A 224,579-nucleotide genomic window follows, 5' to 3' on the forward strand; every position below is an offset into this window, starting at 1 on the left:
TGTCGAAGAAAAGCTGCTGCGCTTTACCCGCGCGGGCTTAGCGGTGGCCACCCTGAAAGGCAAAAGCTACCTCTCCGTCGGTGGCGTATCGATGGGGATTGCGGGTTCCATCGTCGACCATAACTTCTTCGAGTCCTGGCTGGGGATGAAAGTCCAGGCGGTCGACATGACCGAACTGCGTCGTCGCATTGATCAGAAAATTTATGATGAAACCGAGCTGGAAATGGCGCTGGCCTGGGCGGATAAAAACTTCCGCTATGGCGAAGATCAGAATGCCCAACAGTACAAGCGCAACGAAGAGCAAAGCCGCGCGGTGCTTAAAGAAAGTCTGCTGATGGCCATGTGCATCCGCGACATGATGCAGGGTAATGAAAAGCTGGCTGAAAAAGGGCTGGTCGAGGAGTCGCTCGGCTATAACGCCATTGCGGCGGGCTTCCAGGGGCAGCGCCACTGGACCGATCAATACCCGAACGGCGATACCGCCGAAGCGCTGCTCAACAGTTCCTTTGACTGGAACGGGGTGCGTGAACCCTTTGTTGTCGCCACCGAAAACGACAGCCTGAACGGCGTTGCGATGCTGATGGGGCATCAGCTAACCGGCACCGCTCAGGTGTTCGCCGACGTCCGTACCTACTGGTCCCCTGAGGCCGTAGAACGCGTGACCGGGCAAGCGCTTAGCGGGCTGGCCGAACACGGTATCATCCACCTGATTAACTCCGGCTCTGCGGCGCTGGACGGTTCGTGTAAACAGCGCGGCAGCGACGGAAAACCGACGATGAAGCCACACTGGGAAATCAGCCAACAGGAGGCCGATGCTTGCCTGGCCGCCACCGAGTGGTGCCCGGCGATCCACGAATATTTCCGTGGCGGCGGATTCTCTTCCCGTTTCCTGACCGAAGGCGGCGTACCGTTTACCATGACCCGCGTGAATATCATTAAAGGCCTTGGCCCGGTACTGCAAATCGCCGAAGGCTGGAGCGTCGAGCTGCCAAAAGAGATGCACGACCAGCTTGATGCACGCACCAACTCCACCTGGCCAACCACCTGGTTTGCCCCACGGTTAACCGGCAAGGGGCCATTTACCGATGTCTATTCCGTGATGGCTAACTGGGGCGCAAACCACGGCGTACTCACCATCGGTCACGTCGGTGCCGACTTTATTACCCTTGCATCCATGCTGCGTATTCCGGTCTGTATGCATAACGTGGAAGAGTCGGCTATCTATCGCCCTTCCTCCTGGGCCGCGCACGGCATGGACAGCGAAGGCCAGGATTATCGTGCCTGCCAGAACTACGGCCCGCTGTATAAACGTTAATGCGGCTTTGCCCGGTGGCGCAAGCTTACCGGGCCTGCGGGTGTGTGAGCCGTAGGCCGGATAAGCGCAGCGCCATCCGGCGACGTTTATGGAGTTATATATGAAACAAGACGTTATCCTGGTCCTCGACTGCGGTGCTACCAACGTCCGGGTGATTGCCGTCAACCGGCAGGGGAAAATTGTCGCCCGTGCCGCCACCGCAAACGCCAGCGAGATCGCCGTCGAGAATAGCGCCTGGCACCAGTGGTCGCTTGAGGCTATTTTGCAACGCTTTGCGGACTGCAGCCGAAAGCTGACGGCTGAGCTCTCATCCTGCCAGATTCGGGGAGTGACGGTGACGACCTTCGGCGTGGACGGTGCGCTGGTTGATGAACACGGTAAGCTGCTCTACCCGGTTATCAGTTGGAAATGCCCACGAACCGCAGCCGTCATGGAAAATATCAGCCGTTTAATACCCGAGCAGCGGCTTCAGGCCATCTCAGGCGTCGGCGCGTTTGCGTTCAACACGCTCTATAAAATGGTGTGGATAAAAGAGAATCATCCGCAGCTTCTTGAACAGGCGCACGCCTGGCTGTTTATTTCATCGTTGATAAATCATCGCCTGACGGGCGAGTTCACCACCGATATCACCATGGCGGGTACCAGCCAGATGCTGGATATCCACCAGCGAGATTTCAGTGCAGACATTCTCCAGGCCACCGGCCTGCCGCGTCGTCTGTTCCCACGGCTGGTTGAAGCGGGAGAGTACATTGGCACGCTGCAATCCGATGCCGCAAACTTGCTCGGTCTTCCCGCCGGTATTCCGGTTATCTCTGCCGGCCACGACACCCAGTTTGCCCTCTTTGGTGCGGGTGCCGGCCAGGATGAACCGGTCCTCTCGTCCGGTACGTGGGAGATCCTGATGGTGCGTAGCGCCAGGGTTGATACGCCGCTGCTGAGCCACTACGCCGGCTCAACCTGCGAGCTCGATAGCCTGCCAGGGCTGTATAACCCCGGGATGCAGTGGCTGGCGTCGGGCGTACTGGAGTGGGTACGCAAACTGCTGTGGACGGAAGAGACGCCGTGGCAAACGCTGATTGAGGCCGCTCGCCTCGTTCCCGCGGGAGCAGAAGGGGTAAAAATGCACTGCGACCTCCTCGCCTGCCAGAACGCAGGCTGGCAGGGTGTCACCCTCAACACCACGCGCGGCCATTTTTACCGCGCAGCACTTGAGGGGCTAACCGAACAGCTGGCCCTGAACCTTCGGACGCTGGAAAAAATTGGTCATTTCAACGCCACTGAACTGCTGCTGGTCGGCGGTGGCAGCCGCAATGCGCTGTGGAACCAGATCAAAGCCAATATGCTCGACATCCCTATCAAGGTGCTCGACGACGCAGAAACCACGGTGGCGGGCGCTGCAATGTTCGGCTGGTTCGGCGTCGGCGAATTTACCAGCCCCGAGCAGGCACGAGCGCAGGTGCACTATCAATACCGCTACTTCTATCCGCAAACTGAACCCGAACTTATTGACGGAGTGTGAGATGCTAAAAACGATTTCCCCTTTAATCTCGCCCGAACTGCTGAAAGTGCTGGCTGAAATGGGCCACGGCGATGAAATTATTTTTTCTGATGCTCATTTCCCCGCCCACAGCATGGGGCCACAGGTTATTCGTGCCGATGGGCTGAAGGTCAGCGACCTGCTGCAGGCTATTATTCCGCTGTTCGAACTCGACAGTTACGCGCCGCCGCTGGTGATGATGGCAGCGGTCGAGGGGGATGCGCTCGATCCCGCCGTCGAGACTCGCTATCGCGAGGCGCTATCCTGCCCGTCCCCTTGCCCGGAGATCAGCCGTATTGACCGCTATGCGTTTTATGAACGTGCGCAAAAAGCCTTTGCGATCGTTATCACAGGTGAGCGCGCTAAGTACGGGAATATTCTTTTAAAAAAAGGAGTAACGCCGTAATCTCTTGCCGGTGCGCCCGCCCAATGCGGGCGCGTATCGAATGATGGGGTGAGAAAAGATGAAAGCGGCACGCCAGCAAGCGATAGTAGATCTGTTAATTCAGCATCAAAGCCTGACGACGGAAGCGTTATCCGCTCAGCTTAACGTCAGCAAAGAGACTATTCGCCGCGATCTCAGCGAGCTCCAGGCGCAGGGCAAAGTGCTGCGCAATCACGGTCGCGCCAAATACCTCCACCGGGAAAACCAGGACAGCGGCGATCCTTTCCATATGCGCCTGAAAAGCCACTTCGCGCACAAAGCCGATATTGCCAGAGAGGCGCTCAGCTGGATCGAGGCAGGCATGGTGATCGCACTGGACGCCAGCTCCACCTGTTGGTATCTGGCGCGGCAGCTTCCCGATATTGATATTCAGGTCTTTACCAACAGCCAGCCGATTTGTCTGGAGCTGGGCAAGCGCGAACAGATTCAGCTTATTAGCTCCGGCGGTAAGCTTGAGCGTAAGTACGGCTGCTACGTTAACCCTTCGCTTATTTCACAATTAAAGCCATTGGAAATCGACCTGTTTATCTTTTCCTGCGAAGGGATAGACGGCCACGGCGCGCTGTGGGATTCCAACGCCATCAACGCCGACTTTAAGTCCACGCTGCTCAAGCGCGCGTCACAGTCTTTACTGTTGATTGATAAGAGTAAATTTAATCGCTCGGGGGAAGCGCGGATTGGGCATCTGGATGACGTGACGCATATTGTGTCTGACGAAGTAGGCCTGATAAGCGCAGCGCCATCAGGCAATTCGCCATAACTTCACGGTATCGCTGCGCTTGTTATTGCCGGATGGCGGCTTCGCCTTATCCGGCCTACCTTATTAACGTTCGTCGCGACGCCCGCCAACCGCAGCCCACAGGCGGCGCACGTGGACGGTCACTTCTTCACGGTCATGGTACAGCTGTCGCGCCTGAATCTGCGCATTAATGCCGTGTTCGTCCAGTTTGGCCTGGATGTGCGCCAGGTTCTGCGACAGCTCCTCATAGCGCTTTTTCATCGGCAGCTTCAGGTTGAAGATGGTCTCGCGGCACCAGCCGTTGACCAGCCATTCAGCCATCAGCGCGGCGACTTTCGCCGGCTTCTCTACCATGTCGCACACCATCCACGAGATGTTGTTGCGCGTCGGGCGGTAGCGGAAGCCATCTTCACGCAGCCAGGTCACCTGGCCGGTGTCCATCAGGCTTTGCGCCATCGGGCCGTTATCCACGGAGGAGACCCACATGTTGCGCTTCACCAGTTGATAGGTCCAACCGCCAGGGCAGGCGCCCAGATCGACCGCGTACATGCCGTTTGCCAGACGTTCATCCCACTCATCGGCCGGGATAAAGACGTGGAACGCCTCTTCCAGCTTCAGGGTTGAGCGGCTTGGCGCATCGGCCGGGAACTTCAGGCGTGGAATGCCCATGTAGAACGGCGAGTTATTATTGCTATAGGAGTACCCGGTATAGCAGCAGCCCGGCGCGATAAAGAACACGTGCACCACCGGACGCTTAGTGGTTTCGTACGGCGCCAGCACGTTAGCTTCGCGTAGCGCAGCACGCAGCGGCACGGTGAATTTACGGCAGAACTTCATCAGCTCTTTGCTTTCGTTGGTGTCTGCCACTTCCACGCGCAGATCGCCACCTTTCTCCACCACGCCTTGCAGCATGCCGACAACCGGCGTTACGCGGTCTTCGGCAGGTAAATCTTTCAGCAGTTCGCCAACCACAATCATCTGGCGGGCAAACACCAGCGAGCTAAACGGCAGCTCTCGCGCCAGCTTATCGGCGTCCCCTTCCTGATAACATTCGAAAATCACATAGCCGGAGTTATCTTTGACGCGCGCAAAGCCATATACCTCGCGGCGACCGGCTTTATCGGTAATTTCCGCAGCACACTCTTTCTCAAACCCAGGGCGGCAATACAGCACAACCTTATTCATGAACAACACCCTTACGCTTAAGTCGAATAGCACCAATTAACATCAAAACCCAGCCGGCAAGGAAGCTGACGCCGCCGACCGGGGTAACAAACGCCCACAGGCGTAAATGCGAGAGCGCAAGGCAGTACAGGCTGCCGCTGAACAGCACGGTTCCCAGCGCCAGGAACACGCTGCTCCAGTAGAACCAGATACTGATCCGACGCTGCATGGCAACCGCCAGACCAAAGATGGCCAGCGTGTGAAACGCCTGGTATTCCAGACCGGTCTGGATCCACCCCATTTCAACAACGCCGAGTGATTTACTCAGCACATGTGCGCCAAACGCGCCCAGTGCCACAAAGATGAAGCCGCTGATGGCGGCAAAAATCAGCATAAAACGGCTGGTCATGATGGTCTTACCCTAAATTCATTTATTGTTCGTAACGGAAACGAAAAGTTTCTTGCTCATGGGCCGCTTTCGCCAGAATCCACTGACGAAAGGCCGCTATTTTACCCAGTTCTGCCTGACTGTCATGACAAACCAGATAAAAAGCGTTCTTACTGACCAGAACATCATTAAACGGGCACACCAGACGGCCTGCCTCTATCTCTGACTGCGCCATGACGTTATTGGCCAGCGCAATCCCCTGTCCGTGGATAGCAGCCTGAAGCACCATGGCGCTGTGGCTGAAGATCGGTCCCTGTTGTACGTTAATATGGGTGAGCCCCAGCTGACGCGTATACGTTTGCCAGTCGCGGCGGGAGGCGTCGTGCAGCAGCGTGTGCTTGGCCAGGTCGGCAGGCGTTTTTAACGCCTTTTCGCCGGTGAGCAGCAAAGGGGAACAAACCGGGAGCAGATACTCAGCGTACAGTTTTTCTACCCGCAGCCCCGGCCAGTTGCCGCGACCGTAAAAAATTGCCACGTCGACATCGTCCGCCAGCTTGTCTTCCTGACGGTCTACCGCCTGGATTCTGACGTCGATTCCCGGATAAGCTGAGTTAAAGCTTGAGAGGCGCGGCACCAGCCATTGAATGGCGAAACTGGGCAATAAACTTACGGTTAACGCCCCTTTAGCGCTTCGTGCCTGTAGTTTACGCGTTGCCTCTGTTAATTGCGAAAAGATCTCTTTGATATCCTGAAAATAGCTCTGCCCCTCTTCGGTCAACAGCAGTGAGCGATTGCGGCGGCGAAACAGTTTCAGCCCCAGAAAATCCTCGAGAGACTTGATTTGGTGGCTTACTGCGGCCTGCGTCACAAAAAGCTCATCGGCCGCGCGGGTGAAGCTTAAATGACGCGCGGCTGCATCAAATACACGTAATGCATTAAGAGGTGGCAAACGCTTTGACATGGTCCCAGAACCCAATTGTTAATTGAATTTAACAAATAGGAAACAACAGTTAACCTATTAGTTTTTTTTATCTGAGCCATTATAATTTGTCCGTTGAGCTTCTACCAGCAAATACCTATCATGGCGGCACTTCCTGAGCCGGAACGAGAAGCTTTTTTCGGAATGCGTGTTCTGAAGGGCTTTTGGCTTACGGTTGTGATGTTGTGTTGTTGTGTTTGCAATTGGTCTGCAATTCAGATCACGGTAGCAAAGCTACCCTTTTTCACTTCCTGTACATTTACCCTGTCTGTCCATAGTGATTAATGTAGCACCGCCTGATTGCGGTGCTTTTTTTTGCCCGGACGATCGCCCCTTATTTCTCCAGTGCGACCATCTCTTTCACTTCGCTGTGATTAATCTGCTGTTTCACACCGTTCGCATCTTTATACGAAATCAAACCGGTATCATTATCCGTCTGCGGTTTCCCTTCAGACACGATGCTTCGACCATCATTGGTGTGTATCACGTAGTTCGGCCCAGCGCAGGCGCTCAGCGCGAAAGTCAGCATACAGGCAGAGATAATGGCGGCAGTCTTTTTCATTTTTTCTCCTTACAGCGACTTATGCTATTCAATATTAGATTAACAACAGGGATTAATTTTTCCCCAACACTAAACAGCATAAGACACTGACGCGGCTGCGTATGCAGTTCCGGATAATTCCGACGATGAGCACAAGCCTTGTATCAACGCGCATTTTGCGCGACGATCTCCTTATTGATATGAGGAATTCCATGAACGCCTTCTCCCCAGCACAGTTTCGCTCCCAGTTTCCCGCCCTGCATGATGCCGGGGTGTACCTTGATAGCGCCGCCACCGCGTTAAAGCCACTGGCGGTGATCGAGGCGACACATCATTTTTATTCGCTCAGCGCGGGTAACGTGCACCGCAGCCAGTTTGCCGAAGCCCAGCGCTTAACCGCGCGCTATGAGGCCGCTCGCGAGCAGGTAGCCCGCTGGCTGAACGCCCCGAGCGGCAAAGACATTGTCTGGACGCGCGGCACCACCGAGGCCATCAATATGGTGGCCCAGTGCTACGCCCGCCCGCGTCTGCAGCCGGGCGATGAGATTATTGTGAGCGTGGCCGAGCACCACGCTAACCTGGTGCCATGGCTGATGGTTGCCGAGCAGACCGGCGCAAAGATTGTGCAGCTGCCTCTCGGCACCGATCGTCTGCCGGATGTCGAACAACTGACGACGCTCATCACCCCGCGCAGCCGCATTCTGGCGCTGGGGCAAATGTCGAACGTGACCGGTGGCTGTCCGAATTTATCGCGCGCCATTGCCCTCGCCCATCGGGCAGGCATGGTGGTGATGGTGGACGGAGCCCAGGGGGCGGTGCACTTCCCCGCCGACGTTCAGGCGCTGGATATCGACTTCTACGCTTTTTCCGGCCATAAGCTCTACGGGCCCACCGGCATCGGCGTGCTATACGGTAAAAGCGAACTGCTGAATGCCATGAACCCATGGCTCGGCGGCGGCAAAATGATTAGCGAAGTGACCTTCGACGGTTTCACCACTCAGCCGGTGCCTTATCGTCTGGAGGCCGGTACGCCAAACGTTGCCGGAGTGATTGGTCTCAGCGCGGCGCTGGAGTGGCTGTCCGATATCGACATGGTACAGGCCGAATCCTGGAGCCGGGGTCTGGCGACGCTTGCGGAGGAAGAACTGGCAAAACGCCCGGGCTTCCGCTCTTTCCGCTGCCAGGACTCCAGCCTGCTGGCCTTTGATTTTGCTGGCGTTCACCACAGCGATATGGTGACGCTGCTGGCCGAATACGGCATCGCCCTGCGCGCCGGTCAGCACTGCGCTCAACCGCTGCTGGCGGCGCTGGGCGTGAGCGGTACGCTGCGCGCCTCGTTTGCCCCTTACAATACGCAGGACGACGTACAGGCGCTGGTCAGCGCCGTCGACCGTGCGCTCGAACTTCTGGTGGACTAATGACGACGTCTTCACTCGCCGGGCACCCGTTCGGCACCACCGTAACCCCAGATACGTTACGAAAACAGTTTGCGGCGCTTTCGCAGTGGGAAGAGAAATACCGCCAACTGATCCTATTAGGAAAACAGCTTCCAGCGCTGTCGGAAGATCTAAAAGCGCAAGCGCGCGAGATCCCCGGCTGCGAAAACCGCGTCTGGCTGGGTTATACCCAAGCGCCAGACGGCACGCTGCACTTCTTTGGCGATAGCGAAGGAAGGATTGTACGTGGGCTGCTGGCGGTGCTGCTGACGGCGGCAGAAGGCAAACAGCCAGCGGAGATTCTGGCAGACGATCCGCTCAACCTGTTTGATGAACTGGGGCTACGTGGTCAACTGAGCGCCTCTCGCTCTCAGGGCCTGATGGCCCTGAGCGAGGCCATGATAGAAGCCGCGCGTCAGACGCTAGCCTGACGCTCCGCTTTCGCCAGCATCTTTTTCAGCGCATGGGACACCGCGACAAAACCAAAGGTTGCGGTCACCATGGTCGCCGCGCCAAAGCCCGAGGCGCAGTCCATGCGTTTAGGGCCCTCAGCGGTGCTTTTCATGGCACACACTGACCCGTCAGACTGCGGGTAGACCAGCGCTTCGGTGGAAAACACGCAGTCCACACCCAGCTTACCTTTGCTGTTCTTCACCACGCCAAATTCGCTTTTCAGCCGCTCACGCAGCTTGGCCGCCAGCGGGTCCTGAATGGTTTTCGCCAGATCGCTGACCTGAATCTGCGTCGGGTCGATTTGCCCGCCCGCCCCGCCGGTTGTGATCAGCGGCACTTTATAGCGACGGCAGTAAGCAATCAGCGCCGCCTTCGGCCGCACGCTGTCGATGGCATCGACCACGTAGCTGTAGCCCGCGCCCATGTATTCCGCCACATTATCCGGGGTGACAAAATCGTCTACGACACTCACGCGGCACTCGGGGTTAATCAGCCGGATACGCTCCGCCATGACCTCAGCTTTTGCCAGCCCAACGTTGCCGCCAAGGGCGTGGATCTGACGGTTAGTGTTGGTAACGCACACGTCATCCATGTCGATAAGCGTGATCGCACCGATGCCGGTACGCGCCAGCGCTTCCGCCGCCCAGCTGCCTACGCCGCCAATACCGACCACGCACACATGCGCGTCAGCAAAGACCTGTAGCGCTTTTTCACCGTACAAACGTGCCGTGCCGCCAAAACGCTGGCGCCAGGCGTCACTGATAACCACAGACATAAAACCTCAAATTCATAAATTTCGCGCGATATTACCGCCTGATGGCGGCTACGCCTTATCAGGCCTACTCAATCATGTAGGCCGGATAAGCGAAGCGCCATCCGGCACTAGCCGCTAAACACATTCCCGCCGTTAGACGCTGTCTTCAGCACCCACACGCGTCCGTAGTGATTATACCAGCCTGCGCGATGCCCGGCATCCGGGCCGATGCCCTGGTAGATATCGAAGTGCTGGCCTTTAATCGCGCCGCCGACGTCCAGCGCCACCATCAGACGCAGCTCATACTGGCCGTTAAACTTGCCGTTGTTATCCAGTTGCGGAACTTCAGCCAGCAGCGTCGTGCCCGGCGGAATCACGTTGCGGTCGGCGGCGACCGACGCTCGGCCCACCAGCGGTACGGCGCTGGCGCCTTTTACCGGCGCAAAGGACTGCGGTTTAAAGAAGACGAACGACGGGTTTTGCTCCAGCAGCTCGCGCACTTCCGCTTCGCTGTGGGTTTCACCCCAATGGCGAATCGCCTGCATCGACATGTCTTCGCGCTTCACTTCGCCGCGGTCGATCAGCACTTTGCCAATGCTTTTATATGCCCAGCCGTTTTTCCCTGCGTAGCTAAAGAAGTTCAGCGGCGAGCCGTCGCCGAAATCAATATAGCCGCTGCCCTGTACGTCCATGATGAAGTTATCCATCAGCGAGTTGCTGTAGGCAAGAATGTAGTCATCGCTCAGCTGTCCGGCGTAAATGCCGGCGCGGGAAGGCAGCTTACCGCGCTTAGGCGGCATGCGGTAAATCGGGTACTGGAATTCGCCCTGTCGCGTATGGCGCGCCTCAACCACCGGCGTGTAGTAACCGGTAAACTGGACGTTACCGTAGTTATCTGTCCCTTCCATCTGCCAGGCATCAAGACCGTACTGGCGCAGGGTGCGGGTATCGCCGCCGGCGAGCAGCCACTGCTGCACGGCGCTATAAACGTTGCTCTGGTTGCCGTAAAGGCGCGGAGAGGCGTTTCGGATATGGCCGACCTGCTGCGCAAAGTCGCCGGCATTAATCGGCGCGCCCACGGCATCAGGCTGGTTGACTAAAGAGAAAGGCTGGGTGAATTTCCCGTCTTTATACTGTTGACCGCGATCGGTCGGTTTTGACGAACAGGCGGCCAGCATTGCCAGCATTGCGCCCGTTGCCACATATTTAACCCAACGTCCTTTCATGGTGTCTTGTATTCCGCATAATCGTAAGTGCCCGCTGAAGATAACAAACCGCCAGGGGTATTGAAATGCGATCGCGCATGCTTGTCATAATTACGTACAAAAAACAGGCAAATTGTGTCGTATACGTACAAGTCATAAAAAAATGAGTGATTTATCTCAAAAATGGGTTGCAACAAATGCTCAGCAGAGTATAGTGCGCATCCACGGACGCGGGGTGGAGCAGCCTGGTAGCTCGTCGGGCTCATAACCCGAAGGTCGTCAGTTCAAATCTGGCCCCCGCAACCAATTAAAATCAGAAGCAGTAACGTTACTCGATGGAAGAGTAATGACGGACGCGGGGTGGAGCAGCCTGGTAGCTCGTCGGGCTCATAACCCGAAGGTCGTCTGTTCAAATCCGGCCCCCGCAACCAATTAAAATCTGATGCAAGTTTACTCGATGAAGAGTAAAGACGGACGCGGGGTGGAGCAGCCTGGTAGCTCGTCGGGCTCATAACCCGAAGGTCGTCGGTTCAAATCCGGCCCCCGCAACCAATTAAAATGACACCCTTAAGGGTGTTTTTTTTTGCCCGTCGTTCAGCCAACGCAGCGCCACCCGGTTGAATGGCGCCCCCTTCCCTAGGCTTCTCGATACTCGCGCATAATCGTATAAATCTTTTCAATATCAATATGCTGACGCATCGATGCTGCCAGGATATCAAACTGCTGCGCCTTATATTCTGCATAGTGAAAATCGTGGTTGAGCGCCGCCAGCCCTTTGCGCTCACGTAAGCCGTTAACCAGCGCGCGGGTAAACGCATCGCTGTCGAACAGGCCGTGCAAATAGGTGCCAAAGACCAGCCCATCTTCGCTGACCGCGCCATCCGCGCTGTACTGACCGTTTTTACACAGCTGCATCAGCGCACGACCGTCGCCTGACGGCGTGGTTTCACCCATATGAATTTCATAGCCGCGCAGCGGCAGACCAGAGACCGGCGCCAGCCAGCCCGGTAGCGCATCGCCGAGCGTCGCAGTGGCCTGCGTGGTGGTTTTCGTCGGCGCAAAGCGCGTCACCACGTTTAGCAGCCCTAAGCCGGGCAGCGAGCCCAATCCTGACTCCACGTCATCGATGAGCGTATCGCCCAACATCTGATAACCGCCGCAAATACCCAGCACCGGCACGCCCTGACGCTGCGCCAGTAAAACGCCGTGCGCCAGCCCGTTATCCTGCAACCACAGCAAGTCGCCCAGCGTATTTTTACTGCCGGGCAGGATAATCAGGTCAGCGCCGGACAAATCTTCCGCATGCCGGACATAGCGCACCCGCACGTCCGGCTGCGCCGCCAGCGCGTTGAAGTCGGTAAAGTTAGAGATATGCGGCAGTTGCACCACCGCCACGTCAATCTCATACGCTGCCGCGTGACGGTATTTGCCCTTTTGCAGCGCCACGCCGTCTTCATCTTCCAGGTCAACTTCCAGCCACGGCATCACGCCCAGCACCGGCACATGAGTCAGCGCTTCAATCTGTTCAATACCAGAGTGCAGCAGCGCAACGTCGCCGCGAAACTTATTGATAATCACCCCTTTCACCCGCGCCCGTTCGTGCTCGCGCAGCAGCGCCAGGGTACCGTAGATAGCGGCAAACACGCCGCCCCGGTCTATATCGGCCACCAGAATCACCGGGCACTGCGCCATCTCGGCCATGCCCATATTGACGATATCGCGGTCACGCAGGTTAATCTCCGCCGGGCTGCCCGCCCCTTCCAGTACCAGCACCTCATACTCGCTCGCCAGACTCCGGTAGACGCTGAGAATCTGCTCGCGCAGGCGCGGCTTGTAGTCGTGATAGCTGACAGCGTCCATATCGCTCGCCACTTCGCCCATCAGTACAATCTGCGCTTTGCGGTCGCTGGTTGGCTTGAGCAGAATCGGGTTCATCCGCACATCCGGCGCAATGCCCGCCGCTTCCGCCTGAAAAATCTGTGCGCGCCCCATCTCTTTGCCATCTGGGGTAATGCCGGAATTGAGCGCCATATTCTGCGATTTAAACGGCGCGCAGCGCAGGCCATCCTGATAAAAAATCCGGCATAGCCCCGCCACCAGCATACTTTTCCCAACATCGGAGGCGGTGCCCTGCAACATAATGGCCTGTGTCATACGGTTCCTTTTTCACGCATCCGGCGGAAAAATTCCGCCTCGGTTTTACACAGCGGCAGCCCCAGCTCCGCATGCAGCTTCACCAGCCATGGCTGGCTCAACCCCGCTTGTTCAATCAGTGCTGTACGGGCAAACACCTCGCCCGGCTCGCCCTCAGCCAGCACTTCGCCGTGGCGCAGCACGTATACTGCGTCGCTAACTTCATAAATTAAATCAATATCGTGGCTGGAAATCACCACATGATTTCCCTGCGCCACGATGCGTTTGATGATATCGATCATCTGCGCGCGCCCGGAGGGGTCCAGCCCGGCGGTCGGTTCATCCAGCAGCAGGTAGCGCGCCTGTAATACCAGCGCACCGGCAATCGCCACCCGTTTTTTCTGCCCGTGGCTCAGGCATTGAATCGGCTGCTGACGGAAGTGCTGGGCATCAACCAGCGTCAGCGCGTCGTCTACCCGGCGGGCAATTTCCGTTTCCGGAACGCCCAGATTACGCAGGCTAAAGGCAATATCGCTATCAATATCGGTGTAGAAAATCTGCTGCTCCGGGTCCTGGAATACGGTCGCTACCTGCTGGCGCAGCGCCAGCAGCCCGCGCTTACTGTAGTCCAGCGGTTTGCCCTGCCACAGCACCGCGCCCTGCTGCGGGCGCAAAAGCCCGCTGAGGTTCATAAACAGCGTCGATTTTCCGCAGCCGTTCGCCCCAACGAGGCCGGTGACGGCCTGGCGCGAGAAGTCCAGCGTCAGCCCTTTGAGCGTCGGTTCCTGCTGGTAGCGAAACCAAAGGTTAGTGGTAGCCAGCATGGCGTTCCTTAGAGGTGAAAATCACCTTGATACAGTTTGATATCCAGTACGGTGCTCATCTGCTGATAGCGGATTAAAACACGCGTAAACAGCAGGCTGACCAGCATCGCCAGCGAGCGGTAGCCCAGACGAACGTTGCGATAACCAAAGCGCAGCGTCTGCGCCCGGTGGATCGCCATCGCCTCGTCCAGCAGGATAAAGATAAAGCGCCAGGTCAGCAGGATCTGCTCGATCAGCAGGCGCGGCACTCGTCCGCGTTTGAGCAGCACGATAAGCTGCGGGAACGGCAGATTCAACACCAGCCAGAAGGTCGCGGACAATGCGGCCAGGCTGCGCCAGAAGGTCGCGTTGGCGGTGGCAAGCCCGGCGGTGGTGATGCCGAGCGAGAACGAACCCAGCGGCACGCTCACCAGCAGCGCGTGCGGGTCGCGGCTGACGCTAAAAACAATCGTCACCACGCCTACCAGCAGAAAGCCCAGCGGCAGCGCCATCCAGCGAAGCCAGCGCCACAGCGAGATACGCAGCAGCCAGCAGGTAAAACCCGCCGTCAGTGCCATCAGCAGCGCCTGTCCGAGCGGCGGCAGGCTAAAGGCCAGCACCATCATCAGCAGCCAGAGCAGAAACTTTCGCTCTGGCTGCACGTGAAACCAGCGGCTTTGGTAACTCAGCCTATCAAGCCCGGTCATCATGGCGCTGGCGGCCCTTGTAGTAGCCGAGAATGTAGAAAATCACCGCCGCGCCGAGGGAGCCCTGCAGGGTAAACAGCAGGCTCTCAATTTCGCCGCTTGCCGGTTCATAGAGCGGCTGGAACCACGGCTTATAGCCTGGATCAACGGCGCTAATCACGCCTTCAGCCTGATCGTCAGAACCACCGTATTCGCCGCCATGGTTGATAAAGAACGGCAGGATAACCAGCGCAATCACCATCGCCAGCAGGATTAATGTCTTTTTCATTTTAGCGCCCCTCAGTGGCGATCAGCTGTCGCTTGGTTAACTGGTCGTAGATCATCACCGTCAGCAAGCCTTCGGCAATGGCGATAGGAACCTGAGTCAGGCAAAAGATCCCCATAAACTTCAGGCTCGATCCAACAAAGCCCGCCTGCGGATCCGGAAAGGCCACGCCCAACTGGAGAGAGGTGACAAAGTAGGTCGCCAGGTCCGCCAGCATGGCGCACAGGAACACCGACACATCGCGGCGGAACCCGGCCTTACAGGCCATCTTCCACACCAGATAGCCGACGATTGGCCCAATTACCGCCATTGACATGCCGTTAGCGCCAAGCGTCGTCAGGCCGCCGTGAGCCAGCAGCAGCGCCTGGAACAACAGTACGATCGCCCCCAGAATAGCCACTACGCCCGGCCCGAACAAAATGACTGCCAGCCCCACGCCGGTCGGGTGCGAGCAGCTCCCGGTGACGGACGGGATCTTCAATGCCGAGAGGACAAAAATAAACGCCCCGCACAGCGCCAGCAGCACCTTCTGGTTGCTGTCTTCCTGCACGATGCGGCGCAGGCGAACCAGCCCGTACCATAGGCACGGCAGGAACAGCAGCCACCAGGCCAGCGCCCACATCGGCGGCAGGAAGCCTTCCATGATGTGCATCGCAAAGGCTTCTTGCGGTACCACCAGCAGCAGTATCGCCGCCGCGAATCCACTGAGCGATAACTGCTTCAGCTGTTGTTCCAGTTTCATTTTCCTTGCTCCCACTGTTTATTCACCAGAATGGTGGAGAAATACGGCAGCGGCAGGTCGTCAGCGACCTCGCCTAAATGCCGCCAGCACTGTTCACCCGGCAGCGTCGCCTCGGCCATCAGCAGTGCGTTATCCAGCAGTCCTGCTTTTGCCAGCAGCGCTTTAATACGCGGAAAACGGCCATAGACTTTCATCAGCACCAGGCTGTCGTGCTGCGCCAGCGCGCGTTCAATCTCGTCTTCCGGCGCGGTGCAGGCGACCACCGCCAGCGACTGCTGTTCCATTGCCAGCGGCGTTTTGCTGCGCGCGGCAATGGCAGCGAACGAGGTCACGCCGGGCACAATCTCCAGCCACTCAGGGCTGCCAATGCGCTGGAGTAAAAAGACCCAGGTGCTGAACAGCATCGCGTCACCGAGGGTGATAAAGCCCACGCGCTTCCCGGCTTCCACTTCGCGTACCAGCGCCGCCGAAACGTCATCCCAGACGGCCTCTTTTTCAGCGCTGTCGGCGCTCATCGGGAAGTGGCAGCAGCGTACTTCGGTCTGTTCGCCGAGGTATTCGCGCACGATGGAGAGCGCCAGGCTGTCGCCGCCTTTGCGGCCAGCCGGGGCGTAAAGAATATCCAGCGAGCCCAGAACGCGCGCCGCGCGAACGGTAATCAGGTCAGACGCACCCGGCCCGGTGCTCAGGGCATACAGTTTGCCGCTCATGCTGCCTCCAGAGACTGCTGCAAATGGTCAACAAACATGGCGCGCACCACCGGGTTTTCGCCCAGCCCGCACAGCCACGGCGTAGCCGGAATGCCCGCCGCGTTAAACAGCGTCTTCCACGAATCTTCTTCGTCGGAGGCCATGTCGTTGATAGCGTGGTCGCCCGCCACCAGCATCAGCGGCATCAGGTGTACGGCGCTGACGCCCTCTCTGCTCATGCTCTCAATCAGCACCTCCACTTCCGGGTAGCTCTCCACCGCGCCAACCCGCGCCGGGAAGCGCTGGGCGGTCATCATATGGTCGAGGCAGGCGTAGGCAGCAAAGGCGTGGTGGCTGGCGCCGTGGCCCATAAACACCACCTTTTCGTTGGCGTTCAGCGCAGGCATTTGTTGGGTGAGCGCCTCCATCAGACGCACATAGTCGTCGTGGCCGCTCAGCAGCGGCGTGCCGAGGGTCAGGCGTTTAAACAGCGGGCGCAGGCTCTGTACTTCGCGGGCAATTTTCTCGTACTCGTCGCCATTGATAATGTGCAGCGACTGAACCGCCACATCGTCATAGCCGAGGTCCGCAAGCTTTTGCAGCGCCTCAAGCGGCGTATCGGTTTCAATGCCGTCGCGGGCTTTCAGCTTGCGGATAATCATGCCCGAGGTAAAGGCGCGGAACAGGTCACGATCGGGGCAACTGGCCGCCAGTTCGCGTTCGCAGGCGACAATATTCTTCTCGCAGGTATCGTGGTAGCTGGTGCCGAAGCTCACCACCAGTAGGGCTTTTTTCATGCTTGATTCCTTTTGTCGTCGGCCAACCAGCGCGCTAAGCGCTCGGCAAAGGCGGACTGACTTTCCAGTAGTTCATCGCCGGACACCAGCGGTGCCGGACGGGTAATCACGATGCAGGGAAGTCCGGCGTCCAGGCAGGGTTGTACCTTCTCCAGATAGCCGCCTTCCGCGCCGGAGGCTTTGGTCACCACCACGTCGGCGCGGCAGTGACGATAAAACGCGGCGTTAAATTCCGCGCTGAACGGCGCGCAGATAGCAAAAATCTCGCCCACGCCAAAGCCGAGGTCGGCGCACTGCTGCACCACGTTCGGCACCGGCAGCACGCGGGCCAGCAGCGTTTTTTCCGGCAGCCCGGCGCGCCACCGCGCCAGATCTTTGCTGCCGGTGGTCAGCAGCACGCGCTGGCCTAACGGTTTGATCCGTTCACAGGCTTCATCAATGCCGGTGACGTAGTGCAGCAGCGGGTGCGTCAGTTCATCCCGTTGATCCGGGCGCTGGTAGCGACTCAGCAGGACACCCGCTTGCGCACAGGCGTCCAGCACGTTGCGGCTGACCGCTTCGGCATACGGGTGCGACGCATCAATCACCCAGCGCGTGTTGTGTTCACGAAGCCAGGCGACCATCTCTTCCCGCTCCAGACGACCGCAGCGCACCTGCCCCTGAATATCGCCCGCCAGCGCTTCGCCGGTGGGTGTCGCCACCGACACGGTGTAGCGCACCTGCGCGGCATCAAGCTGCAGGCAAAGCGCGCGCGCATCGCTGGTGCCGCCCACCACCAGCACGTCACCGAAACTCACAGCACGTAGCCTCTAGGCGTGATCATCAGGCCGTCCTGCACATAGGTGGTTTTATTGCCGACGATGACCAGGCTGGTCATGTCCACCGGTTCAAAGTCCATCGCGCCGAGCGTAGTGAGCCATTTTTCCTGCTTTTTGCGCCCGGCCGACTTCACCACGCCCACCGGCGTATCGGCGCTTTTAACCGCGGAAAGCAGTTCAAAGGCGCGCGCCAGATGCCCTTCGCGACCCCGGCTGCGCGGGTTGTAGAAGCAGATAACGAAGTCGGCTTCCCCGGCGGCGATAATACGTTTCTCGATCACCGGCCACGGGGTGAGCAGGTCGCTCAGGCTGATATGGCAGAAGTCGTGCATCAGCGGCGCGCCCAGCAGTGAGGCTGCCGCAATGCTGGCGGTCATGCCCGGGATCAGGCGCACTTCCACGTCCAGCTTCTGTTTGCTGACCAGTTCCAGCACCAGCCCCGCCATGCCGTAAATGCCCGCATCACCGCTGCTAATCAGCGCCACGTTGTGCCCGGCCTGCGCCAGTTCAATCGCCGCCTGACAGCGTTCAATCTCTTTGCACATCCCGGTTTTGATCACCTGCTTATCGCCGGTAAAGGCTTTCACCAGGTGGGTATAGGTTTTGTAGCCGACGACGATTTCCGCCGCCTGCAGCGCCTCGACGGCCTCCATGGTCATCATGGCCTGCGAGCCAGGGCCGATCCCAATTACGCTTAACATCAGTATGTGACTCCCAAAGTAATGGTGATCCCCTGTTCACGCAGGGTTCCACCGAGTAAGTGCCCATCGCTTAACAGCCATGCCGACGGGCCGGAAACGCTGCCAACGCCGACCGTTTGTTTGACAAACAGCGATGAGGGAAAACGGTGCTCATGCTCGCGCAGAGCGGACACGCTAAACACCTCAAACGGTACGTCGAGGTCGCTTGCCAACTGAATCAGCCCCAGTTCATCCTGCTTAAGGACAATGCTGCCGATAGCCTTCAGCGCCAGCGGGTCCAACTGCTGAAGTGCCAACTGGCGCATCAGCAGCGCGCTAATCAGCTCGCGCGGGGTGCCGCGACGGCAGCCAATGCCCGCAACGATGCGCCGCGGGACCAGCTTCCAATGGGGCACCGGCAGATCGGGTAACGTTTTACGCAAGGTGATACACACCAGCCCATCGAGGTCGGGCAGCGTATGAAGATCGGTAACCGGAATAAAACCGCGTAGGTCGCAGCGGCGAATATCAGCGCTAAAACGGTCGTCCCACCACAGCCCAACCCGCTGCTGGCTGACGAGCATTTGGTTAACCGCCTTTACCGCGGCGCGAAAGTCGTGCATCCGCGCGTTGAGCTGACAGGCCAGCGTATCCAGCGCCGCCACCTCATTCACGTCGGTGGCGGTGGTGATGACCGGCTCCACGTCGAGAATGCCCGCCAACCGTCGTGCCAGGTCGTTCGCGCCGCCCACGTGGCCGGAAAGCAGGCTAATCACGTGCTGGCCGCGTTCATCAATCACCACCACCGCCGGGTCGCGGAGCTTATCAACCAGCAGCGGCGCCAGCACGCGTACCGCGATGCCGGTCGCGCCGATAAACACCAGCGCTGAATAGTGCGTAAATGCCCGCTGCACGGTACGGGAAAAGCTGCCGTCAAAAGGCAGGAATCCCTCCACCACCAGCCCTTCGCGGGTAAAGCAGGTCATCGGCAGCGCCGAGTGTAGCCGCCTGGCCAGCGCGACGCCGCCGGGGGTCAGGCAGAACAGCGCAATGCGCTCAGGCTTTGCGGTATTCATGGCTAAAATCTGCGGCGTAGAGGCGCGAGTAGTGGTATTCCTCGCCGAGAAAATCCCCGACCAGGATCAGCGCCGTTTTACGGATGTCGGCATCGCGCACTTTATCGGCGATATCCAAAAGCGTACCGCGTACGGTCTGGCTCTCGGGCCAGGTAGCCTTGTAAATCACCGCCACCGGCGTGGTCGCCGGGTAGCCGCCGTCAATCAGCCGCTCGGCGACTTTGTTGATGCGCTGTACGGAGAGGTAAATCGCCATTGAGGTGCGATGCTGGGCAAAGGATTCCAGCTGTTCGCGCTCTGGCACCGGCGTACGCCCTTCCAGGCGAGTGATGATCAGGCTTTGCGAGACTTCCGGTACCGTGTACTCGACGCCCAGCTCCGCCGCCGCGCCGAGAAACGCGCTGACGCCCGGCACCACCTGCCAGTCAATGCCGCGACGGGTCAGCTCTTCGCCCTGCTCGCGCACCGAGCCGTACAGCGACACGTCGCCGGTTTGCAGGCGCACCACCGTTTTTCCGGCCTTCACGCCCGCTTCCATCAGGTCGAGGATTTGCTCAAGATGCAGCCCGGCGCTGTCGTGGCACTCGGCTTCCGCCGGACAGTAGCTCAGCAGTTCGGGGTTAATCAGCGAACCGGCGTAAATCACCACTTGCGCCTGTTGCAGCAGGCGGTAGCCTTTCAGAGTAATCAGTTCGCGGTCGCCCGGCCCGGCGCCGACGAACCAAACGCAGCGTGTATCAAAAGCCTCAGCCATGGTGTCGCTCCTTGTGACAAGCAAGCACAAAAACGGGATTGTGCGGTTTAAAATAGTGACCGGTACCCAGCGCCGTCAGCGTTGAAACATTCAACTGCTGGCAGTCAACCGCCGGAACTCCGACGCGCTCGAGATGCTCGAGAGCACAGTGCAGGTTCTCCTGCAAAATAAAGGTCATCACCAGACGCCCGCCCGGGCGAAGCTGGCGCAGAGACCAGTCGATAAGCGCGCAGAGATGGCCGCCGCTGCCGCCCATAAAGACCGCGTCGGCGAGCGCATCAACCGTCAGCGGCGCTTCGCCTTCTACGATGTGAATATTCCGACACTCAAAGCGCTGACAGTTTTCCGCCAGCAGATGCAGCGCCGCCGGATTACGCTCAATCGCCGTCACCGTCAGCGCCGGATTTTGCAGCGCGGCTTCAATCGACACGCTGCCGGTGCCTGCGCCAATATCAATCAGGTGACTCGCACCGTGCAGCTCAAGTTTTGAGAGCGCCAGCGCGCGCACTGCCTCTTTGGTCATCGGCACCTTTTCGCCGCGTAAAAACAGCTCATCTTTCATCGAGGATCACCACCGTGTTCATCTCATAATCGCGCTCCACGGCGCTAACCGGCAGCCAGTGGATGCGTTCGTTGTCCTGCGCCAGGTTTTCGCCAATCACCATCCAGCGGTGTCCCTTACCGCGCGCCACCAGTTCAGCGGCGATGGCTTTCGGGCCGCAGCGTTTGTCGGTGACCATCGCCACCTTGCGGTGGCTCGCCAGCCTGTCGAAATCCACCTCGCGCCCGTGGCTGCTGGTCAGCCACATGTCGTTCATATCAATGCCCGCCTGCGCGCACAGGTATTGCACGGCGCTGACGCCGGGGATCACCCGCACGTTTTCACGGCCAAAATGGGCAATAAGCCGCGTGCCGATGCCGTAAAACAGCGGGTCGCCGGAGGCCAGCACCACCACGTTTTGCGCCTGTCGCGCCTCAATCCACGCCAGCACCTGGGGAATATTGGCGCCCAGCGGGCAGCGTTCACCATCAAACGCCGGAAACTGCGCCAGATGGCGCACGCCGCCAACCAGCGCATCAGCTTGTTTCACCGCCTCCACGGCCTGCGGCGTCATCAGCTGTACGCCCGCCGGGCCCATTCCGACGACGGTTAACATTGCATGTCCTTGACGATCTCGTTGACCGGGCGATTGCTGCCGAGGATCTGGTTATCAAAGGCAAACATGATGGCATCGCAGATGGGCGGATTTTGCGTGAAGCGCAGCCGCTCCAGCACGCGCTGGCAGATGCGCTTGGCCAGATGGTTGTAGATTTTCTGGAAGCCGTGAGCGTCAATGTGTTCCATTGCCGCTTCGGTGGTGTCGCACTCGCTCACCAGAGTGAGCAGTTCAAGGGGCGCGCCGAGCAGCGCCAGATGGGCCACCAACGTCTCCATGCGCCCGTCGGCGATATGGCTGTGGGTGTGGAAAATCCCGGCGGCGATTTTGACCAGCTTGCCGGGGTGGCCAATCAGCACAATCTGGCGGAAGCCAAGGCGCACCGACTCTTCAATCATGTAGCCGACAAAGTTGCTCATGGTGACCACCACCTGCGAGTCAATGCCCATCTGCTCGCGTACGAAGCGTTCGCCGTGGTTGCCCGGTACCAGCACCACGCGCGCCAACCCGGCGGCACGTTTCATCTCCAGTTCCAACGCCAGCGAGCGTTTCCAGCTCTCTTCCGACATCGGCGTCACGATACCGGTGGTGCCAATAATCGAAATGCCGCCCAGAATGCCCAGCCGCGCGTTATAGGTTTTCTTCGCCCGCTCTTCGCCCTCTGGGGCAAAAATCTCCACCTCTGCGCCGCGCGCCGGGCCGATGGCCTCACGAACGGCGGTCTCAATGGTGTGTCGTGGGGTGCGATTAATCGCCGCGCTGCCGATGGGCAGCCCGATGCCTTTGCGGGTAACGGTGCCAACACCTTCGCCGCCACGCAGGATAATCTCGCCGCTGTCGTTGACGGTGACGCGAGCAAAAATCAGCATCCCGTGGGTAGCGTCGATATCATCGCCGCCATCTTTGCGGATGGCGGCAATACCCTGCTGGCCTTCGACGTGCGGGGATTCGACATTCAGGTTTAGCGTCACGCCCGACGGCGTGACAATCGAGATCTGGTGAATCAGGTGCTGGCGCATCACCATCAGCGCGGCGACTTTCGCCGCCGCCGTGGCGCTGGAGCCGGTGGTGTAGCCTTTGCGCAGCGCTTTGCCGTTATGCCACACCGGGGCATCAAAGGCGGGCTCGCTCATCGCACCCCCTGCAGATGGTAGAGAATGGCGTTGACGATCGCCGCCGCAACGTTGCTGCCACCTTTACGCCCCAGCGCGGCAATGCCCGGCAGGCTGCTTTTGCTCAGCGCCTCTTTGGATTCCGCCGCGCCGACGAATCCGACCGGCACGCCAATCACCCCGCCGACTTCCAGCGCGTTATGCTCCATCAGGCGGAATAGCGCGGTTGGCGCATTGCCGAAGACAAACACTTTGTCGCCCTCTTCTTTGGCGGCAATGTCCACCGCCGCCATCGAGCGGGTAATGCCCTGCGCTTTGGCCTCGCGCACCACGCGCGGGTCGCTGATGTAGCAGCGGCACTCGCCGCCGAAGGTGGCCAGCAGGTTTTTGTTGATGCCGGAAAGCGCCATGGTGGTGTCGGTGTAGAGCGTGCACGGGCGGCTCAGCGCCTCGCACAGGCGGGTTAATGCATCCGGCGAGAACCACAAAATATCCAGCCACTCGAAGTCGGCGGTGGTGTGGATCACCCGTTTGATAATCGCTTCGTGCAAGGGGCTGGCGAAGCGATACTCCGGGCGCGTTTGCGCGATAATCTCGCTGATAATCTCGAAGCTTTTGCGCTCAATCGCTTGCGGTTGCTGGATATAGTTCATGCAGTGCTCCTCAGGCCACGCCGATAAGCCAGAACCTGACCGCCATAAACAGCAGCAGGGCCAGCGTTGACGCTACCCACATCAGTCGAATCGTTCGGGAAATATCATCAATGGCAATCGGGCGATGCGCGTCGCCAATCCACGGCTTGTTCACCCGCTCGCCAAAATAGTCGTTAGGGCCGCCAAGACGGATGCCCAGCGCCCCGGCGACGGTCGCTTCAGACCAGGCGCAGTTGGGGCTGCTGTGGTTTTTACGGTCGCGCCAGCCGATACGCAGCGCGCGCGCGCCATTATCGCGGCAGATAAAGGCGGCAAGGCCAATCAGCAGCCAGCTCAGACGCGCGGGAATGAAGTTCGCCACGTCGTCGAGACGCGCGCTGACCATGCCAATTGCCCGGTATTTTTCGTGCTTGTAACCCACCATCGAGTCGAGGGTGTTCACCGCTTTGTAGGCCATCGCCAGCGGCGCGCCGCCGAGCAACAGGAAGAAGAGCGGCGCGATAATGCCGTCGACGGTGTTTTCCGCCACCGTCTCCACCACCGCGCGGTTGATCTGTTCCGGCTGTAGCTGTGAGGTATCGCGCCCGACAATCCACGACAGCTTGATACGGCTTTCGGCAAGATCGCCTGCCCGCAGCGGACGTTCGACCGCCTGCGCCGACTGCGCCAGGCAGCGCCCGGCCAGCACCGTGAAAATCATCCACACCTCAACGCCAAAACCCAGCCACGGATGCACGCTCGCGGCGAGGCGCAGCACGCCCCAGGCAACGGCGTAACTCAGCCCCACTACCACCAGCCACATCACCCCGCCGCCAATACGCAGCGCAAGGTCGGTATGACACATCCTGCGCACCGCGCGCTGCACGGCGTTAATCAGGTTGCCTATCCAGCGCACTGGATGCGGCCAGCTGTGCGGGTCGCCGATGATGAAATCAAGCCCCCAGGCCAGGCACCAGGCCAGCAGCGTCATTGGGCACTCCTTGCGGCGGCAAACCAGTGGTTGAGCATCGACGGGTTCTGAGCAAAATGGAGATGCAGGTAGCTGGCAAAAGTATTGCCACGTTGCCAGCCACCGGCCCACTGCTGGAGCACCGCGCCGTCGCGGGTTTTACGGCACGCCATCACCGCAGGCGTCTGGGCGGTAAAATCGGAATAGTGGAATTCGTGGCCGCGCAGCACGTCGCCGGGAGCAGCGAGCAGCGTTGGCTGCTGCGCCTGCGCTTCGCAGTAGCCAAAGCGGGTCAGCCGGGAGCCCATTTTGCTGTGGCCGGGCAGAATATCGGCCATTGCGTAGGTATCACCGTTCTTATCTTCCAGCGTGGTGCCAAGGTACATCAGGCCGCCGCATTCGGCGTAAATCGCCACGCCGCGCTCGTGCGCCGCGCGCAGCTGCGTCAGCATTGGCTGGTTATCTGCAAGGGCACGGGCGTGCAGTTCCGGGTAACCGCCGCCGAGCCAGATCATCTGGCAATCGGGCAGCACCGCGTCATGCAGCGGGCTAAAGCGCACAATCTTCACGCCAGCACGCAGCAGCAGTGCCAGATTGTCCGGGTAGTAGAAGTTGAAGGCTTCATCATCGGCAAGGGCGAGCGTCAGCCCCGCGCCGGAGTCCGGCATGGGCGGCCATTGGCCGGAAGGTAAAGTGCGCAATGCGCTCAGTTCAAGCAGACGATCGGCATCCAGCGTTCGCTCCAGCACGGTAGCAAAGTCTTGCCATGGCCCATTGTCGAGCGCCGATTCTCGGGCAGTGACCAGCCCAAGATGGCGCTCCGGCAACGATACGCCATCCACGTGCGGCACATAGCCCAGCACAGGAAGGCCGCAGTAGCGTTCAATGGCGTGCTTAAGCAGCTGGAAGTGGCCCTCGCTGTTGACGCGATTCACGATGACGCCAGCGATATTCAAGCGGGGATCGAAGTGCTGAAACCCCATCACCGTCGCGGCAATAGAAGTTGAAACCGCCTTACCGTCCACCAGCAGAATCACCGGACAGCCCAGCTGTTTCGCCATCGCCGCGCTGCTGCAATAATCAGGGTCGGTGCCGTAGCCATCGTAAAGGCCCATGACGCCTTCAATGACGGCAACATCGGCCTGCTGCATATGTTCGCAGAACAGCGCATTAAGCGTGGGGGCAGGCAGCATATAGCTGTCGAGATTATGGGAGGTAACGCCGCTAAGGGCGCTGTGCCAGCCGGTATCAAGGTAGTCCGGCCCGACTTTGTAAGGCTGAACCCGCAGGCCGCGTCGCTGTAACAGCGTAAGCAGACCCAGCGTTACCGTGGTTTTACCACAGCCGCTGCCGGTCCCGGCGAGAACAAATGCGTGCTGTCTGGCTGCCATACCCTGACCCTATGCAGGGTGGTCATCGGGTATAGCCGTGCGTGCGCCCGGTCCGGAGACCGTTCGACTCAAAGCAACCCACTTCCCACCGAAGTTGTTGTTAATGGCCAACAGGCAGGTCTTCTGGCTTAGCGTCATCCTCGCCCGTCCTTCCCGATCTGTCGATCAGTGGTGTGTACGGGGTTGTCAGCATCACAGCAGCGGGGGCTGCGGAGGGTTTACACCTCCTTCCCTGGCACATAATCTATGCCAAACCTGTTGGTTGCAGATTTATACCGGCACGTCGGCCCGCATAAAATAAAAACAGGTTACTCTAGCGCCGCAAAAGAAGGATTTCGTTGCGCTATGACAATACCGGCAGATTTATTTACGGTAGTTATATTTCGTTCGGCAAAGCAAGGAAAATCATGAGCGTGGCGCGCTGTCCCGCCTCCTGTGGGGAACTTATTCAGGGCTGGATTCTCGGCAGTGAGAAGCTGGTTTCTTGCCCGATTGACTGGTACAGCACGGTGGAAGTGCGCGACGGAACGCCGCTTGCCGACGAGCGCCCCCTGGCGCGGGCGATGCTCAACCGGCTGCTAGCCCAGTTGGGCTATCCACAGGCGCTAAGCCGTTCGCTGCGCATAGAGATTCACTCAACGATTCCGTTGGCTAAGGGAATGGCCAGCAGCACCGCCGATATCGCCGCCACCGCCGTTGCCGCCGCGCATCATCTGGGCCAGACGCTCAGCGAATCGGCGCTCGCCGCGCTATGCGTTTCGCTGGAGCCGACGGACAGCACGCTATTTTGTGCCCCCACCCTGTTCGATCATCATCACGCGCGCACGCAAATTGCCTGCCAGCCCGCGCCGCATTTCGACCTTCTGGTACTGGAAAGCCCGCTACGGCTTCGCACCGTCGACTATCACCGATTACCCCGCCAGGCGGTGCTGGAGGCAAACGCCGGGGTGCTCGATCTGGCATGGGAAAAAGTGCAAAGCGCCTGCAGACGTCAGGATGCTGGCCTGCTGGGCGAAGCGGCGACACTCAGCGCCACCGCCAGCCAGACTCTGCTGCCCAAGCCGGGGTTTGCGGCGCTGCTGGCACTGGTTGAATCATGCAGCCTGTATGGCCTGAACGTAGCGCACAGCGGCAGCGTTGTCGGGTTGATGCTCGACCGCCGCCGTCACGATGTAGAGTATCTGCGCTGGGCGCTGGGGCAACGTTCGTTAGCGGCGCACTGGCCGCAGCTGCATCTGCGAACGTCGGTATCGGGTGGCGTTCAGCTCAGTACCTGACTCAGCGCCGCCAGCAGCCGCTGGTTTTCTTCGGCGCTGCGGATGGCCACCCTGAAGTAGCGCCCGTCGAGCCCCGGGTAGTTAGCGCAGCTGCGAATTAAAATCTGCTGTTCCAGCAGCGCGTATTGCAGCTCAAGGTCGGGGCGCTCGCAGCGCAGAAACAGGTAATTGGCTCGCCCGGGGTAAACCGTGATCCCGTCAATCTTACTGAGCGCACGGTAAAAGCGCGCCCCTTCATCGGCCAACCAGCGGCGAGTGGCCTGCTGGTAGGCGCTATCGTTGAGAATCACCTCGCCGGCCAGCGCGGCGAACGCATTGATTGACCACGGCATCTGCCGCTGGCGCAGCCTTGCGACCGCCCGTTCATCGCCGTTGAGCAGGTAGCCAAGGCGCAGGCCGGGAATAGCATAGAATTTGGTCAGTGAACGCAGCACCCAGACGTGGGGATACTCCGCCAGTAGAGGAATAAATCCCGGCGCATCGGGGATAAAATCAAGGAAGGCTTCGTCGAGAATCAGCGCGATGTCCAGCGCTCGGCAGCGTTCAGCAATGGCCGTCAATAGCGTGTGCTCCGGCATCAGCCCGGTTGGATTGTTAGGCGTGCAGAGAAACAGGCAGTCGAGTTCAGCCGTCAGCGCCGGGAGAATCGCCTCGCTCAGCTGCCAGCCGTCCTCTTCGCGCAGGTAAAACGTGTCGATAACGCAACCCTGCGTTTCCAGCGCGCGACGATATTCGGCGAACCCAGGCGCAACCACCATCGCCCGGCGCGGCTGCAGACCGTTGACGAGGGTAAAAATAGATTCCGTCTCGCCGTTACCTGCGAGAATCCACGTTGCCGGAACCCCGTGATGTGCCGCTAGCGCCTGATGCAGCTGCTGATACTCAACGTCGGGATAGCGTTCCGCACAGCTTAGCTGAGCCACAATGGCCTGTTTTAAGCTCTCGGGCATACCCAGCGGATTAATGTTGGCACTGAAATCCAGCAGTTGGTCAGCGGCGACACCCATCAGCGCAGCCGCTTCACGCGTATTCCCGCCGTGGGCGCATTTCAGACGCGACATGGCAAGTTACCCGCGCCGCGCAAGGGTCGCGCCGTCGGCGAAGTAGGCTTTGATCCCGGCGAGGATGGATTCGGCCACTTCCTGCTGGAATTTGGCGGTCTTCAGCTTGCGCTCCTCTTCAACGTTACTGATAAATGCAGTTTCGACGAGGATCGATGGAATATCCGGTGCTTTCAGCACCGCAAAGCCTGCCTGCTCAACCTGGTTTTTATGCAGATTGTTAATCTGCCCCATCTTCTTGAGCACCGCTTTACCGAATTTCAGGCTGTCGGCAATGGTCAGCGACTGCACCATATCAAACATGGTGTGGTCAACGTAACGGTCGCCGCTCTTGCTCACCCCGCCGATCAAATCCGAGGCGTTCTGGGTCTGCGCGAGATATTTCGCCGCCGTACTGGTGGCCCCCTTAGTGGAGAGCGCAAACACCGACGAGCCGCTCGGCTGACGGCTGGTGAAGGCATCCGCATGAATCGACACGAACAGGTCGGCGCGCTGCTTTTGCGCCTTCGCCACCCGCACCCTCAGCGGAATAAAGATATCTTCATTGCGCGTCATGTAGGCTTTCATATTGCCTTCTTTCTCAATCAGCGCGCGCAGGCGACGGGCAATTTGCAGCACCACGTCCTTTTCCCGCGTTTTATACAGCCCCACCGCACCCGAGTCTTCGCCGCCGTGACCCGGGTCAAGCATGATTACGATTGGCCGGTCACGTCCGGCTTTCCCCGGCTGAGGCCCGCTCTGCGCAGGCGGTACCTGCTTTTCGAGGCCGTCTTTATTGTACTCTTCCAGCAGCGCCAGCAGCGGATCCTGCACATCGTTGCTGTTGGCCGGGTAAAGATCCATCACCAGACGCTCTTTGAAGCTGGCGACCGGCGCCAGGGCAAACAGCTGCGGTTTGACGTCCTGCTTAAGCTCAAACACCATGCGCACCGTCTGCGGGTCAAACTGCCCCACGCGCGCGGATTTAATAAACGGATCGTCGCCGCGGATCTGCGCGGCCATCCCTTTCAGCACCGAGTTAAGATTCACCCCTTCGAGATCGACCACCAGGCGATCCGGGTTGCTTAACGCAAACTGCCGGTACTTGAGCACGCGGTTGGATTCCACCGTAACGCGCGTGTAGCTGGACGCAGGCCAGATGCGGACCGCCACCACCTGACTGACGGCAGCAAAACCAACCTGACTGACACTTAGCAACCACATGGCGCCCGCCCCTTTTAACAGGCGGCGACGACTCAAAGACTGACTTCCGGACATGCTCCATCCCAGGCAAAAAAAGACGATTGTAATTTACGCATAATACGATTGACCGAAAACTCTAACCAATGAGGGATAAACTGTCATCTATAAAAGGGTAAACATTCGTTGGTTAAGCGAAATTCGACGCGAATTTTTGCCATCCTGAGGTAAATTCCGGCTTGCGTTTAGCGGCAAAACAGAATAAAAATACACTTATTACGAATATTCATGCATTGAGGGTTGCGCCGTGGTGAAGGAACGTAGAACCGAACTGGTCGAGGGGTTTCGTCATTCAGTCCCCTATATTAACGCTCACCGAGGGAAGACGTTTGTCATCATGCTCGGCGGCGAAGCCATTGAGCATGAGAATTTTTCCAGCATTGTCAATGACATAGGCCTACTTCACAGTCTGGGTATTCGCCTGGTGTTGGTGTACGGCGCGCGCCCGCAGATTGATGCGAACCTGGAAGAGCATCACCATCAGCCCACGTATCATAAACATATTCGCGTGACGGATAGCAAAACCCTTGAACTGGTTAAGCAGGCGGCCGGTCAGCTGCAGCTGGATATCACCGCGCGTCTGTCGATGAGCCTGAATAACACCCCGCTGCAGGGGGCACACATCAACGTGGTGAGCGGTAACTTTATTATCGCGCAGCCGCTTGGCGTGGACGACGGCATTGATTACTGCCACAGCGGGCGTATTCGTCGTATTGATGAAGAGGCCATTCACCGCCAGCTCGATAGCGGCGCGATTGTGCTGATGGGGCCGGTGGCCGTCTCCGTGACCGGCGAAAGCTTTAACCTGACTTCGGAAGAAATTGCCACCCAGCTGGCGATTAAGCTGAAGGCTGAAAAAATGATCGGCTTCTGCTCGTCGCAGGGCGTGTATAACGAAGCGGGCGAAATTGTTCCCGAGCTGTTCCCGAACGAAGCGCAGGCGCGCATCGAAGAGCTGGAGCAGGAAGGCGATTACCTTTCCGGTACCGCGCGCTTCCTGCGCGGCGCGGTGAAAGCCTGCCGCAGCGGCGTACGCCGTAGCCACCTGATAAGCTATCAGGAAGACGGCGCCCTGCTGCAAGAGCTGTTCTCCCGCGACGGTATTGGTACGCAAATCGTGATGGAGAGCGCCGAGCAAATTCGCCGCGCCACCATTAACGACATCGGCGGTATTCTCGATCTTATCGCCCCGCTGGAGCAGCAGGGTATTCTGGTGCGCCGCTCCCGCGAACAGCTGGAAATGGAGATCGATAAATTCACGATCATTCAGCGTGATAACACCACCATTGCCTGCGCCGCGCTGTATCCGTTCCCGGAAGAAAAAATTGGCGAAATGGCCTGCGTGGCGGTACATCCGGACTACCGCAGTTCATCGCGTGGCGAGGTGCTGCTGGAGCGGATAGCCGCTCAGGCGAAGCAAATGGGGCTGAATCACCTGTTTGTACTGACCACGCGCAGCATTCACTGGTTCCAGGAGCGCGGGTTTAAGCCGGTAGACGTGGAATTGCTGCCGGAAAGTAAGAAACAGCTTTATAACTATCAGCGACGGTCGAAGGTGCTGATGACGGACTTAGCATAGCGGCGCCGAACTGTCCCCTCGCCCCTATGGGGAGAGGGTTAGGGTGAGGGGAAATTCTGGCTCGGCGTTAAACCCTCACCCCAGCCCTCTCCCTTAAAAAGAGAGAGGGGGCACACCGCGCCCCTCTTCACCACTCTATTCCATCTCTGCAAAAATCGCCGACAGGCCGCTACGCCGTTCCGTACGCGTGGCAATCGCCTGCGCCAGCAGGTTTTCATCGGCATACATCGACAGCCGCGATTTTGCGCGGGTAATGGCGGTATACACCAGTTCGCGGCTCACCACCGGAACCAGCTGTGTCGGCAGAACCAGCGCCGCGTGCGTGAATTCAGACCCCTGAGATTTATGCACCGTCATCGCCCACGCGGTGTCGTGCTCCGGCAGGCGGCTTGGCTGTACCGACTTAATCGTACCATCCGGCATCGGGAACCAGACGCGCATCCCCTGCCCGCGGTCCAGTGCGATACCTATATCACCGTTGAACAACCCCAGAGCGCTGTCGTTACGGCTGATCATGACCGGGCGGCCTTCATACCAGCGCGAATGGCGCTGCGGCACGATCTGACGATGACGGGCCAGCAGTTGCTCAAACTGGGCGTTTAGCCCGCCCACGCCCCACGGCCCTTCGCGTAGCGCGCACAGCAGCTGGTACTCACCAAAGGCCGCCAGCACTTCTGCCGGGTCGGCCTGCTCTCGCAGTCGCTGTAAATAGTGACCGTAGCCGGCGCGTGCATCATCGAGCATCGCGGCATAATCATCCGTCGAGCGCAGCGGTTTCAGTTCGATATCGTGAAAACCACGGGCGAAGACTTCACCGACGGCGTTCTTGTCGCCTCGGTTCACCGCGCCGGCCAGTTGCCCGATACCTGAATCACTGCCAAAACGGTAGCTGGTTCGCAGCAGGCACAGGCTGTCACGCAGTGCGCCAGCGACCGGGCCGTCGCCCGCCGGGACCGTTGCCCCCACCAGACGGCTCAGCTGTGCCGCTCGTTCGGCGGTATACCCCGCGCTGACCCAGCTACAGATATCGCCCAGCACGGCCCCCGCCTCAACCGATGCCAGTTGGTCGCGGTCGCCGAGGAAAATCACCCGCCCATGCGACGGCAGCGCGTCAATCAGCCGCGCCATCATCGGCAGGTCAATCATCGACGCTTCGTCGACAACCAGCACGTCAAGGTGCAGCGGGTTACCCGCGTGATAGCGCATCTTCTGGCTGCCGGGCTGCGCGCCCAGCAGACGGTGCAGCGTACTGGCTTCCGTCGGTAGCATCGCCTTTTGCGCCTCATTCAGCGCGAGCTTGCGCAGCGCCGCGCCAAGGGACTCGGTTAATCTTGCCGCCGCTTTACCGGTTGGCGCCGCTAAGCGGATACGGCATTTTTCGCCCCCAGCCATCTGCACCAGCGCCGCCAGCAATTTGGCTACCGTCGTGGTTTTACCGGTGCCCGGCCCGCCGGAAATCACCGAAATACGCCGCGTCAGCGCCACGGCGGCAGCGACTTTTTGCCAGTCGACGCTTTCGCTCGCGGGAAATAGCGCGTTCAGCGTTGCGTTAAGCTGCGCGTCGTCCACTGCGAACGGCAGTTGGGTATCGTTGAAGAAGCGCGCGACCGTCAGCTCATTACGCCACATGCGGTTAAGGTACAGGCGATCGCGGCTGAGGATCAGCGGCGACGGGCGTTCGCCAGCGCTCACCGCCGCCGAGGCCAGCAGCAGCGTGGCCCAATCGTCCGGCGCATCGGCTTCGGCAAACAGCCGTTGCCAGAGTTCGCGCGCGCGGCCTTTCGGCTGCGCGACAGGCGTCAGGTGCGACAGCGGCAGGCAAACATGCCCTTCGCCGGTATCACGGCTGAGCATCGCCGCCGCCAGCATCACCGCCGGGTGTTCATCTTGTGCGACCATCAGCGCAAACTGTACGTCCAGCGGGCGAAGCAGCCGTAGTTCCACGGCTTCCAGCAAACGTTGTTCCAGCGTCATGCGTCCATCTCCTCGCCTTCTCCGGCGAACAGCGCATCCATTGCTGCGATCAGCGCCGGGTCAGGTCGGGTGGTAAAAATCCCCTGCTGCCCCGCGTCGCCGTTAACGCCGCGCAGGAACAGGTAAATAACGCCGCCAAAGTGGCGTTCATAGTCATAGTCGGCAAGGCGGTGGCGCAGATAGCGGTGCAGCGCCAGGCTATAGAGCTGATACTGCAAATCGTAGCGATGCGATTGCATGGCCTCCGCCATCGCCTGCTGGGTGTAGGCTTCGCCGCTTTCCCCGAGCCAGTTGGATTTGTAGTCCAGCAGGTAATAGCGCCCGTCGTGGCGGAAAACCAGGTCGATAAAGCCTTTCAGCATGCCGCGTACCTGGCGGAAGTCCAGCGTTGGGCAGCCTGCCGAGAGAGGATCATAGCGGCGGGTTAAGGCATCCAGCGCCAGCGGATCAAGCGGGCGGCTTATCGGCAGATAGAACTCCATTTCAACCTGTTTTTGCTTTGCACTCAATTGATTGAGCGCAATGCCCGTATCCGCCAGCGGAGCGGCCAGCACCTGAGAAATCCACGCCGTCAGTACCGGCTCCCACTCTTCGCCAAAACCGTTGCTTTGCAGTTTTTCCGCCATCCATTCCGCTGAAATGGGCTGAGTGAAGTCGAGGTCTTCAAACAGACTGTGCAGGAAGGTGCCCGGCGATGCACCCCGCGGGAAATTATGCGGCGTCAGCAGCTGCTCCGGCGGCGTTTCTGCCGTGCCCGCAGCATCAATATCCAGCCTCGGCAGCAGATCCTGCGCCACGCTGTGACCACGCTGCTGAAGGCCGGAATAGCTGGTCACCCGCCAGTCGTCCACGACGCGACGCAGCACCTGCCGCGCCGCCAGTTCAGGTGCGGGTGCTTGTGTCGCCTGCCAGCGCTCGCCGTTCGGCGGCGTCGCGAGCGTCAGCGCAATATGTTCATCGCACAGCGCGCGCAGACACGCCTCCAGGCCAGCGGCATCCCGCACTTCACCTTTCTGCATCAGCCTTCCCGGCGCGCTGTGGTGTAATTCGGAATCCGTGGGTTTATCGCTGCGTCGCGCGGTCAGCGGCGCGAGCCCCAGGCTGCAGTGCCAGACCGCTCGGGTTAAGGCGACGTACAGCAAACGCAGATCTTCAGCCAGACGCTCGGCCTCCGCCAGTTCAAGGCTTTCATCGCTTTCGTTGAGATCCAGCACCGCCGCGAACGATTCCCGGTCGTGATAAAACGCCTGCTTCTCTTTACGGAAGCGAGCGATAAACGGCAGCCACACCAGGGGATATTCCAGCCCTTTCGATTTGTGGATAGTGACTATCTGCACCAGGTGCTTGTCGCTCTCCAGACGCATCTGCTGACTGGACGCATTGGTATCCGGTTCCGCAATCTGCTGGTTCAGCCAGCGCACCAGCGCGTGCTCGCTCTCCAGTGCACTCGCCGCCTCCTGCAGTAATTCACTCAGGTGCAGAATATCCGTTAAGCGCCGCTCGCCGCCGTGGGTCGCCAGCAGATTTTCTGCCAGCGAACGCGCGCTCATCAACGCGCGAATCATCGGCATCACGCCGCGCCGCTGCCAGATAAGCCGGTAATCGCTGAACTCTTCAACCAGCGCATCCCAGGCCTGTTCATCCTGATTTAACCGTTCGATATCCCGCGCGTTGAGGCCAAACATTGCCGTCGCCAGCGCGCTGCGCAGCGTATTTTCACGCTCCGGCGTCAGCACCGCCTGCAGCACCCACAGCAGCTCCTGGGCTTCCGGGGTTTCAAACACGCTGTCGCGGTTGGAGAGATAGACCGACGGGATCGCCAGCGCGTTGAGCGCATCGCGAATCAGCGATGCCTCCTGGCGGTTACGCACCAGCACCGTAATATCCGAAGCCTGCACCGGGCGGGCGCTGTCACCGCGCCACAGCAGGGCCGTGCCGCGCTGGCCACCGTCCAGCCAGTCGCGAATCTGCGCCGCGCACTGCTGAGCCATAAAGTTCTGGTAGTCCCCCGCGCTAACGCCTTCGCCGGGCATCAGCCATAGGTTCATGGCCGGCTGATTTTCGCCGTCAAACTCAAAGCGCAGCGAGGCATTTTTCGCCGCCGACTTCACCGGCTGAAACGGAATATCACGGAACATGAAGGGGTTATCAACCAGCCCGAACAGGCGGTTGACGCTCGCCACCATGCCCGGCGCGGAACGCCAGTTGGTGTCGAGCGTGTAATGGGCGGCCACGTCGCTGCGTGCCCGCATGTAGGTAAAGATATCCGCGCCGCGGAAGGCGTAAATCGCCTGCTTCGGGTCACCGATCAGCAGCAGCGCGGTGTCCGGCTGCTGACGCCAGATACGGCGAAAAATACGGTACTGCTGCGGGTCGGTATCCTGGAATTCATCGATCATTGCTACCGGGAAACGCTGACGGATAGCGGCAGCCAGCGCCTCGCCGCTTTCACTCTCCAGCGCTTCATCCAGACGGCTTAGCATGTCGTCAAAGCCCAGTTCACCGCGGCGGCGTTTCTCACGAGCGACCGCTTCACGAATCTCTTTCATCGCCTGGGCGATGACCAAATCGTTCAGCGTCAGCGGCGACTCAAGCAGGCGCTCAATAGCACTGAACAGGGGGTGAACGGGAACCTTGCCGCCGGCTTTGGTGCGCTCGGCGAGGAACGACTGGCTGAATTTTTCCAGCGCGTCGGGCAATTGGTAGGTTTTGCTCTCTTCCTGCGCCCAGTTGCTGATCTTATCGATCCACTTTCCCTGGTTGCCACGGTTGAACTTGCGGCGATCGAGATCCGATCCTTCCAGCAGCGGCTCCAGCTCACCTACCGCCGCCAGCCACTGCTGTTTGATAGCGTTGATGTGCTCGAGGATCTGCTGATGCCGTGATGCCAGCGTTTCTGTCGTACTCAGCGGCATCTTCAGCTGCGGCGCTTCCCCTTGCAGGTAGCGGTCAATCGATTTCAGCAGATCCTGCGGCCCTTTCCACGACTCGACAATCACCTGTGCAATATCGCGGTTCAGCGGGTAGCAATGACGTCGCCAGAAGTCGGCGCAGGCCTGATAGCGTAGCTGGGATTCATCCTCAATCAGCTGCTGCTCGAACAGCATGCCGGATTCAAACGCGTTGAGACTGAGCATTCGCTGGCAGAAACCGTGGATGGTAAACACCGCTGCGTCGTCCATCTGCCGCTCGGCCAGCAGCAGCACGTTGGCCGCCTGCTGGCGGTCATCGATTTCCGCCAGCAGGCTGGCGTAGAGCGGGTTATCGGTGGCGTTGCGCAGGCAGGCGACGCGCAGCTCGTGAATATTGCTGCGAATGCGCCCACGCAGTTCTTCGGTTGCCGCTTCGGTAAAGGTGACGACCAGCAGCTCTTCGACGTTAACCTGCCGGGGAAAGGCGGCTTCTCCGCCCAGCCCCAGCAGCAGCCGCAGATAGAGTGCGGCGATGGTGAAGGTTTTTCCAGTGCCCGCAGAGGCTTCAATCAGGCGCTCACCGTAGAGGGGCAAACGCAGGGGATCAAGGGACTCGGCGGTTTCGGTCATTCGTTCTCTCGTATCGGTAAAGTTTGCTGCAACGCGCTGATGCTTTCCCATGCCTTCCAGCCCTTAGGACGCGCATAGTCCGCTTTGCCGTTCTGGCTACCGGAAACCTGCGAAAGTACCGTCATGCCCTGCGGCGCAACGACCGTCTGGTGGAAGAAATCGGCCAGCTTTTGCGGCGTTAACCGTTTAATCTGGGCCACTACTTTAGCACGTGAATCAAAGGCCATATTACCGCGATCGAAATCTTTGCTCAGCTGCGAGGCTTCATCGCCCAGCGTTTGCGGTGCCTGAAGCATGTCGGCAATCACTGCCTGCTGAATTTGCGCGAACTCTTCCGGCTTCATCACCCGCAGCTTTTGCTCAGCGGTCGGGAAGAAAGCCTTAAAGCGCTGCCATAAAAACGCAGGCTGCTTCTCGTTGCTTTGCAGCAGGAAGCCCATGCCCCACTGGCGACCTATGTTCATTGAGAAAGCAAAGACGGCGTAGCCAAGCTGCTCTTCAGTGCGCAGCTGGTTATAGAACCAGGGCTGAACAATCTGCGCCAGCATCGCGCTGGCAGCCGAGCTGGAGAACTCGTCGACGTTAGGCGGTACAAACACCGCCGCCAGCGCGGAGTCGGTGCTATTACCCGCTTTCTCGATGATAACGTTCTGCTTTTTATCAACCAGTACGTCTTTGTTGCGGCACCACTCGCTGCCGTTAGCACCAAACTGAGACTGGACCGCACGCGCCAGCGTCGTCGACTGCTCGGCGCTGAGGTTGCCAATCACCATAAACTCCGGCCGGCCGCCGGTTTTCAGGCGATCGCGGTAGGCCACAATATCCTGCAGCGTAATCGACGGCAGCAGCGCTTTACGCTCTTCACGCTGGAAGTACGGCACCTGTGAAATCATCTGTACCGGCATAATCGCCTGTTCATAGGCTTTGCCTTTGTCAGCAGAGTCGAGCATCTGCTTATACCAGGACTTCGCCTGCTCAAGCTGCTCTTCTGTTGCTGCATAGCTGAAGTAGCCCTGCAACAGCGCTTCGAAAAGCTGCGGCAAGCGCTGGGTGTAACCATTGGCATTCAGCATCAGGCCATTATTCGCACCGGTAGAGAAGCTGATGCCGCCCACCGCCGCCTGGTTGCTTAACTGGTCAAGCGCAATGCCCGCCAGATAGTCGTTCAGGGCAAACATCACCTGATTTTTCGCGCTGTCCATCGCCTGCGGGTTACGCAGGATCATGGTGATATCAGCCTTCGGCTCGCTGGCAAAATAGCGGCTCGGCATATAGACCAGGCGCAGGTTGGGCTCATCGACAATAAGCGTTGGGTGCGTAGCGGTCTTTTCGTTTTTAATCAGCGCGAAATCATCCGGAATATACGGGTTCAGCTGCGGTAAATTGAGGGTAATGCCCTCGCCCGCCTTCTGCCATCTGGCAAACGTCTCCGGCGTAATTTTATCCACCTGATAAGGCGCATCAACAAAGTAGGCCACCTTGTTATGCGGCTCTTTCTGGCTGATGTACCAGACTCGTGCATTCTGCGGCGTCATCATCGCCAGACGATCTTTGATTGCCTGTGCGTCATAGCGATCGGCAATATTGACCGCATCCAGCGTGTGCTGCACCGGCACGCGGATCATGGTATCCGCCAGCCATTCGACATAGTCCATGTCGCGGTTGATTGACGGGTAGCGGAAGTCGAGGTCCAGCACGTGCGCCAGCTCGTCGAAATAGCGTTTATCCACGCCTTTCTGGCGCAGCATCTCAAGGTAGCTAAAGATAGCCGCTACGACTTCATCGCGGTGGGCAAGGCCTTTGTCGGTTAAGGTGGCGGAAATTGCCAGTACGCCGCTGTTGCCGTTCACTACCGGGTCAGAGTCGGCACGGATCCCTTCCACCAGCCCCTGTTTTTGCAGCCAGTCGGATAGCGTGCCCGGCGTGCGGTTGCCGATAAGATAGGTGATCAGTTCGTCGGTTTTGCTGCGGAACTGCGCAGAGTTGTTATCAATACGAAACTCAACGCGCAGCACTTTTCGCGGCAGCGCCGGCACGTAGTGGATAACAATCCCTTTCTGCGCATCGGTGACGACCGGGACGGTAATTTCCGGACGCGCAATCGCTTTATCAGGGACGCGACCATAGGTCTGCGCGGCGATCTGCGCCAGCTCCGGCAGCGGTTTGTTGCTGTAGATAACCGCCTTCATCAGATTGGCAGAATAGTATTTGTCGCGGAATGCCAGCAGCGATTCGTAAACCGGGCTGCCGGGCTTATCGCTTAGCGTTTCAAGGTTGCCGCCGGAGAAACGCGCCCCCGGATGCGCCGGGTTAATGGTTTCTGCGCTGACTTGCGCCATGCGCATCCCGTCTCGGGTACGCGCCATGGTCAACTCGGCATTCACCGCATTGCGTTCTCGATCGGCGTATTTTTTCTCCAGTAGCGGCGAGGCTATGGCGTCCGCCAGGCGGTCAACGGCTCCCTGGAGTGCATCATTTTCCACTTCAAGATAGAACGCCGTCCGGTACGGCGCGGTGCTGGCATTATGGCTGCCACCGTGCAGCTTGAGAAATTCCGAGAGGCTATCGGGCTGCGGGTAATGCTTTGAGCCCATCAACGTCATATGTTCAAGGAAATGCGCGAGGCCGGGGTGTGCGTCAGGATCTTCCAGCGAACCGACCGGCACCACCAGCGCCGAGAGCGATTTTACCGCCTGGGGATCGGACACCAGCAGCACCACCATGTGGTTATCCAGCGTAATCGCCTGATACTGACGGGTGTCTTTTTCACTTTTGCGGATGGTTTCCTGAATCGGCTGCCATCCGGTGTCTGCCTGACCTACGGTCGCCCAAAGGGCGGTAACAAAAACAACGATACTCAACCAGATACTGCGGGGCATTCACGGACCTCACCATTAACAAATACAGCTGAATCTTAATGCTTATGCGGGCAGTTCCTGGCCTGGGCGCTGGCTTTGGCTGGCTGCCACTCATCGGTCCGTGACGCGTTATGCATACTAAATGAACAACTCCGCTTGCGCAATTTTTATACAATCACTGCGATTGATGAAACCGAAACAGCGGCAGCAGATACGGCGTCGTCTGTTCAACTATTGCCTCATACTGCGCGGGTTCCAGGGTACGCCACAGGCGTTGATACCAGACATCGGCCCCTTCGCCGCTCACCACCATATTGCCTTCATACGCCTGCATAAACTTGCTGCGCGCTTTTTGCTGCGTGTCCTCGTCCCTTAAGATGGCACCTTTTTCGGCATCGTAACAGGCTTTTATCCATGCCCCGCCGCTTTCGGGTAAGAACAGCAGCGGCTGGCACATTCCCTGTCGATAACCTTCCACCAGCTGCGAGAGATAGGTTTTCGCCTCATCAATCGCCAACGGTGGGAAGCACCATTCACCTTCTTTACGCAGCAGCAGCCGGCTTTCACCGTTGCCGCCGCTAGCACAGTAGACAAGGTGTTCCAGCCAAAGTTGCATTCCTTGTGCCACGCTAAGCAAAGATGGCCGCCAACGCAACAATCCATTCTCCTGAACCTGTGGTAACCATCCCGTTATGTTAACCCCGTCGCAATCAAGGTCTATTTCCATGCTTTTTCCGACCCGGCGATATTCAATAACCCGCGCAGCCAGTGCGGCCATCTCCTGGCGCTGAGCTTCCCAGGCAATTTCACCGAACGGCCCGTAGGGGAGCTCGCCCGCTGCGCGATAGCGGCGATACATCGGTTCTGCCTCCTGCTCTTCAATCAGGGTATTGAGCAGTTGCTGGTTAAGCTGGTAGCGCGTCAACCCTTCCAGCGTGAACGGCTCGGTATCCGGGATATCGTTCTCCTCGCTGCGGAAATTAACCTGCAGACGCAGTTGGAAGAAGGCGCGAACGGGGTGCTTCCAGAAGCGCTGGAGCTGCTCCAGCGGCAACGTGGTCAGTGCGAGAGGCTCCAGCGGCTGGATAAATTCACCGTGGGCTTCTCCCTGTCGGCCAGCTGCCGCCAGCCACTCACGGGCATAGCTTTGCCGCTCGTTAGCCTGGTAGTTTTCGGCATCAAACGGCATTCGGCTATGCAGGTGCATAATATGCTGCTTCACCCGCCGCTCGCTTTCGTCGCAGTTGAGCGCCTCGTCACCTTCCAGACAGTGGCTCTGGCCGACGTAGTCCAGCAGCTCCTGCACCAGCACCGACGGATAGCGCTCGCTGTTATCCTGAATAGAACGGCCGATATAGCTGATATAGAGCGCTTTTTCCGCCGACATCATCGCTTCAAGGAACAGATATCGGTCATCATCGCGGCGGCTACGGTCACCACGAACCGGTTTCTGACTCATGAGATCAAAGCCCAAAGGAGCCAGCGCGCGTGGATAGATACCGTCATTCATCCCCAGCAGACACACCACCTTGAACGGGATGGAGCGCATCGGCATAAGGGTACAAATATTAATAGGGCCCGCCAGGAATCGCTGGCTGATACGTTCCTGATCGAGGCGCTGCGCCAGTTCGTCTCGCAGCAGCGTCAGCGGCACATCGCCCGCATACTGTGACTGCACGCCTTGGGCAATAATCGCCTGCCACTGCTGTTCAATCAGGGTCAGCGCCGCTTCGGTATCCTGGTCCGGCAGGAAGAAATCATTAAGCATGTCGCGGCATACCGGCAGCCATTCCTCCAGCGAACGCGCCTGCGTCAGCACCTGACGCCAGCGGTTCAGTTGCATCAACAGCGAGGCCAGATGCCCCACCAGCTCGGCAATCAGCCCGCTGGATTCATCGTACGGCAGCACCTCCTGCCACTCCCCCTGGCTGCTCTCCATGGCATAGCCCAGCAGCATGCGCGTCAGACCAAATCGCCACGTGTGCTGCCCGGTTGCCGGCAGGTCCAGCTCGCGTACGTTGTCGTCGTCCATCCCCCAGCGCACGCCGGATTCACTCACCCATTGGCGCAGATGCTGTAGCCCCGCTTCATCAATATTAAAACGCGCCGCCAGCACCGGCACGTCGAGCAGCGCCAGCACGTCTTCGCTGGTAAAGCGGCTGTCCGGTAAGGAGAGCAGCGTAATAAACGCCTGCATCGCCGGATGCGCCTGACGGGCGCGGCGGTCGGAAATAGCGTACGGCAGAAAGCGTTCACCGGTTGCGCTGCCGAACACCGCCTGAATAAACGGGCTGTAGCTGTCGATGTCTGCCACCATCACGATAATGTCGCGCGGCGTCAGCGTCGGGTCGGCCTCAAGCATCGCCAGCAGACGGTCATGCAGCACTTCCACTTCGCGCTGCGGGCTGTGGCAGACGTGGACGGTCAGGCTGCGGTCATCATGGGCCAGCGCGCGCTTGTGACCACTCCACGCAAACTCTTCGGCGGTGCGCCCGGCTACGGCGCTATTTTTGAGTTCCAGCACATCGTACTGAAGGTTGTGCAGCAGGTTATCCGGCTCAATGTCAACGAAGGCGTCCAGCTCCTGATAACGCTCCAGCCCCGCCAGCAGATAAATATAGTCGCGCCCCAGCTTGCCCCAGGAGGCCAGCAGCGGGTTGCCGACGTCCTGTTCCCCGTCATCGTTAAACAGCCCCGGTGCGCGGCTGGCATCCTGGAACAACGGCAGCTCGCGCTGTTCGCGGTAATGCCGACGCTGGCGCGCCATCAGGCGGGCAAGAAACGCGGGGTCTTTAATATCGCCCCAGTAGTAACGGCACGGGTTGGTAAACAGAACGTAGATATCAACATGTTTGCCCAACGCCTGTAGCGCATGCAGGTACACCGGCGGCAGCGCGGAGATACCACAGATAAACACCCGTGACGGCAGCCCGGCAGGTGCTTCAGCACTGTTTTCCAGCGTGTCGATAAAGCGCTGATAGAGATTGGCTCGATGCCACTGCGGCTGCCCCAGCGCAGCAGTATGTTCAACCAATGCTTTCCACAGCGGAGCCTGCCACTGCTGCGCCTCGCCGACGCCGTCAACGAATTCACCAGCCTCCCATTGGGTCAGCCACTGCGGTCGATACACCAGATACTGGTCGTAAAGGTCCGCCACGCGGGAAGCCAGCTGGAACAGCTTGCGTTTATCCGCGTCGTCGGTCAGATAGTGGCGCAGCGGCGTAAAGGCTTCCTCATCCAGCATGCCCGGCAACAGCGTCATCAGCTTCCAGCTCATGCTCTGTTTGTTAAAGGCGCTTTCGCCTGGAATATCGGGCAACACGCGGGTAAACATGTCCCAGATAAAGCTCGCGGGCAGCGGGAAATCGATGTTGGCGGCAATGCCAAATCGCTGAGAAAGCGTCATCTGGAGCCACTGCGCCATACCGGTGCTCTGCACGAGGATCATTTCAGGCTCGAAGGGGTCAGCCAGCCGGTCCTGCTCAACGATAAATTCCATTAGCGCTTCCAGCACGTCCAGACGGTTGGAGTGGTAGACCCTTAACATATTCGCTCCTGACTACTGACTGACCGGGCAATGCAGACGCGTCATGCGTCCCTGCCTGCCCATGGGGGTGGTAATAGTAGCACTGATGCTGACACAACGTTGTGACGTTGTCTGTACCCGCTGGCTGCGCCAGCCTTCCGGCAGCACCGTAGGCTGCGGCTGCGTCTGCGTCTGCTCCCAGGCATAGCGCCACAGCTGGCGATACTGGCTAAGCTGAGCGCTAGCGGTAGCCAACGCCCGGTAATAACCGCCAAGGGCCGTGACGACCAGCACCATCAACGCCATCGCCAGTATGACCTCCGGCAGGCTAAAACCGCGTGTTCTCAGGGTATCTGGCATAGCACCGCCTCTTTTAACGGGCAAAAATCACTCCAGCCGTGGGTCGAAAACTGCAGGCCGCTTGCGGCCCAGCGCCCGGATTGCCACAGCTGAAGATCGCCATTTTGCGCAATCAGCAACAGCCTGCCGTCGTTCTGCAGACGCGCGCAGACGCGGCTTTCGCCCAGCGACAGGCACTGGATGCCCGCCTCCACCCGCCAGGGTTGGCCTATTCCCCACTGCAACGCGGAATGCACCTGTGACGTGCGCTGCAATGCCCTGCTTTCGTCGGTGACCGTCGCCAGCTGACGGCGCTGCGCCTGATTCAGCCCTTGTAGCATCAGGCTACCCAGTACCAATAGCATCAGTACCATGGCAAGCGCAGAGGCGCCGCGCTCGCGGTTCACAGGTTGTATCCCGTCACGCTGTACTGCGCGCTCACCCTATTGCCGCGCGTATCGCGAGCGGAAAGGACGATAGCAAGCTGTGGCATTAAGCCAACCCGCGCGCTACGCGTGACCTGAAAGTCGGTAACCGTGAGGGTCGCGGGGTCCGTCATCTTATCCCATCCGCCCCCTTCACAGGCGGTCGCACCGCGCCGCGTTTCCAGCACGCCGGTCTGTAAGCGAAAACCAATGCTGTCAGCCTCATCGGCGGGCGCGGTTTGCCAGGCACCGTTGCTGTCGCCATCCCAGCGAATAATCACGCACTGCCCCTGACGCGCAATGTACAGCGCATCATCACCGCAGCGCTCGCCGCCGCAGTACCCCGCTCGCTGTAAATGCTTCGCGAGGGTAAACAGCCGCTGCCAGACCTCCTCCTCCAGCGTTTGCTGCTGTATTTGCGCCAGCACGCCGCGCTGCAGGGCAGGCAAAAAGCGTGATGCGCCCAACAGCAGTATGCTGCTGATTGCCATCGCAACCAGCACTTCCAGCAGTGAGAACCCTCGCATCAGCATGCCCCCTCTTCACACAGACGTATTCGCCCCCAGTTTGAAACAACCACGGTCCAGCGTCCCGCCTCGCTGGCTATCGCAAGGCTACCGGCCCATGCGGTATTGCGCAGGCCAAAGAAGGCCAGATTTGGCGTCATTTTGCTGAGCGAGACTTCTTCCCACTCGGGCTGAAATACCGCAGGATTCCCCGCCGGGCAGCCTTCCAGCACCGCGTCATCTGCCGTAAGACACCAGCGCTGAGCGGTACGGTTTACCCGTAGCCGACGATCGCGGTTGTGCCAGTTGGCATCGTTACGCAGGTAAATCAGATAGTCCCGGAGCGCCGACGCCGTTTGCCATAGCCGTTGCTCCTGCTGCCAGCTGCGCCAGCCGTACAGGCCGGTAGCGCTGAGGATCAGCACCAGCGCCACGGCGGCTAAGGTTTCGATAAGGGTGTAGCCTCGTTCTCTGTTCATGCCGACAGTGTGCGGCGGCGCCAAGGGGATGACGAGAGGCGGTCGCGCATTTTTGCGGGGCGCGATGAGGTAAATATGAGGGCGTTACAACCCGCGACAAAAAAATCGGAAGCAGCCTTCAAAGAATAAAAAAACGGCGCTGAAATCAGCGCCGTTTGTCATGCCCGGAAGCTTAGATGGCAACCGGCGCTTTGATACCCGGATGCGGGTCGTAGCCTTCGATTTCAAAGTCTTCAAAGCGATAGTCGAAAATCGAGGCCGGTTTGCGCTTAATCACCAGCTTCGGCAACGCGCGCGGTTCGCGAGTGAGCTGCAGCGCAGTCTGTTCCATGTGATTGTTGTACAGGTGAGTGTCACCACCGGTCCAGACGAAATCACCCACTTCCAGGTCGCACTGCTGTGCCATCATATGCACCAGCAGCGCGTAGCTGGCGATGTTGAACGGCAGGCCGAGGAACACGTCGCAGGAGCGCTGGTACAGCTGGCAGGAGAGCTTGCCGTCCGCCACGTAGAACTGGAAGAACGCGTGGCACGGCGCCAGCGCCATTTTGTCCAGCTCGCCGACGTTCCAGGCCGAAACGATGATACGGCGCGAGTCCGGGTCGTTTTTCAGTTGGTTCATCACGGTGGTGATCTGGTCGATATGACGGCCGTCCGGCGTCGGCCAGGCGCGCCACTGTTTACCGTAGACCGGGCCAAGATCGCCGTTCTCATCGGCCCATTCGTCCCAGATGCTGACGTTGTTTTCATGCAGATAGGCCACGTTGGTGTCGCCCTGCAGGAACCACAGCAGCTCGTGGATAATCGAGCGCAGGTGGCAACGTTTGGTCGTCACCAGCGGGAAACCTTCTTGCAGGTTAAAGCGCATCTGGTGGCCAAAAATGGAGACGGTACCGGTGCCGGTGCGGTCATTTTTCGGGGTGCCCTCATCGAGCACCTTCTGCATCAGTTCAAGATACTGTTTCATGCTTCCTCAGGAGATCTGTTGCTGCGGACGGCGAAACGCCCAGACCATCATAATGATACCCGCAAGCACCATCGGAATCGAAAGAATCTGCCCCATGCTGATGTACTGCACCCACTCGCCGGTGAACTGCGCATCCGGCTGGCGGAAGAGTTCGCAGATGATACGGAACAGACCGTAGCCAATCAGGAACAGGCCTGAGACCGAGCCCGCCGGACGCGGTTTACGGATAAAGAAGTTCAGGATCAGGAACAGCACCACGCCTTCCAGCGCCATCTCGTACAGCTGTGACGCGTGACGCGGCAGCGAGCCGTAGGTATCAAACAGCGTTTGCCATTCCGGGTGCGACGGCAGCAGCGCCAGGTCTTCCGCACGGGAGCCAGGGAACAGCATGGTGTAGTGGAAGCTTGGGTCCACGCGGCCCCACAGCTCGCCGTTGATAAAGTTACCCAGACGACCGCAGCCCAGGCCAAATGGAATCAGCGGCGCAATGAAGTCGGAAACCTGGAAAAAGGTACGCTTGGTGCGGCGGGCGAAGATAATCATCACCACGATCACGCCAATCAGGCCGCCGTGGAAGGACATACCTCCGTCCCAGACGCGGAACAGATACAGCGGGTCCTGCAGGAAGGAATCGAAGTTGTAGAACATCACGTAGCCGATGCGCCCGCCGAGGAACACCCCGAGGAAGCCCGCATACAGCAGGTTTTCAACTTCGTTTTTTGTCCAGCCGCTGTTCGGGCGATTCGCGCGACGCGTCGCCAGCCACATCGCGAAGATAAAGCCCACCAGGTACATCATGCCGTACCAATGTAGGGAGACCGGTCCGATGGAGAAAATTACCGGATCGAAGTCCGGGAAACGCAGATAACCACTATTCATCTGTCACCACAAATGCTTGTTATTCCGCCGAAAGTGGACAGCGGTAGAGATGCGCGCCGTAGGCTTCAGGCGCTCCAAAGGTGCGAATGATAGCATAAGGCGGATGAGAGGTGATGCGCCGAAGATGTAAAAGATATGTATAAGCAAGCAGCTTCGCTCGACCAGGTGACGCAATGGTGCTGCATGTAGACCGGATAGAGCAACGCGCCATCCGGCAAAGGACGCAGGAGCAAGATGGCGCTGCGCTTATCAGGCCGACAAAGGCAATCAGAGACCGCCGCGAATCAGGCCGCCAAGGCCACGACGTTCCATAAAGGCCGCCACCTGATGACGCACTTCAGTCGCCATCTGCGCTTCGAGGCTGCGCTGGGCCAGAGTCTGGGCATCTTCGAGTTCGATATTGCGCAGCAGATACTTCACGCGCGGTACCGAGCGGCCGTTCATCGACAGGTGGCGGAAACCCAGGCCAATCAGGATAGTCACGCACATCGGATCGCCGGCCATTTCGCCGCACAGACGTAAATCGATACCGTAGCGTTCGGCTTCCTGCACGATCATCGACAGCACGCGGATCATGCCCGGATGCAGGCTATCGTAGATACTGGCCACGCGAGTGTTGTTGCGATCTACCGCCAGCACGTACTGGGTAAGATCGTTAGTGCCTACCGAGATAAAGTCGATACGGCTGGCCAGATGCGGCAGCATAAAGACCATCGACGGAACTTCCAGCATGATACCAATGCGCGGTTTCGGAATCGCGTAGCCGATCATCTCTTCCACTTCGCGACCGGCGCGGTCGATCAGACGACGCGCTTCGTCCACCTCTTCAAGACTGGTGACCATTGGCAACAGAATACTCAGGTTGCCGGTGGCGGCATTGGCGCGCAGCATGGCGCGAACCTGAACGAGGAAGATTTCCGGCTGATCGAGCGTAATGCGGATCCCGCGCCAGCCCAGGCATGGATTCTCTTCGCTAATCGGCATATAAGGCAGCTGCTTATCTGCGCCAACGTCCAGCGTACGCAGCGTCACCGGCTTGTCGTTGAACATTTGCAGCATCCCCTGATACTGCGCCACCTGCTCCTCTTCGGACGGGAAGCCGCTTTGCAGCATAAAGGGAATTTCAGTCCGGTACAGGCCAATACCGTCAATGCGACGGCCCAGCTTTTGTTCATGTTCCGGGCTCAGGCCGGCGTTGAGCATCACCTTCACGCGTTCGCCGCTTTTCAGCTCCGCCGGGCGTTCAACGTCCCCTTCCGCCAGGCGGCTGAGCTCGTTCTCTTCGCTGATAAGGCGCTGGTATTCCTGTAACAGGATCGGTTCAGGATCGACCAACAGCTCGCCGCGGTAGCCGTCTACCACCAGCGTGCGGCCGTGCAGTACCGATGGCTGAATATCGGCGCCCATCACCGTTGGGATCCCCAGCGCACGCACCATGATCGCCGCGTGGGAGTTGGCTGCGCCGTCGCGAACGACCACCCCCGCCAAACGATCCTGCGGCACTTCCGCCAGCGTGGTGGCAGAAAGCTCATCCGCGACCAGCACAAAACGCTGCGGCCAGCCGTTGGCCCCTTGGGTTGTGTCATCGAGATGGAACAGCAGACGCTGCCCCAGCGAGCGCAGATCGCCCGCCCGTTCTTTCAGGTAGCCGTCGCTGAGCGCAGCAAACTGCTCGGCAAATTTTTCAACAACCGTTTTGACCGCCCATTCGGCTACCGAACCTTTATCTACCGCGGTAAACAGCGCGCGGCGCAGGCTGGCGTCGGACAACAGGTGAGAGTAAAGGTCAAAAATCGCCGCCGTCTCGGTTTGTGCCCCGGCGGCATAGCGCTTGCTGTAGCGACGAAATTCGTTGGCCGCCTCTTCCAGCGCGCCGGTCAAACGCTCACGCTCTAGCTGGACATCCAGCGATGAGGCTTCATAAACCTGCTCCATCAGCGGCAGGGTGGCATCCATCCAGCCTTCGGCAATCGCCACGCCCGGCGACGCGGGCAGCGCGCGAATACGCGTTTGTCGATACTGCCCGAACAGCGCCGTCAGCTGCGACTGCGACAGAATGGCCGCCATTTGAGTGGCCAGCGTCACCAGGAAGGATTCTTCGCTTTCGTCGAACTGCCTTAGCTCACGCTGCTGCACCACCAGCACGCCCAGCAGTTGGCGGCGCTGAATGATCGGCACGCCAAGAAACGCGCGGAAGCGTTCTTCTTTGACTGAGGGGATGTATTTATAGCTGGGGTGTTTTTGCGCATCGGCAAGGTTGATAGGTTCGGCCAGGCGGCCAACCAGCCCGACGATACCTTCATCGAAGGCGAGCGTAATGGTACGACCGCGCGGTTTTTTCAGGCCGCGGGTCGCCATCAGGTAGAAGCAGCGTCGATCGTTGTCGGCAAGATAGACGGAACAGACCTCGGTCTCCATGGCCAGGCAGACGTCGGTGACCAGAATATCCAGCGCCTCGTTCAGCCGAGGCGCGCTTGCGACCTTCTCAACAATTTCGCGTAAGCGCGTGAGCATAATATGCGTGGCTTAACCTCTTTTACGTCGATAAGCAGGCGCGCTTTGCGGTTTTGGCGCGCTCTCCGCAAGCGCCATCACAACGCTGGCGAACTCTTTCATTACCCGGCGGTAGACGTCGCGTTTAAACGACACGACCTGGCGCACCGGATACCAGTAACTCACCCAGCGCCAGCCGTCGAACTCCGGCGTGCTGCTGGTTTGCATATTGATATCCGCGTCATTGCCGATCAACTGCAAGAGAAACCACTTTTGTTTCTGGCCGATACAAACCGGCTTTGTGTCCCAACGCACCAAACGTTTAGGCAACTTGTAACGCAACCAGTTTCGGGTCGAAGCGAGGATCCGTACATCCTTACGGCTTAATCCTACTTCTTCGAACAGTTCCCGATACATCGCCTGTTCTGCTGTCTCACCGGGGTTTATGCCCCCTTGCGGGAATTGCCAGGAGTGCTGACCATAGCGCCGGGCCCACATAACCTGGCCCTGACGATTGCAAATTACAATACCAACATTTGGGCGGTAGCCATCGTCATCAATCACCGGACTACCTCAAAATAAGCTTCAATGTGAATGATTGTTTCACACTCGCTGGAAACGGTAAACCACTCTATTACAGCACGACCACCGAATAACATTTGAATAACTCACAGTAATCATCAGAGTTATAAACAGCGAACGCGGCTGACCGTCGATTTTATTCACTTTTTCTGTGGATAGAGTTGTGAAGAAGTATGGAATTACCCAGGGAAAACCCAGAGTACTCTGAATAATCGCACGCAACCACCGCACAGTAAAACGATATTTTTCATTATGTTATTATAGTTCATCTTGATGCATTAGCGCATAACGTGATGATCATCACATAGGCGATCCTCCAACTGATGAAAGATCGAGCAACGTTGGTTTTATCCACAGAATGTGCCAACAAGTTAGGCATCTTTTGTGCGAAAATTCGATTTTCATCGCACGTCAAGGCTGTAAATTGAAACAGTAGTGGGGCTTTTCCCCAGTTATCCCATTTTTCTGTGGATAACATGGTGTAAGATCCTGTTCATTGTCAGTGACCAGAATTGGAAAACCTTTTTTCACGCCGTTTTTTTAGCGCATGGCATTCATAAAAATTCAATACAATCATAGCGTTGTTATATTTACCCAGAAAAAGTTAAACTCTATCCACACCCGGTAAAACTGTCGTTCATTTTTTGACCAAGAGGCGCATTGTCATGTCAACGCTCGCTCCACTTTGCGAATCACCGAAAACCCAGGCCGATCTGCTCGCGCAGGCACAGCGGCTGGCGGGCTATTCGCTGGGTGAGCTGGCGGCAATGGCCGGTATCGTGGCACCCAACGATTTAAAGCGGGATAAAGGCTGGATTGGCGTGCTGCTGGAAATCTGGCTTGGCGCCAGCGCGGGCAGCAAACCGGAGCAGGATTTCGCGGCGCTCGGGGTCGAGCTGAAAACCATCCCCATCGACCGCCTGGGGCGGCCGCTGGAGACCACCTTCGTTTGCGTTGCACCGCTGACCGGCAACTCCGGCGTGACCTGGGAAAACAGCCACGTGCGTCACAAGCTCAAACGAGTATTGTGGATCCCGGTCGAAGGCGAACGGACAATCCCGCTGGCGGAGCGCCGCGTCGGCGCGCCGCTGTTGTGGACGCCCAGTTCGGAAGAAGAACGCCAGCTGCAAATGGACTGGGAAGAACTGATGGACCTCATCGTATTGGGTCAGGTCGAACGCATTACCGCGCGCCACGGCGAAGTGCTACAGCTGCGGCCAAAAGCCGCCAACAGTAAAGCGCTGACCGAAGCCATCGGCGCCCACGGCGAGCCAATCATGACGCTACCGCGCGGCTTTTACCTCAAGAAAAACTTCACCGCCGCTCTGCTGGCGCGCCACTTTATGCTGCAACCGCATTAATCTTTTTGTCCTACCGCGCGGCGGGATTATACTCCTCGTGCTGCTGGCAACGGAGTTGCCGAACGGCAGCACCTACAACGTACTTCAATTGAATCTTTCGTTTTTTTGGCAGGACTTACCTAATGTTATTTGCATGGATCACCGACCCCAACGCCTGGCTTGCGCTCGGAACGCTGACGCTGCTGGAGATCGTTCTGGGGATCGATAATATTATTTTTCTCTCTCTGGTTGTTGCCAAACTCCCCACCGCGCAACGAGCCCATGCCCGCCGCTTAGGCTTAATGGGGGCCATGATCATGCGCCTGGGGCTGCTGGCCTCGATCGCCTGGGTGGTCAAACTCACCAACCCGCTGTTTACGGTGTTCGATCAGGCGATTTCGCTGCGCGATCTTATCCTGCTGCTTGGCGGGCTGTTCCTTATCTGGAAGGCCAGTAAAGAGATCCACGAATCCATTGAGGGCGATGAAGAAAGCCTGAAAACCAACGTGCATTCGTTCCTCGGCGCCATCGTGCAGATTATGCTGTTGGATATCATCTTCAGCCTCGACTCGGTGATTACCGCCGTCGGTCTGTCCGATCATCTGTTTATCATGATGGCGGCCGTGGTCATCGCCGTAGGCGTGATGATGTTTGCCGCACGCAGCATCGGCGAGTTTGTCGATCGCCACCCATCGGTGAAGATGCTGGCGCTGTCGTTCCTGATTCTGGTTGGTTTTACGCTGATTCTCGAAAGCTTTGACGTGCACGTGCCGAAAGGCTACATCTATTTTGCGATGTTCTTCTCGATTGCGGTGGAAAGTCTCAATCTGCTGAGAAATAAAAAAAATCCGCTTTAATCTGTTGCCCATAGCCCTCTTTTGAGGGCTATGTCTGATTTTTTTAAGATTTTCCTGCTTTATGCTAACCCTAAGGTCGGTTATTACTAGACTGTTAAGAGTGCGGCGATGAAGGGGAAAACGATGACAAAATGGGCAGTTTTGATTTCCGCAGTAGGTTTAGCGTTTGCTGTTTCCGGCTGTAGCAGCGATTACGTCATGGCGACGAAAGATGGCCGGATGATCCTGACCGACGGTAAACCGGAAGTCGACGACGACACCGGGCTTATCAGCTATGAGGATCAGCAGGGCAATAAGATGCAGATCAACCGCGATGACGTATCGCAAATCATTAAACGATAACGACGAAGGTCAGCCGCCTGCTGGCCTTTTTTCATTTTCTGCTTTCCCTTTTTCTTCCCCTCTGCCATTTTTATATTCCTTTGTCGGGACTCTTTCCCGACGTTGTTGATAAAAGGAAGCCGGCTTATGCAGTACCACCGTATCCCCCACAGCTCGCTTGAGATAAGCACCCTTGGGCTTGGCACAATGACGTTTGGTGAACAGAACAGCGAAGCCGACGCCCATGCACAGCTCGATTATGCCGTCAGCCAGGGCATTAATCTGATCGATGTCGCCGAAATGTACCCCGTACCGCCGCGGCCGGAGACTCAGGGCCTGACCGAGACCTACGTCGGCAACTGGCTGGCGAAGCACGGCAACCGTGAAAAGCTGGTTATCGCCTCTAAGGTCAGCGGCCCGTCGCGCAATAACGACAGCGGCATTCGCCCGAATCAGGCGCTGGACCGCAAGAACATTCGCGATGCGCTGCATAATAGCCTGACGCGCCTGCAAACCGACTATCTTGATTTGTACCAGGTACACTGGCCGCAGCGCCCCACCAACTGCTTTGGCAAGCTCGGCTATACCTGGGCTGATTCCGCACCGGTGGTCACGCTATTGGAAACGCTGGAAGCGCTCACCGAATATCAGCGGGCCGGTAAAATTCGCTATATCGGCGTCTCTAACGAAACCGCGTTTGGCGTGATGCGCTATCTGCATCTGGCGGATAAACACGATCTGCCGCGCATTGTCACCATCCAGAACCCGTACAGTCTGGTTAACCGCAGCTATGAAGTGGCGCTCGCAGAAGTGAGCCAGTTTGAAGGCGTAGAGCTGCTGGCCTATTCCTGCCTGGCATTCGGCACCCTCACCGGTAAGTATCTGAACGGCGCAAAACCGGCCGGCGCGCGCAACACGCTGTTTAGCCGCTTTACCCGCTACAGCGGCGAGCAAACGCAAAAAGCGGTAGCCGCCTACGTGGATATCGCCAAACGTCACGGCCTCGACCCGGCGCAGATGGCGCTGGCATTTGTTCGTCGTCAGCCGTTTGTCGCCAGCACGCTGCTCGGCGCAACCACGATGGAACAGTTGAAAACCAACGTTGAGAGCTTACATCTGGAATTGAGTGAAGAAGTGCTCGCGGAGATTGAGGCGGTGCATCAGGTTTATACCTACCCTGCACCGTAATTTATCGGCCGGATAAGTCGGTTACGCCGCTATCCGGCAATGTGTGCCGGGATGCCTGATGGCGTTACGCTTATCAGGCCTACAGGGCCGTGCGCGACGCGATTGTACGGCTCGTCGACATCCGGCCAGGATGCCTGATGGCGCTGCGCTTATCAGGCCTACAGAACGGGTGTAGGCCGGATAAGGCGGTCACGCCGCCATCCGGCAATTTGAGCGCTGCGCTTGCCGCTCTGTCAACGGTGCTTACCCCACAGCCACAGCGCGATAATCGCCAGCGCAAACAGCACGCCAAAGCCCACGCCCACGCCGACAACCGGCACGTCGACCGCCACCGCCAGCGAGTAAAGCCCCAGCATAATCAGCATCGCGCTGTTTTCACCGAGGTTCTGTACCGCAATGGCGTTGCCTGAGCCCACGGTATGTTTACCGCGATCCTGCAACAGCGCATTCAATGGCACGATAAAGAAGCCGCCGCAGATACCGATGATAAACAGCAACACGTAAGCGGGTAGAATGGCATGCTGAAGAGCGAAAATCGCCACCACGACGCCAATCAACACCCCGGCAGGCAAGCAACGAGCCACCGTTTCCAGCGTCACCAGCTTCGCCGCTGCCGCCGCGCCCACCACGATACCCACTGCCACCATGGCGTTAAGATAGGTTGGCGTCGCGTTATCGGTCACGCCTAGCGCCACCGGCACCCACAGCACCAGCAGAAAACGCAGCGTCACACCCGCGCCCCAGAACATGCTGGTACCGAGCAGCGAGAAACGCGTTTCGCCGTTATGCCACAGAACGCGACAAGCGTTGAAAAAGCTGGCGGTCATCGAACGAAAACGCCAGGACTGGCCCGGGCGCGCCGCCGGCAGCTTCGGGATAAAGATATTCGCCACCACCGCTCCGCCGTAAACCATCGCGCACAGCGCCAGCGCCCCGACCACGCTCCAGTCGGCCACCACGCCGCCCGCCACGGAGCCGATAAGAATAGCCGCGATGGTGGATGCTTCCATTAGACCGTTGGCTTTCACCAGCTTATCGCCGGTGGTCATTTCGCCCAGAATGCCGTACTTGGCAGGCGAGTAAGCCGCCGCACCGATGCCCACCAGCGTATAGCCAATAAATGGATTAAACCCGATGCAAATCATTGCCGCGCCCGCCAGTTTCAGACCGTTGGCGAACATCATCACCCGGCCTTTACCGTAGCTGTCCGCCACCTGGCCGACAAACGGTGCGAAGAGAATGTAAGCGCCCACAAACACCATCTGCAGCACCGGCTGGCTCCAGTCCGGATAGTACTGCTGTTTCATGAGTGCCAGCGTGGCAAACAGCAGCGCGTTGTCGCCAAAGGCCGAAAGGAACTGGGCGGCAATGACCGCCATCATGCCTTTTGACCAGATTGAGGTGTTAGTGTGTACTGACTCACTCATGCGGCTGTTCCGTTTCTGCAACCATGCTTTTAAGGGTGACGAAATCCGGTTTACCGCTGCCCAGCAGCGGCAGCTGTTTCAGCCAGCGAATGTCGCGAGGGACCGCCAGCTCCGGCACGCCGTGAGCCCGCGCGTACTGTAAGAGACCGTCACGGGTCAGTTCATTATCGGTGGTAAACAGCACCAGCGCCTCGCCTTTGCTGGCGTCGGTTTTCACCGCGGTCGCGTGCATCTTATCGGGCGACACGGCCAGCGCCATCAGTTCGACCGTTTCCAGCGACACCATTTCGCCCGCAATTTTGGCGAAGCGTTTGGCACGCCCCTGAATCTGTACGTAGCCCTGGGCGTCGAAAGCAACAATATCGCCGGTGTCATACCAGCCGGTTTCCCGCTCACCATGCTGATTTTCTGCCGTTGGCGCTTCCAGTACGCCCGGATTTTCTACACGCAGATAGCCGCACATCACGTTCGGCCCTTTCACCTGCAGACGACCGCCCTGCTCAATGCCCGGAACGGCCAGCAGACGAGCGTCCATCCCCGGCAGAATTCGCCCTACCGTACCCGGCTTCGCCGCCATCGGCACGTTGATCGACACCACCGGCGCGCACTCGGTTACGCCGTAGCCTTCAAGAATGCGCAGGCCGAATTTGTCCTGCCATAAATCTTTGGTGCTTTGCTGAAGCTTTTCCGCCCCGGCTACGACATAGCGTAGACGATAGAAATCGTACGGGTTGGCGAAGCGCGCATAGTGACCTAAAAACGTCGAGGTGCCGAACAGCACGGTGCAGTTACGGTCGTATACCAGCTCCGGCACCATACGGTAGTGCAGCGGGCTCGGGTAAAGGAACACTTCCGCGCCGGTCAGCAGCGGCGTAAACAGACCCACCGTCAGGCCGAACGAGTGAAACAGCGGCAGCGCCGACATAAAGCGGTCGTTGGCGGTAAAGTCGGCGATGGTTTTAATTTGCTCGACGTTAGCCAGAATGCTTTTGTGGCTGTGCACCACGCCTTTAGGGTGACCTTCCGAGCCTGAGGTAAAGAGCACCATTGCCGGGTCTTCCGGCTTTTGCGGCACCTGCGCCAGATGCGGCATCAGCACGCGCGAGAAGATCCACAGCTTGTCGGCGGTGGTGACGTCGCCTTTTAAATCTTCCAGAAATACCCAGCGCACCTGGGTGAGCTGCTCGGTGAGATGCCAGAGCTTGCCTTTATCGAGGAACGTACGCGAAGTGAAAATAGTGCCGATTTGCGCCGCGGTAATGGCGCTGGACAGCCCTTTGACGCCCGCGGTGTAGTTCATCATCGCCGGAATGCGACCCCGCGCGATGGCGCCGAAAATCACCGCGGCGCTGATACCGGCATTGGGCAGCATCAGACCGATCTTTTCACCCTTCTGGCTGTATTTTTCGAGAATACGTGCCACAAACAGCGTTTTGGTGAGCAATTTGCGGTAGCTATCGGGCTGGAAGTTAATGTCTTCAACGCAGTGCTTTTTCTCACCAAAGCGGTAGATTGCGCTCAACAGCGATTCATACAACGTTTCGCGCGGTCGCACCGCCATTCGAGCTTCCATCATGATCTGATGCAGCATTTCGCCAGCAATGCGGCGGCGGTCACGCGCGCGCGGCGCCTCAGGCATCGGCAAGGTAGTCGGTGGCAGCAGGTGCAGCTGAATGCGCGGGAACATCCGGCGCTTAACCAGCCCTTTCAGGCGGCTGAAGTAGCTCAGCTCGGCCCCTTCAATGCGCACCGGGATAATCGTCGCCCCTGATTTTGCCGCCACAAAGGCTGCGCCATCGTAAATTTTCATCAACGATCCCGACACCGAAATGCGCCCCTCCGGGAAAATCACCACCGGACGGCCCTGTTCAATCAGCCTGACCAGATGTTTGATAGACATCGGTTTTGTCGGGTCCAGCGGGACAAAATCGATGATCGGCGTCAGCCAACGCATGAACCATTTTTGCGAAATAGAGGTGTAGACGGCGAAAACCGGGCGAACGGGGAGAAACAGCGCCAGCAGAATGCCGTCGATAAACGAAACGTGGTTAGGCGTAATCAGCACCTTTGGCTGGCTGAGCGCCTCGGTGTTACCGGTCATCCGTACCCTGAATAACACCTTGAAAAGCTGTCGGAAGAAACAGAGAAGCATACCAACTCCTTTTGCCGTAGTTTTGTCTTTGCAAGGGTACACGAGAAAACCGGGGAAAAGCAGCAGACTGGCGGGTAGAGGCAAAAAAAAACCTGCGCATCTGCGCAGGTTGGTGTAATTAAGCGGTCAACCTTGTGGGCGACTTCACCTATCAATACCTCTGGGATAATCAGATTAGCAATTCCCGTAATGCGTTCTCCAGCGGACATTCGCAACAGCGTCTCGCAAAGTGTAAGCAAACGTTTGAAAGTTCCTGTTTGCTTGCACAAAGCCGGTGTAACTCTTCCACAAAACGCAATCTGGCCCTTATTATTGTGCAATCCACCACAGACTCAGCCTTGAATCACACCGGGATTTCCGTAAAACTGATAGGGTGTAAGCGTTTACCCACCGAATCTTCTTTAAGGCATATTATGGCGACAATTAAAGATGTGGCCCGGATGGCAGGCGTCTCTGTCGCCACCGTGTCCCGCGTCATCAACAACTCCCCTAAAGCCAGCGATGCCTCGCGTCAGGCCGTTCAATCCGCCATGGAGACGCTCAACTATCACCCGAACGCCAACGCGCGCGCGCTGGCGCAGCAGTCGACGGAGACCGTCGGCCTGGTCGTCGGCGACGTCTCCGATCCGTTCTTTGGCGCCATGGTGAAAGCCGTGGAACAGGTTGCCTATCACACCGGTAATTTCCTGCTGATTGGTAACGGCTACCACAATGAAATGAAAGAACGCCAGGCCATTGAGCAGCTGATTCGCCACCGCTGCGCTGCGCTAGTGGTGCACGCGAAGCTGATCCCCGATGCTGAACTGGCGGAACTCATGAAACAGATTCCCGGCATGGTGCTGATCAACCGCATTCTGCCCGGTTTTGAAAAGCGCTGCGTAGCGCTGGACGACCGCTACGGCGCATGGCTGGCCACCCGCCACCTCATTCAGCAGGGCCATACGCGAATTGGCTATATCTGTTCCAACCACGCCATTTCCGATGCGGAAGACCGCCTGCAGGGTTATTACGATGCGCTGAAAGAACACGGTCTGCCGTGCAACGACCGGCTGGTGACCTTCGCCGAGCCGGACGAAAGCGGCGGCGAGCAGGCGATGACCGAGCTGCTGGGTCGCGGTAAGCAGTTCACCGCCGTGGCCTGCTATAACGACTCCATGGCCGCAGGCGCGATGGGCGTACTAAACGATAACGGCATCGAGGTGCCGCAGGCGATTTCGCTGATTGGTTTCGATGACGTGCTGGTGTCTCGCTACGTGCGCCCGCGGCTGACAACCATCCGTTATCCCATCGTCACCATGGCGACCCAGGCCGCCGAGCTGGCGCTGGCGCTGGCAGAGAAGAAACCGCTGCCGGATATTACCCATCTGTTCAGCCCGACGCTGGTGCGCCGTCACTCGGTGATTGCGCCACCGGAAGAGCTTAAAGCGTAACGATAGAGATGCACGGCGGTGTCCGGGTAATCCAGGCCATCGCCGATATACTGCCAGCCAAAACGTTCGTAAAAATCCCGGCAGGCGGAATAGAGATACAGCTCGTCAAATCCCTGCTGCGCGGCATAGTCGATGACGTGCTGTTGCAACTGCCCGGCCAGGCCGCGCCCGCGCGCTTCTGGCGCAACGTACAGCGCCGCCATCCACGGCCACAGATCCTGACGACTAATGAGATCGCAGCGCCATAGCACCACGGTACCGATAAGCCGATCGTCTTCGACGGCAATGAACGTGAGCGGCAGCGCATTCGGCCGCTGGCTATGCTCGACGATGCTGGCAAAAAACGCGCGCGGCAGGCCGTCGCCACCGAAAGCCTGCCACAGCCAGTCGGTCACCGCTTCGGCATACTGCGGCCTGGCGTAAAGCGGTAAAATCGTCACATCAGTTTTCCCTGAAAAATAGGCACTGATTCAAACAGATAACCGTCAAAGTCCGGCGCGTCCTCGTCAGACAGCTCCATCAGGCTATTTTTGACGTTCTCAAGATGCTGCCACATCGCCTGCCACGCCCCCATCACATCGCGGCGGCGCAGCGCGGCCAGAATCGTTTGCCGATCGCCCAGCCACTTCAAGCGATAGGTACGGCTGGCAATGTGCGCGTTAAACTGCTGCCATAGCGGGCTGCTGTCCATTTGCAGCCATACCCGCTCAATGGTCGCCAGCAGCATCTGGTTTTGCGTCGCACCGGCTAGCACCAGGTGAAACAGTCGACTGTTATCCTGGCTGGTGTCGTTTAGCGCAATCGCCCGCTGTTCTTGTTCAATTATCTGCTTGAGGTTGTCGATATCTGCGCGGGTCGCCATTTTTGCGGCAAAGGCGGCAATATTGCTTTCCAGCAGCTGGCGCGCCTGGAGGATCTCAAACGGCCCCACATCGCTACTCAGCATCTGCTCTTCCTCACCGTCATCTTCGTGCGGAATGCGCATCACGTACACGCCGGAGCCCTGGCGAATATCCACCGTCCCCTGTAATTCCAGCATCAGCAGCGCCTCGCGCACAATGGTGCGGCTGACGCCGTAGGTTTCGGCAATATTGCGTTCAGGCGGCAGGCGCGAGCCAACGGCATAGCGGCCCTGCATAATCTGCGCACGCAAATCGTCGCCAATCTCCTGGTAGGGTTTCTTTTCCGGCGGCACGGTAGCCTTCTCCACAATATCACCTGTACGTTATGCCAACACCGGCGCTATCTTAGCAAAAATTAACGCCATTCATCATCGATATCCATCGTTAACACGCGGCTATCGCGCAGTTGACGAAACCAACTGGCCGAGGCTTTTGGCCGCCGCGCGCGGTCGGCGTCAAGATCGATTTCAATCAGGCCGTAGCGATTCTTAAAGGCGTTCATTGGCGAAACGTTGTCGGTGAACGCCCACAGCATATAGCCGTGGCAGTTGGCGCCGTCTTCACGCGCGCGCAGCGTTTGCCATAGATGATCGCGAATAAACCGGATCCGGTAATCGTCGGCAATCACGCCGTCGGCGTTACGGAACTGAGCCTCATTTTCCACGCCCATGCCGCTTTCAGCGACAAACCACGGAATATTGCGATAGTCGTTTTTGATGCGCATCGCCATGTCATAAACAATCTGCGGATAAATTTCCCAGCCGCGCGAGGGGTTCATCTTTCTGCCCGGCAGGTCGAATGGCTCGTAATACCAGGCCGGATGGAACGGCGTATCGGGATGCCAGGCGCGAGATGGGGCTTTGACCCGATGCGGGTAATAGAGGTTAATGCCCAGCTCATCAACGGTATTGTCACGGATCATCGCCAGCTCTTCGACACTGTAATCCCAGTTTACGCCGTGTTTTTCCAACAGCGCGAACAGCTCTACCGGGTAAACGCCGTGCACCAGCGGATCGAGAAACACCCGATTGTAGAACAGGTCGTACACCTCGGCCGCACGCCTATCGTGGGCCGCGCTGGAGCGTGGATAGGTGACCTCCGGATTAAGAATGCGACGTTAATATACTTTCAACTGTTTGAATAGCCACTCGAAACCTCATTTTTATCATTATAAAACATACCATTACCATAAATCACCTATTGATTGAAATTGACAGGTGTTGATGTTTATTCCCGCAATTTACTTACACCAGAAGTTACATTACTGTGAGACAGAAATCCTCAACTGGAACCAGACTATGGCGCTTTCAAGACAAAAACTCACCTTCGAAAGACTTCGCAGATTTACTTTACCGGAAGGAAAAAAACAAACCTTCCTTTGGGATGCGGATGTTACAACTCTGGCATGCCGAGCAACTAGCGGAGCAAAAGCCTTCGTATTCCAAAGCGTTTATGCGGGAAAAACCCTTCGCATGACCATTGGCAACATTAATGACTGGAGGATTGATGAAGCAAGGAGCGAGGCAAGACGGTTACAAACGTTGATCGATACCGGGATAGATCCGCGAATTGCTAAGGCTGTAAAAATCGCAGAAGCAGCATCTCAGAAGGCAGAATCACGTAAAACAAAAGTGACTTTCTCCGTCGCCTGGGAAGACTATCTTCAGGAATTGCGAACCGGTATCAGTGCAAAAACCAAGCGTCCATATTCTACTCGATACATTGCAGATCACATCAACTTGTCCAGCCGTGGAGGGGAAAGTAAAAAAAGAGGTCAGGGCCCAACCTCAGCTGGACCATTAGCTTGTTTGCTCGACCTACCGCTATCAGATCTAACACCGGACTATATTGCTGCATGGCTGAGTACAGAAAGACAAAATAGACCGACTGTCACTGCCCATGCTTATCGCCTGCTGCGTGCTTTCATCAAATGGAGTAATTATCAGAAAAAATATCAGGGAATTATTTCTGGCGATCTTGCACAAGATTACAACGTAAAAAAAATGGTGCCAGTGTCTGCGAGCAAAGCCGATGATTGCTTGCAAAAAGAACAACTCAAAAGCTGGTTTAGATCCGTGCGTGGCCTTAGTAGCCCTGTTGCGTCAGCGTATCTTCAGGTGCTTTTACTTACCGGTGCGCGGCGTGAAGAAATTGCGTCACTTCGCTGGTCAGACGTCGATTTCAAATGGGCAAGCATGCGAATTAAAGACAAAATCGAAGGAGAACGCATCATCCCTCTCACGCCTTATGTTTCTAGCCTATTAAACGCGCTGTCCGCAGCCCCAAATTCTGAGGTAAGTAAGGAGAATTGGGTTTTCAGAAGTCATAGCAAAAGCGGCAAAATTATTGAACCTCGTTCAGCACACAATCGGGCTTTAGCGCAGGCTGAATTACCGCACATTAGTGTACATGGGCTACGCCGTAGTTTTGGTACGCTTGCCGAGTGGGTTGAAGTGCCAACCGGTATTGTTGCGCAGATTATGGGCCATAAACCTAGTGCTCTTGCTGAGAAACACTATCGCCGCCGTCCACTGGATCTGCTGAGAAAATGGCATGAGAAAATTGAGACATGGATCTTAGAACAGGCTGATATTTGAAAATAAATCGATGTTGATTAGTGTTGATTTCATTATAAATCAATAAGTTATAAACAAATTGCTTAGTTGACATCACTAAGCTTTATGGTGACAATTCTTCCACTTTAATACATTAACTCAAAGAGGATACATTGAATGAATAATCCAGCTTTTGACATACCAGAGCGGGAGATGCTTATCATCATAGATTCAAATGCTGAATCAACATGTCCAGAAGTTAATTGGGCCGAATGCGAGGCACAGGTTAACGCTCTGTTTAAAAATGCCTATAGTGAAACTAAATGCTTCATTGCTCGTGCTAAGGTAAGATTCTCGCAGCACATGAGAAGTATTAGCCGTACAGTTTTGCAATGCTTCTCATCCCCACGTCTTCAATCCAAAAACCGTGCTTCAAGATCTCGCCGTAGCCATAGCTCTTCACGGAGCAGCGGCCGCTCAGCCAAATCTAGTGATAGTGACAGTTCCCCCTCGGACCCCTTACCTCTTCATAACCTATCTCTAAGTCTTCATTTAAATCTCTCTTCGCTTTTTTCACTTTTTAGCATGGCTCATACCTCTATCGACGAGGTGATCAAATGAGCGGCATCCTATTATCTCAGTTACCTAAAGATATTCCTGCATCTTCCCTGATTTACGTAAAGGAAGTCGCCAGCCTTCTCGGACTACAGCCTCAGACGATCAGGAAGTGGATTTGCCATGATTCATTGCCTGAAGGGCTACCAACACCAAAAAAGCTAAACAGAAAAAACTGCTGGCTAAGAACCGATATTGAATCCTTTATTGCAACAAAGTTTTCAAATAACAGTAAATTCTGAGGCGAAAGATGGAAAAACTTCCTTACCCAATTGATGCCTTTCCAATAATCATGAGAAATGCTGCCTATGAAGAGCATAATATCACTAAAGCTCCCATGGCAATGATAGGGTCTGCAATGTTGAGCGCAGTATCCTTGGCTTGCCAAAGCAAAGTTGATGTAGAAAGGCCTGGAGGACTTAAAGGTCCAACATCTCTTTTTTTTGTTACAATCGCAGAATCAGGCGAACGAAAAAGTGCAATTGACAAAAATGTATTTTCTGCGATACATGAATGCGAAAAAATGTTCGAAAAGCAACACGCCGAAGAAATGAATTGGTATTCCGGTGCCGTTGAGATCTATGAAGCAGAAAAGAAAGCTCTATTTTCTAAATTAAAAATGCAGATAAAAAAAGGTCTTGATACCTCTCAAACCAAAGATGATATCGATGAATTAAATTCAAAAAAGCCTGTCCTTCCCCGTTCACGCAAATTAATCATGAGTGACACCACTCCAGCGGCATTAAAAGATCATTTATCTGGGGAAGGTCGATCGGTCGGCATTCTCTCAGATGAAGGTGGTGTGGTGTTTGGTGGTTCGGTACTGAATAATCCATCGCTCATCAATACAATATGGAGTGGCGGGGATGTACATATTGACAGGAAAAACAGGGCACCAGTGACTATATCTGATGCAAGACTCACATTATCAATTATGGTTCAGCAAAATTTATTGAATACATTTCAAAGAAGCAATAATAAAATTGCAAAGGATTCAGGATTTAATGCCAGATGCCTATTCAGCCATCCTGTATCAACTCAAGGGTATCGGCAGATATATAATCCAGTAATATCTAGGGAACATATGCCAATTTTTAACGGACGCATTAAGGAACTCATTTTATCTGGTTTACATAATGACAGAGTGCTGTTGCAATTTTCACCAGCCGCAGCCAGCGCATGGATCGACTGGTATAATTTCATTGAAACTCAAATGGCCTCAACAGGAGAACTATTTAATATCAGAGATTGTGCATCAAAAATTGCCGAGAACACAGCAAGAATCGCAGCATTAATGCACTTCTTCAGAGGTGATGAGGGCGATATAACCCTCATAGCTATGGATGCGGCCGAAAAAATCAGTACATGGTATCTCGAAGAGTATCAACATTTTTTTTCAAGTAGCAATAATAGCAACGACGAAAATGAACTATTCGACTGGATTATACATTATTGCCGTTACCATGGTCTGGCACGTTTGAAGAAAAACATCATTCTTCAATATGGACCAGTTCGACTCAGGAGTAAAAAGACTATAGAACCATTGCTGAATAACCTTGCGTATACTCGGAAAATTCTTTTTGAAACGAGGGGAAGAACCATTTACTTAATCCCAGTAAACTTAGGATCATGGCAGTTATAAATTAAATAGAATGAATCTAATTGCAGAGTTATTTTTACGTAAAAAACAAACTCTCAGTGAAATAAATGACACAAAATCAAGTTGGATAGGTATTATTACACCTGACCTTATCATTTATATCTATTCATCTTGTTATATATACATTATACAACATCAACTGAATTAATCCTTATAGATAGATGGGTATATACTATGAAACAATATCAAGGATCACATGGTCTTCATGTGGCAGCCTGGCGTGATAGCATAATTGATGTTCTTGACAATGCTTCAAATGAATTTAGTCGCATTATGGCTGTGCGAGTTGACCTTCACCATCCAAGGATATTGGATAACGGAGACACTGTTTGCTGCTTCCCTAATCTCAAGCCAGGTGAAATATCGAGGTTTATCAACTCCCTAAAAGCGATGCTTGCTGCTCATGAATATCGACGAGCACAGAATGGAACCCGAATCTACCCAAACACTTTACGCGATATGTGGGCTAAGGAGTACTCTCAATCAGGAAAATGCCATTATCATGCCTGTCTTGTATTTAATAAAGATGCATATTACCATCTTGGTAGCTATGATGATGATTGCCTGAGGGGAATGATTATAAACGCCTGGTACAGCGCATTAGGGTTACAGCCTGAGGATTGTCCTGGGCTGGTTCATTTTCCTGAAAACGGGAAATATATTCTAGACAAAAATAAACCAGGTTTTATTTTTGATTACCATGAATTACTAAAGCGACTCGAATATCTTACCAAGGTTGACTCGAAAATTTTTGGGGAAGGTGAACGGAATTTTGGATGTAGTCGGATTTAATTATTTAACCAGGCCTTGTTATACACTTTAACAAGGCCTAAAACTAAACTAACCTATAGAAGACGAATTAACTCTTCCCGCAAAATCCTGCGACGATGTACCTCATCATGGCAAACATTACAGAGAGTAATTAAGTTATCCAGTGTATTTTCTCCGCCATCAGCATGATGTTCGATGTGATGTAACTCGAGGAAGGTTCTAGGGTCATTAGCGGTTTTACGAGCATGTGACCAGTGGCAGCGCCTGCATGCATGATGATCACGTTCAAGCACAGCGACACGGACAGGATCGGGGATTTTTCGATCATGTACCTCAGCCTGCCGATCTTCCTCAAGTAAATATGCCCCCACCTCCAGCTCAGGTCTTCCTGAATTCTTAGTGGCGATTGGCCATCCATCTTCTGTACGTAGCTCACGTGTTCGTCGCGCCCATTCCTTGCTATCGTTTGCAAGGTATCGTAACTCTTCGCCAGTCACGGGACGGCCAACGTTCTTACGCAGATAAGACAGAATTTTATCTTTCGTGGATATTTTGCTTCGTCTGAGAACATTCGCTTCATTCCAACGCAGGGCTGCTTCCCTGTCCTGTTCTGCTGCCATCAGTGCATAAACGTCGGTTTTAAGAACGTTAATCGCACTGGCATGGAGCTCTTCCAGTGTAACCTCTCCTTGTTCGATCATTTCCTTCAACGTAGTGCCGCTTAATACGGACCAGCCAAACTGCACACGCAGCTCTCTGATCCTTCTTGCATATTCACTGATGCCCGCAACAACCATCAGTTCGTCACCATGGATGATGACGCCGGGGTATTTGAGTAAATAAGCCAGAATGCGATCACGGGCTGAATTGCAATTCTCATCATTCATCAAAGAACTGCCTAAATCCCGCAACAAATGATTGGCGGGGATTAGTGCCAAAACCTGTTCCCGTAGGGAGTCGTCCTTGAGCTTAAACTCAAAGTCGGTAATCAACTCCAAAAGCTGTTTACGCAGCGTTTCCGGTACGTTCTTCTTCGATCTTCTCGCCATTTTGAATTAGGTATTCCATTAAATTGAGAACGTAGGTCGCAATTTTCTGCGCAAAAACCGGCGGTACAGCATTGCCAATTTGCCTTGCGATTTCGGTTTTTGAACCCACAAAAACAAATTCATCCGGGAAACTCATCAGGCGCGCGGCTTCACGATGCGTAATTGGACGATGTTGCTCTGGATGTAGATAACGCCCCTTCTCAGGCTTAAAGAACTCCGTGCGGATCGTGACAGAAGGCCTCTCCCACCACAAACGGCCAAACAAATCCGTTCCACCTGAGGTTTTTTTAATCCAGCAGGCAGGGGTAATGTCAGGTCTATTCTTTTGCAAATCAAACCGGTTTCCCCCTACCGGGACAGCTCGGTAGCGTTCCTGCGAAAGCGCAGTTGGATTTCGACCAAAGTGGAGATCTAATGGGGGTGGAAGATCACGCACCTCAGTCCCAACCGGTTCAGGCAAATCACCTATAAAATCTCTGACTGTCAGCCAGGCTGGTAGATCCGTCCCCTTATCAGGATTCTGGTGCGACTGCACAGGCGGGAACGTTGGGATGCTATTCAGCAGGAATCGTTCTTTTTTAATTCCAATTGCGATAGCACGCTTGCGTGTCTGCGGAGCCCCGTAGTCGGCAGTGTTAAGGACAGAGGGATTCAGAAGCAGAAAACCCATGTTTTCAGCACGAGTACAGATGTCCTGAAACTCATCACTGGATAAGAGGCCTGGAACATTTTCCATCACAAATACAGAAGCAGAAGACCTCTCAATGATATCCATATACGGCTCCCAGAGCGCCCGTCGATGGTCCCCTTCTCGATTCTTGTTGAGCAGGCTGAATCCCTGGCATGGCGGTCCGCCGATGACGATATCAGCCTCAGGAATGCTGTTTTCAGCAATCCATTCTTCGATATTCGCTACAATGCCATGCTCGCCAAAGTTGGCATTGTATGTTCTGATAGCCGCCTTATCATTGTCCAGAGCCAGGACACTTTCAAAATGAGCGCCATTTTCCCCCTTCATGAAGCCGCAGGATAAACCGCCAGCGCCACAAAACAGATCAATGACCTTTAATTTGTTGATTTTACTCATTAAAATAAAATCCCAGTTCCTGCGTGATTCGTAGCTGATAAGTGTATCATAAAGTGAAGCTGTATGTATTTACAGTAACAAAGCGATACGTTGTAAAAAATGCTTGGAAGCATATAACTAATCTGATATCCCTTAATATCGATGGAAAGCAGTTCGCTTCTCGCTCAAAGCGGACTGCCGAGCCATCTCGTTTAGGGACAAAAGTAAGCTAGCTTCCTAACTTTAATTCGTCTGTTTAGGATTAAAATTCCTAAAGGTTAAAACCTCAAATTCGGGTAATGACTCCAACTTACTGATAGTGTTTTATGTTCAGATAATGCCCGATGACCTTGTCATGCAGCTCCACCGATTTTGAGAACGACAGTGACTTCCGTCCCAGCCTTGCCAGATGTTGTCTCAGATTCAGGTTATGTCGCTCAATGCGCTGAGTGTAACGCTTGCTGATAACGTGCAGCTTTCCCTTCAGGCGTGATTCGTACAGCGGCCAGCCATCCGTCATCCATACCACGACCTCAAAGGCCGACAGCAGGCTCAGAAGACGCTCCAGTGTGGCCAGAGTGCGTTCACCGAAGACGTGCGCCACAACCGTCCTCCGTATCCTGTCATACGCGTAAAACAGCCAGCGCTGACGTGATTTAGCACCGACGTAGCCCCACTGTTCGTCCATTTCAGCGCAGACAATCACATCACTGCCCGGTTGTATGCGCGAGGTTACCGACTGCGGCCTGAGTTTTTTAAGTGACGTAAAACCGTGTTGAGGCCAATGCCCATAATGCGTGCACTGGCGCGACATCCGACGCCATTCATGGCCATATCAATGATTTTCTGGTGCGTACCGGGCTGAGAGGCGGTGTAAGTGAACTGTAGTTGCCATGTTTTACGGCAATGAGAGCAGAGATAGCGCTGATGTCCGGCAGTGCTTTTGCCGTTACGCACCACGCCTTCAGTAGCGGAGCAGGAAGGACATCTGATGGAAATGGAAGCCACGCAAGCACCTTAAAATCACCATCATACACTAAATCAGTAAGTTGGCAGCATTACCGGAAATGAGTTGGGTGGTAGAACACAGCGGTCAACCGCGTGGTTTTCTGTTAGCAGAAGCACAGGATTCGACGCTGTTTATTGTCGAGCTCTCCGTGCATCAGGCGAGTCAGGGAATAGGGTTAGGTCGACGCCTTCTTAGCGATGTCGCGGTAGAGGCCAAAGCAAGGAGCTTCACGTCGCTCACGCTCACCACCTTTCGGGATGTACCCTGGAACGCGCCGTGGTATGCCCGAATGGGATTCGAAATGCTACCGGAAACGTCATTGAACGCTGCGCTACGGCAAAAGCTGGCACAAGAAGTGGCGCACGGCATGGCGTATGAATCACGCTGCGCCATGCGCCTGATGCTGAGCTAATGCGCCCTGACAGGGGCGCATGTCATATCAGAAGGTTTCCCAGTTTTCCCCGGTGTCGGTTGCCGCCGCTTTACGCAGCGTATCCGGCGCTGGCGCAGCGGCCACGCTGACCGGTTCGCGCGCGGTACTTGCCTGGCCCTGCTGGATGCGGAACACGGCCACCGCCTGCGTCAGTCGGCTAGCCTGCTCTTCCAGCGCCGCGGCGGCTGCCGCGGACTCTTCCACCAGCGAGGCGTTCTGTTGGGTGACACGGTCCATCTCCGATACCGCCAGGCCAACCTGGTCGATACCCCGGCTCTGCTCGTCAGATGCGGAAGCAATTTCGCCCATGATATCGGTTACGCGGGTCACCGCATTCACGATTTCATCCATGGTTTCGCCCGCGCTTTCTACCAGCGTGGAACCGAGGTCAACGCGGTTTACCGAGTCTTCAATCAGGCTCTTAATTTCCCGTGCCGCCTGGGCGCTGCGCTGCGCCAGGTTACGAACTTCACCGGCGACCACCGCAAAACCACGCCCCTGTTCACCGGCACGTGCGGCTTCCACCGCGGCGTTCAGCGCCAGAATGTTGGTCTGGAAGGCAATACCGTCAATCACGCTGATAATGTCGGCAATTTTCTGCGAACTGGCGGTGATATCACGCATGGTCTGCACCACGTTATCCACGACTTTACCGCCCTTCTGCGCGGTTTCCGATGCGCTCAGCGCCAGATGGCTCGCCTGACGGGCGTTTTCGGCGTTCTGCTTCACGGTCACCGTCAGCTCTTCCATACTCGCCGCCGTCTCTTCCAGAGAAGCCGCCTGCTGCTCGGTACGTGAAGAGAGATCGTTGTTACCCATCGCAATTTCACTCGCGCCGCTGTAAATCGCGTGAGCCCCCTGACGAACTTCGCCCACGGTGCGCGCCAGTTCACCCTGCATATGGCGCAGAGAGTGTGCCAGCTCGCCCATTTCGTTGTCGCTTTCCACGTCGATGCGTTTGACCAGGTCACCGCCCGCAATGTGGCGAATGCTGTCGATTAAACGATTCAGTGGTTCGATAAGCGTCTTGCGCACGCCCAGCCAGACGGAGATGCTCACGGCCAGTACGGCGATCATCATGCTAAACAGGATCCACATGGCCTGCGTGTAGGTGGCATTGCTGTCGTTGACCGCCAGGTCGTACAGGCTGTCGTTCTGTTGCAGATAGTTGACGTACGCCTTCTCAAAGCCGTCCTGATAACCCTGAGTCGGTTGGTCGAAGAAGTCGTTGATTTTGCCTGCACCCAGCAGTTGGATAAGCTCGGACAGCGCGCCGTGGTAGATGTCGTAGTTACGTTTGATTTCCAGCGCCGCCGCTTCGCTCTGACGCGGGTCACGCGGCATCGCTTCGTACTCGGTCCAGCGTTTTTCCGCATCAGACAGTGATTTGGTGGCAATCTGCATCAACTCGGCAACGGTAGCGCCGCTGCCGATATTGTTCTGATCCATCATGTAACGGATCCCGGCACGGTTCAGGGTATTGTGGGTTTGCAGCAGAGCAACCCAGCTCCCGTTCAGCCAGGACTGCTGCTGACGCACAGTTTGCAGAATGGTGAAGTCCTCTTTGTCATGCTTCAAAGAGTTAAAGAACAGTCCCCCTGACGCCAGCTGTAACAGGCCAAACAACACCAAAACCAGCACGAGGCTGGTGACGATCTTTATACGTTTTAACATGTTTCTCTTTCCTCCGGACGAATAACGAGTTTTCGGCGGGAAAAGACAAAACTTTATAGAAATTGTGACTATTAATACGGGTAGCGGGTAATGACTCCAACTTACTGATAGTGTTTTATGTTCAGATAATGCCCGATGACCTTGTCATGCAGCTCCACCGATTTTGAGAACGACAGTGACTTCCGTCCCAGCCTTGCCAGATGTTGTCTCAGATTCAGGTTATGTCGCTCAATGCGCTGAGTGTAACGCTTGCTGATAACGTGCAGCTTTCCCTTCAGGCGTGATTCGTACAGCGGCCAGCCATCCGTCATCCATACCACGACCTCAAAGGCCGACAGCAGGCTCAGAAGACGCTCCAGTGTGGCCAGAGTGCGTTCACCGAAGACGTGCGCCACAACCGTCCTCCGTATCCTGTCATACGCGTAAAACAGCCAGCGCTGACGTGATTTAGCACCGACGTAGCCCCACTGTTCGTCCATTTCAGCGCAGACAATCACATCACTGCCCGGTTGTATGCGCGAGGTTACCGACTGCGGCCTGAGTTTTTTAAGTGACGTAAAACCGTGTTGAGGCCAATGCCCATAATGCGTGCACTGGCGCGACATCCGACGCCATTCATGGCCATATCAATGATTTTCTGGTGCGTACCGGGCTGAGAGGCGGTGTAAGTGAACTGTAGTTGCCATGTTTTACGGCAATGAGAGCAGAGATAGCGCTGATGTCCGGCAGTGCTTTTGCCGTTACGCACCACGCCTTCAGTAGCGGAGCAGGAAGGACATCTGATGGAAATGGAAGCCACGCAAGCACCTTAAAATCACCATCATACACTAAATCAGTAAGTTGGCAGCATTACCGCCACCCATGAGGAGGAGTATGAACAAGCACTATATTGGTCAGTCCATAATCTAAACACTCGTTGCTTTATTAAAAGATTCCAGAAAATCTCACGCCTTCATTACCCCTGTGAACAATCGGAATTCTTCATTCCGTCCCTATCATTTCACAGGAGTAACCATGTCCGATGCCCCCGATACACTAGCTAGTACTGAGGCTTTACGCTCACAACTTTCATTCTTACCCCAACACGCTTGCGACCGAATTCTTTCCAGACTTCAGCACGCCATTCATTATGAACCCGTAATCGGCATCATGGGTAAAACCGGTGCCGGTAAATCTTCTCTCTGCAATGCGCTGTTCCAGCAACCGGTATGTCTGACCAGTGATCTAATGGCCTGCACCCGCGAGCCGCAACGACTGGTGCTGACCGTAGGTGAACGTAGCATGACGCTGGTTGATTTGCCGGGGGTGGGAGAGACTCCGGAAAAGGATGAAACCTATCTCACACTGTACCAACAACTGCTTGCTGAGCTGGATTTGATTATCTGGATCCTCAGGGCCGACGACCGTGCACGGGCAACAGATATTGCCACACATCGGGCTCTGCTGAACGCCGGTGCTGACCCATCGAGATTTCTGTTTGTGCTGTCCCAGGCGGACCGGGTACGGCCAGTGCCTGATGGTGAGGAATGGCAGGCACTTCCGGATGCAGAGCAATGCCTTTCTCTTGCCGTTATTAGTTCGATGGTTGCCGGACAGCTTTCATCCTCTTTCCCCGTGATGGCGGTGTCTGCGCACACTAGCTACAACCTGTCAGCCTTGGTAGAGCTGATAGTGCATGCTTTGCCTCCACAAGCCAGTAGTACAGTCTATCGACAACTGAAGTCTGAACATAAAAACGCTGAAAGCGACTCCGCTGTGCGGCTGCAATTTGGTGAAATAGCTGGCAGCGCATTTGATTCAGTCATTGATTCAAACTCTCTGCCTTCCGGATTGCGGGTTTTGCTATGCCGGTTACGTGAAAAATTGGTGCAGTTAGCAACCAGCTTCTGGGACAAACTCTTCGGCTGAATGCGGTTATTCTGGGCCAAAAATCAACTGTTAAAAATTAGTTCATTGATCTATAAAAACGATCAATAATTAAATATCGATCGTTTTTATCTATTAAAAAATCGATAAATTATCCCTCTATTGATCGCTTTTACCTATCAAAAACAAGGGCATTTTACTCACAGAAGTCTTCAGGAGTCTGGCAGGTAGGGAGACAGGAATAACGACATGAACATTAATCACACATCAGCGTTTTATCCGCTTGTTATCCCCTCGTGGCTACTCCTGATCAATCTACAAGGTGATATATGAAAATTCAGACAGCCATTGCAATTGTGTTATCTGCCGCTTCGGTATCGGCTCAGGCTGGTAATTGGGCTGTGAAAAACGGCTGGTGTCAGACTATGACTGAAAATGGTCAGGCACTGGTGATGCTGAAAAATGACACTATTGGCATATTCGGACAGCTTCAGGGTTGCCCTAATGGTCCGCAGGAATTAATGGGGAGCCGCATTAGTGTCAACGGCAATATGGTTCCCACTTCCCAGATGTGCAACCAGCAAACAGGATTTAAAGCAGTTGAAGTCGAAGGGGGCCAGGCTACTACGGCAGCTAAAAAGGCAATTGTTTCCATTGCCAGCCAGGAGGTTTCAACCCTGCAAGTTTTTGGCGGACAAATGACTTTCACTCGTGGCGACATGATGAGCGTCTGCCCGAAATACGTCTCTGCTCTTCCCACCAGCGCAGGGAGCAGTTCACCAGAGATAAATAAAGGTTCAGTAATGAAAGCAGCCAAACAGGCATATACAAAAGAGTATGACAGCGAAACCGCTGAGGCCGCAGATTTTGGCAGCTATGAAGTGAAGGGAAATACCGTGGTCTTTGAAGTCTACAATGCTGGATACCGCACATACGACAAGGTAGTGGTCACTGTTGGCAATGATGGCAAGGCCACAGGTGCAAAAGTGGAATATATGGGTCGTTAAGAGATTTCGAATAACACAGTTCACAGTATCAGAGGCCATGTTCTTTCGAGAGCATGGCCTTTTTCTTTTTATCCCGATGAATTCAGAAAAGGAGTTATCTATGCGCTTAGCTTCCCGCTTTGGCAGGGTCAATCTTATCCGTCGCGACCGACCATTAACGCACGATGAAATGATGTACCACGTTCCCAGCGTATTCAGCGCTGAAAAGCATGAATCCCGTAGTGAACGATATACCTGTATTCCAACTATTACTCTACTTGAAAGCCTGCAACGGGAAGGTTTTCAGCCGTTCTTTGCCTGTCAGGCCCGCGTTCGCGATCCTGGTAAACGTGAGCACACTAAACACATGCTTCGTCTGCGTCGCGAAGGCCAAATCACAGGTAAGCAGGTGCCTGAGATCATTCTGCTAAACAGCCACGATGGTTCAAGTTCATACCAGATGCTACCGGGATTATTTCGTGCGGTTTGCCAGAACGGGCTGATATGCGGTGAGAGTTTTGGCGAGGTACGAGTACCGCATAAAGGAAACGTGGTAGAGAAAGTGATTGAAGGAGCTTATGAAGTGCTTGGGGTTTTTGACCGAATTGAAGAAAAACGTGACTCAATGCAAAGCCTCTTGCTTCCCCCTCCGGCTCAACAAGCGTTTGCTAAAGCGGCGTTGACATATCGTTTTGGAGAGGAGTATCAGCCAGTAACTGAAGAACAAATCCTTGCGCCACGTCGCTGGCAGGACGAATCCAGCGATCTGTGGTCCGTGTTCAATCGGCTACAGGAAAACCTGATAAAAGGTGGTTTGAGCGCTCGTACTGCCCAAGGCAAGCGTAGCCATACACGCGCAGTGAAAGGGATCGATGGCGATCTGAAGCTTAACCGCGCTTTGTGGGTGATGGCTGAGCAAATGCAACAGGCGCTGGGCTGATGAGACTGCGGACTGAAAAAAGGAGGATAAATGAGCACTGTAATATCACTGATACCCGCATCCGCTCCCGCCGTACCACAAGCCTTAACGCCATATGCACAGCGAACAATTCAAAGGGCCTTGAACCTACTGGATAAACACCTGCGACAGCCCGGCGTGTCATTCCAATCTACAACCGAAACCCGGGACTGGTTGCGGTTAAAAATGGCAGTGCTGGAGCGGGAAGAGTTTATCGCTCTGTTTCTGGATAACCAGCACCAGTTGTTGGCCTGCGAAACTCTGTTCACCGGCACCATCAACCATACTGAGGTCCATCCCCGCGAAATCGTAAAGGCAGCTCTACGGCATAACGCCGCAGCGGTGATCCTCGCGCATAACCATCCCTCCGGCATGGCAGAGCCCAGCAGGGCAGACCGCTTGATTACCAGCAACCTGCAAAACACGCTGTTACTGGTTGATGTACGGGTTCTCGACCATCTCATCATCGGCCACCGGGAGATCGTCTCGTTTGCCGAGCGGGGCTGGCTATGAAAATCATCAGCAAGCGCCAGGCGATGACGCTTTACAGCCAAACTCCCGGTTCACGTCTGGCGACGTACTGTAAAGGTCGTTACCGCTGGACTGGTAGCGTCTGCCATTACACCGGTCGTCACGTCCAAGAGATCAGCGGCGTACTAGCCGTTTTTGCTGAACGTCGTCAGGGCCGCGACGGCCCGTATGCCATCCTGCGTAGCGTGACACTACCATAACTCTGGAATATTACGATGACTAAAGAACCTGTTCAGGAGCACGTTTGGGGCTTACACAGTCAAACCGTTCCATCATTCAGCGCCCGGTTAGTTCAGGAAGGTCGACGGCTGCATTTTCTGGCCGACCGTGCCACGCTTCTCGGCACATTCAGCCCGGAACAATCCGCAGCGCTGGATGCGATCTTCCCAGCATTAATCCGGGATATGGAAACCGCTCTGCTTAGCGGCAAACTCGACCCACGTGAGGCTAAACAATACATCTATATCCTCAACGGTTTCGCCTGCGAGTCAGATACGTTGGGGAGTTGCGGTTACGTTTACATCGTAATTTATCCTCAATCAGAAACCAGCTAGAACTTCCTCAATACTCATTTATCAGGACTTAACGCATGCAAATTTCAACTGCACCGACCACGGTGCCTGTTTCGTCACGCCTGTCGCCTATCGAGGTCTGGCAGATACTACTCAAACATCTTCTGGCACAACACTATGGTCTGACCCTTAATGACACTCCGTTCAGCGATGAAAGCATTATCCGTGAACATATTAATGCTGGTATTTCACTCAGCAACGCAGTGAATTTTATCGTCGAAAAATATGAGCTGGTACGTACTGACCGTAGTGGATTTACGATTATGGAGCAGTCTCCCTTCATCAGCAGTATCGACATTCTTCGTGCCCGCCGGGCCACTGGATTGATGAAACGTCAGGGTTATAAATCCATCAGCAATATCACTACAGGTCACCTTCTCCAAGAGCGACATTTACGATGATGATCCCAGCACCACCCGAGAAATATGCCTCTGTAGCCGATGCATAACACTTCATTCTCCTAATCCCACCATCCACGCCAGCCTTTCTAACGCTGGCGTTTTTTTGTTTGCACATAAACACAGCTATAGCTATTCCCGCTATTAGTAGCGGGAATAGCTATAGCATGGATTGTATTCGTAAAAATCAGGGAGAAAGTAGCCCAGCGTTTGGCTAGCTACCTGAGGAAAACTAGATCGCTGAGAAGAATTTTGCGTTGATTAACGTAGATTAAATTCACTTACACCCGCCGTTACATTGATTAAAGCTGGCTTGTGCGAAGAAGGAGGATATTTATCTAACTACTTGATTTAACTGGTGCCGATAATAGGAGTCGAACCTACGACCTTCGCATTACGAATTAGTAGAATCACATTTAACTAACTGTTTTATATGTACATCTCCGCATTCACATTGCACAACTCGATGGCACATGAGGCAAGAAAGGGAATGACGTTTTACGGCGTGTGACACAAAAATGACACACGATAAGAATACATCCACAGCACGTATGGCATATCGCGCACTGTGGACATTTAGCATTACTCTAAAGCAGGGAATCTTTTATACAGCGTAGAGATCCCTACATTAAACTGAATTGAAATTTCCTGCCGAGATTCACCGTCCATGATGAGCCTTCCCATCTCTTTCCACTGTTCATCAGTAAACTTCGGCCTACGTCCACCGACTCGCCCTTTTGCTCTGGCGACGGCCAGACCAGCTAAAGTTCTCTCACTGTTAAGGTCTGACTCGTACTGTGCCGCAGAAAGAATATTGCGGAAATTGTAGCGCCCGCTGGCGGTTTTCAGATCTACACCATCGGTAATACTGCGGAAGTTGATACCCTTTTCCTGCAACTGCTGGAACATCAGCAACGCATGCAGGACGTTGCGCCCGATCCTGTCCAGCTTCCAGACCACCAGTTCATCCCCAGCCTGCATAGTGGTGATCAGCCGCTTCAGTACCGGACGATTAGATTTTCTCCCGCTTGCATGCTCTTCAAAAATGTGATCACATCCTGATAACTCAAGGGCAGAGCGCTGAAGTTCAGTATCCTGATGGTTTGTAGATACTCGGGCATAGCCGTAAATCATGGGAATTTCTCCTGTTATGAAAACAGGAGAAACGGCGAAATATCGCCAGGTTATCAGGGGTTATAAAAAAGGTTGGTTTGAGAAATGTCCCTCATTCTCAAATGGCATCATATTTAACCGCCGGGACTTTTACCTTTACTGTTCCAGATGGTGTTTATCGAATTAAGTGTCGGGTTATTGGTGGTGGCGGTGGTGCTGGCGGCTCTGCATCTGCGAAATCTGGGGGCGGTGGCGGTGCCGGGGGATACGCTGAAGGATGGATTGATGTCACCCCGGGTCAGACGATTACGATTACTGTCGGTGCGGGTGGGCAAGGTGGAACGGCTGGGAACTTCGGTGTATCTGGTGGATTGAGTAGTGTCAGTGGTTTCATGTCCGCATCAGGTGGGGCTTACGGTGATGCGGGCGGCGGTGGCACTGGCGCGGGTGGCTTTGGTGGTACTGGAACAGGTGGTTCTGTTAACAGTGTTGGTAGTGATGGCAGTGATGGCACGACAACCGGTGCTGTGGGGGGCAGGCGCTGGCGGTGGTTCCGCTCTTGGAGGCTCTACCCGAAGCGGTGGCAGCGGAAGAAACTCACTCTCAATTGGCGGTGGTGGTTCCGCTAGCTACACAACGGCTGCGCAGAGCGGCGGAAACGGGCACGCTGGTGCGGTAATTCTGGAGTATTAATATGAAAACCTATGCATTCATTCAGAACGGTGAAATTGTAGAGATAATCCTACCTGTCGAGGGCCCTGATGGTAAATGGATTGATATCAGTGATCGGTTTGCGGCTGGCTTTGTTTCTATGATGGTCGATATTACTGATTTTATCCCTCAACCAGGTATGCACTGGAAGTGCTCAGGCGGTGAGTTTACGCCGCCTGAACTCAATGAAATTATGCCCACAACGACGGAAGCATCTGCTGGATAGTTTCTGGCTGCGCGTTATAGAACTCAATGTAACGCGCATCAGATTGCTCAATTGCAGTTGAGTGCTCTTGCGGACATGAAAACACAGCCTCAACCGATTTTTCATCTTGTGATAATTCAGCGTATATCATATCGAATACCTCGAAATAGCAATCAGAGCGGACCATGATGAAACGGCCGTCCCCAGAGGGTTTATGTCGTAATACATAGTCTGAGGTGTAATCAGTGCAAGGTCTGAGAACTGACCGTTAGCACCAATTCCTGCAACTCCTGTGTAGCCGCCAGTAGAGATATAACCAACCCCACTTGATGTTGATGCTATATCAATAACTAATCCGCCAGCCCCATTTGTTGAGTAAATCGATGTATATCCACTAACTGCTTTCGCATTTTTAGGCGTGATTGCCGCAATAGATAATGCGGTTAAAGCACCAACTTGCGCTGTTGAGGACAGTGCAGTTTGCTTTTCAATTGAAATATCTCTGCCAACCTGGTTACCAGCCACTAATTTTGAACCAGCAACACGCCACACACTGACTAATGATGATGCTGTATATCCGGCAGGCATTGATGCGCCACCATATACATCAGGCAGAATTGAATTTGTTGCATCAACAGCGAGCAGCGATGACGTATTGGTTGTTGGGTTGAAAATGGCATAGAGCGCAATAAAACCAGATGCTGGCACCGTCCCGGTATCCATCCCACCGGCGCCGACAGTTGCCAGGTTAATCGTTTTGCTGAATGCACTCAGTCGGTACTGGTGACCATTGCTATCTTCAACAATCAATTCATCCGCTGAGAACGTCGCTGTTGCAGACGCTGCAGCAATATTCATCGCAGCATTACGTGTTGACCCAACCACTCCAGAAAACGATTCTCGTAATTGAAGGTATGTGAGAATGTCAGCAATAGTCTTTTTCCCGATAATGTCACGGCCAACAGAAGTCAAATCAGTCTGCGCAGCTGTATCATTTCCAGTGAAATACGGGAGTTTATTTGCACCGGTTTCCAGCCCAGCTAATGCCGTCAGCGTGGCATCAAGGGTCTGGAAATCCTTCCCAAAAGCGGTCCCCATTTTGGAGATAAACCCGTTCAGGTCACCATCATCAAGCACGTCCAGCCCGCTTTTGTTGGCTGTGTACTGTGCAAGCGCAGCCGCAATAAAGCTGGCCTGTCGAATGGCTTTGTTTACCTGAGCACTGGAAGCTTTGCCTGCCATGAAGCCAGAGAGTAGAGCCGGAAGCGTTTCCCAGTCAGCCTGGGCCGTCACGTTAGCATTTGCCGCTGTCGCAAACGGTTTAAAGTTGTTTGTTGCCATTAGAGTATTGTCCCCCATGCTCCAACATCGAACCCATCGATGTATTCGTTATCCATATCAAACCCAAAGAATTTAGAGCCCTCGGATGGTGCTTCTACCGAAGGCGTTTCAACATCACCGGCCCATACGCCAGCTGCTTTAACGGTGAGATAGCCCTGTTTGATAGCGGCAATCAGTTCAAGAGACACATCAGAAATATCAGTCTCGGGGAATACCCAGACCGATATCGTCATGTCCTGGTTGTCGACAATTTGCATCCTGAGGCCTGAGCCAGCAGTCGCAGCGTCAAGGATGGGAGGCAGAGAATCGTTCCGCCCGTCCCAGTTATTGATAGCTATTTTCGCTTTCAGAATGATGCGGTAGGTGTCATCGCTCAGCGACGTATAGCCCGAATCCGGGTCATATGGTCCCTGCCATACGCCCTGGTCATATCCAAGCCCTTCTGTGTCCCAACTAAAATAAACGCCGGTAATCGGCTGGCTGACTATGCGGCTTCGCCCAATCCAGAGCCCGAGCGTGTCGAGTTGCACGCCGACCGCCGTATCGATATCGAAGGCTGTTACAAGCCCTGACATAGTGCCGGACACATCAATCAGCGGGCGGGTGCTCAGATCTATATGGTCAAAAAAGAGTGGCTTGGTAGCGTGGTAGTTAGTGATCAGTTCGGTGTATTTGCTCATGAGGTCACCGTGATACTGATATTCGCAGTGCTACAGGACGCAGAAGCATCATAGGCAATATCAATGTTTGATGCCGATACGCTGCCAGACGATTTACCGATCAGCAGGTCGGTAATATCGTAATAGCGGGCATTCCCGCCGCTCACCACGCCAAGGTTTGCCGGGGAATAAATACGGCTCAGCAGAACGTCGTCGCCAATTGTCAGGCCATTAATATAGTCGGCAACAGCCTGTTTGATCTGCTCGCCGATTTGAGATGTATACCCGGTAAAAACTTTCAGGGTAATGGCTACGAAAATTGGCACATCGGTAGAGCGTGAAAAACTGATGACGTGAGGATTACCGTAAGTATCCGGCACTGTGACAGAAGTTGTCCCGTAGGTTGCCGTTCCCTGCCCTTTATTCCCCCTGATGGTCTGGGCTATTTCGGTAACATCCCCACCATCGACGATGGCGGAAATCGAGTGTGGCGGCAGCCCATTGCTGTCGGTTGCCCCCGTGTCGTTCTCATACAGTTTGTGACGTGTCACGCCAGCAATGTTAGCGATTGCACCGTCGACGCCTTCAAGCGGTGTGACCGATGGTAGCGCGACGCTTTGCCCCTGCCGAATGCGCAGCTCTGCGTCGGTTTCAGCTGGTGAACCGACAGTAGCCGCAGCCGGGTTGGTTACCGACACCCAGCCTCGGGTCGGGGTGTTGATAGTGGTAATAGTCCCGGCCAGCGCCGCAACCGAACCGCTATTCGCACATGTGGCCGTCACCAGCACAGTACCATCAACGCCGATCGCCACACTCGCTGGAAAATTCCAGATAATGCCGTTTTTATCCCGTGCGGAGCCATTCGTGATAGTCGTGCCTGCCGTACCGGTTAACAGAAGGTCAGCAGTAGAGTTTGTCGCTACTTTTCGCGTGATCCCGTTAATTTTCACATTGCTGCTAAGCGCTGCGGCCTGCGCTGTCATCGGTGAAAACGAGTTGTAAATCTCGATAGCGGTGTTGTTAGCGTCATGCACGGCAAGAGCCACCAGCGCGACCATCTGCCCGTCTTTGCTGTCTGGTTCGAGGTAGGCATCACTACCGTAAATCTGCCTGAAATAGCTGGTCAGTGTATCTAGGATTGTCTGGTAATCAGGCGCACTAATCCCCTGGGCGGTTACCGTTGCCGATAGCCCCAGCGTGTCGAGGTTCAAAGCCATTTATGCCTCGCTTGTTACAGTCGTCTGGCCGTAGATTGTGTCAATGGAGGAAGTGAAGGTGACGCGACGGCTGGTGCCGTCATAATTGGTATCGAAGGAAAGAATCGACAGAACGCCCGGTGTGTCCTGTATGCGTTCACGTATAGCCAGGATGTAGACGTCAGATCGCTGTTTACCAAGCACCGACTGAACATACGGCGTGCCTTCCGTCAGATCGAGAAACCACTGACCGCGCCACAGCTCGAAGCGGGTTTTTACTGCCTGGGCGACACACTCCGGACTGTCGATAAGGAAGGTGTCGTCACCCTGCCCGAAAGTGTAATCGCCGTCAGCATCTTCGCGACGGTATCGCATAGATTAACCTCCCAGCGGCTTAGTATTGCTTCCGCCGCTCTCAACGCCGCCATGGGTATGATTATCCACGATAGAACCGTCCACCAGCTGCAAGCGACCGTCAGGCAGGATTTTGAGCCCGTTAAGGTTGAATCCACCCGGTGCAGTGCCATTTATTACCCCGCTGGATGGGTTAAGGCTTAACTTAGTGCCGCCGTCATCGCTGCGCAGCTCTACCGAGCTGGTACTGATACCGCTGATTTTCTGTGCTTGTGACTGCGGGCCAACGATGGCGAACGCATCAGATAAGTCATGCTGGCGCGGGTCGACTGTCTCCTGAATGCCGCCGCTCTGCCACCAAAAATCGATGCAACGGTCGGCAAAGATCAGCAGGCACTCATCGCCTTCTTTTACCGGAAAGGTCAGCGTGCAACCGCCGCCGCGCGGAAAGATAACCGGAACATCTACCAGCGGTTTTAATTCGGTGGAGCCGTCGCCAACAATACCGCGAAGCGCCACCTCTACTGTGCAAGTAACAGTATCAGGATCGAACGACTGAATGATGCCGGGCATCGCTACGCGCATCTGGGTAGACACCGAATCGGCAATGGCCTGCGCGGTCTGCTGCTCGCCGCCGATCTGTGATTGAGTTGGAATTGGCATAAAAACTCCATAAAAAAACCCGCTCGGCGGCGGGTTACTGATCAAATGTCAGGGTTTGAGGGCTGATTTGTCCGTGCTATTTATCTTCTTTGCAGCCCTGAATGTAGGTCTTGCTTAAAACCACGGTAACGTCGTGGTTCGTAGCGAGATACAGGCTGCCAAGAAAAAGCCGCAAGGCAATTTTTAGCTTCTCACGATAGGGGCCGGATACCTTTATGCCAAAATCAGAAACAACCATAAAATTTACTCCAGCAATAGGCAAAGAATTGCTCTCCATAATCCAGGATAACATACCTGAAAGCGACTATAAAATACGCAGACGAATCAGAACTGCTGACTCAATTAATGCGGTTGGCACGCTCGTCGACATAACTATCATCGTAGCCACGTCGTCACCAGCTTGTATAGCCATTGCATCTATCGCAAGAAAATGGATACAGACCAGATCATCCAAAAAAATAACAATGACCACAGAGAAAGGTAAAATCGAAGTAGAAAACCTGACGTCAAAAGAACTGATTGAAGTAATGGAGCAGTGCAAGAACATCAGCTTCAAAGAGGAATAACTTGGCGCGCCGGTCAACCCGGCGCTTTTTCTTTATACCTACTTCACCTTCACGCAGTCGTATGTTGCATACTGACGCGGCGCATCCATGCTGGCTTGCAACCACTGTGCGTTGAGAATGGCTTTGCCGTTGCGCTTGATGTACTCAAGCCCAACCCATCTTCCAGGCTGATCGGTAGCCATGCGCCAATCCATCTTGATATTGTTATAATCGCCTTTGTTTTTCAGGAAGGTGATTTTTTGCATTTCTGGCTTTGCGCCATTGATTCTGGCTAAGCCATCATCTGCCCAATGGATTTTAAAATCACCACATTGCTGATCCGCAAAAGCGGGTGCTGATATAAGCACCGCGAACACGGTAACAGTGCAAAGTAAATGTCTCACGGCCCCACCTCACTAATTCGTCGTCCCTTGCATTGCTTTCGGGCTATAAAGATCACGAGCGCCACGCGCAAAACACATCAAATCCATGTACCACGCCTGACCTCTTGTGTCGCCAGTATAGTCGATAGCTTTGACGATATAAACGCCATCTGTCGCAATGCTGGCAGCCTGTTGTTTGCTGGGTAACGTGTCACTTTCGATGTTCCCATTATATACAGACGTCCCGATCCGCCCAAGCGATTGCGCAATATCGGAGTTGCCAACTGTCGCGCGGTATACCGAAGCCTGATCGAGCTGAATAAGCCCATTAATGCGGATGTTGGGGTTTATCAGACACCGCACATTTACGCCGCCGCCCATCGTCTGTTGCGGCATACCGATCAGGCCAGTATCAGCATTCAACACAATGGCTTCGTGAATGTATTTATCCTCCGGCACCATCTGAACCTGACCATCCACCAGCTGCCATGTCGCTTTGCACTGCGCAGCAATATTATCCATCACGTTACGGGTGGATGAATAAATCGCACGGCCACGAGGAAACACGGTATCAGGAAAATCGCCGGTAATGCCCTGCGTCACGCCGAACGCGTTGAAATCCTGCATAGTCGCCCGGTGCAGGTCCGCAACGGTATAACCAGCGGCAAGCGTGGTGATGGTAGTCGCGTAGAGGAACGCTTCGTGGTTACTGATGGCCTGAATCAGCACCCAGGAATCGGTGATGTTGTCCTTCCCGGTGACGGTGAAGCGAATATCACCGTCAAATATCAGGCCGTAGTTCTGACCGTTCACCTGCCCTACCTGGTCTGGTGAAATCTCCCGGGCGACACCAACCTGGCTCGCATCAACATCCGGCGCAATACCGTCATACCCGGCAATGATGCGAATTTTTGCAAACTCCTGCCCCAGTATCTTGTTCGTGGTATCGGTCGAAAGGTTGTAAATTTTCACGTTCGCCACTCGCGGCCAGCGTGTATCTGCCCACTCGATCTGGAACGTGACCTTAAAATCAGACAGGGAAACGCCCTGCCCGTTCTGGTCCAACAGTTGCAGCTCAAAATGGCGCATCCAGTTAAGAGACATTTCTACTCCTGCACGAAAATGAGGTGGCTGTATGTGCCGAGGTTGGTTTTGGTGGGCTCGTCCGGTGCGCCTACATCGCAGCCAACGAGCAGCGCCCCGTTAATACCTAGTTGAGGATATTGCTCAAGAAGATTTACACCGGTTACCAGCGGCACGCCAGAAAGAAGCGGTTCGCCACTGCTATCTTGTACATCCAGAATCCAGCCAGCAGAACCACGCCAAATGACTCTCAGCGTGTATGTTGTCTCTGCTAACTGAATGCGAAATAGCTGGTTATCCGGCGATAAAGGGATTTCAGTTACATTCATTGGATACCTATAGAGTTACCAAGACTGGTTCCTTTTAGTCCATCAAACCACCCTGTTGACTTAATTACCGATTCATTTACTGGGGTGGTGGATTTCGTCCCGGAATTTTGCACCGCCGATGTGCTGACGCCATCCTGCATATCTGATTTATCAGCAACGCTAACGCTCTGCGTTTGCGACATGATCACTTCACGCAGGGTAAGCGTGCAGTTCAGCACGTTCTCGCTAGTTTTGTCCGTTGTCACCTCGATGGCTCGCACCAGCATATTGGTGTACACCCTCTTCCCGGTAACCACATCGAACGGTACGCGCTCAAGCTGCATATCCAGCAGCTTTTGGTATGTCTCCTTTGGGCTAAGCCCAGCGCTAAGACCGATTGAAGATGTATCAATGAAGTCCAGCAACGAACCGCCACCAGCGAAGCCGCATTCCATTGTGACTTCGCTGGGACGTTTATATGCATGATCGGCGATGAAACCCGACGCGCTATTCGTTGTTGGCTTTTCCACCGGATGCTCAGTAATTTCGAGCGCATCAGAATGCTTTTCGGAAACGACCACGCTGGGAATTAATATGCCAATTCGCCGGGATTGCTGGCGAAAAATAGCGGAGAGAATATCCATTAGCTCGGCACCGTTCGAAGTTGTTGAGTTAGTTGTGAATTAACGTTCTTCTGCCGCTCAACTGTGATATTGGCAGCCTCACGTGGATCAGATACACCGTGAATATTAATAACCGTTTCTTGCTGTATGTTTTGTGAAGCACCGCCACCAGCGGCCATACGAACCAATTCACTTGGGTAAGGGTTTCTCCCGTTCTCATGATGGATAATTCCATTCATCAGAGAGGACATTACCTGCGGATCTTTAAGGTTGAGAATGGCATCAGGAGCCACACCCATCATTTTCGATAACTGAGCAATGTAAGCACCGGTATTATTTTCATTCCCCGGTGCCCACGTAGAGATTATATCGTTAAGGGTTTGCAGCGGCTTGCCTGTCGTCTTACCTTCAAAGTAGCGCATTAATTGTCGGGAAAGCGCTTTCAGGCCATCATAGGCAGTTTCAAACCGGGCGAACCTGCCGCCAGGCCTTTCGAGCGTCGCCCCAGATTGCCCACGAAAGTCGATATTACCGGGGTTATTATTTCTAATACCTCGTGGAGCTTTAGCAGACTGGGCATGTTGGTCAGGCTCATCATCACCAAACCACCCGCGAATGGTTCTGCCTACGCTGCGCGGGTCAAATCCCAGATTCTCCTTAACCCAGTCAGCGCTTCTGTTGGCGCTATCCTCTACTGCCGGTGTGGCACTCGGTTGCCCGCTGCCCTGATTTAGCAGCTGTTTGCCTATACTAGCGGCCTGCGCCCAGTTGCCATCTTTTATGGCATTCAGCAAATCAGCGATCATGTTCAGCATCTTGCCGAACTCACCCATTTGCGAAATGAAGTTGCTAAAATCCCACTTTAGGGACCATGACTTGGGGTCAATACCGAGCAACTTAGCCAGCGCTTTTGTCAGGTCCGTAACAGTCTTTTTCAGGTCACCAATCATTTTGACGGCCTGATCAATTTCAGTCTTCCATTTCCCCCAGTCAATCAGGCTTTTGCCACCTTCTTTCCACGTCTGGTAATCATCCAAGAGCAGACCAAGTGCAATAATAAGCGTCGTTATCATGCCCAAGGGTGATGACATGAAAGCGGTATTTAGCAGCCGCCATGCAACCAACAGCCCACTGAACAATGCGATAAGCTGCTGCGTGGCTGGGTTCAGCTTTTTGAACCAGGCGATCACACCCTCAACAGCTTGCCCAGTTCGCCATAACACGCGGGTAATCGCGTCACCTGCCCAGAGAATTCCTTTGATGATCTTCGTGATGACCGCTTCAATCTTCGGCCAGTTGTCGAGTATCTGCCTGCGGAAGTTATCAATACTGCCAGCAAGGCCACCAGCTAGGTTAGAGCCAATCTTGTCTTTCGCCTGTCCAAGCGTCATCGTCAGATTACGCATGGAGGTCATGAAAATATTGGACTGTTTAGCCGCTGACTCAGCATTAAAACCAATACGCTTTGCCGTCAACGCGTACTCAGAACTGAGCTGCCCCATCCCTCTGCGCATCGCCATCAGCGTGTTTTCATCGATGCCAAGCATCTGCGCGTATTGTTTCGCGCGGTAATACGGCATGTTGTTGAGCTTTTGCCCAACGCCAGTAAAGATGGCCGCAGTATCACGCATCTTTCCGCTGGCATCGCGGGTCTGTACGCCCAGACGGTTCAGGAACCCTTCCGCCCCCGGATTGCTACGCATGAAACCAGCCAACCCTTCAAGAGAGGACATGGCCGACTCGGCGCTGGCACCGGTTTGCGATGCGGCGTATCCCAGCGCTTTGATGCCCTGGACACTGGCCCCCGTCCGCTGGGATGCCCAGTAAATTTTATCCAGACCGTTCGCGATCTGAGTGGTAAATCCGACAATGCTCAGCGCTGCGCCTTCCACCACCGCGCCGACCTTCAGAACGTTAGCTGTAACGCCTTTCAGCACGGCTTCAAACTTATTAGCGCCAGCCTGATCGATATCGAATCCCAGCGAAACAAGGAAATCTTTAATCGTATCTGCGTTACCGCTCATTGGCCGCTCTCCATTTATCTACCCGGGCGTCGTTATCCTCGCGCATGTCGAGGTAGTCATTGAGAAGCGCGATGCGGCAGAGGTCTACCGCACCGCTGTTAAGGTCTTTCTGGTCAATATGGAAGGCAAGCGCCGGGCGAAGAATAAAATCTTCACCGCCCGGCAGGCTGTTGAAGGTTATTCCGCTGGCGGGGTGGGCGTCTCGCTGGTAGGGAGTCCTTGCAAAAAATTTCCCAGCGAATCGGCGACCACCCGCGCCACCAGTTGCAGCATGGTAAGCAGGTCGATATCGTCAAACGCCATTTCGCCATGCTGGCAGACCGGCACCCAGCCTTTCATGTGCTCGCGTGAAACAACGGAAAGACAGGGGAACAGGATAGCGTCCACGTCGCCATCACTCAGATCGGAAACAGCATTGGCAATCTTTGGCAGGATAGTAGCCATCGCGCCTTCAGTGTCTTTGCTGCTGATCTTCTCCTGAACGCTCCGGAAGTCCGAAACCATCCCGGCCAGAACCGGCAACAGCTTTCGGGACACCTTCAGCTGTTCGAAAACGCTGAGCTTTGCAGTGCGATATTTCACGCCTTTAATTTCGAATTCCATGCGTTAAAACTCCCCGAGCAGCGGGTCAATCTTGCCGCAGTCGAACACCCAGGCAACAGTCCCGCCCTCTTTGGCGTTTTTGAAATCAGGATGTTTCTGGAATGCGCACGAACGCGCAGTAGAAATATCACCCGATGCCGTGTTGCGAATGACGATCACGTTATTGCCCCAGGTGGCAGAGGACTGGCTTTGCGCGTTATACGCCAGAGACAGCTTCTTGTTCACCGGGGAGGTTTTCAGCAGCGTCACCGTAATGGTGCCTGACTTATCGGCGTGCAGGCTGTGCATCACTTCGCCATCGGCACCGATGGTCATGGTGTTCTTGTTGCCGCCCATGGTCTGGGTGATACCTTCCTCAGAGTTCGCAGAACCCTGACCAAGATCGATAACGCCGGTCGGCCCGGTGAGCGACGCGGTTACATCAAGAAAAGAATAAGTTGCCATTTATCGCTCCTTAGCGAACCACGTTGATCTGCACATCGGCATAATGAACTGCGCCAGCCAGCTTACAGGCCACCTGAATTAACGGTGCTTTGCGAGCTTCTCGGTCGGCCTGCGCCTGTTCTGACAGAGGTTGCGCATACACGTAATAGCCTTTGGTCAGCGTATCGCCGGAATTCAGTTGCCCGATAGGGCCGCCATTCCACACGCCAGCCGCTACAAGACCATTCGTGACGGACTGATCCATGGACTGCTCTACGTTGGAAAGCAGACGGGTAACACCGGCATCAGTCTGCGGAATTTTGGTGGTGCTGGTGTAAAGCAGGTTATAGAGATTGGTCTGAACGTAGTTCTGCAACCAGTCGAGCCCGTGGCGCTCGTCGAAGAAGTCGCCGTTCGCCATCACACCCTGTTGCAGGATCGCCGTGTCGTTGGCGTAGTACACGAACACGTTCGCATTCTTCGCATCCACAGCCGCCGCCCGTCCTACCGTCAGCGTTTCGTAGGTTACGCTCGGTTCCTGTTTGAATTTCAGGGTAATGGTGGTATTGCTGCCGTTGAAATTGACAGTAAACGCGCGACCGAAAGCTGAAACCGCCGCATAAGGGCTGCTGGTGGAATACTGAATAAAGGTCCGGGAATACTTGCCAGCCTTTAATTTCGACGCAACATCGGTCGTCGAAGTCGTGCTGATAATCTCGGCGTCGGCAGATGTTACCCCGAAAATGCGGCTCAGACTGGACGCTTCGATGAGTTTAGCAACCTCAATCACGTCGTCAGCATCAAGCACATCACCGCCATCAGCAACATCATCAGCGACAACCAGCCCATACCAGTTGGTATATTGCAGGCAGGCATTAACAGCTTGCACGATGGTTTCCACGCTTCCACCTTCGGAAGAGGTCAGCGTCTTCGCCCAGCGGCCAACATAAACCTGCGTCGGCTTCGGCGACTGGCTGAAAAATACCTGCGCCGCTTTATATTCCGGGCTGTCGACTCCGAAGTCTTCGCCAATGTCCTCAACGGAAGCATAAAGGCGAATGCGCTCCTGCACCGGAATGACAGTGGAAGAACCGAGGATCAGCAGCGCACCGAAGTTACGACCAGTAGCCGCTTTCGGCGAGATGATCACATCAACGTTTACAACGTTGGATACAGGTAAGCCCTGCGTCATAGTTTATTCTCCAAAAAAGGTGACTGGCGCTTCCACCAGCGATTTGATGCCGTACTCGCGCACAACCTTCCGGCGCAGGCGCACCGTCATGTCGTAGCGGCGAACCCATTGCTGGTTGATAAGCTCGGGAAAAGGGGTCAGACCGGTATAGTCTCCCAGGGACAAACCGAGCGCATTCAGCTCAGCATTGTTTTGCGGGACAGATATGCCATCGCGAAAACGGGACGCATAAGACATACCAGCCGGGCCATAGAACGACGCCATGCACTCGAACGTTTCATGCCGCCAGAGCTGAGCGCCCTCGTCGGTCTGATTGGTGAATGCAGGGTTGTTATCAATGAGCAACCCGGTAACGCCAAACGCGCACCAGTTCGTTTCAACGGGTGGCAGTGGCGGCTGATTTTTCTGCCAGCGCGGACGAACCATTCCAGACGGCAAGCCGGAAACATTGCGCATCCACTGGCTTAGCAGCCTGTCGAGCGCTTCGTCATAATCCGGATCGCCACTGGTTGGTATCAGCCAGCCGCGCTCTGTGCTGGTGTTATTGCTCAATGGGAGTTCCCCCATCAAACGGCAGTAATTCACAATGAGCCTGGACGAAGCCAGCACCGTAAGCCGTATACGGGTCGACGAAGGTCACACGATAATCACGGCCCTGATACGTCACGATATCGGCATCACGGCCAGTCTGTCCCTGCGTCAGTCGCTCAGTTGTCACGATGAGAATCGCGCCGCTGATAACCTGCCCGGCCTGCATGCGGCGGTTTTCCAGGGAGCGGTCAACAGTAACAACCCCGGCAAACTGCGTTTTAACTTCGCTGTCGCTGCCGATCCCGTCATCGTCCACCGTTTGTGCGCGACGCGTTACCCACAGGTTGAAGTCGCAAAAATCGGGGTCAAAAAGCACGTCTGTTACATCAAGATTCGGCATCTTTATCCCTCACAACATGGGTAATGGCTCTGTGGTACTGTCCGGTATCAATCAACGGTCTTACATTCTCATTGCTTATCAATTGACCAGAATCTGGGTTGATAGCATTAATCTTTCCATCTGCCGATCTGCGTGCTAACTCAGCTTTCGCCCCTTTGCGCCCTCGACGTGCGCGGGCTTCAACGGTGCTATCAGCAAGCGGTGTAAAGCCGGTAATGGTCATGTAACGCCTGACACCATTGGCAGCCAGCGTTCCGGCGCGGTTGAGCGCTCTTTCCGCACCCGTCGCATTTCCATCAAGCGCAGCCTGCGCCGCTGCTTTGAGCTGCGGCACCGTCTGTTCCTCTACCGATTTAACGCCGGGGATCAGGTGCGGGCGTGGGGGGATGTTTTGCGCTGGTGAGCCGTATTCGTTGACGTAACCGATCCCGGCATTACCAAACGGGACATCCTCACGCTCGCTGTCTTCTTCAGGAATGCCGACCAGCACATCCTTTTTGGTTAGCGACCTGAGCGCATCCAGAATGGCCTGAGCGTTATCCACCCTCGTTGTTACACCGCTTTTGAAACTCATAGCTGGCGACCGCCCGCACCGAACATCGTGATCAGCTGATAAAATTCAGCGCCATATCGGGTGTTATTCCAGAAGCCTGCGTCAGGGTTTAGCGTCGCGCTGGTGTCATAGCTGACGCTTACCTTGTCAACGGACTTGGAGGACTGAACACCATTGGTTGAACCGCCCGGCCCGCCAACCAGCATTGCCCGGCTATCTGCCGCCCATAGCGTCATGTAGTGAGCCACGAACAACTCGGCAAAGTACGGAAACAACTCTTTGCCGGTGACGTTTTCGCTCAGCAGCACATCGGCCAGATTCAGACGAAACTGGATTTGCGCTTCGGGATATTTGGCAGGGTCAGCAAACTGCGGGAAGTCGCGGCGAAAATCACTTACTGTTGGCAGGCTTTGATTCTTTGGCATCTTTTGCCCCATTACCGCCAGTCTGGGCGGCAGCAATCTGCGCTTGCAGGCTGTCGTTCTGCTCTTGCAGCTTGAGCAGCGCTTCTTTCAGATCGGCAATCAGCTGATCTTTATCGACAATCTGCTTATCTTTGTCGGCAATCTGCGCTTGCAGGCTGTCGATAATGGGTTGCAGATCATCGGTGTCGCTAATCACGCTTTCGGAAAGCTCAGAGTGCGCCTGGGTGAACCAGTGAGACGCGACCTCTTCCGGTACGTTATGCCGCCCCCGGCCAAACTCCTGTTTTGACTGATCGCCGAGCGTCAGCGTAAACGGGGTGTGAACATGGATGGTAACCAGCTTTTCTTTCGCCATTTTCAGTTTCCTTCTGGCCCCTTTCGGGGCCGTTCTGGTTATCAGATACCGTCCACGTAGGACAGGGTTTCTTTGTACACTGGCTCAACCGCACCGAGCTTGCCGTAGTAGGTCGCAATCTGATACAGACCGCGATACTGGACAGGAACGCTCTGCAACGGCACCAGCGGATAGCGCACGTATTTCTTGTCGTTGGTGTAGGCGACCATACGGTCTTTACCGCCAACTCCGCGCCCTTTCAGCCATTTGACCGCTTTGATTTCCAGCGGAACGCCGTTCTGGTGGAAAGCGATAGTGTTCACGGCCAGATAGGTCAGCAGTGACTGGTTACCCGCTTCGGAAACCTTACGGCTCGCCAGCAGTGAATACTGCTCTGGCGGAATGCGCAGATCAGAAGGCACGACGGAATAACCGGATGCTGCCCAGGCATTCGACAGAACGCTGTTCACGCTATCGAGAATCTCGTCGTTGGTGGAGTTCGCCCAGGTCTTCGGCGCATTGTTCAGCGTCACACCGACAAGGTTTGCCAGCCCTTTCAGGCCGAGCGCATCATCGCCAATGTAAACCTGCTCGTCGTTGTCCATCTGCCATTTGAGCTGCATCCCGTCGTACTTCTGGGTATCAATCGGGCGACCTACCTGCTGAGCTGCTGCCAGCTCTACAACGGTCCAGCCCAGTTCCATTCCCCAGAGGTTCAGCGGATTGCCGTCTTTGCCGATATCAACATTCACGCCAGCAATAGCAGTGGAGTCTTTGCCTACCCAGTTTTTACCGTTCGGATTTGCGCCAGTACCAGCAGCGCCAAAACTGGTGTTAGTCCAGCTGGAAATGTCATCTGCGATAGAAACGTCTTCACGCAGCTGAATATCGCGGGTCCAGGTGTAACCCACCAGCGGCAGGTTCAGCGTCTGGTCGAGTCGCTCCAGCTCCCCGATGAGAAAGGCACCAGAGCTATCAACGGTTGCCTGATCAAAAGTAATCATTCGTCTGTTCCTTAAATCTTCCAGGAGATTTCTGCATTGCCGTTAGCGTCACCGGCCCCTGTGAATTCGGCGTTGGTCAGCGCCACGTTTTTGCCACTGACGGACGTGGACATGAAGCCGCCCAGCGGCACTTTTATGGATTCATCAGTGGAGACGACAACGTATACCGGGGCGCCTTTTTTGATGGTGCTGGCATCAAAATCAGAACCGAGATTAACGGTCATGTAGCCACGCTTCATGGCGTCACCCGGGAAGTTCTTATCCGTCCCCACCTGGCGAACCATGTCTGGCTGCGATGTGGTCGGATACGGACGAACGTAGATCCCCTTCACCTTGTCGGCGGTGTCACCGTCCGCCAGCGGCACGAAAAAGCCGTCAGCGTCATATTTGCCAGCCAGACCATAGGCAGCGAAGGCGTTAGCGGATTTAAGGATCACCGGTTCGACGGTTAAGTCCTGCGGGCGAGAGATAGCCCCGGCAATGCCAACAGGCATCCGGTACAGGAATGCAAGGCTATTATTTAATCAACTGAAATATAAGGATTTATTTGCAGCCTGATTTTGCGTGTAGTCCATAGGCTGCTCTGTGATGTATGGCGCTGAATGGGGTAAGTTACTCAATACCAGATCTGTAGGATTTACAGGGGATTTCAATATGCAAGCTGTGCCACCAGCCCATTAACGAACGGTGCGATTTTTCGCGCGTGACGTGTCACGGCGCTGGTGGTTATCCCATGAATTTGCGGTATACCTCCCCGGCTTCTTCGGCGGTTAGGTTCGTTGTTTCCGTTCTGATCGGACCACCATCTTTACCCGTTGTTTCAACCTTTAATTTGTTGGTGTAAGCGTCCCCGCACTCTTTCGCGGCCTGTTCGATAAGCTGTGCTGTTAATGCGTAATTCTTGATTGCCTCTGCACGGTTCGCCATGCGATCGAGCATACGCAGCCGGTACGCTTTGTTCGCGATAGGGATATCGGATATTTCACTCTGGAAGCGGGCGCGAGTGTGATTAAAGAGTTCTACCCATTTTTGGCTAAGATTTTTAGCCATTGTATTTTCAGGGTTGTAGGCCGATATCTGTTGCCGGGTAACAACGATGCCAAAATCTTGTTTTACAAGTTCGACGATTCTGGAAGGGGGTTCATAGCAAGCTAATGATTGAATAATCATAACCTTAGCCATTGTTGGTAATGCCGCCATTGTTCACCTTTTGACAAAGGAAATAAAAGTAGCGTGCTGAGTTCTGCCCCTGCACCGCTACTTAAAGTTACAGATCACGTCATGGGTAGCTATCACTCTCTCTCCAGATCCTCAAGAGAGCAGCAAATATGCTGTGTTGAAACAAAATAGCTCAGCATGCTGCTTACCTTGTTTGACGCGACGTAATTATAATGCTCGACCATCTTTGCTAACGCGATAATCTCCCACCAGTAATGCTTAACTAGCTTTAGCGAAATTAAATAAGCCCGGCTATAGAGCTTGTCGCAATCATCTCCTGTTGCGCCTTGGTTCCTGTATTGCTCAAGCACTTTCCGAATATCGCTGGCGTCTCCTTTCCCTCCATTTTCCAGTAGTTTTTCAGGTGGTTCGCCTGAGTAAAGGTGTTGTGCCATTACGCCAGAAAAAGAGACGACCATCTGCGCCAGTTCATCTTTTCTGACGGGGAGATGTGAGCATACCGCCCGGCAATTATCGACCTCTTTGCCGTTAGCCAGTCGAGCAATACGAAACTCATCAGCAATAGATATCTCAATTTGCCTAGCACCCGTAAACCACGCAGCCATCGCGTGACCGGCTTCATGGATCGCGATATTTCTGTCCCACATAGGGCTTTTGCTGAATTCAACAATTACGCCATCACTCACGCTGCTTACTCTCCGTTAGATCTGTCATTTAGTTAAATTTAACTGCGTTGGGGGAGTCTCCATCACACACTCCCTTCAACGGCCATTGATTCCAGCGCCTTAGCCACCAGCCCACGTGCAATTTGGTGGATAGACGGCGCTACGCCAATATCGGAGCGCTGGCGTTCGCGCTCCTGGATCTTGCAGATTGCGGCGAACTGGTCGCCAGAGAGTAATACCGGCTTAACGTTTGGCTTTTTCATCCTGTTCACTCCAGAACTTTGCATTCGCTTCGTTGACTTTTTCCAGATTGCGGCATTCGTTGTTGAAGTTGTTACGCATCCGCAATTGCTCGGCCTGTTCACGGCCAAAGAGTTTACGCCCGGCGCTTTGCGGGTTTCCTGCTGCTAATTTTGGGTCATAAATAGCCATGCTCATTGCTCCTTACTTCGTGCGATGCCAGAAACTGGCGTTGTCGGTGTTAATGCTGCGAATGGCGTCGCCTGTGGAGAGAATCTTCGGTGAAACGTTGTTAACTCGCATGTAGTCGCCAACCTGCTCCAGAACGTCGATAGCCTGATCAAGCTGAATCTCTGATAGCGGGGTCGGATGTACCGCACTGAATGCCTCAGCGGGTGCGTAACGCAGCACATCAAGCGCAACAAGGCGAGGATCGGTATCAGGAAGGGCATTGTCATACTTTGGCGCTACAGCGCGTACCAGGCGCATAAATTCAGCGTCCATTGACGTTGGCGCGGTGGAGGTCGTGGAAGCGCCGCTGCCACTGCGAGTAATCATGTCACTATCGCGGGTGTACATCCGACGCAGGCGGTCGCCAGTTGCAATGCGTGTTGCACGTTCCTGCTTAAGCGTCGTTGCAAGATTCGCAATGACGAGAGCCACAGGAAGCGAGCAGGTCAGCCTTTCGAACGTATCATCGGAGTAAGTCACCTCGACGGTACCACCAGCGTTATCACTTTCCAGATTAACATTGGTTATCTGTTTCATTGTTCATAACCTTTTGCGTTGTTTAAATTCTAATCATTGCATAAATTGCAATGTTAGTAAATATCATTGCGTATATTGAAATGATAAATCGACGTGATACTATGACGGTGATCCACCATTGTGTGATTGCATAAACATGGTTAACAAAAGCCCTCGCCTCTCCAGCGCGGGCTTTTTCTTTTCCGCTCCGCAAAGTTGCCGTTTCCGCATACTGTCGCTTAGGCGATGCCCCTCCAAATTCGTAATTACTCTCCGAAAAAACTCTATAGATAAACAAAAACATGTTGGTTCAGTTGGTTCAGTTGGTTCAATTTGTAAAGATTGTTGTTTTATAAGGATTATTTCTTTCGGAGTGAACCAACAAAGCCCCGTTTTGAACCAACAAACGCTATTTTCGTGTTGGTTCAATGGGAAAGATTTACAGGCCAGCCAGAAAAGGGCGTTGGTTCAATAGCGGCATTTGTTGGTTCAAAATGGGCGTTTGTTGGTTCAGTGTTGGTTCACTTACGAGCATGTAAATATATTAAATACATACACTTATCTTAATTAAATAGTTACTGAACCAACTGAACCAACAAAAAAACATCTCGTATGTGTGTTTTATTCTTCGTCCTCTATCTCGTCGGGTCGTAGCTGGAGCACATAAACGTTTATCTGGCGTCCATCAATTCGCGGGGATTTACGCTGATATCCCCTTCCGCTGGCTGGCGGTTTTAGTACCCCAGCCCCGGCCAGCACGCGGGCAAACTGTTTCGCGTTGAATCCCTTAGCAATCTCACCTTCGAATGCTGCCGGGAACGTGTAGAACACAATCGGATCAGCATCATGCGCCCCTTTCTGCCGGTAGCCCGCTAGGTTGGGAATGGGCAAGCCTGCCGGGTCATAGGGGTACGGTGCAAAACGACTAAACCCATGGGCATTAAGAAACGCCTCCGCCTGCTCGATGATCTGCTTATGCTCACGGTTCCCCGTGCCAAACTCTTTGACCCAGGCGTTAAAGCCATGCTGGATAGCGTCCCGACTTTCCTGCTCACCCCAGCCAGTGACAGGCATCCCCAGCACCAGCGCCGCCTCCAGAATCGCGAACCGCTCACCGACACGATGAACCTGTTCACCATAATCAGCAGGGATAAGGCCACGCCAGCGCTCTTGCGCCGCTCTGACAGCTTGTTTTGCCTCCTGCTGGTGGCTTGCAAGCCATTTAATCCATTCACGGCCTGCGGCTCCGTGGTTCGTCTGATATGCCTCTTTGAGTGCGTCGGCGTGCTGCTTGCCGTTCTGGTACTCATGGTGCGATACGGATTTCTCCATCGGTAAATTAAGCAATCGCACCAGTTGCCCGGCCTTAACTTTCAGCCCACCAGCAGAAAGAAACGTCTCAATGTCCATTTCCCCGGTACTGATCGCCACGGTGCGCCAGCGCTTTAACTCACGGTTGCCGCCCTCCTTGGCCCCCTGTAGCTTTCCGGCACCGTTAAACAGCGTGTAAGCAGACGTAGCAACGTCTTTGGCGCTACTGCCCTGCCCCACTTCATCCAGCGGTAACAGGCTGTCGTTATGCGCTTCCGCTTCGTTGGCGATACCCAGCGCTGTACCGTACCAGGTAAGGCGCAAGGCATCCGGTTCACCGTATAAACTGCTGGCAATGTTGGCGGTGGTTGTCTTCCCTGCGCTGGACTGCTCGAAAAGATGCACGCCGAACCCGTCAGCGCCAACAAGCCCGATCAGCGGCGCAGAAAGCGCAGCAGCAACACCCAGCATCATTGACGGGTTTCCCAGCGCAAGACGCGCCACCGAATCACGCCAGCTTTCCGGCGTTCCACTGACGGTATAGCCACCAGCCGCCGCACTCCGACCACTGAATAACAGCGGTGTCTCTGGCTCACCAATAACATCACCATCCGGCATGATGTACGCCCCGTTGTGCCAGCCTGTGGTGTGGCTGATCTGCCATTCCTTGCCGCTACCAGTTCGCTGCAGCCAGTCGGCCAGAATTGCCCGCAACGATGGTTTGGTTGTCACACTGACACCGCCGTTTTTCAGCGTGCGCCATCCCTCACGGTCGCCAATGTCCTCCCATGGAAGCGCACGGGTAACTTGCCCCCGGTTGCCGGGGACGTCCCAACGCAGGATCAGAAAGCGCTGTCTGGCGTTATCACTCCCCGCACCAGCAATCTCCAGCGGAGAGCATAGCCACGCCTCGGTATTGATAATTTCTCCTGTGTCTTTGTCCACTTTCGGGGTGATCCAGTGAATGCCATCCGCACGGCTCTCTACTCGCGGTTTCAGATCGTCGTCGATACCAAGTTTTTTCTTGCCGCCGTCGATAGCTGTCAGTGTCGCACCCACTTTCTTACCCTCCGGTTGATACATTGAGTCGTTAAATGCTGCTGTGGCCGCTTCGAGGCCGTATTGCTGGTGGTAGTCGTTCCAGTCCGCTTTATAGTCCACTGGTGGCATGGAAACCCAGCCAGAAACGGCTTTCGCGGCTTTCTCTGCGGCCTCCTTGCCAGTGTTAACTTTCACTCCTTTAATTCCGTCACTTTCGCCCATCTGGTCGTTATCTGCGGCAATGATGATTTGTGCCTGTGGGTACTTCCGGCGCATCACTTCGGCAACGGGTAGCAGGTTGCCCGCGTCAATTGCTGCCACTGCCAGCGCGTCCGGGCGCATCAGGTGAACTGAAAGGGCCGTCGCCAGCCCCTCGGCAATTAAAACGCTCTGCGGCGATTCTGGCGCGTTTACGGCATGATATGCCCCGCGCTTTGCTGAACCTGTCAGGAGTCGCTTCTCTCCCTGCGGTGTAATGGTTTGCGCTGCTGCCACTGCGCCGGATTCGTCCACCAGCTCCAGCAATAACGAACCATCAGGCATAACCGGATAGTTAAACCCGGTCAGCCCTTTTGATTGCAGGTAATCAGATTCGCCCTGTGTGGCACTCTGGCGCATTCCGGCATACAGACGGGCAAACGTAGCCCTTCGCTGCTCTGCGTCCCCTGCTGCCTGTTTCTGGCGCTCCTGCTCACGCTGCTGGCGGTCAGCTTCCAGTTGCTCCCTTCTATGGCTCGCTGCCACCGGGTCGGATTGCGCTGCCAGGTAATCAATACCCAGCACGTCAGCGGCAAGCTGTGCCGCCTCCGTAGTGTCGCAGTTGTTAACCCGCTTGATTAAATCCAGCCCGTCACCAGCGCCACACTGGTTGCAGATAAAGCTACCGCGCCCGTTGTCGTCGAATCTGAAACGGTCTTTTCCACCACATGCAGGGCATGGAGAATGGCGGCGCGATGAATCAGGCACGTCGATAGACAACCCAGCCAGCACATAAGGCCAGCGCCCTGCTGCGGCGCTGGTCACTTCGCGGATAAGGTCGATATTACGCATGGTTGCCTCCTGCCACGGTCGCGCCCATATCATTAATCATGCTTTGCCATATCTCGCGCCCGACGTCAGTCAATCCGTCCTTAGTGACGCAACGATCAAGAAGCTCGATCCCCACGGTTTCCCACTGCGGGTAGAACACTTTCATGGCTGCCAGTGTGTAGCTATCGATCAGGCTGCGAACGCCTTTTACTCCATTGACGATTTCCACACGGACGGCGAGGCCGTCCGCATCAACCATGAAATAGTCCCCGCCGCTGGTGGCGGTAATGTGGTTATACAGTGCCGACGCATACTTATTCGCCAGCGCATTCAGTCGGAAATTTTTAGTAATCATGTCGCCCCCTCAGTGCGCCAGCGGCATTTCAGGCCAGCCGTTTTCATCCAGTTCAGCTATAAAGCTGTTGTGAAGTTCAGCAAGCGTTTCACGCCCGAACGGGGTCAACTCGCCGCGCTCCGTGTCCAGCATGGCCTGATAAAAAACAATGGCGTTCGCCGTTCCCTGCTCAATGCCGTAGCGCTCAATCATTGCGCCCTCGATGTTGTTCGCCATCGCCAGCCGTTCAGCAAACGGGTAAACCACCATGCCCGCATTACCATTGGAGTAAATCGCCACCTGCGATGATGTGCCGTCAGCCTCAGTAACCGTGGTGGTGCCGTTCTCGCGCTTCATCTCAGAAACGAACGTCGCAGCAATCAGCCAGCGCCACATAGTGACGTTATGCTGCGCGGTGAAGTCGAACCAGCCACGCGCCCCGCCATCAGCAACGGCAAAATGAATGGCGTAGCCGATATCGGGCGTATCGTCGTACTCTCCCGCATCCAGACGGCTTACAGCGCTCTCATAGGTGATAATGGCTACATGCTCATACATCCCGGCATCGTTGCGGGTCATGATATTGACGCCGTGCGGTGTGGCTTCGGCGTGGAACAGGTCGGGATTTCCCGGTTTAATGGTCAGTATATTGCTCATGCTTTGCCCTCCCGATATTCACGCATTACATGGTCAGCTAGCTTGCTTTCAGCCTCGCTCATTGCTTCGGGCACACCGTGTAACAGCGTCAGAATGGAACCTATAAGGCGTGGTAAATCGGGATCTGTTTTATTGGTGCTGCTCTCCAGCCACATGGACAAAACAGCCTGTGCCTGTTCAATCTGGCAGGCAGCATCAATCAGTTGTAACTGGCTCATGCGCTGCCCTCCGCATCAATTCTGGCTATATCGACAATCGTCAGGACTTTACTAAGCCAGCAATACGCGATGGCTGCTTGCTCAACTTCGAGGAGTGGTAATAAATCGGTCATAACGTGAGCCAGCCTATTGCGGGCGCGGGTCATGCGTTCTGCGGTACGCTCTGCCAGCGTGAAAGAGTCAGGGTACGGCTGTTCGCGGGATAGCATCGCCTCGGCCTCAAGATCTGCAGGATGGCGATAGATGGTATGAATGTTCACGCTGCCACCTCCTGAATACGAGTAATACGAACGTGCTTATAACCGCCTTTATTCGCCAGTAGTTGCGCAGTCGATTTAGCTGTTTCTGGACTGGTGCTAGTCATGGTGTAGTGAATGCCGACGGTGTTACCGCGCTTGTTAACAGCGTATCCGTCGATCTGGAAGGTTTTACGCATTTCCGACCTCCATTGCTAAACGGGACTGGATAGCTGCCGCTTTACTGCCTAATTGCAGGTAAGTACGAGTTATCGCAGGGTTGCTATGACCCAGCATTTCAGAGGCCACTAATAGGCCCTGTTCGCCACCTGCGGACATGAGGTTAAAGGCGGCTATTTTGCGGCTTGAGTAGGCGCTCAGGCGCAATTTAGCGTTAATGAAACGGGTAAACCACGCCATGACGCCATGAAGTTTGCGCCAGATGGTTTGGCGAGTAACGCTACCTTCCAGACGTTGACAACGGTTACTTTCGATTTGAGAGCGGGAAAATACCAGGTCGTCCTCCACCAGATTCCGATCCTGACGGTCACGCAGCCGCTTGATGATGCCAGGCGGTAACTGTTTGGTGTCGTGTTTGACGTCAGCCTTTGCCACCAGCTCGAATACTATGGCCTGTTCTTCGTCGTTCATGTCGGCGGCCAGTTCGTCGCAACCGATACTATCCCACTTCATATAGGCGATATGGTCAGCGGCGAGCCGTGCGGCGTCCTTGCGCTGCTGGCGCACAATCTCGATACCTTTGCGGGTTGCCCGCGCTTCGGCAGCTTTGGTCTGTTTGGCAACGATAATTGTCGCCTGCCCCGTTTCCCAATTGACGCAGGAATAGCGCAGGTTGCAAACGTCGCTGGTGCGCCAGCCGGTCACGGTCGCAATGTCCCACCAGAGCAACACCCAATCTGGTTGCGTCTGCTGGATGCGCTCGCGTAGCTTGCGCTGCTCGTCGCGGTCATAGACAGGGGTCATGGTGCGACTGCCCTTTGTGCTCGCCGCCTTAACGACATTACCGCGCAGCTCGCGGGCTTTGGCTGTCAGTGTCTGGAGGTTAAACACGGCGCACCTCCGGCACTGGCAGACGTGCGGCCAGAGACAAAATAAAGTGCGGCGCAAGGATGCGGCGGGCTTCGCGTTCGGTCGCAGCCTCAACGGACAGACGGCAAGGTTTGGCTTTTTTATCGTGGCGATTAAGCGCAAGAAAGCGCCAGGTGAATTTTGTTTGAGTGAGGGTAGGGATAGTCATCATGATGATGATCTCCTTTGACTAATTTAAGGAGCCACCACCTGAGTTCTCACGCTCTAAAGGGTGGTGACACTGACAGGGGTGAGAATACCGGCGTCAAAGGGAACCGGCCAGCCCGAAAGCTGCCCTGCCAGCGCCACCATTGATTCTGTGCGGTTCTACGCCGCTGAATATGGGGGGACTGACATTGCGACAATAAAAAAGACGCGATAGGCGTCTGTTGTCGCCTTTGACCTTATCCGGGTTCTCACGCCCGGCACCCGTTTTGTGAGGTGCAAAATAATCATAACCACACTGCCCCGTTAAGCGCAAGGGAAATATCCCCTGCGCCCGCAATGCAAACTTGTGATTAGTACCCGCGAGAAGCGTAAACTCGTGCCATACCAGCCCAATGAGAGAAAAGAATTTCCCACTTGATAGGGTTGTAGGTAATACTTCCATCGACTGCGGCAGCGTTCCATGCCCGATCAGAAATAGAGCTATCTTTAGCAGTTTTCCCCCACTCAACAATATCCCTCGCTAAAGCCTGCACACATGCCCGACCTACTACCTTTTCGTCAACATACGCCCCTACATCAGAGCATGACTCCATACTCATGTTCAGGCTATTTTTGAGGGACTCCAGCCCGGCCACTGACATAAAGCGACGACCATTAGCGTATGCAACACCATCATTCCTGATAGTAAATTTAACAGTGTGCAATGCGTCAATAATCATCCGCTGCTCTGGCGTCGGGTTCTGCCATAGCACAAGGTTAATCTCTCTCTCAGAAGCTATTGATTCTGCTTTCTCACGCTTAACTCGTGCATCCCGTTCTGCCTGATATTGTTTTTGATTTTCATCATGAGCCTTTTGATAACTGGAGGCTAATGCGTCTCTGTTTTTGGTAAATGTTGCAATGCTATTTTTAAAATCGCTTTTGCTAACCTTGTTTAATCCCATACTCCAGCGGTCATTTTCGTAATCATCGTAAATGGCATCAACTCTTGCCGGATTACTCAAAACAGTAGCCAAATTAAGCGGAATTTTAGCCATCTCGTCACTGACTCTCGCTCCATGTTCGAAAGTCGATATAGAGCCAACTCCATAGCTCCCATACTCATGATAAGCGGCATAAAAAATTGGTATAGATTGAGGATTTTCATTAACTGACTTAATGATGCTTTTTTCATCACATGAACGATCACCCCATTTGAAAACACTTTCCCCGCCATTTTTGTATGTGGTGCAATCATCAATACCCAAACGGACCAGCGCATCCCATCCGGGCCGCTTCTTGTAATCCTCGCTCTTGACAACATGCATTGTGGTTAGGGCTTTCGCAGGATCTAACTTGCCAGCAGTACAAGCCACGATAGGAAAGGCCAGAGAAACGTAGGCTGCTATCCTGAAAAAGTTCGTCAATCTTTCTTTTTTCATCGTCCTAATGCTCTTTCAAACCAAGAATGAAGGACATAGTAAATTGTGCTTAATGGCAAGTCGATATAAAGGCCGGGTTAATGGATTCGGCGTCAATATCATTCATCCGAAATTTCTTAACACCTGTAATCGCTCGTGCTCCCATCGCGGGAACATTTCAAAACTGCGAATCAAAGTGCGAATGGAACTGCGAATTCGCAAAGAGAAAAAACCTCTCAAGGCTGTTGGGACAAGGCTTTGCGGACAAATTGCGAATGCAAATTCACCAGAAACGAAACGCGATCCATCCAGAACCGAAACCGATACACAGGGAGCGTACTGCCCGCACTCAATCGGCGGAGAAGTCCGCCGATTAAAATCAGACTCCGACAATCCCCTGAGATTTCAGGAGATCAAGAGCCACCAGCGGCGAACCGTTCATGCCATCGGTAACTTACCCGCAATGATGTAATCATTTACATCATTTGTTTGTGATGTTATTATTTACATCAACAAGGAGATAAGCCAATGCCCGCTGTTGAGTTGATGAACCGCCGTATCCAGATAGCTGATAACGCTTTCGCCTCGATCCGCATTCTGGAAGTAGACCCGGCAATTTTAGGTAGCCAGCACCAATACAAGTACAGCCTGGCCTACATCGTAGATGGCGAGTGCGTCATGCGTTACGACAACGAACGTGGCAAAGGCGACCACAAACACATCCATGATCGGGAATATCCGGTGACATTCACCACCATTGAGAACCTGATCGCCAGCTTTCAGGCTGACATAAACCTGTTGAGGAGGTAATACCATGCGAGTGCTGACCGTCAGAGTGATGACCGTTGATGATGCTTTCCGGGTGGCCATGTCCGACGCCTCCCGCGCAATGAACGGGGATTTCATCGGTTCCGAACTGATTTTCCCCACTGTAGAACAACTGGCTAAAACGATGCTTGCCCCTAACCGCTGGCAGATCATCAAAGCGATGGAGGGAGCGCAAGCCGTCTCAATCCGCGAGCTATCACGCATTGTTAACCGTGATTTTCGCGGTGTTTATAACGATGTTCAGTCACTGCTTAACGGCGGCGTTCTGGACAAAGACGGCGAAAAAATCGTACTGCCTTATGACAGAATTCACATTGAATTCAATTCAGATGATGCGGCAGCGTAATAGCCATGTCAGTAAAGCCACCAGCCAGAAGGTGATTACCGGCGCTGGTGGCCGTAAGTTACAGATCCCCACCACTGACAATAAAAAGGGCTTGCCCGGATAGCCGTTAGCAAGCCCTCTCTCCCAAATCTGCGAACATTCATGATGTGCAGATCCCGCGCTTCTCGCTTTGTTTACTTATCCAGGCGTCAACTTCATCTTCATACCAGCAGTTACGCCCACCGACTTTAAAAGGCATTGGAAAGCCGTTTTTCTCGTCTTTTAGGAACTCGTAGAATGACGAGTCTGAGCGATAACGCAAACGCGCTTTCACTTCACCTTTTAACAGAATATCACCGCCACTTATAGACATAAAAACCTCCGCATATATTCGATATGATTATATATGATTTGAATAAAAAAAACGCATTCCGGTTAGCTTTGGGCATAAAAAAAGCTGGCATGAAGCCAGCTAAACCCTTTTAAAATCATGATTATCCAGATATGGATATTCCTTATACCACCAGCCTTAACCCCTTATCGCCGCTTGTCTCCAGTATTTCGCCACGTTCTGCGGCCTCGATAAAGTCTCCCCACCATTGCATTAAAACCCGGCGTTTTTCCAGATAGTCGCTACGGTTATAAACATTTCGAATCGCATCCGCACTTTTATGGGCGAGGGCAGCCTCAATCACGTCAGGATTAAACCCTTCATCGTTCAAAACGGTCGAGGCCAACGCCCTGAATCCATGAGGAACTATCTGCCCTTTAAACGCTGTTTTATGTATTCCGGCCTGAGTAGCACATCGTGAGATCGGCTTATTTTCTTTTCTCCATGAGGGGAAAACATAATCGCAGCGCTTCCACTTCTCGGCCTCTTTAAGCACGTTTATAGCCTGGCTCGATAATGGTACTACGTGGGGGCGCTTTCCTTTCATCCGGCTTGCAGGGATTTGCCAGACTGAATTATCGAAATCAATCTCATTCCAGAGAGCGCCGCCAGCCTCCGTAGGTCTGACCATCGTTATGATCTGAAATAATAAAGCCAGTTTCGACGGCTCCCATAAGCTCAACTCGTTCCATGCGCTTAAAAATTCTGTCAACCGCTCTTTCTGTAAAGTCGCTCTTGGTTCGTTTTTTTCAGCCGGGAATGCTTTACCAATTTTCGATAGCGGGTTGTGCTCAATAACCCCAATGTTTACCGCATAATCCATTATGGCGTTAATGGTAATAACCATTTTCGTAAGCGTTGACGGCCTTTCCCTGAAAGGTTTAAAAGCCTGAATAGTATCGGCTGCGTTTATTTTATGTACCGTGGTATGCCTAAAAATCGTGGAAAGATGCTTCAACGTCACATTGTGCGATTCAAGCGTGTTGCTCCTCGCACCTTCTTTGATCTTGATTTTTAGCCATTCATCGGCAACGGCCTGAAATGACTGCGCGTACATTTTACGCTGTTCATTCCTGGCATCTTTTTTGACTTCGTTCGGATCTATCCCTCGCGCTACCATACGGCGCAGTTTCGAACGTTCCTCCCTAGCTTCGGACAAAGTAAACTCCGGGTATCGTCCAATGGTATAGGTTTGTCTCTTCTTCGTTACCGGGTGTACATACCGAAAACGCCATGACTTACCGCCCCGGCTTGTGATGTAAAGCAACAAACCGAAACCATCGTGCAAACTGAAATCCTTGCCCTGTGCCTTCGCGCTTTTCACTTCGACGCTAGTTAGTGGCCTAACAATCATTCAACACCTCTCTGGCTACCATGTAATGCAAACGGCGCATGATTCTCGTTCTAGTCCCTCATGTACCGAATCAAAGCGAAATCCGGCGAATAAATCCGCACATGTTCGGAGTGTCATTTTTATGGTTCAGGCCAGTAACGCCGTATGATTCCGAACGATAACGCACTGATTAATAGATATTAGTTGCATAAGGTACAGATATGTAGTCATTGGATTATCCTTTGCGGTTAGACCAGAAGTCGGCGTTTTGTTTGTTCAGGGAAGCGATGCTGGTCATGCCCATATTTGGACGTTGTGCATCGCCCGTGGTGCTGCGGGTGTTTCGCCCTTTGGCAATCTCAGACACGGCGTTAAACGCCATATCTACCGATTGCTTGGGCAATTTGCGGATATCCGCATCACCGACAACCTGGCGAACCAGTGTTTTGTCAGCGGCAGCCAGCACATCACGTTTGAACGCGGTCGGTTTCACCTTACGGCTCAGATCGATACCCGGGACGATAACCTCGGCACGATAGGCAGAGTCACCGGTAATCGTGGTTTCCTCTTCGTCGTTATCGCCCGTCGCAGTTCCTTCGAGCTTAGCCAGCAGGGCTTTGAGCAAGGTTTTGATATCGTCCTCGCTGTCGCCGGTTGGCTCTCCGCCCATTTCCGGCTTTTTGTCCGGCAATGGTTGCTGCGGTGAAAGGTTAATGTTGAGGTTAACGCCGCTCGGCAGATCCCCTTCGTCACCCGTTACCGCCGCTGGCGCAGAGTCCAGCAGTTCGTTCATGGTGTCAGCGTCACCCGTTTTGATGGCCGTGCGCATGCGGGTCCACCAGCTTTTCTTTTGATTTGCCATTGTGTCTCTGTCTCCAATTGCACAACGATTTCCGGCTCTGCCTTTAGGGACAAGAGCCACATGGTTTCCGGTAATATCGACCTGCTCGGCTTTACCTGGCTCGGTCTGCTCGTACTCCGCGTCATAGCCACATGACACCTGTCGCAGACCATCCTCAATAAGCTGAATGGCGTTTTCGTCTTTGACGATAAGGTCAGCCAGCATTAAATCTGACTGCTCGCCAGTGCCACGCCTGATGTTCTGAAGATGCCCGTTTGCCAGCTCTTTCCAGTTCTGCGGGTTCACCAAACGGACATTACCGTCTTCGTCTTCCGGATGAAGGATGGTGATACTCATCCCTTCAAAAGAGGCAAGCGTCGCCGGGTGGAATACCTGCTCTGGTGATCGTGTTACGACGATTTCACCATGCTTGTCAGGCTCAAGATTTGGCAGGTCAGCCGCGCTATACAGCTGAGTTCCTGTTCTGGCTACGGGGACGTCTTTGCAAAGCAATGAGCCGTCAGCCAGGCGATAGCGAGTCTCCCCCAGTTGGGTGTAGAAGAAATATTTCATCCATCCGCCGCCTTAGTGGATTTAATAAACTCACGCAGCAGATGCTTTATCTGACGCGCATTACCACGACCTATAAGTTGGCAGCGCTTTGCTCTATCACCAACAGATTGATAAATAGCCTCTACGCCATTGTATTTAGCAGTGATGCGCGTAGCTTCGCTGGCCTGTTCTTTCAGGAAATAGATTGTTTTTTCCATGGGTTACCTGCAATTCAGGCGAGATAGGGATGAGGTGTCGGGAATACGATTTCTTTGTAGCAACGGCAGTTAGGTAACTCCCCGGCGTGACCGGTCATGCCGTCAAGCGTTGGAGGTCGGCCCCATTCGACAAACTTCCCTTCCATCTCTCGATGAGAATGCCGGACGTCGCCATCTTCGGCTGTACGCCAGATATAACCATTCGAGCCGATTGACAGCGCACGCGCCTGATCCAGTGCACCGGTTGCGCGCCCAAGCTCAGTCCGGGCGATAAGGTTCGCTCGTGAGCGTGACACGTCACCGGACGCAGCTATCTCTTTCGCGAATGGCTCAGCGCGGCCACCAGTCACAACGGCCTCGATGGCTTTGTTCTGAATGTCATACACCCGATCGGCGGCCTCAAGAGGCAGCGATTTGATGTACTTAATTTGCTCGGCGACGATGGATTTCATCACCTGGCCTACCGGGGCGCGGTCGACCATGTTGCGTAGTTCTGCGCTGATGTTCCGGCTGTGCTGACGCCACTGCTTTTCATTCTGGCGCGCTATGTCTGCGGTGAAGTTCTCAGCAACCTTCGTCGCCCAGGGGGTGATGATTTCGCTGTAGCGCTCCAGCGCATCCATTATTTCGGTGACGCTATCGTTTGAACCATCGTAGCGCCCATTTACGATATCCCCGACCGCCCGCGCTATCTGCCGTAGGCTCGTTCGATATCGGATCTCCGCCTGGCGACTCTGGCGGTTTGTCGCCAAGTTCGCCGATGCCTGGCGGCGCTTCGTCTTCGGCATTCTCGATATCCTCGTCGGTAATGGATGCCCCGATGCCGGTGACGTCAGAGTTTTCGCGCAGGTCGGTCATCGCCGCCTTACGCGTCATCAATCCGTCGCCCAGCGCGGTACTGATCGCGTTGGTGGTGTTTACGGCCACCGTTGATCGGTCAACGTCTGACATTTGCCATAGCGGGTTAAACTCAAACGTGAAATCGTCAGGCAGCGGCTTTCCGAGTTCCGAGCGGTGCATAATGTCTAGTATCCGGCGCATCGGCAGCCGTAAGCGGCGCTCCTGCAATGAGCTCACCCGGTCGTAATAGTTGGCGAGGTCTGCATCACCAGTAGAGAAGCCTTTCGGGGATTGACCGAACAGGCGTACCAGCGGGATACCAACGGCACCGCTGATCTGCTCAGCAAACTGCGAAAGAATGTCATCCAGACCGCTGAAGCTGTACTGGTGGGTTTCGAACTTATCCCGCGAGTCCATGAGCGTCATGCCTTCATTGCTCTGGAACTGGCGGATCAGGTCGATGTTCTTCAGCAGCGCCTCGAACGCCGGGCCTCCAAGCGCGATAAGCTCGCGCAACTTCTCCACGCTATAGGTACGCAGATGCGCTTTATAGACCAGCTGCGCCGCGCCGACAGTGGCGCTATCGAACGCAGTAAGCCGATCCCAGATACGCTCTACAACCGACATTCCCCATTCGTTTTCGGTCATCTTCTGCTGGAATGGCAGCGTGACGCCATCAAAGCGGATCAGGCGGCTGTGATGGATGCGCCAGGCCGGAATGCCCGTTGCGGTGGTCACCACGTCGTAAAACTCAGGCTTGCCGAGGTCCGGCCCCATCTCTTTAATGCGGCGTGTCAGCACCGGGTTAATCATCCAGCGGTCGAGCGGGAGAATGCCCTTAAACTTGCCCTCGCCAATGGTTTCGAGTCGCAGCGGGGTCATTGGTGCTTGCCCCTCGATCATGATGAAGCCGACCGCGCCGCCGTAGAGACGCGACCATTTCAGCACGTCGTTCAGCGCATCCCAGATCTGCAACTCATCCAGTTGCGCTTCGAGGGTGCCACGGTCTTTGGCGTCAATCTCCGAAGTGATGCGAATGCCCTTTCGGGTCATATCGTCCGGGATAGCGTCGACCGCTTCACCGATAACCCACGAACCGCGATATGACCATTCCACCAGCATGCGGTTGCGGCTGGTGAAGTTCGCCCGGTAGGTCGATGCTGAATGCTGGTTAGGCGTCTGCATCCCAACGCGGGCGACGAAGTTCTCGTAGCCGTCAGCGGTGGCCTGTGCCGTTCGCTGAGAGGATTGCTTGTTTCGTGCCATCAGGCCTGTCTCCCTAGCAGCTCCCAGATGTTCAGGGCTGAATTCATTGGCGCGTAGCTGATCATCACCGAGTCGGCGAGGTTCGGCGACTTGGTGCCGTCAGGCTGTTTATCAACAACGATTTTCCCCACACCGTTAATGGAATAGGTCGGTTGCGACAGCTCGATGATGAGTTTGTCTTTGCTCGCCATGGCGCTGCTGATTGAGATAATTTCGTCCGGGTTGTAGGCCATTCCCTCAACCACGGCGCGATAGGTGTTCTGGAAAAGCTTGCGTAATTGCCACCAGCTCTGGGCCTTGGCGTTAGCAAAGAAGTCCTTGTTCAGGCGGGCGGCCTGTCCGTTGTCGCCGCGCACCGCTTCGTCGTCCGGATCAAACACCGCGCCGCTACCGCGAAACGGTGTGGCGAGTATTGACGGTCGGCGCGCAGCGTTACGCAGTTCGTTGATGGCGCGTGCATCGCCGCGAACGCCAGCGCCCAGGCCGTCCTCGTCGAAGCGAAATTCTTCGAGGTTGTCCTGTTCGCAAAAGCCGAAGACCTTCTCAACGGACTGGTAAATGTCGCTGCCCACGCCGGACCATTCCCGCACGTTCTCCAGGAGGAAGCCGTGACGGGTCGAAAAGGCGTTTTTGTCCCGGCCTTCGTCGGCGACGTCCATCGCGCCCAGGCGTTTGCCCGTTGGCTGGATGCCCAGCTTAATATGAGCGTCGACGGCAGCCTGTACCCAATCGGACGGGATCAGGACGCCTTCCGCAGATGCGCTGTAGTTCAGGTCAAGTTCCTGCGCTACCACCACCGGATTGTCGATTTTCTCGCATTCCCTGCGATACCACTCTTCATCCTTGCGCGGGTCATTTCGCCAGTGGAATGTGAATACCGGTATCTTCCCGCCGTGACGCTTCTGCGCGAACGGGTTCGCCATGCCGTTAACCGAGCTCAGGTCGATACGGCAGCGGGTGGTTTGCGACAGCGCCGCGTCAATCAGCAGAGGACGCTGGAGGAATGCAGCCTCATCCACCAGGTAGAGGGTGGTACGGTCACCACGACCGATATTGTCGCCAGCCTCGCCTTTGATGACCGCGCCAGTATCGGGAAACTCAACGCGCATGTACGGCGCGTGCTTCTTCTCGTCCCACGAACCGCGAAACTCGACGGGCAGCGTTTCCACGAACTTGCGCGCCTTCCAGAACAGCGCCTTCGGGTCTCCGGTGCTGTCGACGTATTCCTCTTTACGGGAGCCGAAGCCGATGACCATTTCTTTGTTGAAGAGGCAGAGCGAGCAAGCCAGCCCGATCGCCGTCCAGCTGAGCCCCATTTCGCGACTCTTTTCGGTGATGCCGTTCTCCAGCCGTTCGCGCCGCTCCATGATCCAGTGAATCCATTCTTCCTGTTTCGGGAACAGCAGAAAAGGGATGGTGACCGGCAGGCCATAATCGATGTTACGCGGGTCAGTCGTCATACCCCAGTCGATGATGAACTGTGCCGGGTTGGTGCGGTAAAACTGCTTTAGCGCTGGCAGCATTTCAGGGTTCTGGCGAATGCGCTGTAAGCGATCCATCCGCCATTCAAAAACCATCTGGTAATCAGGGTTTCTGAAATCGAATTCAAACGGGAGAGGCATGATCACCCCATCATCTTGCGGTAAATCTCTGCGGCCTGATCTGCGGTGAGGTTGGTCGTCTCGGTCTTGATCGGGCCGCCATCCTTGCCAGTGCTTTCAACCTTCAGCTTATTGGTGTAAGCGTCGCCAACCTCTTTCGCGGCCTGTTCAATCAGCTGCGCCGTCAGGGAGAAGTTTTTCATCCCCTCGGTTTTGGTTGCCATGCGGTCAAGCACGCGGAGGCGATAGGATTTGTTCGCGATCGGAATGTCGCTGGTTTCGGTCAGGAACCGTTCGCGCATCGCGTGGAACATCTCGATCCACTTTTTGGCGAGCGTCTTACCGCTGGCCTTCGTGGGGTCGTGAGATTCAGCCTGCTGGCGGGTAATCTTGATCCCGAATTCTTTTTGGACAGCCTCGACCACCTGCGATGGCGTGTCATAGCACGCAAGCGACTGAATGATGAAGGCTTTCACATCAGGTTTTAATGCAGCCATAAATCACCATTCGTCTTATACAGTCCAGTATTTAAGCCAGTCGCAGCATGCACGTCCCGCACGCTCTGGCAATATCGAGATGAGCAACCTCCGCTGGCTGATTCGCCGCATCAATCATTTCCTGCACGTCCCGGCTTGCACCGTAACGGCGAACCACGCCCACAAACTCTTCCACGTCATGGCCGCGCAGCTTCAGCTTTGGCTGCCCTTCCTGCGTGAACTTCGGCGCGCCAAATTCATCTGTCGCCTGGCAGATGTGATAAAGCTCGTGCTCTATCAGCGCACAGAATTCCAGATCGGAACATTGCGAGCAGTAATCAGCGGCCAGCGTGATGATGAACTGCGGCACCCTGCCGAACCATTCATACATCTGCTGCTCCATCCGCGCTTTCTGCCAGCCTCCAGCCCGCATTGCCACTTCTTCCGCCTGCCCCAGCACGGAACGCCCTTTCTTCTCGAAAGCGTTAGACGCCCAGAGAAAGCACAGATCCGCTTCAAGCAAATGCTGGTGGTCATGGTTGTAGAGGTCACCCTCATCGCTCAGGATGTGCTGATTCAGCCACTCGCCAACGTCATTAGCGGGCATAATGCTGATGTACGGCTTCGGGTCAGGTGGCATCGTAAAATGCGCTGGTGGGTGTGGTCTGTTCATGAATAATTCCAGTGCTCCATTATCGAAGCCCCTCAATGAAGGGCTTCTGTAATGCCGCGATCAGCCAATAAGTAATTCCGGCTGCGTTACCTGCATGATGTGCTCATGTTCGAGCTCCAGGACGCGCTTCTCTTTCTTCCGCTCGTTCATCAAACGGCTTCCGATCGTGCCTTTCAGCTTTGAGCGCGTTTCTTTGATGGCGTAGCGATGCTGCAATTCTTCACCTATCGCCATGCGCCGGTTTAGCTGCTCGGCCATCCAGTTGAAGGCATTGATGTAACACTCCTTCACTGCGGCAGCTGTTTTGCCAGTGAATCCCATCACTAGCATCATGCATCCGTCGCGGGTGATGTTATACATAGGCTGAACATCGCCATTTTTATCAATGAAATCAATGGGCGCAAAATTGCGCTGGGTGAAGTCATCGGAGCATTTCAGGTTACGTATGGCACGCAAAACGTCTTTGTGTCGCTTGCCAAAGTAATCCGCCACCTTGAGTGATGTGGTGATTATCTTGTTGTCGAGGGTCGTGACCATTTCGCGGAAGTCGAAGGCCGGAATAACTGACGGATTATTCATAGCGTCTTTACCTTTTAGAAAGTGAGCCTGTCTCACAGAAAAGCCGCCCGAGAGAGGTCGCCACCTATAACGGCATTTCTCAGGCTCGCTTACTGAAAGGCTCTCGTTAATATGCGCGTGAGATGCGCGTTTACTGCGGACATAAAAAAGCCCCGCATCGCGAGGCTCATTAAATTGACTTTGTGATTTGCAAAAAAATTATTTCAGGCATTGCGTCCTGATGTATTCCTGCAGGTAGTTAACCTGCGCGGTTATCCTGTCGATTCCACTTCGGAGACGGTAATAATTGAGTTCAGCATCTGCTGTAAGTCTTGGGCTTTCTCCATCGCCCATGCTGCTGGCTCCGGTCGTTGACTTTGCACAGGTGGCGGCGACTTGCAGCCGCTTACGGCCAGCAATGACATCGCTATGCAGACGCTCAATGGTTTCTTTCGCATCAGCCAGTTCTCCGGTGTATTTGGCATCCAGTGCAGCGACATCACGCTGGCGGGTCTGCATGTCTTTAATGGTGGCGGTCGCCAGGAGGAGTTTCTCAGTGGCCTTATCGCGCTGGTCTCTGTAAGTGATGGCGTTGTCGCGGTAGTGGTTCACGAAGAAAGCCAGTGCGCCGATTAACGCCAGCACCAGCAACTGCAGCCAGTAACGCTTAACCAGTGCGCTAATCATGACAGGAACAGAGCTCGCTCTGCCTCCCGCCGACGTGTCAGCCCATTCAGCACCTTCCCACCAGCTTTATTCCAGCGCAGGAACTCATCGGCTGCACCAGCGTAATCTCCGGCGTTGAGTTTTCGCAGGAGAGTCGATGTCGACAATGACCGCGCACCGAGGTTATACGTGAACGACACCAGGGCATCGAACTGGCCTTGTGTCAGCTTCACCCTGACAACTTTCAGCACGTCATTCTCATAACCAACAAGCCCTGTTTTCAGAAGCCTGTCAGCGGTTTGCTGGTCGATAGTCATACCGCGCTTTACTGGCTTTCCGTCAACCGGATGGGTCCAGCCATAGCCGATGGTCCACGGCGCATCTCCCGTTCCGGGGTCGGGGTAAGCAGTCAGCCGACAACCTTCAAATTTTTTTATCAGAGCAATTCCGTCAGGACTGGTTTGCATCGTCAACTCCCGCCTTTTTTGCTGCAAGTTTTTTAATCAGATTGCCGATCGAATCGGTGCCGATGTATCCAATAAAGACGCTGGCTATGTAGGCGAGGTTGCTGCTCAGGCCGATAAAGTCCAGAAGGTCACGAACGAACCAGGCAATCATCGCGCACATCAGCGCATCAATTAGCGTTTTTGTTACCGCGCCGCCGTTATAGCGACCACGCAGATACGCCATGATAAAAGCCAGCATTGCACCAATACCCTGCTCCTTGGCGGCAAGTAGCGCAGCGATGAAATCTTGTTTGTATGGCATTTTCATAGGCCTCACCTCCGATTTTCCGGATGGTGCTGTGTGTGATAGAAGGGTCAGGCTTCACGGGCTGGATTTATCAACAAAGCACGTAGCGGATGATTCCCGTGAGGCCTGAATATGAAAAAGGCCGCCCGTAGGCAGCCCTAAAATGCAGAAAACCCCGCAGAAGCGAGGTTTTATTAATTTGGTCGTCAACCAAAGCTATGGCGACAATATCAGATTTACACGAAATATATGCCAATTAATCTACTTTTGCAATACTCTGCTGCGAAAATATCGATTTTTGTTGCGAACGTGTTTTTGTCACGACGAGCAATGACTCTCGATCCAGGCACCCAAACAAGGCGAGCATAGCCTCCCAATGCTCTGTAAACGTCTTGGACCAGTTTTTATCCTCTACACCTACCATCTCAGCAAGCTCGCAATACTTATACATTTCACGCCCTGCGAGCCCCGCCTTCACATCCTGCGCCGCCAGCCAGATAAGCTGGCGCAATCTGTCTATGGTCTTCTTCGCTATGCGCTTCCCGGCCAACTGCGCGCTGAATTGTTCCCATGCCCAGCGTGTTATGGCGACCTGATTGTCCCAACAGGTGTTTTCGCTGTAGCTCCATAGCAACCATGCCTTCTGGGGTTCTTCGAGTGACATTAGCGCGCGGCGCCACGAAGCTGTGGAGTATTCAACCGGCTGTACCAAGGGAATATGTGATCCCTTAGCATGCGACTGTTTGCCCGGTATCGGTGGGTTATCCAGCGTAATCATTTTCCCGGTGACTTCATCCAGCACTCGAGGCTTTTTACGTTTAAACGTTCCAGTATCGAACTGTGCGTTCTCAAGCCACGCCATCAACTGCCCTTTCGTCGCACCACTTAAATCGGCGGTGGCCACCATCAGCTGCTGGCGCACGTATTCAAGAAATTGAGTGTTCATACAGCACCGCCTATGGTTTTGATGTAGTTCTTCAGTATTCGGTAGTCCGTCAGCACTGAGCCGGGGAAATGGTATAAGCGCAATCTTTGCCAGCGGACGCGGAGGTGATCGGCAAAGTAGGTTTCGAATGTCACGCGGCCTCCTGCTTTTTCAGTTCTTTGAGTTTTGCGCGGTACTCATCGCGGATCCGGATGTAATCATCGCGTTTCCATTTCGGTAATTCGTGCGGCCCCATCAGCACGTCAAAGCCGGCTTGTCCGATTTTGGCGATCAGCGCCGGGCGGTATGCAGTCAGATTGCCGGAGAGGTGGTTATTACAGGGGGCACACTGGCGATGACAGTTGTCTTCGTTGAATCGCAGTTCCGGGTTAGCCCCCGTCGTGCGGAAGTGCCCGGCATGGTACTGCCCGTCATGCTCTCGGCCACAGCTGATGCACGGAAGTAGTCGATCCCGGTACCGGATGAATTCGTTGAACGCCTGCTGGGCCTGCTTGATGAAGTAGCTGAGCGGCTTCACTGCTATTCGGCGATCCGCCTGGCGTTTGCGATCGTCCTTTTCTGCCTGCAGGCGAAGCTTTTTCTCTTCACGTTGTTTCTCGGCTTTCGCGGCATCATTTGTGGCTTTGCCGTGTACGCACGCACATTCATACGAACAAACATATTGCTCAGTGCGAACAGGGAAAAACCATTCCCGGCATACAGTGCACTTGCGGCGAGGTTTCTTTTTCAGAATGGCAGGCATTGTTGTCCACCTCCCTGAATCGCATTTAGCTCTCTGCGATGAGAGTTTAGATAGCTATTCCAGTGTGCTTTCCGGATGATAGCGGCCTGCTCTTTCTGAAGGGCTGGCTCGCGAATGGCTTTGCCTTTTCGGTTGTGATCCTCCCGGATAACTTCACCTTTAGCGTGAAGGGCTTCGCATAAAGGGCAATAATCACGGGTCTCCATGCCACCCGCTTTGCCTGAGAAAAAGATATTGCCGTGCCATGTTCCGCACTCAGCACACATCGGCGCGTCGCACGTAAAAATTCCCCGCGCATTGCTGAGGTGGTGGTTTTCGTCCTCATCAGCATCCCAGCCAATGATCCCGTCGCATAGCAAGGTTGCAGGTTTACCGCAGAACAGGCATTTCGCTGATTTAGCCATAATCACCCCCAGACCTTTTGTCGAAAGGTTCTTGGTGTACGCGCCGGATGCTCGCATTCAGGTAATTTTGCGCTGACAGTCCAGGTGATATTGTCGCAGTTCAGGCTACGTTCTACCGTGGCGCCACGACGGCGGTAAAAGGCCACCAGCTCGCCGACCTGCTCGGTTGTGCATTCGTGATGGTGGAACCAGGGATATTTCATCACCATCACCCCGCAAAGCTCATGAGCTGTGCAGCGGCGTTTTCCGCTTCTCGCTGAGTCTTGAATGCCCGGGACAATACCCAGCGCCACAGAACATCGAGCGCGGCTTTGTACAGCTGCTGGAACTCGGTTTCATCCATATTGGCGAAGGCAATGCTGCGGGGGTGTTTGCGAAGGGTGCCGTCAGGAAGCTGTATAGCGTCGTAATGGCCAGACTCGACGATCACCCAGGCGCGATAAGCATCATAGGATTTGCAGATGCTGATGCTACCGGCGCGCTTATCGGCGATGCGGTCCAGATATTGCTCGGCAGCATCCAGGAGTGCTGCTTCGCTTCCCGCGAATGAGGCAAGGAATTTAGCGTACCCGGTTACCAGCTTGCGTTCGTTGGAGGAGATCGCCACGCCAGTAGGTTCCCAGTATTCAAACCCGAAATTCAGGAGCGCAAAGAAACGGCGATGGAATGCGGGATTCCTCACCTGACGAAATTCGGCTACCAGCACGGCGCCAAGTTTGATTTTTGATTGCAGAATATCGCTGGTCTCCGGCGTAGCGGGGATCAGGATTCCTGATGATTGCTTAATGAGTTGTAGTTCGTGCGCCATGGTGTTCTCCGTGGCGCGAATGTCCGGGTGTCAGTTGTTCAGGCTGACAGGGATATTATGGCTGGGCGTTGTGGCAAAAGCAATTTAACGCCGACAAAAAAAGCCTCCGAAGAGGCTTGTATGTTATTGATTCCATTGTGACATGTCACACTGCTAATTTGGTTTCGTGCCAGCCACGCGTAACCCAGCATTGCGAATCACCGTCGCACGGGCACGACTTAACTGGCAGCGCATCGCCGCATTTACCGCAGCGGTTCGCGCTGATTGACTTGATGCGCCCACGAACGCGAGCATCGTCCTGGCGAATCAGCATCGCAACGTATTCGCTCATTTCATACGGAGCTCTCCCCGGGCGGCGTGATGCACAATTGCGCTCCAGCATCTCCAGTTCCTGCGTATCAAGTATGAGCTCAAATTTACGCCCGCCAGCAGCAGCTTGCCGGGATCGCTGGGCGGCTTTGCGTTCAGCGGCAGATTTAGCCATGACCGGACTCCTGAATAGCGGCACGACAGGCTTGTTCAACATGTGTGCGTACCATTGCCCGGCAACCTTCCTCATTGTCGGCATAAGTTGCCATAATTCCATTTACTGCCGCGCTGATCACAGAATCAGGTACTGGCTGCGGCGCTGGCTTAATATGCTGGCGCGGCTCTCCGTCCTTCGGCTCAGGCCACTGGCGCGCCATGTTCACTTTCAGCTTTTCTTCCATCGCTGCTGTGATTTCGCCGTCAGATATACCGGCGCGCCGCTGGGCATCCCACAAGAGAAATTGGAGATCCGCCCACTCGGATAAATCATCTGGCGCGGCGGCTGCCTCCAGCGCTTCTTTCGCAAGGTGTTTCAGCGGACCGATTGGGCCAACATCACCAAAGGTTTCATGTGACCATGCAGCGTGCCGATCACGTATCAATCTGCGTAATTGCGCCGATGATGCCGACTCGCCGATATTGATGGTGATGCGTGGTTGCATAGGCGGCACCTTCGGCCCTTTTGCTGGTGGAAATTTATCAGCCATCAGTATTCTCCCCAGCTATATTCTGATGCAATCGGCCCCGGCTGGTTGGCAGCGAGGAATATATCGCTATCCGGCAATTTTTCGACCTTACAGCGATATCCCTCGGAAATGATCCCGGCTTCACGAAGACCGGCAAGACACAGGCGCGCTGTTTCTTCTGCGAGCTGAATCTTGCTAATCTGGTGGGTTTTGCGACGAACAAATGCCTGTAAAGCCTCTTCCATGGTGTAATGGTAACTGGAGCGATCAGCACCTTTTAGGCAGCGTTTAACATGGTATTTCTGGTTGGCTGGCTGCCCACCGGTCCGGTATTTAATAAGCTGCTCATTGGTCATGTACGGCATATCTTCGACATGCCAGAAAGTCTTCTCTGTCTCGCGAATGATTACGCGCTTCCACAAAGTGACGATCGGGCGGCCTTCGCTGTCGTTCCCGTCATGGTAGCGATAGCAGTATTTTTTGCCTTCGGTGATTCTGTTCATGCGGCACCTTCCTGAATATCAAGACCTTTGGATTCAATGCGCTTATGGCGCTCCCAAAACCACTGGTGAAGTTCCATCAACTCTTTGTCGAGTGGCGCGTATTCGCGGTCAAAATAGGCTTGAGCGTCTTTCTCATCCTCGCTAGGTAGTTCACCGGGACCAAACAGGGTGTTAAAAATCCAGTCCATCCCGTTCTTGGCGTCGCCGGTGGTGCGCCAGTCGATAACAGCCGCTTGCATGACAAGCAGGTTCTTACCGAACATCCGATCAAGCTCTTTGAAGCGATTCCGAATGTACTCGTTCTCGTCTTTCAGCTCGGCGTTCTGCTTCTCTGCGTCAGCCAACACATCAGCGCGAGCACGCTGCACATCCAGTTGCGTAGCCAGTTCACGCACCAGTGCGGCAGACTCAGCGCAATGCAGCTCTTTCGCCAGCGCATGCCCGGCAGCTACGAGTTCTTTGGTTTTGTTGGTCATACCGCACTCTCCTGATGAATGATTTCCAGATCCAGCTTTTGAGCCAGAGCATGTTCCGCTTTTGCGCCTGCGGAATTCTGCCAACCGGACAGCAGGAAAATGCCGTCAGCGCAGCGGAGCATCGCGAGACAAATATCCATGTACTCTGGCTGGCTCAGGCCATCGGGAAGCGTCGCGGGGTTTAACACCACATGACCTTCCGAAGCCAGGCGCATAGCCTCAAAATGGAACGCAGGGCGGTTATATTTCGGGATGCCGGTCATTGGCCCAGCAATGTAAATTTTCATCAAAATTCCCTCTTTTTGTTGGGTCTGGCATCATTCGCGCGGCGTTTCTGCTCAGCAGCAGCCTGGTCGCAGTCGTAGATCGCACCGTTACGCTGGTCACAATAAACAACGCCAGTCGGGCCGTGGCGGTTCAGGCGCAACAGCAATTCGGTAGCCGCCTGATCTGCGTTTTCGTCGTATGCGCCTTCGCGGTAAATGCCGATCCAGTAATCGCAATCCTGCTCAATCTGCCCGGTATCGCGGGAATCGCTCGGCATCGGGCGTTTGTTGGTGCGCTTCTCCAGATCGCGGTTCAACTGGGTAAGCAGCACCACGATGCAATTCAGTTCCTTCGCCAGGTTCTTCAGCCCCTTCGTGATAATCCCGTAGGCCAGATCGTTACGGTCAGCCTTGTCTGCGGTCATCAGGGTCAGGTAGTCCACCAGCACCATGCCGACAGCGCCGCGTTCGCGTTTAATGCGGCGTGACTCTGCGACGATGTGCGCCAGCGTGATCCCGGGCGTGTCGTCGACGTAAAGATTCCCGGTCTGGGCCAGACGTCCACCAGCAGCAAAAGCCATTGCCACTTGCGCATCGTCGTACCGATCGCCATAAAACACGTCGGTATTCACGCGGCTGACCTGCCCGATCATGCGCTCCACAATCTGCTTATCCGGCATTTCGAGGCTGAACATCAGCGCGGGGAGTTGCTCAACTTCGGCACAGTTGACGGCCAGCTGGCTATACAGCGTGGTTTTACCCATCTTTGGACGTGCGCCGATCACCATCAGAGCGCCTTTAACCAGCCCTTTCGGTTGCAGCAGGTCATCCAGCGAGCCAATCCCCGTCGACAGTCCGCGCGTTGCGTCTGAGTCGCTCCAGCGCGCTTCCACCTCGTCCACCCAGTCGCCCATCACTTCCGAAAACTCGCGGAGCCCTCGGCGGTTACCGGTTTTCGCGTAGTCAGCGATATCGGTGAACAGGGTCTGAATAGCGTCAAACTTCTGGCTGGTGGTCATCCCGTTGCGGGAATACAGCAGCTCGGTGGCGCTGGTCAGCTTGTCGATGCCGTAGCGCTCCATGGCTTTTTCGCGCACGAGCATGGCGTAGTGAACGATGTTCGCCGCGCTGGGGGTGTTTTTGGATATTTCAGCTAGGTACGCAAATGTACCCGCCTGATCGCCAAGACCTTTCGATTCCAGTGACTCAATCAGGGTGATCAGGTCGATGGGCTTCTGGTTGGCTACCAGCTCCCGCATCTCAGCGAAAATCACCTGATGAGGTCGGACATAGAATGATTCAGGCTTGAGCATCGACATAGCTTTCTGGCAACGATCGCTACCGCTATCCAGCATCATTCCGCCCAGCACGCTTTGTTCCGCTTCGATGTTCTGCGGGATCATGTTCATGTCGGTCATAGCGCCTTCTCCCTGGTTTTCAGCAGGGTGTCAGAACGCAGCAGATAATCGAAACTGGCGCGCCAGCCCCGGTCGTTCTCCCCGAAATAAAACTTTGGTGCTCGCTCGGCGAACGCAGCGAAGTAATTCTCCACAGCCTCGACGGTTGGCTCTTTCAGTTCGGTCAGCAGGCGTTTGATAGCACGGCGACGTTTGTCGTTTAGTGCCTCTGCCTGGGGAAGGCGGTCTCCCAGGGTGGTGTTGTATGCAGACAGTACCGCCTGGTAGTCGATCTGGGTTTTCTTTGAGACAGGTTTTTCTTCCTGCCCGACACACTCCCCCTCTGGGGGTTGGGGGGTATTAGTATTTAATGTATTTATATGTCTTTGGTGTTCCCCTGAATTGAGGGATTCTTCTTCCCCTGATTTAGGGGATTCTCCCTCATTTTGAGGGATACCCTGATTTGAGGGATTATCCCCTGAATTGAGGGATTCTTCTTCCTCGTCATTTATCCCCTGTTTTGAGGGATTTTCTGTATCGCAGCTTTCACCGGCTGGCAGTAACCATTCGGCGGTGTTTTTATTCGGTCCAATACTCCTTCCAACCTGGGTTAGCAGGTTCATTCCTACGAGCTGGACGCGCGCCTCACTCACGCGCTTTTCTGGCAGCCTTGCTATCTGAGCAATCTGAGAATTGGCAATCCTGTCCATGGGCTTATTCCACCCATAAGTCAGGCGCAGAACAGCAAGCAGGACTTTGAATTGTCGCTTCGTCAGGTCAGCACCTGCGTATTCTTCCAGAAGCATGTTTGCCAGGCGCGTAAAACCATCATCAAGATCTGCCACCCGACGCTCCACGACCGTAAGAGCCGGTCTGATTGGTATGACTGTTGCGAGATTACCCACGGCTTTCCTCCTTACGCTTCAACTCCTCCAGGATGGCGCGCATCTTCTCGGCCACTACCGGATTAATCGAACGCACGAAGCGGTCGCGGGTATTGTTTTTATGTACAGCGGTCTGGTAATAGCGGTTGTTTTTTGCCATTATTCCTCCTGCAATTGGTCGAACATTTGCACCTGAAAGCCGTTGCTGTCTCACCAGCGCGGCTTTCGCCTTTTCAGAACAGGCCCGGCTGGGCGTTCCGTTTAACTTTTCGCTTCTCACAGCGGTCAGCGGGTAACTGCTGCTTCTCCGCCCACAGCTTTGCGTGCCGTAAAACATCATCAAAAATCTTCCCCTTTCTGCTTGCCTGGCTCATGCGCTTGTACATGTCGATAGCCTGGAATGCCCCCCCCCTGAGCCACTCCCAGAGAGAAACCGAGCTTCAGCAGCTCTTCACGCACATGCTTATCGATGAATTCGATATGGTTCATGGCTTAATCCCACCCCAGCGGCCCCGGCCTTGCCCGTTCGGCTTTCAGCCCGATATCAGCGAGCGTTTCGACTGAGGCAAGGTATTCACGCGATACCAGCACCGCTTCCGGTGGCGCGGCCTGAATACCTAGGAAGGCCAGCTCTTTCGCCATGGTGCTGAAATGCCCTTCGGCTTTACGCCTGCTGGCCGTCGACTCGCTGATGCCCATATGCTCGGCGTAAGACTTCTGGCCCACTGATGCAAGCCGGGTGAGCAGAACGCTCTCTATCTCAACCGGATTGATAACTGGCGGGTCTAACTTTCGTGCGATTGCGTTCTCCATTGGTGATAATACCCTTGTAAAAACATATGCCGCTGATTAAGCGGCGGCATCGGGTGCTTTTTCCCGGTCTGGGTTTGCTGCTTGACGCAACCATTCGGAGGTGAACTTCCCACCAGATGCGTCAGCAAGGATCTGTGAATAATTGGTTTTCTCTGTGTATTCAGTGCGCGGTAAGGCTGCGTTCTTAACCCACTTATGAATAGCCACATTCGACAGTCCGCATAGGCGAGCTGCTGCTGTTTGGCCGCCTACAGCTTCAATAGCGAATTGCATTGGATTCATAGCGTTTTCCATTAACCAAATTAACTACGGGTTAAGATTAATTCTTAACTGACAGTTATGTCAACTCTATTCGATAATTAACGCATGGTTAAAAAAGAAGATTTAAAAGAAGAGTTCTCCAAACGACTACACACTGCATGTCTCGATGCTGGTGTGGCGGGGCGTGGGCTCGCGGGCAGGATTCGTAGCGCATTAAAAGCTCAAGGTATTGACGTTTCTGAGCCAGGGATCTGGAAATGGCTTAACGGCGCAGCAATCCCAGATATGACAAACATCATGGCTTTAAGTAAATGGCTTGGGGTTTCTCCAGAGTGGCTTGAGTATGGGCGAGGCGAAAAGCTCGCTGAAAAACGATTATCTGATGATGCTCTCCCCCCTGTAAGTGAGTGGGGTACTGTCGAATCTTGGGATAGAAATACCCCTCTACCAGAAGATGAGGTTGAAGTGCCGTTCTTGAAGGATATCGAATTTGCCTGCGGGGATGGGCGCGTCACTGATGAAGATTACAACGGTTTCAAGTTACGTTTTTCCAAAGCAACTTTACGGCGCGTAGGTGCCAGCACTGACGGTTCGGGTGTTCTGTGTTTTCCAGCTTCCGGTGATAGCATGGAACCAGTTATTCCTGATGGTGCAACCGTTGCAGTTGACACCGGAAATAAACGAATCGTTGACGGTGAGCTGTACGCAATCAACCAAGGCGATTTAAAGCGAATCAAACAGCTTTACCGCAAGCCTGGAGGAAAGGTGTTAATCCGCAGCATCAATCGTGAATACGATGACGAAGAGGCAAACGAAAGCGACGTCGAAATCATCGGATTTGTGTTCTGGTACTCTGTTTTGCGTTACCGTAGATAGACATAATCCGGCCACTGAGCCGGATTTTTACACCCCTTTTCTAACGATCTCCGCAGCATCTCGATTAACCCCCTTCCCGATCACGTTCCCTGTTTCACGCCTTCCCCGTTCCAGCTCTTCGACAAGGTTATCTCTATTGATTGGCACACCAAATGCAATAAGATTAACCACAGCCATCCCGATCGCCCCAGAAATCAAGCCCGCACGCTCTTCATTAAAGTCCATAAGCACCTCAATAGCTGTTTTTTTCATCATATCACTCCACGATTAAAAACTAAATTAACCTATTTTTCAGTTGGTTATTAACCAAAATAAAAATAATTAACCATCGGTTATTGACAAAAAATAACCAACGGTTAATAATCATCTCATCCAAACAACACATTCAAACGCGAATGCCCGGGTAAAAGTTCTGGCAGCCGGGAAGACGGCAAGGGGATGAGATGGCTAATTACGGCACAACAACATTACCAAGAACCAGCGTCGTACCTGGCATGCTAGTCAAGTATCAGGGGCGCACATACCGCGCATCTGCAAACGTAGGCAAAGGGTTGTATCTGTTCACCCTGTTTGAGCGCCTGCGCACCACTAACGACGAGATAGAGGTTTATCTCAACCAGCACGGTAAACCCGCCATCCATTAGCGGGAACGTCAGTAAAACCGAATTTAACCGAATGGTCGGCTAATCAAGCGACAGGACTTCTACACCCAAAATTTAAGGATCAGCAATGTTCGACTTAATTAAGCACCTCGTTAAAAACGATATTCAGCACACCGTTTCTGATAACGGAAATATCACCGTCACCAACAACCTGGATCTGGAAGATGTTAGCGGCGTCGACGCCTTGCCGGACAATCTGACCGTGGGCGGCTCGCTCGACCTGCGCGGCACCAGCATCACCGCGCTGCCGGACAATCTGACCGTGGGCGGCTCGCTCGACCTGGAAGGCACCAGCATCACCGCGCTGCCGGACAATCTGACCGTGGGCGGCTCGCTCTACCTGCGCGGCACCAGCATCACCGCGCTGCCGGACAATCTGACCGTGGGCGGCTCGCTCGACCTGGAAGGCACCAGCATCACCGCGCTGCCGGACAATCTGACCGTGGGCGGCTCGCTCGACCTGGAAGGCACCAGCATCACCGCGCTGCCGGACAATCTGACCGTGGGCGGCTCGCTCTACCTGCGCGGCACCAGCATCACCGCGCTGCCGGACAATCTGACCGTGGGCGGCTGGCTCGACCTGGAAGGCACCAGCATCACCGCGCTGCCGGACAATCTGACCGTGGGCGGCTCGCTCTACCTGCGCGGCACCAGCATCACCGCGCTGCCGGACAATCTGACCGTGGGCGGCTCGCTCTACCTGCGCGGCACCAGCATCACCGCGCTGCCGGACAATCTGACCGTGGGCGGCTCGCTCTACCTGCGCGGCACCAGCATCACCGCGCTGCCGGACAATCTGACCGTGGGCGGCTGGCTCGCCCTGGAAGGCACCAGCATCACCGCGCTGCCGGACAATCTGACCGTGGGCGGCTCGCTCTACCTGCGCGGCACCAGCATCACCGCGCTGCCGGACAATCTGACCGTGGGCGGCTCGCTCGACCTGGAAGGCACCAGCATCACCGCGCTGCCGGACAATCTGACCGTGGGCGGCTCGCTCGACCTGCGCGGCACCAGCATCACCGCGCTGCCGGACAATCTGACCGTGGGCGGCTCGCTCTACCTGCGCGGCACCAGCATCACCGCGCTGCCGGACAATCTGACCGTGGGCGGCTCGCTCTACCTGCGCCCGGAGAAGATCACGAACGTTTCTTACCGTGAAAACTGCGGTTACTCCAGCCGTACCATCTTCGCTATGTGGACCGACAAAGAGTTTCGGATCGCCGCTGGTTGCTTCTTCGGTTCCATCGAGCAGTTCGAACAGGCAGTAGACGACAAGTATGACGGCAATGCAGCCGAAGCATACAAAAAGGCCGGGCGTGATTGTGTGGCAGAACTGACAGAAAAGCTCAATCCGAAAGACTGAATTGATTCCGGCAGCCTCCACGGTGCCGGGCTTCCAGAACAGGAGAAAAAGCGATGCGCTCCGAAAACCAACAGCAAGCCATGAACCTTATCGCGCTGCTGTGCCTGATGTACCACTTATCGCCAGCTGACCTTGAGGCCATCGCCCACCAGCTCGCGCACTTCGATGCAGTTTGTGATTACAGAACACAGGGGATTAATAATGCTGCGTGTCATTGATACCGAAACGACAGGGCTGGAAGGCGGCCCGGAAACCGTGGTGGAAATCGCCAGCGTCGATATTGTCGATGGTGTGATCTGCAACCCAATGAGCGACCTCGTTAAGCCAGGCGTGGCGATCGGTTTTGAGGCCATGGCTATTCACCATATCACCGAAGACATGGTGGAAGGCGCGCCGCTGCTCAGTGAAGTAATTGGCCGCTATCTGGGGGCTGATGCCTACGTCGCTCACAACGCGAAGTTCGACAAATCCAAGCTGCCGCAGATTGATGCGCCGTGGATCTGCACCGCCAAGCTGGCGCGTTCGCTCCTGCCGGAGCACAAGAGCCACAGTAACCAGTACCTGCGTTACAGCCTCGGGCTGAAACCGGAAGTACCGGAAGGGCTTTACGCCCACCGCGCGCTGTATGACTGCTACGTCACCGCCGAATTGTTGCTCTATATGGGCCGCCTGGCGAAATGGACGATGGGCGAAATGCGGGCCATCTCCAATAACCCTTCCCTGCTGCATGCGCTCCGCTTCGGTAAGCATAAAGGCGTCCCGTTCGCAGAGCTGGCAAAAACAGAACCGGGTTACCTGCGCTGGCTCGTTGCCAACAGCGACGACGAAGACGTGCTGTTTACGGCTGAACACTGGCTGAGCGGGGGTAAATGATGGGTACTCCAGTGCTGATCCTCGGTGATTCTGGCGCGGGCAAGTCCTACAGCCTGCGCAACTTCAATCCGGACGATGTGATGCTGCTCCAGTGCATCCCCAAAATGCTGCCGTTCAAGTCTGCGGGCTGGAAACTTCACGGCAAGCTGCTGCCAGACGGAAGCAAACAGCGCGGTAACGTTCTGCGCTCGGATAACTGGGAAACGGTGCTGGATACCATCTATCGCATGGTGCAGTCGAAAACGCGCCGCGTCCTGATCATCGACGATTTCCAGGTGGTCATGCAGCACGAAAACATGAACCGCGCGTACCAGACCGGCTATGCCAAGTTCACCGAAATGGCAGATCACATCTGGCGAATCATCATGGCGGCCACCGAACTGCCGGACGACTTCCGCGTTTATTTCCTGGCTCACACCGAAGAGACCGAGGGAAAGATCCGCATGAAGACTACCGGAAAGATGCTCAACGAAAAGCTGACGCCAGAGGGCTATTTCTCCATCGTGCTGCGCGCCATCAAAAAGGACGGCAAACACGTCTTTCTCATCAAAGGCGATGACAACGACACCGCCAAAGCACCGCCTGACCTGTTCCCTGATCAGACGGAAATGGACAACGACCTCCACGCCGTAGACGTGGCTATCACCGAATTTATGACCGAATTGTAACTCTGAGGAATTAACGATGAACCAACCAATGACTTTTATGTGGAACAACGAAACTGCTGAGATGGCGAAGAAAGCTGGCGCAACAGGCGGGATCAGCGAAACCGGCGCTTACGAGGGCGAAATCGTTTCTGCGGTGTACACCTTCGGGAAAGATGGCAGCCAGTCCCAGGCGCTCGAACTGAGCCTGGATTCCAACGGGCTCAAGGCGAATTTCCTGCGCATTAACTTCCTCGGCAAAGACGGCCAGCAGACTTTCGGCATGGGGCTGGTATCAGCGCTGATGTGGGTCGCCCAGGTCAAACAGGCGCAACCGCAGCAGGTACAGGGCCAAAACGGCATCGAATGGCACTGCCCGGCACTGGTTGGCAAAAAGGTGGGCCTGTTCCTCCAGAAGGTGCTGTACACCAAAAACGACGGCGGCGACGGCTACAAGTTCGAAGTGCGCCACGTTTTCCAGCCGGGAACGCGTAAGACCTACGCCGAACACGCTGAGAACGCCCCAGCAGAAGCGATCGCCGCGCTTGAAATGTCGATGAAGGATAAGGACGAACGTATTCACGGCGGCGCGCAGTTCTCTGGACCACGCAATACCCAACATGGCGGTAACCCTTATGCAAATCAGACTGGCGGCGCGCCACAATCTCGTTTGCAGCAGAACAGCGGTCAACCACCGGTAGACTTTGACGACGATATCCCTTTTTGAAGATGACCTTAGAGTTATCTGTAAAGAATGTAAACATAGACCCCTGTTAATTCAGGGTTGGCGCGGTGCGCCTTCCCTGGCTCAAAGAGAAAAACGGATGGTTGCTGCCGTGGGGTGAAGTCGTAACCAACCCACTAAAGGCGCAACGACTGGCTGAAGAACTTAACGAAAAGCAGGTGGCAGCATGAGATACGGATCTGTTTGCAGTGGGATTGAAGCCGCCAGCGTCGCATGGGAGTCGCAGGGATGGCAACCAGCATGGTTTGCTGAGATTGAAGCGTTTCCGTCTGCTGTCCTGGCTCATCACTGGCCGCAGGTGGCGAACCTCGGCGACATGACAAAAATCGCCGCTGCGGTGCGAACTGGTGATGTTGCGGCACCAGATGTGCTGGTGGGCGGCACGCCGTGTCAGGCTTTCAGTATTGCTGGCCTGCGCAATGGTCTGGACGACGAGCGCGGACAGTTAACCCTTTCTTACGTGGAATTAGCGAATGCAATCGACGACAAACGCCGCGAGCGCGGAGAAGATGAAGCGATCATCGTCTGGGAAAACGTCCCGGGCGTCCTCAGCAGCAAAGACAACGCCTTTGGTTGCTTTTTGGCAGGACTTGCCGGAGAAAGCAGCGAGTTGCAGCCAGCAGGGGGAAAATGGACGCACGCAGGTTGTGTGTCTGGACCACAAAGGATTATCGCCTGGCGCGTCCTTGATGCTCAATTTTTCGGAGTGGCCCAACGCCGCCGCCGTGTGTTCGTTGTCGCAAGTTCTCGAAAAGACTTCGATCCCACAGCGGTACTTTTTGAGCTCAACAGCGTGCGCCGGGATACTCCGCCGCGCCGAGAAACGCAACCGGAAATTGCCAGCTATGCTGGAAAACGCTCTGATGGCGGTAGTCACTGGGACAACCCAGCAAATCCACACCCAACCCTGAACCTGTCCAACAATATTGGTGGTATTGGCGCCAGCAATCAGGAAATTTTCAGCCAGCGCGGATCTGGGCTTGTATCAGACGCTTATTCCGATATTTCTCGCACATTGTTGGCGAAAGAAAACGACAGCACCGCAGAAGATTTGGACACCTACATTTTGGCATATGGCGGAGGCAATACTGGCGGAAGTATCGATGTAGCAACAGCATGCACTGCCCATAGTGTGAGAATGGACTTTGACACAGAGACTTTCGCTGTCCATGGCACGCAAGATCCTGACACTAATCACGAGTTGGCTCATACGTTGGGACGTAATCATGGTCAGGAAAACGCCGTGTGTTATGGGTTTAAACCCGGCCAGGGCAGTAAAGCCGGTGGCATTGGTTGGGCTGAAGAACAAGCCCCTACGCTGACTTCGGCACAATCAGGCACCAATCTGGCCCCAGCCATTGCTTTCGCGGAGAACAGTCGTGGTGAAATTCGTTTGCAGGGCGGCGACGGGCAAATAGCAGGCCCTCTATCCACTGGCGGAGGTAAACCAGGAGAAGGCTTCCCGACAATAGCTTTCAGCTACAAAGACCATGGTGCCGATGCGACCGTGGATATGTCACCAACGCTGAGAGCCGGTAATCACGATACCAGCCATGCAAACAGCGGTCAGCCACCTGCCATTTGCATCCAGCATGCGTCTATAGGTCGGCAGGATGCTGCTGGCCCGCAAGGCAAAGGCTATCAGGAAGATGTGGCCTTTACTCAGGATTCACGCGCATCTGCTGACGTTGTTCAGTTTGGCATGCAGGTTCGCCGCCTTACACCGGTTGAATGCGAGAGACTCCAGGGATTTCCCGATAACCACACTCTGATTTCGTGGCGAGGAAAAGCCGCGGCTGATTGCCCGGACGGACCGCGCTATAAGGCGATCGGCAATTCTATGGCTGTGCCAGTTATGCGCTGGATCGGTGAGCGTATCGCTGCGGCGCTCCAGATTGAAGAACCTACGCCGCGCATCTGGCAGCGGCCCTTCCTTAAATGGGCTGGCGGCAAATATTCGCTTCTGCCGGAACTGGATCGCCTGATCCCCGCAGGGAAACGCCTTATTGAGCCTTTTGTGGGTGGCGGCTCGGTGTTCCTAAACTCGGACAAGCACGAACGCTTCCTTCTGGCTGACGTCAACGCTGACCTGATTAACCTGTATCAGATGCTGGCGGTGGTCCCCGATTCGGTGATCTATGAGGCAATGAAAGCATTCAGGCATCTGAATGATGCCGAAAACTACACGGTAATTCGTGAAGCATTCAATGCGCAGCAGCTGGATGCCGTCGAGCGTGCAGCAGCATTCCTTTACCTCAATCGGCACTGTTTCAACGGCCTGATCCGTTACAACCTGGATGGTTTTTTTAACGTCGGATTTGGGAAATATAAAGCGCCATATTTCCCGGAAGAAGAGATCAGGGCATTTAAGCGGAAGGCTCGCGCATGCGTATTCATGAATGCAGGCTTCAGGCGCACGCTCGCGCTGGCAGGTGATGGTGACGTCGTTTACTGCGATCCGCCTTATGAACCGCTTCCCGGCACCGCTAGTTTCACTAACTACGCGGCTGGTGGGTTCTCATGGGATAGCCAGGTAGAGCTTGCGGAAAGCTGTGTGGCAGCCCACCAGCGGGGGGCAAAAGTGGTAATCAGCAATTCTACCGCACCGCGCGTAATTGAACTTTACGAACAGCACGGCTTTACGCTGCACCGCGTCAGTGCTCGCCGGGCTATATCCAGCAAAGGCAGCACCCGCGAAACAGCGAGTGATGTCGTAGCCACTTTGGGAGTGAAGTGATGATGAGGCTGATTAATCGCAGTAAGCAATCACCTATTGGTCGCCGCGCTTGCGATGTGGCGCTGGCGGCTCACCACGCTAAATATGGCGATTACGGCAGGCAGAAACACCAGACAAATTACACCGTTGAGGTGGATGGCATGAAGGTTACCGTCGAAGTCGTCAACCGGGCCACCAGCTATGTCGCCACAGCAATGATCGGCGTTCGCAAACTTCGAAACCTGCCAGCACAGGCACACTGAATAACAATGACGGCCCCGGCTGGGGCCACTGGAGAACATCGATGGACGAAGAAGTATTTACCAGAGATGAGGCCGCCGCCTTCCTTAAAGTGGATAAAGGCACGATTGCCCAGTGGATAAAGTCCGGTCGCCTGGCTGCTACCCGAAAAAATCCACATAAGAAAAAAAGCCCATACCTGATCTGCAAAACAGACTGTATTGCGGCAGTGAAGAACCCGATCCACAATCAACCCGTGAATGCGGTTGATGTGCAGGAGGATAAAGCATGTCAATCAAACAACGTGCCGGTACGTGGCACTGCGACTTCGTTACGCCTGGTGGAAGTCGAATTAGACGGTCTCTTGGGACAACGGACAAAAGGCAAGCGCAGGAGCTCTATGATCAGCTGAAAGCTGAAGCATGGCGAGTTGATAAGATGGGGGAGTTTAAGCCGAGAACGTTCGATGAAGCGTGCGTTCGCTGGCTTAACGAAAAGCAGCACAAGAAAAGCCTGGACGATGACAAAAGCCGGATAGGATTCTGGAGGATGCACTTCAAAGGAATGGACCTGTCAGCAATCACGGAAGACAGGATCTTGTCTGCGGTGAGTTCGATGGTTAATCGCAAGCATCGAATGAACTGGGAGGCTAAGCGCGACAGCCTGCTGCGAAGAGGGAAGCCGGTTCCCGAATTTAAGGACAAACCAGCAGCGGCGGCCACCAAGGCGACGCACCTTGCTTTCATCCGGGCGCTGTTACGATGCGCGGCCAACGAATGGCGATGGATAGCCAAAGCGCCGAATATCAAATGCCCGGTGCCGAAAAATAAGCGTATTCGCTGGCTAACCAAAGAGGAAGCGGCGAACCTGATCCGGGAGCTTCCAGAGCATATGAAGCCAGTTGTTATTTTTGCACTGGCGACGGGGCTGCGCAGGTCGAACATCACAGATCTGGAGTGGTCGCAAATTGATATGCAGAGGAAGGTCGCGTGGATTCACCCCGAGGACGCGAAAGCAGGAAGGGCGATTGGGGTCGCCCTGAACGAATCGGCCTGTAAGGTGCTGCGGGATCAACTGGGGAAACATAACCGGTGGGTCTTTGTTCATACTGAATCATCCGTTCGCCCGGATGGAACGAGAACAAAGGCGGTGCGCAAAATGCGGTCTGATGCTAACACGGCATGGCGCGCAGCGTTAAGGCGGGCTGGAATAGAAAATTTCCGCTTCCATGACCTGCGGCACACCTGGGCGAGCTGGCTTGTACAGTCCGGCGTGCCACTCAGTGCGCTACAGGAAATGGGCGGGTGGGAAAGTATTGAGATGGTGCAGCGTTATGCACATCTGGCACCAAATCACCTGACGCAGCATGCCATGCAAATCGACTCATTCCTGGCGGGGAATGGCACAAATATGGCACAAGGCGCTTTTGCTGAACTGGTGAATATCGCGTGAACCCGCGTGGTTATTGGTGCCGATAATAGGAGTCGAACCTACGACCTTCGCATTACGAATGCGCTGCTCTACCAACTGAGCTATATCGGCCCTGCATGATGTGTTCACGAACGTGAATCACGGGGTCAAAGGTTAAAACTAACCGGGCGATGCGTCAATAGTCAGATTAATCAACCGCCTATTTTTGCATCGCCCGCCGTCAATTACGCACGAATCGTATCTTCACCAAAGCCGATCCACTTGTAGGTGGTCAGCGCTTCGAGCCCCATCGGCCCGCGAGCGTGAAGTTTCTGCGTGCTGACCGCCACTTCCGCGCCCAGGCCAAACTGGCCGCCGTCAGTGAAGCGGGTGGAGGCGTTGACGTACACCGCTGACGAGTCCACTTCATTAATAAAGCGGTTAGCGTTGCTCAACGTACGCGTCAGGATGGCATCAGAGTGCTGCGTGCCATGCTGGCGGATGTGCGCAATCGCACTGTCCATATCCGCCACCACAACCACGTTAAGATCCAGCGACAGGAACTCGTTGTCCAGCTCTTCCGCCTTCAGCGGCACCAGCTTCGCCGGGCCGTTTAACGTGCGCATCACGGTCTCGTCGCCGTGCAGCGTAACGCCGCTGGTCGCCATCTGTTTACTCAGCGCCGGAAGGAAGCGGTCGGCGATAGCCTGGTTCACCAGCAGGGTTTCAACGGTGTTACAGGTGCTCGGACGCTGGGTTTTAGCGTTGACGATAATCTTCAGCGCAGGGTCAATCTCAGCCGTGTCGTCGACATAAATATGGCACACGCCGATACCACCGGTGATCACCGGGATTGTCGACTGTTCGCGGCACAGCTTATGCAGGCCTGCGCCGCCGCGTGGGATCAGCATATCGATGTACTTGTCCATCCGCAGCATTTCACTGACCAGCGCACGATCCGGGTTATCAATCGCCTGTACCGCCGCTTCCGGCAGGCCACACTCTTTCAGCGCTAGCTGAATAACGCCGACGGTCGCGGCGTTAGTGCGGTAAGTTTCTTTACCGCCGCGCAGAATCGCTGCGTTGCCGGTTTTCAGGCACAGCGCGGCGACGTCGACGGTCACGTTCGGGCGGGCTTCATAAATGACACCAATCACACCAAGCGGCACGCGGCGACGTTCGATACGCAGGCCGCTGTCCAGCAGCCCGCCGTCAATGACCTGACCTACCGGGTCGGCCAGCGTGCACACCTGGCGCACGTCGTTGGCAATCGCACTCAGGCGTGCGGGGGTTAGCGCCAGACGGTCCAGCATAGCTTCGCTCAGGCCACTTTCGCGCGCCTGGGCCAGATCGTCTGCGTTGGCGCGCAGAATCTCATCGCTATGAGATTCCAGACAGTCTGCAATAGTTTCCAGAACCCGGTTTTTTTCACGGCTGGACAGCAGCGCCAGTTTATAAGAGGCCTGCTTTGCCGCAATGCCCATTTGTTCCAGCATGTTGAACTCCTTAACGGGTGATCATGTCGTCACGATGAACCGCGACCGGGCCGTACTCATAGCCGAGGATGGCATCAATTTCCTGCGAGTGGTGCCCGGCGATGAGGCGCAGCGCGTCGCTGTTGTAGCGGCTGACGCCGTGCGCGATGTCCCGACCTTCAAGGTTACGAATACGGATCACTTCACCACGAGAGAAGTTGCCTGTCACGTTTTTAATGCCTTTTGGAAGTAATGAACTTCCGCGTTCCAGAATGGCGGAGGTCGCGCCTTCGTCAACGGTCAGCTCTCCGGCCGGCGGTGCGCCGAAAATCCAGCGTTTACGATTTTCCAGCGGCGTGTCCTGCGCGTGGAAACGCGTGCCCACGGCCACATTCGCCATCACGTCGCCAATGACGCCCGGCAGGCTCCCTGCGGCAATAATCGTGTCGATGCCCGCGCGGCATGCTACGTCGGCGGCCTGAAGTTTGGTTCCCATACCGCCGGTACCGAGACCGGAAACGCTATCGCCTGCGATCGCCCGTAGCGCATCGTCAACGCCGTAGACGTCTTTGATCAGCTCTGCGTTCGGGTTACTCCGCGGGTCAGCGGTGAACAGCCCCTGCTGGTCGGTAAGCAACAGTAGCTTATCGGCGCCGGCCAGAATCGCGGCCAGCGCGGAGAGGTTATCGTTATCGCCCACTTTAATTTCAGCGGTTGCCACGGCATCGTTCTCGTTAATCACGGGAACGATATTGTTATCCAACAGCGCGCGCAGGGTATCCCGGGCGTTGAGGAAACGTTCACGGTCTTCCATATCGGCGCGAGTCAGCAGCATCTGGCCAACGTGGATGCCGTAAATAGAGAAGAGCTGTTCCCACAGCTGAATTAAGCGGCTCTGGCCAACGGCGGCAAGCAGCTGTTTTGAGGCGATAGTCGCGGGCAGTTCAGGGTAACCCAGATGCTCACGCCCGGCGGCAATCGCTCCTGACGTTACAATGACAATTCGATGTCCAGCCGCATGAAGCTGGGCACACTGGCGAACCAGTTCAACAATATGCGCGCGATTCAGGCGGCGCGATCCGCCCGTTAAAACACTGGTACCCAGTTTGACCACCAGCGTCTGGCTATCACTCATGATTCTCTGCCGTTAAAAAGAAGAAGTATCGATCCAAACAAACGTTGTAACAGGAGTCTGGTCACTTGCCAACAGGCAGGACAGAAAGCGGGGGTTTTATTGCGCGGGATCAGGCAGCCTAATGGGGTTTATTGACAATTTTATGACAGAAAAAATTAAACATACTTTTTTATACTTAATCGGAGATTGTCATAAATTTTTAACACGTGCGGGATAAAAACGTTCCTGTTTTTTCACAGTGGTCTTTCACAGCACTTTTTAAGTATAAAAAAACCGGGATTGAGAAATGCAAAAAACAGCACTGGCATTAACGATGATGGGTATTATTGCGTCCTCTTCAGCTATGGCCGCGGAAGTTTATAACAAAGATGGCAACAAGCTGGACGTCTATGGCAAGGTCAAAGCTATGCACTATATGAGCGATGACTCCAGCGCAGACGGTGATAAAACCTACGTGCGTTTTGGTTTTAAAGGCGAAACCAAAATTAACGATCAGCTGACCGGCTATGGTCGCTGGGAATCTGAATTTTCCGGTAATAACGATGAAAGCACATCTACCCAGAAAACGCGTCTGGCGTTTGCTGGCCTGAAATTAAAAAATTTCGGCTCGTTTGATTACGGTCGTAACCTTGGCGCACTGTACGATGTTGAAGCCTGGACCGATATGTTCCCGGAATTCGGCGGCGACTCCACCGCGAAAACCGATAACTTCATGACCAAGCGTTCCAGCGGCCTGGCAACCTACCGTAATACCGACTTCTTCGGCGTGGTTGACGGCCTGGATTTAACCCTGCAATATCAGGGTAAGAATGACCGCAGCACCTATGCTACCGCTAACGGCGACGGCTTCGGCTCCTCCCTGTCCTACGATTTCGGCGGCAGCGACTTCGCTATCAGTGCGGCATACACCAACTCTGACCGCACCAATATCCAGCAGGCTAAATCTCTCGCCAAAGGCGGCAAGAACGCAGAGTCCTGGGGCACCGGCGTAAAATATGATGCCAATAATATTTACCTGGCGATGATTTATACTGAAACCCGCAATATGACGCCAATTAAAGGCCTGGTTTCCGCGGATCAGGGTTTTGCTAATAAAGCGCAAAACTTTGAAGCCGTCGCGCAATATCAATTCGACTTCGGCCTGCGTCCTTCTCTGGGTTACGTGCAGATGAAAGGCAAAGACCTGGGCAACGGAATTGGCGATCAGGATCTGATGAAATATGTAGACGTCGGCGCGACCTACTATTTCAACAAAAATATGTCGACATTTGTTGATTATAAAATCAACCTGATTGACGAAGATGCGGTCACCAAACGTCTGGCCATTATGACCGACAACGTGATCGCCGTAGGCATGACCTACCAGTTCTAACGGTTATATGAAAAAAGGCCTCCAGAAGGAGGCCTTTTTTTATGGCTTAATATCAAGGCCAGCCGCTCGGCAGGCCTTGATATTGTTTATGCCGTACGTTTTACCGCTTCGTTGGCAAAGCCATCGGCTGGCTCCAGCGCTAAATCCAGACTCGCCAGCAGCTCGCTTGCCCGTTCGTGAAAACCGCGCAGCGTTTGCTGCAGACGCTCAACGACCTCAGGATCTTTGATCGCAACCGCCTGCCATGTCCCCTCTTTATCAAACAGGCCGAACTGGTAGCTGTAGGTAAAGCGGCGCTCTTCCGCTTCCATCTCCATCCACCAGCCCCAGAACTCACGCTTTTCCGGCGCGGGTTTCACGTTCACGCAAACGGCCAGGCAGTCGAAGAAAAAGCGGTTATCTTCGCACTGCTCTTCGCGGATATAGGGGCCAAGCGCAGTGAATTTCTTGATCAATCTACTCTTCGGGTGTCCACTCGGTAACGTCATTGCGATCTCCTTTAGTGATGCAACTGTTTTACCAAATCAATAGAATTTATCAATATATTAACAAAATCTATTATTGATCCACCCTGCAATTTCCTTCAGCGCCTTATCAAAATTACGGTACACCGGGTTAAACGGAATCGGCATCAGCTTGCCCTGCGCTGACGACGAGACGATTAAACGCGACTCCTCTTCCGGACTGAACGGATCGTTATCCCAGTAGCCAGAAAGCATCGGCGTTGGGCAGCGGCGCCCCAGCAGCCCCTGCGTTTTTAACGAGTAGCGGTTCAGCTCTACGCGCAGCGCTTCATCAGAGGCATCGTGCATGCCCAGCCGCGAGGCCAGCACGTCGAGGTACATTTCCGGTACGCGCCCCTGATGCAGCGGGTCGCTCAGCAGGCCATGAACGACGGGGCCAAGACAGGCGACGGCCTTCAGATTTTGCGCTTCCAGATAGGCCAGACGTACCGCAATGTTCGCGCCAAAGCGGAAGCCAAACGCGGCAACGCGCGTATGATCCACCCACGGCACATCGCGCAGCTGTTTAATCACCTGCTGATGCAGCAGGCTGGAATCCTGGGTGAGCTTCCATTTGGAAGAGAAACCGATCGACGGCATGTCTACCGTCAGCATAGCAATGCCGAGCGGCGCGAAATAGCGCTCATACAGGCTGTAGTAATCGGTCTGCAGGCCGTCAAGCCCGCCGCACATCAGCACCGTCGGGAACGGGCCGTCGCCTTTTGGCATATGCAGGAAGCCGGTAATCGGCGAACCGCCTGGAATGGCGAACTCCAGTTCGCGCATGGCGCCCGGCAGGCGTTTAGCCGCCTCTTCATAGGCGCGGTTGGCTAGCGCCTGCGCCTGTTCGGCGAGATCGTCGCCCTTCAGGTGTGGATAGGCAGCAATGCTGTAGAGATTGGAAGCGTGCAGCCAATGGCGACCGCTGAGCGTTTCATCCTGCTCCTGCATGGCCTTTTGCTGCCACTGCATTGCCTGCGTCGACCATTCGTAAATCCAGTTGCCGCCGCGATACCCTACCACGGTGTCGTACAACTCATCGTCGGTGCGTTCGGCCTGGCTCATGACGATACGCGCCTGCACGTCGAGGATTTCCTGCGGCGTTACGCCGCGCCAGATCCACATCAGACGGTTAATCATGCGATACCAGTGCGGGACGGTGCTGCCGCTGAGCGCCGAATGCATGCTGGAGGGACTGCCGGTATTAAACCGACGCACCAGCGTGGACGTTTCAGGGTGTTTAAAACGCGGCTTGAATAGCGTTTCGCTGAGATTAGCTTCAGGCATCACAAAACCTCCATGGATACGATCTTTTGTCCATTGTAACGCGTGGGGCTCTAAAAAAAACAACGCCCGGCATAACCGGGCGTGAGGAGCGCATTTATTGACTGAATTAACGGCCAGAGATAGGCGGTACGAACACCACGCCCATGTCCCAAGGCTGTTCAATCCAGGTGTCCTGCGGGATGTCGACCACGTAATCGTCGACCAGCGGACGACCGGCTGGTTTCGCGAAGATGGTGACGAAGTGCGCTTTTGGATACATTTCGCGAATTGCCACCGCGGTGCCGCCGGTGTCGACCAGATCGTCAATAACGATAAAGCCTTCGCCGTCGCCTTCCGCGCGTTTCAGAACCTTCAGCTCGCGCTGGTTATCGTGGTCATAGCTGGAGATGCATACGGTGTCGACATGACGAATGCCCAGTTCACGTGCCAGCAGTGCGCCCGGTACCAGACCACCGCGGCTCACGGCGATAATGCCTTTCCACTGTTCAGAAGGCATCAGGCGTGCGGCCAGTTTGCGTGCGTGAACCTGCAACATGTCCCAAGTGACGACGTATTTTTCGCTCATGTGAAGTGTCCCAGCCTGTGTTATACGGCTTAAAAAATGTTCAAGGGGGAAATAGGTTGCGCGAGATTATAGAGATCTGACGCACTAAAAACCAGTGTTAAGCGGAATCCACGGCGCTTTTTACGTGGTTTATTCTACCGGAAGAGACAGAAAGTGGTATTCTCAACCCCATCGCGCAAGCCAGGCTTGTGGTATATGTCTATGCTAACCCTTTACCTGCAAGCGACTTTTGCAGAACGCCGTAAGGAGACTCATCGTGTCTGAACTGTCTCAATTATCCCCGCAGCCGCTGTGGGATATTTTTGCCAAAATCTGTTCTATTCCGCACCCTTCTCACCATGAAGAACAGCTCGCCGCACACATCGTCGGCTGGGCGAAAGAAAAAGGGCTTCACGCAGAGCGCGACCAGGTCGGCAACATTCTGATTCGCAAAGGCGCGACGCCGGGCATGGAAAACCGTAAACCGGTTGTGCTGCAGGCTCACCTCGATATGGTGCCGCAGAAAAACAACGACACCGTGCACGACTTCGCTAAAGACCCTATCCAACCGTACATTGACGGTGAATGGGTTAAAGCACGCGGCACTACCCTGGGCGCCGACAACGGTATCGGTATGGCGTCAGCGCTTGCAGTACTGTCCGATGAATCCGTTGAGCACGGTCCGCTGGAAGTGCTGCTAACCATGACCGAAGAAACCGGTATGGACGGCGCCTTTGGCCTGCAGCCAAACTGGCTACAGGGCGATATCCTGATTAACACCGACTCAGAAGAAGAAGGTGAAATCTACATGGGCTGCGCCGGTGGTATCGACTTCACCAGCAACCTGCCGCTGACTCGCGAAGCCATTCCTGCAGGCTTCCAGACCTTCAAGCTGACGCTGAAAGGCCTGAAAGGCGGCCACTCCGGTGGTGATATTCATCTTGGTCTGGGCAACGCCAACAAACTGCTGGCCCGCTTCCTGGTCGCTCATGCGGCGGAACTGGATCTGCGTCTGGTAGACTTCACCGGCGGCACCCTGCGTAACGCGATTCCACGAGAAGCGTTTGCGGCCATCGCGGTTCCGGCAGACAAAGTCGACGCGCTGAAAGGGCTGGTAGAAACCTACCTGCACATTCTGCAAAATGAGCTGTCGGCAAAAGAGAAAAACCTGACCCTGGTACTGGAAGCGACGACCGTTGAAGGTAAAGCGCTGACAACCGCGTCTCGCGATGCCTTCACTCAGTTGCTGAACGCGACCCCGAACGGCGTGATTCGTAATTCCGACGTGGCGAAAGGCGTGGTAGAAACCTCTCTGAACGTCGGTGTGGTTTCCATGACTGAAGATACCGCAACCATTCACTGCCTGATTCGTTCCCTGCTCGACAGCGGTAAAGATTACGTAGTGAGCATGCTGGAATCACTGGGCGCGCTGGCAGGGGCTAAAACCCAGCCGAAAGGCGGCTACCCGGGCTGGCAGCCGGATGCGAATTCACCGGTCATGAAGCTGGTACGCGAAACCTATCAGCGCCTGTTCAACAAGGTGCCAAACATTCAGATCATTCACGCGGGTCTGGAATGTGGCCTGTTCAAGAAACCGTACCCGAACATGGATATGGTCTCTATTGGGCCAACCATCACCGGTCCACACTCTCCGGATGAGCAGGTTCATATCGAAAGCGTTGGCCAGTACTGGCAGCTGCTGACGGAACTGCTGAAGGCGATTCCGGCGAAGTAAGTTCTGAGCCGCTCCCGGCGGCGCTTCGCTTGGCCGGGCTACGTAGAATGTAGCCCGGCCAAGCGAAGCGCCGCCGGGAATATCACCGCCCTACCTGATTTTTTCCATCCTATAGTTCACAAACGTCTCTCCGCGCGCCTCAACCTCTTGTTCAGCCAACACCACAAACCCCAGCCGTTCAAAACACGCTTTGGCCGTGATGCTCGATTCTACCGTTAACGCTCCCGTCGGTACTCTGGCGAACAGCGCGTTCAGCAGCGCGCTGGCAACACCCTGTCGCGCATACGATGGGTCGACAAACAGCAGGTCGATATAGCGCTCAACGGCGGTGACAAAACCGACAGGCGTTTCATCAACCGTTGCCACCAGAACCAGCGAGTCAGCCATTTTTTGTCGCCAGCGCGCGTCATCCACCTGCGCCCAGGCGTTTATCTGCGCGGGCGAGTAGTGCTGGCTGGCAATTTCCCGCACCGCACGCTGGAAAATGCGGCACAGCGCGGAGAAATCATCATCACAATAGGCGCGAATTTGCATCATTAAATTCCTAACAGCAGCTGGCGCTCCAGCTGTGGATCCAGCAGCGAAACATGCAGGCCCACCAGGCGGACCCCACGCTGCGAGCGCCTTTCGTGCCAGGCTTTGTGTGCCGTCGCGATCAGATCGTCTTTATTCAGCTGCGGCCAGACATGTTCCTGCGTGGTTTGCTGGAAATCATTAAATTTTAGTTTGATACCCTGCCGGGCAATACGTAGATCGGGACGAACTTTTGCCAGCCGGCGCTCCAGCTCCGGATAAAGCCGCTCGACGATCGCCTCACACTCCGCCCATTCGTGGATGTCTTCGATCAACGTACGCTCAACGCCGATCGACTTACGCTGGCGATCGTTGTTGATCTCGCGCTCATCAATCCCCTGGCTGCGCTCCCAGAGGATCCGGCCAAATTTACCGAAACGCTTAAGCAGCACGGCAAGATCGCTGTTCTGCACGTCTTCACAGGTGCGTAGCCCCATGCTTTCCAGCTTCGCTGCGGATACTTTGCCAACGCCGGGTATTTTAGCCAGCGGCAGCGTTTTCAAAAATGCCGGAACGTCGGCAGGCGTCAGCACATACTGGCCGTTGGGTTTGTTAAGATCGGAGGCGATTTTTGCCAGAAACTTTACCGGTGCGACGCCCGCCGAAGCGGTTAATGCGAGCTCGTTAAAGATCGTTTGGCGGATCTCCTGCGCCATCAGCGTGGCCGACCCGTGGCAATGAACGCTGTCGCTGACGTCGAGATAGGCTTCATCCAGCGAGAGTGGCTCAATTAATGAGGTATAGCGGGAGAAGATTTCGCGGATATGATTGGAGGCTTCGCGGTAGGCTTCGAAACGACCCGGCAGCAGCGTGAGGTGCGGGCACAGCTTCAGTGCCATAGCGGTAGGCATGGCACTACGTACACCAAATTTACGTGCGGGATAGTTTGCAGTGCTGATAACACCGCGCTGTACCCGACTGCCGCCGATGGCGATGGGAATATCGCGCAGCGCGGGATTGTCGCGCATTTCCACCGCGGCGAAGAAGCAGTCCATATCAATATGGATAATTTTGCGCATCGTTAGCCCTCACTTACCACTGGATAAGTATACAGCATAACTTAAGCGAATGAGAAGAGCGGTCAATCGCCCGGCCTGGCCGGGCGATGAACAAACTACAGAATACGGTTCTGCTGGCGCTGGGCTTCGCGAGCCATACGTTTTTTACGTGCATCGCAGGGTTCAGGACAGTTGCAGACCTTTTCGATGCCCAGTGACGCGATCCCGCCGCAGCTGCCCTGCAGGCTTTTTCGCTTCACCAGATACCCCAGCGACATGCCGAGGATAACCAGCGCGAAAATGCAGAACGTGGCCAGGAATACCGTTAACATCATCAGCCTCCAAAGTCATCGAGCATGATATTTTCATCCTCAACACCCAGCTCTTTGAGCATTTTGATGACCGCGGCGTTCATCATCGGCGGCCCACACATGTAGAACTCACAGTCTTCCGGCGCCGGGTGGTCGCGCAGGTAGTTTTCGTACAGCACGTTATGAATGAAACCAGTGTAGCCCGTCCAGTTATCTTCCGGCTGCGCGTCGGAAAGCGCAATATGGAAGGTAAAGTTCGGGTTCTCGCGCGCCAGCTGTTCAAATTCCTCTTCATAGAACATTTCACGCAGCGAGCGCGCACCGTACCAGAAGCTGATCCGGCGGTTGCTGTGCAAACGCTTAAGCTGATCGAAGATATGCGAGCGCATCGGCGCCATCCCCGCACCGCCGCCGATAAAGACCATTTCAGCATCGGTATCTTTGGCAAAAAACTCACCAAATGGCCCGGAAATCGTCACCTTGTCGCCCGCCTTCAGCGACCAGATGTAGGAAGACATGATTCCCGGCGGCGCATCGGGGGCGGAAGGCGGCGGCGTCGCGATTCGCACGTTGAGCATAATCATGCCCTTTTCTTCCGGGTAGTTCGCCATGGAATAAGCGCGCAGCGTTGGCTCTTTCACGTCGGAAACATAGCGGAACAAGTTGTATTTATCCCAGTCCGCGCGGTATTCCTCGGGCACGTCAAAGTCGGCGTAAGCAACCTTATGCGGCGGGCATTCAATCTGAATGTAGCCCCCGGCGCGGAACGGCACGCTTTCCCCTGCAGGGATAGCCAGCTTCAGTTCTTTGATAAAGGTGGCTTTGTTATCGTTAGAGATAACTTCGCATTCCCACTTCTTCACGCCAAACACTTCTTCAGGCAGCTCGATTTTCATATCCTGGCGCACGGCGACCTGGCAGGCCAGACGGCAGCCTTCTTTCGCCTCGCGCTTGGTAATATGTGACAGTTCGGTCGGCAGAATATCACCGCCGCCCTCTTTCACCGTTACCCGGCACTGCCCGCATGAGCCCCCGCCGCCGCAGGCGGAGGAGATAAAAATACCGTTGCTGGACAGCGTATTAAGCAGCTTGTCACCCGCCGGGGTTTTAATCTGTTTGTCCGCTTCATTGTTGATTTCGATAACCACATCGCCGGAATTAACCAGCTTCGATTTCGCCAACAAAATCAGCAACGACAGTACCAGCACGATCAGCGTAAACATCACTACGCCAAGTATAATTTCCATGATTAACGGCCCTTATAGCTGCACACCGGAGAATGACATAAAGCCTAACGCCATCAGCCCGGTGGTGATAAAGGTGATCCCTAAGCCGCGCAGTCCCGCAGGCACGTTTGAATACTTCATCTTTTCACGAATTCCCGCCAGAGCAACAATCGCCAGCATCCAGCCAATGCCCGAGCCGAAGCCGTAAACAATGGACTCACCGAAGTTGTAATCACGCTGCACCATGAAGGAAACCCCGCCGAAGATGGCGCAGTTTACGGCGATCAGCGGTAGGAAGATGCCCAGTGCGGTGTACAGCGAAGGGAAGTATTTATCGAGGATCATCTCGAGAATCTGCACCAACGCGGCAATCACTCCGATGAAGGTGATGAAGTTGAGGAAGCTAAGATCCACGCCATCAACCAGCGCGCCGTCGCGCAGCACCAGGTTGTACACCAGGTTGTTGATCGGTACGGCAAGGCCCAGAACCACCGTTACCGCTACGCCAAGACCAAAAGCCGTGGAGACTTTCTTTGAAACCGCCAGGAATGTACACATTCCAAGGAAGAAGGCCAGCGCCATGTTTTCAACGAACACGGCGCGAACAAACAGACTAATGTAGTGAGCCACGATCGGTTACTCCTTTTCCTGCTGTTCCGGCTTCCAGCTACGCAGCGCCCAGATCAGCAGACCGATAATGAAAAACGCGCTCGGCGCGAGCAGGAACAGGCCGTTAGGCTGGTACCAGCCGCCGTTCTGTACCGTTTCCAGCACCGTGACGCCAAACAGCTTGCCGCTGCCGATCAGTTCACGCAGGAAGCCAACAATCAGCAGAATGGCGCCGTAACCCAGACCGTTGCCGATACCGTCCATAAAGCTCGCCAGCGGCGGAGACTTCATGGCATACGCTTCCGCGCGCCCCATCACAATACAGTTCGTGATGATCAGCCCGACGAAGACCGACAGCTGTTTTGACGTTTCATAGGCAAACGCGCGCAGCAGCTGATCGACCACGATAACCAGCGAAGCGATGATCGCCATCTGCACGATGATGCGCACGCTGTTCGGAATATGATGACGAATCATCGAGATAAACATGCTGGAAAACGCCGTCACCAGCGTGACCGCAATTGTCATCACGAAGGCCGTTTCCAGCTTGGTCGTCACCGCCAGCGCAGAACAGACGCCGAGGACCTGTAGCGCGATGGGGTTATTGGCAATGAGCGGCCCAATCAGCAGGCGTTTCATCTCTTTCATTTCACCCTGTTCAGCCATGGTTCAGCCCTCCTTCTCGCACCTGTTTCAGGAATGGGCCAAAGCCCAGTTCGCCCATCCAGAAATCAAAGCTATGCTGGACGCCTTTGGCAGTCAGCGTTGCGCCGGATAAGCCATCCACCGCGTACAGGTCCCCCTGCGGCGCAGCGCCCTTCATCACTCTTAACGCAGGATGACCTTCGTCGTTAACGACGCGCTTACCCACAAACTGTGCACGCCAGTTCGGGTTTTCAATTTCACCGCCCAGGCCCGGGGTTTCCCCCTGGTCATAATAGGTGATGCCTTTGATGGTGCGCCCGTCGGTATCCAGTGCCACAAAAGCGTACATCATTGACCACAGGCCGTTACCGTAAACCGGTAAGACGATCTCCTGAATCTGCTGTTTTTCGTCTTTAATGAGGTAAATTTCCACCACATTGCTGCGGCGACGAATACCGGCAGGGTCTTCGCTGGACGCCAGCGCAATGCTTTGCTGGGGATCTTTCAGGGCCTGGCTCTGGTTAAACTTTGCCGGATCGGCATCAAGCATCGCACCGCTTTTCAGGTCTACCAGCCGTGGCGTAACGCGGCTGGCATACACTTCAGCCACCTCGTCAGCCGTCATCTTATCGTGCATCAGCCCGGCCACCGCCAGGATATTGCGCTGTTTATCCAGCGCGCGCTGCTCCTGCTGGAGCGGCTTCAGGCCAACGGCTGAGCCGGCCACCACAATAGAGCAGACCAGACAAAGCACCAGCACCACCAGCAGCGTTTTGCCGATGCTATCGTTACTTTTATTCTCAGCCACGCGACTTCCTCCGCTTAATATTGGCCCGCACCACCAGGTAATCGAACAGCGGTGCAAAGAGGTTGGCGAACAGAATCGCCAGCATCATCCCTTCCGGATAGGCCGGGTTAACCACGCGAATCAGCACGCACATTGCGCCAATCAATGCGCCGTAGCACCATTTCCCTTTATCAGTAAACGACGCGGAGACCGGGTCGGTAGCCATAAACATCATGCCGAAGGCGAAGCCGCCCAGCACCAGATGCCAGTACCACGGCATGGCGAACATTGGGTTGGTGTCAGAGCCAACCAGGTTAAACAGCGTCGCACAGGCAATCATGCCAACCATCACCCCGGCGACGATGCGCCAGGAAGCTACGCGACCAAAAATAATCAGCGCACCACCGAGCAGGATCATCAGCGTCGATACTTCGCCAATTGAACCCGGGATGTTGCCGATAAAGGCGTCCATCCAGCTTACCGGCTGACCGGTGACGACGTTGACCAGCGCTTCTCCACCGTGGCTTGCCCACTGGGAAAGCGGCGTTGCGCCGGAGAATCCGTCGGCAGCGGTCCAGACGAGATCGCCGGAGATTTGTGCCGGATAGGCAAAGAACAGGAACGCGCGCCCGGCCAGCGCCGGGTTAAGGAAGTTGCGTCCGGTACCGCCAAAGATCTCTTTGGCTATCACCACCCCAAAGGAGATGCCGAGCGCCGCCTGCCATAGCGGCATCGTCGGCGGAACAATCAGCGCAAACAAAATAGAGGTGACGAAAAAACCTTCGTTCACTTCATGCTTACGCACAATCGCAAACAGCACTTCCCAGAAACCGCCTACCAGGAATACCGTGGCGTAAATAGGAAGAAAGAACACCGCACCCAGCGTCATCATGCTGAGCCAGCCGGCGTCCGCCGCGAAGCTGACGCCCAGCGCCTGCACCACGCTGTAGTGCCAGTTACCGGCGATGACCTGCTGCAGCTGTTCCGCGCCGTACAGTTTGTGCAGCGCCGGGATCGTTTGCAGCCCAACGTTGTACATCCCCCAGAACATCGCCGGGAAGACGGCGAACCACACGAGGATCATCATGCGCTTCAGGTCGATGGCGTCACGGACGTGCGCCGCACCTTTGGTGACGTGGCCCGGCGTGTAGAGCAACGTCGCCGTTGCTTCATACAGTGGGTAGTATTTTTCCAGCTTGCCGCCCTGCGTGAAGTGCGGCTCAACTTTTTCCAGCAGCTGTTTTAAGCCCATCACTTAGCCTTCCTGCTCAATTTGCGTTAATACGTGGCGCAACACCGGCCCGTATTCGTATTTCCCCGGACAAACGTAGGTACACAGCGCCAGGTCTTCTTCATCAAGCTCGAGACAGCCTAGCGCCTGCGCGCTGTCGGTATCGCCCGCCAGCAGATCACGCAGCAGCATGGTCGGCAGGATGTCCAGCGGCATCACGCGCTCATAGTTGCCAATCGGGACCATCGCGCGTTCGCCGCCGTGGGTGTCCGTAGAGAGGTTAAACAATTTCTTCTTCAGGAAATGACCGAGCGTGGTGCGGGTGATTGAATACTTGTCACGCCCCGGCGCAACCCAGCCGAGCAGCTCTTTTTCACGCCCTTCTTTCAGGACGCTGACCTGCAGATGGAAGCGGCCAAGGAACGCCTGAGGGCCTGTGGCCCGTGAGCCGTTGAGTACGGAGCCGGACAACACGCGATTTTCGCCCTCGTGCAGTTCGCCCTCCACCAGCGCATCGAGATCGGCGCCAAGGCAGGTGCGCAGCAGACGTGGCTGTTTCACCTGCGGGCCACCGAGCGCGATAATGCGCTCCGTCCACAGTACGCCTTCGAGGAACAGTTTGCCGTAGGCAATCACGTCCTGATAGTTCAGGTGCCACACCTGTTTGTTCAGGCTTACCGGCTCAAGGAAGTGTATGTGCGTGCCAACCAGCCCCGCCGGATGCGGGCCGGTGAACTGATTGAAGGTCACCTGCCCCTGCGGGTGGCCGCCCAGCTTGCCGCCGCTGCTCTGGCAAACGTGCACTTTGCCGTCGGTAAGACGCGTCAGCACGGTCAGGCCCGCGTTAAAGGCTTCACGCTGGGCGAGGATAATCGGCTGAGGGTCTGCGGCCAGCGGGTTGGTGTCCATGGCGGTGACGAATATCGCCGCCGGCGCCGTCCCCGGAGCGGGGGTTTTGCTGAACGGGCGCGTGCGCATTGCGGTCCACATGCCGGATTCGATCAGCTGCGCGGCAACCACCTCACGCGGGAGAGTTGCCAGGTCGTCGGCGGAATAGGCGGTAAAGTTCAACGAGGCATCACCGTCGATATCGATGACGACCGACTGCAGCACGCGCCGCTCGCCGCGATGAATAGCACTGACCGTGCCGCTGGCCGGGGCGGTAAAGCGTACGCCGGGAATCTTTTTGTCTTCAAAGAGCAGCTGCCCTTTGACAACGCGATCCCCCTCTTTTACCGCCATTGAAGGGCGCAACCCGACATATTCTTCGCCTTTGACCGCCACGCGATTCACGGTAACGTCATCAATACGTTGCCGATCGGGCAGGCCAGCTATAGGCAGATCGAGACCTTTGGTTATTTTAATCATACTGTTCGCAGGTATCCGTTAACGACGACGTCAACTCAGCGCTGAGGCCAGCGTTTTGGTTAACGAGACAAAAGAAAGGAGGTGTGCCTGAAAGCTCTTCGCAATCCATGACCAGGCATGACGAGAAACTGAAGCATCCTTTCTTACACTGTTTAGAGAATTACTATCTGAATCATCCGTCAGGCATTCATTTGCCTATTTTTCACCGAATGATTACGTAACGAAAGTTTACCATTTTCTCTTTCCCTGATGCAGCAGTTCTGCATTTCAACCTGCCAAATTGCGAGCTGATACGCAAACTTCTGTGGATTAGGATAAAGATAGCTAGCGAATCATCAGCTTATCCTACACTCTTCGTACGAGGCCCCGTCCATCGGACCGGTAGCACAACGCACCGGCCTACCGCGGGAATGCAACACGAAATTGTAAACGCCGAATGCCCTACTTGCGAAAAAATGCGGTGGTGCTAAGGTGAGCGCACAAAAAACAGATTTGTCTGCTTTTTTCTCCCTGTTGCCTCTCCTGGCGTGTAGTTATTTTTTATCAAGGAACAAGTAGTATGCGCAAAATCGCATTATTTATTGCGATGCTTTTAATGCCGTGCGTTTCGTTTGCTGGGTTAATGAGCAGCAGCAGCCCGACGACGCCTGTTAGCAAAGAATATAAGCAGCAATTGATGGGCTCCCCGGTGTATATCCAGATTTTCAAGGAAGAGCGTACGCTTGACCTCTTCGTGAAAATGGGCGAAACCTACCAACTCCTTGATAGCTACAAAATCTGTAATTACTCCGGCGGCTTAGGGCCAAAGCAGCGCCAGGGCGATTTCAAAAGCCCGGAAGGGTTTTATTCCGTACAGCGTAGCCAGCTGAAGCCGGATAGCCGCTTCTATAAAGCAATTAACATCGGCTTCCCGAACGCCTATGACCGTGCGCACGGCTATGAAGGGAAATATCTGATGATTCACGGTGCCTGTGTGTCGATTGGCTGCTATGCCATGACCGACTCAGGTATTGATGAGATCTTCCAGTTTGTCACCGGCGCGCTGGTGTTTGGCCAGCAGAGCGTGCAGGTCAGCATCTATCCGTTCAGAATGAACGATGCCAACATGCAGCGCCACAAATACTCTTACTACCATGACTTCTGGCAGCAGCTAAAGCCGGGCTACGACTACTTCCAGCAGACGCACAAACCGCCTGTCGTCTCGGTCATTGACGGCCGCTACGTAGTGAGCAAGCCGCTGAGCCACGAAGTGGTGCAGCCGCAGCTGGCATCAAACTACGCGCTCCCCGAGGCAAAATAAGCGCCACTCACCTGGCATAATCTTGTGCCAGGTTTCATTCCCCGTCAGCGGCTGGGTGGCAATCACGGTCACCACATCGTTGGCGGTTGTCTCCCGCTGAAAATCAATTTCCACGTCCTGATCCAGCAGCTTCGCCACGCCAAACGGCGCACGACGGGTGATCCAATACAGGTTAGTGGAGCAGAACGCCATCACATAACGCCCGTCTGATAGCAGCATGTTAAACACGCCCTTCTCGCGCAGCTCATCGGCAAGCGAAGCAATATATTTAAATACCGCCTGCATATTGCCCGGAGTACGAGGATAGCGCTGAGTCAGCTTGTGCAGCAGCCAGCAGAACGCTTTTTCGCTGTCGGTTTCGCCAACCGGACGGAAGTGCCCCGTCTCCAGCGATTTATAGCCAGAAAGCTGCCCGTTGTGCGCGTAGGTCCAGTTGCGCCCCCACAGCTCGCGGGTGAACGGGTGTGTGTTTTCCAGCGCCACCATACCGCGATTGGCCTGGCGGATATGGGCGATCACCGAACAGGATTTGATCGGATAGTCCTGCACTAGTTTAGCAATCGGTGACTGATAGCTGGGCTGCGGGTCTTTAAAGGTGCGACAGCCTTTACCTTCATAGAAGGTAATACCCCAGCCGTCTTTATGCGGCCCGGTCCCTCCACCGCGCTGAACCAGCCCGGTAAAACTGAAGCAAATATCGGTCGGCACATTGGCGCTCATCCCGAGCAGTTCGCACATAGTACACCCCCAGCGAAATCGGGGCCGATGGCCCCGTCGTACTTAGCCTTTAACCATCTCTTTTTCGATCAGCATGATCAGGATATGAATCACTTTAATGTGAATTTCCTGCACGCGATCGGCGTAGCCAAAGTGCGGAACGCGAATCTCGATATCCGCGGAACCGGCCATTTTGCCGCCGTCTTTACCGGTCAGGGTGATCACTTTCATTCCCTGCGCGCGCGCCGCTTCAATGGCTTTAATCACGTTCGCAGAGTTGCCCGAGGTAGAGATACCCAGCAGCACGTCACCCGCGCGGCCGACAGACTCGACGTAACGAGAGAAAACATATTCATAACCGAAATCGTTACTCACGCAGGAGAGATGACTGACGTCGGAGATCGCAATCGCCGGGTAGCCAGGACGGTTTTCACGATAGCGGCCGGTCAGCTCTTCAGCGAAGTGCATCGCGTCGCAGTGGGAGCCACCGTTACCGCAGGAAAGCACTTTACCACCGGCTTTAAAGCTGTCTGCCAGCAGGACTGCTGCGCGCTGAATAGCATGGATATTGGCATCATCTTTTAGAAAGTTTGCCAGCGTATCGGCCGCTTCATTCAGTTCGTTACGAATAAGATCCTGGTACATGAGGATAATCCTTCAGCATTAATAAAATTGTCGTCCGTAGTGTACCGGATAGCGCCAGTACAGAGAAGCAAGGGCCCATTTATTCACCGAATGTTTGAATTTTTGGTGCGCTAAAAAGCATCAACAATGTGAACTGAGTTGTAATTATCTTGTAAACATATTGCTAATTAAAATCACATCAACTACAACCATATCATCACAAGTGGTCAGACCTCCTACAAGACAGGGGCATTTCTCTATGATGATTTTGAGTATTGTTTTAACCATTGCTTTACTCGGTGCACTCTTCTATCACCGTGTCAGTTTAACGCTCGGTAGCCTGATTTTACTGGCCTGGACTGCTGCACTGGGTGCGTCAGGTCTGTGGAATTTATGGCTGCTGGTGCCGCTGGCCATTATCCTCGTGCCGTTCAACTTTACGCCAATGCGTAAAGCGCTGATCTCCGCGCCGGTCTTCCGCATGTTCAGCAAGGTGATGCCGCCTATGTCGCGCACCGAAAAAGAAGCGATCGACGCAGGCACAACCTGGTGGGAAGGCGATCTGTTCCGCGGCAACCCGGACTGGAAAAAACTGCACAACTATCCGCGTCCGCAGCTGACCGCCGAAGAACAAGCCTTTATCGACGGCCCGGTGGAAGAAGCCTGTCGGATGGCGAACGATTTCCAGATCACCCATGAAATGGCGGATCTGCCGCCGGAGTTGTGGGCGTATCTGAAAGAGCATCGTTTCTTCGCGATGATCATTAAGAAAGAGTACGGCGGACTGGAGTTCTCAGCCTATGCTCAGGCGCGCGTCCTGCAGAAGCTGTCCGGCGTTTCCGGCATTCTGGCCATCACCGTGGGCGTACCTAACTCCTTAGGCCCGGGCGAACTGCTGCAGCACTACGGCACCGAAGACCAGAAAAATCACTATCTGCCGCGTCTGGCGCGTGGTCTGGAAATCCCTTGCTTCGCGCTGACCAGCCCGGAGGCTGGCTCTGACGCAGGCGCGATTCCAGACACCGGCGTGGTCTGCATGGGCGACTGGCAGGGCGAGCAGGTACTGGGCATGCGCCTGACCTGGAACAAACGCTACATTACGCTCGCGCCTATTGCCACCGTGCTGGGCCTGGCCTTTAAGCTGTCTGACCCGGATAAACTGCTGGGCGGCGCGGAAGATTTAGGTATTACCTGTGCGCTGATCCCAACCAACACCCCGGGCGTTGAAATTGGCCGTCGCCACTTCCCACTGAACGTGCCGTTCCAGAACGGTCCGACACGCGGTCAGGATATTTTCGTGCCGATCGACTACATCATCGGCGGGCCAAAAATGGCCGGTCAGGGCTGGCGTATGCTGGTTGAATGTCTCTCCGTTGGCCGCGGTATCACCCTGCCATCGAACTCCACCGGCGGCGTGAAGTCCGTCGCGTTGGCCACCGGAGCCTACGCGCACATTCGCCGTCAGTTCAAAGTGTCCATCGGTAAAATGGAAGGGATTGAAGAGCCGCTGGCGCGTATCGCGGGCAACGCCTACGTGATGGACGCCGCTGCGACCCTGATTACCTACGGCATTATGCTCGGTGAAAAACCGGCGGTGCTGTCGGCTATCGTTAAATACCACTGTACTCACCGCGGCCAGCAGTCGATCGTTGACGCGATGGATATCGCCGGCGGTAAAGGTATCATGCTGGGCGAAGGCAACTTCCTGGCGCGTGCTTACCAGGGCGCACCCATTGCTATCACCGTGGAAGGGGCAAATATCCTGACCCGCAGCATGATGATCTTCGGCCAGGGCGCTATTCGCTGCCATCCGTACGTACTGGAAGAGATGGCTGCGGCACAGAATAAAGACGTCAACGCGTTCGACAAACTGCTGTTCAAACACATCGGCCACGTCGGCAGCAACAAGGTCCGCAGCTTCTGGCTGGGTATCACTCGCGGCTTAACCAGCGCGACGCCAACCCGCGATGCGACTAAGCGTTACTATCAGCACCTGAACCGTCTGAGCGCCAACCTTGCGCTGCTGTCCGATGTTTCGATGGCGGTACTGGGCGGGAGCCTGAAACGTCGTGAGCGTATCTCCGCACGTCTGGGGGATGTTTTAAGCCAGCTGTATCTGGCCTCGGCGGTGCTGAAGCGCTATGACGATGAAGGCCGTAATGAAGCCGATTTACCGCTGGTTCATTGGGGCGTTCAGGATGCCTTGCATCAAGCCGAGCAGGCGATTGACGATCTGCTGAAAAACTTCCCTAACCGTTTTGTTGCAGGCGCTTTGCGCGTGGCGATCTTCCCGACCGGCCGTCATTACGATGCACCGTCCGATAAGCTCGACCATAGCGTGGCGAAGATCCTGCAAACGCCGAGTGCCACCCGTTCCCGTATCGGCCGCGGTCAGTACCTGACGCCGAGCGAGCATAACCCGGTTGGCCTGCTGGAAGAGGCGTTAGTTGATGTGATGGCGGCGGATCCAATCCACCAGCGGATCTGCAAAGAAATTGGCAAAAATCTGCCGTTTACCCGCCTGGATGAACTGGCGCGTAACGCACTGGCGAAGGGGCTTATCGATCAGACCGAAGCCGCCATTCTGACGAAAGCTGAAGCGAGCCGTCTGCGCAGCATTAACGTGGATGACTTTGCACCGGAAGAATTGGCGACCAAGCCGGTAAAGCTGCCGGACAACGTGCGCAAGGTTGAAGCCGCGTAGCATCAATCCTCCCTGAGGGCATTTGCAGTAACAACGAAAACGGAGCCCATCGGCTCCGTTTTTTATTGGCTTTGCGCCGTTTTCTATTCAGCGTTTGCTACTTGTAATTAAACGCATCGGGGTGGTTTTCCAGGCTCCCGCTTAGCGCAGCAAATAGCACCGTTTTACCATCAATTGACAACGCGTCGCTCACGTTCAGCCAGGTAAGCTTCTCCTGGGTGGTTTTTTCATTCACCGTAGAGAAGACGCCTGACATTTGCTGCGATTTTTCTGACCACAGTACCGCCACGCGCTCCGAGCCGCAGTCATGCGGTTTACAGGCGCTCAGCACTTGCCAGGACTCGTTGCCCAACGTCACCGTTTTAGCTGGCGAAAATGTCCCGCCGTTGCTGACCCACGCGGGCAGCTTATGCCCTTTGACCATTTGATTAAACGCGGCTTTGCTGGTTTCGCCTTTCGCCAGGCTGCTGATAGTCACATCGCCCTGCGCCATCGCGCTGGATGCGCCAACCAATAGCGCTATCGTGGTAATGACTTTTAACATTATTCCTCCCGAGCCTATCCTGCTCTTAGTTTTCATCTTGTTAAGCGTGAGCGGCTACGCGTAAAAAGCAAATCAGTCATTTCTGATATGCGATTTATTAGCAAAATATTCCGTAGCGCGGCAACGACCTGATAAGGTGTTAAAGTTAAAAAAGAGCCCATACGACAGGAGCCAATCGCCGTGCCAGGTTTAAAGATAACCCTTTTGCAACAACCGCTAGTATGGATGGACGGCCCGGCGAACCTGCGCCATTTTGGCCGGCTGATGGAAGAGATTGTCGGGCGAGACGTGATTGTACTACCAGAGATGTTCACTACCGGTTTCGCAATGGAAGCCGCGAAGCAGTCAATGGTGGAAACCGACGTTATTGCCTGGATGCGACAGCAGGCGCAGCGTACCAACGCCCTCATTGCCGGTAGCGCTGCATTGCAAACATCTCGCGGCGCGGTTAACCGTTTTCTGCTCGTTGAGCCGGAAGGCCGGGTGCACGCCTACGACAAGCGACATCTGTTCCGCATGGCCGAGGAACATCACCACTATCTTGCCGGCGACCAGCGCATCGTGCTGACATGGCGCGGCTGGCGCATTTTGCCGCTCGTCTGCTATGACCTGCGCTTCCCGGTATGGTCGCGAAACCGCAACGACTACGATCTGGCGCTGTACGTCGCCAACTGGCCTGCCCCGCGCTCACACCACTGGCAATCGCTGCTGATGGCCCGAGCGATCGAGAATCAGGCCTACGTCGCGGGCTGTAACCGCGTGGGTACCGATGGCAACAGCCATCACTACCGCGGCGACAGCCGAATCATCACCCCACAGGGCGAAATCCTCGCGGCTGCCGAAGCGCATCAGGCCACCCGTATTGACGGCGAGCTCTCGATGACGCTGCTGCAGGAGTACCGCGAGAAATTTCCTGCCTGGCAGGATGCCGATCCGTTTGCGCTAGGCTGAAAGTCACAACGCGCCTCTCCGCACGGAGGGGCGAATGGTAAGATACGTCTATTTCGACGTCAGAAACGACGAAAGCCCGAATCATTGCTGATTCGGGCTTTCTGAATAGTGGCGGAACGGACGGGACTCGAACCCGCGACCCCCTGCGTGACAGGCAGGTATTCTAACCGACTGAACTACCGCTCCGCTGTGTTCCCTTGGGAACGAGGCGAATATTACGGATTCCCTGGGAAACCGTCAACGCTTTTTCTCTACTTTTGAATCGTTTGCTGCAAAAATCGCCCAACCGGCTATTTTCACAGCAAAAATGGCCTGTTTATGACCGCCAGAGGCAGCTTCCGCCTTTTTTCTGCACCAGGTCGAGGCGCGATTCGTGATTCACCAGCTCTTCGTCCGTGGCATAAACCACACGCAGCTTGCTTGCGGCACGCACAATGCGCTGGATGCCGGTATCACCCGCCTGCTGCTGCCCCTCACCTTCCATCGCAAATTTAATGGAGGTTTGTCCGCCGGTCATCGTCAGATAAACATCGGCCAGAATCTGGGCATCGAGTAATGCGCCGTGCAGCGTACGCTTAGTATTATCTATTTCATAGCGCGAGCATAACGCATCAAGGCTGTTACGCTTACCGGGGAACATTTTCCTCGCCAGCGCCAGGCTATCGGTCACCTTACAGAAAGTATCGGTCTTTGGAATACCACGATTAAGCTTACTAAACTCGTAGTCCATAAAGCCGATATCGAACGATGCGTTATGAATGACCAGCTCCGCGCCGCGGATGTAGTCAAGAAACTCATCGGCCACGTCGGCAAAAGTGGGTTTATCCAGCAAGAACTCGTCGGCAATACCGTGAACGCCAAAGGCTTCAGGATCCACCAGCCGGTCCGGCTTGAGGTAAACGTGGAAGTTGTTGCCGGTCAAACGACGGTTGATCACTTCGACGGCACCGATCTCGATGATCTTGTGGCCTTCATAGTGGGCGCCGATCTGGTTCATACCGGTGGTTTCGGTATCCAGAACGATCTGTCGCGTAATTGCAGTGCTCATATCAGTCATTTATGTCAGACTTGCCGTTTTACTTTCGATTGCAGATACAGGAAGTCTACCAGAGATGCTTAAACAGGTAGAAATTTTCACCGATGGCTCTTGCCTTGGTAATCCAGGCCCCGGCGGCTATGGCGCTATTTTACGCTATCGCCAGCGGGAAAAAACCTTTAATGAAGGCTATCGCCTGACCACCAACAACCGCATGGAGCTGATGGCGGCGATTGTCGCGCTCGAAGCGCTGAAAGAGCCGTGCACCGTGGTGCTAAGCACCGATAGCCAGTATGTTCGTCAGGGGATCACCCAATGGATTCATAACTGGAAAAAGCGAGGCTGGAAGACGGCGGATAAAAAGCCGGTGAAGAACGTCGATCTCTGGCAACGACTTGATGCGGCGCTTGGTCAGCATGAAATTCGCTGGGAGTGGGTTAAAGGCCACGCCGGGCACCCCGAGAACGAACGCTGCGATGAGCTGGCGCGTGCCGCAGCCTCCGCGCCAACGCAAGACGATACGGGCTACCAGCCGGAAGCTTAAGCGTCCGGCGGTTTGCGATACTGCCGCGTTGCGCCGACCGCCTGCGTGATGCGGCTTTTCGCTTTATTTTGCCGCATCGGGTTTAGCGTCAGCGGGATCGTGCGCTTACGCGCGACGATAACCTGCAGGCAGCCCAGCGCAGGTAGATGGGTGCTTAACATCACGCCCCCCTGCTTCGCCCACGGCAGCACCTGGAAACAGCCCTGGTGCAGCACTTCAAAATTCAGCAGCGACAGCCAGTCAAGCTGACGCGTCAGCGTAAACATCCTGCTGTTGTACGGCACAGATTTGCGCAGCACCGGAAACAGCTTGCGCAGCCCCATCAGACTAACCGGGTTGAAGCTGCTGATGATCAGCCAGCCATCGTCAATTAACACTCGGTCAGCCTCGCGCAGCATTCGGTGAGGATCGCTGCACCAGGGCAACGTATGGGCAAGCAGACAGGCATCGACCGATTTCTCGGCAAACGGCAAATGCAGCGGATCGGCCATCACCTGCATTGGGCTGCCCTCTAGCGAGATATTCACCTGATGGGAGATAGCACACGCTTCGGTGTTGATCTCCGCGCTCAGATTGCCCACCTTAAGCAGGTGAAAGCCGTAGAGCTTACCCAGCCAGGGTTTCAGTTGACGATCGATGGCCTCACGATAATATTCACCCCAGGGCATTTGTGCCCACGAGACAGGCGCTGAGACTGTTTGAGGTATCCTTGCCGGTTTCATCACAACCTTCCCTACGCGTAAGAGGTAACGAATGAATCTTAACAGTATTTCAGCGTTTCAGGACAACTACATCTGGGTTCTTAACGATCAAACAGGTCGCTGCCTGATCGTCGATCCTGGCGAAGCCGCCCCCGTACTGGACGCTATCGATCGTCACGGCTGGCAGCCGGAAGCCATCCTGTTAACCCATCATCATCACGATCACGTCGGCGGCGTGGCGGATCTGCATAGGCGTTTTCCGAATTTGATCGTTTATGGCCCAGAAGAGACACGTAACAAAGGCACAACAAAAATAGTTGCCGACGGCGATCGCATCCGCGTACTTGACCAGGAATTTCACGTTTTTGCTACTCCGGGACACACTTCAGGACATGTCTGTTTCTACAGCGCCCCCTGGCTTTTTTGTGGCGATACCCTATTTTCCGGGGGCTGCGGGCGATTATTTGAAGGTACGCCAGCCCAGATGTACCGCTCGTTGCAGCACATTAACAGCCTGCCGGAAGAGACGCTAATTTGTTGCGCACATGAGTACACGCTCTCCAACATGACGTTTGCCCTGAGCGTTTTACCGCATGATTTGTTCATTAACGAATACTATCGAGAAGTTAAGGAGTTACGTGCAAAAAAACAAATAACACTCCCCACAACTCTGAAAAAAGAGCGACAGATTAATCTCTTTTTAAGAACGGATGATATTGATTTAATTAATGAAATAAGCAAAGAAACAAAATTGCTACAATCTGAAGAGCGTTTTGCATGGTTACGGGCAAAGAAAGATAACTTCTGATACTTCCGGGTTGCGTTTTCGAAAGTTCGTCGTTATTATCGGTCGTCTTTTAAGCAACTATTGACACACACATGAAGGCAAAAGCGATATTACTCGCCTCTGTCCTGCTCGTGGGGTGCCAGGCGTCACAGCAGGGCAACGTCCAACAGCACGCACAGAGCCTTTCTGCGGCTAGTCAAGGGGAAGCAAGTAAGTTCGCTAGTCAGGCACGTTGGATGGACGATGGGACATTCGACATGCAGAATCAGGACTTGTGGGCTTACATTGGCGACGAGCTAAAGATGGGAATTCCGGATAATACCCGGGTTCGCGAACAGAAACAGAAGTACTTACGAAATAAGAGCTATCTCCACGATGTAACTTTACGGGCAGAGCCGTATATGTACTGGATAGCCGGGCAAGTTAAGAAACGTAACATGCCGATGGAACTGGTATTACTACCCATAGTGGAGAGCGCTTTTGACCCGCACGCAACGTCTGGTGCCAATGCCGCAGGTATTTGGCAGATCATTCCGAGCACAGGGCGAAATTACGGTCTGAAACAGACCCGCAGTTATGACGCGCGTCGTGACGTCGTTGCTTCCACAACGGCAGCACTGGATATGATGCAGCGTCTGAACAAAATGTTCGACGGCGACTGGTTATTAACCGTGGCGGCGTATAACAGCGGTGAAGGCCGTGTGATGAAAGCAATGAAAGCGAACAAGGCCCGTGGTAAGCCTACGGACTTCTGGTCTCTCCCATTGCCTCAGGAAACTAAGGTCTACGTACCGAAGATGCTGGCTTTGAGCGACATTCTCAAAAACAGCAAACGCTATGGCGTTCGTCTGCCTACGACTGACGAAAGCCGAGCACTGGCGCGTGTTCGCCTCGATAGCCCCGTTGAGATCTCTCAGCTCGCTGACATGGCAGGTATGCCGGTCAATAAGCTTAAGACCTTCAATGCTGGCGTGAAAGGCTCAACGCTTGGTGCAAGCGGTCCTAAGTACGTGATGGTGCCACAGAAGCATGCAGACCAGCTGCGTGAATCCCTGGCCTCCGGTGAAATTGCCGACCTCCAGCCAACGCTGGTCGCCGATAATACGCCGATGTCCAGCCGTAGCTATAAGGTTCGCTCAGGTGACACGCTGTCGGGCATTGCATCGCGCTTAGGCGTAACGGCAAAAGATCTGCAGCAGTGGAACAACCTGCGTGGCAGCAGCCTGAAAGTAGGGCAAAGCTTAACGGTGGGTGCAGGCAGCAGCGCTGCGCGTCTTGCCGATAACAGCAGCATTACGTATCGCGTACGTAAAGGCGACTCGCTGTCGAGCATTGCAAAGCGTCACGGCGTCAACATCAAAGATGTGATGCGCTGGAATAACGACGCAGGCAATTTGCAGCCGGGCGATCAGCTTACGCTGTATGTAAAAAACAGCGACCGTCCTGACTCCTGACAGGCAAACAATAAAAAAGGCACCGTCTTCCCCGGTGCCTTTTTTTATGTCTCTTGCCCTATCTGCTCGGGCTAAATTCTACAATCAACGGATTATGGTCCGATGCGCGGGTCACCAGCACAGAAGCCTCTGTCACATTCAACCCTCGGTAAAAGACAAAATCGAGCGGGCGTCCAAACGCGCGACGGCGCTGATCATCATCGAAATACACCGGGCGTAGCGACATATCACGTGCAAATCGATACAGCGCATTCATGCGTGGGCGGCTCCAGGCGTTAAAATCACCGGCCATAATCACCGGGCCGTTATGCAACGCAATTTGCTCGCCAATGGGCATCAGCTGCTTGCTGTAAACATCGACGCCAAGGCTAAAGTTCACGGCATGGATGTTCACGACCATCAGCAGGCGTGAGTCGGGAAGTGGGTAAACGGTTACTAACGCTGATTTCGCCAGCCGCAGAATAGGCTCACGTTCGCGCAGCGGGCAGCAGTAAACGGGCTGAGCGGCAGACAGCGTCATGACGCCAGAAGGATGATGAGGCAGTGCGAACGCCGGGACCTGATCGGCCGCCAGATAGTTAGTGGTTGCAAACTTCACTAGCTCAGGCGTTGTTTGCGCCTCCTGAAGTAACACCAGATGCGCATCTTTGCCGTACTTATTCAGCACCGACAGCCATTCTGCACGCTGCTGTTTAAAGATATTCCACACCAGGATGCGAATATTCTCTTCAGTGCTTAACGGCTTACCCACCGATAACGCCTCGCTCAGCCCGGAATACGCCCCCGGCGGCGGTAGGATCCGCTCCGCGGGTTGTCCGGCGATGTAGCGCATGGCGTAGGTATTTTTTCGCACTTTCTTTTATAACCTCAATAACCAAAGAACCCACCTGATTCCAGGAGGGTCCCTCAGTTATAGGGGCTTTTGCCCGCGGTTTCAACGCTATTTGTGATAAAGCCAGGTGAACTTATGTAAGCCTGCGCTTACTGAGATAATCCTAGCCTAGCGCCACGCGGACGGGTTTATCCAGACGGCCGCTCAGGGCGGTCAGCAGCAGCGCCACCACCACAATCAATGCGCCAATCCACGGAGTCTGTGCGAGGCCATAATGTTCAACGGTTTGCCCGCCGACGACAGACCCCAGCGCAATACCGACGTTGAAGGCGGCAATATTCAGACCAGAAGCAACGTCAACGGCAGCAGGCGTGTACTCTTCCGCTTTTTGCACGACGTAGACCTGCAGTCCAGGCACGTTGCCAAAGGCAAAGACGCCCATCACCAGCACCGTTGCCAGTGCTGCATACTGAATAGAGGCGGTGAACTGGAATACAATCAGCAGTGCGGCCAATGCAGCAAAGATAAATTTCAGCGCCGGCACCGCACCGTGTTTATCGGCCAGTTTTCCCCCCCAGATGTTGCCCACGGCAACCGCGACACCGTAGCCTAGCAGGATCCAGCTCACCGCGTTTGGCGTAAAGCCTGCGAGGTTTTGCATCATCGGTGCCAGGAAAGTAAAGGCGGTAAAGACGCCACCGTAGCCCAGTGCGGTGATCGCATAGATCATCAGCAAACGCGGGTGAGTCAGCACTTTCATCTGGTCGGCTAAGCTGGCAGGCGCGCGGCTTGGGATATTCCGCGGAACCAGCACGGCGCTAGCGATCAGTGCAATCACGCCCAGCATAGAAACGGCAAGGAAGGTCTCGCGCCAGCCAAAATGCTGGCCAATAAAGGTGCCCAGCGGAACGCCTGTCACCAATGCAACGGTCAACCCGCCGAACATTATTGCAATTGCCGAGGCCGCTTTCTCTTTCGGTACCAGACTGGTAGCTATCGTTGAGCCGATGGAGAAGAACACACCATGAGCAAGCCCGGTCAGCAGGCGTGCAACCACCAGTGTGGCGTATCCCGGCGCCTGCCAGGCCAGCAGGTTACCAACGGTAAACAGTACCATTAACGCCAGCAGCAGCTGTTTGCGCGGCAGTTTGCCGGTCAAAGCGGTGAGCACCGGCGCCCCGATAGCAACGCCCAGCGCATAAATTGAAACTAGCATCCCGGCGGAAGGCAACGAGATAGCCAGCTGTTCGGCGATCGTCGGGACCAGGCCGACAATCACAAATTCGGTTGTGCCAATTGCAAAGGCACTGATCGTTAAGGCAAGTAGCGCCAGCGGCATAATTAACTCCACATCATCAGTATTAAGATGACACGTAGTATGCCGTGGTGTTTAAATAACAAAAATATCCAAAATCTCAATAGAATTTTGCTTCAGGTGCAACAATGAGAGCCACATCAGAAGAGATCGCCATTTTTGTCGCCGTCGTGGAAAGCGGTAGCTTCAGCCGGGCAGCCGAGCAATTGGGCCAGGCTAACTCGGCGGTAAGCCGCGCGGTTAAAAAGCTGGAATCCAAGCTTGGCGTAAGCCTGCTCAACCGTACGACGCGCCAGCTTAGCCTGACCGAAGAGGGAGAGCGCTATTTCCGCCGTATGCAGGTGGTACTACAGGAAATGGCCGCCGCCGAGACGGAGCTGCTGGATACGCGTAATACGCCACGCGGGCTGCTGCGCGTCGACGCCGCCACACCGGTGATGCTACATTTGCTGATGCCGCTGGTTCAGCCCTTCCGTGAACGGTACCCGGAGGTGACGCTGTCGCTGGTCTCTTCAGAGACATTTATCAATCTGATTGAGCGCAAGGTCGATGTTGCCATTCGCGCTGGCACATTGAGTGACTCCAGTCTGCGCGCGCGTCCGCTGTTTAGCAGCTATCGAAAAATCGTCGCCTCGCCGGAGTACATTGCCCGTCATGGCAAGCCTGAGAGCGTCATCGATCTGAAGGAACACCTGTGTCTGGGATTCACCGAGCCCTCTTCTCTTAACACGTGGCCGGTCTACTGCTGTGACGGTCAGTTTATGGAGATTAGCTGCGGCATTTCATCCAATAGCGGTGAAACCATCAAGCAGCTGTGCCTGCACGGTAACGGTATTGCCTGCCTGTCGGACTTTATGGTGGATAAGGAGATTGCCAGAGGGGAGTTTGTTGAGCTGCTGGCCGATAAGCGTCTACCCGTTGAGATGCCCTTTAGCGCGGTCTACTACAGTGACCGGGCGGTGAGCACACGAATTCGGGCATTTATTGATTTTCTTAGCGAATATGTCAAAAAATAGCCCAGACGCGTAGTTCGTCCGGGCTTATCGAGGGTCGTTTGAGGGTTAAGGCAGAAGCAGGATCAATCCCACTGTGGTGCCAGGCCTTCTGGGCTGACCAGACGGTCATTGCACTCCAGTGCGGCAATCGCCAGTTTATCTTCAGCATCGAGCGTTAAGGTCAGCGCCAACAGGTTGCTGGCCAGGTTTTCGCGCTTGGTTGATGATGGAATCACCGCGTACCCTTCTCCAATAGCCCAGGAGAGGATCACCTGCGCTGGCGTGGCGTGATGTTTCGCAGCAATCGCGGCAATCGTTTCATCTTTCAGCGCCTTACCATAAGCCAGCGTCATGTAGGACGTAATGTGGATACCGTGCTCAGCGGCCCAGTCCACCACTTTACGATTCTGTAGGAAAGGTGACAGCTCAATCTGGTTCGTCGCAATGTTGTCTGCGCCTACGGCGGCAATTGCGCGTTCCATCAGCGGAATGGTGAAGTTAGAGATACCAATCTGGCGAGTCAGACCCAGCGTCCTGGCTTCCAGCAGCGCAGCCATAAACTCTTCAACCGCAACCGTGTCATTCGGCGACGGCCAGTGGATCAGCGTCAGATCGACATAGTCAGTTCGTAGTTTTTGCAGGCTCTCTTGCAGGCTGGTAATCAGCTTGTCTTTACCGAGGTTCTCGGTCCAGATTTTAGTGGTAATAAACAGCTCGCTGCGCGCTACGCCGCTTTCAGCAATCGCCTGACCAATAGCCGCTTCATTATCATAAATTTGTGCGGTATCGATCGCGCGATAGCCCAGCTCCAGCGCCGTTTTTACGGATGCGATAACAACGTCATCTTTCAGGCGGAAAGTGCCGAGGCCCAATGCAGGGATTGTCATGATCTTCCTCTTTATTTATCAGTATGGGTTAGTTGAAACCAGTATGACGAACGAGAGGATTGAGAAAAAGGGCGAGAAATGCAGAGGATTTTTGCTAAAACAGCAATAATTGAATGCAAGACAAAGAAAAAAGCCCTGAGCAAATGCTCAGGGCTCTTAATAAGTGGCGGAACGGACGGGACTCGAACCCGCGACCCCCTGCGTGACAGGCAGGTATTCTAACCGACTGAACTACCGCTCCACCGAATTTCTTTGTCACTACCCGGATTATTCATCCCGGTTTACTGCAATTTGATGCCTGGCAGTTCCCTACTCTCGCATGGGGAGACCCCACACTACCATCGGCGCTACGGCGTTTCACTTCTGAGTTCGGCATGGGGTCAGGTGGGACCACCGCGCTACGGCCGCCAGGCAAATTCTGTTATCAGACCGCTTTGTGCGTTCTGATGTAATCTGTAATCAATGCTGAAAATCGTCTCTTCGCCAAAACATCTTCGGCGTTGTAAGGTTAAGCCTCACGGTTCATTAGTACTGGTTAGCTCAACGTATCGCTACGCTTACACACCCAGCCTATCAACGTCATCGTCTTTAACGTTCCTTCAGGACTCTCAAGGAGTCAGGGAGAACTCATCTCGGGGCAAGTTTCGTGCTTAGATGCTTTCAGCACTTATCTCTTCCGCATTTAGCTACCGGGCAATGCCATTGGCATGACAACCCGAACACCAGTGATGCGTCCACTCCGGTCCTCTCGTACTAGGAGCAGCCCCCCTCAATTCTCCAGCGCCCACGGCAGATAGGGACCGAACTGTCTCACGACGTTCTAAACCCAGCTCGCGTACCACTTTAAATGGCGAACAGCCATACCCTTGGGACCTACTTCAGCCCCAGGATGTGATGAGCCGACATCGAGGTGCCAAACACCGCCGTCGATATGAACTCTTGGGCGGTATCAGCCTGTTATCCCCGGAGTACCTTTTATCCGTTGAGCGATGGCCCTTCCATTCAGAACCACCGGATCACTAAGACCTGCTTTCGCACCTGCTCGAGCCGTCACTCTCGCAGTCAAGCTAGCTTATGCCTTTGCACTAACCTCCTGATGTCCGACCAGGATTAGCTAACCTTCGTGCTCCTCCGTTACTCTTTAGGAGGAGACCGCCCCAGTCAAACTACCCACCAGACACTGTCCGCAACCCGGATTACGGGTCTACGTTAGAACACCAGCCATTAAAGGGTGGTATTTCAAGGTTGGCTCCATGCGAACTGGCGTCCACACTTCAAAGCCTCCCACCTATCCTACACATCAAGGACCAGTGTTCAGTGTCAAGCTATAGTAAAGGTTCACGGGGTCTTTCCGTCTTGCCGCGGGTACACTGCATCTTCACAGCGAGTTCAATTTCACTGAGTCTCGGGTGGAGACAGCCTGGCCATCATTACGCCATTCGTGCAGGTCGGAACTTACCCGACAAGGAATTTCGCTACCTTAGGACCGTTATAGTTACGGCCGCCGTTTACCGGGGCTTCGATCAAGAGCTTCGCGTTGCCGCTAACCCCATCAATTAACCTTCCGGCACCGGGCAGGCGTCACACCGTATACGTCCACTTTCGTGTTTGCACAGTGCTGTGTTTTTAATAAACAGTTGCAGCCAGCTGGTATCTTCGACTGATTTCAGCTCCATGGGTAAACCACTTCACCTACATATCAGCGTGCCTTCTCCCGAAGTTACGGCACCATTTTGCCTAGTTCCTTCACCCGAGTTCTCTCAAGCGCCTTGGTATTCTCTACCTGACCACCTGTGTCGGTTTGGGGTACGATTTGATGTTACCTGATGCTTAGAGGCTTTTCCTGGAAGCAGGGCATTTGTTACTTCAGTACCGTAGTACCTCGTCATCACACCTCAGCGTTAAAAGAAGTCCGGATTTACCTAAACTTCCCGCCTACATGCTTAAACCGGGACAACCGTCGCCCGGCTAACATAGCCTTCTCCGTCCCCCCTTCGCAGTAACACCAAGTACAGGAATATTAACCTGTTTCCCATCGACTACGCCTTTCGGCCTCGCCTTAGGGGTCGACTCACCCTGCCCCGATTAACGTTGGACAGGAACCCTTGGTCTTCCGGCGTGCGGGTTTTTCACCCGCATTATCGTTACTTATGTCAGCATTCGCACTTCTGATACCTCCAGCACCCCTCACAGGACACCTTCAACGGCTTACAGAACGCTCCCCTACCCAACAACACATAGTGTCGCTGCCGCAGCTTCGGTGCACAGTTTAGCCCCGTTACATCTTCCGCGCAGGCCGACTCGACCAGTGAGCTATTACGCTTTCTTTAAATGATGGCTGCTTCTAAGCCAACATCCTGGCTGTCTGAGCCTTCCCACATCGTTTCCCACTTAACTGTGACTTTGGGACCTTAGCTGGCGGTCTGGGTTGTTTCCCTCTTCACGACGGACGTTAGCACCCGCCGTGTGTCTCCCGTGATAACATTCTTCGGTATTCGCAGTTTGCATCGGGTTGGTAAGTCGGGATGACCCCCTAGCCGAAACAGTGCTCTACCCCCGAAGATGAATTCACGAGGCGCTACCTAAATAGCTTTCGGGGAGAACCAGCTATCTCCCGGTTTGATTGGCCTTTCACCCCCAGCCACAAGTCATCCGCTAATTTTTCAACATTAGTCGGTTCGGTCCTCCAGTTAGTGTTACCCAACCTTCAACCTGCCCATGGCTAGATCACCGGGTTTCGGGTCTATACCCTGCAACTTAACGCCCAGTTAAGACTCGGTTTCCCTTCGGCTCCCCTATACGGTTAACCTTGCTACAGAATATAAGTCGCTGACCCATTATACAAAAGGTACGCAGTCACCCCATAAAGAGGCTCCCACTGCTTGTACGTACACGGTTTCAGGTTCTTTTTCACTCCCCTCGCCGGGGTTCTTTTCGCCTTTCCCTCACGGTACTGGTTCACTATCGGTCAGTCAGGAGTATTTAGCCTTGGAGGATGGTCCCCCCATATTCAGACAGGATACCACGTGTCCCGCCCTACTCTTCGAGTTCACAACCTGTGCATTTTGGTGTACGGGACTATCACCCTGTACCGTCGGACTTTCCAGACCGTTCCACTAACACACAAGCTGATTCAGACTCTGGGCTGCTCCCCGTTCGCTCGCCGCTACTGGGGGAATCTCGGTTGATTTCTTTTCCTCGGGGTACTTAGATGTTTCAGTTCCCCCGGTTCGCTTCATTACGCTATGTATTCACGTAATGATAGTGTGTCGAAACACACTGGGTTTCCCCATTCGGAAATCGCCGGTTATAACGGTTCATATCACCTTACCGACGCTTATCGCAGATTAGCACGTCCTTCATCGCCTCTGACTGCCAGGGCATCCACCGTGTACGCTTAGTCGCTTAACCTCACAACCCGAAGATGTTTCGTAAAACACCACCGTGTTGCGAAAATTTGAGAGACTCGAACACACCGCTTATCTGTTCTTATTACGGAGAACAGACACAGTGTGTCGTTTCAATTTTCAGCTTGATCCAGATTTTTAAAGAGCAAAACTTCGCAGTGAACCTTTCAGGTACACTCTGAAGTTTTCTTGTATTGTTGCAGTAAAGATGGTGGAGCTATGCGGGATCGAACCGCAGACCTCCTGCGTGCAAAGCAGGCGCTCTCCCAGCTGAGCTATAGCCCCATCGTTTATGAATCTCCCTCAAATTCGCGGGACGAATTTGGTAGGCCTGAGTGGACTTGAACCACCGACCTCACCCTTATCAGGGGTGCGCTCTAACCACCTGAGCTACAAGCCTGCAGAGATTCTTTACTGCTATTTTTCATCAGACAATCTGTGTGAGCACTTCAAAGAACGCTTCTTTAAGGTAAGGAGGTGATCCAACCGCAGGTTCCCCTACGGTTACCTTGTTACGACTTCACCCCAGTCATGAATCACAAAGTGGTAAGCGCCCTCCCGAAGGTTAAGCTACCTACTTCTTTTGCAACCCACTCCCATGGTGTGACGGGCGGTGTGTACAAGGCCCGGGAACGTATTCACCGTAGCATTCTGATCTACGATTACTAGCGATTCCGACTTCATGGAGTCGAGTTGCAGACTCCAATCCGGACTACGACATACTTTATGAGGTCCGCTTGCTCTCGCGAGATCGCTTCTCTTTGTATATGCCATTGTAGCACGTGTGTAGCCCTACTCGTAAGGGCCATGATGACTTGACGTCATCCCCACCTTCCTCCAGTTTATCACTGGCAGTCTCCTTTGAGTTCCCGGCCGAACCGCTGGCAACAAAGGATAAGGGTTGCGCTCGTTGCGGGACTTAACCCAACATTTCACAACACGAGCTGACGACAGCCATGCAGCACCTGTCTCAGAGTTCCCGAAGGCACCAAAGCATCTCTGCTAAGTTCTCTGGATGTCAAGAGTAGGTAAGGTTCTTCGCGTTGCATCGAATTAAACCACATGCTCCACCGCTTGTGCGGGCCCCCGTCAATTCATTTGAGTTTTAACCTTGCGGCCGTACTCCCCAGGCGGTCTATTTAACGCGTTAGCTCCGGAAGCCACTCCTCAAGGGAACAACCTCCAAATAGACATCGTTTACGGCGTGGACTACCAGGGTATCTAATCCTGTTTGCTCCCCACGCTTTCGCACCTGAGCGTCAGTCTTCGTCCAGGGGGCCGCCTTCGCCACCGGTATTCCTCCAGATCTCTACGCATTTCACCGCTACACCTGGAATTCTACCCCCCTCTACGAGACTCAAGCTTGCCAGTTTCAAATGCAGTTCCCAGGTTGAGCCCGGGGATTTCACATCTGACTTAACAAACCGCCTGCGTGCGCTTTACGCCCAGTAATTCCGATTAACGCTTGCACCCTCCGTATTACCGCGGCTGCTGGCACGGAGTTAGCCGGTGCTTCTTCTGCGAGTAACGTCAATCACTAAGGTTATTAACCTTAATGCCTTCCTCCTCGCTGAAAGTACTTTACAACCCGAAGGCCTTCTTCATACACGCGGCATGGCTGCATCAGGCTTGCGCCCATTGTGCAATATTCCCCACTGCTGCCTCCCGTAGGAGTCTGGACCGTGTCTCAGTTCCAGTGTGGCTGGTCATCCTCTCAGACCAGCTAGGGATCGTCGCCTAGGTGAGCCGTTACCCCACCTACTAGCTAATCCCATCTGGGCACATCCGATGGTGTGAGGCCCGAAGGTCCCCCACTTTGGTCTTGCGACGTTATGCGGTATTAGCTACCGTTTCCAGTAGTTATCCCCCTCCATCGGGCAGTTTCCCAGACATTACTCACCCGTCCGCCACTCGTCACCCAAGAGCAAGCTCTCTGTGCTACCGTTCGACTTGCATGTGTTAGGCCTGCCGCCAGCGTTCAATCTGAGCCATGATCAAACTCTTCAATTTAAGTTTGATGCTCGTGAATTAAACTTCGTAATGAATTACGTGTTCACTCAGAGACTGGGATTCATTTTTCGTCTTGCGACGTTAAGAATCCGTATCTTCGAGTGCCCACACAGATTGTCTGATAAATTGTTAAAGAGCAGTGCAACACGGCTTTCGCTCACTGTTGCGAGGTGGCGTATATTACGCTTTCCTCTTTCAGAGTCAAGCGTTTAATTTCGCTTTTCTCTGCCGAGATTCTCAGGAGAACCTCGCTGACCCGGCGGCTTGTAATCCGTTGTTCCGTGTCAGTGGAGGCGCATTATAGGGAGTTTATTCTGGCTGACAAGAGGGAAAATGCATTTTTCTTTCAACCGCTCACCTTTTCACCTTTTTGTCGATTATTTCCGCTTTTTGATGGCTGCAGGCAGGTCCGCCAGACTATTAATCACCCAATCTGCGGCTTTTTCGGCGTCTTCGGTGACCGGCTTACCGGTGCGCACCAATACTTTCGTGCCTACGCCCGCCGCAGCGGCTGCCTGCATATCTTCAACTTTATCGCCAACCATATAAGAAGAAGCCATATCAATGTGCAGATAGTCCTGTGCCGACTTCAGCATACCCGGATGCGGTTTACGGCAATCACACACCTGACGATACTCTTCTACTGTTCCCTGCGGATGATGCGGGCAATAATAGATACCGTCCAGATCGACACCGCGGTCGGCAAGCGACCAGTCCATCCATTCCGTCAGCGTTTCAAACTGCGCTTCGGTAAATTTCCCGCGAGCAATACCCGACTGGTTGGTCACCAGAACCAGGGCGTAGCCCATCTCTTTTAATTCACGCATCGCGTCAATGACGCCATCAATAAACTCAAACGCATCTATTTCATGAACGTAGCCATGATCGACATTAATCGTGCCATCACGATCGAGAAAAATAGCGGGTACGGACTTTGCCACCGTGTTGCTCCTGAATAAGGCATGTGTGCTTAGTATCGCATGTTTCGACAGGCAAGAAAGCGTCGATCGCATAAATCAGATTGATTTAGACATCTAGATGCCTTAACATCCGTTTTGTTGACGGTCATCGCCCGTCCAGGGCAGAACAAAATGCCGCGGATAACTCCTAACCGATAATAAATAATCTAATGATTAAACTTTCGAATATCACCAAAGTGTTCCAGCAGGGCCACCGCACTATTCAGGCGCTAAACAACGTTAGCCTGCACGTGCCTGCGGGACAAATTTATGGCGTCATTGGCGCATCCGGTGCCGGTAAAAGTACGCTGATTCGCTGCGTTAACCTGCTCGAACGTCCTACTGATGGCAGCGTGCAGGTTGACGGCCAGGAACTGACGGCGCTGTCCGAATCGGCGCTGACAAAAGCTCGTCGCCAGATTGGCATGATTTTCCAGCACTTTAACCTGCTCTCTTCACGCACGGTATTTGGCAACGTTGCGCTGCCGCTCGAGCTCGACAACACCCCTAAAGATGAAGTGAAGCGTCGCGTCACTGAGCTGCTGGACCTCGTTGGTCTGAGCGATAAGCACGATAGCTACCCGGCAAACCTGTCCGGTGGCCAGAAGCAGCGCGTGGCGATTGCCCGTGCGTTAGCCAGTAACCCGAAAGTGCTGCTGTGCGATGAAGCCACCAGCGCGCTGGATCCGGCGACCACTCGCGCCATCCTCGAACTGCTGAAAGACATTAACCGCCGCCTGGGTCTGACGATTCTGCTCATCACTCATGAAATGGACGTGGTGAAGCGCATCTGTGACTGCGTGGCAGTCATCAGCAACGGCGAGCTTATCGAGCAGGATACGGTGAGCGAAGTCTTTTCTCATCCGAAAACGCCGCTGGCGCAGCAGTTTATTCAGTCCACGCTGCACCTCGATATTCCGGAAGATTATCAGGCGCGTCTTAAGGCGGAACCGTTCACCGACAGCGTACCGATGCTGCGGATGGAGTTTACCGGCCATTCGGTCGACGCTCCGCTGCTGTCGGAAACCGCACGCCGCTTTAACGTAAACAACAACATTATTAGCGCGCAGATGGATTACGCGGGCGGCGTGAAGTTCGGCATTATGCTGACTGAAATGCACGGCGCGCCAGAAGATACGCAGGCAGCCATCGCCTGGCTGCAGCAACACCATGTAAAAGTAGAGGTATTGGGTTATGTCTGAGGCCATGATGTGGTTACTGGCGCGCGGCGTCTGGGAAACGCTGGCCATGACGTTTGTGTCGGGCTTTTTCGGCTTTGTGATTGGTCTGCCGGTCGGCGTGCTTCTTTATACCACGCGTCCAGGGCAAATCATTGAGAATGGCAAGCTCTACCGCGTCCTCTCTGCGCTGGTGAATATCTTCCGTTCTATTCCGTTTATTATCCTGTTGGTATGGATGATCCCGTTTACCCGCGTGATCGTGGGCACATCCATCGGTCTGCAGGCGGCAATTGTCCCTCTGACGGTCGGCGCTGCGCCGTTTATCGCCCGCATGGTCGAGAACGCCCTGCTGGAAATCCCCACCGGGCTGATTGAAGCCTCCCGCGCAATGGGCGCGACGCCGATGCAGATCGTGCGTAAAGTCCTGCTGCCGGAAGCGCTGCCGGGCCTGGTGAACGCGGCAACCATTACCCTGATTACCCTGGTCGGCTACTCAGCGATGGGCGGTGCCGTTGGTGCCGGCGGTCTGGGGCAGATTGGCTATCAGTACGGCTACATTGGCTATAATGCGGTCGTAATGAATACAGTTCTGGTATTGCTGGTCGTTCTGGTTTATTTAATTCAACTATCTGGCGATCGTATCGTCCGGGCAGTCACTCATAAATAGCGTTACACACAACACAACTTAAAAGTTTAAGGAAATAAGCATGGCGTTCAATTTTAAAACCTTTGCGGCAGTTGGAGCCCTGATTGGTTCTCTGGCACTTGTTGGTTGCGGCCAGGACGAGAAAGATCCAAACCATATTAAAGTCGGCGTGATCGTCGGTGCGGAACAGCAGGTTGCTGAAGTCGCACAGAAAGTCGCGAAAGAAAAATACGGCCTGGACGTTGAACTGGTGACCTTCAACGACTACGTGCTGCCGAACGAAGCGCTGAGCAAAGGCGATATTGACGCCAACGCCTTCCAGCATAAACCGTACCTCGATCAGCAGATCAAAGACCGTGGCTACAAGCTGGTTTCCGTGGGTAACACCTTCGTGTATCCGATTGCTGGCTACTCTAAAAAAATCAAATCCCTGGACGAGCTGCAGCCGGGCTCCCAGATTGCAGTGCCTAACGACCCGACTAACCTCGGCCGTTCCCTGCTGCTGCTGCAAAAAGAAGGTCTGATCAAACTGAAAGACGGCGTTGGCCTGCTGCCGACCTCTCTGGACATCGTAGAGAACCCGAAAAACCTGAAGATTGTTGAACTGGAAGCGCCGCAGCTGCCGCGTTCCCTGGACGATGCGCAGATTGCGCTGGCCGTCATCAACACCACCTACGCTAGCCAGATCAACCTGACCCCGGCAAAAGACGGTATTTTCGTTGAAGGTAAAGACTCTCCGTACGTCAACATGATCGTGACTCGCGAAGACAACAAAGACGCGGAAAACGTGAAGAAATTCGTTCAGGCTTACCAGTCTGACGAAGTGTACGAGGCGGCGAACAAAATCTTTAACGGCGGTGCGGTTAAAGGCTGGTAATCGCCTTCCCCCTCCGCAGTATCTTTCAAGACGGGCGCATGCCCGTCTTGTCATTTATGCAAGCACCTGATTCAATAGCCCCCTGGTCTACCCTTTATAGAGGAATTACTATGCGTGCTTTACCGGTCTGTTTATTAGCACTCCTGTTAGGTGGCTGCTCCATGCTAAACAGATCTCCTGTTGAACCCGTTCAAAGCACAGCGACCCCCGTCAAAACGGAGACCGCGAAACCCAAAGCGCCGCGCGCGACGCCGGTACGCATTATTACCAACGCCGAGGATCTGGTCGGTAAACCGTTCCGCGACTTAGGCGAAGTGTCCGGTGACTCTTGCCAGGCAACTAACCAGGATTCACCGCCGAACATCCCAACGGCGCGCAAGCGTATGCAGATCAATGCCTCTAAAATGAAGGCAAACGCGGTACTGCTGCACAGCTGCGAAGTGACCAGCGGTGCTCCGGGCTGCTATCGTCAGGCGGTTTGCATCGGGTCGGCCCTCAACGTTAGCGCGAAATGAGCCACTTCTCCTTCGAGCAAATAGGCGTTATCCGCTCTCCTTATAAAGAGAAGTTTGCCGTGCCGCGTCAACCGGGCCTGGTCAAAAGCTGTAGCGGCGAGCTGCACCTGCTTGCCCCTTACAACCAGGCCGATGCCGTACGCGGCCTGGAAGACTTCAGTCACCTGTGGGTGCTGTTTGTCTTTCATCAAACGATGGAAGGCGGCTGGCGCCCGACGGTGCGTCCTCCCCGTCTCGGCGGCAACGCACGAATGGGCGTGTTTGCAACCCGCTCCACCTTCCGTCCCAACCCCATCGGGATGTCGCTGGTCGAACTGCGGGGCATTCGCTGCCATAAAGAGCATGTGATTCTCGAACTGGGCGGGCTGGATCTCGTCGACGGTACGCCGGTCGTTGATATCAAACCGTATCTGCCGTTTGCCGAGGCGCTACCCGACGCGCGTGCCAGCTATGCACAGGATGCGCCTCAGGCCGGCGTAAACGTCAGCTTCAGCGAAGACATTACCCAGCAGTTGCTCGGGCTGGAAACGCGCTACCCGCGCCTTCGCCAGTTTATTGCCGAAGTGCTGGCGCAGGACCCGCGTCCTGCCTATCGTAAAAATGAGGAAGAAGGCAAAACCTACGCCGTCTGGCTGCTGGACTTTAACGTCCGCTGGCGCGTCACGCCGTCAGGATTTGAGGTCTTTGCGCTGGAAGCCCGCTAATTTGCGTCGCGTACTCTTTTGACATCCCTTTCTCGCTGGTAAACTAAACCACTTTTGTTTTGTACCAGGCTCATCTGGAGCCTGTTCTGTCGTCCAACTGGAACCGTAACAACATGCGTACTAGCCAATACCTGCTCTCCACTCTGAAGGAGACGCCTGCCGACGCCGAAGTCATCAGCCACCAGCTGATGCTGCGCGCCGGGATGATCCGCAAGCTGGCCTCCGGGTTATATACCTGGCTGCCGACCGGCGTGCGCGTCCTGAAAAAAGTCGAAAACATCGTGCGTGAAGAGATGAACAACGCCGGTGCGATCGAGGTGTTAATGCCGGTGGTTCAGCCTTCCGAACTGTGGGAAGAGAGCGGCCGTTGGGAACAGTATGGCCCGGAGCTGCTGCGCATTGCTGACCGCGGTGACCGTTCTTTCGTTCTCGGCCCAACGCACGAAGAAGTCATCACCGACCTGATTCGTAACGAGCTGAGCTCTTACAAACAGCTGCCGCTGAACTTCTATCAGATCCAGACTAAATTCCGTGACGAAGTACGCCCGCGCTTTGGCGTGATGCGTTCGCGCGAATTCCTGATGAAAGATGCCTACTCTTTCCATACCTCTCAGGAATCGCTGCAGGAAACCTACGACGCCATGTACGCCGCGTACAGCAAAATCTTCAGCCGTATGGGTCTGGATTTCCGTGCGGTACAGGCTGACACCGGCTCCATCGGCGGCAATGCCTCTCATGAATTCCAGGTGCTGGCGCAGAGCGGCGAAGATGACGTGATCTTCTCTGACTCCTCCGACTACGCGGCCAACATTGAATTTGCCGAAGCGCTTGCACCAAAAGAACCGCGCGCGGCGGCGACCCAGGAAATGAGCCTGGTTGATACGCCAAACGCAAAAACCATCGCCGAGCTGGTTGAGCAGTTCAACCTGCCAATCGAAAAAACCGTGAAAACCCTGCTGGTGAAAGCGGTAGAAGACAGCAAGTTTCCGCTGATTGCCCTGCTGGTTCGCGGCGATCACGAGCTGAACGAAGTCAAAGCGGAAAAACTGCCGCAGGTTGCCAGCCCGCTGACCTTCGCGACCGAAGAAGAAATTCGTGCGCTGGTCAACGCAGGTCCGGGCTCTCTGGGCCCGGTCAATCTGCCGATTCCGGTTATCATCGACCGTACCGTTGCCGCAATGAGCGACTTTGCCGCCGGTGCGAACATCGACGGTAAGCACTACTTTGGCATCAACTGGGATCGCGACGTAGCGACGCCGGAAGTGGCAGACATCCGTAACGTGGTCGCCGGTGACCCGAGCCCGGATGGCAAAGGCACGCTGATGATCAAACGCGGCATCGAAGTCGGTCACATCTTCCAGCTGGGTACCAAGTACTCTGAAGCCATGAAGGCCTCGGTACAGGGCGAAGACGGGCGTAACCAGACGCTGACCATGGGCTGCTACGGTATCGGGGTGACTCGCGTGGTGGCGGCCGCTATTGAGCAGAACTTTGACGATCGCGGCATCGTATGGCCTGACGCCATCGCCCCGTTCCAGGTCGCCATTCTGCCAATGAACATGCACAAATCCTACCGTGTACAAGAGCTGGCGGAGAAACTGTACGCAGAGCTGCGCGCGCACGGAATTGACGTGTTGATGGACGACCGTAAAGAGCGTCCGGGCGTGATGTTCGCCGATATGGAACTGATCGGTATTCCGCACACCATCGTGCTGGGCGACCGTAACCTCGACAACGACGATATCGAATACAAATACCGTCGTAACGGCGAGAAACAGCTGATTAAAACCGGCGACATCGTCGATTATCTGCTGAAAGCGATTAAGGGCTAATCCGCTCGGTGCCCTCCCGAATCAGGCGTTAACGCCTGGTTCGGGCGACAAAAAAAGCCTCGCATTTGCGAGGCTTTTTTATGATAGCTGGCCGGATAAGGCGTTTACGCCGCCATCCGGCAAGCGGAACCAAATTGCCTGATGGCGCTACGCTTATCAGGCCTACAGATACCGTTATTTCACGCTGGTACAGTCTTTACCCGGCGAGAATGTCCCAGCTTTATCGGTCGCTAGCGTTTTGACCATCGCGCCGGTATCCGGGTTGGGCTCAAGGGTAAAGTGCCCCTCCACCACCAGCAGAATCGGCTGGCTGCTGCTGCCCTGCGCCGCGGCATAATCACGTTCCAGCTGGGCATTGTTGGCAACCGCCAGGCGCTGGCCTGTTGCACAGTCGGTGAACGTCGCCGCGTCCGCCATATAGAAGTACATGCCGCGCATCGCTATCGGCGTGGTCGGCAGGCTGGCCTTCGCGGGCTCCAGCGTATAGTTCAGCTTCGATTGGATCGGGTTACCTTGACGGTCAAGCATCTCCAGCTTTTCGCCTTTCACCCGATAGTACGATTTTTCGCCCTGGCTGTCGGTCAGGACCAGCTTGTCGGCAGTACGCGCCCAGGTACCGTAAGAACCAAATGACGACGGTTCGCGGCGCACGCCCTGATAGCGTTCATTCATGACCCAGGTACCGTCCTTCTCGAGGAACAGCGAGGTCTCAATGCCTTCGCAATCAGCGCATGGCAATACGCCGCGCCAGCTCTGCTGCATCGGCGTTAACTCCGCCTGCTGCGTCGGCTTGAGGGCAGTCACTTCCGAATGGTTACACCCGAACAGGCCGAACAGCATTCCCGTCGCCGCAATGGCTAATATCGCTTTTTTCACCCTCAATTCCTTATTGTTATTACATCCACGTCCGGCTTAGTAGCGAACTTTCCCGCGCAAGGACTTCACCGAAGATTTCTGCGCTTTTGAATTCAGCCGCCGCTCTTTTGACGCGCGGGTCGGGCGCGTGGGGCGTCGGCTTTTTTGTTCTGCGGTTAACGTCTGGATCACCGCCACCAGCCTGGCGATCGCTGCTTCGCGATTCATCTCCTGGCTACGGTGCTCCTGCGCCTTAATGATAATCACACCATCAGCAGAAATTAAGTGATGGCTGGCCTCAAGCAAACGCGTTTTGTAATACTCTGGCAGGCTTGAGGCACGGATGTCAAAACGCAGGTGAATAGCCGTTGAGGTCTTATTCACATGCTGTCCGCCCGCGCCCTGCGCCCGGATAGCGGTGATTGTCAGCTCATCCTCCGGAATGCTCACCTGCCGGGAAAGCGTAATCATGCCGTGATTTGCCACGGCGTCAGATGAATTTCCAGATTATTCTGAGCATCAGATAGCCAGATTGCGCCTTCCTGAAGGGTCGCTTGCAGCGTCATCGTACGCTCGGCAAATGCGCTAAGCTTCGCCAGTTGTTCATCGTCGAGATACCAGATACTGAGGTTTTTAAAGCCTGCCATTTTGCTCTGATTCTGCTGCCACCAAATCTCTGCGGCACGACTATTATAGGTGAACAACGCCACCTCTTGCGCCAGGCTACAGGCTTTTTTGATCCGCCGTTCGTCCGGCAGCCCCAGTTCAATCCACAGATCGATGCCCAAATGATCGTTACGCAGCCAGACCTCCGGTTCATCGTCAGAAGAGAGCCCGCGGGTAAACTGCAGCCGTTCATCGGCATACTTAATCCACGCCAGCAGGCGCAGCATCATACGCTCCTGGGTTTCGGACGGGTGGCGCGCGAGGGTTAAGGACGCGTCCAGGAACTGGCTACGGTCGATATCTGCGACGTTGACCACTGCTTTATAAATCGTTGCTTTCAGCGCCATGGCTAAACTCCTGCAAAAAATGGTGGTCATTGTAACGAAATCAACGCCAAAAGGCGCGCCTGCCGCCGCTCATCCCGCTGATATTGCTTAAATGAGTGTGATATAGTCACCTTGCTAAACAGAGATTATCTTCATAGGCTTAATTGAAGCGCTGACAGGAGGGCATGTGGGCAACTATTGTGAGTTGATTCGCCAACGCTACGCCGAAATTGCGAGCGGTGATTTAGGGTATATCCCGGATGCGCTAGGCTGTGTACTGAAAGTTTTGAACGACGTTGCGGCGGATGACGCCGTGTCGGAGTCAGTCAGGGAAAAAGCCGCGTACGCGGCGGCAAACTTACTGGTGAGCGATTATGTCAATGAATGATACTTATCAACCCATCAACTGTGATGACTATGACAACCTTGAGCTTGCCTGCCAGCACCACCTCGTCCTCTCTCTGCAACTGAAAGATGGCGAAGTACTGCAAGCCAAAGCCCACGATCTGCTCTCGCGTAAGAACGTGGAGTATCTGGTCGTCGACAACGCGGGAGAACAGCGCGAACTCCGTCTCGATCGGATTGCCAGCTTCAGCCACCCTCAGATCGGCACCGTGGTTGTCAGCGAGTCATAATAGCGAAACGGGCAGCTCAGCTGCCCGTTTTTTGCCAGCAAAACTGTAGCCCTTCTCCGCCTTCACGCTTCCCATCCAGCGTAACAAACCGCCCCGCAGCCGCAATCAATGTGTCACCATAAAACAGCAGCGGCGTGGTATCGCGCTGCCATGGCGGTACCTCGAGCTCTTGCCAGATTTTTTTCAGCTTGCGCCCGCCGTGACGACCAACAATATGCAGCATTCCGAGGGCTTTAAAGCGAATAGAAACCGGCTCGTCGGCGCGCGGAGGTCGAATCTCGCCCCCCGGGATCAGGCTCACTCGCCCAAGGCCGTCCGGCAAATCCAGCGGCTTATCGGGGCTGACCCAGGCTAACGTCGTTCCACTCTGCCCCTCATGCGCTTGCACCCACCACAGCTGCTGCTGAAAGCGGCGCACCTCAAAGTTCCCCAGACGTAGACGCGGTGCGGCATCTTCACGCGCTAACGCGACCTCCTGCCACAGCCGCGCCAGCATCTCGCGCGACGGCATCGCGGCACCATGGTGGGAAAGCCAGCGCCGCAGTAATGCCGCACGCTTTGGCCCGCTCATGTCGTATAGCGGATTAATCGCCAGCGCGCCCGTTTCTGAAAGCAGGTGAGCAAGCTCGTCGGCCAACAGTTCATCCAGCAGTTGCTCCTGCTCACCGCACAGCGCCGCACTCCGCGCCGCCGCGTCGGCAAAGTGCGGCCAGCGGGCATTCAGCAGCGGTAAAACGCGCAGACGCAGGAAGTTCCGATCGTAGGCATCATCCTGATTGCTCTCGTCCTCAATCCAACACAGCCCGTGCTGCTGCGCCCAGCCTAGCAGCGCAGCGCGGCTTTCATTCAGCAAAGGACGAATAAGTTGAGTACCGGCAAAGGCCGCGCGCCGCGGCATGGCCGACAGCCCGGCAGGCCCGCTGCCGCGCTTAAGCGCCAGCAGCAGCGTTTCACTCTGATCGTCCAGATGCTGCGCCGTCAGCAACACTTCTCCGGGCCGCAATGCCTCACGAAACGCCCGGTAGCGTGCCTCTCTGGCTTCGGCCTCGAGCCCTGCCCCTTGCCCGGTCAGCGTGACGCGGGTAACCGCCAGAGGCACCTGCCACTCGTCGCACACCCGTTGACAGTGTGCGACCCAGCTATCGGCGTGCGGGCTGATGCCGTGGTGAATATGAATGGCGCGCAGGGTAACGCCTGGGTTCTGTCGTTGCCAGCACACCAACTGATGTAACAAAACCGTTGAGTCCAGCCCGCCGCTAAATGCCACCAGAAACTGGCGATGGGGGGAAAGCTGCTGTTCGAGAGAAGATGGCGTCATCGTTATCGTGTCGTGAAAAGTCTCGCCCGGCACGTTACCGGGCCGGACGGTCGCTGGCAAGCCTTACTGCTGGTAGAGTTCCAGCGGCAGGCCGTCAGGATCGGTGAAAAAGGTAAAGCGCTTACCGGTGTACGGATCGACGCGAATCGCCTCACAGGCAACCCCGTGCGCCTCCAGATGCGCCACCGAAGCGTCGATATCCGCAACGCTAAAGGCCAGATGGCGCAGCCCGCAGGCCTCCGGGCGGCTGGGCCGCGCGGGCGGGAACGGGAAAGAAAACAGCTCAATCACGTACTGGCCGTTTAGCGCGAGATCACCCTTCCACGAATCGCGCGCTTCTCGATACACCTCGCTTTGCAGGGTAAAGCCGAGAATATTGCAGTAGAAAGCCTTACTTTTCGCGTAGTCGGTGCCAATAATCGCAATGTGATGAATCTGTTTTAGTCCCAGCATCCTGTCTCTCCGTTAACCGTTTCTCAGCACGTTACCCGCGCCGGGCGTTATCGCGCAAGCCCCTGACTCTCTTTTAGGACTCTCACCCGGTAGACCCCGTTTTCATCGCGTTTTGCTCCGTGGATATCGGTTTCAAAGCCCGGATAATGTCGCCCGATCGAACAGAGCATCAGCAGGAAATCGAGCACCGATCGGCTCTGTTCGGTGATCATCTCACCCGGCATCAGCAACGGCACGCCCGGCGGGTACGGCAGGATCATATTGGCCGAGATACGCCCCACCAGATCTTCCAGCGCAACGGTTTCGACGTCGCCTTTGATTTGCCGCTGCCACGCGCGGTGCGGCGTGAGCTTCATTTCCGGCAGCACGTCAAAGGCGCGCAGCATCAGGCGCGGCAGGTCGTGCTGACGAATCAGACGGTGGATCCCCTGAGCCAGATCCTGAATACGCATATTGCGATAAAAATCAGGATCTTCAGCATAAAGATCCGGCAGCATATTCTTCACCCGCAGATTGAGATCGTAAGCGCGTTTAAACTCCGTCAGCCCGCGCAGCAGCCCCATTGCCCGGGTTTTATCAATCCCAATGCTGAACAAGAACAGCAGGTTATACGGCCCCGTTTTCTCGACCACCACGCCGTGCTCATCAAGGTATTTCGCCACCAGCGCCGCCGGGATCCCCTCATCGCTCATATTGCCCTGTTCATCCATCCCCGGCGTCAGAATCGTGACTTTTACCGGATCGAGGAACATATGGTCGGCATCCGCATCGCTGAAACCGTGCCAGTCTTCCCCTGGCGATACCGGCCAGCACTCGGCCTGATCTATCTGCTCAGGCTGCCAGATATCAAAGAACCAGCTGTCGGACTCTTCACGCAGCCGCTGTACCTCTTTACGGAAATGCAGCGCGCGCTCTACCGAGCGGTTAATCAGCCTTTTGCCCGGGTTGCCGCGCAGCATCGCCGCAGCCGTCTCGATCGAAGCGACGATCGGGTAACTTGGCGAGGTAGAGGTATGCATCATAAAGGCTTCGTTAAAGGTGTCTTCGTCGTAGTCGCCCTTGATGTGAATTAACGACGCCTGCGATAGCGCCGCCAGCATCTTGTGGGTCGACTGGGTTTCGAAGAACACTTTCCCCGGCACGCGATCGCCGCTCATGCCGCTTTTCCCCTGGTAAATGGGATGAAAGTGGGTGTACGGTACCCAGGCCGAGTCAAAGTGAATCGACGGCACGTCGAGCGTCTGTTTGATCCAATTGGTGTTATACAGCAGCCCGTCATAGGTCGAGTTGGTGATCACGGCGTGCACCGGCCACTGCGCGCCGTCGGTCGTATTGACCTTTTGCTGCAGGCTATCGCGAGTAAACTCACGCTTGGGGATACCGCCAAGGATACCCAGCGCGTTACGCGTCGGTTTCAGCCACAGCGGCACCACGTCGCTCATCATCAGCAGGTGCGCTAACGACTTGTGACAATTACGGTCAATCAACAGCGTACTGCCGCTCGGCGCCGCATACATCCCAACGATTTTGTTCGACGTTGAGGTACCGTTCGTCACCATATAGCTTTGCTCGGCGCCAAAGGTGCGGGCAATGTACTCCTCCGCCTCGAGGTGCGGGCCGGTGTGATCCAACAGGGAACCCAGCTCCGTCACCGAAATCGACACGTCGGCTTTCAGCGTATTGGCACCGAAGAAATCATAAAACAGGCAGCCTACCGGGCTTTTTTGATAGGCCGTTCCCGCCATGTGCCCCGGCGTACAGAAAGTGTACTTGCCTTCTGTCACATAGGTGAACAGCGCTTTGGTAAACGGCGGCGTAATGTTATCCAGGTATTCGTTGGTGTACTGGCGAATACGCGTCGCGATATCGTCAGCCTGACCCAGCGCATACTCAAAGAACCACAGCGCCATGCGCATGTCGTGTGCGCTGACGTCCATCGTCGAATGGTTATTGATAAAGGCATAAAGCGGTAGATATTCATTGAGCTGATTAATCTCACCGCACAGATCGACGCTGTATTCATCCCAGTCAAAAATCACCCCACAGATACGCGGGTTGTGCTCGATAAACTTCAGCAGGTCGGCACTATTTTGCGGCCAGATAATTTTGAAGCCTTGCGCCAACAGCGCCTGTTCCAGCTCCTTGATGGGCTCATCTTTGTAGTAGACGCCGTGCGGCCCCATAATGGCGATAATATTCATGCGTTCCTCCTGGAAATTCTGTACCTATCATAGCGCAGCTAGAACGAGGGGAATAAAAAAGGGCCACAAACTGTGGCCCTTTTCAGGAACGTCTTACGAATGGCTTACGCGTAACCGTAGCTCATCAGGCGCTGATAGCGACGGTTCAGCAGATCTTCTTTGCTCAGCACATCGAGATCGGCCAGGTCAGCCAGCAGCTGTGCTTTCAGCGAGGCCGCCATCACTTCCGGGTTACGATGGGCGCCACCCAGCGGTTCCGGGATGATGGAGTCAATCAGCTTCAGCTCTTTCAGACGCGGGGCGATGATGCCCATCGCTTCTGCGGCCAGCGGCGCTTTGTCGGCGCTTTTCCACAGAATAGAGGCGCAGCCTTCCGGAGAGATAACGGAATAGGTGCTGTACTGCAGCATATTCACTTTATCGCCCACACCAATTGCCAGCGCGCCGCCGGAGCCACCCTCACCGATAACGGTACAGATAACCGGCACGCTCAGGCGTGACATTTCGCGCAGGTTGCGGGCAATCGCTTCAGACTGGCCGCGCTCTTCTGCGCCGACGCCCGGGTAAGCCCCTGGGGTGTCGATGAAGGTCACAATCGGCATGTTGAAGCGTTCCGCCATTTCCATCAGGCGCAGCGCTTTACGATAGCCTTCCGGTGCCGGCATGCCGAAGTTACGACGGATTTTTTCTTTAGTTTCACGGCCTTTCTGATGACCAATGATCATCACCGGGCGACCGTCCAGGCGTGCGATACCACCAACGATAGCTTTATCGTCAGCATAGGCGCGATCGCCGGCCAGTTCGTCAAACTCATCAAACGCCAGACGGACATAATCCAGGGTGTACGGGCGCTGCGGATGGCGCGCCAGTTGGGCTACCTGCCATGCGCCGAGATCGGCAAAGATTTTGCGCGTCAGCTCTACGCTTTTTTCACGCAGACGATGCACTTCTTCGTCGATATTAATATCCAGTTTCTCATCCTGACGGCTAACCGCAGTCAAAGAATCGATTTTCGCTTCCAGCTCTGCAATCGGCTGTTCAAAATCAAGGAAATTCAGACTCATAGTATTCCTGTATTAGTCAAACTCCAGTTCCACCTGCTCCGAACCGATGAGGCCACGCAGATCGTTGAGTAAACGATCGCTCGGAGAGACACGCCAGGTTGCACCGAAACGCAACCGCGCACGTGCATCCGCCCTCTGATAGTAGAGATGTACTGGAATGGTTCCCGAACGATGGGGTTCCAGAGACTGACGGAGTCGGTTTAAAAGCTGGTCATCAATTTGCCTGTCCGTCAGCGAGATAGCAAGCCCGCGAGCGTATTTTTCCCGGGCTTCGTCAATGTCCATCACTTCGCGGGCCATCATTTTAAGGCCGCCGCTGAAGTCATCAAAGCTGACCTGTCCGCTGACGATAAGTATGCGGTCTTTTTCCAGCAGGTGCTGGTATTTTTCCAGCGCCTCGGAGAACAGCATGACCTCCAGGCGTCCGGAACGGTCATCCAGCGTACAGATGCCGATACGATTGCCGCGCTTGGTGACCATAACCCTCGCGGCAATCACGAGCCCCGCGGCCGTGGTCACTTTCCCACGTTCCGTCGGATGCATGTCTTTGAGTCGATACCCGCCGACATAGCGCTCAATTTCTTTTAAATACTGGTTGATCGGATGCCCCGTCAGGTACAGACCTAACGTTTCGCGCTCACCGTCTAAAACGACCTGCTCTGGCCATGGCTGGCAGTTGGCGTAGGATTGCTCGACCTGCTCCGGCTCTTCCGCCAGCACGCCGAACATATCAGCCTGGCCAATCGCTTCCGCTTTCGCGTGCTGATCCGCCGCCTTTAACGCGTCGGCGAGCGAATTCATCAGCGCGGCGCGATGCGGACCAAGCCTATCGAACGCGCCGGACATAATCAGCTTTTCCAGCACCCGGCGGTTGAGCTTTTTGGTGTCGGTACGTGCGCAAAGGTCGAAAAGCTCGCGGAAATAGCCGCCGTTGTTACGCGCTTCGATGATGGCTTCAATCGGGCCTTCACCGACGCCCTTAATGGCGCCGATACCATACACGATTTCCCCGTCATGATTCACGTGGAAATGATATAAACCTGAATTGATATCCGGCGGCAATATTTTCAGCCCCATGCGCCAGCATTCGTCGACCAGGCCGACCACCTTCTCGGTGTTGTCCATATCGGCAGTCATTACCGCCGCCATAAACTCGGCCGGATAGTGCGCCTTCAGCCATAGCGTCTGGTAAGACACCAGCGCATAAGCCGCAGAGTGCGATTTGTTAAACCCGTAACCGGCGAATTTCTCCACCAGGTCAAAGATTTTCATCGCCAGTTCGCCATCAACGCCGTTCTTTTTCGCCCCTTCTTCAAAGGCACCGCGCTGCTTGGCCATCTCTTCCGGCTTTTTCTTACCCATCGCACGACGCAGCATGTCCGCGCCGCCGAGGGTATAGCCGGAAAGCACCTGGGCAATCTGCATCACCTGTTCCTGGTACAGGATAATGCCGTAGGTTGGCTCCAGTACCGGCTTCAGGCTTTCGTGCTGCCACTGCACGTCCGGATAAGAGATCTCTTCGCGGCCGTGTTTACGGTCGATAAAGTTATCAACCATCCCCGACTGCAGCGGGCCCGGACGGAACAGGGCCACCAGCGCGATCATATCTTCGAAGCAGTCAGGCTGCAGGCGCTTAATCAGATCCTTCATGCCGCGCGATTCAAGCTGGAAGACCGCCGTGGTTTCCGAGCGTTGCAGCATGTCGAAGCTTTTCTTATCGTCGAGCGGAATAGCCGCGATATCCAGCGGCGGCTCGCCGTTGCGCTCGCGGCGGGCGTTAATCATTTCCAGCGCCCAGTTGATGATGGTAAGCGTACGCAGGCCGAGGAAGTCGAACTTCACCAGCCCGGCGTATTCCACGTCGTTCTTATCAAACTGGGTAACCGGATGCAGACCTTGCTCATCGCAGTATAGCGGCGCAAAGTCGGTAATTTTGGTCGGCGCAATCACCACGCCACCGGCGTGTTTACCGGCGTTACGGGTGACCCCTTCAAGCTTACGCGCCATGTCGATGAGCGCGCGCACCTCTTCATCCGCTTCGTAGATTTCCGGCAACTGCGGTTCGGCTTCGAAGGCTTTCGCTAGCGTCATACCCGGATCGGGCGGCACCAGCTTAGAGATGCGGTCGACGAAACCGTACGGGTGGCCCAGAACGCGGCCCACATCGCGGATCACCGCTTTCGCCGCCATGGTACCGAAGGTAATAATCTGCGATACCGCATCGCGGCCGTACATTTCGGCCACGTGCTCGATCACCTGATCGCGCTTCTCCATGCAGAAGTCGACGTCGAAGTCGGGCATCGAGACACGTTCCGGGTTAAGGAAGCGTTCGAACAGCAGGTCAAGCTCCAGCGGGTCGAGATCGGTAATTTTCAGGGCATAAGCCACCAGTGAGCCTGCACCGGAACCACGGCCCGGCCCTACCGGCACGCCGTTATCCTTCGACCACTGGATGAACTCCATCACGATCAGGAAGTAACCCGGGAAGCCCATCTGGTTGATCACCTGGAGCTCAATATCCAGACGCTCGTCGTATTCCGGACGGCGCTTGGCGCGAACTTCCGGATCCGGGAACAGGAACGCCAGGCGTTCTTCCAGCCCCTCTTTTGACTTCGCGACGAGGAAGTCTTCGGTGGTCATATCGCCGGTCGGGAACTGCGGCAGGAAGTACTCGCCGAGACGCACCGTCACGTTACAACGTTTGGCAATCTCAACGGTATTTTCCAGCGCTTCCGGAATGTCCGAGAACAGCTCGCACATCTCTTCTTCGCTGCGCATATACTGCTGCGCGGAGTAGTTGCGCGGGCGCTTAGGATCGTCGAGGGTAAAGCCATCGTGGATTGCAACGCGAATCTCGTGCGCGTCAAAATCACCGGGTTCCAGGAACCGCACATCGTTGGTCGCCACGACCGGCAGGCCACGCGTTTCCGCCAGCTCCACCGCCGCATGCAGGTATGACTCTTCATCCTGGCGACCGGTACGAATCAGCTCGAGGAAATAACAGTCAGGGAAATGTTCTTCATAAAAACCAACGCACTGCTCCACCAGCGCCATATTACCGCGCAGCAGGGCACGCCCGACGTCACCCATACGACCGCCGGACAGCAAAATGAGCCCCTCTTTCAGCTCAAGTAGCCAGTCACGATCGATGATCGGGCCAGCCGCGCCGTATCCGCGCTGGTAGGCTTTGGAAATCAGCAGCGTCAGGTTCTGGTAGCCGGTATTATTGGCCGCCAGCACCGTTAAATGGGTCAGCTCATCGCCGAACAGTTCGCTCTGCACGTTAAAATCGGCGCCGACAATCGGTTTGATTCCCGCGCCGTGGCCCGCTCCGTAGAACTTCACCAGGCCGCAGAGGTTGGTAAAATCGGTAATCGCCAGCGCAGGCATGCCTAACGAGGCCGCCTTTTTCACCAGCGGCCCGGTTTTTGCCAGCCCATCGATCATGGAGTAGTCGCTATGCACCCGCAGGTGCACGAAACGTGGTTCAGCCATCTTTAGATTCCGGTTTACTTATTCTCGACGCACGAATCAGGACACGAGTCCCAGCGCGCGTTTGACGGGAGCAAAGCTGCGTCGGTGATGCTCGGTCGCGCCATATTGCGCAAGCTTTTCCAGATGAAAAGCGGTTGGATAACCCTTGTGCTGGGCAAAGCCGTACTGCGGGAACACCGTGTCCAGCTCGGCCATTTCGGCGTCACGCGTCACTTTAGCGAGGATAGACGCTGCGCTAATTTCCGCCACCCTGCTATCGCCCTTCACCACCGCCATGGAGGGCATCGGCAACGCCGGACAGCGGTTGCCGTCGATAAGTACGTATTCCGGCACAATAGACAGCCCGGCGACCGCACGCTGCATAGCCAACATGGTGGCATGCAGAATATTAAGCTCGTCAATTTCGTGCGGCTCTGCGCGGCCAAGGCTCCAGCACAGCGCCTTCTCTTTGATTTCATCGAACAACGCCAGACGGCGCTTTTCACTGAGTTTTTTCGAGTCGTTAAGACCCACAATCGGACGAGACGGATCGAGGATGACCGCCGCCGTCACTACCGCGCCGACCAGCGGGCCGCGCCCGACTTCATCCACACCCGCCACGAGATGGGTATGGGGATATACAAATTCAATCATCGTGCTAACTCCAGCACCGCGTCTGCCGCCTGTTCGTCCGCGTTGCAGCGAATTTGCAGATGCAGTTCACGGAACGTATCGTGCATCGCGTGGCTGGTTTTGCCGTTGGCCAGCAGCGGCTGTAGCGCTTCGGCTAACAGCGTTGGCTGACACTCATCCTGCAGCAGTTCTTTAACCAGCTCACGCCCCGCCAGCAGGTTAGGCAGCGAGACATAGTCGGTCTTCACCAGCCGTTTAGCCAGCCAGAAGGTGAACGGTTTCATCCGATAGCCCACCACCATCGGGCATTTTGCCAGCATGCATTCAAGCGCCGCCGTGCCAGAGGCCAGCAGCGCCGCATCGCTGGCGATCATCGCCTCACGCGCCATGCCGTCGAGCATGCGCACCGCGAGATCGGGGGCCACTTCCGCTTTGATTCGCTCGAATTGTTCGCGACGCTTCGCGTTAACCAACGGTACGACGACTTCAAGGTCGGGATACTGCTGACGCAGCAGCTGCGCGGTCTTTAAGAAATCTGCGCTGAGCATCTCCACTTCGGCACCGCGACTACCCGGCAGCATGGCCAGACAGTGAACGTCGTGGGCGATCCCCAGCGTATCCCGCGCGGCATTTTTATCCGGATCCAGCGGCATGGCGTCGGCCATGGTGTGGCCGATAAAGCGGCACGGGACGTTAAATTTGTCGTAAAACGCTTTTTCAAAAGGCAGAAATGCGAGCACCAGATCGGTGGCTCTGCCAATTTTGAAGACGCGTTTCTGGCGCCAGGCCCATACGGACGGGCTGACGTAGTGGATCGTTTTGATCCCCTGCTTCTTGAGATTACCTTCAAGCGTGATGTTGAAATCGGGGGCATCAATGCCGACAAAGACGTCGGGCCTGAGGTCGGTAAAGCGTTGAGTCAGATCGGCACGAATGTGCAGCAAACGACGTAGTCGCCCCAGCACTTCGACGATACCCATCACCGCCAGCTCTTCCATTTCGTACCAGGCTTCACAGCCTTCGGCCTGCATACGCGGACCGGCCACGCCGACAAAGCGCGCGTCAGGAACGCGCGCTTTGAGGGCGCGAATGAGGCCTGCACCAAGAATATCGCCGGAGGTTTCTCCGGCGACCAGGGCAATCGTCAGGGGACGCTGTTCAGTCATTAACGAATCAGGCCGCGCGTAGAGCGGGCGAAGAAATCGCTAAACGGCTGAACTTCCGGATACTGCTTCGCCAGCTCGGCGATTTCCGGCTTCACTTCGTCCAGCGTTTTACCACTGCGGTACAAGGCTTTATAGGCATTGCGGATCGCGGTGATCGCTTCGCGGCTGAAGCCACGACGCTTCAGGCCTTCGATGTTGACGCCAAACGGCGTCGCGTGGTTGCCCTGGGCAATAACGTACGGCGGAACGTCCTGAGCAACGCCAGAACAGCCGCCAACCATCACATGCGCACCGATAATGCAGAACTGGTGCACCGCGGTCATGCCGCCGATGATCACAAAATCATCCAGCGAAACGTGGCCCGCGAGGGTGGCGTTATTGGCCAGAATACAGCGATCGCCGACCGTACAATCGTGCGCCACGTGGGCGTTGATCATCAGCAGGTTATCGCTGCCCACCTTCGTCAATCCACCGCCCTGTACTGTGCCGCGATGAATGGTGACGCTTTCGCGAATGCGGTTGCGATCGCCAATTTCCACGCGAGTCGGTTCACCAGCGTATTTCAGATCCTGGTTAACTTCCCCGATAGAAGCGAACTGATAGATCTCGTTATCACGACCAATTTTGGTATGACCGTTAACCACAACGTGAGACTTCAGTACGGTACCTTCGCCGATTTCGACGTCAGGACCCACAATACAAAACGGGCCAATGTGAACGTTAGCGCCAATAACGGCGCCCTCTTCCACAATGGCGGTAGGATGGATAAAGGCGGTTTTATCAATCACAGATTAGGACTCCCGGCTACGCGCACACATCATTGTTGCTTCGCAAACCACTTTACCGTCGACCAGCGCAACGCCTTTAAAGCGAGTCAGGCCACGGCGGGTTTTCTCGAAGGTGACTTCCATAATCATTTGATCGCCTGGCACGACAGGACGCTTGAAGCGCGCTTCATCAATGCCTGCAAAATAGTACAGTTCGCCTGGCTCCAGTTTACCAACGCTTTTAAACGCCAGAATGCCGGTTGCCTGCGCCATCGCTTCCAGAATCAGCACGCCCGGTAAAATCGGTTTGCCAGGGAAGTGGCCCTGGAAAAACGGCTCATTTACGGAAACATTTTTCACTGCGCGCAGAAAACGACCTTCTTCAAAATCCAGCACGCGGTCTACCAGTAAGAACGGGTAACGGTGCGGCAGAAGTTCTAAAATCTCTTCAATGTGCAGAGTATGAGTGTCAGTTGTCAAAATACTCTTCCTGTCAAAATATACTAAGGGGCAATAATAACACGGCCTGCCGGATTACAAGAATGCCGACAGGCCGGAAAGTATCATGCGATACGGATGAAAATTAGTCTTGATTATCAAGCTTGCGTTCAACGGCTTTGAGACGCTTGCTCATTTCATCAATATTCATCACCAGTGCGGCCGTTTTGCGCCATGCCTTATTCGGCTGGAGCGGGATACCGGACGAGTATACGCCAGGCTCGGAAATGGGACGCATAACCATGCCCATACCGGTTACGGTAACCTTGTCGCAAATTTCCATATGGCCGTTAATCACGCTGGCGCCGCCAATCATGCAGTAACGACCAATTTTCAGGCTACCGGCCATAATCACGCCGCCTGCGACCGCGGTATTGTCACCAATCACCACGTTGTGCGCAATCTGGCACTGGTTATCAATGATAACACCGTTGCCGATCTGCGTGTCGTCAAGCGCGCCGCGGTCGATCGTCGTACAGGCGCCGATCTCCACGCGATCGCCAATGATCACGCGGCCAAGCTGCGGGATCTTCACCCAGTTGCCGCGATCGTTGGCATAGCCGAAGCCATCAGAACCGATGACGGTGCTGGATTGGATCAGGCAATTCTCGCCGATCTCGACTTCGTGGTAAATGGTCACGTTCGCCCACAGGCGAGAGCCCGCACCAATTTTTGTTTTTTTACCGACGAAACACCCCGCCCCAATCACGACGTTATCGCCCAGCACAACGTCTGACTCAATCACCGCGTTCGCGCCGATAGAGACGTTATGACCGAGCGTGGCCGACGGACTGACAACCGCGCTCGGGGCGATATCCTGCGCCGGCTGCGGCGTGGTATCTAAAATCTGAGCCATGCGTGCGTAGGTCAGGTAGGGGTTCTTCACTACCAGCGCAGCGCCTTTGGCAAAAGGCAGTAAATCTTGCGTCAGGACAATCGCCGACGCTTCACAAGCGGACAGGTGTTCACGGTACTTGGGGTTAACCAGGAACGTGATATGACCCGCCTTAGCGGATTGCATGGACGCGACAGCGGTGATGACGATATCGCCATCACCGTGTAATTCCGCATCCAACTGCTGAGCTAAGTCAGCCAGTCGAATTGAAGGCATTACTTATTTAACCTGTTTCAGTACATCAGCGGTGATGTCTTTAACATCGCTGCTGTTGAATGCAACGGCGTTAGCGTCAACCACCAGGTCGATGCTCTGGCTAGCAGCAACGGATTTCACAGCAGTCTGGATACGAGTAACCAGTTTGCCACGTTCTTCGTTGGTACGACGCTGACGGTCCTGTTCAAAGGACTGTGCTTTCTGGGAGAAAGTCTGACGCTGGGAAGAGATGTCTTTTTCCAGCTTGGTGCGATCGGCGCCAGCTTTCATAGACTGCAGACGCTGCATTTTAGACTGCAGGTCACCTTCCATACGCTGAAGTTCGCCAGCGCGGCCTTTGAATTCGTTTTCCAGGGTGCTGGAAACGCCGGTTTTCTGTGCAACTTGCTGGAACAGGCTACCCATATTAACAATTGCAATTTTGTCTGCTGCCTGAGCAGATGCGGCCATTGCTAAACCCAGACCTGCTGCGACTAACCACTTTTTCACAATAATACTCCTTACCATCCCATACGTACCCGAAGGTACTGTTCTTTTGGTGGCCGAAGCCACCTGACGCTATCGCCTTATGCCAGCAAACTACACTGAACCCGCATTCCTTTGCAAAGAGCAATTACCAGGTTTTACCAATGTTAAACTGGAACTGCTCCGATTTGTCTCCATCGTATTTTTTATACGGTTGGGCGTAGGAGAAGACCAACGGCCCCAATGGCGACATCCATTGTAATGCGATGCCCGCGGACATACGGATATTGCTCGGGTCGCTGTAGTCAGGAACGCCAGCAGCCTTCATCGTCGCCGTATTCTGCCAGTTGGTATCCCAAACGGTACCCATATCCCAGAAGAACGACGTACGTACCGAGTTCGCGTACTTATCGCTGATAAACGGCGTTGGTACGATCAGCTCCAGGCTGGCCACGCCCATGGCGTTACCGCCGACGGCGTCATCAGACTTACAGTAGCCGCCGGACTGATCGCAGTTATCCAGGCCAGACGCGCCGTAGTAAACCGCTTTCGGGCCGATGGTGTTGGACTGGAAGCCACGCACGGTGCTTGAACCACCGGCATAGAAGTTCTCATAGAACGGCAGCTCTTTGCCGCCCAGACCGTCACCGTAACCCCACTTGGTACGGCCCAGCACGACCCACTGATGATCGTCATCAATCGGGAAGTAGGACGCCGTATCCAGCGTAACCTTGTAGAACTCGTTATCGGAGCCCGGGATAGTCACTTTACCGTTCAGGTTGACACGTGAACCGTCCGTCGGGAAGTAGCCGCGGTCGAGTTTGTTATATGTCCAACCGTAGTTGAAGGTGAAGTCGTTCGCCGAGAAGCCGTTATTATCGCTGGTCGTACCGGCCGTCTGGCCGATGGAGTCCAGATAACGCCACATCGCCACCTGCGGTTCCATATTGGACAGGTCGTTGTGGACGTAGCCCAGACCCGCACGCAGTGAGTTGTATTCGTTAATCGGGAAGCCCAGCGTACCGTCGACACCATAGCTTTTGTTGGTATAGGACGACAGGTCAGCATCATCTGCTTTAAAGTCATTGTAGAAGACGCGACCGCCAAGGCTAACGCCATCAACCGTAAAGTACGGGTTGGTCACAGAAAGCTCGGTGTAGGTCTGGTAGTCGTTCTTGGTACCGTTGATACCCACAGAGTAACCGGTACCTAACCAGTTATCCTGCTGAACGCCCGCCTGGAAGCTCACGCCGCTTTCCGTACCGTAGCCGATACCGAAGTTGAAGCTACCGGTGTTACGTTCTTTCACCTTGTAGACGACGTCTACCTGGTCCGGGCTACCCGGCACGCGCTGGGTTTCGGTATCGACGGTTTCGAAGAAGCCCAGACGGTTCAGACGGTCTTTACCCTGGTCAACCAGGTCGCCGCCGAGCCATGCCCCTTCCATCTGACGCATTTCGCGACGCAGGACGGCATCTTTCGAGGTGTCGTTGCCGACGAAGCGAATGTTACGCACGTAGAAACGGTTGCCGGCATCAACGTTGATGTGCAGCTTAACGGTTTTATCCGTGTCGTTGATTTCTGGCTGGGACTGTACGCGCGGGTACGCGTAGCCGTAGCGACCAAGAAGTTTCTTAATGTTATCTTCCATTTTGGTCACTTTCGCGCCGTTATACAGCTCGCCCGGCTCGATTTTGGTCAGGCTCTCAATTTCCGCCGAGTGCCCTGCCAGATTCCCGGTCACCTGTACGCCAGACAGTTTGTACTGGTCGCCTTCGGTGATGTTCACGGTGATGTAGATGCCTTTTTTATCCGGCGTCAGGCTCACCTGAGTGGAATCGATGTTGAAACGGGCGTAGCCGCGATCCAGATAGTAGCTGCGCAGGGTTTCAAGGTCACCCGACAGCTTCTGTTTCTGATATTTACGATCGCCGACCACGTTCCACCACGGCACTTCATCGCGCAGCTGGAACGTGGAGATCAGATCTTCGGTTTTGAACGCATGGTTACCGACGATGTTGATCTGTTGGATCTGGGCGGAAACGCCTTCCTGGAACACCAGCTTCAGATCGACGCGGTTACGCGGCAGCGGAGTGACAACCGCCTTCACGCTCGCGCTGTACTTACCGACGCTGTAGTAGAAATCTTCCAGCCCTTTCTCGATATCGGAAAGCGTGGTGCGGTCGAGAGATTCACCGACGCGAACGCCAGAGGCTTCCAGGTTTTGCTTGAGCATGTCATCTTTCACCGACTTATTGCCGGAGAAGGTGATGCTTGCAATCGTTGGACGCTCTTTGACCTGCACCAGCAACACATCGCCGTCTCTCAGGACACGAACATCCTCAAAGTTGCCCGTCGCAAACAGGGCGCGAATGGTGTTACTGATGTCGTCATCAGTGACGGTATCGCCAGGACGTACTGGCATACTGAGAAGGGCCGCACCAACAGCGACACGCTGCAAGCCTTCGAAATGAATGTCCTTCACCACGAACCCGTCAGCACCGTATACGGTCGCGCTGCTAAACAGCAGCGACGCTATAAGCAACTTTTTCATCGCCATCGTTATTATGCGTTCTTCCTAACTAACTCTCTTACAACCGAGAGAAATCATTGAAAAGTGCAAGCCCCATTAACAACATCAGCAGAACAGAGCCAATGCGATAACTAAAGTCTTGAACTCGCTCGGATACCGGGCCGCCTTTCAGCTTCTCAATCGCCAAAAACAGCAAATGTCCCCCATCTAATACGGGGAGCGGGAACAGGTTGATTATGCCTAAATTCACGCTGATGAGTGCAAGAAACATCAGGTAGTAAATCAGCCCATACTCCGCAGACATCCCAGCCCCCTGGGCGATAGAAATCGGCCCACTGAGGTTGTTCAGTTTGACGTCACCGGTGATCAATTTTCCCAGCATACTGACCGTCAGCTTCATCAACTGCCCGGTTTTTTCCGTGGCTTCGACGATGGCGCTGAATGGCCCATACTGGCGCACTGTTTTATATTCCTCAGGCAGCGGGATAATCTTTGGTACTACCCCTGCAAACCCTTCCGCTTTTCCGCTACCGTGTTTTGTATCTGGTATCAGACTTAAAGACAAGAGACTGCCCTGCCTTTCGATCTCCAGCTGTAACGCTTTGCCGGGGTTATCACGCACCAGCGTAACAAACGTCATCCATTGCGTCAGCGGCTGACCGTTGACTGTAACGATCCGATCCCCCGCTTGTAAACCGGCTTTACGCGCCGCAGAGTCAGACTGCACCTCTGCCAGCACCGGTTCAATTTGCGCACCTCGCGGACGAATACCGAGCGAGGTCACCGGATCTTCTTTATCCGGCTCGAACGCCCAGTGCCGCAGGTTGAGGATTTTATCCTGACGCTGCTCGCTGCCGAAAGGGGCCATGGTGAGAGTGGTGCTTTCGTCACCAATTTTCGCCACCAGCGCCATGCGCACAGCATCCCAGTCAGGCGTTTCGATACCATCGACGGCTTTTAGTTCCGTGCCTGGTGCAATTTGTGCTTCCGCCGCGATGGAATTGGCGGTTATTTCACCAACAACCGGACGAATACCAGGGACGCCAATGATAAACACCAGCCAGTAGGCGAAGATAGCGAAGAGGAAGTTAGCGATGGGGCCGGCGGCGATAACGGCAGCGCGCTGGCCAACCGTTTTATTGTTAAACGCCATGTGGCGCATTTCAGGCACCACCGCGTCAACGCGCTCGTCGAGCATTTTGACGTAGCCACCCAGCGGAATCAGGGCGACCACAAATTCGGTGCCGCGCTTATCTACGCGACGCCACAGCGCTTTACCAAAACCGATAGAAAAGCGTTCTACGCGGATGCCACAGCGCCGAGCAACCCAGAAATGACCAAATTCGTGTACGGTGATCAATACCCCTAACGCGACAATAAACGCGGCCAGGTTCCAGAGAATGCTCAGCATAAGTCCATCCGTTAAATCGTCCTGAAAACCAGCAGCAGCAGGCAGGCAAAGACCGGTACCGCCGCCGTCAGGCTGTCGATTCGGTCAAGGATCCCGCCGTGGCCAGGAATCAAATGACCGCTGTCTTTAATGCCGGCTTCACGTTTGAACATACTTTCGGTGAGATCACCCAAAACGGAAGCCAGCGCTGCCACGATGGAACAGGTTAACAGTATGGACGGTGCAACGTCCAGATTTGCCCACAGGCCGTAAGCCCAGGAGATAATTGCCGCCGTGATCAGGCCGCCGATAAACCCCTGCCAGGTTTTGCCCGGCGAAACCTTCGGCGCCAGCTTGTGCTTGCCGAACAGCTTACCAAACATATAGGCTCCGGAGTCTGCGCCCCAGACCAGGATCATGACATAAAGCAGCCACAGCGCGCCGCTGTAGTGGTTTTCATCATAGTGCCACGCGCGCAGCGCCAGCATTCCCCAGAAGAACGGTATAATCGTGACGATACCGAAAATCAGGCGCAGAACCTTTGACTGACGCCAGAAGGCGGCGGACGCGGGATAAGAGAGCACCAATACCAGCGCAATCACCCACCAGACCATCGAGGCCCACAGCGATGTTTCCACCACCGGTTGATGAATATTGTGGTGATATTCCGGAATCATAAAGAGCATCACCGCCAGCAACAGGCCACATAGCACCGCCAGCCACACGCGTTGAGTGCGCGAGGTGAAACCGCTTAATTGTCCCCATTCCCAGGCCGCCAGCATACAGACAACCAGCGTCACAATAGCAAAGCCGCCGGGCGGCAGCAGAAACAGGGCTGCAATGACAACCGGTATTAGAATTAATGCAGAAATCAGGCGATACTTCAGCAAAAGCTACCCCCATCAGGCCTTGTCGCCACCAGGCTCGGTGCCGCCGAAACGACGTTCACGATTGGCAAACGCATGCAGTGCACCCTCAAAGTCTTGTTCATCGAAATCGGGCCAAAGAACATCTGTAAAGTAAAGTTCAGCATAGGCAATTTGCCAGATAAGAAAGTTACTGATTCGATGCTCTCCCCCGGTCCTAATTACTAAATCTACGGGAGCCAGTTCATGCATGCAGACCTGCTGATTCAGCAGTTCTTCACTGATTTGATCGGGGCGGAGTTCCCCTTCCTGAACCTGTTCGGCTAAGCGCTGAACTCCCTGAACAATATCCCATCGGCCACCGTAGTTGGCGGCGATGTTCAATGTTAACCCCGTATTATGTTCCGTCAGCGCTTCCGCTTTCCGAATCCGCTCTTGCAGGCGGGAGTTAAAGCGACGGGTATCGCCAATGATCCGCAGCCGAACGTTATGACGGTGCAGACTTTTTACTTCGCTATCCAGCGCCCAGACGAACAGCTCCATCAGAGCGCTCACCTCTTGTTCGGGGCGATTCCAGTTTTCACTGCTGAACGCGTAAAGCGTGAGTGCTTCAATACCATGATTCGCGGCATAGGCGACGGCACGACGCACGGATTTCGCCCCGGCTTTGTGCCCAAAGGCTCGGATTTTACCTTGCTTTTTCGCCCAGCGGCCGTTGCCATCCATAATGATTGCCACATGACGGCAACCGTGGGCTGGCAGATTCTCACTGGTTGGTTGGTTAGCAGACAACATAACGCGTTTTTAATCCATAAAAAGGGATGAGCGGTACCCCGGAATACAGCTGTACACTTTGTCGCACAGGCGAGCCTGATTGATTTTACGTCTCTTTGTCTCGCAAAAAAGCCGTGTTAAATCACGGCTCTCTCCGTCGCCCAGCCAAAACGCGCAGCGATCGGGTGGCGCAGACTATATCACTGAAGCCAGATGCTCACAAATGCCATAACGGCATGTATGCTGATTCCGCTCTCATTACCTGACGAAATATTTCGTCTGCATCACCGCCGCTTCACGCGCCCACGCATCAATCGCCAGCACCTCATCTACGCTCTGAGGTTCGTGCAGATCGCGCTGCTCCAGCACCGCCAGATTGAGGGCGGCGATGTCGGTAAAGCGAATCTGACCGTCGAGGAATGCCGCGACCGAAATCTCGTTAGCCGCATTCAGCGCGGTAGTCGCAGCCTGCCCCTGTTCGAAAGCATCCATCGCCAGCTTCAGGCAAGGGTAGCGGGCATAATCCGGTTCGGAAAAGCTCAGCGCGCCCAGCTTACAGAAATCCAGCGCTTTCGCCCCGGACACGACGCGGTGCGGCCAGGCCATGGTATTAGCAATCGGCGTCCGCATATCGGGCTCACCCAACTGTGCCAGCACGCTTCCGTCCTGGTAACGTACCATCGAGTGGATCACCGACTGAGGGTGAATCAATACTTCCATTTGCTGGGCTGATGCATTGAACAGCCAGCGGGCTTCGATGTATTCCAGACCTTTATTCATCATGGTGGCCGAGTCGACGGAGATTTTGCGCCCCATCGACCAGTTCGGGTGACGACAGGCCTGATCTGGCGTCATGGCGCTCAGATCGGCGATAGGCGTCTCCCGGAACGGGCCACCTGACCCGGTGAGCAGAATGGACGACACCCCATGCTGCGTCAGGTCAGCGTAACCTAAGTCGCACTGAAAACTTTGCGGCAAACTCTGAAAGATAGCGTTATGTTCACTGTCGACCGGCAGCAGCCGCGCGCCAGACTGTTTTACCGCCTCGAGGAACAGCCGCCCGCAGGTCACCAGCGACTCTTTGTTCGCCAGCAGAATCGTTTTACCCGCGCGAATTGCCGCCAGGGTCGGAAGCAAGCCCGCCGCGCCGACGATTGCCGCCATCACCTGATCGACCTCATCAAGCGCCGCAACCTCACACGCCGCCTGCTGACCGCTCAGCACCTCGGTGCGGCTGCCGCGCTCGCGCAGCGCCAGCTTCAGGGCATCGGCACTTCTGGCATCGTCCATCACCGCATAGCGCGGAGCAAATTCCAGACATTGTTCGACCATCCGGTCGACATTTTTGCCCGCTACCAGCGCCGTGACGGCAAAACTCTCGGGGTTATGACGCACCACGTCCAGCGTGTTGCAGCCGATAGAGCCTGTTGAGCCCAGAACAGTTAATCGCTTCATGAGAGATCCAGGATTGATAAAATGCAAAACGCCGCCAGCGAAGCGCTTATGCTTCCTGTACGGCGTTCATCGCACCACTTACACAGCTTAGAACTGCATCAGCTCGGCTTCTTTCTCTGCCAGTGCGGCTTCAACTTTCTTGATAGCAGCATCAGTCAGTTTTTGTACTTCTTCCTGAGAACGGCGATCGTCGTCTTCGCTGATCTCTTTGTCTTTCAGCAGCGCCTTCACTTTGTCGTTCGCATCACGACGAACGTTACGCACGGAAACGCGCGCCTGTTCGGCTTCGCCACGAACGATTTTGGTCAGGTCTTTACGACGTTCTTCCGTCAGCGGAGGCAGCGGAACGCGGATATCGGTACCCGCAGAGCTTGGGTTCAGACCGAGGTCAGACGCCATGATCGCTTTCTCAACGGCCGGGCCCATCGAGCGGTCGAACACGTTGATTTTCAGCGTACGGGTATCTTCTACGGTGACGCTCGCCAGCTGACGCAGCGGGGTTGCTGTGCCGTAATACTCAACGACAATGCCATCCAGCAGGCTGGGAGAAGCACGACCCGTGCGAATTTTGCTGATTTGGTTTTTGAACGCTTCAACGCATTTGTCCATGCGTACTTCAGCATCTTTTCTGATATCGCTAATCACGTTACGAATCCTTGAAAACTAGTCTCAGTCGACCAAACGGCCACACAGTACAGAGAATGTGCTTAAGTATAGTCTCGTTTAAATCAAGCCACAGAATATCTGAATTCTGCCAGATAAAAGCGAATCTTACCCGGAAATGGCAGTAACGGAAATTATTCCGTAATTAAAGTGCCTTCTTTTTCGCCCATGACCACGCGACGCAGAGCGCCCGGTTTGTTCATGTTGAATACGCGAATTGGCAGTTTGTGGTCACGGGCCAGCGTGAAGGCAGCCAGATCCATGACTTTCAGTTCTTTATCCAGTACTTCGCTGTAGGTCAGCTGTTCGTACATGGTGGCTGACGGGTCTTTCGCCGGGTCAGCGGTGAATACGCCGTCAACTTTGGTTGCTTTCAGCACCACGTCGGCTTCAATTTCGATGCCGCGCAGGCAGGCTGCGGAGTCGGTGGTGAAGAACGGGTTGCCGGTACCGGCGGACAGAATCACGACGCGGTTGTTACGCAGCAGGCTGATCGCCTCTGCCCAGCTGTAGTTGTCGCAAACGCCATTCAGCGGAATTGCCGACATCAGGCGGGCGTTCACATAGGCGCGATGCAGTGCGTCACGCATTGCCAGACCGTTCATTACCGTAGCCAGCATGCCCATGTGGTCGCCCACAACGCGGTTCATACCGGCTTTCGCCAGACCCGCACCGCGGAACAGGTTGCCACCACCAATGACGACACCCACCTGGATGCCCAGCTCGACAAGTTCTTTAATCTCTTGCGCCATGCGGTCAAGAATACTTGCGTCAATACCGAAGCCTTCAGTCCCCTGCAATGCTTCACCGCTAAGCTTAAGCAGAATACGTTTGTAGACAGGTTTTGCGTTGGTAGCCATTTTCTTTCCTGAGAGTGTCACGAATGGGATGGTTAAATTCGAGTGACATCATGCGTTCCTTGCCACTTAGCCCCTATAGGAGCTGGCTGATTTCCACATGACGATGTTCTTTCTGTACTGCGATTCTTTACGACACAAAAGAGAGCCGCCCTCAGGCGGCTCCTTTACTGCAATTAAGACTGCTTGGACATGGCAGCAACTTCTGCTGCGAAGTCAGTCTCAACTTTCTCGATGCCTTCGCCCACTTCGAAGCGGATGAAGCCAGTCACGTCAGCGTTGTGCTCTTTCAGCAGCTGGCCAACAGACTTGCTCGGATCCATAACGAACGGCTGACCGGTCAGAGAAACTTCGCCGGTGAATTTCTTCATGCGGCCTTCAACCATTTTCTCTGCGATTTCTTTCGGCTTACCAGACTGCATCGCGATATCCAGCTGTACCTGGTATTCTTTCTCTACCACTTCAGCGGATACGTCTTCCGGCTTAACGAATTCTGGTTTGCTTGCAGCAACGTGCATTGCCAGCTGTTTAACCAGCTCTTCGTCAGCGCCTTTAGCTGCAACCAGAACACCGATGCGCGCACCGTGCTGGTAGTTGCCCAGAACGTCACCTTCTAGGGAAGCTACGCGACGGATGTTGATGTTCTCACCGATTTTAGCAACCAGCGCAACACGTTCTTCTTCGAACTGTGCTTTCAGAACTTCAACGTCGGTGATGTTACCCGCAACAGCAGCGTCCAGAACTTTGTCTGCAAATGCCTGGAAACCAGCATCTTTAGCAACGAAGTCAGTCTGGCAGTTAACTTCCAGAATGAAAGCAACGTGGCCGTTGATTTTGGTTTTGATCACGCCGTCAGCAGCAACGTTGCCTGCTTTTTTAGCCGCTTTGATCGCGCCAGATTTACGCATGTTTTCGATTGCCAGCTCGATGTCGCCATTAGCTTCAGTCAGGGCTTTTTTGCAATCCATCATGCCTGCGCCAGTACGTTCACGCAGCTCTTTTACCAGGGAAGCGGTAATTTCAGCCATTCTAAAATCCTCGGAAGATTTGATCTGCCCGGCCTGAAACCGCACAGATTTAAAAGTGAAAAAGGGGGCCATAAACAGGCCCCCTAACCAAACGTGTTACTACCTGGTTTATAAGGGCTCTAACGAGCGTGCCTTATTACTCAGCTTCTACGAAGCTTTCTTCCGCCTGGGAAGCCAGATCGGAAGAACGGCCTTCACGAACGGTAGCAGCGACAGCGCTCAGGTACAGGGTCACAGCACGGATTGCATCGTCGTTACCCGGGATAACGAAATCAACGCCATCTGGATCAGAGTTGGTATCAACGATAGAGAATACCGGGATACCCAGGTTGTTCGCTTCTTTGATAGCAATGTGTTCGTGGTCAGCATCGATAACGAACAGTGCGTCCGGCAGGCCGCCCATGTCTTTGATACCGCCCAGGCTGTTTTCCAGTTTCTCAAGCTCACGAGTACGCATCAGCGCTTCTTTCTTGGTCAGCTTGTCGAAAGTACCGTCCTGAGACTGAGTTTCCAGATCTTTCAGACGTTTGATGGACTGACGAACGGTTTTCCAGTTAGTCAGCATACCGCCCAGCCAGCGATGGTTCACGAAGAACTGGTCGCAGCTCAGAGCAGCTTCTTTCACAGCTTCGCTTGCAGCGCGTTTAGTACCAACGAAAAGGATTTTGCCTTTACGAGAAGAGATCTTGTTCAGTTCAGCCAGAGCTTCGTTGAACATCGGTACAGTTTTCTCAAGGTTGATGATGTGAACTTTGTTACGCGCGCCGAAGATGAAAGGCTTCATTTTCGGGTTCCAGTAACGGGTCTGGTGACCGAAGTGAACACCAGCCTTGAGCATGTCGCGCATGGAAACAGTTGCCATGGTTAAAACCTCTATAGATAAAGTTGGGGTTATGCCTCCACGTATCCCATATTACCGACCCCAAAGGGCACCCCGGAATATGTGTCGATACGTGTGTGTTATTTACACAAAGTGAGATTTGTCGCTTCCGGACAAAACAATGAACGGAAGTTCGGCGCGCTTTATACCATAAAATTGGTGAAGACACCAACAGTTGTTATCTGCCCCGCAGGGCACGAAAGGCGAAGTTCAGAATGATTCTCAATTTGGCAGGCAGTGCTCCTGGCTGTTAACATTGACATCACTAATACTCAATTATTGTCGAAAAAATCGACACTGATGGACATATTCCATGGCTATTTCTATTAAGACCCCAGAAGACATTGAAAAAATGCGCGTTGCCGGCCGTCTGGCTGCCGAAGTGCTCGAAATGATTGCCCCGCACGTGAAGCCTGGCGTGACCACCGGCGAGCTGGATCGCATTTGCAACGACTATATCGTTAACGAACAAAAAGCGATCTCTGCCTGCCTTGGCTACCACGGCTATCCGAAATCGGTCTGTATTTCTATTAATGAAGTGGTGTGCCACGGTATCCCCGATGACGAAAAGCACCTGAAAGACGGCGACATCGTTAACATCGACGTGACGGTCATTAAGGATGAGTTCCACGGCGACACCTCCAAAATGTTTATCGTCGGCAAACCGACCATTCTCGGCGAGCGTCTGTGCCGCGTCACTCAGGAGAGCCTGTACCTGGCGCTCAAAATGGTGAAGCCGGGCATCAACCTGCGCGAAATCGGTGCGGCGATTCAGAAGTTCGTTGAAGCTGAAGGCTTCTCGGTGGTGCGTGAATACTGCGGTCACGGCATCGGCCGCGGCTTCCACGAAGAGCCGCAGGTGCTGCACTACGATTCTCGCGAAACCGACGTGGTGCTGAAACAGGGCATGACCTTCACCATTGAACCGATGGTCAACGCCGGTAAGAAAGAAATCCGCACAATGAAAGACGGCTGGACGGTAAAAACCAAAGACCGAAGCTTGTCTGCACAGTACGAGCATACTATTGTGGTGACGGACAACGGCTGCGAAATACTGACGTTACGCTCGGATGACACCATCCCGGCGATAATCTCGCACAACGACTAACGAAAAGCCGGCGCACGCCGGCTTTTTTATGGGTAATCGTTTTTTCTTATGGGTGGCGCAATGAGTAACTCCTTACCTGAACTGGCTTGTACCCCCCTTCCCGCCCTGCCCGGCCAACCGGAAAATCCGGTTGAGTGGCCAGAAAGCAGCCTCAACTGCACCGATATTAAAAGCCGGCTGGACGATTTCCAGCGCTGGCTGGGCGTCGCTTTCGACGATGGCGTCAGCGCCGAGCAACTGATTGAAGCCCGCACCGAATTCATCGACCAATTGTTACAGCGGCTATGGCTACTGTACGGTTTTGGTGCCGTGGAAGACGCCGCGCTGGTTGCCGTCGGCGGCTACGGTCGCGGCGAGCTGCATCCGCTTTCGGACGTCGACCTGCTGATCCTCAGCCGTAAAAAACTGCCCGACGAACAGGCGCAGAAAATCGGCGAACTGCTGACGCTGCTGTGGGATCTCAAGCTGGAAGTGGGCCACAGCGTTCGCACGCTGGAAGAGTGTCTGCTGGAAGGCTTATCTGACTTAACCGTCGCGACCAACCTGATTGAGTCGCGGCTGCTGATTGGCGACGTCGCGCTGTTCCTCGAACTGCAAAAGCATATTTTCAGCGAAGGCTTCTGGCCGTCAGAAACGTTCTTCCCGGCCAAAGTGGCCGAACAGGAGGCGCGCCACCAGCGCTACCACGGCACCAGCTACAATCTGGAGCCGGACATTAAAAGCAGCCCGGGAGGCCTGCGCGACATCCACACCATTCAGTGGGTCGCCCGCCGCCACTTCGGCGCCACCTCGCTTGACGAAATGGTCAGCTTTGGCTTCCTGACCGAAGCAGAGCGTAACGAACTCAATGAGTGTCTGCATCTGCTGTGGCGCATTCGCTTTGCCCTGCATCTGGAACTAACCCGCTACGACAACCGCCTGCTGTTCGACCGTCAGCTTAGCGTCGCCCAACGCCTGAAGTATGCCGGTGAAGGCAATCAGCCGATCGAACACATGATGAAGGACTTCTATCGCGTTACCCGCCGCGTCGGCGAGCTGAACCACATGCTGCTGCAGCTGTTTGATGAGGCGATCCTGGCGCTGACCGAAGACGAAAAGCCACGCGCCATCGACGACGACTTCCAGCTGCGCGGTACGCTGATCGATTTGCGCGACGACACGCTGTTTATTCGCGAGCCGCAGGCGATCCTGCGCATGTTCTATATGATGGTGCGTAACAGCAATATCACTGGCATCTATTCCACTACGTTGCGCCACCTACGCCACGCGCGGCGTCATCTTACCGAGCCGCTGTGCTATATCCCCGAGGCGCGTTCGCTGTTCCTGAACATGCTGCGCCACCCTGGTGCGGTCAGCCGCGGTCTGCTGCCAATGCATCGCCACAGCGTGCTGTGGGCCTATATGCCGCAGTGGTCGTATATTGTCGGCCAGATGCAGTTCGACCTGTTCCACGCCTATACCGTTGATGAACACACCATCCGCGTGCTGCTAAAGCTCGAAAGTTTCGCTCACGAAGAAACCCGCTCGCGCCATCCGCTGTGCGTCGACCTGTGGCCGCGCCTGAACCACCCGGAGCTGATTCTGATTGCCGCCCTGTTCCACGATATTGCAAAAGGCCGCGGCGGCGACCATTCCATCCTCGGCGCGCAGGACGTGCTGAAGTTTGCCGAACTGCACGGGCTGAACTCGCGCGAAACCCAGCTGGTCGCCTGGCTGGTGCGCCAGCATCTGCTGATGTCCGTCACCGCCCAGCGCCGCGATATTCAGGATCCGGAAGTCATCAAGCAGTTTGCTGAAGAAGTACAGACCGAGCACCGCCTGCGCTTCCTGGTGTGCCTGACGGTGGCCGATATCTGTGCCACCAACGAAACGCTGTGGAACAGCTGGAAGCAGAGCCTGCTGCGCGAGCTGTACTTCGCCACTGAAAAACAGCTGCGCCGCGGGATGCAAAACACGCCGGATATGCGCGAACGCGTCCGTCATCACCAGATGCAGGCGCTGGCGCTGCTGCGCATGGACAACATCGACGAAGAGGCGCTGCATCAAATCTGGAACCGCTGTCGCGCCAACTACTTTGTGCGCCATACGCCAAACCAGCTGGCCTGGCACGCCCGTCATCTGCTCAAACACGACCTGACCCAGCCGATGATCCTGCTCAGCCCGCAGGCCACCCGCGGCGGCACCGAGATCTTTATCTGGAGCCCCGATCGGCCGTACCTGTTCGCCGCCGTGTGCGCCGAACTGGATCGCCGCAACCTGAGCGTGCACGACGCGCAGATTTTCACCACCCGCGATGGCATGGCGATGGACTCATTCATCGTGCTCGAACCGGACGGCAGCCCGCTGTCCAGCGATCGTCATGAAGCAATCCGCTTAGGGCTCGAGCAGGCAATTACCCAGCGCAGCTGGCAGCCGCCGCAGCCGCGTCGTCAGGCGGCCAAGCTGCGCCACTTTTCGGTGGATACCGAAGTCAATTTCCTGCCGACCCATACCGACCGCCGCTCATTCCTTGAGCTGATCGCGCTCGACCAACCTGGGCTGCTCGCCCGCGTCGGTCAGGTGTTTGCCGACCTCGGCATTTCGCTCCACGGGGCCAGAATTACGACAATTGGTGAACGAGTAGAAGATTTATTTATAATCGCCACCGCCGACCGGCGTGCCCTTAATAATGAGCTGCAACAAGAAGTGCAACAACGGTTGACAGCAGCCCTCAATCCAAACGATAAAGGGTAACGTATTTTTTTTAAGTAAATGGAAAGAGAAACAATGCAGCAATTACAGAACGTTATTGAGTCCGCTTTTGAGCGTCGCGCCGACATCACGCCGGCAAATGTGGATACCGTAACCCGCGAAGCGGTTAACCAGGTGATTTCCCTGCTGGATTCCGGCGCGCTGCGTGTCGCTGAAAAGATTGACGGCCAGTGGGTCACTCACCAGTGGCTGAAGAAAGCGGTTCTGCTCTCTTTCCGTATTAACGATAACCAGGTTATCGACGGTGCGGAAAGCCGCTACTTCGATAAAGTACCGATGAAATTCGCCGACTACGACGAAGCGCGTTTCCAGAAAGAAGGTTTCCGCGTAGTGCCACCGGCAGCCGTTCGCCAGGGCGCTTATATCGCGCGTAACACCGTACTGATGCCATCCTATGTGAACATCGGCGCTTACGTTGACGAAGGCTCCATGGTCGATACCTGGGCAACCGTTGGCTCCTGCGCGCAAATCGGTAAAAACGTTCACCTGTCCGGCGGCGTCGGCATCGGTGGCGTACTGGAACCGCTGCAGGCGAACCCAACCATCATCGAAGACAACTGCTTCATCGGCGCGCGTTCTGAAGTGGTTGAAGGCGTGATCGTTGAAGAAGGTTCCGTGATCTCCATGGGCGTGTACCTCGGTCAGAGCACCAAAATCTACGATCGCGAAACCGGCGAAGTCTTCTATGGTCGCGTACCGGCAGGCTCCGTTGTCGTTTCCGGCAACCTGCCTTCCAAAGACGGCAAGTACAGCCTGTACTGCGCGGTCATCGTGAAGAAGGTCGATGCGAAGACCCGCGGTAAAGTGGGTATCAACGAGCTGCTGCGTACTATCGATTAATAAGATGCGAAAAAGCGGGGGCTACCCCGCTTTTTTTTATTCGTAAGCTGGCGGAAATAGATTTTTTCGTTAATTATTCAATAGTTAATTTAGATCAGGGGTGCCGCTATGTACGATAATCTGAAAAGTTTAGGGATTACCAATCCCGATGAAATCGATCGTTACAGCCTCCGGCAGGAAGCCAACAACGATATCCTGAAAATCTATTTCCAGAAGGATAAAGGCGAGTTTTTTGCCAAGAGCGTCAAGTTCAAGTATCCACGTCAGCGTAAAACCATCGCCGGTGACGGCGTGGGACAGGGCTTCAAAGAAGTGCAGGAAATCAGCCCAAATCTGCGCTACGTGATCGACGAGCTGGATCAACTCTGCCAGCGAGATCGCACAGAAGTCGATCTGAAGCGTAAGATCCTTGACGATCTGCGTCATCTCGAAAGCGTTGTGACCAACAAGATCAGCGAAATTGAAGCCGATCTGGAAAAGCTAACGCGTAAGTAGCTGCGGGTGAATGTATTCGTAGGCCGGGTAAGGCGAAGCCGCCACCCGGCAATGTGCAAGTGCCATGCCTGATGGCGCTACGCTTATCAGGTCTACGCAAACCACAAATTATGCATCAATATCACAACCGGGTTTTATCACCGCTGCTCATCCAGCTGTAGCGCAATATACAACAGCAGCCTGTCATCGAAATTCCCCAAATCCAATCCCGTCAGTTCAGAGATACGGTTCAGGCGATACTCCAGCGTATTACGGTGAATAAAAAGCGCTTTTGACGTGGCCAGCGGCTGCACGTTATGGCGAAACCACGCGGCTAGCGTACGGCGCAGCAGGCCGTTGTTGTCCATTGCCTTCAGGCGCATTAGCGGACGCGACAGTTCATTCGCCTGCCAGCCGCCGCGCAGGCTATCGAGCAGTACCGGCAACATTAAATCCTGATAGAAATAGCTGCGGCTTTCCGGCATCCGCTGCTTACCCACCATCATGGTGGTGCGCGCGGTACGATACGAGCGGGCAATGCTGCCCGGCCCGGTAAAATAGTTGCCGAGCGCCACGCGAAAACGCAGATGGCCGTTTTCTTTCATCCGCGCAATCAGCTGCTCAACGCGCTTTTGGTGATCTTCGGCATCCCAGCGGCCAAAGGGGTTGAGCGCCGGCTTCAGTACCACCATTTCGGTCAGCGAGACAATGGCAATCAGGTTATTGCGCTCCGGGGTGGTCAGCGCGTTTTGCAGCTGCTGCAGTTCCGCCATCGCGCTATCGACACCCAGCTGGCCGCTGTCCACTTCCACCACCGCCGCCACGCGCGGCTGATTGAGGTCAATGCCCAGACGCTGTGCCCATTCGGTCAGCGCGGGCGTGTTCTCTTCGGCCTGGATCAGGTTCATCACCAGTTCTTCACGCAAACGGCTATCCTGCGCCAGCAGGTGCATCAACCGAGACTGCTCAAGCATCATCTCCGCCGTCATGCACACCAGCTCACCGTATTTGCGCAGCGTCTCCGGTTCACCGGTCAGGCCAATAACGCCGACGATTTCCCCCTCCAGACGCAGCGGTAGATTGATGCCTTGCCGGACGCCGTGCAGATGGCGCGCCACCGCATCGTCAATATCCACCACCCTGCCCTGAGACAGTACCAACAGCGCGCCTTCGTGCAATTCACCAATACGCTCGCGATCGCCGCTGCCGATAATGCGCCCACGAGCATCCATTACGTTGATATTGGTATCAATGATGCGCATGGTTCGCGCCACAATATCCTGCGCCATTTTTGTATCAAGATGCCAGCTAGCCATGAACCCCTCCTGTGAGCAGGTTACATGATAAGAAAGATGAGAATCCCCTGCACTGTGCAAATGCACAAAGCACGGTTGAGATCTATGGAGTTGTGGGAAGCTTCACATTACGCAGAAAGAAACCCTTTCCCCGGGCGGGGAAAGGGTTGGGGTGAGGATTACTGCATCAGCAGGTAGATAGTGCTATCGCCACGCTGAATATTCAGCGCCAGCACGGACGGTTTGCTGTCGAGGATTTTGCGCAGCTCGGCGATATTTTTCACCGCCTGCTGGTTTGCTCCCACGATAACGTCACCTTTCTTCAGGCCAATCTGTGCGGCCGGGGTGCCGGCTTTCACCGAATTCACCACCACGCCTTTGTCCTGGCCTTTGTTGCTCATCTCTGCGCCTTCAATCCCGTTGAAGATGCTGCTGGACTCAACCTGATTCTGGCTGCTCTGCTGCAGTTCAAGGTTAACCGTTACCGGCTTACCGTCGCGCAGCAGGCCGAGGGTGATTTTGCTGCCCACCGGCATGGTGCCTACCTGCGCACGCAGGGCTGCGAAGCTGCTGATCGGCTTGCCGTTCAGCTCGGTAATAACGTCGCCCGCTTTGATGCCCGCTTTCGCGGCGGAAGAGTTCGGCATCACCTGGCTGACGAAGGCGCCGCGCTGAGCGTCGACTTTCATCGCTTTCGCCAGCTCGGAGTTCAGCTCAGTACCCATAATGCCCAGCTCACCGCGTTTCACCTGACCAAATTTCACCATCTGGTCGGTCAGGTTTTTCACCATGTTACTCGGGATAGCAAAACCGATACCGATGTTGCCGCCGTCCGGCGCGAGGATTGCGGTGTTAATCCCGATCAGTTCGCCGTTCAGGTTAACCAGCGCGCCGCCGGAGTTACCGCGGTTGATCGCCGCATCGGTCTGGATAAAGTTTTCGTAGTTTTCGACGTTCAGACCGCTACGCCCCAGCGCCGAGACGATACCTGAAGTCACGGTTTCGCCCAGGCCGAACGGGTTACCGATGGCGACGGTATAGTCACCTACGCGCAGTGCATCGGAATCCGCCAGCTTAATCGCGGTCAGGTTTTTCGGGTCCTGAATCTGAATCAGCGCGATGTCGGAACGCGGGTCCTTACCGACCACTTTGGCATCGAACTTGCGCCCATCGCTCAGTTGAACCTTAATCACGTTGGCGTTATCGACCACGTGGTTGTTGGTCACGACGTAGCCTTTGGCCGCGTCAATCACCACCCCGGAACCCAGCGCCATAAATTTCTGCTGCTGCTGCGGCTGGCCGCCAGCGCTCGGGCCCGCGCCCTGACAGAACGGCGAGCTCTGGAACGGTGAACCGTCCTGGCAGAACGGCGAGTTGTCGCCGAAGAACTGCTGGAAATTACGGCCCATGCGCGGCGTGTTTACCGTTGTGCTGCCCTCAACATTAATGCTGACGACTGACGGCATTACCTTTTCCAGCATCGGTGCCAGGCTAGGCATAGGCTGGGCAGCGGATGCGGTGGAAGATGCCGTCTCGGCCGCGCTAGCGGACAACGGAGACAGAGCCAGACTTAAACTAAGAGCCAGTGCACTCATTGCTAACGTGGTTTTTTTCATGTGTTTCAATCTCAATATCAGATTACGCAAAATTGCTGTGTCGTGACTATCAGATTCACTTTATGGCACTAAGTTCCGTTTTACGGTGCGTTGGAAAAGTAAAAATTTATTGAGCGTCTTTACAAAACTTCTGATTATTCTACCGCCATCAGCCGTCGATATTCATCCCATGCGTAGAGATCGGTCATACCGCTGATATAATCCTGCAACAGGCGACAGCGATAATAATATTCCATCACCGGGAACTCCACGCTCTCGCGCGGAATTTTGTTTACCGCCTCAACATAGGCTAAACGATGGCGGGTTGAAAGTTTGCAGAAAAGCCGTGACTCAATCGGCAAGTGACGGACTCTTTCCTGTTCTACCAGTTCGCTGAAATCGCTTAAGGATAATTTAAGCAACGGCCCATAGATATCCAGTAACCCGCCAATAACGCGGTAGCCCTGTAATTCAAGCTGCTCGACCTCAGGATGACTAAAGACATGTTTTCTCGCAACATTTTTATAAACATCCAACAATTTACTATAGCTACTTTCATCTTCCAGCAGCGCGTGATTAAAATCACCGGTATAAATCTGCGACAAATTATCAATAAACCGCTGTGCCGCATAGGGCACCAATTTATTTAGCGTATTGACCCGTAAATACATAAAGAACTGATCTTCAGCACTGCGGCTTAATGAATTGGCGCGCGATTTATCCCAAGCATTTTCCACCACCTGTGCGAACAGTGAGCCTTTAGCATGATCCGACCAGGCATCGTATAAATGCTGATACAGCTGCTCAACGCTAAAGATGCGTTTTTCTACCGCATCTTCAAGGTCAGCTACACAATAAGAAATATCATCGGCCGCTTCCATAATCCAGGTTAATGGAAAGCGATTGTAAGGCGCTAAATCAAGTTCTTTACGTAAGCGCGCAATATACTGTTCTTCAGCCAGGTAGTAGCCCGGTTTTTTCATTAAATAACTGTGGGTCGCCGGCGTCTCGCCCGCCCACCAGGCCGGGCGGGTGTATTTCAAAATGCACCCCACCTGCGCCCAGGTCAGATTCATGCGCATTAAGGTGTGTACCAGGCGAATGCCCTGCGCGTTGCCCTCGAAGTGACATAAATCCTGGCGCACCTTACGGCGCAGCCCGTTCAGCGCCTCTTCCCCCTCGCGCAGCCGCAGGCTGACCACCTCACAGCGGTCGTGGCTGAGCGGCTGGCCCAGCGCGTCTTTCGGCGCCAGACGCTGGCTGAACCAATCGTTGATCGCCGCTTCGCCAAAGTGGCCGAACGGCGGGTTGCCGATATCGTGCATCAGACAGGCCATTTCAACCACGCTCTCAAACGGCCCGGTCAGCTCGTCGAGCCCGTAGGCAGCCAGCAGCTTTTTCTCTTTCAGGCGGCTGAGGATCTCTTTGGCGATATAGCGCCCCACCTGCTGCACCTCCATCGAGTGGGTCAGGCGCGTGCGGACGGCAGCGTTGCGTTCCAGCGGGAACACCTGGGTTTTCTGCTGCAGGCGGCGAATGGCGGGCGAGTTAATAATGCGCCCGCGGTCGCTTTCAAAAATGCGCAGAATTTCATGCTCCGAGCCCGCGCCCTGCGGTGAGCGATAGCGCCGACGCCAGTTAATTTTGTTGCGAAAATCAATCTTAGCCATAGCCTCTCCATCGCGAGCCACTCATTACAAGACATGCGCTTCCGTCGAACCGCATGATAAACTATGCCTTTAAACATGGCATATCGCGAGTAAATCTATGAAAATCGGCATTATTGGCGCAATGGAAGAAGAAGTGACGCTGCTGCGTGACAAAATCGAAAATCGTCAAACTATCACCCTCGGCGGTAGCGAAATCTACACCGGTCAGTTGAACGGCGTTGACGTTGCGCTACTGAAGTCAGGCATTGGTAAAGTGGCTGCCGCGATGGGTGCCGCCCTGCTGCTGGAGCGCTGCCAGCCGGACGTGGTGATCAACACCGGTTCTGCGGGTGGCCTGGCGCCGACGCTGAAAGTGGGCGATATCGTGGTCTCCGACGAAGCGCGCTACCATGATGCCGACGTCACCGCATTCGGCTACGAAATTGGGCAAATGGCCGGTTGCCCGGCAGCGTTTAAAGCCGACGAAAAACTGATTACCGCGGCGCAATCCTGCATTAAGGCGCTGGATCTGAACGCCGTTCGCGGCCTGATTGTCAGCGGCGATGCCTTCATTAACGGTGCCGAAGGGCTGGCAAAAATCCGCCGCAACTTCCCACAAGCGATTGCCGTTGAAATGGAAGCGACCGCAATTGCCCACGTGTGTCACAGCTTTGCCGTGCCGTTCGTGGTGGTGCGCGCCATCTCCGACGTGGCAGACAAAGAGTCTCACCTCAGCTTTGACGAGTTCCTGGCCGTCGCGGCTAAGCAGTCAACCCTGATGGTTGAAGCGCTGGTGCAGAAGCTGGCGCGTGGCTAAGCGGCTTCTCACCGGGCTGCTGGCCCTGCTGTTTAGCGCCCCGGCGTGGCTAACTGCCGCGCCGCGGGTTATCTCTCTCTCCCCAGCCAATACCGAACTGGCCTTCGCCGCTGGGATCGTCCCCGTTGGCGTCAGCGCCTGGTCAGACTATCCCGCGGCCGCCAAGCAGATTGAACAGGTCGCCTCGTGGCAGGGTATCAACCTTGAGCGTATCGTTGCGCTGCACCCCGACGTCGTGCTGGCGTGGAAGGAAGGCAACGCCGAGCGACAGGTCAATCAGCTGCGCTCGCTGGGCATCACCGTACTGTGGATTGATTCACACCGTATTGAAGATATTGCCGACGCGCTGCGCGCGCTGGCAAAGTGGAGCCCGCAGCCGCAAAAAGCCGAACAGGCTGCCGCCGACTTATTACACGACTACACGCAGCTGAAGGCTCAATACGCCAGCGCGCCGAAAAAACGCGTGTTCATGCAGTTCGGCTTTAACCCGATTTTCACCAGTAATAAAAATGCGATTCAAAACCAGGTACTGGAAATTTGCGGTGGGCAGAACGTTTTTGCCGACAGCCGCGTCGCCTGGCCACAGGTCAGCCGCGAGCAGGTGTTGACCCGTCAGCCGCAGGCGATTGTTGCCGCCGGAGACGAGAGTCAAATTCCGAAAATTCAGCAGTACTGGGCTAGCCAGCTCACAGTCCCGGTCATTCCACTGAATAGTGACTGGTTTGAACGCGCGAGCCCACGTATTATCCTTGCCGCAAAACAACTCTGTACTGCGCTGGAGCAGGTTCATTAACGGGATAATTGGTCATGCTTGTTTACTGGCTGGATATTGTTGGCACCATGGTTTTCGCCGTTTCTGGCGTATTACTGGCAGGAAAGCTGCGCATGGACCCGTTCGGCGTACTGGTGCTCGGCGTGGTCACCGCCGTCGGCGGCGGCACCATTCGCGATATGGCGCTCGCTAACGGCCCGGTGTTTTGGGTAAAAGATCCCACCGACCTGGTCGTGGCAATGGTCACCTGTATGTTAACCATCGTACTGGTGCGCCAGCCGCGCCGTCTGCCGAAATGGGTGCTGCCGGTGCTCGACGCCGTCGGGCTGGCGGTGTTCGTCGGTATCGGCGTGAATAAAGCCTTCCTCGCCCACTCCGGGCCGCTGGTTGCCATCTGCATGGGCGTGGTGACCGGCGTCGGCGGGGGGATCATCCGTGACGTGCTGGCGCGCGAAGTGCCGATGATCCTGCGCACCGAGATCTACGCCACGGCGTGCATTATTGGCGGGATTGTCCACGCGACGGCCTACTACACCTTCGAGGTGCCGCTGGAGAACGCCAGTATGATGGGGATGGTGGTCACGCTGGCCATTCGCCTGGCGGCCATTCGCTGGCACCTGAAGCTGCCGACCTTCGCACTGGACGATAACGGGCGCTAACCCCAGATGCATCAAACAAAATAGCCTACCGCAAGGTAGGCTATCACGGTAGGCCGGATAAGGCGTTTACGCCGCCATCCGGCAACCTGCGCAGAATCTGCCGGATGGCGCTTTGCTTATTCGGCCGACAACGTGACCGGCATTGCACCAGAGACTCATCAGATGCTGAAGGAAGAACCGCAGCCGCAGGTGCTGGTTGCGTTCGGGTTGGTCACGATAAAGCGTGAACCTTCCAGCCCTTCGGTGTAGTCGACGGAACCGCCCACCAGATACTGCAGGCTCATCGGATCAACCACCAGGCCTACGCCCTGTTTTTCGATGGTCATGTCGCCTTCGTTGATCTGATCGTCAAAGGTAAAGCCATACTGGAAGCCGCTGCAGCCGCCGCCCGTGATATACACGCGCAGCTTCAGGTTTGGATTCTCTTCATCCGCAATCAGGACTTTTACTTTTTTGGCTGCGGCGTCGGTAAACTCCAGCGGCAGCGCTACGTCATCACTCATTTTATGCTCCCATTACTACAGCTAGTCTGGGCAATTATTAACCCGACTCTTTGGGTCATTATCTAATACCCTGGTAAATCGTTCAAGTATTCTCCGGGGCCGCCTGCCGAGCTTTCGCCTCTTGCTCTGCTTCTTGTTTTGCCAGCGTACGCGCCAGAATGGTCGCATACAGCGGCTGCCCGCCGAGGAACTGGGCTAATAGCGTGGCACCGAGTCCGGTAATAATCATTGGCAAAATGAGCTGATAGTTATCGGTCATCTCCAGCACCAGCACAATACCGGTTAACGGCGCGCGTACCGAGGCCGCCAGAAGCGCCCCCATGCCGGCAATCGCAAAAGTGCCCGCATCCAGATGATAGGCCGGGAACAGACTCGCTGCCGCCGTACCGAACGCCGTGCCCAATAGCGTGCCCAGCGCCAGCATGGGCGCAAAAATCCCGCCCGGAGCGCCGGAGGAGAAACACAGCAATGTGGTCACCACGCGGGCGATAAACAGGAACAGCAGCGCGCCGATGGTATAGTTGCCCGCCGCGGCAATCGGGATCAGGTTAAATCCGCCCCCCGCCGCCGCCGGTTGCATCAGCCCCAGCACGCCGCAGCCGCCGCCGATCAGACCGCCAATCAGCACCCACTTTTTAATATTCCCACCGTGAATGCGGAAGAACATGTCCTGAGTTTTCAGCACCAGGGTATTAAACAGCGGCCCGAAGCAGCCAAAGACGATCCCTAGCACCATATACAGCCACAGGGTGTTAACCGGCGCATTGGTCAGCTTGCCCACCTCAATCACCGGCGTTTCACCGTTGAAGATGCGGAATACGATGCTCGACATAATCACGCCGGTAAACACGGCTTTAATCGAGATCAGGCTGTAGCGAAACTGCGGGCGCATCTCTTCAATAATGAACAAAATGCCCGCCAGCGGCGCGTTAAACGCCGCCGAGAGCCCCGCCGCTGCGCCGGTTGCCAATAATGTATGGCGCGCTTCTTCACCGCGCTGGCGGAAGATATCCCCCACCATGCGCCCCAGATTGCCGCCAATCTGCACCGTTGGCCCTTCACGCCCCAGCACCATGCCAGCGCCGAGCGTGCCCATGCCGCCGACAAATTTTACCGGCAGCACGCGCCACCAGCGCACCGGGCGCAATTCTTCCAGCGCGCCCTCTATTTCCGGAATACCGGAACCACCGGCTTCCTGGGCAAAGCGACGTACCAGCCAATAGCCCAGCATCGCCAGCAGTGCCGAAAGAATAAACGCCAGCGGCCAGACGATAAACCAGCGATCGGCCACCTGTGCCAGCGTGCCAATGCGCACGTTCTGCACCCAACTGACCGCATGTTCGAACGCCACGCCAACCACCCCAACAAGCGTGCCGACTACGGCGGACATCAGCAGCACCATCAGCGGTGTTTTATCGCGGTTCAGTAATTTACGCACCACATCGCGGCGACGTTTATGCACTATCCGCTGTGCCTCTAAAGGGGGTATTTCTGCTTTCATACCGTCATCACTAATTGGTAATACAAATAGGAAGGGAGGGCATTTTACCCAAGCCTGTGCGCTACGTCGCGAAAAAATTGCGCTACGAATGCTTTGTTGCAACGGGGTAAAAACTTAGTTCATCACAGGTTAGTACGAATAGAGAGAAAGTGGCGCAGAAGATTGTTTGAACGGACCTGACCGGTGACGTCCCTGGTGTCAGGATCTCTGCGTCTGGTAAGAAGGAGCTATCGTCAACATGCCTCCCGGCGGAGGCATGTTTTATGTTGTGTAGTACCTTACTCTTCTACGGGCTCAGGCTTCTTTTTCACGAGGAAATTGTAAGCCACCAGCAGAGCGAAAATACCGGTAATTGTCATGGTGATGGTGCCTGGCGTCATAAAGCGCGCCATGTTGCCAAGAATAATCCCCACCACGCCGAAGTCGGTATCGGAGAAGGTTGTGTTGGTTAAACCCAGCGCCCCCAGCACTGGAATCAGCGCAACCGGTAAGAAGGTAATCAGAATACCGTGGGCGAAAGCACCGAGAATCGCGCCGCGTTTACCGCCGGTCGCATTACCGAATACCCCAGCCGTTGCCCCACAGAAGAAGTGAGGGACGACGCCCGGCAGAATCAGTACCCACTTGAGCTGCCCAAGGATGAACAGCCCCACCAGACCACCGACAAAACTTGAGATAAAGCCGACTAACACCGCGTTCGGCGCATACGGGAAGACGATTGGACAGTCCAGCGCCGGACGTGCGTTAGGCACCAGACGCTCGGAGAAACCGGTAAATGCCGGAACGATCTCCGCCAGAATTAAACGCACACCCTGCAGGATAATAAATACCCCAGCTGCAAAGGTGATTGCCTGAATAAAGGAGTACACCAGGTAGTTCTGACCGTGGCTAAAGTTGCTTTCGACGTACTCTTTACCCGCAGAAATCGACAGGACCAGATAAATGATCATCATCGTCAGAGAGATAGAGATCGTGCTATCGCGCAAGAAGCTCAGGTTCTTAGGCATGTTCATCTCTTCGGTAGATTTAGAACCTTTACCGACGACAGAACCGATCCACCCAGAAAGCACGTAGCCAACCGTACCGGTATGCGCCAGAGCAACCTGGTCATTACCAATAATTTTACGCATATAAGGTTGAGCAATGGCCGGGAAGAAGCCCATTAACATGCCGAGTGCCAGCGAACCCGTATAAATAAGCTGAACGCCTTCGAAGCCGGCTACCGACAGAATAATGGCCACCATACAGGCCATGTAGAAGGTCACATGCCCGGACAGATAGATATATTTTAAACGGGTGAATCTGGCGACCACAATGTTCGCGACCATACCGAACGCCATAATAAGCGTGGTTGGCGCGCCATATTTTTCCAGCGCAATAGAGACCATCGCCTCATTGTTCGGAATAATACCCTGCACATCAAAGGCCTGCTTGAAGATATCACCTAACGGCGATAGCGAGCCGACCAGAACTAAAGCGCCTCCGGATAATACCAGGAATCCCAGTATCGTTTTGACGGTCCCTTTAATGACATCAGGGAAGGATTTTTTTTGTGCAACCAAGCCGAACAGCGCCACCAGCCCGACAAGGATTGATGGCACCTTCAGGATATCAACAATAAGCTGTAAAACGTTTTGAACAAACATATTAACCTCTGTCGCAGGGTATTTTTCTTGCCCGACTTAATTATTGCTGATCAAAATAGTCTTTTATTTTTTGTTCAATTTCGTTCAGGTCGATAATGTTATTAATCACAATAACTTTATCTGCCGGTAAGTTAGCGCTGAAGGCAATATCTTTCGCCATAACGAAAACATCGGCCACGTCAGGCGTTACGGAACCTAAATCAGAGTGTTCAACGTCCGCAGTGATATTGATTTTTTTGAGAACCTTTTTGATGTTCATTTCCATCATAAAACTGCTACCCAGACCTGAACCACATACCGCCATAATTTTCATAGTAGACCTCATATTTTTACGATTGGGGTGTCATTAACAAGAAGACGACGTTTCACCGAGTAAAATCGCCTGCAATTCTTCTGTAGTTTGCGTATTAAAAATCTGCTGCATCACCTCATCATCTGACAGCACTTCGGCGAGCTGCGAAATCATTTCAATGTGGCTATTGCTGTCCGGAGCGGAGAACATAAAAATCGCGTCCACCGGATCGTTCTCTTCTGAATTGAACTCAACCGCCTGCCCCAGTTTGACGATGGAGAGCCCCAGCGCCATCGCGCCCTGCTCTGGCCGCGTATGCGGCATCGCGATGCGCGGAGCAATCACGAAGTAGGGGCCGATCTCTTCTTTTTGTTTGATAATCGAATCGATATAGACCGGTGAAATCGCCCCTTCATCCAGCAGCGGGCGACCCGCAATCTGGATCGCCTCTTTCCAGTCACTTACCGATTGAACATACTGAACTTTGTTTTTATTCAGCCAGTTGGATAATGTTGGCATGGATATTACCTATCGTTCTTGATGATAAAAATGGGTGACTAGAGCATGCGACGGGCAGTTTCAGTCACATTCTCTTTCGTAAAGCCAAAGTATTTAAACAGGACGCTCGCTGGCGCAGATTCACCAAAGGAGTCCATGCCGATAACCTTCCCATCCAGCCCGGTGTAGCGCTGCCAGAACCCTTCAATGCTGGCCTCTATCGCCAGACGGTTACGCACGTGCTTCGGCAATACGGACTCTCTGTAGGCTTCATCTTGCTTATCAAAGCGTTCAGTACACGGCATAGAAACCACGCGAATCTGGTGGCCTTCCTGCTGCAACGTACGGGCGGCGGCAACCGCCAAGGCGACCTCTGAACCTGCAGATATCAGGATCAGCTCAGGTTCGCCATCGCACTCGACCAGCACATAGCCGCCACGAGCAATATTGTTAAGTTGTTCAGCGCTGCGAGCCTGCTGTTCAAGCGGTTGGCGAGTCAGCACTAAGGCCGATGGGCCGTCCTGACGTTCAATCGCCTGCTGCCAGGAGACCGCCACTTCCACCTGATCGCACCCGCGCCAGGTTTCCATATTCGGCGTCAGGCGCAGCGAAGCCAACTGCTCAACCGGCTGGTGCGTCGGACCATCTTCACCCAAGCCAATGGTGTCGTGGGTATAAACAAAGATGGAACGAATCTTCATCAGCGCCGCCATACGCAGCGCATTGCGGGCATATTCCATAAACATCAGGAAAGTACCGCCGTAAGGGATAAACCCACCGTGCAGCGCCAGGCCATTCATGATGGCTGACATGCCAAATTCACGAACGCCATAAGAGAGATAATTCCCCGCTCCATGCTCGGCGGTAAAATCGATAGACTTCTGATGCCTGGTCAGGTTAGACGGCGAAAGATCCGCAGACCCGCCCATCAACTCAGGCATCATACCGGCGAAAAAATTTAAGCAGTTCTGACTCACCTGTCGCGTTGCCAGCGACGCCGGATTAGCCTGTAGCTCATCGATGTACAACTGCATTTTTTCGGCCCACTGCGTAGGCAGTTCGCCCTTCATACGGCGCAAAAACTCGGCCGCCAGCTCAGGCCATTGCAGTGCATAATCAGCAAACAGCGCGTCCCATGCTTGCTCATCCTGAGCCCCTTTTTCGGTCGCATCCCAGGCAGCATACACATCGTCAGGAATTTCAAACGGCGGATACGGCCACTCGAGGCGCTCACGCACCAGGGCGACTTCATCGGCCCCCAGCGCTGAACCATGGCATTCATGACTGTCTGCTTTATTCGGCGAGCCGAAACCAATGATGGTTTTACAGCACAGCAGGCTCGGTTTATCGCTGACCTGTTTGGCTTCACGAACGGCAGCGTCAATCGCCTGCGGGTCGTGACCATCAATACCTTCAATCACGTGCCAGCCATAGGCGCGGAAGCGGGCTGCGGTATCTTCAGCGAACCAGCCTTCAACGTGCCCGTCGATAGAGATGCCATTATCGTCCCAGACGGCAATCAGATTACCCAACCCTAACGTTCCGGCCAGGCTACATACTTCATGGGAGATCCCCTCCATTAGGCAGCCATCACCCATGAACAGCCAGGTGTAGTGATCGACGATCTCAAACCCAGGCTTATTGAATTCGGCAGCCAGCGCTTTTTCGGCAATGGCCATTCCGACGGCGTTTGCTACCCCTTGCCCCAACGGGCCGGTGGTGGTTTCAATGCCAGGCGTGTAGCCATACTCCGGGTGTCCAGGCGTACGAGAGTGAAGCTGACGGAATTCACGGATGTCATTCATGCTCAGGTCATAGCCTGTGAGGTGCAGCAGAGAATAAATCAGCATGGAGCCATGACCATTCGACTGCACATAGCGATCGCGGTTAAACCACTGCGGGTTTTTTGGGTTATGGCGAAGGTGATGACGCCATACGACCTCGGCAATATCAGCCATACCCATCGGTGCACCCGGATGGCCGGAGTTGGCTTTCTGAATCGCATCAACGCTCAGAATTCGAATGGCATTCGCTAATTTTCTGTTGCTCATACGTCTCTCTTTTTACCTGGATTTTACGTTCAACAATAACGCTTTTGGGGTTTTCCCCACGCCAGCATGAATAGACATGTCGAAAGAAACCTTAGATTTTATCGTTGTATCACTCCGCCATAAGGTTCAACGCGGTTTGAAATCTCCTTCGGCAATCAGAAAAAAAATAAACATTAAAATACAATGCATTAATTTAAAAAAATTCATTATTACTGCATCTTTACGCCTTTCAACATAAGTCTATACATGTTTTACTTGTCTAGTCATCTTGATGATGCACATAGACGTGTCCAGATACAATATGCAAAAATGCATTTTATTGAGATGTGGCGTTTGTTCACTCAAATTCGTTAACTTGCTCACAATATGACGTTAACTGTCTGGTCGACCGAAAACAAAGTCAGGCATACATGTAAACAGGATCCAGCGGCGTTATCGCCCACATTGGTTAGGAAAAAGTCGATGGTTGATGGCATTACAGAGAAGCAAAAAGAGGTAGTCGATTACATTCTCAGAAAGATAAAGACCGATGGCCTTTTGCCAGGGGATAAACTGGACACAGAGATTGCTATTGCTAAAAATATCGGCATCACGCGCGCCACGGTGCGCGAGGCCACGCGCCTGTTGATCGAGCAGCAGCGGATTTATCGCGTGAAAGGCTCCGGTTTATTCGTTGGCGCCATTGGTAAAAGCAACCATTCCGGCAGATTCCACGCCCTGTCGCCTTTTGATTTTCAGGCGCAGAAGAGCGGCCATAAAGGCGTCAGAAAAGTCATTAAATTCAGCATAATGAAAGTGCCTTCACCGGAAATCGCCCAGTCATTACGGATAAAAAATAGCGATCAGATCTATAAAATTTTACGCCTGATGTGTTTTGACGATATTCCCGTCGCCCTTGAGCATATCCATCTGCCGGTTAATATGTTTACCAGCATGGAATTAAGCCAGCTCGAAATATCAAAATATAGTTATATCGAAAGCATCACAGGTAAAAAGGTCCAGCGCCGCGATCAAAATTTAACGGCTATCAACCTGGTTGACGAAGACATCCTTAATTTATTGAATCTCAAAGAGAATGACTCCGTTCTGGAGCTTGATGAGACCGTTTACCTGGATGACGGCACCCCTTGCGAAGTCAATATTGCCATCATCAACACGCGTATTTTTCCACTGAGACAAAACTCAACCCGCTCATAAGGCGGGTCATTTTCAGCTCTACCTCACCCTCATCACGGCTGATAAAAAAACAGCCTATATCATTTCTCTTGCTCAACATTCACGCCACAATGGGCAAAAATTTCATAACCTCTACGGAATAATTTAGAATAGCCAACAAAACATTTTTCACGAACCAGGATCCTGGCCATGAGCAAATCTGAACATCTCTATAGCGCAGCGCGTGAACTTATCCCCGGCGGCGTCAACTCACCGGTCCGCGCCTTCACCGGCGTCGGCGGTACGCCGCTGTTTATCGAACGTGCGGACGGCGCCTATCTGTATGACGTCGACGGCAAAGCCTATATCGATTACGTCGGTTCCTGGGGGCCGATGGTGCTGGGTCATAACCACCCGGCTATCCGTAATGCGGTTATTGAAGCCGCCTCGCGCGGGCTGAGCTTCGGCGCGCCGACCGAAATGGAAGTGACCATGGCGAAGCTGGTGACTGAACTGGTGCCCACCATGGACATGGTACGTATGGTGAACTCCGGTACCGAAGCCACCATGAGCGCCATTCGTCTGGCGCGCGGTTTTACCGGCCGTGACAAAATCATCAAATTCGAAGGCTGCTACCACGGTCACGCCGATTGCCTGCTGGTGAAAGCGGGCTCCGGCGCGCTGACCCTCGGCCAGCCAAACTCACCTGGCGTACCGGCTGATTTCGCCAAACACACGCTGACCTGCACCTACAACGACCTCGCTTCCGTGCGCGCCGCGTTCGAGCAGTTCCCGCAGGAAATTGCCTGCATCATCGTTGAACCGGTTGCCGGCAACATGAACTGCATTCCACCGCAGCCGGAATTCCTGCCGGGCCTGCGCGCGCTGTGCGATGAATTCGGCGCACTGCTGATTATTGACGAAGTGATGACCGGTTTCCGCGTAGCGCTGGCTGGCGCGCAGTCCTACTACGACGTCGTGCCGGACCTGACCTGCCTGGGCAAAATCATCGGCGGCGGGATGCCGGTCGGGGCGTTTGGTGGCCGTCGCGACGTAATGGACGCCCTGGCGCCAACCGGCCCGGTGTATCAAGCGGGTACGCTTTCCGGTAACCCAATCGCGATGGCGGCAGGCTTTGCCTGTCTGACCGAAGTGGCGCAGCCGGGCGTACACGAGACGCTGACCGAGCTGACCAACCAACTGGCACAGGGCCTGCTGGATGCCGCACAGGATACTGGTATTCCGCTGGTGGTGAATAACGTCGGCGGCATGTTCGGCATTTTCTTCACCGATGCCAAAGAAGTGACCTGCTATCAGGACGTACTGAAATGCGACGTTGAGCGCTTTAAGCGTTTCTTCCATCTGATGCTGGACGAAGGCGTGTATCTGGCGCCGTCGGCGTTTGAGGCAGGCTTTATGTCCATCGCCCACAGCGAAGAAGATATTGATAACACCATTGACGCGGCGCGTCGGGTGTTTGCGAAGCTGTAATTTAGCGACACATGCCGGGTGGCGGCTTCGCCTTACCCGGCCTACGTGAATCGCACAATCTGTAGGCCGGATAAGCGCATGTGTCATCCGGCTTTTTAACGGCTCTGCTTTCTCAACAGATAGATAAAGTACGGCGCACCGATAAAGGTCGACAGCAGCCCCGCTGGCACCTGATACGGGAACATCAGCATGCGTCCACACCAGTCGGCAAACACCAGCATCAGCCCCCCGATTAGCGCGGAAATCACAATATGCGGCATCGTTCGACGGAAGCCCATCATGCGCGCAATATGCGGTGCCATCAGCCCGACAAAGCTTAGCGGCCCGATGGTCAGCGTAGCCGCCGCCGTCAGGCACGCCGCCAGTAGTAGCAGACCAATACGTGCCGGAGAGAGCGCCATCCCGATAGACCGCGCCGTCTCACCGCCCAGCGGCAGAATGGTTAACCAGCGACGGCACAGCGGCACCAGCAGCAGTAAAATCACCATCGCGATAGCCGACTGCACCACCTGCTCACCGGTCGCGTTATAGGTTGAACCGGAGATCCACGTCAGGATCTGCGCCATACGTGGGTCACCGCTCGCTTGCAGCATCATCAGCAGCATGGTGAATGCGGTACTGAGCGCCATCCCCGCCAGCAGCATGCGGTGCGGCGAAAATCCACCGCGCCCGGCGGCAATCAGGATAATCAGCAGCGTCACCGCCGCCCCCAGACTCCCCGCGGGTAGCAGCCAACCAAACGCGTTGCCCGGCACCACAAACAGCATCAAGACCACGCCAAACGCCGCACCGGAGCTTATCCCCAGCACTTCCGGGCTCGCCATCGGGTTACCCGTTAAACGCTGAATAATACAGCCCGCCACCGCCAGCATCACGCCCGCAATCAGCGCCGACGCAATACGCGGCCAGCGCCACTGCGCCAGTTCGTCAAGCAGCGTACCGCTCGCCCAGTGCCAACTGTGCGCATCGCGCCCCAGCGACAGGGCAACGAACATCGCCGCCAGCAGAATCACCAGACCGCCCAGCGCAAACCACTGCACGTTCTGACGTTCATTTGCCACGCTATCGCTGGCGTTCATCGACGGCGCGCTCATGCTACGCAGTCGCGGTAACAGCCAAAGCAACAGCGGTGCGCCAATCAGCGCGGTCACAGAGCCGGTAGAGACCTCCATCCACACGCGGGTGAGCCAGAGAATAAGCTGGTCGGAAAGCCACAGAATCAGCGCACCAATCAGCGGTGCCAGCATCAGTCGGGAAAGCAAACGACGTGCGCCGAGCATCTTCGCCAGCAGCGGCGCAAACAGGCCGATAAAGCCAATAATCCCCACCGCATTGACGAGGAACGCACTGATAACGATAGCCAGCGTCAGCGCGCCCAGACGAGCCAGCGACAGCGCCAGCCCCAGGTTGCGCGCCACGCCGTCATCAAGGCCCATCAACGTTAACGGGCGCAGCAACAGCAGCGTCAGCATCACGCCGCCCAGCAGCTGCGGCCACAGACGCTGTACCACGCTCCAGTCGGTCTGCGTCAGCGTCCCGGTGCTCCACAGGAACATGCTTTGCAGCTGGTCGTGGTGGAAAATCACCATCAGTTGGTTGATTGCGCCGCAGTACAGGCTCACCACCAGCCCGGCCAGAATCAGCGTCACCGGCGAGAGACGTTTACCCCACGCCACGCCAAACACCAGCGCCCCCACAATACAGGCGCCCGCCAGGGCGGCAAACTGCGAAGTCAGCACGCCCGGTATCGCCCACAGCGTGGTTATCGTCATCCCCAGTTGGGCACCGGTTGCCACGCCAAGCGTCGTTGGCTCAGCCAACGGATTACGCAGCACCTGCTGGAACAGAACGCCCACCAGCCCCAGACCCGCCCCCACCAACAGAGAGATGGCCAGACGAGGCAATAGGCTGTAGTGGAACAGCATCTGGTCAATGGCGTTGATATCCGGCTGACGCATTGCCTGGAACCAAAGCGCGTTGGGCAGCGCCAGGTTGAAGTTAAACCAGGTCAGCGCCAGCGCGAGGATAAATAGCGCCAGCAGCAACATGGAGGCAAAAGGAGAGCGGGTCGTTTTCACGCTTGGCCCCCTAATGCATTGTCGAGGATGCGAGCGAAGTTCATCGCCGACAGCGTCGCACCATAGAACCACACCGCCGGGACATTCTGCACGCGGTTGGCGCGCACAAATGGCATCGCCTGCCATAACGGCGTGGCGGCCAGGCGGCGCATATCGGCCTCATTGCCGTGATCAAAGCAGAGAACGTCCACGTCTTTGTAGGCCGCCAGCCTGTCGATACCGACTACCGTGCTGCCCCAGAAATTAGTTTCGCCCTGCCAGGCGTTTTTGACACCCAGACGGTCAAGAATCTCCTGGAACAGGCAGTTCGGGCCAAACACCAGCATATGGCGAGAATCGAGCAGCGACATCATCAGCAGAGGGCGTTCGCCGCGCTGTGCAAAACGTGGCTTCAGGCTATCGATATAGGCATCAAACGCCGCCAGATGACGATGGGCCACCTCCTGCTTGTTGAGCAGCTCTGCCATTTCCAGCAGCGAGCGGCGCGCTTGCTCCAGCGGCTGTT

At 55.0% G+C, this 224,579-nt stretch carries 237 protein-coding genes, 8 tRNA genes, 3 rRNA genes, 3 pseudogenes and 1 riboswitch (2 of these 252 only partly in view); of the genes and pseudogenes, 71 read left to right on the plus strand and 180 right to left on the minus strand.

Going from position 1 to position 224,579, the window contains the following annotated elements:
• From fucI to fucR, 4 genes are all read left to right on the plus strand, one after another.
• Positions 1 to 1,315: the 3' portion of an L-fucose isomerase gene (fucI, locus tag H7R58_RS18230; RefSeq protein WP_182930102.1), read on the plus strand. Its footprint begins 461 nt before the window's first position; only the last 1,315 of its 1,776 coding nucleotides appear in the window; the start codon falls outside the window, past its left edge; it ends in the stop codon at positions 1,313 to 1,315.
• A gap of 100 nt (positions 1,316 to 1,415) precedes the next feature.
• Positions 1,416 to 2,834: an L-fuculokinase gene (gene fucK, locus H7R58_RS18235; protein WP_106925998.1), complete on the plus strand. Its 1,419-nt coding sequence runs from the start codon at positions 1,416 to 1,418 to the stop codon at positions 2,832 to 2,834.
• Position 2,835: 1 nt separating this feature from the next.
• Positions 2,836 to 3,258 carry an L-fucose mutarotase gene (fucU, locus tag H7R58_RS18240; RefSeq protein ID WP_106925996.1) on the plus strand — a complete coding sequence of 141 codons (423 nt, stop codon included), beginning with the start codon at positions 2,836 to 2,838 and terminating at the stop codon, positions 3,256 to 3,258.
• A 58-nt stretch (positions 3,259 to 3,316) separates the two neighbouring features.
• A complete protein-coding gene (gene fucR / locus H7R58_RS18245) occupies positions 3,317 to 4,057 on the plus strand; it encodes an L-fucose operon activator (protein ID WP_106925994.1) in 741 nt (246 codons plus the stop codon).
• 63 nt (positions 4,058 to 4,120) lie between these two features.
• Here the strand turns inward: fucR and rlmM are convergent, their stop codons facing one another.
• The 4 genes from rlmM to H7R58_RS18265 all read right to left on the minus strand — a co-directional run bounded on the left by rlmM (position 4,121) and on the right by H7R58_RS18265 (position 7,129).
• The gene (gene rlmM / locus H7R58_RS18250) at positions 4,121 to 5,221 is read right to left on the minus strand and encodes a 23S rRNA (cytidine(2498)-2'-O)-methyltransferase RlmM (protein WP_106925992.1); all 1,101 of its coding nucleotides are present in this window, start codon (positions 5,219 to 5,221) and stop codon (positions 4,121 to 4,123) included.
• Complete coding sequence (locus H7R58_RS18255; RefSeq protein WP_049850475.1) at positions 5,214 to 5,609, minus strand: DUF423 domain-containing protein; 396 nt, start codon at positions 5,607 to 5,609, stop codon at positions 5,214 to 5,216. The genes rlmM and H7R58_RS18255 overlap by 8 nt, the downstream gene beginning before the upstream one ends.
• Positions 5,610 to 5,631: 22 nt before the next feature.
• The gene (gene gcvA / locus H7R58_RS18260) at positions 5,632 to 6,549 is read right to left on the minus strand and encodes a glycine cleavage system transcriptional regulator GcvA (RefSeq protein WP_106925990.1); all 918 of its coding nucleotides are present in this window, start codon (positions 6,547 to 6,549) and stop codon (positions 5,632 to 5,634) included.
• A gap of 352 nt (positions 6,550 to 6,901) precedes the next feature.
• A complete protein-coding gene (locus H7R58_RS18265) occupies positions 6,902 to 7,129 on the minus strand; it encodes a YgdI/YgdR family lipoprotein (RefSeq protein ID WP_106925988.1) in 228 nt (75 codons plus the stop codon).
• A 191-nt stretch (positions 7,130 to 7,320) separates the two neighbouring features.
• Here H7R58_RS18265 and csdA point away from each other — a divergent pair, with 191 nt between their 5' ends.
• A complete protein-coding gene (gene csdA / locus H7R58_RS18270) occupies positions 7,321 to 8,526 on the plus strand; it encodes a cysteine desulfurase CsdA (protein WP_182930101.1) in 1,206 nt (401 codons plus the stop codon).
• The gene (gene csdE, locus H7R58_RS18275) at positions 8,526 to 8,975 is read left to right on the plus strand and encodes a cysteine desulfurase sulfur acceptor subunit CsdE (RefSeq protein WP_182930100.1); all 450 of its coding nucleotides are present in this window, start codon (positions 8,526 to 8,528) and stop codon (positions 8,973 to 8,975) included. Before csdA ends, csdE begins: the two co-directional genes overlap by 1 nt.
• On the opposite strand, the gene tcdA is transcribed toward csdE, so the two are convergent.
• Both tcdA and mltA read right to left on the minus strand, forming a co-directional pair.
• On the minus strand, positions 8,960 to 9,772 hold the full coding sequence (gene tcdA / locus H7R58_RS18280; protein ID WP_106925982.1) for a tRNA cyclic N6-threonylcarbamoyladenosine(37) synthase TcdA: 813 nt from the start codon (positions 9,770 to 9,772) through the stop codon (positions 8,960 to 8,962). The genes csdE and tcdA overlap by 16 nt on opposite strands.
• A 107-nt stretch (positions 9,773 to 9,879) precedes the next feature.
• On the minus strand, positions 9,880 to 10,977 hold the full coding sequence (gene mltA / locus H7R58_RS18285; protein ID WP_106925980.1) for a murein transglycosylase A: 1,098 nt from the start codon (positions 10,975 to 10,977) through the stop codon (positions 9,880 to 9,882).
• A 208-nt stretch (positions 10,978 to 11,185) separates the two neighbouring features.
• Between mltA and H7R58_RS18290 the strand changes: the two genes are divergently transcribed.
• The 3 genes from H7R58_RS18290 (at position 11,186) to H7R58_RS18300 (ending at position 11,508) form a co-directional block, all read left to right on the plus strand.
• Positions 11,186 to 11,262 (plus strand) — tRNA-Met (locus H7R58_RS18290).
• Between the two features lie 48 nt (positions 11,263 to 11,310).
• A tRNA-Met gene (locus H7R58_RS18295) sits at positions 11,311 to 11,387 on the plus strand.
• A 44-nt stretch (positions 11,388 to 11,431) separates the two neighbouring features.
• Positions 11,432 to 11,508 (plus strand) — tRNA-Met (locus H7R58_RS18300).
• 84 nt (positions 11,509 to 11,592) lie between these two features.
• Here H7R58_RS18300 and H7R58_RS18305 read toward each other — a convergent pair.
• The 17 genes from H7R58_RS18305 to H7R58_RS18385 are packed head-to-tail and all read right to left on the minus strand — an operon-like array spanning position 11,593 to position 25,682.
• The gene (locus H7R58_RS18305) at positions 11,593 to 13,110 is read right to left on the minus strand and encodes a cobyric acid synthase (RefSeq protein ID WP_182930099.1); all 1,518 of its coding nucleotides are present in this window, start codon (positions 13,108 to 13,110) and stop codon (positions 11,593 to 11,595) included.
• Positions 13,107 to 13,913, minus strand: a complete 807-nt coding sequence (locus H7R58_RS18310; protein WP_182930098.1) for an energy-coupling factor ABC transporter ATP-binding protein — start codon at positions 13,911 to 13,913, stop codon at positions 13,107 to 13,109. Before H7R58_RS18310 ends, H7R58_RS18305 begins: the two co-directional genes overlap by 4 nt.
• Positions 13,914 to 13,921: 8 nt before the next feature.
• Positions 13,922 to 14,599, minus strand: a complete 678-nt coding sequence (locus H7R58_RS18315) for an energy-coupling factor ABC transporter transmembrane protein (protein WP_106926119.1) — start codon at positions 14,597 to 14,599, stop codon at positions 13,922 to 13,924.
• On the minus strand, positions 14,586 to 14,867 hold the full coding sequence (locus H7R58_RS18320) for an energy-coupling factor ABC transporter substrate-binding protein (protein ID WP_106925974.1): 282 nt from the start codon (positions 14,865 to 14,867) through the stop codon (positions 14,586 to 14,588). Before H7R58_RS18320 ends, H7R58_RS18315 begins: the two co-directional genes overlap by 14 nt.
• A gap of 1 nt (position 14,868) precedes the next feature.
• On the minus strand, positions 14,869 to 15,606 hold the full coding sequence (gene cbiM / locus H7R58_RS18325; RefSeq protein WP_106925972.1) for a cobalt ECF transporter S component CbiM: 738 nt from the start codon (positions 15,604 to 15,606) through the stop codon (positions 14,869 to 14,871).
• A complete protein-coding gene (locus tag H7R58_RS18330) occupies positions 15,603 to 16,316 on the minus strand; it encodes a cobalt-factor II C(20)-methyltransferase (RefSeq protein ID WP_182930097.1) in 714 nt (237 codons plus the stop codon). Before H7R58_RS18330 ends, cbiM begins: the two co-directional genes overlap by 4 nt.
• Positions 16,313 to 17,092, minus strand: coding sequence for a sirohydrochlorin cobaltochelatase (gene cbiK / locus H7R58_RS18335; protein WP_106925968.1), 780 nt, complete (start codon positions 17,090 to 17,092; stop codon positions 16,313 to 16,315). The genes H7R58_RS18330 and cbiK overlap by 4 nt, the downstream gene beginning before the upstream one ends.
• On the minus strand, positions 17,089 to 17,889 hold the full coding sequence (locus H7R58_RS18340) for a cobalt-precorrin-6A reductase (RefSeq protein WP_182930096.1): 801 nt from the start codon (positions 17,887 to 17,889) through the stop codon (positions 17,089 to 17,091). The genes cbiK and H7R58_RS18340 overlap by 4 nt, the downstream gene beginning before the upstream one ends.
• The gene (locus tag H7R58_RS18345) at positions 17,886 to 18,611 is read right to left on the minus strand and encodes a precorrin-3B C(17)-methyltransferase (protein WP_065358106.1); all 726 of its coding nucleotides are present in this window, start codon (positions 18,609 to 18,611) and stop codon (positions 17,886 to 17,888) included. The genes H7R58_RS18340 and H7R58_RS18345 overlap by 4 nt, the downstream gene beginning before the upstream one ends.
• Positions 18,611 to 19,666 (minus strand): cobalt-precorrin 5A hydrolase, encoded by a 1,056-nt coding sequence (gene cbiG / locus H7R58_RS18350; protein WP_106925964.1) that lies wholly within the window; start codon positions 19,664 to 19,666, stop codon positions 18,611 to 18,613. Before cbiG ends, H7R58_RS18345 begins: the two co-directional genes overlap by 1 nt.
• Positions 19,647 to 20,420, minus strand: coding sequence for a cobalt-precorrin-4 methyltransferase (locus H7R58_RS18355; protein WP_182930095.1), 774 nt, complete (start codon positions 20,418 to 20,420; stop codon positions 19,647 to 19,649). The genes cbiG and H7R58_RS18355 overlap by 20 nt, the downstream gene beginning before the upstream one ends.
• Complete coding sequence (locus H7R58_RS18360; RefSeq protein WP_182930094.1) at positions 20,413 to 20,982, minus strand: decarboxylating cobalt-precorrin-6B (C(15))-methyltransferase; 570 nt, start codon at positions 20,980 to 20,982, stop codon at positions 20,413 to 20,415. Before H7R58_RS18360 ends, H7R58_RS18355 begins: the two co-directional genes overlap by 8 nt.
• Complete coding sequence (locus tag H7R58_RS18365) at positions 20,972 to 21,577, minus strand: cobalt-precorrin-7 (C(5))-methyltransferase (RefSeq protein ID WP_106925958.1); 606 nt, start codon at positions 21,575 to 21,577, stop codon at positions 20,972 to 20,974. Before H7R58_RS18365 ends, H7R58_RS18360 begins: the two co-directional genes overlap by 11 nt.
• Positions 21,571 to 22,710: a cobalt-precorrin-5B (C(1))-methyltransferase CbiD gene (gene cbiD, locus H7R58_RS18370; protein WP_106925956.1), complete on the minus strand. Its 1,140-nt coding sequence runs from the start codon at positions 22,708 to 22,710 to the stop codon at positions 21,571 to 21,573. Before cbiD ends, H7R58_RS18365 begins: the two co-directional genes overlap by 7 nt.
• Positions 22,707 to 23,342, minus strand: coding sequence for a cobalt-precorrin-8 methylmutase (locus tag H7R58_RS18375; RefSeq protein ID WP_182930093.1), 636 nt, complete (start codon positions 23,340 to 23,342; stop codon positions 22,707 to 22,709). The genes cbiD and H7R58_RS18375 overlap by 4 nt, the downstream gene beginning before the upstream one ends.
• A gap of 10 nt (positions 23,343 to 23,352) precedes the next feature.
• Positions 23,353 to 24,312, minus strand: a complete 960-nt coding sequence (gene cbiB / locus H7R58_RS18380) for an adenosylcobinamide-phosphate synthase CbiB (protein WP_182930092.1) — start codon at positions 24,310 to 24,312, stop codon at positions 23,353 to 23,355.
• Positions 24,309 to 25,682 (minus strand): cobyrinate a,c-diamide synthase, encoded by a 1,374-nt coding sequence (locus H7R58_RS18385; protein ID WP_106925950.1) that lies wholly within the window; start codon positions 25,680 to 25,682, stop codon positions 24,309 to 24,311. The genes cbiB and H7R58_RS18385 overlap by 4 nt, the downstream gene beginning before the upstream one ends.
• A 95-nt stretch (positions 25,683 to 25,777) precedes the next feature.
• Positions 25,778 to 25,956: riboswitch (cobalamin riboswitch) on the minus strand.
• A 133-nt stretch (positions 25,957 to 26,089) separates the two neighbouring features.
• Between H7R58_RS18385 and H7R58_RS18390 the strand changes: the two genes are divergently transcribed.
• Positions 26,090 to 26,959 (plus strand): L-threonine kinase, encoded by an 870-nt coding sequence (locus H7R58_RS18390; RefSeq protein WP_182930091.1) that lies wholly within the window; start codon positions 26,090 to 26,092, stop codon positions 26,957 to 26,959.
• Here H7R58_RS18390 and cobD read toward each other — a convergent pair.
• Entirely contained in the window at positions 26,944 to 28,020 is a 1,077-nt protein-coding gene (gene cobD / locus H7R58_RS18395; RefSeq protein ID WP_182934457.1) for a threonine-phosphate decarboxylase CobD, read from the minus strand. The two genes, H7R58_RS18390 and cobD, sit on opposite strands and share 16 nt — an antisense overlap.
• Before the next feature lie 6 nt (positions 28,021 to 28,026).
• Entirely contained in the window at positions 28,027 to 29,277 is a 1,251-nt protein-coding gene (gene amiC, locus H7R58_RS18400; protein ID WP_106925944.1) for an N-acetylmuramoyl-L-alanine amidase AmiC, read from the minus strand.
• A gap of 229 nt (positions 29,278 to 29,506) precedes the next feature.
• On the opposite strand from amiC, the gene argA reads away from it, so the two are divergent.
• The gene (argA, locus tag H7R58_RS18405; protein ID WP_106925942.1) at positions 29,507 to 30,838 is read left to right on the plus strand and encodes an amino-acid N-acetyltransferase; all 1,332 of its coding nucleotides are present in this window, start codon (positions 29,507 to 29,509) and stop codon (positions 30,836 to 30,838) included.
• 135 nt (positions 30,839 to 30,973) lie between these two features.
• Here the strand turns inward: argA and recD are convergent, their stop codons facing one another.
• The 12 genes from recD to rppH form a co-directional block, all read right to left on the minus strand.
• A complete protein-coding gene (gene recD, locus H7R58_RS18410; protein ID WP_182930089.1) occupies positions 30,974 to 32,812 on the minus strand; it encodes an exodeoxyribonuclease V subunit alpha in 1,839 nt (612 codons plus the stop codon).
• Positions 32,809 to 36,354 carry an exodeoxyribonuclease V subunit beta gene (recB, locus tag H7R58_RS18415; protein WP_182930591.1) on the minus strand — a complete coding sequence of 1,182 codons (3,546 nt, stop codon included), beginning with the start codon at positions 36,352 to 36,354 and terminating at the stop codon, positions 32,809 to 32,811. The genes recD and recB overlap by 4 nt, the downstream gene beginning before the upstream one ends.
• Complete coding sequence (ptrA, locus tag H7R58_RS18420; RefSeq protein ID WP_182930088.1) at positions 36,351 to 39,233, minus strand: pitrilysin; 2,883 nt, start codon at positions 39,231 to 39,233, stop codon at positions 36,351 to 36,353. The genes recB and ptrA overlap by 4 nt, the downstream gene beginning before the upstream one ends.
• A gap of 154 nt (positions 39,234 to 39,387) precedes the next feature.
• The gene (gene recC, locus H7R58_RS18425) at positions 39,388 to 42,759 is read right to left on the minus strand and encodes an exodeoxyribonuclease V subunit gamma (RefSeq protein ID WP_182930087.1); all 3,372 of its coding nucleotides are present in this window, start codon (positions 42,757 to 42,759) and stop codon (positions 39,388 to 39,390) included.
• Positions 42,760 to 42,771: 12 nt separating this feature from the next.
• Positions 42,772 to 43,098 carry a prepilin-type N-terminal cleavage/methylation domain-containing protein gene (locus H7R58_RS18430; RefSeq protein WP_182930086.1) on the minus strand — a complete coding sequence of 109 codons (327 nt, stop codon included), beginning with the start codon at positions 43,096 to 43,098 and terminating at the stop codon, positions 42,772 to 42,774.
• The gene (locus tag H7R58_RS18435; protein ID WP_106925930.1) at positions 43,083 to 43,484 is read right to left on the minus strand and encodes a DUF2509 family protein; all 402 of its coding nucleotides are present in this window, start codon (positions 43,482 to 43,484) and stop codon (positions 43,083 to 43,085) included. The genes H7R58_RS18430 and H7R58_RS18435 overlap by 16 nt, the downstream gene beginning before the upstream one ends.
• Positions 43,481 to 44,035, minus strand: coding sequence for a prepilin peptidase-dependent protein (locus H7R58_RS18440; protein WP_182930085.1), 555 nt, complete (start codon positions 44,033 to 44,035; stop codon positions 43,481 to 43,483). The genes H7R58_RS18435 and H7R58_RS18440 overlap by 4 nt, the downstream gene beginning before the upstream one ends.
• Complete coding sequence (locus tag H7R58_RS18445) at positions 44,029 to 44,487, minus strand: prepilin peptidase-dependent protein (RefSeq protein WP_106926117.1); 459 nt, start codon at positions 44,485 to 44,487, stop codon at positions 44,029 to 44,031. The genes H7R58_RS18440 and H7R58_RS18445 overlap by 7 nt, the downstream gene beginning before the upstream one ends.
• A 172-nt stretch (positions 44,488 to 44,659) precedes the next feature.
• Entirely contained in the window at positions 44,660 to 45,454 is a 795-nt protein-coding gene (gene thyA, locus H7R58_RS18450) for a thymidylate synthase (RefSeq protein ID WP_106925926.1), read from the minus strand.
• A 6-nt stretch (positions 45,455 to 45,460) separates the two neighbouring features.
• Entirely contained in the window at positions 45,461 to 46,333 is an 873-nt protein-coding gene (gene lgt / locus H7R58_RS18455) for a prolipoprotein diacylglyceryl transferase (protein ID WP_106925924.1), read from the minus strand.
• A 267-nt stretch (positions 46,334 to 46,600) separates the two neighbouring features.
• Positions 46,601 to 48,847, minus strand: a complete 2,247-nt coding sequence (gene ptsP / locus H7R58_RS18460; protein ID WP_182934458.1) for a phosphoenolpyruvate--protein phosphotransferase — start codon at positions 48,845 to 48,847, stop codon at positions 46,601 to 46,603.
• Positions 48,848 to 48,859: 12 nt separating this feature from the next.
• Complete coding sequence (gene rppH, locus H7R58_RS18465) at positions 48,860 to 49,390, minus strand: RNA pyrophosphohydrolase (RefSeq protein ID WP_035893962.1); 531 nt, start codon at positions 49,388 to 49,390, stop codon at positions 48,860 to 48,862.
• A 453-nt stretch (positions 49,391 to 49,843) separates the two neighbouring features.
• Between rppH and H7R58_RS25640 the strand changes: the two genes are divergently transcribed.
• The 5 genes from H7R58_RS25640 to H7R58_RS18485 all read left to right on the plus strand — a co-directional run bounded on the left by H7R58_RS25640 (position 49,844) and on the right by H7R58_RS18485 (position 53,114).
• Complete coding sequence (locus H7R58_RS25640) at positions 49,844 to 49,987, plus strand: hypothetical protein (RefSeq protein WP_413774302.1); 144 nt, start codon at positions 49,844 to 49,846, stop codon at positions 49,985 to 49,987.
• A gap of 86 nt (positions 49,988 to 50,073) precedes the next feature.
• A complete protein-coding gene (mutH, locus tag H7R58_RS18470; RefSeq protein WP_106925918.1) occupies positions 50,074 to 50,769 on the plus strand; it encodes a DNA mismatch repair endonuclease MutH in 696 nt (231 codons plus the stop codon).
• A 122-nt stretch (positions 50,770 to 50,891) separates the two neighbouring features.
• Positions 50,892 to 51,605 (plus strand): TerC family protein, encoded by a 714-nt coding sequence (locus H7R58_RS18475; RefSeq protein ID WP_106925916.1) that lies wholly within the window; start codon positions 50,892 to 50,894, stop codon positions 51,603 to 51,605.
• Between the two features lie 123 nt (positions 51,606 to 51,728).
• Entirely contained in the window at positions 51,729 to 51,947 is a 219-nt protein-coding gene (locus tag H7R58_RS18480; protein ID WP_035893968.1) for a YgdI/YgdR family lipoprotein, read from the plus strand.
• Positions 51,948 to 52,073: 126 nt separating this feature from the next.
• On the plus strand, positions 52,074 to 53,114 hold the full coding sequence (locus H7R58_RS18485) for an NADP(H)-dependent aldo-keto reductase (RefSeq protein ID WP_106925914.1): 1,041 nt from the start codon (positions 52,074 to 52,076) through the stop codon (positions 53,112 to 53,114).
• A gap of 233 nt (positions 53,115 to 53,347) precedes the next feature.
• Here the strand turns inward: H7R58_RS18485 and lplT are convergent, their stop codons facing one another.
• Positions 53,348 to 54,541 (minus strand): lysophospholipid transporter LplT, encoded by a 1,194-nt coding sequence (gene lplT / locus H7R58_RS18490; protein ID WP_182934459.1) that lies wholly within the window; start codon positions 54,539 to 54,541, stop codon positions 53,348 to 53,350.
• Positions 54,534 to 56,693, minus strand: a complete 2,160-nt coding sequence (aas, locus tag H7R58_RS18495) for a bifunctional acyl-ACP--phospholipid O-acyltransferase/long-chain-fatty-acid--ACP ligase (protein ID WP_106925910.1) — start codon at positions 56,691 to 56,693, stop codon at positions 54,534 to 54,536. The genes lplT and aas overlap by 8 nt, the downstream gene beginning before the upstream one ends.
• Before the next feature lie 413 nt (positions 56,694 to 57,106).
• On the opposite strand from aas, the gene galR reads away from it, so the two are divergent.
• Positions 57,107 to 58,123 carry an HTH-type transcriptional regulator GalR gene (gene galR / locus H7R58_RS18500; RefSeq protein WP_106925906.1) on the plus strand — a complete coding sequence of 339 codons (1,017 nt, stop codon included), beginning with the start codon at positions 57,107 to 57,109 and terminating at the stop codon, positions 58,121 to 58,123.
• On the opposite strand, the gene H7R58_RS18505 is transcribed toward galR, so the two are convergent.
• From H7R58_RS18505 to H7R58_RS18515, 3 genes and pseudogenes are all read right to left on the minus strand, one after another.
• Positions 58,084 to 58,563 carry a GNAT family N-acetyltransferase gene (locus tag H7R58_RS18505; protein ID WP_182930084.1) on the minus strand — a complete coding sequence of 160 codons (480 nt, stop codon included), beginning with the start codon at positions 58,561 to 58,563 and terminating at the stop codon, positions 58,084 to 58,086. The two genes, galR and H7R58_RS18505, sit on opposite strands and share 40 nt — an antisense overlap.
• Positions 58,560 to 59,333 carry a GntR family transcriptional regulator gene (locus H7R58_RS18510; RefSeq protein ID WP_106925902.1) on the minus strand — a complete coding sequence of 258 codons (774 nt, stop codon included), beginning with the start codon at positions 59,331 to 59,333 and terminating at the stop codon, positions 58,560 to 58,562. Before H7R58_RS18510 ends, H7R58_RS18505 begins: the two co-directional genes overlap by 4 nt.
• Positions 59,334 to 59,380: 47 nt before the next feature.
• Positions 59,381 to 60,136: pseudogene (locus H7R58_RS18515) on the minus strand (glycoside hydrolase family 1 protein); the annotation flags it as partial.
• Positions 60,137 to 60,248: 112 nt separating this feature from the next.
• Here H7R58_RS18515 and H7R58_RS18520 point away from each other — a divergent pair.
• The 4 genes from H7R58_RS18520 to H7R58_RS18535 all read left to right on the plus strand — a co-directional run bounded on the left by H7R58_RS18520 (position 60,249) and on the right by H7R58_RS18535 (position 64,647).
• Complete coding sequence (locus H7R58_RS18520; protein ID WP_182934460.1) at positions 60,249 to 61,622, plus strand: tyrosine-type recombinase/integrase; 1,374 nt, start codon at positions 60,249 to 60,251, stop codon at positions 61,620 to 61,622.
• Positions 61,623 to 62,197: 575 nt separating this feature from the next.
• Positions 62,198 to 62,437: a helix-turn-helix transcriptional regulator gene (locus H7R58_RS18525; protein ID WP_071989512.1), complete on the plus strand. Its 240-nt coding sequence runs from the start codon at positions 62,198 to 62,200 to the stop codon at positions 62,435 to 62,437.
• An 8-nt stretch (positions 62,438 to 62,445) separates the two neighbouring features.
• Entirely contained in the window at positions 62,446 to 63,837 is a 1,392-nt protein-coding gene (locus H7R58_RS18530; RefSeq protein ID WP_182934461.1) for a YfjI family protein, read from the plus strand.
• A gap of 192 nt (positions 63,838 to 64,029) precedes the next feature.
• The gene (locus H7R58_RS18535; RefSeq protein WP_182934462.1) at positions 64,030 to 64,647 is read left to right on the plus strand and encodes an inovirus Gp2 family protein; all 618 of its coding nucleotides are present in this window, start codon (positions 64,030 to 64,032) and stop codon (positions 64,645 to 64,647) included.
• A 53-nt stretch (positions 64,648 to 64,700) separates the two neighbouring features.
• Here H7R58_RS18535 and H7R58_RS18540 read toward each other — a convergent pair whose 3' ends face one another.
• The 3 genes from H7R58_RS18540 to H7R58_RS18550 all read right to left on the minus strand — a co-directional run bounded on the left by H7R58_RS18540 (position 64,701) and on the right by H7R58_RS18550 (position 67,749).
• On the minus strand, positions 64,701 to 65,675 hold the full coding sequence (locus H7R58_RS18540; RefSeq protein ID WP_182934463.1) for an HNH endonuclease: 975 nt from the start codon (positions 65,673 to 65,675) through the stop codon (positions 64,701 to 64,703).
• Positions 65,632 to 66,762: a DNA cytosine methyltransferase gene (locus H7R58_RS18545; protein ID WP_182934464.1), complete on the minus strand. Its 1,131-nt coding sequence runs from the start codon at positions 66,760 to 66,762 to the stop codon at positions 65,632 to 65,634. Before H7R58_RS18545 ends, H7R58_RS18540 begins: the two co-directional genes overlap by 44 nt.
• Before the next feature lie 289 nt (positions 66,763 to 67,051).
• Positions 67,052 to 67,749 (minus strand): IS1 family transposase gene (locus tag H7R58_RS18550; RefSeq protein WP_225321516.1). Its coding sequence is split into 2 segments (ribosomal slippage): positions 67,052 to 67,500 and positions 67,500 to 67,749, totalling 699 coding nucleotides; the frame shifts between segments, so codons are not numbered across the junction.
• A gap of 59 nt (positions 67,750 to 67,808) precedes the next feature.
• Between H7R58_RS18550 and H7R58_RS18555 the strand changes: the two are divergent.
• A pseudogene (locus H7R58_RS18555) lies at positions 67,809 to 68,162 on the plus strand (GNAT family N-acetyltransferase); the annotation flags it as partial.
• Between the two features lie 27 nt (positions 68,163 to 68,189).
• Here H7R58_RS18555 and tsr read toward each other — a convergent pair.
• Both tsr and H7R58_RS18565 read right to left on the minus strand, forming a co-directional pair.
• Positions 68,190 to 69,857, minus strand: coding sequence for a methyl-accepting chemotaxis protein (gene tsr / locus H7R58_RS18560; protein WP_182934466.1), 1,668 nt, complete (start codon positions 69,855 to 69,857; stop codon positions 68,190 to 68,192).
• A 101-nt stretch (positions 69,858 to 69,958) separates the two neighbouring features.
• A protein-coding gene (locus tag H7R58_RS18565; RefSeq protein ID WP_225321516.1) for an IS1 family transposase occupies positions 69,959 to 70,656 on the minus strand; the annotation gives its coding sequence in 2 pieces (ribosomal slippage) (positions 69,959 to 70,407 and positions 70,407 to 70,656; 699 coding nt in all).
• Positions 70,657 to 70,871: 215 nt separating this feature from the next.
• On the opposite strand from H7R58_RS18565, the gene H7R58_RS18570 reads away from it, so the two are divergent.
• The 7 genes from H7R58_RS18570 (at position 70,872) to H7R58_RS18600 (ending at position 75,171) form a co-directional block, all read left to right on the plus strand.
• On the plus strand, positions 70,872 to 71,765 hold the full coding sequence (locus H7R58_RS18570; protein ID WP_182934467.1) for a GTPase family protein: 894 nt from the start codon (positions 70,872 to 70,874) through the stop codon (positions 71,763 to 71,765).
• Positions 71,766 to 72,052: 287 nt separating this feature from the next.
• Complete coding sequence (locus H7R58_RS18575) at positions 72,053 to 72,730, plus strand: hypothetical protein (RefSeq protein ID WP_182934468.1); 678 nt, start codon at positions 72,053 to 72,055, stop codon at positions 72,728 to 72,730.
• Positions 72,731 to 72,830: 100 nt separating this feature from the next.
• Positions 72,831 to 73,649: a DUF932 domain-containing protein gene (locus tag H7R58_RS18580; RefSeq protein WP_182934469.1), complete on the plus strand. Its 819-nt coding sequence runs from the start codon at positions 72,831 to 72,833 to the stop codon at positions 73,647 to 73,649.
• A 30-nt stretch (positions 73,650 to 73,679) separates the two neighbouring features.
• Complete coding sequence (radC, locus tag H7R58_RS18585) at positions 73,680 to 74,180, plus strand: RadC family protein (RefSeq protein WP_197975677.1); 501 nt, start codon at positions 73,680 to 73,682, stop codon at positions 74,178 to 74,180.
• Positions 74,177 to 74,398, plus strand: coding sequence for a DUF987 family protein (locus tag H7R58_RS18590; RefSeq protein WP_182934470.1), 222 nt, complete (start codon positions 74,177 to 74,179; stop codon positions 74,396 to 74,398). The genes radC and H7R58_RS18590 overlap by 4 nt, the downstream gene beginning before the upstream one ends.
• Before the next feature lie 15 nt (positions 74,399 to 74,413).
• Positions 74,414 to 74,752, plus strand: a complete 339-nt coding sequence (locus H7R58_RS18595; protein WP_182934471.1) for a type IV toxin-antitoxin system YeeU family antitoxin — start codon at positions 74,414 to 74,416, stop codon at positions 74,750 to 74,752.
• A 35-nt stretch (positions 74,753 to 74,787) separates the two neighbouring features.
• Positions 74,788 to 75,171 carry a TA system toxin CbtA family protein gene (locus H7R58_RS18600; RefSeq protein WP_182934472.1) on the plus strand — a complete coding sequence of 128 codons (384 nt, stop codon included), beginning with the start codon at positions 74,788 to 74,790 and terminating at the stop codon, positions 75,169 to 75,171.
• 579 nt (positions 75,172 to 75,750) lie between these two features.
• On the opposite strand, the gene H7R58_RS18605 is transcribed toward H7R58_RS18600, so the two are convergent.
• Complete coding sequence (locus H7R58_RS18605; protein WP_147191751.1) at positions 75,751 to 76,302, minus strand: recombinase family protein; 552 nt, start codon at positions 76,300 to 76,302, stop codon at positions 75,751 to 75,753.
• Between the two features lie 101 nt (positions 76,303 to 76,403).
• Here H7R58_RS18605 and H7R58_RS25645 point away from each other — a divergent pair, with 101 nt between their 5' ends.
• Entirely contained in the window at positions 76,404 to 76,910 is a 507-nt protein-coding gene (locus H7R58_RS25645) for a glycine-rich domain-containing protein (RefSeq protein ID WP_413774303.1), read from the plus strand.
• Positions 76,911 to 76,975: 65 nt separating this feature from the next.
• On the plus strand, positions 76,976 to 77,218 hold the full coding sequence (locus tag H7R58_RS18620) for a hypothetical protein (RefSeq protein ID WP_182934475.1): 243 nt from the start codon (positions 76,976 to 76,978) through the stop codon (positions 77,216 to 77,218).
• Positions 77,219 to 77,344: 126 nt separating this feature from the next.
• On the opposite strand, the gene H7R58_RS25315 is transcribed toward H7R58_RS18620, so the two are convergent.
• From H7R58_RS25315 to H7R58_RS18645, 5 genes are read right to left on the minus strand one after another with little or no spacing between them, the layout of a single operon-like run.
• Complete coding sequence (locus H7R58_RS25315) at positions 77,345 to 78,538, minus strand: hypothetical protein (protein WP_227674930.1); 1,194 nt, start codon at positions 78,536 to 78,538, stop codon at positions 77,345 to 77,347.
• On the minus strand, positions 78,538 to 79,218 hold the full coding sequence (locus H7R58_RS18630; protein WP_182934476.1) for a baseplate wedge 1 family protein: 681 nt from the start codon (positions 79,216 to 79,218) through the stop codon (positions 78,538 to 78,540). Before H7R58_RS18630 ends, H7R58_RS25315 begins: the two co-directional genes overlap by 1 nt.
• Positions 79,215 to 80,414 (minus strand): baseplate J/gp47 family protein, encoded by a 1,200-nt coding sequence (locus H7R58_RS18635; protein WP_182934477.1) that lies wholly within the window; start codon positions 80,412 to 80,414, stop codon positions 79,215 to 79,217. The genes H7R58_RS18630 and H7R58_RS18635 overlap by 4 nt, the downstream gene beginning before the upstream one ends.
• The gene (locus H7R58_RS18640) at positions 80,415 to 80,768 is read right to left on the minus strand and encodes a hypothetical protein (RefSeq protein WP_016239889.1); all 354 of its coding nucleotides are present in this window, start codon (positions 80,766 to 80,768) and stop codon (positions 80,415 to 80,417) included.
• A 3-nt stretch (positions 80,769 to 80,771) separates the two neighbouring features.
• Positions 80,772 to 81,410 (minus strand): Gp138 family membrane-puncturing spike protein, encoded by a 639-nt coding sequence (locus H7R58_RS18645; protein ID WP_182934478.1) that lies wholly within the window; start codon positions 81,408 to 81,410, stop codon positions 80,772 to 80,774.
• Positions 81,411 to 81,625: 215 nt separating this feature from the next.
• Between H7R58_RS18645 and H7R58_RS18655 the strand changes: the two genes are divergently transcribed.
• Complete coding sequence (locus H7R58_RS18655) at positions 81,626 to 81,976, plus strand: hypothetical protein (RefSeq protein ID WP_032291538.1); 351 nt, start codon at positions 81,626 to 81,628, stop codon at positions 81,974 to 81,976.
• Between the two features lie 38 nt (positions 81,977 to 82,014).
• Here H7R58_RS18655 and H7R58_RS18660 read toward each other — a convergent pair whose 3' ends face one another.
• From H7R58_RS18660 to H7R58_RS18805, 31 genes are all read right to left on the minus strand, one after another.
• Positions 82,015 to 82,359, minus strand: coding sequence for a hypothetical protein (locus H7R58_RS18660; RefSeq protein ID WP_182934479.1), 345 nt, complete (start codon positions 82,357 to 82,359; stop codon positions 82,015 to 82,017).
• A 12-nt stretch (positions 82,360 to 82,371) separates the two neighbouring features.
• Complete coding sequence (locus H7R58_RS18665) at positions 82,372 to 83,442, minus strand: hypothetical protein (RefSeq protein ID WP_048219600.1); 1,071 nt, start codon at positions 83,440 to 83,442, stop codon at positions 82,372 to 82,374.
• Between the two features lie 2 nt (positions 83,443 to 83,444).
• Positions 83,445 to 83,750: a phage baseplate plug family protein gene (locus H7R58_RS18670; RefSeq protein ID WP_182934480.1), complete on the minus strand. Its 306-nt coding sequence runs from the start codon at positions 83,748 to 83,750 to the stop codon at positions 83,445 to 83,447.
• Positions 83,747 to 84,373, minus strand: coding sequence for a phage baseplate protein (locus tag H7R58_RS18675; protein WP_181544154.1), 627 nt, complete (start codon positions 84,371 to 84,373; stop codon positions 83,747 to 83,749). Before H7R58_RS18675 ends, H7R58_RS18670 begins: the two co-directional genes overlap by 4 nt.
• Positions 84,373 to 86,376 carry a hypothetical protein gene (locus H7R58_RS18680; protein WP_060615222.1) on the minus strand — a complete coding sequence of 668 codons (2,004 nt, stop codon included), beginning with the start codon at positions 86,374 to 86,376 and terminating at the stop codon, positions 84,373 to 84,375. The genes H7R58_RS18675 and H7R58_RS18680 overlap by 1 nt, the downstream gene beginning before the upstream one ends.
• Positions 86,366 to 86,557, minus strand: coding sequence for a DUF6889 family protein (locus H7R58_RS25320; protein WP_084832721.1), 192 nt, complete (start codon positions 86,555 to 86,557; stop codon positions 86,366 to 86,368). Before H7R58_RS25320 ends, H7R58_RS18680 begins: the two co-directional genes overlap by 11 nt.
• On the minus strand, positions 86,554 to 86,979 hold the full coding sequence (locus H7R58_RS18685; RefSeq protein ID WP_000393957.1) for a phage tail assembly chaperone: 426 nt from the start codon (positions 86,977 to 86,979) through the stop codon (positions 86,554 to 86,556). Before H7R58_RS18685 ends, H7R58_RS25320 begins: the two co-directional genes overlap by 4 nt.
• A gap of 3 nt (positions 86,980 to 86,982) precedes the next feature.
• Positions 86,983 to 87,423, minus strand: coding sequence for a DUF3277 family protein (locus H7R58_RS18690; protein WP_182934481.1), 441 nt, complete (start codon positions 87,421 to 87,423; stop codon positions 86,983 to 86,985).
• Positions 87,424 to 87,433: 10 nt separating this feature from the next.
• Entirely contained in the window at positions 87,434 to 88,594 is a 1,161-nt protein-coding gene (locus H7R58_RS18695) for a DUF3383 family protein (protein ID WP_182934482.1), read from the minus strand.
• 3 nt (positions 88,595 to 88,597) lie between these two features.
• Positions 88,598 to 89,161, minus strand: a complete 564-nt coding sequence (locus tag H7R58_RS18700) for a phage neck terminator protein (RefSeq protein WP_032177175.1) — start codon at positions 89,159 to 89,161, stop codon at positions 88,598 to 88,600.
• Positions 89,136 to 89,525, minus strand: a complete 390-nt coding sequence (locus H7R58_RS18705; protein ID WP_063922876.1) for a hypothetical protein — start codon at positions 89,523 to 89,525, stop codon at positions 89,136 to 89,138. Before H7R58_RS18705 ends, H7R58_RS18700 begins: the two co-directional genes overlap by 26 nt.
• Positions 89,512 to 90,099, minus strand: coding sequence for a hypothetical protein (locus tag H7R58_RS18710; protein ID WP_182934483.1), 588 nt, complete (start codon positions 90,097 to 90,099; stop codon positions 89,512 to 89,514). Before H7R58_RS18710 ends, H7R58_RS18705 begins: the two co-directional genes overlap by 14 nt.
• Positions 90,096 to 90,503 carry a DUF4054 domain-containing protein gene (locus tag H7R58_RS18715; protein ID WP_021241727.1) on the minus strand — a complete coding sequence of 136 codons (408 nt, stop codon included), beginning with the start codon at positions 90,501 to 90,503 and terminating at the stop codon, positions 90,096 to 90,098. The genes H7R58_RS18710 and H7R58_RS18715 overlap by 4 nt, the downstream gene beginning before the upstream one ends.
• The gene (locus tag H7R58_RS18720) at positions 90,469 to 90,858 is read right to left on the minus strand and encodes an STY1053 family phage-associated protein (protein WP_006120171.1); all 390 of its coding nucleotides are present in this window, start codon (positions 90,856 to 90,858) and stop codon (positions 90,469 to 90,471) included. The genes H7R58_RS18715 and H7R58_RS18720 overlap by 35 nt, the downstream gene beginning before the upstream one ends.
• 41 nt (positions 90,859 to 90,899) lie before the next feature.
• A complete protein-coding gene (locus H7R58_RS18725) occupies positions 90,900 to 91,841 on the minus strand; it encodes a DUF2184 domain-containing protein (RefSeq protein WP_048219608.1) in 942 nt (313 codons plus the stop codon).
• Between the two features lie 11 nt (positions 91,842 to 91,852).
• Positions 91,853 to 92,335 (minus strand): structural cement protein Gp24, encoded by a 483-nt coding sequence (locus H7R58_RS18730; protein WP_049041025.1) that lies wholly within the window; start codon positions 92,333 to 92,335, stop codon positions 91,853 to 91,855.
• A 232-nt stretch (positions 92,336 to 92,567) separates the two neighbouring features.
• The gene (locus tag H7R58_RS18735) at positions 92,568 to 93,041 is read right to left on the minus strand and encodes a DUF2280 domain-containing protein (RefSeq protein ID WP_063162492.1); all 474 of its coding nucleotides are present in this window, start codon (positions 93,039 to 93,041) and stop codon (positions 92,568 to 92,570) included.
• Between the two features lie 92 nt (positions 93,042 to 93,133).
• Entirely contained in the window at positions 93,134 to 93,706 is a 573-nt protein-coding gene (locus H7R58_RS18740; RefSeq protein WP_227674931.1) for a hypothetical protein, read from the minus strand.
• 62 nt (positions 93,707 to 93,768) lie between these two features.
• The gene (locus H7R58_RS18745; protein ID WP_049238972.1) at positions 93,769 to 93,948 is read right to left on the minus strand and encodes a hypothetical protein; all 180 of its coding nucleotides are present in this window, start codon (positions 93,946 to 93,948) and stop codon (positions 93,769 to 93,771) included.
• Positions 93,929 to 94,117 (minus strand): hypothetical protein, encoded by a 189-nt coding sequence (locus tag H7R58_RS18750; protein ID WP_224776483.1) that lies wholly within the window; start codon positions 94,115 to 94,117, stop codon positions 93,929 to 93,931. Before H7R58_RS18750 ends, H7R58_RS18745 begins: the two co-directional genes overlap by 20 nt.
• Positions 94,118 to 94,129: 12 nt before the next feature.
• Entirely contained in the window at positions 94,130 to 94,693 is a 564-nt protein-coding gene (locus H7R58_RS18755) for a hypothetical protein (protein ID WP_049238973.1), read from the minus strand.
• A gap of 600 nt (positions 94,694 to 95,293) precedes the next feature.
• Complete coding sequence (locus tag H7R58_RS18760; protein ID WP_182934484.1) at positions 95,294 to 98,074, minus strand: TOPRIM and DUF927 domain-containing protein; 2,781 nt, start codon at positions 98,072 to 98,074, stop codon at positions 95,294 to 95,296.
• Entirely contained in the window at positions 98,067 to 98,408 is a 342-nt protein-coding gene (locus H7R58_RS18765) for a hypothetical protein (RefSeq protein ID WP_049041016.1), read from the minus strand. Before H7R58_RS18765 ends, H7R58_RS18760 begins: the two co-directional genes overlap by 8 nt.
• Positions 98,409 to 98,417: 9 nt before the next feature.
• Positions 98,418 to 99,044, minus strand: coding sequence for a prophage protein (locus tag H7R58_RS18770; protein WP_049041013.1), 627 nt, complete (start codon positions 99,042 to 99,044; stop codon positions 98,418 to 98,420).
• Positions 99,041 to 99,262 carry a hypothetical protein gene (locus tag H7R58_RS18775; RefSeq protein ID WP_182934485.1) on the minus strand — a complete coding sequence of 74 codons (222 nt, stop codon included), beginning with the start codon at positions 99,260 to 99,262 and terminating at the stop codon, positions 99,041 to 99,043. Before H7R58_RS18775 ends, H7R58_RS18770 begins: the two co-directional genes overlap by 4 nt.
• On the minus strand, positions 99,259 to 99,522 hold the full coding sequence (locus H7R58_RS18780) for a nicotinic acetylcholine receptor subunit beta (RefSeq protein ID WP_182934486.1): 264 nt from the start codon (positions 99,520 to 99,522) through the stop codon (positions 99,259 to 99,261). Before H7R58_RS18780 ends, H7R58_RS18775 begins: the two co-directional genes overlap by 4 nt.
• Positions 99,519 to 99,698, minus strand: a complete 180-nt coding sequence (locus H7R58_RS18785) for a hypothetical protein (RefSeq protein ID WP_049041008.1) — start codon at positions 99,696 to 99,698, stop codon at positions 99,519 to 99,521. Before H7R58_RS18785 ends, H7R58_RS18780 begins: the two co-directional genes overlap by 4 nt.
• Positions 99,691 to 100,569, minus strand: a complete 879-nt coding sequence (locus tag H7R58_RS18790; protein WP_182934487.1) for a tyrosine-type recombinase/integrase — start codon at positions 100,567 to 100,569, stop codon at positions 99,691 to 99,693. Before H7R58_RS18790 ends, H7R58_RS18785 begins: the two co-directional genes overlap by 8 nt.
• Positions 100,562 to 100,759 carry a host cell division inhibitor Icd-like protein gene (locus tag H7R58_RS18795; RefSeq protein ID WP_227674932.1) on the minus strand — a complete coding sequence of 66 codons (198 nt, stop codon included), beginning with the start codon at positions 100,757 to 100,759 and terminating at the stop codon, positions 100,562 to 100,564. The genes H7R58_RS18790 and H7R58_RS18795 overlap by 8 nt, the downstream gene beginning before the upstream one ends.
• A 53-nt stretch (positions 100,760 to 100,812) precedes the next feature.
• Positions 100,813 to 100,899, minus strand: coding sequence for an ash family protein (locus H7R58_RS25325; RefSeq protein WP_100246799.1), 87 nt, complete (start codon positions 100,897 to 100,899; stop codon positions 100,813 to 100,815).
• A gap of 206 nt (positions 100,900 to 101,105) precedes the next feature.
• Complete coding sequence (locus H7R58_RS18805; RefSeq protein ID WP_227674933.1) at positions 101,106 to 102,176, minus strand: hypothetical protein; 1,071 nt, start codon at positions 102,174 to 102,176, stop codon at positions 101,106 to 101,108.
• A gap of 507 nt (positions 102,177 to 102,683) precedes the next feature.
• Between H7R58_RS18805 and H7R58_RS18810 the strand changes: the two genes are divergently transcribed.
• Both H7R58_RS18810 and H7R58_RS18815 read left to right on the plus strand, forming a co-directional pair.
• Positions 102,684 to 102,965 (plus strand): toxin-antitoxin system TumE family protein, encoded by a 282-nt coding sequence (locus H7R58_RS18810; protein ID WP_044702602.1) that lies wholly within the window; start codon positions 102,684 to 102,686, stop codon positions 102,963 to 102,965.
• 4 nt (positions 102,966 to 102,969) lie between these two features.
• Positions 102,970 to 103,329 carry an HVO_A0114 family putative DNA-binding protein gene (locus tag H7R58_RS18815; RefSeq protein ID WP_044702603.1) on the plus strand — a complete coding sequence of 120 codons (360 nt, stop codon included), beginning with the start codon at positions 102,970 to 102,972 and terminating at the stop codon, positions 103,327 to 103,329.
• A gap of 139 nt (positions 103,330 to 103,468) precedes the next feature.
• Here the strand turns inward: H7R58_RS18815 and H7R58_RS18820 are convergent, their stop codons facing one another.
• The 30 genes and pseudogenes from H7R58_RS18820 to H7R58_RS18965 all read right to left on the minus strand — a co-directional run bounded on the left by H7R58_RS18820 (position 103,469) and on the right by H7R58_RS18965 (position 121,992).
• A complete protein-coding gene (locus H7R58_RS18820; protein WP_044702604.1) occupies positions 103,469 to 103,681 on the minus strand; it encodes a helix-turn-helix transcriptional regulator in 213 nt (70 codons plus the stop codon).
• A gap of 142 nt (positions 103,682 to 103,823) precedes the next feature.
• Entirely contained in the window at positions 103,824 to 105,053 is a 1,230-nt protein-coding gene (locus H7R58_RS18825; RefSeq protein WP_109555198.1) for an integrase arm-type DNA-binding domain-containing protein, read from the minus strand.
• A 214-nt stretch (positions 105,054 to 105,267) separates the two neighbouring features.
• Positions 105,268 to 106,446 (minus strand): DUF2213 domain-containing protein, encoded by a 1,179-nt coding sequence (locus H7R58_RS18830; protein ID WP_182934488.1) that lies wholly within the window; start codon positions 106,444 to 106,446, stop codon positions 105,268 to 105,270.
• Positions 106,443 to 106,643, minus strand: a complete 201-nt coding sequence (locus H7R58_RS18835; RefSeq protein WP_049040992.1) for a hypothetical protein — start codon at positions 106,641 to 106,643, stop codon at positions 106,443 to 106,445. Before H7R58_RS18835 ends, H7R58_RS18830 begins: the two co-directional genes overlap by 4 nt.
• Before the next feature lie 14 nt (positions 106,644 to 106,657).
• Positions 106,658 to 107,266: a phage head morphogenesis protein gene (locus H7R58_RS18840; protein ID WP_054623430.1), complete on the minus strand. Its 609-nt coding sequence runs from the start codon at positions 107,264 to 107,266 to the stop codon at positions 106,658 to 106,660.
• A 13-nt stretch (positions 107,267 to 107,279) separates the two neighbouring features.
• On the minus strand, positions 107,280 to 108,749 hold the full coding sequence (locus tag H7R58_RS18845; protein WP_000113515.1) for a DUF1073 domain-containing protein: 1,470 nt from the start codon (positions 108,747 to 108,749) through the stop codon (positions 107,280 to 107,282).
• On the minus strand, positions 108,749 to 110,371 hold the full coding sequence (locus tag H7R58_RS18850) for a TerL protein (protein ID WP_182928346.1): 1,623 nt from the start codon (positions 110,369 to 110,371) through the stop codon (positions 108,749 to 108,751). The genes H7R58_RS18845 and H7R58_RS18850 overlap by 1 nt, the downstream gene beginning before the upstream one ends.
• Positions 110,372 to 110,373: 2 nt before the next feature.
• Positions 110,374 to 110,847, minus strand: a complete 474-nt coding sequence (locus H7R58_RS18855) for a DUF2280 domain-containing protein (protein ID WP_182934489.1) — start codon at positions 110,845 to 110,847, stop codon at positions 110,374 to 110,376.
• Positions 110,848 to 110,878: 31 nt separating this feature from the next.
• On the minus strand, positions 110,879 to 111,499 hold the full coding sequence (locus tag H7R58_RS18860; protein WP_016243560.1) for a putative metallopeptidase: 621 nt from the start codon (positions 111,497 to 111,499) through the stop codon (positions 110,879 to 110,881).
• Positions 111,500 to 111,559: 60 nt separating this feature from the next.
• On the minus strand, positions 111,560 to 112,078 hold the full coding sequence (locus tag H7R58_RS18865; protein WP_112026920.1) for a Rha family transcriptional regulator: 519 nt from the start codon (positions 112,076 to 112,078) through the stop codon (positions 111,560 to 111,562).
• A 198-nt stretch (positions 112,079 to 112,276) separates the two neighbouring features.
• Positions 112,277 to 112,744 carry a lysis protein gene (locus tag H7R58_RS18870; protein WP_001549455.1) on the minus strand — a complete coding sequence of 156 codons (468 nt, stop codon included), beginning with the start codon at positions 112,742 to 112,744 and terminating at the stop codon, positions 112,277 to 112,279.
• Positions 112,741 to 113,190, minus strand: a complete 450-nt coding sequence (locus H7R58_RS18875; protein WP_016243559.1) for a lysozyme — start codon at positions 113,188 to 113,190, stop codon at positions 112,741 to 112,743. The genes H7R58_RS18870 and H7R58_RS18875 overlap by 4 nt, the downstream gene beginning before the upstream one ends.
• A complete protein-coding gene (locus H7R58_RS18880; RefSeq protein ID WP_000783764.1) occupies positions 113,174 to 113,497 on the minus strand; it encodes a phage holin, lambda family in 324 nt (107 codons plus the stop codon). The genes H7R58_RS18875 and H7R58_RS18880 overlap by 17 nt, the downstream gene beginning before the upstream one ends.
• 235 nt (positions 113,498 to 113,732) lie before the next feature.
• On the minus strand, positions 113,733 to 114,422 hold the full coding sequence (locus H7R58_RS18885; protein WP_182934490.1) for a bacteriophage antitermination protein Q: 690 nt from the start codon (positions 114,420 to 114,422) through the stop codon (positions 113,733 to 113,735).
• On the minus strand, positions 114,419 to 114,556 hold the full coding sequence (locus tag H7R58_RS18890; protein WP_000142505.1) for a YlcG family protein: 138 nt from the start codon (positions 114,554 to 114,556) through the stop codon (positions 114,419 to 114,421). The genes H7R58_RS18885 and H7R58_RS18890 overlap by 4 nt, the downstream gene beginning before the upstream one ends.
• Entirely contained in the window at positions 114,553 to 115,152 is a 600-nt protein-coding gene (locus H7R58_RS18895; RefSeq protein WP_182934812.1) for a recombination protein NinG, read from the minus strand. Before H7R58_RS18895 ends, H7R58_RS18890 begins: the two co-directional genes overlap by 4 nt.
• Positions 115,149 to 115,568: a hypothetical protein gene (locus H7R58_RS18900; protein ID WP_182934491.1), complete on the minus strand. Its 420-nt coding sequence runs from the start codon at positions 115,566 to 115,568 to the stop codon at positions 115,149 to 115,151. The genes H7R58_RS18895 and H7R58_RS18900 overlap by 4 nt, the downstream gene beginning before the upstream one ends.
• A 2-nt stretch (positions 115,569 to 115,570) precedes the next feature.
• On the minus strand, positions 115,571 to 115,777 hold the full coding sequence (locus H7R58_RS18905) for a hypothetical protein (protein WP_182934813.1): 207 nt from the start codon (positions 115,775 to 115,777) through the stop codon (positions 115,571 to 115,573).
• A complete protein-coding gene (locus H7R58_RS18910) occupies positions 115,777 to 116,376 on the minus strand; it encodes a DUF1367 family protein (RefSeq protein ID WP_182934492.1) in 600 nt (199 codons plus the stop codon). Before H7R58_RS18910 ends, H7R58_RS18905 begins: the two co-directional genes overlap by 1 nt.
• A gap of 145 nt (positions 116,377 to 116,521) precedes the next feature.
• The gene (locus tag H7R58_RS18915) at positions 116,522 to 116,860 is read right to left on the minus strand and encodes a hypothetical protein (protein ID WP_182934493.1); all 339 of its coding nucleotides are present in this window, start codon (positions 116,858 to 116,860) and stop codon (positions 116,522 to 116,524) included.
• Positions 116,861 to 116,990: 130 nt separating this feature from the next.
• Positions 116,991 to 117,281, minus strand: a pseudogene (locus H7R58_RS25330) (dATP/dGTP pyrophosphohydrolase domain-containing protein); the annotation flags it as partial.
• A gap of 110 nt (positions 117,282 to 117,391) precedes the next feature.
• Complete coding sequence (locus tag H7R58_RS18925; protein ID WP_021241750.1) at positions 117,392 to 117,874, minus strand: hypothetical protein; 483 nt, start codon at positions 117,872 to 117,874, stop codon at positions 117,392 to 117,394.
• Entirely contained in the window at positions 117,871 to 118,350 is a 480-nt protein-coding gene (locus tag H7R58_RS18930; RefSeq protein ID WP_413774304.1) for an ead/Ea22-like family protein, read from the minus strand. Before H7R58_RS18930 ends, H7R58_RS18925 begins: the two co-directional genes overlap by 4 nt.
• Positions 118,347 to 118,637 carry a DUF4406 domain-containing protein gene (locus H7R58_RS18935; protein WP_045399478.1) on the minus strand — a complete coding sequence of 97 codons (291 nt, stop codon included), beginning with the start codon at positions 118,635 to 118,637 and terminating at the stop codon, positions 118,347 to 118,349. The genes H7R58_RS18930 and H7R58_RS18935 overlap by 4 nt, the downstream gene beginning before the upstream one ends.
• Positions 118,637 to 120,034 (minus strand): DnaB-like helicase C-terminal domain-containing protein, encoded by a 1,398-nt coding sequence (locus H7R58_RS18940; protein WP_182934494.1) that lies wholly within the window; start codon positions 120,032 to 120,034, stop codon positions 118,637 to 118,639. The genes H7R58_RS18935 and H7R58_RS18940 overlap by 1 nt, the downstream gene beginning before the upstream one ends.
• A complete protein-coding gene (locus H7R58_RS18945) occupies positions 120,031 to 120,858 on the minus strand; it encodes a replication protein (protein ID WP_264986751.1) in 828 nt (275 codons plus the stop codon). Before H7R58_RS18945 ends, H7R58_RS18940 begins: the two co-directional genes overlap by 4 nt.
• Positions 120,859 to 120,910: 52 nt before the next feature.
• Positions 120,911 to 121,057: a hypothetical protein gene (locus H7R58_RS25335; protein WP_178328224.1), complete on the minus strand. Its 147-nt coding sequence runs from the start codon at positions 121,055 to 121,057 to the stop codon at positions 120,911 to 120,913.
• A 179-nt stretch (positions 121,058 to 121,236) separates the two neighbouring features.
• Positions 121,237 to 121,386, minus strand: a complete 150-nt coding sequence (locus H7R58_RS18955) for a hypothetical protein (RefSeq protein ID WP_182934496.1) — start codon at positions 121,384 to 121,386, stop codon at positions 121,237 to 121,239.
• Between the two features lie 3 nt (positions 121,387 to 121,389).
• Positions 121,390 to 121,710 (minus strand): CII family transcriptional regulator, encoded by a 321-nt coding sequence (locus H7R58_RS18960; RefSeq protein WP_114675778.1) that lies wholly within the window; start codon positions 121,708 to 121,710, stop codon positions 121,390 to 121,392.
• A gap of 36 nt (positions 121,711 to 121,746) precedes the next feature.
• Positions 121,747 to 121,992: a helix-turn-helix domain-containing protein gene (locus tag H7R58_RS18965; protein ID WP_047716431.1), complete on the minus strand. Its 246-nt coding sequence runs from the start codon at positions 121,990 to 121,992 to the stop codon at positions 121,747 to 121,749.
• A gap of 84 nt (positions 121,993 to 122,076) precedes the next feature.
• On the opposite strand from H7R58_RS18965, the gene H7R58_RS18970 reads away from it, so the two are divergent.
• Positions 122,077 to 122,847, plus strand: a complete 771-nt coding sequence (locus H7R58_RS18970; protein WP_182934497.1) for an XRE family transcriptional regulator — start codon at positions 122,077 to 122,079, stop codon at positions 122,845 to 122,847.
• Positions 122,848 to 122,874: 27 nt separating this feature from the next.
• Here H7R58_RS18970 and H7R58_RS18975 read toward each other — a convergent pair whose 3' ends face one another.
• Entirely contained in the window at positions 122,875 to 123,102 is a 228-nt protein-coding gene (locus tag H7R58_RS18975) for a hypothetical protein (protein ID WP_227674935.1), read from the minus strand.
• 188 nt (positions 123,103 to 123,290) lie between these two features.
• Here H7R58_RS18975 and H7R58_RS18980 point away from each other — a divergent pair, with 188 nt between their 5' ends.
• The 10 genes from H7R58_RS18980 (at position 123,291) to H7R58_RS19030 (ending at position 131,542) form a co-directional block, all read left to right on the plus strand.
• Positions 123,291 to 123,491, plus strand: coding sequence for a cell division protein FtsZ (locus H7R58_RS18980; protein ID WP_114675777.1), 201 nt, complete (start codon positions 123,291 to 123,293; stop codon positions 123,489 to 123,491).
• 85 nt (positions 123,492 to 123,576) lie between these two features.
• Positions 123,577 to 124,872 carry a leucine-rich repeat domain-containing protein gene (locus H7R58_RS18985; RefSeq protein WP_182934498.1) on the plus strand — a complete coding sequence of 432 codons (1,296 nt, stop codon included), beginning with the start codon at positions 123,577 to 123,579 and terminating at the stop codon, positions 124,870 to 124,872.
• A gap of 201 nt (positions 124,873 to 125,073) precedes the next feature.
• Positions 125,074 to 125,745: an exodeoxyribonuclease X gene (exoX, locus tag H7R58_RS18990; protein WP_021242891.1), complete on the plus strand. Its 672-nt coding sequence runs from the start codon at positions 125,074 to 125,076 to the stop codon at positions 125,743 to 125,745.
• Complete coding sequence (locus H7R58_RS18995; RefSeq protein ID WP_000537165.1) at positions 125,745 to 126,413, plus strand: DEAD/DEAH box helicase family protein; 669 nt, start codon at positions 125,745 to 125,747, stop codon at positions 126,411 to 126,413. Before exoX ends, H7R58_RS18995 begins: the two co-directional genes overlap by 1 nt.
• 16 nt (positions 126,414 to 126,429) lie before the next feature.
• Complete coding sequence (locus H7R58_RS19000) at positions 126,430 to 127,116, plus strand: single stranded DNA-binding domain-containing protein (RefSeq protein ID WP_182934499.1); 687 nt, start codon at positions 126,430 to 126,432, stop codon at positions 127,114 to 127,116.
• 65 nt (positions 127,117 to 127,181) lie between these two features.
• A complete protein-coding gene (locus tag H7R58_RS19005; RefSeq protein WP_182934500.1) occupies positions 127,182 to 127,304 on the plus strand; it encodes a DUF1317 family protein in 123 nt (40 codons plus the stop codon).
• The gene (locus tag H7R58_RS25340; protein WP_227674937.1) at positions 127,301 to 129,871 is read left to right on the plus strand and encodes a Dam family site-specific DNA-(adenine-N6)-methyltransferase; all 2,571 of its coding nucleotides are present in this window, start codon (positions 127,301 to 127,303) and stop codon (positions 129,869 to 129,871) included. Before H7R58_RS19005 ends, H7R58_RS25340 begins: the two co-directional genes overlap by 4 nt.
• Positions 129,872 to 129,873: 2 nt before the next feature.
• On the plus strand, positions 129,874 to 130,113 hold the full coding sequence (locus tag H7R58_RS19020; RefSeq protein WP_063922850.1) for a DUF4060 family protein: 240 nt from the start codon (positions 129,874 to 129,876) through the stop codon (positions 130,111 to 130,113).
• Positions 130,114 to 130,154: 41 nt separating this feature from the next.
• On the plus strand, positions 130,155 to 130,502 hold the full coding sequence (locus tag H7R58_RS19025; protein WP_072011928.1) for a helix-turn-helix domain-containing protein: 348 nt from the start codon (positions 130,155 to 130,157) through the stop codon (positions 130,500 to 130,502).
• Positions 130,385 to 131,542, plus strand: a complete 1,158-nt coding sequence (locus tag H7R58_RS19030) for a site-specific integrase (protein ID WP_227658530.1) — start codon at positions 130,385 to 130,387, stop codon at positions 131,540 to 131,542. Before H7R58_RS19025 ends, H7R58_RS19030 begins: the two co-directional genes overlap by 118 nt.
• Before the next feature lie 14 nt (positions 131,543 to 131,556).
• Here the strand turns inward: H7R58_RS19030 and H7R58_RS19035 are convergent.
• The 3 genes from H7R58_RS19035 to proB all read right to left on the minus strand — a co-directional run bounded on the left by H7R58_RS19035 (position 131,557) and on the right by proB (position 134,110).
• A tRNA-Thr gene (locus tag H7R58_RS19035) sits at positions 131,557 to 131,632 on the minus strand.
• Between the two features lie 113 nt (positions 131,633 to 131,745).
• Positions 131,746 to 132,996: a glutamate-5-semialdehyde dehydrogenase gene (gene proA / locus H7R58_RS19040; protein ID WP_182934501.1), complete on the minus strand. Its 1,251-nt coding sequence runs from the start codon at positions 132,994 to 132,996 to the stop codon at positions 131,746 to 131,748.
• Positions 132,997 to 133,006: 10 nt separating this feature from the next.
• On the minus strand, positions 133,007 to 134,110 hold the full coding sequence (gene proB, locus H7R58_RS19045) for a glutamate 5-kinase (protein WP_106930353.1): 1,104 nt from the start codon (positions 134,108 to 134,110) through the stop codon (positions 133,007 to 133,009).
• Between the two features lie 286 nt (positions 134,111 to 134,396).
• Here proB and phoE point away from each other — a divergent pair, with 286 nt between their 5' ends.
• Positions 134,397 to 135,482: a phosphoporin PhoE gene (gene phoE / locus H7R58_RS19050; protein ID WP_182929417.1), complete on the plus strand. Its 1,086-nt coding sequence runs from the start codon at positions 134,397 to 134,399 to the stop codon at positions 135,480 to 135,482.
• A gap of 86 nt (positions 135,483 to 135,568) precedes the next feature.
• On the opposite strand, the gene crl is transcribed toward phoE, so the two are convergent.
• From crl to gpt, 3 genes are all read right to left on the minus strand, one after another.
• Entirely contained in the window at positions 135,569 to 135,970 is a 402-nt protein-coding gene (gene crl / locus H7R58_RS19055) for a sigma factor-binding protein Crl (protein ID WP_106930357.1), read from the minus strand.
• A gap of 57 nt (positions 135,971 to 136,027) precedes the next feature.
• On the minus strand, positions 136,028 to 137,272 hold the full coding sequence (gene frsA / locus H7R58_RS19060) for an esterase FrsA (protein WP_106930360.1): 1,245 nt from the start codon (positions 137,270 to 137,272) through the stop codon (positions 136,028 to 136,030).
• 106 nt (positions 137,273 to 137,378) lie between these two features.
• Positions 137,379 to 137,837: a xanthine phosphoribosyltransferase gene (gene gpt / locus H7R58_RS19065; protein ID WP_106930362.1), complete on the minus strand. Its 459-nt coding sequence runs from the start codon at positions 137,835 to 137,837 to the stop codon at positions 137,379 to 137,381.
• Between the two features lie 256 nt (positions 137,838 to 138,093).
• Here gpt and pepD point away from each other — a divergent pair, with 256 nt between their 5' ends.
• Entirely contained in the window at positions 138,094 to 139,551 is a 1,458-nt protein-coding gene (pepD, locus tag H7R58_RS19070) for a cytosol nonspecific dipeptidase (RefSeq protein ID WP_106930364.1), read from the plus strand.
• Between the two features lie 90 nt (positions 139,552 to 139,641).
• Here the strand turns inward: pepD and H7R58_RS19075 are convergent, their stop codons facing one another.
• From H7R58_RS19075 to H7R58_RS19115, 9 genes are all read right to left on the minus strand, one after another.
• On the minus strand, positions 139,642 to 140,085 hold the full coding sequence (locus tag H7R58_RS19075; RefSeq protein WP_223878969.1) for a GNAT family N-acetyltransferase: 444 nt from the start codon (positions 140,083 to 140,085) through the stop codon (positions 139,642 to 139,644).
• A 2-nt stretch (positions 140,086 to 140,087) separates the two neighbouring features.
• Positions 140,088 to 141,143: a DNA polymerase IV gene (dinB, locus tag H7R58_RS19080; RefSeq protein ID WP_182929418.1), complete on the minus strand. Its 1,056-nt coding sequence runs from the start codon at positions 141,141 to 141,143 to the stop codon at positions 140,088 to 140,090.
• 95 nt (positions 141,144 to 141,238) lie between these two features.
• Positions 141,239 to 141,454: a (Na+)-NQR maturation NqrM gene (gene nqrM / locus H7R58_RS19085; protein ID WP_181358053.1), complete on the minus strand. Its 216-nt coding sequence runs from the start codon at positions 141,452 to 141,454 to the stop codon at positions 141,239 to 141,241.
• Between the two features lie 2 nt (positions 141,455 to 141,456).
• Positions 141,457 to 142,680: an NADH:ubiquinone reductase (Na(+)-transporting) subunit F gene (gene nqrF, locus H7R58_RS19090; RefSeq protein WP_106930371.1), complete on the minus strand. Its 1,224-nt coding sequence runs from the start codon at positions 142,678 to 142,680 to the stop codon at positions 141,457 to 141,459.
• 12 nt (positions 142,681 to 142,692) lie between these two features.
• Complete coding sequence (gene nqrE / locus H7R58_RS19095) at positions 142,693 to 143,289, minus strand: NADH:ubiquinone reductase (Na(+)-transporting) subunit E (protein WP_106930373.1); 597 nt, start codon at positions 143,287 to 143,289, stop codon at positions 142,693 to 142,695.
• Positions 143,290 to 143,295: 6 nt separating this feature from the next.
• The gene (locus H7R58_RS19100; protein WP_182929419.1) at positions 143,296 to 143,934 is read right to left on the minus strand and encodes an NADH:ubiquinone reductase (Na(+)-transporting) subunit D; all 639 of its coding nucleotides are present in this window, start codon (positions 143,932 to 143,934) and stop codon (positions 143,296 to 143,298) included.
• Positions 143,927 to 144,721: a Na(+)-translocating NADH-quinone reductase subunit C gene (locus H7R58_RS19105; RefSeq protein WP_106930377.1), complete on the minus strand. Its 795-nt coding sequence runs from the start codon at positions 144,719 to 144,721 to the stop codon at positions 143,927 to 143,929. The genes H7R58_RS19100 and H7R58_RS19105 overlap by 8 nt, the downstream gene beginning before the upstream one ends.
• Complete coding sequence (locus tag H7R58_RS19110; RefSeq protein ID WP_182934815.1) at positions 144,714 to 145,952, minus strand: NADH:ubiquinone reductase (Na(+)-transporting) subunit B; 1,239 nt, start codon at positions 145,950 to 145,952, stop codon at positions 144,714 to 144,716. Before H7R58_RS19110 ends, H7R58_RS19105 begins: the two co-directional genes overlap by 8 nt.
• A gap of 3 nt (positions 145,953 to 145,955) precedes the next feature.
• On the minus strand, positions 145,956 to 147,299 hold the full coding sequence (locus H7R58_RS19115) for a Na(+)-translocating NADH-quinone reductase subunit A (RefSeq protein WP_182929420.1): 1,344 nt from the start codon (positions 147,297 to 147,299) through the stop codon (positions 145,956 to 145,958).
• 559 nt (positions 147,300 to 147,858) lie between these two features.
• Between H7R58_RS19115 and dpaA the strand changes: the two genes are divergently transcribed.
• On the plus strand, positions 147,859 to 148,599 hold the full coding sequence (gene dpaA / locus H7R58_RS19120) for a peptidoglycan meso-diaminopimelic acid protein amidase (protein ID WP_106930381.1): 741 nt from the start codon (positions 147,859 to 147,861) through the stop codon (positions 148,597 to 148,599).
• On the opposite strand, the gene H7R58_RS19125 is transcribed toward dpaA, so the two are convergent.
• Together H7R58_RS19125 and lpcA are read right to left on the minus strand one after the other, a co-directional pair.
• Positions 148,570 to 149,337 (minus strand): class II glutamine amidotransferase, encoded by a 768-nt coding sequence (locus tag H7R58_RS19125; protein ID WP_106930383.1) that lies wholly within the window; start codon positions 149,335 to 149,337, stop codon positions 148,570 to 148,572. The two genes, dpaA and H7R58_RS19125, sit on opposite strands and share 30 nt — an antisense overlap.
• Positions 149,338 to 149,379: 42 nt before the next feature.
• Positions 149,380 to 149,961 (minus strand): D-sedoheptulose 7-phosphate isomerase, encoded by a 582-nt coding sequence (lpcA, locus tag H7R58_RS19130; protein ID WP_106930385.1) that lies wholly within the window; start codon positions 149,959 to 149,961, stop codon positions 149,380 to 149,382.
• 238 nt (positions 149,962 to 150,199) lie between these two features.
• Here lpcA and fadE point away from each other — a divergent pair, with 238 nt between their 5' ends.
• On the plus strand, positions 150,200 to 152,644 hold the full coding sequence (gene fadE, locus H7R58_RS19135) for an acyl-CoA dehydrogenase FadE (protein WP_106930387.1): 2,445 nt from the start codon (positions 150,200 to 150,202) through the stop codon (positions 152,642 to 152,644).
• Positions 152,645 to 152,741: 97 nt separating this feature from the next.
• On the opposite strand, the gene ivy is transcribed toward fadE, so the two are convergent.
• Positions 152,742 to 153,188, minus strand: a complete 447-nt coding sequence (ivy, locus tag H7R58_RS19140) for an Ivy family C-type lysozyme inhibitor (protein WP_106930389.1) — start codon at positions 153,186 to 153,188, stop codon at positions 152,742 to 152,744.
• Between the two features lie 180 nt (positions 153,189 to 153,368).
• Here ivy and H7R58_RS19145 point away from each other — a divergent pair, with 180 nt between their 5' ends.
• Positions 153,369 to 154,139, plus strand: coding sequence for an amidohydrolase (locus H7R58_RS19145; protein WP_106930391.1), 771 nt, complete (start codon positions 153,369 to 153,371; stop codon positions 154,137 to 154,139).
• Between the two features lie 109 nt (positions 154,140 to 154,248).
• Here H7R58_RS19145 and H7R58_RS19150 read toward each other — a convergent pair.
• Positions 154,249 to 154,325, minus strand: a tRNA-Asp gene (locus H7R58_RS19150).
• Positions 154,326 to 154,455: 130 nt separating this feature from the next.
• The gene (gene dnaQ, locus H7R58_RS19155) at positions 154,456 to 155,187 is read right to left on the minus strand and encodes a DNA polymerase III subunit epsilon (RefSeq protein WP_146145740.1); all 732 of its coding nucleotides are present in this window, start codon (positions 155,185 to 155,187) and stop codon (positions 154,456 to 154,458) included.
• Between the two features lie 64 nt (positions 155,188 to 155,251).
• On the opposite strand from dnaQ, the gene rnhA reads away from it, so the two are divergent.
• Positions 155,252 to 155,719, plus strand: a complete 468-nt coding sequence (gene rnhA / locus H7R58_RS19160) for a ribonuclease HI (protein ID WP_106930397.1) — start codon at positions 155,252 to 155,254, stop codon at positions 155,717 to 155,719.
• Here rnhA and H7R58_RS19165 read toward each other — a convergent pair.
• Positions 155,716 to 156,441: a class I SAM-dependent methyltransferase gene (locus tag H7R58_RS19165; RefSeq protein WP_106930400.1), complete on the minus strand. Its 726-nt coding sequence runs from the start codon at positions 156,439 to 156,441 to the stop codon at positions 155,716 to 155,718. The two genes, rnhA and H7R58_RS19165, sit on opposite strands and share 4 nt — an antisense overlap.
• A 31-nt stretch (positions 156,442 to 156,472) precedes the next feature.
• Here H7R58_RS19165 and gloB point away from each other — a divergent pair, with 31 nt between their 5' ends.
• Together gloB and mltD are read left to right on the plus strand one after the other, a co-directional pair.
• A complete protein-coding gene (gloB, locus tag H7R58_RS19170; RefSeq protein ID WP_106930402.1) occupies positions 156,473 to 157,228 on the plus strand; it encodes a hydroxyacylglutathione hydrolase in 756 nt (251 codons plus the stop codon).
• 71 nt (positions 157,229 to 157,299) lie between these two features.
• Positions 157,300 to 158,661: a murein transglycosylase D gene (gene mltD / locus H7R58_RS19175; RefSeq protein WP_106930404.1), complete on the plus strand. Its 1,362-nt coding sequence runs from the start codon at positions 157,300 to 157,302 to the stop codon at positions 158,659 to 158,661.
• 58 nt (positions 158,662 to 158,719) lie between these two features.
• On the opposite strand, the gene H7R58_RS19180 is transcribed toward mltD, so the two are convergent.
• The gene (locus H7R58_RS19180; protein WP_106930406.1) at positions 158,720 to 159,514 is read right to left on the minus strand and encodes an endonuclease/exonuclease/phosphatase family protein; all 795 of its coding nucleotides are present in this window, start codon (positions 159,512 to 159,514) and stop codon (positions 158,720 to 158,722) included.
• Positions 159,515 to 159,656: 142 nt separating this feature from the next.
• Positions 159,657 to 160,832: an MFS transporter gene (locus H7R58_RS19185; RefSeq protein WP_182929422.1), complete on the minus strand. Its 1,176-nt coding sequence runs from the start codon at positions 160,830 to 160,832 to the stop codon at positions 159,657 to 159,659.
• A gap of 104 nt (positions 160,833 to 160,936) precedes the next feature.
• Here H7R58_RS19185 and yafC point away from each other — a divergent pair, with 104 nt between their 5' ends.
• Positions 160,937 to 161,824 carry a DNA-binding transcriptional regulator YafC gene (gene yafC, locus H7R58_RS19190; protein WP_182929423.1) on the plus strand — a complete coding sequence of 296 codons (888 nt, stop codon included), beginning with the start codon at positions 160,937 to 160,939 and terminating at the stop codon, positions 161,822 to 161,824.
• Between the two features lie 62 nt (positions 161,825 to 161,886).
• On the opposite strand, the gene dkgB is transcribed toward yafC, so the two are convergent.
• The 8 genes from dkgB to gmhB form a co-directional block, all read right to left on the minus strand.
• Positions 161,887 to 162,690 carry a 2,5-didehydrogluconate reductase DkgB gene (gene dkgB / locus H7R58_RS19195; RefSeq protein ID WP_106930412.1) on the minus strand — a complete coding sequence of 268 codons (804 nt, stop codon included), beginning with the start codon at positions 162,688 to 162,690 and terminating at the stop codon, positions 161,887 to 161,889.
• A gap of 164 nt (positions 162,691 to 162,854) precedes the next feature.
• Positions 162,855 to 162,931, minus strand: a tRNA-Asp gene (locus tag H7R58_RS19200).
• A 55-nt stretch (positions 162,932 to 162,986) separates the two neighbouring features.
• A 5S ribosomal RNA gene (gene rrf, locus H7R58_RS19205) occupies positions 162,987 to 163,102 on the minus strand.
• Positions 163,103 to 163,194: 92 nt separating this feature from the next.
• Positions 163,195 to 166,101, minus strand: a 23S ribosomal RNA gene (locus H7R58_RS19210).
• Positions 166,102 to 166,306: 205 nt separating this feature from the next.
• Positions 166,307 to 166,382, minus strand: a tRNA-Ala gene (locus tag H7R58_RS19215).
• A gap of 38 nt (positions 166,383 to 166,420) precedes the next feature.
• Positions 166,421 to 166,497: transfer RNA gene (locus H7R58_RS19220), tRNA-Ile, on the minus strand.
• Between the two features lie 70 nt (positions 166,498 to 166,567).
• Positions 166,568 to 168,107 (minus strand): 16S ribosomal RNA (locus H7R58_RS19225).
• The 16S, 23S and 5S rRNA genes sit together here with 3 tRNA genes alongside, the layout of an rRNA operon.
• Positions 168,108 to 168,484: 377 nt before the next feature.
• Entirely contained in the window at positions 168,485 to 169,048 is a 564-nt protein-coding gene (gmhB, locus tag H7R58_RS19230) for a D-glycero-beta-D-manno-heptose 1,7-bisphosphate 7-phosphatase (protein ID WP_106925619.1), read from the minus strand.
• 188 nt (positions 169,049 to 169,236) lie between these two features.
• On the opposite strand from gmhB, the gene metN reads away from it, so the two are divergent.
• The 6 genes from metN to proS all read left to right on the plus strand — a co-directional run bounded on the left by metN (position 169,237) and on the right by proS (position 174,821).
• The gene (metN, locus tag H7R58_RS19235) at positions 169,237 to 170,268 is read left to right on the plus strand and encodes a methionine ABC transporter ATP-binding protein MetN (protein WP_106925617.1); all 1,032 of its coding nucleotides are present in this window, start codon (positions 169,237 to 169,239) and stop codon (positions 170,266 to 170,268) included.
• Positions 170,261 to 170,914: a methionine ABC transporter permease MetI gene (locus H7R58_RS19240; protein ID WP_106925615.1), complete on the plus strand. Its 654-nt coding sequence runs from the start codon at positions 170,261 to 170,263 to the stop codon at positions 170,912 to 170,914. Before metN ends, H7R58_RS19240 begins: the two co-directional genes overlap by 8 nt.
• A gap of 40 nt (positions 170,915 to 170,954) precedes the next feature.
• Positions 170,955 to 171,770 (plus strand): methionine ABC transporter substrate-binding lipoprotein MetQ, encoded by an 816-nt coding sequence (metQ, locus tag H7R58_RS19245; RefSeq protein ID WP_106925613.1) that lies wholly within the window; start codon positions 170,955 to 170,957, stop codon positions 171,768 to 171,770.
• Positions 171,771 to 171,880: 110 nt separating this feature from the next.
• On the plus strand, positions 171,881 to 172,285 hold the full coding sequence (gene rcsF / locus H7R58_RS19250) for an Rcs stress response system protein RcsF (protein ID WP_106925610.1): 405 nt from the start codon (positions 171,881 to 171,883) through the stop codon (positions 172,283 to 172,285).
• Positions 172,282 to 172,989: a tRNA (N6-threonylcarbamoyladenosine(37)-N6)-methyltransferase TrmO gene (gene tsaA / locus H7R58_RS19255; protein WP_106925608.1), complete on the plus strand. Its 708-nt coding sequence runs from the start codon at positions 172,282 to 172,284 to the stop codon at positions 172,987 to 172,989. The genes rcsF and tsaA overlap by 4 nt, the downstream gene beginning before the upstream one ends.
• A 113-nt stretch (positions 172,990 to 173,102) precedes the next feature.
• Positions 173,103 to 174,821 carry a proline--tRNA ligase gene (gene proS, locus H7R58_RS19260; RefSeq protein WP_182929424.1) on the plus strand — a complete coding sequence of 573 codons (1,719 nt, stop codon included), beginning with the start codon at positions 173,103 to 173,105 and terminating at the stop codon, positions 174,819 to 174,821.
• A 174-nt stretch (positions 174,822 to 174,995) separates the two neighbouring features.
• Here proS and nlpE read toward each other — a convergent pair whose 3' ends face one another.
• The 3 genes from nlpE to H7R58_RS19275 are packed head-to-tail and all read right to left on the minus strand — an operon-like array spanning position 174,996 to position 176,689.
• Complete coding sequence (gene nlpE / locus H7R58_RS19265; protein ID WP_106925604.1) at positions 174,996 to 175,697, minus strand: envelope stress response activation lipoprotein NlpE; 702 nt, start codon at positions 175,695 to 175,697, stop codon at positions 174,996 to 174,998.
• Between the two features lie 36 nt (positions 175,698 to 175,733).
• A complete protein-coding gene (arfB, locus tag H7R58_RS19270) occupies positions 175,734 to 176,147 on the minus strand; it encodes an alternative ribosome rescue aminoacyl-tRNA hydrolase ArfB (RefSeq protein ID WP_182929425.1) in 414 nt (137 codons plus the stop codon).
• A complete protein-coding gene (locus tag H7R58_RS19275) occupies positions 176,144 to 176,689 on the minus strand; it encodes a YaeQ family protein (RefSeq protein WP_182929426.1) in 546 nt (181 codons plus the stop codon). The genes arfB and H7R58_RS19275 overlap by 4 nt, the downstream gene beginning before the upstream one ends.
• A gap of 166 nt (positions 176,690 to 176,855) precedes the next feature.
• Here H7R58_RS19275 and H7R58_RS19280 point away from each other — a divergent pair, with 166 nt between their 5' ends.
• Positions 176,856 to 177,056: a YaeP family protein gene (locus H7R58_RS19280; RefSeq protein ID WP_106925598.1), complete on the plus strand. Its 201-nt coding sequence runs from the start codon at positions 176,856 to 176,858 to the stop codon at positions 177,054 to 177,056.
• Positions 177,043 to 177,303: a Rho-binding antiterminator gene (gene rof, locus H7R58_RS19285; protein WP_106925596.1), complete on the plus strand. Its 261-nt coding sequence runs from the start codon at positions 177,043 to 177,045 to the stop codon at positions 177,301 to 177,303. The genes H7R58_RS19280 and rof overlap by 14 nt, the downstream gene beginning before the upstream one ends.
• Positions 177,304 to 177,319: 16 nt before the next feature.
• On the opposite strand, the gene tilS is transcribed toward rof, so the two are convergent.
• The 20 genes from tilS to rpsB form a co-directional block, all read right to left on the minus strand.
• Entirely contained in the window at positions 177,320 to 178,621 is a 1,302-nt protein-coding gene (tilS, locus tag H7R58_RS19290; protein ID WP_182934816.1) for a tRNA lysidine(34) synthetase TilS, read from the minus strand.
• Between the two features lie 63 nt (positions 178,622 to 178,684).
• Complete coding sequence (locus H7R58_RS19295; RefSeq protein WP_106925594.1) at positions 178,685 to 179,074, minus strand: VOC family protein; 390 nt, start codon at positions 179,072 to 179,074, stop codon at positions 178,685 to 178,687.
• A 47-nt stretch (positions 179,075 to 179,121) separates the two neighbouring features.
• Positions 179,122 to 181,275 carry a lysine decarboxylase LdcC gene (locus H7R58_RS19300; RefSeq protein WP_182929428.1) on the minus strand — a complete coding sequence of 718 codons (2,154 nt, stop codon included), beginning with the start codon at positions 181,273 to 181,275 and terminating at the stop codon, positions 179,122 to 179,124.
• Positions 181,276 to 181,379: 104 nt separating this feature from the next.
• Positions 181,380 to 182,339, minus strand: a complete 960-nt coding sequence (gene accA / locus H7R58_RS19305) for an acetyl-CoA carboxylase carboxyl transferase subunit alpha (RefSeq protein WP_106925590.1) — start codon at positions 182,337 to 182,339, stop codon at positions 181,380 to 181,382.
• Positions 182,340 to 182,351: 12 nt separating this feature from the next.
• The gene (gene dnaE, locus H7R58_RS19310; protein ID WP_182929429.1) at positions 182,352 to 185,834 is read right to left on the minus strand and encodes a DNA polymerase III subunit alpha; all 3,483 of its coding nucleotides are present in this window, start codon (positions 185,832 to 185,834) and stop codon (positions 182,352 to 182,354) included.
• A 36-nt stretch (positions 185,835 to 185,870) separates the two neighbouring features.
• Positions 185,871 to 186,467 (minus strand): ribonuclease HII, encoded by a 597-nt coding sequence (rnhB, locus tag H7R58_RS19315; RefSeq protein WP_182929430.1) that lies wholly within the window; start codon positions 186,465 to 186,467, stop codon positions 185,871 to 185,873.
• Entirely contained in the window at positions 186,464 to 187,612 is a 1,149-nt protein-coding gene (lpxB, locus tag H7R58_RS19320; protein WP_182929431.1) for a lipid-A-disaccharide synthase, read from the minus strand. The genes rnhB and lpxB overlap by 4 nt, the downstream gene beginning before the upstream one ends.
• On the minus strand, positions 187,612 to 188,400 hold the full coding sequence (gene lpxA, locus H7R58_RS19325) for an acyl-ACP--UDP-N-acetylglucosamine O-acyltransferase (protein ID WP_106925582.1): 789 nt from the start codon (positions 188,398 to 188,400) through the stop codon (positions 187,612 to 187,614). The genes lpxB and lpxA overlap by 1 nt, the downstream gene beginning before the upstream one ends.
• Positions 188,401 to 188,403: 3 nt before the next feature.
• Positions 188,404 to 188,859 carry a 3-hydroxyacyl-ACP dehydratase FabZ gene (gene fabZ, locus H7R58_RS19330; RefSeq protein ID WP_052285413.1) on the minus strand — a complete coding sequence of 152 codons (456 nt, stop codon included), beginning with the start codon at positions 188,857 to 188,859 and terminating at the stop codon, positions 188,404 to 188,406.
• Positions 188,860 to 188,962: 103 nt separating this feature from the next.
• Entirely contained in the window at positions 188,963 to 189,988 is a 1,026-nt protein-coding gene (gene lpxD, locus H7R58_RS19335) for a UDP-3-O-(3-hydroxymyristoyl)glucosamine N-acyltransferase (RefSeq protein WP_106925580.1), read from the minus strand.
• A 3-nt stretch (positions 189,989 to 189,991) separates the two neighbouring features.
• Complete coding sequence (skp, locus tag H7R58_RS19340; RefSeq protein WP_106925578.1) at positions 189,992 to 190,477, minus strand: molecular chaperone Skp; 486 nt, start codon at positions 190,475 to 190,477, stop codon at positions 189,992 to 189,994.
• A gap of 124 nt (positions 190,478 to 190,601) precedes the next feature.
• Entirely contained in the window at positions 190,602 to 193,013 is a 2,412-nt protein-coding gene (gene bamA, locus H7R58_RS19345) for an outer membrane protein assembly factor BamA (protein ID WP_106925576.1), read from the minus strand.
• 31 nt (positions 193,014 to 193,044) lie between these two features.
• Complete coding sequence (gene rseP, locus H7R58_RS19350) at positions 193,045 to 194,397, minus strand: sigma E protease regulator RseP (RefSeq protein ID WP_182929432.1); 1,353 nt, start codon at positions 194,395 to 194,397, stop codon at positions 193,045 to 193,047.
• A gap of 11 nt (positions 194,398 to 194,408) precedes the next feature.
• Entirely contained in the window at positions 194,409 to 195,266 is an 858-nt protein-coding gene (cdsA, locus tag H7R58_RS19355; protein WP_106925572.1) for a phosphatidate cytidylyltransferase, read from the minus strand.
• 12 nt (positions 195,267 to 195,278) lie between these two features.
• A complete protein-coding gene (gene ispU, locus H7R58_RS19360) occupies positions 195,279 to 196,037 on the minus strand; it encodes a (2E,6E)-farnesyl-diphosphate-specific ditrans,polycis-undecaprenyl-diphosphate synthase (protein ID WP_106925570.1) in 759 nt (252 codons plus the stop codon).
• 237 nt (positions 196,038 to 196,274) lie between these two features.
• A complete protein-coding gene (gene ispC, locus H7R58_RS19365; RefSeq protein WP_106925568.1) occupies positions 196,275 to 197,471 on the minus strand; it encodes a 1-deoxy-D-xylulose-5-phosphate reductoisomerase in 1,197 nt (398 codons plus the stop codon).
• 87 nt (positions 197,472 to 197,558) lie between these two features.
• Positions 197,559 to 198,116 (minus strand): ribosome recycling factor, encoded by a 558-nt coding sequence (frr, locus tag H7R58_RS19370; protein ID WP_106925566.1) that lies wholly within the window; start codon positions 198,114 to 198,116, stop codon positions 197,559 to 197,561.
• Positions 198,117 to 198,268: 152 nt separating this feature from the next.
• Entirely contained in the window at positions 198,269 to 198,994 is a 726-nt protein-coding gene (pyrH, locus tag H7R58_RS19375) for a UMP kinase (protein ID WP_001748944.1), read from the minus strand.
• 173 nt (positions 198,995 to 199,167) lie between these two features.
• Complete coding sequence (gene tsf / locus H7R58_RS19380) at positions 199,168 to 200,019, minus strand: translation elongation factor Ts (RefSeq protein WP_106925564.1); 852 nt, start codon at positions 200,017 to 200,019, stop codon at positions 199,168 to 199,170.
• 136 nt (positions 200,020 to 200,155) lie between these two features.
• Positions 200,156 to 200,881, minus strand: a complete 726-nt coding sequence (gene rpsB / locus H7R58_RS19385; protein WP_064547569.1) for a 30S ribosomal protein S2 — start codon at positions 200,879 to 200,881, stop codon at positions 200,156 to 200,158.
• A 331-nt stretch (positions 200,882 to 201,212) separates the two neighbouring features.
• Between rpsB and map the strand changes: the two genes are divergently transcribed.
• From map to H7R58_RS19405, 4 genes are all read left to right on the plus strand, one after another.
• The gene (gene map / locus H7R58_RS19390) at positions 201,213 to 202,007 is read left to right on the plus strand and encodes a type I methionyl aminopeptidase (protein ID WP_106925562.1); all 795 of its coding nucleotides are present in this window, start codon (positions 201,213 to 201,215) and stop codon (positions 202,005 to 202,007) included.
• A gap of 60 nt (positions 202,008 to 202,067) precedes the next feature.
• A complete protein-coding gene (gene glnD, locus H7R58_RS19395; protein WP_106925560.1) occupies positions 202,068 to 204,740 on the plus strand; it encodes a bifunctional uridylyltransferase/uridylyl-removing protein GlnD in 2,673 nt (890 codons plus the stop codon).
• Between the two features lie 33 nt (positions 204,741 to 204,773).
• Positions 204,774 to 205,598: a 2,3,4,5-tetrahydropyridine-2,6-dicarboxylate N-succinyltransferase gene (gene dapD / locus H7R58_RS19400; protein WP_052285401.1), complete on the plus strand. Its 825-nt coding sequence runs from the start codon at positions 204,774 to 204,776 to the stop codon at positions 205,596 to 205,598.
• Positions 205,599 to 205,706: 108 nt separating this feature from the next.
• Entirely contained in the window at positions 205,707 to 206,093 is a 387-nt protein-coding gene (locus H7R58_RS19405) for a DUF3461 family protein (protein WP_106925558.1), read from the plus strand.
• A 137-nt stretch (positions 206,094 to 206,230) separates the two neighbouring features.
• On the opposite strand, the gene cdaR is transcribed toward H7R58_RS19405, so the two are convergent.
• The 3 genes from cdaR to dgt all read right to left on the minus strand — a co-directional run bounded on the left by cdaR (position 206,231) and on the right by dgt (position 210,632).
• On the minus strand, positions 206,231 to 207,388 hold the full coding sequence (gene cdaR / locus H7R58_RS19410) for a DNA-binding transcriptional regulator CdaR (RefSeq protein ID WP_106925556.1): 1,158 nt from the start codon (positions 207,386 to 207,388) through the stop codon (positions 206,231 to 206,233).
• A gap of 158 nt (positions 207,389 to 207,546) precedes the next feature.
• Positions 207,547 to 208,983: a serine endoprotease DegP gene (degP, locus tag H7R58_RS19415; protein WP_106925554.1), complete on the minus strand. Its 1,437-nt coding sequence runs from the start codon at positions 208,981 to 208,983 to the stop codon at positions 207,547 to 207,549.
• Positions 208,984 to 209,117: 134 nt separating this feature from the next.
• Positions 209,118 to 210,632, minus strand: a complete 1,515-nt coding sequence (gene dgt / locus H7R58_RS19420; protein ID WP_182929433.1) for a dGTPase — start codon at positions 210,630 to 210,632, stop codon at positions 209,118 to 209,120.
• Positions 210,633 to 210,729: 97 nt separating this feature from the next.
• Between dgt and mtnN the strand changes: the two genes are divergently transcribed.
• From mtnN to H7R58_RS19435, 3 genes are read left to right on the plus strand one after another with little or no spacing between them, the layout of a single operon-like run.
• Positions 210,730 to 211,428 (plus strand): 5'-methylthioadenosine/S-adenosylhomocysteine nucleosidase, encoded by a 699-nt coding sequence (gene mtnN / locus H7R58_RS19425; protein ID WP_182929434.1) that lies wholly within the window; start codon positions 210,730 to 210,732, stop codon positions 211,426 to 211,428.
• Positions 211,421 to 212,221 (plus strand): vitamin B12 ABC transporter substrate-binding protein BtuF, encoded by an 801-nt coding sequence (gene btuF / locus H7R58_RS19430; RefSeq protein ID WP_182929435.1) that lies wholly within the window; start codon positions 211,421 to 211,423, stop codon positions 212,219 to 212,221. The genes mtnN and btuF overlap by 8 nt, the downstream gene beginning before the upstream one ends.
• Before the next feature lie 14 nt (positions 212,222 to 212,235).
• Positions 212,236 to 212,859 (plus strand): TRIC cation channel family protein, encoded by a 624-nt coding sequence (locus H7R58_RS19435; RefSeq protein ID WP_182929436.1) that lies wholly within the window; start codon positions 212,236 to 212,238, stop codon positions 212,857 to 212,859.
• A 158-nt stretch (positions 212,860 to 213,017) separates the two neighbouring features.
• Here the strand turns inward: H7R58_RS19435 and erpA are convergent, their stop codons facing one another.
• The 6 genes from erpA to tkt all read right to left on the minus strand — a co-directional run bounded on the left by erpA (position 213,018) and on the right by tkt (position 219,350).
• Positions 213,018 to 213,362, minus strand: coding sequence for an iron-sulfur cluster insertion protein ErpA (gene erpA / locus H7R58_RS19440; protein WP_106925544.1), 345 nt, complete (start codon positions 213,360 to 213,362; stop codon positions 213,018 to 213,020).
• Positions 213,363 to 213,444: 82 nt separating this feature from the next.
• The gene (clcA, locus tag H7R58_RS19445) at positions 213,445 to 214,863 is read right to left on the minus strand and encodes a H(+)/Cl(-) exchange transporter ClcA (protein WP_182929437.1); all 1,419 of its coding nucleotides are present in this window, start codon (positions 214,861 to 214,863) and stop codon (positions 213,445 to 213,447) included.
• Positions 214,864 to 215,141: 278 nt separating this feature from the next.
• Entirely contained in the window at positions 215,142 to 216,509 is a 1,368-nt protein-coding gene (locus H7R58_RS19450) for a PTS ascorbate transporter subunit IIC (protein WP_106925540.1), read from the minus strand.
• A 40-nt stretch (positions 216,510 to 216,549) separates the two neighbouring features.
• Positions 216,550 to 216,822: a PTS sugar transporter subunit IIB gene (locus H7R58_RS19455; RefSeq protein WP_106925538.1), complete on the minus strand. Its 273-nt coding sequence runs from the start codon at positions 216,820 to 216,822 to the stop codon at positions 216,550 to 216,552.
• Positions 216,823 to 216,855: 33 nt separating this feature from the next.
• On the minus strand, positions 216,856 to 217,320 hold the full coding sequence (locus H7R58_RS19460; protein WP_106925536.1) for a PTS sugar transporter subunit IIA: 465 nt from the start codon (positions 217,318 to 217,320) through the stop codon (positions 216,856 to 216,858).
• 38 nt (positions 217,321 to 217,358) lie between these two features.
• Positions 217,359 to 219,350 carry a transketolase gene (gene tkt, locus H7R58_RS19465; protein ID WP_106925534.1) on the minus strand — a complete coding sequence of 664 codons (1,992 nt, stop codon included), beginning with the start codon at positions 219,348 to 219,350 and terminating at the stop codon, positions 217,359 to 217,361.
• Between the two features lie 462 nt (positions 219,351 to 219,812).
• On the opposite strand from tkt, the gene H7R58_RS19470 reads away from it, so the two are divergent.
• Together H7R58_RS19470 and hemL are read left to right on the plus strand one after the other, a co-directional pair.
• Positions 219,813 to 220,547, plus strand: a complete 735-nt coding sequence (locus tag H7R58_RS19470; protein ID WP_106925532.1) for a GntR family transcriptional regulator — start codon at positions 219,813 to 219,815, stop codon at positions 220,545 to 220,547.
• 168 nt (positions 220,548 to 220,715) lie between these two features.
• The gene (gene hemL / locus H7R58_RS19475; RefSeq protein ID WP_106925529.1) at positions 220,716 to 221,996 is read left to right on the plus strand and encodes a glutamate-1-semialdehyde 2,1-aminomutase; all 1,281 of its coding nucleotides are present in this window, start codon (positions 220,716 to 220,718) and stop codon (positions 221,994 to 221,996) included.
• A gap of 95 nt (positions 221,997 to 222,091) precedes the next feature.
• Here the strand turns inward: hemL and fhuB are convergent, their stop codons facing one another.
• On the minus strand, positions 222,092 to 224,074 hold the full coding sequence (gene fhuB, locus H7R58_RS19480) for a Fe(3+)-hydroxamate ABC transporter permease FhuB (protein WP_106925527.1): 1,983 nt from the start codon (positions 224,072 to 224,074) through the stop codon (positions 222,092 to 222,094).
• Positions 224,071 to 224,579 carry the 3' portion of a Fe(3+)-hydroxamate ABC transporter substrate-binding protein FhuD gene (gene fhuD, locus H7R58_RS19485; RefSeq protein ID WP_106925525.1) on the minus strand. Its footprint extends 382 nt past the window's final position, so the window shows 509 of its 891 coding nt (coding positions 383-891); its start codon lies off the right edge, out of view; its stop codon occupies positions 224,071 to 224,073. The genes fhuB and fhuD overlap by 4 nt, the downstream gene beginning before the upstream one ends.

Source organism: Klebsiella sp. WP4-W18-ESBL-05, assembly GCF_014169075.1.
Classification (GTDB): Bacteria; Pseudomonadota; Gammaproteobacteria; order Enterobacterales; family Enterobacteriaceae; genus Kluyvera; species Kluyvera ascorbata_B.

Excerpts from the sequence above, each read along its gene's own strand:
- H7R58_RS18925 (WP_021241750.1), bottom strand. The coding sequence starts at position 117,874 with ATGAACAGAATCACCGAAGGCAAAAAATACTGCTATCGCTACCATGAC.
- rcsF (WP_106925610.1), top strand. The coding sequence starts at position 171,881 with ATGCGTGCTTTACCGGTCTGTTTATTAGCACTCCTGTTAGGTGGCTGC.
- H7R58_RS18770 (WP_049041013.1), bottom strand. The coding sequence starts at position 99,044 with ATGAGCAATATACTGACCATTAAACCGGGAAATCCCGACCTGTTCCAC.
- dkgB (WP_106930412.1), bottom strand. The coding sequence starts at position 162,690 with ATGACAATCCCTGCATTGGGCCTCGGCACTTTCCGCCTGAAAGATGAC.
- H7R58_RS18255 (WP_049850475.1), bottom strand. The coding sequence starts at position 5,609 with ATGACCAGCCGTTTTATGCTGATTTTTGCCGCCATCAGCGGCTTCATC.
- H7R58_RS18520 (WP_182934460.1), top strand. The coding sequence starts at position 60,249 with ATGTTTATTCCCGCAATTTACTTACACCAGAAGTTACATTACTGTGAG.
- H7R58_RS18355 (WP_182930095.1), bottom strand. The coding sequence starts at position 20,420 with ATGGCTGAGGCTTTTGATACACGCTGCGTTTGGTTCGTCGGCGCCGGG.
- H7R58_RS18430 (WP_182930086.1), bottom strand. The coding sequence starts at position 43,098 with ATGCCAGATACCCTGAGAACACGCGGTTTTAGCCTGCCGGAGGTCATA.
- H7R58_RS18705 (WP_063922876.1), bottom strand. The coding sequence starts at position 89,525 with ATGCCGAATCTTGATGTAACAGACGTGCTTTTTGACCCCGATTTTTGC.
- H7R58_RS18445 (WP_106926117.1), bottom strand. The coding sequence starts at position 44,487 with ATGAACAGAGAACGAGGCTACACCCTTATCGAAACCTTAGCCGCCGTG.
- H7R58_RS18875 (WP_016243559.1), bottom strand. The coding sequence starts at position 113,190 with ATGCAAACCAGTCCTGACGGAATTGCTCTGATAAAAAAATTTGAAGGT.
- H7R58_RS18360 (WP_182930094.1), bottom strand. The coding sequence starts at position 20,982 with ATGAAAGATGAGCTGTTTTTACGCGGCGAAAAGGTGCCGATGACCAAA.
- cbiD (WP_106925956.1), bottom strand. The coding sequence starts at position 22,710 with ATGAGCGAGCCCGCCTTTGATGCCCCGGTGTGGCATAACGGCAAAGCG.
- H7R58_RS19100 (WP_182929419.1), bottom strand. The coding sequence starts at position 143,934 with ATGGCTGAACAGGGTGAAATGAAAGAGATGAAACGCCTGCTGATTGGG.
- H7R58_RS18915 (WP_182934493.1), bottom strand. The coding sequence starts at position 116,860 with ATGGCTAAATCTGCCGCTGAACGCAAAGCCGCCCAGCGATCCCGGCAA.
- H7R58_RS18815 (WP_044702603.1), top strand. The coding sequence starts at position 102,970 with ATGCGAGTGCTGACCGTCAGAGTGATGACCGTTGATGATGCTTTCCGG.
- H7R58_RS18760 (WP_182934484.1), bottom strand. The coding sequence starts at position 98,074 with ATGCGTAATATCGACCTTATCCGCGAAGTGACCAGCGCCGCAGCAGGG.
- cbiK (WP_106925968.1), bottom strand. The coding sequence starts at position 17,092 with ATGAAAAAAGCCCTACTGGTGGTGAGCTTCGGCACCAGCTACCACGAT.
- lgt (WP_106925924.1), bottom strand. The coding sequence starts at position 46,333 with ATGAATAGTGGTTATCTGCGTTTCCCGGACTTCGATCCGGTAATTTTC.
- H7R58_RS18905 (WP_182934813.1), bottom strand. The coding sequence starts at position 115,777 with ATGGTGATGAAATATCCCTGGTTCCACCATCACGAATGCACAACCGAG.
- cobD (WP_182934457.1), bottom strand. The coding sequence starts at position 28,020 with ATGTCGCGTCTGAAATGCGCCCACGGCGGGAATACGCGTGAAGCGGCT.
- H7R58_RS18785 (WP_049041008.1), bottom strand. The coding sequence starts at position 99,698 with ATGCGTAAAACCTTCCAGATCGACGGATACGCTGTTAACAAGCGCGGT.
- dapD (WP_052285401.1), top strand. The coding sequence starts at position 204,774 with ATGCAGCAATTACAGAACGTTATTGAGTCCGCTTTTGAGCGTCGCGCC.
- aas (WP_106925910.1), bottom strand. The coding sequence starts at position 56,693 with ATGCTTCTCTGTTTCTTCCGACAGCTTTTCAAGGTGTTATTCAGGGTA.
- H7R58_RS18935 (WP_045399478.1), bottom strand. The coding sequence starts at position 118,637 with ATGAAAATTTACATTGCTGGGCCAATGACCGGCATCCCGAAATATAAC.
- H7R58_RS18830 (WP_182934488.1), bottom strand. The coding sequence starts at position 106,446 with ATGAAATATTTCTTCTACACCCAACTGGGGGAGACTCGCTATCGCCTG.
- rof (WP_106925596.1), top strand. The coding sequence starts at position 177,043 with ATGTCAATGAATGATACTTATCAACCCATCAACTGTGATGACTATGAC.
- fucK (WP_106925998.1), top strand. The coding sequence starts at position 1,416 with ATGAAACAAGACGTTATCCTGGTCCTCGACTGCGGTGCTACCAACGTC.
- rlmM (WP_106925992.1), bottom strand. The coding sequence starts at position 5,221 with ATGAATAAGGTTGTGCTGTATTGCCGCCCTGGGTTTGAGAAAGAGTGT.
- H7R58_RS18810 (WP_044702602.1), top strand. The coding sequence starts at position 102,684 with ATGCCCGCTGTTGAGTTGATGAACCGCCGTATCCAGATAGCTGATAAC.
- H7R58_RS19405 (WP_106925558.1), top strand. The coding sequence starts at position 205,707 with ATGTACGATAATCTGAAAAGTTTAGGGATTACCAATCCCGATGAAATC.
- rseP (WP_182929432.1), bottom strand. The coding sequence starts at position 194,397 with ATGCTGAGCATTCTCTGGAACCTGGCCGCGTTTATTGTCGCGTTAGGG.
- gpt (WP_106930362.1), bottom strand. The coding sequence starts at position 137,837 with ATGAGCGAAAAATACGTCGTCACTTGGGACATGTTGCAGGTTCACGCA.
- H7R58_RS18690 (WP_182934481.1), bottom strand. The coding sequence starts at position 87,423 with ATGGCAACTTATTCTTTTCTTGATGTAACCGCGTCGCTCACCGGGCCG.
- cbiM (WP_106925972.1), bottom strand. The coding sequence starts at position 15,606 with ATGAAACTGGAACAACAGCTGAAGCAGTTATCGCTCAGTGGATTCGCG.
- csdE (WP_182930100.1), top strand. The coding sequence starts at position 8,526 with ATGACGACGTCTTCACTCGCCGGGCACCCGTTCGGCACCACCGTAACC.
- ivy (WP_106930389.1), bottom strand. The coding sequence starts at position 153,188 with ATGTTAAAAGTCATTACCACGATAGCGCTATTGGTTGGCGCATCCAGC.
- H7R58_RS18365 (WP_106925958.1), bottom strand. The coding sequence starts at position 21,577 with ATGTTAACCGTCGTCGGAATGGGCCCGGCGGGCGTACAGCTGATGACG.
- proB (WP_106930353.1), bottom strand. The coding sequence starts at position 134,110 with ATGAGTGATAGCCAGACGCTGGTGGTCAAACTGGGTACCAGTGTTTTA.
- H7R58_RS19110 (WP_182934815.1), bottom strand. The coding sequence starts at position 145,952 with ATGGGCTTAAAACAGCTGCTGGAAAAAGTTGAGCCGCACTTCACGCAG.
- H7R58_RS18525 (WP_071989512.1), top strand. The coding sequence starts at position 62,198 with ATGAGCGGCATCCTATTATCTCAGTTACCTAAAGATATTCCTGCATCT.
- H7R58_RS18630 (WP_182934476.1), bottom strand. The coding sequence starts at position 79,218 with ATGAGCAAATACACCGAACTGATCACTAACTACCACGCTACCAAGCCA.
- H7R58_RS18845 (WP_000113515.1), bottom strand. The coding sequence starts at position 108,749 with ATGGCACGAAACAAGCAATCCTCTCAGCGAACGGCACAGGCCACCGCT.
- map (WP_106925562.1), top strand. The coding sequence starts at position 201,213 with ATGGCTATTTCTATTAAGACCCCAGAAGACATTGAAAAAATGCGCGTT.
- cbiG (WP_106925964.1), bottom strand. The coding sequence starts at position 19,666 with ATGAATACCGCAAAGCCTGAGCGCATTGCGCTGTTCTGCCTGACCCCC.
- H7R58_RS18820 (WP_044702604.1), bottom strand. The coding sequence starts at position 103,681 with ATGTCTATAAGTGGCGGTGATATTCTGTTAAAAGGTGAAGTGAAAGCG.
- H7R58_RS18775 (WP_182934485.1), bottom strand. The coding sequence starts at position 99,262 with ATGAGCCAGTTACAACTGATTGATGCTGCCTGCCAGATTGAACAGGCA.
- cbiB (WP_182930092.1), bottom strand. The coding sequence starts at position 24,312 with ATGACGCTGCTGGCCTGGTGCCTGGCCTGGGGGCTTGATTTCATCATC.
- H7R58_RS18320 (WP_106925974.1), bottom strand. The coding sequence starts at position 14,867 with ATGAAAAAGACATTAATCCTGCTGGCGATGGTGATTGCGCTGGTTATC.
- galR (WP_106925906.1), top strand. The coding sequence starts at position 57,107 with ATGGCGACAATTAAAGATGTGGCCCGGATGGCAGGCGTCTCTGTCGCC.
- H7R58_RS18745 (WP_049238972.1), bottom strand. The coding sequence starts at position 93,948 with ATGAAAAAGCCAAACGTTAAGCCGGTATTACTCTCTGGCGACCAGTTC.
- H7R58_RS18805 (WP_227674933.1), bottom strand. The coding sequence starts at position 102,176 with ATGAAAAAAGAAAGATTGACGAACTTTTTCAGGATAGCAGCCTACGTT.
- H7R58_RS19300 (WP_182929428.1), bottom strand. The coding sequence starts at position 181,275 with ATGAATATTATCGCCATTATGGGGCCGCACGGCGTCTACTACAAAGAT.
- H7R58_RS18540 (WP_182934463.1), bottom strand. The coding sequence starts at position 65,675 with ATGGCGAGAAGATCGAAGAAGAACGTACCGGAAACGCTGCGTAAACAG.
- H7R58_RS18385 (WP_106925950.1), bottom strand. The coding sequence starts at position 25,682 with ATGGCAGCCAGACAGCACGCATTTGTTCTCGCCGGGACCGGCAGCGGC.
- H7R58_RS19165 (WP_106930400.1), bottom strand. The coding sequence starts at position 156,441 with ATGAAACCGGCAAGGATACCTCAAACAGTCTCAGCGCCTGTCTCGTGG.
- H7R58_RS18475 (WP_106925916.1), top strand. The coding sequence starts at position 50,892 with ATGTTATTTGCATGGATCACCGACCCCAACGCCTGGCTTGCGCTCGGA.
- phoE (WP_182929417.1), top strand. The coding sequence starts at position 134,397 with ATGCAAAAAACAGCACTGGCATTAACGATGATGGGTATTATTGCGTCC.
- H7R58_RS18640 (WP_016239889.1), bottom strand. The coding sequence starts at position 80,768 with ATGCGATACCGTCGCGAAGATGCTGACGGCGATTACACTTTCGGGCAG.
- H7R58_RS18545 (WP_182934464.1), bottom strand. The coding sequence starts at position 66,762 with ATGAGTAAAATCAACAAATTAAAGGTCATTGATCTGTTTTGTGGCGCT.
- H7R58_RS19450 (WP_106925540.1), bottom strand. The coding sequence starts at position 216,509 with ATGTTTGTTCAAAACGTTTTACAGCTTATTGTTGATATCCTGAAGGTG.
- H7R58_RS18885 (WP_182934490.1), bottom strand. The coding sequence starts at position 114,422 with ATGAACACTCAATTTCTTGAATACGTGCGCCAGCAGCTGATGGTGGCC.
- tsf (WP_106925564.1), bottom strand. The coding sequence starts at position 200,019 with ATGGCTGAAATTACCGCTTCCCTGGTAAAAGAGCTGCGTGAACGTACT.
- dgt (WP_182929433.1), bottom strand. The coding sequence starts at position 210,632 with ATGGCTAAGATTGATTTTCGCAACAAAATTAACTGGCGTCGGCGCTAT.
- H7R58_RS18710 (WP_182934483.1), bottom strand. The coding sequence starts at position 90,099 with ATGAGTTTCAAAAGCGGTGTAACAACGAGGGTGGATAACGCTCAGGCC.
- H7R58_RS19275 (WP_182929426.1), bottom strand. The coding sequence starts at position 176,689 with ATGGCGCTGAAAGCAACGATTTATAAAGCAGTGGTCAACGTCGCAGAT.
- tsaA (WP_106925608.1), top strand. The coding sequence starts at position 172,282 with ATGAGCCACTTCTCCTTCGAGCAAATAGGCGTTATCCGCTCTCCTTAT.
- tsr (WP_182934466.1), bottom strand. The coding sequence starts at position 69,857 with ATGTTAAAACGTATAAAGATCGTCACCAGCCTCGTGCTGGTTTTGGTG.
- H7R58_RS18980 (WP_114675777.1), top strand. The coding sequence starts at position 123,291 with ATGGCTAATTACGGCACAACAACATTACCAAGAACCAGCGTCGTACCT.
- lpxB (WP_182929431.1), bottom strand. The coding sequence starts at position 187,612 with ATGACTGAACAGCGTCCCCTGACGATTGCCCTGGTCGCCGGAGAAACC.
- H7R58_RS18310 (WP_182930098.1), bottom strand. The coding sequence starts at position 13,913 with ATGCTGGCTACCACTAACCTTTGGTTTCGCTACCAGCAGGAACCGACG.
- nqrM (WP_181358053.1), bottom strand. The coding sequence starts at position 141,454 with ATGTTAACGGTATTCCTGGCCACGTTCTGCATTTTCGCGCTGGTTATC.
- yafC (WP_182929423.1), top strand. The coding sequence starts at position 160,937 with ATGAGAGCCACATCAGAAGAGATCGCCATTTTTGTCGCCGTCGTGGAA.
- mtnN (WP_182929434.1), top strand. The coding sequence starts at position 210,730 with ATGAAAATCGGCATTATTGGCGCAATGGAAGAAGAAGTGACGCTGCTG.
- metQ (WP_106925613.1), top strand. The coding sequence starts at position 170,955 with ATGGCGTTCAATTTTAAAACCTTTGCGGCAGTTGGAGCCCTGATTGGT.
- H7R58_RS18995 (WP_000537165.1), top strand. The coding sequence starts at position 125,745 with ATGGGTACTCCAGTGCTGATCCTCGGTGATTCTGGCGCGGGCAAGTCC.
- H7R58_RS18645 (WP_182934478.1), bottom strand. The coding sequence starts at position 81,410 with ATGCCAATTCCAACTCAATCACAGATCGGCGGCGAGCAGCAGACCGCG.
- gcvA (WP_106925990.1), bottom strand. The coding sequence starts at position 6,549 with ATGTCAAAGCGTTTGCCACCTCTTAATGCATTACGTGTATTTGATGCA.
- H7R58_RS18600 (WP_182934472.1), top strand. The coding sequence starts at position 74,788 with ATGCAAATTTCAACTGCACCGACCACGGTGCCTGTTTCGTCACGCCTG.
- ispC (WP_106925568.1), bottom strand. The coding sequence starts at position 197,471 with ATGAAGCGATTAACTGTTCTGGGCTCAACAGGCTCTATCGGCTGCAAC.
- H7R58_RS18960 (WP_114675778.1), bottom strand. The coding sequence starts at position 121,710 with ATGGAGAACGCAATCGCACGAAAGTTAGACCCGCCAGTTATCAATCCG.
- H7R58_RS18655 (WP_032291538.1), top strand. The coding sequence starts at position 81,626 with ATGCCAAAATCAGAAACAACCATAAAATTTACTCCAGCAATAGGCAAA.
- H7R58_RS18825 (WP_109555198.1), bottom strand. The coding sequence starts at position 105,053 with ATGATTGTTAGGCCACTAACTAGCGTCGAAGTGAAAAGCGCGAAGGCA.
- H7R58_RS18880 (WP_000783764.1), bottom strand. The coding sequence starts at position 113,497 with ATGAAAATGCCATACAAACAAGATTTCATCGCTGCGCTACTTGCCGCC.
- dnaQ (WP_146145740.1), bottom strand. The coding sequence starts at position 155,187 with ATGAGCACTGCAATTACGCGACAGATCGTTCTGGATACCGAAACCACC.
- H7R58_RS18870 (WP_001549455.1), bottom strand. The coding sequence starts at position 112,744 with ATGATTAGCGCACTGGTTAAGCGTTACTGGCTGCAGTTGCTGGTGCTG.
- clcA (WP_182929437.1), bottom strand. The coding sequence starts at position 214,863 with ATGAAAGCAGAAATACCCCCTTTAGAGGCACAGCGGATAGTGCATAAA.
- H7R58_RS18620 (WP_182934475.1), top strand. The coding sequence starts at position 76,976 with ATGAAAACCTATGCATTCATTCAGAACGGTGAAATTGTAGAGATAATC.
- H7R58_RS18535 (WP_182934462.1), top strand. The coding sequence starts at position 64,030 with ATGAAACAATATCAAGGATCACATGGTCTTCATGTGGCAGCCTGGCGT.
- H7R58_RS18305 (WP_182930099.1), bottom strand. The coding sequence starts at position 13,110 with ATGACACAGGCCATTATGTTGCAGGGCACCGCCTCCGATGTTGGGAAA.
- metN (WP_106925617.1), top strand. The coding sequence starts at position 169,237 with ATGATTAAACTTTCGAATATCACCAAAGTGTTCCAGCAGGGCCACCGC.
- tcdA (WP_106925982.1), bottom strand. The coding sequence starts at position 9,772 with ATGTCTGTGGTTATCAGTGACGCCTGGCGCCAGCGTTTTGGCGGCACG.
- H7R58_RS19075 (WP_223878969.1), bottom strand. The coding sequence starts at position 140,085 with ATGCAAATTCGCGCCTATTGTGATGATGATTTCTCCGCGCTGTGCCGC.
- H7R58_RS18485 (WP_106925914.1), top strand. The coding sequence starts at position 52,074 with ATGCAGTACCACCGTATCCCCCACAGCTCGCTTGAGATAAGCACCCTT.
- rpsB (WP_064547569.1), bottom strand. The coding sequence starts at position 200,881 with ATGGCAACTGTTTCCATGCGCGACATGCTCAAGGCTGGTGTTCACTTC.
- lpcA (WP_106930385.1), bottom strand. The coding sequence starts at position 149,961 with ATGTACCAGGATCTTATTCGTAACGAACTGAATGAAGCGGCCGATACG.
- recB (WP_182930591.1), bottom strand. The coding sequence starts at position 36,354 with ATGACCGAAACCGCCGAGTCCCTTGATCCCCTGCGTTTGCCCCTCTAC.
- exoX (WP_021242891.1), top strand. The coding sequence starts at position 125,074 with ATGCTGCGTGTCATTGATACCGAAACGACAGGGCTGGAAGGCGGCCCG.
- H7R58_RS18840 (WP_054623430.1), bottom strand. The coding sequence starts at position 107,266 with ATGGATGCGCTGGAGCGCTACAGCGAAATCATCACCCCCTGGGCGACG.
- nqrF (WP_106930371.1), bottom strand. The coding sequence starts at position 142,680 with ATGGAAATTATACTTGGCGTAGTGATGTTTACGCTGATCGTGCTGGTA.
- H7R58_RS19125 (WP_106930383.1), bottom strand. The coding sequence starts at position 149,337 with ATGTGCGAACTGCTCGGGATGAGCGCCAATGTGCCGACCGATATTTGC.
- H7R58_RS19455 (WP_106925538.1), bottom strand. The coding sequence starts at position 216,822 with ATGAAAATTATGGCGGTATGTGGTTCAGGTCTGGGTAGCAGTTTTATG.
- cdaR (WP_106925556.1), bottom strand. The coding sequence starts at position 207,388 with ATGGCTAGCTGGCATCTTGATACAAAAATGGCGCAGGATATTGTGGCG.
- H7R58_RS25645 (WP_413774303.1), top strand. The coding sequence starts at position 76,404 with ATGGCATCATATTTAACCGCCGGGACTTTTACCTTTACTGTTCCAGAT.
- H7R58_RS18795 (WP_227674932.1), bottom strand. The coding sequence starts at position 100,759 with ATGATGACTATCCCTACCCTCACTCAAACAAAATTCACCTGGCGCTTT.
- H7R58_RS18835 (WP_049040992.1), bottom strand. The coding sequence starts at position 106,643 with ATGGAAAAAACAATCTATTTCCTGAAAGAACAGGCCAGCGAAGCTACG.
- tilS (WP_182934816.1), bottom strand. The coding sequence starts at position 178,621 with ATGACGCCATCTTCTCTCGAACAGCAGCTTTCCCCCCATCGCCAGTTT.
- H7R58_RS18680 (WP_060615222.1), bottom strand. The coding sequence starts at position 86,376 with ATGAGCGGTAACGCAGATACGATTAAAGATTTCCTTGTTTCGCTGGGA.
- H7R58_RS18530 (WP_182934461.1), top strand. The coding sequence starts at position 62,446 with ATGGAAAAACTTCCTTACCCAATTGATGCCTTTCCAATAATCATGAGA.
- radC (WP_197975677.1), top strand. The coding sequence starts at position 73,680 with ATGAGCACTGTAATATCACTGATACCCGCATCCGCTCCCGCCGTACCA.
- H7R58_RS19470 (WP_106925532.1), top strand. The coding sequence starts at position 219,813 with ATGGTTGATGGCATTACAGAGAAGCAAAAAGAGGTAGTCGATTACATT.
- H7R58_RS25335 (WP_178328224.1), bottom strand. The coding sequence starts at position 121,057 with ATGGCAAAAAACAACCGCTATTACCAGACCGCTGTACATAAAAACAAT.
- H7R58_RS19020 (WP_063922850.1), top strand. The coding sequence starts at position 129,874 with ATGAGGCTGATTAATCGCAGTAAGCAATCACCTATTGGTCGCCGCGCT.
- gloB (WP_106930402.1), top strand. The coding sequence starts at position 156,473 with ATGAATCTTAACAGTATTTCAGCGTTTCAGGACAACTACATCTGGGTT.
- H7R58_RS19240 (WP_106925615.1), top strand. The coding sequence starts at position 170,261 with ATGTCTGAGGCCATGATGTGGTTACTGGCGCGCGGCGTCTGGGAAACG.
- ispU (WP_106925570.1), bottom strand. The coding sequence starts at position 196,037 with ATGTTGTCTGCTAACCAACCAACCAGTGAGAATCTGCCAGCCCACGGT.
- H7R58_RS19460 (WP_106925536.1), bottom strand. The coding sequence starts at position 217,320 with ATGCCAACATTATCCAACTGGCTGAATAAAAACAAAGTTCAGTATGTT.
- erpA (WP_106925544.1), bottom strand. The coding sequence starts at position 213,362 with ATGAGTGATGACGTAGCGCTGCCGCTGGAGTTTACCGACGCCGCAGCC.
- lplT (WP_182934459.1), bottom strand. The coding sequence starts at position 54,541 with ATGAGTGAGTCAGTACACACTAACACCTCAATCTGGTCAAAAGGCATG.
- H7R58_RS18675 (WP_181544154.1), bottom strand. The coding sequence starts at position 84,373 with ATGGATATTCTCTCCGCTATTTTTCGCCAGCAATCCCGGCGAATTGGC.
- arfB (WP_182929425.1), bottom strand. The coding sequence starts at position 176,147 with ATGATTACGCTTTCCCGGCAGGTGAGCATTCCGGAGGATGAGCTGACA.
- H7R58_RS18865 (WP_112026920.1), bottom strand. The coding sequence starts at position 112,078 with ATGAATAATCCGTCAGTTATTCCGGCCTTCGACTTCCGCGAAATGGTC.
- H7R58_RS18860 (WP_016243560.1), bottom strand. The coding sequence starts at position 111,499 with ATGAACAGACCACACCCACCAGCGCATTTTACGATGCCACCTGACCCG.
- H7R58_RS18315 (WP_106926119.1), bottom strand. The coding sequence starts at position 14,599 with ATGACCGGGCTTGATAGGCTGAGTTACCAAAGCCGCTGGTTTCACGTG.
- H7R58_RS18975 (WP_227674935.1), bottom strand. The coding sequence starts at position 123,102 with ATGATGAAAAAAACAGCTATTGAGGTGCTTATGGACTTTAATGAAGAG.
- tkt (WP_106925534.1), bottom strand. The coding sequence starts at position 219,350 with ATGAGCAACAGAAAATTAGCGAATGCCATTCGAATTCTGAGCGTTGAT.
- rnhA (WP_106930397.1), top strand. The coding sequence starts at position 155,252 with ATGCTTAAACAGGTAGAAATTTTCACCGATGGCTCTTGCCTTGGTAAT.
- H7R58_RS18900 (WP_182934491.1), bottom strand. The coding sequence starts at position 115,568 with ATGGCTAAATCAGCGAAATGCCTGTTCTGCGGTAAACCTGCAACCTTG.
- fucR (WP_106925994.1), top strand. The coding sequence starts at position 3,317 with ATGAAAGCGGCACGCCAGCAAGCGATAGTAGATCTGTTAATTCAGCAT.
- proS (WP_182929424.1), top strand. The coding sequence starts at position 173,103 with ATGCGTACTAGCCAATACCTGCTCTCCACTCTGAAGGAGACGCCTGCC.
- ptsP (WP_182934458.1), bottom strand. The coding sequence starts at position 48,847 with ATGCTCACGCGCTTACGCGAAATTGTTGAGAAGGTCGCAAGCGCGCCT.
- H7R58_RS18635 (WP_182934477.1), bottom strand. The coding sequence starts at position 80,414 with ATGGCTTTGAACCTCGACACGCTGGGGCTATCGGCAACGGTAACCGCC.
- H7R58_RS18575 (WP_182934468.1), top strand. The coding sequence starts at position 72,053 with ATGAAAATTCAGACAGCCATTGCAATTGTGTTATCTGCCGCTTCGGTA.
- H7R58_RS19025 (WP_072011928.1), top strand. The coding sequence starts at position 130,155 with ATGGACGAAGAAGTATTTACCAGAGATGAGGCCGCCGCCTTCCTTAAA.
- fucU (WP_106925996.1), top strand. The coding sequence starts at position 2,836 with ATGCTAAAAACGATTTCCCCTTTAATCTCGCCCGAACTGCTGAAAGTG.
- H7R58_RS18700 (WP_032177175.1), bottom strand. The coding sequence starts at position 89,161 with ATGGGGGAACTCCCATTGAGCAATAACACCAGCACAGAGCGCGGCTGG.
- csdA (WP_182930101.1), top strand. The coding sequence starts at position 7,321 with ATGAACGCCTTCTCCCCAGCACAGTTTCGCTCCCAGTTTCCCGCCCTG.
- lpxD (WP_106925580.1), bottom strand. The coding sequence starts at position 189,988 with ATGCCTTCAATTCGACTGGCTGACTTAGCTCAGCAGTTGGATGCGGAA.
- hemL (WP_106925529.1), top strand. The coding sequence starts at position 220,716 with ATGAGCAAATCTGAACATCTCTATAGCGCAGCGCGTGAACTTATCCCC.
- thyA (WP_106925926.1), bottom strand. The coding sequence starts at position 45,454 with ATGAAACAGTATCTTGAACTGATGCAGAAGGTGCTCGATGAGGGCACC.
- H7R58_RS18440 (WP_182930085.1), bottom strand. The coding sequence starts at position 44,035 with ATGCTGATGCGAGGGTTCTCACTGCTGGAAGTGCTGGTTGCGATGGCA.
- H7R58_RS18735 (WP_063162492.1), bottom strand. The coding sequence starts at position 93,041 with ATGGCGGCATTACCAACAATGGCTAAGGTTATGATTATTCAATCATTA.
- H7R58_RS18580 (WP_182934469.1), top strand. The coding sequence starts at position 72,831 with ATGCGCTTAGCTTCCCGCTTTGGCAGGGTCAATCTTATCCGTCGCGAC.
- mltD (WP_106930404.1), top strand. The coding sequence starts at position 157,300 with ATGAAGGCAAAAGCGATATTACTCGCCTCTGTCCTGCTCGTGGGGTGC.
- H7R58_RS18345 (WP_065358106.1), bottom strand. The coding sequence starts at position 18,611 with ATGTTAAGCGTAATTGGGATCGGCCCTGGCTCGCAGGCCATGATGACC.
- H7R58_RS19000 (WP_182934499.1), top strand. The coding sequence starts at position 126,430 with ATGAACCAACCAATGACTTTTATGTGGAACAACGAAACTGCTGAGATG.
- recC (WP_182930087.1), bottom strand. The coding sequence starts at position 42,759 with ATGTTAAGGGTCTACCACTCCAACCGTCTGGACGTGCTGGAAGCGCTA.
- bamA (WP_106925576.1), bottom strand. The coding sequence starts at position 193,013 with ATGGCGATGAAAAAGTTGCTTATAGCGTCGCTGCTGTTTAGCAGCGCG.
- pyrH (WP_001748944.1), bottom strand. The coding sequence starts at position 198,994 with ATGGCTACCAACGCAAAACCTGTCTACAAACGTATTCTGCTTAAGCTT.
- accA (WP_106925590.1), bottom strand. The coding sequence starts at position 182,339 with ATGAGTCTGAATTTCCTTGATTTTGAACAGCCGATTGCAGAGCTGGAA.
- H7R58_RS18940 (WP_182934494.1), bottom strand. The coding sequence starts at position 120,034 with ATGACCGACATGAACATGATCCCGCAGAACATCGAAGCGGAACAAAGC.
- H7R58_RS18375 (WP_182930093.1), bottom strand. The coding sequence starts at position 23,342 with ATGAACTATATCCAGCAACCGCAAGCGATTGAGCGCAAAAGCTTCGAG.
- H7R58_RS18970 (WP_182934497.1), top strand. The coding sequence starts at position 122,077 with ATGGTTAAAAAAGAAGATTTAAAAGAAGAGTTCTCCAAACGACTACAC.
- frsA (WP_106930360.1), bottom strand. The coding sequence starts at position 137,272 with ATGCCTGAAGCTAATCTCAGCGAAACGCTATTCAAGCCGCGTTTTAAA.
- H7R58_RS18850 (WP_182928346.1), bottom strand. The coding sequence starts at position 110,371 with ATGCCTCTCCCGTTTGAATTCGATTTCAGAAACCCTGATTACCAGATG.
- degP (WP_106925554.1), bottom strand. The coding sequence starts at position 208,983 with ATGAAAAAAACCACGTTAGCAATGAGTGCACTGGCTCTTAGTTTAAGT.
- crl (WP_106930357.1), bottom strand. The coding sequence starts at position 135,970 with ATGACGTTACCGAGTGGACACCCGAAGAGTAGATTGATCAAGAAATTC.
- mltA (WP_106925980.1), bottom strand. The coding sequence starts at position 10,977 with ATGAAAGGACGTTGGGTTAAATATGTGGCAACGGGCGCAATGCTGGCA.
- H7R58_RS19115 (WP_182929420.1), bottom strand. The coding sequence starts at position 147,299 with ATGATTAAAATAACCAAAGGTCTCGATCTGCCTATAGCTGGCCTGCCC.
- H7R58_RS18955 (WP_182934496.1), bottom strand. The coding sequence starts at position 121,386 with ATGAACCATATCGAATTCATCGATAAGCATGTGCGTGAAGAGCTGCTG.
- H7R58_RS18665 (WP_048219600.1), bottom strand. The coding sequence starts at position 83,442 with ATGTCTCTTAACTGGATGCGCCATTTTGAGCTGCAACTGTTGGACCAG.
- H7R58_RS18265 (WP_106925988.1), bottom strand. The coding sequence starts at position 7,129 with ATGAAAAAGACTGCCGCCATTATCTCTGCCTGTATGCTGACTTTCGCG.
- amiC (WP_106925944.1), bottom strand. The coding sequence starts at position 29,277 with ATGTCCGGAAGTCAGTCTTTGAGTCGTCGCCGCCTGTTAAAAGGGGCG.
- H7R58_RS18390 (WP_182930091.1), top strand. The coding sequence starts at position 26,090 with ATGAGCGTGGCGCGCTGTCCCGCCTCCTGTGGGGAACTTATTCAGGGC.
- recD (WP_182930089.1), bottom strand. The coding sequence starts at position 32,812 with ATGACGCTGGAACAACGTTTGCTGGAAGCCGTGGAACTACGGCTGCTT.
- H7R58_RS18480 (WP_035893968.1), top strand. The coding sequence starts at position 51,729 with ATGACAAAATGGGCAGTTTTGATTTCCGCAGTAGGTTTAGCGTTTGCT.
- H7R58_RS18985 (WP_182934498.1), top strand. The coding sequence starts at position 123,577 with ATGTTCGACTTAATTAAGCACCTCGTTAAAAACGATATTCAGCACACC.
- H7R58_RS18330 (WP_182930097.1), bottom strand. The coding sequence starts at position 16,316 with ATGAGCGGCAAACTGTATGCCCTGAGCACCGGGCCGGGTGCGTCTGAC.
- H7R58_RS18685 (WP_000393957.1), bottom strand. The coding sequence starts at position 86,979 with ATGGAATTCGAAATTAAAGGCGTGAAATATCGCACTGCAAAGCTCAGC.
- H7R58_RS18570 (WP_182934467.1), top strand. The coding sequence starts at position 70,872 with ATGTCCGATGCCCCCGATACACTAGCTAGTACTGAGGCTTTACGCTCA.
- H7R58_RS18670 (WP_182934480.1), bottom strand. The coding sequence starts at position 83,750 with ATGAATGTAACTGAAATCCCTTTATCGCCGGATAACCAGCTATTTCGC.
- H7R58_RS18695 (WP_182934482.1), bottom strand. The coding sequence starts at position 88,594 with ATGACGCAGGGCTTACCTGTATCCAACGTTGTAAACGTTGATGTGATC.
- H7R58_RS18765 (WP_049041016.1), bottom strand. The coding sequence starts at position 98,408 with ATGATTACTAAAAATTTCCGACTGAATGCGCTGGCGAATAAGTATGCG.
- H7R58_RS18590 (WP_182934470.1), top strand. The coding sequence starts at position 74,177 with ATGAAAATCATCAGCAAGCGCCAGGCGATGACGCTTTACAGCCAAACT.
- H7R58_RS18755 (WP_049238973.1), bottom strand. The coding sequence starts at position 94,693 with ATGAAACAGATAACCAATGTTAATCTGGAAAGTGATAACGCTGGTGGT.
- H7R58_RS18605 (WP_147191751.1), bottom strand. The coding sequence starts at position 76,302 with ATGATTTACGGCTATGCCCGAGTATCTACAAACCATCAGGATACTGAA.
- dinB (WP_182929418.1), bottom strand. The coding sequence starts at position 141,143 with ATGCGCAAAATTATCCATATTGATATGGACTGCTTCTTCGCCGCGGTG.
- H7R58_RS25340 (WP_227674937.1), top strand. The coding sequence starts at position 127,301 with ATGAGATACGGATCTGTTTGCAGTGGGATTGAAGCCGCCAGCGTCGCA.
- H7R58_RS18930 (WP_413774304.1), bottom strand. The coding sequence starts at position 118,350 with ATGACCAACAAAACCAAAGAACTCGTAGCTGCCGGGCATGCGCTGGCG.
- mutH (WP_106925918.1), top strand. The coding sequence starts at position 50,074 with ATGTCAACGCTCGCTCCACTTTGCGAATCACCGAAAACCCAGGCCGAT.
- fadE (WP_106930387.1), top strand. The coding sequence starts at position 150,200 with ATGATGATTTTGAGTATTGTTTTAACCATTGCTTTACTCGGTGCACTC.
- H7R58_RS18855 (WP_182934489.1), bottom strand. The coding sequence starts at position 110,847 with ATGGCTGCATTAAAACCTGATGTGAAAGCCTTCATCATTCAGTCGCTT.
- H7R58_RS18730 (WP_049041025.1), bottom strand. The coding sequence starts at position 92,335 with ATGCCTGTTGGCATTGCCGGGGCTATCTCTCGCCCGCAGGACTTAACC.
- rnhB (WP_182929430.1), bottom strand. The coding sequence starts at position 186,467 with ATGATTGAATTTGTATATCCCCATACCCATCTCGTGGCGGGTGTGGAT.
- H7R58_RS19435 (WP_182929436.1), top strand. The coding sequence starts at position 212,236 with ATGCTTGTTTACTGGCTGGATATTGTTGGCACCATGGTTTTCGCCGTT.
- proA (WP_182934501.1), bottom strand. The coding sequence starts at position 132,996 with ATGCTGGAACAAATGGGCATTGCGGCAAAGCAGGCCTCTTATAAACTG.
- H7R58_RS18720 (WP_006120171.1), bottom strand. The coding sequence starts at position 90,858 with ATGGCGAAAGAAAAGCTGGTTACCATCCATGTTCACACCCCGTTTACG.
- H7R58_RS18910 (WP_182934492.1), bottom strand. The coding sequence starts at position 116,376 with ATGGCGCACGAACTACAACTCATTAAGCAATCATCAGGAATCCTGATC.
- H7R58_RS18750 (WP_224776483.1), bottom strand. The coding sequence starts at position 94,117 with ATGGCTATTTATGACCCAAAATTAGCAGCAGGAAACCCGCAAAGCGCC.
- dpaA (WP_106930381.1), top strand. The coding sequence starts at position 147,859 with ATGCGCAAAATCGCATTATTTATTGCGATGCTTTTAATGCCGTGCGTT.
- H7R58_RS18595 (WP_182934471.1), top strand. The coding sequence starts at position 74,414 with ATGACTAAAGAACCTGTTCAGGAGCACGTTTGGGGCTTACACAGTCAA.
- H7R58_RS18715 (WP_021241727.1), bottom strand. The coding sequence starts at position 90,503 with ATGCCAAAGAATCAAAGCCTGCCAACAGTAAGTGATTTTCGCCGCGAC.
- ptrA (WP_182930088.1), bottom strand. The coding sequence starts at position 39,233 with ATGCCCCGCAGTATCTGGTTGAGTATCGTTGTTTTTGTTACCGCCCTT.
- H7R58_RS19295 (WP_106925594.1), bottom strand. The coding sequence starts at position 179,074 with ATGCTGGGACTAAAACAGATTCATCACATTGCGATTATTGGCACCGAC.
- glnD (WP_106925560.1), top strand. The coding sequence starts at position 202,068 with ATGAGTAACTCCTTACCTGAACTGGCTTGTACCCCCCTTCCCGCCCTG.
- H7R58_RS18725 (WP_048219608.1), bottom strand. The coding sequence starts at position 91,841 with ATGATTACTTTTGATCAGGCAACCGTTGATAGCTCTGGTGCCTTTCTC.
- H7R58_RS18965 (WP_047716431.1), bottom strand. The coding sequence starts at position 121,992 with ATGAATCCAATGCAATTCGCTATTGAAGCTGTAGGCGGCCAAACAGCA.
- H7R58_RS19185 (WP_182929422.1), bottom strand. The coding sequence starts at position 160,832 with ATGCCGCTGGCGCTACTTGCCTTAACGATCAGTGCCTTTGCAATTGGC.
- dnaE (WP_182929429.1), bottom strand. The coding sequence starts at position 185,834 with ATGGCTGAACCACGTTTCGTGCACCTGCGGGTGCATAGCGACTACTCC.
- H7R58_RS25325 (WP_100246799.1), bottom strand. The coding sequence starts at position 100,899 with ATGGTGGCGCTGGCAGGGCAGCTTTCGGGCTGGCCGGTTCCCTTTGAC.
- H7R58_RS25315 (WP_227674930.1), bottom strand. The coding sequence starts at position 78,538 with ATGGCAACAAACAACTTTAAACCGTTTGCGACAGCGGCAAATGCTAAC.